The sequence below is a fragment of the Sorangium sp. So ce1504 genome (assembly GCF_051521635.1).
GTDB classification, from domain to species: Bacteria; Myxococcota_A; Polyangia; order Polyangiales; family Polyangiaceae; genus Sorangium; species Sorangium cellulosum_B.
This window is the reverse complement of record NZ_CP150365.1, coordinates 288,358-519,043: the sequence shown is the minus strand read 5'-3', so window position 1 is coordinate 519,043 and position 230,686 is coordinate 288,358. Positions and strand designations below refer to the sequence as shown.

Below are 230,686 nucleotides of genomic sequence, written 5' to 3'. Positions count from 1 at the left end.
GCTCGACCTCGACCGCGTGGGGCTCGATGATCGGTTCTTCGAGATCGGCGGCCACTCGCTCCTGCTCGTGCAGGTCCAGGCCGCGCTCCAGGCGCGCCTCGGCCGGAACGTGCCGATCGTGGAGCTGTTCCAGCACCCGACGATACGCAGCCTGGCCGCTCACCTCGGGGCGGCCCCGCGGGCCGCGGAGGCAGACGAGACCGCAGCGCCGGCGCCGCCGACGCGCCCCTCGAGCCGCCGGGCCCCCGCGCCGGAGCGCAAGGCTGCGCCCGCGAACGCCGTCGCGATCGTCGGGATGTCCGGGCGCTACCCCAAGGCGCGCGACGTCGACACGCTCTGGTTCAACCTGCGCAACGGCGTCGAGGGCATCCGCTTCTTCACGCCCGAGGAGCTGGAGGCCTCGGGCGTCGATCTGGAGCTGATCCGCGCGCCGAACCTCGTGCCGGCGTGCGGCGTGCTGGACGACGCGATGTGCTTCGACGCGCGGTTCTTCGGCTACAGCCCGAACGAGGCGATGCTCATGGACCCGCAGCACCGGATCTTCCTCGAGTGCGCCTGGGAGGCGATGGAGAGGGCGGGCTACGACCCGCTCTCGTGCGAGCAGTCGGTCGGCGTCTTCGCCGGGAGCGACGCCCCGCTGTACTGGCTGGAGCGCGTCGGCATGCCCAAGGCGCCGCTGAGCGCCGAGTACTACCGGATCTTCACCGGGAACGTCACCGACGGCCTGACGACGCGGGTGGCGTACAAGCTGGGCCTCCGCGGGCCCGCCGTGACGGTGCTGACCGCGTGCTCGACGTCGCTCGTCGCGGTGCACCTGGCCTGCCAGAGCCTCGCCACGAAGGAGTGCGACATGGTCCTCGCAGGCGGCGTCGTGGTCCTCCCGCCGACGCGCCTCGGTCACGTCCACGAGGAGGGCTCGCTCGCGTCGCCGGACGGGCACTGCCGGCCGTTCGACGTCGACGCGCAGGGGACCGTGGCCGGCAGCGGCGTGTCGGTGGTCGTGCTCAAGCGGCTGGAGGACGCGCTCCGCGACGGCGACCACATCCACGCCGTCATCCTCGGATCCGCGATCACCAACGACGGCTCGCGCAAGGTCGGCTACGCCGCGCCGGGCACGGACGGACAGGCGCAGGCGATCCTCAAGGCGCACGCCGCCGCAGGGGTGGAGCCGGAGAGCATCACCTTCGTCGAGGGCCACGGGACGGGCACGAGGCTCGGCGATCCGATCGAGGTCGCCGGCCTGTCGCGCGCCTTCAGAAATGGCACTGACAAAGTCGGGTTCTGCGCGCTGGGCTCGGTGAAGAGCAACCTGGGGCACCTGGGGGCGGCCGCCGGGGCCACCGGGCTCATCAAGGCCGCGCTCTCGCTCGAGCACGAGCTGATCCCGCCCACGCTCCACTTCCGGCGCCCGAACCCCGAGCTCCACCTGGAGAGCAGCCCGTTCTTCGTCAACGCCGCGCCGCTCGCCTGGAAGCGCGGAACGCGCCCGCGCCGCGCCGGGGTGAGCGCCTTCGGGATGGGGGGCACGAACGCCCACGTGGTCCTGGAGGAGGCGCCCGCGATGGAGCCGTCCGGCCCGTCGCGGGCTTGCCAGCTGCTGGTCCTGTCCGCGCAGACGAGCGAAGCGCTCGAGGGCATCACGGATCGGCTGGCCGGGCACCTGCGGCACGCGGCGCGCGTCTCCCTCCCCGACGTCGCCTTCACGCTCCAGCAGGGGCGGGCGCGGTTCGCGCATCGCCGCGCCGTCGTCTGCCGCGACCCGGTCTCGGCGGCCGCCCGCCTGCGAGCGCGCGATCCCGCCCACGCCTTCAGCGACGTCGCCGAGGGCCGCGCGCCGAAGGTGGTGTTCCTCTTCCCCGGCGGAGGCTCCCAGCGGGTGGACATGGGGCGAGAGCTGTACGGGAGCGAGCGCGTCTTCCGGGAGAGCCTCGATCAGTGCGCCACGCTGTTCCAGCGCGCGCTCTCCATGGATATCCGGGCGCTGCTCTTCCCGGGCCCCGAGGAGCGGGAGCGCGCGGCCGAGCAGCTGCGCGCCCCCTGCGCGAACATGGCGGCCATCTTCTCGACCGAGGTCGCGACGGCGCGGCTCCTCCTGTCGTGGGGCATCCGCCCCGCGGCGGTCAGCGGACACAGCCTGGGCGAGTACACCGCCGCCTGCGTCGCGGGTGTGCTGTCGCTCGAGGCCGCGGTGACGCTCATCGCGGCGCGCGGGCGCCTGTACGAGCAGCTGCCCAGGGACGTGGCGACGCTCGTCGTGCATCTCTCCGAGGACGCGCTGCTCGATCGGCTCGGCGACGGCCTCTCCCTGGCCGCCGTCAACGGCCCGGAGGTGTGCGTCGTCTCCGGGACGCTGCCTGCGATCGAGCGCCTCGAGCAGGCGTGCGCGCGCGAGGGCCACGAGACCCGGCGCTTGCCGATCGCCACGGCGGCGCACTCCTCGCTCGTCGGCCCGCTCGCGGACCGCTTGACCCAGCTGGCGGCCTCCCTGGAGCGACGGGCGCCGCGCATCCCGATGCTCTCGAACCTCACCGGCGCGTGGATGACGGACGCCGATGCCCAGGATCCGTCCTACTGGGCTCGGCACCTCCGGGGGACCGTCCGCTTCGGGCGAGGGCTCGAAGCGCTGCTCCTCGACCCGGATCACGTCTTCGTCGAGGTGGGGCCCGGGCGGACGCTGGCCACGCTGGCGAGCCAGCACCCCGACGCCGGCGCGGGGCGGCTCATTCTCACCACGATGGCGAGCTCGGGCTCCGATCGGACGGACCTGGAGGCGCTGCTCGCCGCCGTCGGCCAGCTCTGGTGCGCCGGCGCCGACGTCGACTGGGCGGCGTTCTCCCGGGACGAGCGGCGCCGGCGCGTCCCGCTGCCGACGTACCCGTTCAAGCGCACGCCGTACGTGCTCGGCGCCCCGCGCCCGGCGCCTGCGGCGATGGCGGCGCCCTCGTCGGCGCTCGACAGCAGCGACGCGGCGTCGCTCCCGGCGCCTGCGACGGACCGGGGCGACGCGAGCTCCGAGCAGAGGGCAGGGGCGCCTGCGGATCATGTGGCGCGCGCGCTCGCGGACATCTTCAGGGAGGTGCTCGGCGTGGCCAAGGTGCGGCCGCACGACAACTTCTTCGACCTCGGCGGGCACTCCTTGAGCGCGATCGAGGTGCGGGCCCTGATCAAGGAGCGGCTGAAGGTCGAGCTATCGGTGCACGCGCTGCTGGAGCTCCGCACCGTGGCGGCGCTCGCCGAGCACATCCACGAGAGCCAGCCTTCCAGCGCCTCCGCGCCGCCCACCTACAGGAGCGCCAGCGTCGCGTCGGGGCGCGGGCGCGGCCGGCTCATCGTCCCGCTCCACGTCGGGTCGCACCGCAGGGCGCCGCTGTTCCTTGTGCAGCCCATCGGCGGCACGATCTTCATCTACCGCGAGCTGGCGCGGCAGATGGGCGCCGAGCTGTCCATCTACGGGATCCGGGCGTCGGGGATGGAGCCCGACGAGCCCGTCTTCTCCGAGATCCCCGCCATGGCGGCGCGGTACGTTCAAGAGCTGCGCGCCGTCCAGCCGGAGGGCCCGTACCTCCTGGGCGGCCACTCGGCCGGCGGCGTGATCGCCTACGAGATGGCGCAGCAGCTCCTGGCGGAAGGGAAGAAGGTGCAGCTCCTCCTGCTGGACACCGGATCCCTGGCGTCCGCGCGGGGCGCGTCGATCGAGAGCGCCGACGACGTGCTCCGGCAGATGATCGGGCTCAAGGACGCGGCCCCCAAGGCGTACCAGGGCTTCGTCGCCGCGCTCCAGGAGGACGCGCCGTTCCGCGCCATCGTGCTGAGCACCTGGCGCGCCATGACGCTCTACGAGCCGCGCCCGACGGAAGCCAGCGTCCTGTTCGTGCGCGCGCGCGATCAGCTCGGCGCGAGCGAGCCCGACGACGTCGACTACTGGAGGGACCTCACCCGCGGGCGGTTCGTCATGCACCAGGTCCCGGGCAACCATTTCACCATGATGGAGCCGCCTCAGGTCGCGTCCGTGGCCCGCGTCGTCCGGGCGCACATCACGGCGCGGAGCCGCGTGCGGGCCAGGATCCCCGAGAGCACCGCGCGTTCGGGGTTGAGCCGATGGAGCTCCCGGAGAAACGGCCCGGACAGCAGCCCCGACAGCGGACAGGCGAGGACCTGAGCCGGTCGAGCCAGCGCCGCGCTCAACGCGCGGCGCTCTTCACGAGGCCGTCGGTCCTCCCCGTCCTCTGCAGCGCGTACGCGATGCCGCTCTGGAGCGTCCCCCGCGTCACGATCTCTCTGAACTCGATCTCCAGGCCCGTGAGGGTCGTCGCGACCTCGGGGCGGATGCCGGTGAGCACCGCCTGCGCCCCGAGCATCCGGAGAGCCTTCGCCGTGGCCATCAGCGTGCTCGCGACGTCGGTGTCGACGAGCTTCACGCCGGTGATGTCGATGATCACGACCTCGGCGCCGTTCGATTCGACCCCGTGCAGGGCGGTGCTGAGCGCCTGCTGGGCCCGCGCGCTGTCCATCATCCCGATCAGCGGCATGACCATGATCCGGTCGGTGATCGGGATGATGGGGGTGGACAGCTCCGCGAGCCGGTCGTTCTGCACCCGGATGATCTCTTCCTGCAAGGACAGGCGCTCCCGCTCGCTCCGCTCTCGCCCGGCGAACTCGACCCCGAGCCGCTGCTCGGCCTCCTGGAGCGCCGCCGTGCGGTGCTCCAGGTGCTCGTAGAGCAGCGCGTTCTCCACGGCCGTCCCGGCCTGCGTCAGAAGGAGCCTGACGAGCTCCTGCCGCGCCGGCTTGAAGGTGCTCGGGGCGAGCCGGTTCTCCAGGTAGATGATCCCCTTGATCCGGCCCTGGTGGACCATGGCCAGGCACAGGATCGACCTCGGGGCGCACGCGGCGATGTACGGGTCGGCCGCGAACCGGGACTCCTGGGTCGCGTCCGCCAGGATCACGGGCTCCTTCGTCCTCGCGACGTACTGCACGATGGAGACCGGCACGTCGGCGCTCCCCTCGAGCGGGGCGGCCAGGCCCGCCCGGAGCGAGCTCGGCTCCGCCGTGACGACCGCCTCGACGAGCAGGTGCTGTTCTCGCTCGAGGATGAGGGCGCCCTTCTGCGCGCCGGAGTTCTTGATGACGATCTCCATCAGCCGGCTCACGACGCTCTCCAGGACGACCTCGCCCGCGAGCGCCTGCGCAGCCTGGATGACCGCTTCCACGTCGAGGATGCTGGTGCTGAGCCGCGTCGTCGACGTGGTCTGCGCCCTGCCGGAGCGCGATGAGGCGACCACGCTGCGCGGCCCGAGGAGCCCTCCGTCGGCAGGCACGAGGTGGGGAGCGACCCGCGCCAGGCTCTCCACCTTGGCTGTCGCCCCCCACAAGAGGTACGCGTGGTAGGCGTCCGTCATGAAGGCCCGAGCGGCCCGGAGCAGCCCCTCGGCCTCGTACAGCTTCGCCGCGATCTCGTTCGCGATCGCCTCGTCGCGCACGAACCGGCTCGCCCTCGCCGCTTCGATCGCCTTCTCGTAGAGCATCATCGCGTCCCGCGTCCTCCCCGAGAGGCGCGCCACCTCGCCCGCCACGAGGGTGCTCTTGTGGGCGTAGTTGGACGGGCTCAGCTCCGCCCAGTGGTTCAGCTTCGCCTCGAGCCTCGCGATCGCCTCCATGTGCTGCGCCCGCTCGCCGTCCGGCGCCCCGTCGCACGACGCCGCGAGCGTCAAGCAGCCGAAGAACACGATCTCCGTCGCCCAGGCGTGGGTCGTCCACCCCACGCTCTGCCGCTCGGCCGTGGCCAGGAACGAGCGCGCGGACGCGTAGTCCCCGTGGAGGTAGCTCAGCTGGAGCTTGAAGGCGCTGTACCAGCTGGCCACGTAGCCGAGCTCCGGCCCCTCGATCGACCTCGTGAACTCGGCCTCGTCGAACGCCCCGCCGCTCAGGGAGTGCCCCCCTTCGGTTCGACCGGTGAGGTTCGCGACCACCTGCTTCGCGCAGACCAGGGCGTGGATCGTGGTCAGGTCGCCGATCCGCCGCACGAGCGCGAGGTTCTGCTCGATCTCGTCCGCGAGCGCGTCCAGATCGTCGCCGAGGTTCAGCTTCGCCGCCGCGATGTGCATGCAGCAATACGACGCATAGACCAGGTCGCCGCTCGCCAGCCCGGCCTGGCGGGAACGCCCGAAGCAGTCGATCGTCGCCGAGAGATGCTCGAACAGATGGAGTATCGCCGCGAAGTAGATCAGCAGCTTGCAGGTGAGGCGAACGTTGTTGAACTTCTCGTTGAGCGCGATCCCGAGCTTCGCGAACTCGTATCCTTCCTCGTATCGCTGAGGGTTGTCCCGGAACAGGGGCAGATCGTTCCCTAGCATGCTGCCGAACGAGACGTACCCCAGGGCGGACATGGCCGAGTTGCCGTGTTTTATCGACAGGTTGATCTGCTTGACCACCGCGAGCAGGCCGAGGGTGGGATCCACGGCGTTCGCCGGCGTCGCCAGCTCGCCGAGGAGGCCCAGGATCATCTGTATCTCCGCGCCGGAGGCCTGCGGCAGGTCGATGAGACTGGCTATTTCGCGCGTCTCCAGGCTCGCCCGCATGGCGGCGAGCTCCGCGCGCAGCATCACCTCGCGCTCCTCGGCGGCCTGCGGGAGCTCGACCCCGAGGAGCCCGAGCGCCTCCAGCGCCTGGTCTATCACCCGGTTGATCTGGCCGAGCATCAGGTAGAAGGTCATGCGCAGCACGCAGACCTTCGCGCGATCCAGCGTGCTCTTCGCCTGTGTCGCGAGGACGTCGAACAGCGGCTCGGCCGCCTCGAAGCCGCCGCTCAGGCACCTGCACTCCGCGAGCTCGGCGTGGAGCGCGAACGCGAGCTCGTACTCGCTCTTCCAGCTCTCGGCGTCGAGCAGCGATGTCCCGATCTCGAGGTAATGGACCGCGGCGTCATAGGCCGCCCCCATCTTCGCCCGCTTGCCGGCGTCGAGGTTCAGCCGCGAGAGCGCCAGCTTCTCGCGCTCGTCCGTGATCAGGGCGACGCCCCTGTTCATGTGGCCCACGATGTCGAACAGCTCGGCCTCGGACTGATCTCGCCTGCTGTCCTCCAGCATCAGCCGCCCGATCTGGAGGTGCGCCGCCTGCTTGTCCGCGTCGTCCATGAGCGCGTAGGCGGCCTGCTGCACGCGATCGTGCAAGAACCTGTAAGAGACGTTGAGCTCCTCGCCGGAGCCGTCCTCCGCGACGGCGAGCTCACCGTCCATGGCGATATCGAAGAACCTGGACTCCGCGTCCACGGGGAGGATGAAGCCCTCGCGGAGCACGCCCCAGAGCTCGCGGGCCGCCTCCAGGCGCGACCGCCTCGTCACGATCGCCAGCGTCGTCAGATCGAACTGGTGGCCGACGCACGCCGCGAGGGAGAGGATACGCTGGGCGCGCTCGGGCAGCCGGCGCATCTTGCCCACCATGAGCTCGATCACGTTCTCCGAGGCCTTCGCCTCGCGGATGCGATCGAGGTCCCATGTCCACGAGAAGCCGCCGGGGTCGAACGAGAGGAGCCTCTCGGCGTGCAGGCTCTTCATGAGCTGGCTCATGAAGAACGGGTTGCCCCGGGTCTTGTCGAAGATGAGCCTCGCGAAGGGCTCCGCGCGGTGAGGATCGCAGCTCAACGTGTCGGCGACGAGCTGGTTCACGTCGGCGAAGGCGAGCGGCTTGAGCGTCAGCTCGCTCACCGCCGCCGCCTTCTTGCGGAGCTCCCCGAGGACCACGGAGAACAGGTGGCTCGCGTCGACCTCGTTGTCGCGGTACGCGCCGATCATGAGCATGTAGGGGATCCGCGCCTCGGCCGCGATGCTCTGGAGGAACTTGAGCGACGCCGCGTCCGCCCACTGCAGGTCATCGAAGAAGAGGACCAGGGGGCGCTCCTTGGAGGGGAAGGCGCGGCAGAAGTTCTGGAGCGTTAGCTGGAACCGCGCCTGCGACTCGGTGGGGCCGAGCGCCGGGACGGCCGGCTGAGGACCGATGAGGAGCTCGAGCTCCGGTATCAGATCGATGAGGAGCTGCCCGTTCGAGCCGACCGCCGCCGCCAGCCTGCGCTTCCACTGCCCTAGCGCCTCGGCAGACTCCGCCATGATGTTGCGGATGAGCTCCTGGTAGACGTGCGCGACGGCCGCGTACGGCGTGGTCCGGTTGAGCTGGTCGAACTTGCCGGTCGCGAAATACCCTCTCTCACGAACGACGCTCTTCTGGAGCTCGTTCACGAGGACCGACTTGCCGATCCCGGAGTAACCGGAGACCAGGACGGATTCGCTCCCGCCCTGCCTCGTGCGGACCCACGCGTCGGAGAGGAGCGCGACCTCGGTCTCCCGGCCGTAGAGCTTCTGAGGCGCCCGCAGCTCATCGACGTAGTCGTATCGGCCGGCGGGGAACGGCTCGATCTTCCCCTTGGACGAGAGCTGCGACGAGCACTCTTCCAGGTCGACCTTGAGCCCGTGGGCGCTCTGGTACCTGTCGTCGGGGCTCTTGGCGAGGAGCTTCATCACGATGTCGGAGACGGCGCTCGGCACCGCGGGCGACACGGTCTGCGGCGCCGGGGGGGTCCGCGCGATGTGGCTGTGCACGAGGTCCATGAGGTCCGTCGTCCGGAAGGGGAGGACGCCCGTCACCATCTCGTACAGGGTGACGCCCAGGGAGTAGAGGTCCGTGCGGCGATCGATGACGACGTTCAGCCGCCCGCTCTGCTCCGGCGACATGTAGGCCAGGGTCCCCTCGAAGGACGCGAAGCGGTTCGCTTTGTGGGCTTCCTGCGACAGGCGCGTCGCGCTGCCGAAATCCGTCAGCTTCGCCTGCAGCGTCTCCGCGTTGACGAGGATGTTGTGCGGCTTGACATCCATGTGAGTGACGCCTCGTCGATGGATGGACTCCAGGGCGTCCGCGATCGAGATCGCGATACGGAGCGCGTCCTCCAGCTTCAGCTTGCTCGCGCCGATGATCTCGTTGAGCGGGCGCTCGCCCGCGTCCTCCATGATGAGCGCCAGGCCGCTGCCCACCTTCTCGATCCCATAGACCCTCACGACGCCCGGCAGCGCGAGGTCTCGGGCGATGGCGTATTCGTACTTGAGCTTCGCGATCTCGACCGGCAGCGGGCGCTCGCTCTTGAGCCGCTTGATCGCCACCGGGGAGCGGTCGCTCTCTCGAACTCCCCGGTAGACCGTCGTCGCCGAGGATTCGTGGATGACGCCCGTCAATGTGTAAGCAGCCCCACTTGCCATAAATACATTCTCGCGGGTTCGCGTCATCGCAGCAAGGGGATCCCTTACAGCCGCGGCCCGAGGCAGCCGCCCAGGTGATCCACTGGGGTCGCACGTAGCAGCCCGCGGCAGGCGAGCGTCGGAGTCGCGCGCGCCGCCCGTCAGCCCCTCAGGCGCGCCGGCCCAGCAGGAACGCCGCCAGCGCCTCCGCCTTGGGGACCAGCGTGCCCACCTCGACGAGCTCGTCCTTCGTGTGGAAGCCGCTCCCCCGCGGCCCCAGCCCGTCGATGGACGGGATCCCGATCTCGGCCGTCGAGCTGGCGTCGGATCCGCCGCCGAGGAGGGGCGCCTCGGCGTCGCCGAGCCCCGCCGCCCGCGCGCAGGCCGCGTACTCACGGCAGAGCGCCGCGCTCGCGTCGGTCCGCGCGAGCGGCGACCGCGCGATCTCGCCGTCGACCTGCACGGCGGTGCCGGGCACCTCGGCGGCCGCCTCGCGCGCCGCCTCGGCGAGCGCCGCCAGCATCGCCTCGCCGTCCGCGCGGCTCACGAAGCGGAGGTCGACCTGCGCCTCCGCCGCGTCGGGCACCGTGTTCCTGCCGTGCCCTCCGCTCACCTTGCCGACGTTGACGGTCACCCCCCGCCCGTAGTCGGTGAGATGCTGCGCCCGGTCGACGAAGCGCGCGAGCGCCCAGATGGCGTTCGCGCCCTGCCGGTGCGCGTTGCCGGCGTGCGCCGCCTTGCCCGTGGCCCTCACCGTCGCGCCCCCCGTGCCCTTGCGCGCGGTGATGATCCGGTCCCCCTCGCGCCCCGCCTCGAACACGAGCGCGCACGCGGCGCCCGCGAGCTCGCGCTGCAGCAGCGGGCGCCCCTCGGGCGACCCGACCTCCTCGTCCGCCACGATGGCGAACCGCACCGGGATCGCCGGCAGCGCGCCGATCCGCTCGAGCGCCCTGAGCGCCTCGATCACCACCACGAGCCCGCCCTTCATGTCGAGCACGCCGGGCCCGCGCGCGAGCTCCCCGTCCAGGCGGAAGCCCTCGAAGACCCCCGGGGGGAACACCGTGTCGAGGTGCCCGACGAGGGCGACGTGCCCCGCCGACGACGCCTTGGCCGCCTCGCTCTCCGCCACCCAGTGCGCCGCGTAGCGCGCGCTCGCGAACCGCCGCACGCACAGGCCGGGGATCGTCGAGAGCTCGTTGGCCAGGACCTCGCCCACGGCGTCGCCGCCGCGCGGGTTGTCCGTGAACGAGTTGAGGTTCACCAGCCGCTCGAGGAGCGCGAGCATCGGCTCCGCGCGGCTGGACAGCGCCTGTCGGAGGGCCTGGATCACGGCGCCAGCATGCCACGGAAGCCACCGAAGGCCGAGCGCCGGCGCGCGCGAGGTCGCCGGCGCCCGCTCGCGCTGCCACCCCGCCACCACGCCGCCACCACGCCGCCACCACCACCCCGCGCGCCGGCGACCTCTGCCCTGGCCGCAGCAGAAGTGGTACGTGTGCCCCTCATGAAATGTCCCAGAGCAGCGCGGAGGCACCCGTGACCACGGCGAGGGGCCCGCTCGTCATCAAGCTCGGCGGCGAGGTCGTGGGCGGCCCTGCCCTCGCCATCCTCTCCAGCGACCTCGCGGCGCTCACCCGCGCGGGCGCGCGCGCGATCGTCGTCCACGGCGGCGGCGCGCAGGCCACCCGGCTGCAGGAGCGCCTCGGCATCCCCGTCCGGCAGGTCGCCGGTCAGCGCGTCACCGACGCGGACACGCTCGACGTCATGAAGATGGTCGTCGCCGGCAAGCTCAACGTCGACCTCTGCGCCGCGCTCGTCGCCGCGGGCGCGAGGCCGGTGGGGCTCCACGGCGCGAGCGGGCCCGCCCTCTCGGCGGTCAAGCGGCCGCCGCAGGTCTACGCCGGCGCCGGGCCCGAGCCGGTGGACCTCGGCCTCGTCGGCGACATCACGGGCGTCGATCGCGGGCTGCTCGAGCTGCTCGGGAGCGGCGGCTACTTGCCCGTCCTCGCCTGCCTCGGGGCCGGCGCGGACGGGCAGGCGTACAACATCAACGCCGACACGGTCGCCAACCGGGTCGCCGTCGAGCTCGGCGCGGCGGGGCTCTTCCTCGTCAGCGACGTGCCGGGCGTGCTGCGCGACGTCTCCGATCCCGCCTCGCGCATCCCGAGCCTCACGGTCGCCGAAGGGCGCGCCCTCATCGCGAGCGGCGCCGTCACGCGCGGCATGATCCCGAAGCTCGAGGAGTCGTTCGCCGCGCTCGTCGAAGGGGTCCGCCGCATCCACATCCTGGGGCGGCTCAAGCCCGGCGATCTCGCGCGCGAGGCGAGCGAGCCCGGCGCGATCGGCACCGTGCTCATCCCCTGAGCCGCCCGGCGCGCCTCGCCCGAGCCGGCCGCGCGCCGTATGCTCTGGCCTCGTCGCCGTATGCCCTCCGCCTCATCGATGACGGACGCCGCCCTCGGGTTCGCCGAGGCGCACCGCGAGCAGCTCGCCATCGCCGTGGGCGTGTGCCTCGCCAGCTTCATCGCGGGCATGGCGCTCGTCACTGTCGTGCTCGTTCGGCTGCCCGAGGACTACCTGGAGAGGCAGGAGGAGGCGCCCTTCCTGGAAGGGCGTCCGGCCTGGGTGCGCGTGGCGGCGCGCGTCGGGAAGAACCTGCTCGGCGTGATGGCCGTCACGCTCGGGATCCTGCTGTCGCTGCCCGGTGTCCCCGGTCCGGGCGCGCTGGTGATCCTGATCGGCGTGATGCTCCTCGACATCCCCGGCAAGCGGCGCCTGGAACGGCGGCTCCTCGGGGCGCCGCGGGTGCGCGCCGTCGCCGACCGCGTGCGCGCCCGCTTCGGCCGCCCTCCGCTGCGCGTTCAGGCTGGCGCCCGCGGCTCTTCACCCGGCGCGCCCTGAGCGCCGCGGGCGCCCTGCGCGGGCGCCGCCGGCCCTCCCTTCGGGGCCGCGGCGCGCCGCCGGAGGTGCCACCCGAAGAGCGCCGCAGCGAGCGCGAGCGAGAGCCCCGCCGAGATCCACTCGCGCGGCGCGAGCAGGATGCAGCCGGCCACGAAGGCGCAGCTCGCGAGCGCGAGGCGATCTTCAGCGTTGGGCGCGTCGGGCGCGTTGGGCGCGTCGGGCGCGTCGGGCGCGTTGGACATGGGGCGCACGTCGCCCTCCTCGTTACCGTCCCGCGCCGCGCGCATCAAGCGCGCCGTGCGGTCGCGATCCTGCCCACAGGGCGTGACCCGGCGCGCTCGCGCGTCGCGCTCCTGGTCGCCTCGTGCGGCGCCCGCGCGGTTGCGGTAGGTAGGGGATGGGAACGGCGAGCGCTCCGCTCGCGCAGCATCGATCTCGACGCCTTATGAACGCAAAAGACGATCGCGACGAGGGTGGGCCCGAGGGCGCGCTCCGGAACGAGAACGAGGATCCCGGCGAGGGCCGCGAAGCAGGCCCGGAGGCCGCCGCCGCGATGGGCTCCAGCGCGAGCGAGGGCGCGCGCGCGGGCGACAGCGCAGCGCGCGCGGCGCAGCGCGACGACGCCGCGGAGGACGATGGCGCCGCGGAGGGCAAGCACGACGAGGAAGACGGCGCGGCGCCGGAGCCGCCTCCGCGGCCGCGCGGGCCCTCGATGTGGGACATCCTCCGGGACAGCTTCTTCACGTTCGACCGGCGGACGCTCGGCTTCACGCGCATCCTGCTCGGCTTCTTCCTGATCGGCGACCTGTTCCGCCGCAGCTGGGCGTGGTCCGACATGTTCGCGGACATCGGCGTCCTGCCGAACCACGTGAACCTCTGGCGCCCGCAGGGCGGCGGGAACTTCTCGCTCGTCAACGCCTTCTCCACGCCGGGCGAGCTCTGGGTCCTCTGGGCCGTGATCTTCGCCACCTACGTCTGCCTGCTCATCGGCTGGAAGACGAAGCTCATGCAGGTGCTCTCGCTCGTGTTCGTCACGAGCATGAACGGGCGCGTCCTGCTCATCGAGAACGGCGGCTACGTCGTCCACAACCTGCTGCTGCTCTGGACGTGCTTCCTGCCGATGGGCGATCGCTTCTCCGTCGACGCGCTCCTCGCGTCGCTGAAGCGGAGCCGCGAGCGGACCGCGGACGATCTGAATGACCGCTCCGCGCTCGACGACCCCCGGAAGCCGGACGCCTACGTGACGGTCCTCGGGCCCGTCCTGCTGATCCAGCTCTCGGCGATCTACTTCTTCAACGTGGTGCACAAGACCGGCCCCGCCTGGAAGAACGGGACCGCGGTCCACTTCGTGCTGTACGTCGACCGGATGGTGACGCCGATCGTGGCGGACATCCGCGACTACGCGCCGAACTTCCTCATCCTCTTCATGACGAAGATGGTGATCTCGTTCGAGGCGGCCATCCCGGTGTGCCTGCTGTCGCCGCTCGGCCGGGTGTGGGCGCGGCGGCTCACGCTCGTGATGATGAACCTGCTCCACGTCGGGTTCGGCATGACGTTCGTGCTGGGCCCGTTCGCGTGGGCGCTCTGCGTGTTCTCCACGCTCCTCATCGGCCGCGAGGACTGGGAGATCGCCGCGCGCACGATGCGGCGCATGCACCGGGCCCGCGTGGTGCTGTTCGACCCGCGCTCGCCGGGCGCCGTGCTCGCCTGCCGCGTGCTGAAGCGGATGGACCGGTTCGGTCTGCTCACCTTCGAGGCGTCGAGCTCCGCGGCCCACGGGCTCTCGGTGCGACGTCCGGGCGGCGAGGCGGCCGAGGGGGCCGCGGCGCTCGCCGACATCGTCGCGGCGATCCCGCTCGGCCCCGCCGTGGCGTGGGTGCTCCGCCTGCCGCTCGTGCGCGACGCGGCGACCGCGGCGATGGCGGCGGCGCACCGCCGCAGCCTGGGCCGGGCGCTCGGCGCGCGGATCCCGGAGCGCTCGGAGATCGCGCCCCCGCCGGCGCCGCTCCGGCTGGCCGGCCGGAAGGTGCTCGCGACGTTTCGCGAGGTCGCCGTGCTCGTGATGTTCGTCGGCGCGGTCAACCAGGCGGCGGTCGAGCTCTGGGTCATCAAGAACCGCTGGAAGGTGCCTCACCCCGAGCCGACGCGCGTCCTCTCGCAGAAGCTCCGGTTCCTCCAGGGCTGGTTCATGTTCTCGCCGAACCCCGTGATGGACGACGGGACGATCGTCGTCGACGCCATCACGGTCGACGGCCGCCACATCAACCCCTTCACCGGCGAGCCGCCGAACTTCGACCTCCTGCACGCGAAGAGCTTCGCGTACACCCAGATCTGGTGCGACTACTTCGCCCGCATCAAGCTGCCGGCGAACACCTCGTACCGGGACGCGATGAAGGAGTACATCTACCGCTACCCGGAGCGCACGGGCCGGCCCGAGGACGCGATCGTCTCCGGGGAGGTGTACTGGGTGAAGGACTGGAACCCGAAGTGGGGCAGCACGGAGAGCTACGGGGAGGAGCGCGAGAAGCTCTTCATCTTCCAGAACCCGAAGGCCCAGGCGCGCGCGCAGGCGGAGCCTCCGCCGGCGCCCGGCGCGCCCGCGGAGCCGCCGAGCCCTGCCAACTAGGGCGCGGGGAACCAGGGGAAGCACGGCAAGCAGGGGGACCTGGTGGGGCGCCCAGGGTCCCCCCCCAACGACAGACCGGCGGCGGAGAGAAAACCGCGATCCATGCTTGACAGCGGCGCCCCGGCGAGTAGAGTCCGCGCTCTCGAAAGCGAGGGCCTGTAGCTCAGTTGGGAGAGCGCTAGAATCGCACTCTAGAGGTCGCAGGTTCGATCCCTGTCAGGTCCACCCTCGAAGCAGCTCAATTCTCTTTCTTAGCCGTTCTTCTTCATCCTCCACGCCATTGTCACGCTCTCGAAAGCGTGTGATCGCATGAGAAGCGGTCCGCGGAGAGCGCCTGAGATCGAGCAAACGCGTGGCCAGCGCCTGGATCGGGCGTGAGGTGACCGCGATGAGGTGCTCCCGTCCGCACGGGAGGCAGCGCGCTGCGCTGAGCGCCCGCCGCGGCGTTCCTCGACGTCGCCCTGTGCCTCGCTGCGCCGAGCGCCCGCGCGGTCGCGGCTGGCGTTCACCCGGCCGCGTGCGTCAGGCCCATCGACGGTGGATGACGTGGAGCGTCCACCGGGGCGGCGCGCGGCGCGATCCGAGGAGCACATCGGTGCGCGGAGACCGCGCGGCCGATGTGCTCACGCTGCCGGCGCCTCCGCGCTGTCCGCGGCGCGAGGCTCGCCGAGGCGGCGCGGAGGGGCGGCCCGCTCACTCGTCGATCGGCTCGAAATCGGCCTTGGTCGCGCCGCACTCCGGGCACATCCAGGAGTCAGGCAGGTCCTCGAACGAGGTCCCCGGCGCAACGCCTGTGTCGGGGTCACCGACCCCCGGGTCATAGACGAATCCGCAGACCAGACACCGATATTTCTTCATCCGTGGTTCTCCTCAAGAGCTCGACGAGAGGAGCCTGACGCTACCACGAGGGCGGACACGGCCGCAGATGAACCTTCTGGTCCGCAGCTCTCGCCGCGGCGCGCAGGTCCTGCGCCACGAGCGCGCGCGCGCCGCCTCGGCGACCGTGGCCGCCGAGACGCGGGCTCAGGGCGGCGCCGGAGCGTCGCGCACCGCGAGCTGCTTCTTCCGCAGCACGCGCGCGATCGGCCAGTAGGCGAGCCGGAGCAGCCACCGCGGGCAGATGACGCCGAGATGGATGACGAGCCACGCCACCACCCCGGGCACCACGAGCGCGAGGCCGCGGTCCACCGCGCGGACCAGCGCGCGCGCGCAGCGCTCCGGGGAGATCGACAGGAGCGCGGGAGGCTCGAGGCCCGTGAAGTTGCCGGCCACCTCGTTGAACTCGGTCTGCACGGGCCCCGGACAGACCTGCGTCACCCGCACGCCGGTGCCGGCGAGATCGAGGCGGAGCGCTTCGGTAAAGCTCGTGACGAAGTGCTTCGTGCCGACGTACGAGGCCATCCCGGGCCCGAACGTCAGCCCGAAGCCGGAGCTCACGTTCGCGATCGCGCCGCGCCCGCGCGACACCATCGGGCCGACGAGCCGGTGCGTGAGGTACGCGAGGCTCGTCACGTTCAGCGCGATCATCTGCTCGGTGCGCGACCACGCGGAGAGATCGAACACGCCGATGTCACCGAAGCCGGCGTTGTTGACGAGGACGTCGACCCCCCCGACCTCGGCCTCGACGGCGAGCAGCATCGCGTCGACCGCCGCCCGATCGGTGACATCGCAGCCGAAGGCGAGCACGGCGAGCGCCGGCCGCGCCGCGGCGAGATCGGCCCGCAGCGCCTCCAGGCGATCCTTGCGGCGCGCGACCAGCACGAGCGCCCGGGCGCGATGGGCGATCTCGTGCGCCAGCGCGCGGCCGATGCCCGACGACGCGCCGGTGATGAGCACGACCCCGCTGTCGATCGGCGATTGCACGGCCGAAAGGGTTGCCCGGCGCCCCCCGGGCGCGCAAGGGGCCCCTCGCCGACCGGCCTCGCATCGTCCCGTCCACGCTCCCGCGCTTCCGCCCTCCGGCGTTTCCGCGCTTCCACGCTTCCGCCCTCCGGCGTTTCCGCGCTTCCACGCTTCCGCCCTCCGGCGTTTCCGCGCCTCCACGCTTCCGCCGTACCGCAGCTCGCCCGCTACACCCCGCAGGCCGCGCGAGCGCGCCGCGCAACATCTCGGAGAAATCGGGCGAAACGGAGAAGCGCACCTCGGAGGAGATAGGCGCGCAGGAGGCACCTCGACATTCATTGCGCTACCTTCGAAACAACGAGTCGCAACCGGCCGGTAACACGCATCACCCCGGGGGCGCCCCCCGCGACCGCCGCCAGCACCGCGCCTTGGCCGGCGAGCGCGGCGACGGGGCGGCCGCGGCGCGCGTTGACGTCCACGGCGGCTCTCTCATACCGTGGACGGCGTCCTCACGAGCCAGGAGACCTCATGCGTTGGCCCTCATCTCTCATCAGTGTGCTCTTCATCGCCGCCGGGCTGGGCGCCTGCGAGCGATCCGCGGAGTACGAGCACAAGGCCGCCCCGGCCTCGAACACGGCGAAGCCCGCCGCGACCGCCGCGGCGACAAGCGACGTGAAGCCGCTCGTCTTCGATCCGAAGGACGTCAAGTCCTTCAAGGTCCTGCCCGCAAAATTCGAGACTGACAAGAACACGATCACCGATGACAAGGTGACCCTGGGAAGGATGCTGTGGTACGAGACGCGCCTCTCGAAGAACCACGATATCTCCTGCAACTCGTGTCATGGCCTCTCGAGCTACGGCGTCGACAACAAGCAGTTCTCCTCCGGGCACAAGGGCCAGCTCGGCGGCCGCAACTCGCCCTCCGCGTACAACGCGGGCCCCCACGTCGCCCAGTTCTGGGACGGCCGGGCGGCCACGCTCGAGGACCAGGCCAAAGGGCCTATCCTGAACCCCGTCGAGATGGCCATGCCGGACGAGAAGCGGGTCATCACGACGCTGAAGTCGATCCCCGAGTACGTGAAGCTCTTCAAGACGGCCTTCCCCGACGACAAGGAGCCGATCACCTACGACAACATGGCCAAGGCGATCGGCGCGTTCGAGCGCGGCCTGGTCACGCCGTCGCGCTTCGACAAGTTCCTGGGCGGCGACGACAAGGCCCTTACCGCCGAGGAGAAGGCCGGGTTCCACAAGTTCATCTCGCTCGGGTGCCCGACCTGCCACACGGGCGTCGCCGTCGGCGGCTCGACGTTCCAGAAGCTCGGCCTCGTGAAGGAGTTCCCCGGCCTCAAGGACAACGGGCGCTTCGACCACACGAAGGACGAGAAGGACAAGTTCTTCTTCCGCGTCCCGAGCCTCAGGAACGTCGAGAAGACCTTCCCGTACTTCCACGACGGCTCCATCGCGACGCTCGACGAGACGGTGACCAAGATGGCGTGGCACCAGCTCGGCGTGGAGGCCAAGCCCGAAGAGGTGAAGGCGATCGTCGCGTTCCTCAAGTCGCTCACCGGCGATCTCCCGACCGACTACATCAAGCAGCCCGAGCTGCCCCCGAGCGGGCCGACCACGCCCAAGGCCGACCCGACGTGAGCTGATCACGCGGATCACGCGGATCGCCCGGTTGCGCCGGGAGGGCGGATCGGCTCTGCTCCGCCCTCTCGGATGAGCACGAGCTCCAGCGACGACGGGCGATCCGCGCCCGCTCCAGAGGACGGAGCGGGCGCGTCCGCGGAAGGGGCTCGCGACGCGAGCGAGGGGCGCACCGCCAGGGCGCTCGTCTTCGTGCGCGAGCGCTTCGACGGCGCGTGCCTCGCCTTCCCCGTCGCGGCGCCGGACGTCGCGAGCTTCGGCCGCGACGAGGACGTCCTCGTCGAGCAGCAGCTCTTCCTGCGCGAGCACGCCGCGCGCGCCCGGCCCGAGGCGGTCTCCAGGCTCTCGTTCCCGCAAGGGACAGGGCTCCTCTCCGTGAGCGTCCCCGTCCCGCGCGACGACTTGCCGCGCAAGCTGCGGAACGAGGTGCCGGTGAGCTTCCCCTGCGTCGTCGTGCCGGCCGGCGAGCAGGACGCGCGCGGGCAGACGGAGACGCCGGCGGCGGAGCGCGGCGACAGCGACGCGTGGGTGCTCGTGCCGAGCCTCGGGCACGCGTTCTACGTGGAGGCGGGCGAGCCGATCGAGGCGGCGATCCGGCACGAGGTGCGCCGGCTGCTCGCGTCGCAGGTCCTGTCGACGTGGGAGCACCTGGGGCTCCTGCCCGGGAGCGCGCACCGCCTGGAGGTGCTCCACGCGCCGCTGCCCGAGCCCGAGCGCGCGGGCGGGCACGGGCCGCGCGGCGCCTCGATCGTGGAGCGCGCGCGGCGGAAGAAGGCCGTCGAGACGCTCGTCGCGGTGGCGACGCCGCTCCACGTGGCGGCGCAGCGGAGCCCGCTCGCGACGCCGCCGCTCGCCTGCCGGGACGCGGAGCTCGCGCGCCTCGCGGCGCTGCTCGACGGCGAGGAGCGCCTCGGCGTGCTGCTCGTGGGCCCGGAGCACGCCGGGAAGACCGCGCTCGCGCTGGCGTACGTCGCCCGCCAGACGCGGCTCGTCTACGCGACGTCGGGCGCGCAGCTCATCGCGGGCATGAGCGGGCTCGGGCAGTGGCAGGAGCGCATCCACGGCGTGATGGAGGCCGCCGCCGCGCTCGACGCGGTGCTCTACTTCGAGAACCTCGACGATCTCCTGGCCGAGCGCGTCGACGGGGGGCACGTGGACCTGGCCGGCGCGATGCGGCCCTACCTCGACGAGGGGCGGGTGCGCGTCCTGTGCGAGCTCCGGGACGACCGGCTCGACGCGCTCGAGGGGCGGCACTGGGCGTTCTTCGCGGGCCTGAGCCGCATCCGGATCGATCCGCTCTCGGCCGAGAGCACCCGGAAGGCGCTCGCCGCGCGCGCCGAGCGCGACGGCCGCGTCGAGCCGCACCGCCCCGCGGTCGCGGGCGACGCGCTGACGGCGCTCGTCGATCTCGCGGAGCGCTACCTGCCCTACAGCGCCTTCCCCGGCAAGGCGGTCCGCCTCTACGAGGACCTGCGCGCCGTGCACGAGCGGGAGCGGACCGCGCAGGGGGAGCCGGTCACGCTCGGCCGGAGCGATCTCCACGAGCTGTTCTCGATGCGCACCGGGATGCCGGCGTTCCTGCTGCGCGACGATCTCCCGCTCCGCGTCGACCGCGTGGCGCGCGACCTCGGCGCGAGCGTGGTCGGGCAGGAGCGCGCGGTGCGCGCGCTCGCCGAGACGATCGCCGTGGTGAAGGCGGGGCTCTCGCCGCCGGACAAGCCGCTCGCGGCGTTCCTCTTCGTGGGGCCGACGGGCGTCGGCAAGACAGAGCTCGCCCGCGCGCTCGCCGGGCTGCTCTTCGGCTCACCCGATCGGCTCTCGCGGTTCGACATGAGCGAGTTCTCGAGCGAGGGCGCGGCCGATCGCCTGATCCGCGGGACCGACGGCGCGGGCGGGCTGCTCACGCAGCGCGTGCGCGAGCAGCCGTTCTGCGTGCTCCTGCTCGACGAGATCGAGAAGGCCCACCGGGCCGTGTTCGATCTCCTGCTGCAGGTGCTCGGCGAGGGGCGCCTGTCCGACGCGCGCGGCAGGACGGCGTACTTCCACAACGCGATCGTGATCATGACGTCGAACCTCGGCGCGGCGGAGCGGCGCGCGCGGGCGGGGTTCGCCGGCGAGCGAGGCGCGGAGCGGCCGGAGGAGCAGGCCGCGCTGGACGAGGCGCACTACCAGCGCGTCGTCGCGGGCGCGTTCCGGCAGGAGTTCGTGAACCGCATCGATCGCGTGGTGCCCTTCCGGGCGCTGACCCGGGCGGAGCTCGCCGAGGTCGCGCGCCTCACGGCGCAGCGCCTCGCCCAGCGCCGCGGGCTGTCCGAGGCGGGCGTCGCGCTCGAGGTGTCGGAGCGGGCGCTCGCGCGGCTCGCCGAGGACGGCCACGCGCCGGCGTACGGGGCGCGGGCGCTGCGGCGCCACGTCGAGGAGCACCTCGCGGCGCCGCTCGCGCGGCTGCTCGCGAGGCTCGGGGGCGACGCGCGGGATCTCACGGTGTGGGTGACCGAGGCGGGCGAGCCTGAAGCGGCGGCGCCCGCCGACGGCGCCGTGGTCGCCCGCGCCGAGACGCCCGCGCTCCGCCTCGCGGCGCGGCGGCGGCGCGCGGCGAAGGCCGCGCAGCAGGCGTTCGGCGTCGAGCAGGTCGGCGAGTTCCGGCGCGAGGTGGACCGGTGGATGGGCCTCGGGCCGCTCGAGCAGCTCAAGGAGCAGATCGACTTCCTGCTGACGCAGCTGAGCCTCGCGAGCGGGCCGTCGCGCGATCGGCGAAAGGAGATCGACGCCGCGGCGCTGCAGGCCGAGCACCACCGGCTCAGCGAGCTGTGGGGGCAGCTCGAGCGCGCGCAGGAGGAGATGCACGGCGTCGAGGAGCTCGCCCTGATGGCGCTGCTCGAGGGCGAGGAGGTGCGCGGGCTCGCGGGCGAGGCGCGCGCGGCGTGGGAGGGCGTGCGCAAGGTGCTGCCCCGCGCGCTCGTCGCGACCGAGTCGCGGCGCGACGCGATCACGCTGATCCTGGAGGAGCTCGACGCGGGGGCGTTCGAGCGGTGGCTCGCGCCGCTCCTCAAGGAGCTCCCGCGGCGCGGGTGGGGCGCGACGCTGCACATCGACGGCGACCGGGCCGGGCCCGGCGACGGCGCGTGGCCCGCGAGCCGGCGGTGGGGCCCGCCGCGCGCTCCGGGCGACGTGCTGGACGCGCTCGACAAGCCGAAGCGCGGGTTCCGGAGCGTGCTCCTCCGCTGCACCGGCGCGTACGCCGGGGCGTTCCTCTCGCTGGAGCGGGGGCTCCACCGGGTGGTCGCGCGCAAGCGGGACGCGGGCGAGGCGCCGGACGACGGCCGGCTGCACGTGTTCGTGCACTTCGTCGCGCACGCGGCCGACATCGCCGAGGACCAGTGGGAGCACAGGTCGCTCGCGCCGCCGCCCGCCGGCTCGGCCGCGGCGCGGCGGCGCGGGGCGGCCGCGCGCGAGCTCGACGAGGTCGAGGGCGCGGCGCTGATCGCGGGGCGCAGGGCGCGGATCGCGATGGATCCGGCCTGGTACTTTGAGCGGCTCGACGAGGTCGCGCTGACGCACCTGCTCCTGTTCGAGGACGAGGGGAGCGGGCTGGATCGGAGCGAGTACTTCAGCGCAGGCGGGGACGGCCCGGCGCTGGATGATTTGCCCGGCGCCTGACCTGGCAGAGCCACTACCCTGAGGCCGTGCACTTCACGATCCCGCTCTTCGAACGGCGGACCACGAACGTCGAGTGCGTGACGCTCGGCCTCGGCCCGGGCACGCGCTCGCGGGAGGGGCGGCACGCGGAGCGCGTCCGGCGCCTGCTCACCGAGGAGCTCAGGGCCGTCTTCGAGAAGGCGCGCGCGGCCGAGCTCGCGCGCTTCGAGTTCCCCCGCGGCATCCGGCTCGAGAAGGTGCGCCTCGAGCTCACGCTCTCAGGCGCCGCCGAGCGGCGCAAGGTGAGCGGGCTCTGCCCCGTCGTGCTCGAGCCGCGCTGGGCCTCGGAGCACGAGCGCGTCGTCTTCGCCTACCACCCCGCCCGCCAGGGCGAGGCCGCGCCGATCCGCGAGGATCTCCCGCTGGACGAGCAGCTCCGCGCGCTGTTCCAGGTCGCGTGGGCCGCGCTCGACGACGACGAGGTCGCGCGGCTCTGGAGCCGGGGCAAGGAGCGCATCGCGGCGCTGTCGTTCTCGTGCGCCCCGCGCTCGGCGCTCGCGGACCTGCCGGAGCGACCAGGCGACGACGACACCGGCGCCGATCCGGCGTTCCGCTGGAAGAAGCGCCGGGGCCTCAAGGTCCTGCCGAACCTCGGCGTGAGCCTCACGCAGCGCGCGGCCCAGGGCAATCTCGACGCGGGCGTGCCGCGATCGCCGCAGCGCGAGCAGCTCGCCTTGCTGCTCGGCGCGGGCAGGGCGCAGCCCGTCGTCGTCGTCGGCCCGCCGGGGTGCGGCAAGACGACCTTGATCCACCGGGCGGTGCTCGATCTCCTCGCGGCCGACGGGTACGGCGCGCACAAGAACCTCGACCGCGTCCGCGACGTCGTCGCCGTGAGCGGCCGCAGGCTCATCGCCGGGATGAGCCACCTCGGCGACTGGGAGAAGCGGTGCGTCGAGCTCGTCGAGGACGCGCGCAGCCGCGGCGCGATCCTCGTGATCGACGACCTCCACCACTTCGGCCGGATCGGCAGGTCGCGCGAGAGCGAACGCTCGCTCGCCGACTTCTTCCGCGGCCCGCTCTCCCGCCGCGAGATCGTGATGGTCGGCGAGTGCTCCCCCGAGGCGTTCCGCCTCCTCGAGCAGGAGTCCCCGTCGTTCGCGGCCCTGTTCACGCCGCTCTTCCTCCCCGAGGCGACGCCCTCCGAGACGTTCCGCCTCATGGTGCGGGAGGTCCGCGCGCTCGAGCAGCGCCACGCCGCCCGCGTGAGCCCGTACGTGCTGCGGACGATCCTCGACCTCGGCGGATCGCTCCTCTCGGCGCAGGCGCTGCCGGGCAAGGCCATCGACCTCTTGCGCGAGGTCGTCCGCGCGGGCGTGACGCCCTCCCTCTCCGGGGATCCGGGGCCGGCGCGCGGCCACGCGCCGCGGCCGATCGGCTCGCAGGACGTGCTGCGGCTCCTGTCGCAGAAGACCGGCGTACCGCGGCTCCTCCTGGGCGGCGACGAGCCGCTCGACGCCGGCGCGCTGGAGGAGGAGCTCGGCCGGCGGGTGATCGGCCAGCCAGAGGCCGTGCGCGCGGCGGCGGACCTCGTGGCGCGCATCAAGGCGGGCCTCGTGGATCCGCGGCGCCCGTACGGCGTGTACCTCTTCACCGGGCCGACGGGGACCGGCAAGACCGAGCTCGCCAGGTGCATGGCGGAGCTCATCTACGGCAGCGCGTCGCGCCTGCTCCGCTTCGACATGAGCGAGCAGAGCGGCCCGGACGCGCCGGCGCGGCTCGTCGGCGATCGCTACGCGCCCGACGGGCTCCTGACGCAGCGGGTGCGGGAGCAGCCGTTCTCGCTGGTGCTGCTCGACGAGATCGAGAAGGCGCACCCGTCGGTGCACGGCCTCTTGCTCCAGCTCTTCGAGGACGGGCGGCTCACGGACGCGGCGGCGAGGCCCGCGCACTTCCACCACGCGGTGGTGGTGATGACGTCCAACCTGGGCGCGCGGTCGCGGGCGCTGGTCGGCTTCGGCGGCGCGGGGCTCTCGGAGGCGCGGGCGATCGCGATCGCGGAGGAGTCGGCCCAGGAGGTCGCGCGGGCGGTGCGCGACTTCTTCCCGCCGGAGCTGTTCAACCGGATCGATCGCGTCGTGCCGTTCCGCCCGCTGACGCCCGAGGTGGCGGTGCGGGTGGCCGAGAAGGAGCTCGACCGGCTGCTCGGCCGGCGCGGGCTCGCCGAGCGGAGCGTCTTCGTGCGCCGGGGCGCCGGCGTGGCCGAGCGGATCGCGCGCGAGGCGTTCGTGGCCGAGGACGGCGCCCGCTCGGTGAAGCGGTTCATCGAGGACGAGATCGGATCGCTGCTGAGCGACGCGCTCACCCGCGGCGCGCCCGCCGCGATGCAGGTGATCCGCATCTTCACGACCGCGCGCGGCGACGGCGCCGCCGCGGCGGGCGAAGGCGCCGCGTCCCGCGGGTCACCCGCGTCACCCGAGTCCCCCGCGTCACCCACGTTTGCGCTGCACCGCGAGGCGCTCGCGGAGGCCGAGCCCGCGGCCGCGGCGTGGGCCCTCGCGCCGCTCATGGGGAGGCCGCTCGGCGCGCTCACGGCGGAGCTCTCACCGCTGCTCGAGTTCGTCGACGCGCTCGATCGGAGCGACGGCCTCGCGCGCCTCTCCGAGCGGATCCGCTACCACCTCGCGGAGCACGGCCGGACCGCCGCCGAGGGGCCCGAGGCGCACGAGCACGCGGAGGCGGTCTTCAACCTCGACGCCATGCGCGGCGCGATCCGGGCGTTCCGCGAGCGGATCGACCTCGTCCGGCGGCGGAGCGGCGACGACGACGAGCAACAACACCTCGACCTGGAGGTGCGGCGGTTCGGCTACGTGACGGTCGAGGACGAGTGGAGCCGCTCCCGGGTGCGCCTGTTCCACCGGCGCCAGCTGCCGGGCCCGCTGCGCCGGCCGGCGAAGCAGGAGGTCCTGGAGTGCATCGCGGAGGGCCACGCGCTCCGGCGCGCGCTCCGCAAGGTGGACGAGCCGGGCCAGCACGCGGTCCTGATCGAGCTGCTCCGCGCGGCGCGCTTCGACGAGGGGCCGGCCGGCGCGCGCGACGAGCCCGAGGAGGGGCTCTTCGAGGCGCTCGCGCGCGCCTACGGCGAGGCAGGGGGGGAGGTGGAGGGGTGGGCGTGCGCGCCGCTCGGCAGCGCGTCCGACGGCGACGGGCGCGCGCGCGTGGTCGAGCAGGGCCGCGGGGCGGCGGGGATCGAGGCGATGCTCGCCGCCCCCGGGCGCGGGGCGGAGCTCCTCGTCCTGAGCGTCGTGGGCCTGTGCGTGATGGACTTCTTCGAGCTCGAGACGGGCGCGCACGTCTGGACGTCGCTCTCGCGCGGCCCCGAGGTGGTGCGGGTGCGCGTCCTGCCGGCCCGGCCGGGCCTCTCGCCGGCGCGCGCGGTCCGGGAGCACCTCGACCTGCAGGCGGCGTTCGACGAGGCGGCGCGGCGCGGGCGCGCGCTCCCGCCGAACCCGGCCGAGCTCCTCCCGGTGGTGCGGCGGGTCCGGTTCGACCCGCCGCGCCGCCCGGGCGCGACCGCGCCGATCGAGATCGAGGACTACGTGATGGGGTATGCCGAGTCGTCGCTGGTGCGGAGCCTGTCGCAGGCGCTGGCCCCGCTGTGGCTGCTCCGGATGAGCCGGGAGGACGTGGCGTGAGCCGGCGCCCCGGGCTGCTGCTCCGGGGATGCGCAGGCGACGGCGGGCGGCCTCTCAGGGCAGCCGGAAGAGCGGGCGACCGTACGCCATGAAGGGCCAGGGGATGGCGGCGACGATGATGAGCAGCGTGAAGACGACGCCGAGCGCCAGGCGCCGGTGCTGCGCGGTGGGGTCCGGGGCTCGCTTCGCCCGGGCCCAGGCGACGTGGGCGACCGCCACCGCCACGATCATGGCGAAGATGTGCTCGACGGCGAAGAAGCGCAGCGCCGCGATGGGCATGGCGGCCTTCAGCGCGGCCAGCGACGTGGGCCTGAGCGGGCTGAGCGCGGTGTAGAGCAAGACGCCGAGGAGGAGCTGGGCGTCGAGCGAACCGACGAACGCCGCGCCCACCTTGCGATCCGCCGTCGTCCACGGCCCCCGCTGGGCCCAGCCGCGGACCGACCGCGCGAGCGCCAGGAGCCCGAGCAGCAGGACGACCCAGCGCAGCCACGAGTGCGCGACGAGGACGAACGAATAGATCATGGACCCTGCTTTCCGGCCGCGGTGCCGGCCTCGATGATGTACTGCGCGATGTCGGCGAGATCCGACTCCCGGACGCCGCGGAAGCTGGGCATCGGGGGGACGTCGGTGCGCTTTCGCCCCGGGGTCACGGCCCAGCGGACGATGCCCGCGGGATCGGTCCTGTAGAGCGCTGCGATCTCGCTGAGCGGAGGGCCGACCAGCTTGGCGCTGGGGGCGTGGCACGCCGCGCAGAGGGTGGAGAACATGGCCTTGCCCTTCGCGGCCTGCGGCGAGAGCGCGACCGCCTCCTCGGCGGGGTCGGGCCTCTTGCACGCGGCTGCGAGCAGGAGCAGGGCGGCGAGGATCGGCGACCACTTCATGCGGGCGGGCCGAACATAGCGCGCGGCGGCGCCGCGTGGGGCCGGCGTCGCGCCGCGAGGATCACCAGGGCGCCGCGCGCCCGGCCAGCCCGAGCAGGAGGCCGCGGCGCGGGGCGCCGAAGGAGCCGGGTCGCCTCGCGACGATCACTGCGTCTTGCCGTGCCCGAAATAGATGTGGTTCAGGTAGAGCTCGAGGATCTGGTCCTTCGTGAGCTCCTGCTCGATGGGGCGGGCGAGGAGGAGCTCGCGCATCGTCCGGTCCAGCGTGCGCTCGTGCGTGAGCAGCACGTTCTTCACGACCTGCCGGGTGCTCGTGCTGATAGGCCGCGCTGCCGATAGGCGTTCGAGCACCGCCGCGCTCGCTGGACGCCCCTCTCTCGCCGCTGTACTCGAGCGCGAGGTCCGGACCGCAGGTGGCACCGCGTATCCTGCTGGGGCGTGGCGGTGACCCGAGATGGCGGGGCGTGATAGCGTCGGCGGCGCCTGCCATGACCGACCAGGAAATCGACGCCCTCATCGCCGAGAACCAGTTCCATCCGAACGTCGTGTGGCGCCGCATCCCTGGGAAGGGCCGGGGCGTCTTCGCTCGCCGGTTCCTGCCAAAGGGCGCCGTCGTCGAGTGGGCCGCTGTCAGCTGCTTCCAGGCGTCGGATCTGAAGACCGAGGACCACCGCGACTGCCAGGCGCTCCATCACGTGTTCACGTGGGGGGAGGAGCCGGGGCGGGAGAAGGCGTATGCGTGGGGGCTGCTCGCGCTCTACAACCACTCGGCGACACCCAACGTCGAGATGAATGACGGCCCGGTGCCGGACTCGATGGCTGCCATCGCGCTCCGCGACATCCACGCGGGCGAGGAGCTCTGCTTCGACTACGGCTACACCTGGTTCGATCCTCGCTGAGGCGAGGACGCGAGCGCCGTGGTGGCGACCGTACCGCTCCGGCTCACGTCGACGATACCGGCGCGCTGGCGAGCGCCCGTCAGCTTCGCCGGCGCACCGCGCTCGCCTCGTAAGGCCGGGGCACCTCGGTCAACGCTCGGGCCGGACTGTCGTCGTTGCGGAGGTGAGGACGGGATTCGAACCCGCGTATAACGGTTTTGCAAACCGTTGCCTAACCACTTGGCTACCTCACCGACTGTTCGAAGCGGCGGGAGGTCATGCCTCATCTCTGCGCGGCTGTCAACGCCTTTGATACCGCCGTCTACATTCACGCGGCCGAGCCGTCCCTTCAGCCGGCGCTCCGCCACGCTCGTTCTGTCGTCGTTCCGGCTTCCAGTTCCCTCCCGTCCCGATCCTGGAGCCGGCGGAGGGGGGCTCCGGCACGTTCCCGCCGCAGCCCTCCAGAACACCCGCGCAGCTTACTGTTCGCGCCCGCCGCGCCGTGCCCTTCCCGCGCGCGGCACCCTCTCCCGCGCCCCCAGGGCTCGCCCGATGTAGCTGGCCGTGTAGACCGCCCGCCGCGTCGCCTGGAGCAGCCCGCGCGGCACGATCCCCTTCCCCGTCTGGAACGGGTTGAAGCGGAGGGCGCGCTGGTCGATGTCCACCGGCTCGTACAGCTCCATATCGGCCACTGCCATCCACCGCGCGCGCGAGCCCCCTCGCCTCACCTCGAGGCGCAGCAGCGCGAGCCCCGCCGCAGCGGCGCGCTCCAGCTTCTCCAGGCGGTTGCCTTTCACCACCGCCGCGCGCAGCGGCACCAGGCGGAACTCCGCGCGACCGAAGCCGGCCACGTCGAACCGCGCCAGCGCGTAGTAGTCGTTGTCCAGGAAGTCGTGCCTCTTCGTCGTGAAGAGGGCGAACGGGAGCAGCAAAAGTCGGCGCGCGCTCACGAAGATGAGGTCCTGATCGCCGGCGCTCGCGGCCGGCGTCACCTCTTCGCTGGTCCGGAAGCGCACCGCGACTCCCAGCACGTCCGGGCGGCGCTCGCCCTTGCCGCCCCGCCACCGCCACATCCCGCCCGAGAGCCGCACGAGCGCCGGCCCCGCCAGCCGCTGCGCCAGCGCGCCGACCTCGCCCTCCACCGCGAGCGCCTTCACCCCCGCGCAGTAGACCACGCCGTCGGGATGGAACAGCCTCGCTCTCCGGATGAAGCTGCCCCCCCCGGCGATAGGAGACAGCGCTCCCCCGATCACACGCCCAACCGCTTCGAAGAACCGCATGGTGACCCCTCCCTCGAACCTGGAGCGCCGGGGGCCAATCGCAAGTTGGGCGCGCCCCGACAGCGCACCTCCCGCGGCGCTCACCCGCGTCGAAGCGTCGAGATCTGCTGTTCTCCGCGCGCCATCCGTTCTCCTGGGCAACGGCGATTCCAGGGAAGCGCCGTGTCCCCGGCGCTCCCTCTCGTGCCGCTCGTGCCGAGTCCTCCAGCGGCCCTCGCTCCGTCGCGCGCTCCGTCCCGCGCGCGCGTCACCCCGCGCCGGCCTTCGCCGCCGGGTCGATCTCAGGAGCGGCGTCTCGCTGCGCCCGGCCTTCGATAAGGCGCTTCGCCACGAGCGTCAGGAGCGCGAGCAGGACGAGCAACGAGGCGACCGCGAACGCCGCCGAGAAGTGGAACTCGTTGTAGAGCACCTCGACGTGCAGCGGCATGGTGTTGGTCTGCCCCCGGATATGCCCCGAGACGACCGACACCGCGCCGAACTCGCCCATCGCCCGCGCGTTGCAGAGCACCACGCCGTAGAGCAGGCCCCACTTCGCGTTGGGGAGGGTGATGCGGAAGAACATGCTCCACCCGCTCGCGCCGAGCGACAGCGCCGCGTGCTCCTCGTCGGCCCCCTGGCTCTCCAGGAACGGGATGAGCTCGCGCGCGACGAACGGGAACGTCACGAACGTCGTCGCGAGGATGATCCCCGGACGATCGAAGATGACCCGGAGGTCGTGCTCGATGAGCCAGGGGCCGAGCACCCCTTGCGCCCCGAAGAGCAGGACGAAGATCATGCCGGAGATCACCGGCGAGACCGCGAACGGCAGATCGATGAGCGTGACGAGCAGGCTCTTTCCCGTGAACTCGAAGCGCGCGATCGCCCAGGCCGCGGCCACGCCGAAGACGAGGTTGAGCGGCACGGCGATGAGCGCGGTCGTGAGCGTCAGCTCGATGGCGGCGATGGCGTCCGGCGCGGTGATCGCCCGCCAGTACCCCGCGAGGCCGTCCTTCAACGCCTCGATGAACACCGCCACGACCGGCAGGAAGAGGAAGAACCCGAGGAACGCGAGCGCCGCCGCCGTCAGCGCCCAGCGCACCAGCGGGGGCTCGGACGTCGCGCCGCGCACCGCCCCGCGCGACCTGAACCGCAGCTTGCCGGCCGCGCCAGCCACTACGACGCGACCCCGGGCGCTCTGGCCCCCGCGGGCCGCTCGGACGCAGGCTGGGGCGCTTCGACAGCGCTCCGCGACCCGCGCGCGCCGCTCCAGGACTGGAGTCGGTTGATCAGGAAGAGGAGCACGAAGGAGCAGAGAAGCATCACGAGCGCGAGCGCCGTCGCGCCCGCGTAGTCGTACTGCTCGAGCTTGGTCATGATGACGAGCGGCGCGATCTCCGTCTTGAGGGGCATGTTCCCGGAGATGAACACGACCGACCCGTACTCACCGAACGCCCTCGCGAACGACATCGCGAACCCGGTGAGGATCGATGGCCAGAGCGCGGGCAGGAGGATGCGACGGAAGATCTGGAAGCGGCCCGCGCCGAGCGACGCCGCCGCCTCTTCCTGGTCGACCTCGAGCTCCTCCATCACCGGCTGGACGGTCCGCACGACGAACGGGAGCCCCACGAAGGTGAGCGCAATGACGACGCCCAGGCGGCTGAACGCGCTCTGGATCCCGAGCGGATACAGGAACCGACCGACCCACCCCTGCTGCGCATAGATGGCCGTCAGCGCGATGCCGCCGACCGCCGTCGGGAGCGCGAAGGGCAGGTCGACGAGCGCGTCGACGATCGACTTGCCCGGAAAGCTGTAGCGCACGAGCACCCACGCCACGAGGACGCCGAAGACCGCGTTGATGCCCGCCGCGATGAGCGACGCCGCAAAGCTCATCTTCAACGAGGCGACGGCGCGCGGCGAGGTCGCCACGGCCCAGATCTCGGCGGGCTGGAGCGTCGCGGTCTTGAGGAAGATCATCGACAGCGGGACAAGCACCAGCAGCGACAGGTACGTTACCGTAATCCCCATCGCCAGCCCGAAGCCGGGCAGAACGCTCTGTCGCCGCCAGAGGAGAGCCACGAAGTCTACTTACCGGCCTGGTAGATCTGGTCGAAGACGCCGCCGTCGGAGAAGTGGGCCTTCTGGGCTTTTTGCCACCCCCCGAACACCTCGTCAATCGAGAAGAGCGCGACCTTCTGGAAGACACCCTCCGACTCGGCCGCCGCGAGGATCGCCGGGTTGCGCGGGCGGTAGAAGTGCTTCACCGCGATGCGCTGGCCGTCCTCTGTGGAGAGGAAGGCGAGGTACGCCTCCGCCGCCGCCCTCGTCCCGCGCCTGTCGACGACCTTGTCGACCACCGCGACAGGCGGCTCGGCGAGGATGCTGATCGACGGCACGATCACCTCGAATTTGTCCTTACCGCTCTGCTTCACCGCGAGCAGCGCCTCGTTCTCCCAGGCGATCAGCACGTCGCCGAGCCCACGCTCGACGAACGTCGTGGTCGAGCCGCGCGCCCCCGTGTCGAGGACGGGCACGTTCTTGAAGAGGCGGCCGACGAAATCCTTCGCCTTCGCCTCGTCGCCGCCCGCTCGCTTCAGCTCGTACCCCCACGCAGCGAGGTAGTTCCAGCGCGCCCCGCCGGAGGTCTTCGGGTTCGGGGTGATGACCGCCACGCCCTCCTTCACGAGATCGTCCCAGTCCTTGATGCCCTTGGGGTTGCCCTTGCGCACCAGGAAGACAATGGTCGACGTGTAAGGAGCGCTGTTGTCCTTGAGGCGCGCCTGCCATCCCTCCTTGATCAGCCCGGCGGACGCGACCGCATCGACGTCGTAGGCGAGCGCGAGCGTGACCACGTCCCCCTCGAGCCCGTCGATCACCGACCGGGCCTGCTTGCCCGAGCCGCCGTGCGATTGCTTGATGGTGACGTCCTGTCCGCTCTGCTCCTTCCAGCGCTTCGCGAAGGCGGCGTTCACCTCTTCATAGAGCTCACGCGTGGGGTCGTAGGAGACGTTCAGTATCTGCACCGACCCCGACTTCGAGGCGCCGGCCGCGTCGCCCTTCGAGCACGCCGAGAGCGCCAGCGCCAGCACACAACAAAGCATCGTCATCAAGCATCGCATCGATCGTCCTTGCTCCCTCATCCAGTCGCGAGATACCGCGATTCCCGCTGCGCGAGCGCGTCGAGCAGCTGCTGGAAGCGCGAGGCGCCGATGCGCCGGGCCATGAACGCCGCGCGGCCGAGCTTCTGGCAGAGCTTCTTGGCGAGGAGCACGCCGCCGTGGCTGTTCACGTCGGTCAGCACGATCACGAGATCGGCCCGCTCGATGGCCGCCCGCAGCTCGGCCGCCCCGCGGCCGCCCGTGTTGCCCGTGTGAAACTCCAGGTGGTGCCCCGCCTGCAGCGCCATCCGCTCCAGCTGAGCCTGATTGCGATCCAACCCACCAATCCAGGTGATCCGCATCGCTCCGCCTCCTTGCTCCTCGCAGCGGGTGACCGCCGCTATAACGGACATATCTCACGCTAAAGCAGAGGACGCAAGGGAGATCTGCCAGGATAACGGAGGACATGTCTTGGATACCGGAGGGACACGAGGCCGGCGGGGTCCGGAAATGCGGCGGAGCTAGCCGCGCGAACCGTAGGTCATGACGAGGTACATGACGGCCTCGGCGCTGCCCGGGTTGCGGTAGCTGTGCGGGCTGTCGGCCTCGAACAGGATGGCGTCGCCGGTCTCGAGCAGGCGCCGCTCGCCGGCCACGGTGATCTCCACCGAGCCCTCGGTGACGATCAGGTTCTCCGCGGTGCCCGGCGCGTGCGCGTCGGCGTGCTCGACCGAGCGCGGCGCGAGGCGGAGCTCGTAGAACTCCACGTTGCGCGGCCGGTCCATCGGGAAGAGCGCCCTGGAAGAGAAGTCGCCGTTGCGAGACCGCAGGATGCGCGCGTGCGAGGCCTGCATGACGGTCGTGACGGGCGAGGTCGCCTGGCTCATCAGCGCCGAGAAGGGGACCCCGAGGGCGCGCGCGATCTTCCAGAGGACGTTGATGGTCGGCGTGCTCTGGCCCAGCTCGATCTGCCCCAGCATCGCCCGGCTCACCCCGGACGCCTTCGCCAGGCGCTCGAGCGACAGGCCCCGCTCGGCCCGGAACCGCTTCAGGTTGGAGGCGACGACCGGCGTGAGATCCGACGCGTCGTCGAATGCCGGGTCGTCCCCGCCAGGCTCGCTCGCCGGGGGCGCGGGTGGGGACGGCGGCTCGGCGGCCGCCGATCGCGCGGGGGTCTGGGCTCTACGTGCCTTCACTGGACGCGTATCCGCCATGGTGGAGGGCGCGCGTCAAGCGAGCGGGGGGAAGGGCGCGCTCAGGGGCCGCCGGAGACCACCTCCGCGACCGGGCTCGCGGGCGATGGGCGACGCACCGAAGGCGCGGGCGCCGCCAGGAGCACCGGCGAGGTATGGCCGGTGATGAGGCGGGCGCCGCGCTTGAAGGTGATGTACTGCCACATCCACGCGAACATGACGGTGAAGCGGTTCCTGAAGCCGATAAGGAACAGCACGTGGACGGCCAGCCAGGCGAGCCACGCGAGCGTGCCCGACATCTGCAGGCGCCCGACCTTCGCGATGGCGCGCGAGCGGCCGATGGTCGCCATCGTCCCCTTGTCGCGGTATGCGAACTGCCCGCGCGGGCGGCCCTCGAGATCATCGAGGATGCAGCGCGCGACGAAGCGACCCTCCTGGATCGCGGCCGGGCTGAGGCCGGGCACGTCGACGCCGTTCCGGTCGCGGAGCGTGGCCATGTCGCCGATCGCGAAGACGCCCGGGTGCCCGGGGAGGGAGCAGTCCGGCCCGACCTTCACGCGGCCGACGCGATCGAGCTCGACGCCGAGCGCGCGCGCGAGCGGGGTGCCGCGGACCCCCGCGGCCCAGATGACGGTCGCGGCGGGGAGGCGCTCGCCGTCCTCGAACAGCACGCCCTGCTCGTCGATGCTGCGGAAGCGGCGCCCCTTGATGACCTCGACCCCGAGGGACGCGAGCTGCTCCTCGGCGCTCGCCGAGAGGCTCTCCGGGAAGGCCTGGAGGATGCGGGCGCCGATCTCGACGAGCAGCACCCGCGAGAGCGAAGGGTCGAGGGAGCGGAAGTCGCGCGCGAGGATGTAGCGCGCGAGCTCGGCGAAGGCGCCGGCCATCTCGACGCCCGTGGCGCCGCCGCCGATGACGACGAACGTGAGCAGCCGCCGCCGCGCCGCGGGGTCCTCCTCGCGCTCGGCGGCCTCGAAGGCGAGCAGCATGCGCTCGCGGATGGTGAGCGCCTCGTCGAGGTTCTTGAGCGCCGGCGCGAACCGGGCCCACTCCTCGTGGCCAAAGTAGTTGTTCGTCGCGCCGACCGCGAGGATCAGGAAGTCGTAGTCCAGCGGGTCGCCGTCGACGGTGACGCGCCGGCCGGCGAGGTCCACGCCCGTCACCTCGCCGAGCAGGACCCGGACGTTGCGCTGGCGCGACAGGACCGATCGGATCGGGACCGCGATGTCGGCCGGCGAGAGGCTGGCCGTCGCCACCTGATAGAGCAGCGGCTGGAACAGGTGGTGATTGGTCCTGTCGATGAGGGTGACCCGGACGGGCGCGTCGCGGAGCGCCTTTGCCGCGTTCAGGCCGCCGAACCCTCCGCCGACGATCACGACGTGAGGCTCTCTCGCGGTCGTTGCCATGGTGCCTCCTGGCGAGGAACGCTTCCTCGGTGGCACGACGATGGTAGGGGGCCCAGATCACCGCGGCAAGAAGGCGCAGCGGGCGGGCGCGGCGCGCAGGCGGCCGAAAGAGCCCTCGTCGCGACGGCGAATCGGGCCGCAGAGGCGCAGCGCAGGGCGACGTGATCCCGGTCGCGGGCGACGGAGATCGCCGCCGCGATCGCTCATGCTGCCGCGGCCTTCACGTCGCTCCTCGCCTCGGCCTTGCCGTCCGGCGCCTCGGCCTTGCCGTCCGGCGCTTCGCCACGCAGCACCTCGGCGAGCAGCTTCCGGCCGCGGTGCAGGCGGCTCATGACGGTGCCGACCGGGACGCCCAGCCGCGTCGCTGCGTCCTTGTAAGACATCTCCTCGAGGTCCACGAGCACCAGGGTGTCACGGAAGGCCGGCGGGAGCGTCGCGAGCGCGCGCCGCACGCCGGGCGAGAGCGCGTGCATGTCAGCGCAGCGCTCCGGCGCCGTCCACGCGCACGGGTCGGTCGCGAGCACGTCGAGGGCGTTGCGCTCGCGACGGCTGCGCCGGCAGCGGGTGATGAAGACGCTGAAGAGGATCTGGTGCACCCACGCCCGCAGGTTGGTCCCGGGCTCGTAGCTCCCCGCGAACCGGAGCGCGCGCTCCACCGTGTCCTGCACGAGGTCCTCGGCCGTCGCGGGCGTCCGGGAGAGCCGCAGCGCGCGGCCGAAGAGCTCCGGTGTCATTTCGACAAGGCCCCGGAGCAGCTCGTCGACCGCTCCCCGCGAGCCCTCTCCCGGCGCCGTCCGCGCCGCCCCGAAGGACGGCCCGCGCCCGAGCGCGCGCGTCGCGCCGGGCGGCGGCGGCGCTGGGTTCGAGGACCGGGCGGGGGCATGAGCGGCGTGGACGAGCATGGCGGGACCTCCTGCGTAACCGGCACTGGCAAGGCAGGTGCCACCGCGCGGACCTCGCGAAGGCCGCGGATCACGCTGAACGGCGCGGGCGGAGACACGCGGGCGCGTGTCAAATCGACAGCAGGGAGAACGGGCGCGCCAGGGTGGCGAGCCGCCCCGCGGCGCGCCCGGCCCGGCGGCCCCACCCGCGCGAGCGCCGGGCGAGGCGTCCAGCAGAGCGGGCGCCGGGCGAGGCGTCCGGCGGAGCAGGCGCTCGCGTCACGTCGAGAGCGGGTCGCTCCCGGCGGCCAGCGCGGCGATCAGGCCCGGGACCAGCTCGGCGATCTCGCCCGCGAGCAGCCCCCGATCGCTGCCCGTCTGCGCGCGCCACACATCGCCGGCGAGCGCGTGGATCAGCACCCCGGCGCTCGCCGCGGCGGTGGGATCCATCGAGCACAGCAGGGCCGCGATCATCCCGGTCAGGACGTCGCCCGAGCCGGCGGTGGCGAGCGCGGGGTTGCCCGCCATGCAGATGAACATGCGGCCGTCCGGGAGCGCGATGATCGTGCGCGCCCCCTTGAGCACGACGATCGCCCGGGTGAGCGCCACGGCCTCGCGCACGGCGCCGAAGCGGTCCTCCTCGACGGCCCGAGCGCTCCGGCCCAGGAGCCGGCCGAGCTCGCCGGAGTGCGGCGTCATGATGAGGCTCCCGCGCGCGGTCGCGAGCGCCTCCGGGCGGCCCACGAAGTGCGTCAGGGCGTCCGCGTCGACGACCTTCAGGCCGTCCCAGCCGAGCACGACGTGATCCACCGCGGCCCGCGCCCGCTCGTCGAGGCCGAGGCCCGGGCCGATGGCGACCGCCCGCCGCCCGGCGAGCGCGCCGTCGAGCGACGCCGCGATGCGGGCCGGATCGATCGAGGTCGTCATCAGCTCCACGACGCGCGACTCCATCGCGCGCGCGGTGTCGGCCCAGGTGCAGATCGTCACGAGGCCCGCGCCCGTCCGCATCGCCGCGCGCGCGGTCAGCAGCGCGGCGCCGAGCTTGCCCGACGAGCCGGCGATGACGAGCACGTTGCCCGCCTGGTGCTTGTAGACGCTCGCCTCGCGCGGGCGCAGCGACGAGCCGATCGTCTCCTTGCGGAGGACCTCCGCGACGTGGCCCACCTGGGCGAGGATCGGCCGGTCCGGGACCCCGAGATCGACGACGTGCACGTTGCCCGCGAGCCGCGCGCCCTCGGGCGTGAGCAGGCCGATCTTGAGGTGGCCGAAGGTGACGGTCTCGTCGGCCTGCACCGCGGCGCCGAGCGGCGCGCCGCTGTCGGCGTCGAGGCCCGAGGGCACGTCGAGCGCGATGCAGAGGCAGGTCGCCGCGTTGAGGACGCCGATGACGTCGGCGAGGTGGCCCTCGATGGGGCGGTCGAGGCCCGTGCCGAAGATCGCGTCGACGAGGAGGTCGGCCCCCGCGAGCGCGACCTCGAGCGGGGCGAGGGACGCGCCCGGGGGGAGCTCGGTCAGCGCGCCGCCGAGATCCACGTACGCATCGTGGTTGATGCGGCTATCGCCGGTGACCTTCTCGGACCGGGCGGCCAGGAAGACCTGGACCTCCGCGCCGCGGGCGAGGAGGTGGCGCGCCACGACGAAGCCGTCGCCGCCGTTGTTGCCGGCCCCGCAGACGACGACGACGCGGGCGTGGAGGGGGTACGTCGCGGGCTGCCCCGGGCTCGGGACGTGCCGCACCGGGAACGATCGGATGCGCGCGGCGCGGGCCTCCTCGGCGTCGCGGCGGCCGTTCGGCGGCGGCGGGACGCTCCCGGGGCGGCCCCGGAGACCCGCCCCGGAGGGCAACGTCGCCGGCCAGAACGCCCGCGCGGGCGAAAGGCCGGACGCGAGCGGGTGCGGCGCGCGGTGCGCGGCGTCGCCGGGCTGCCCGGCGTTGCGCCCCTCGATGATCGCCGAGATCACGTCGGCGGCGCCGCGGCCGGCGTTCTCCATGAGGACCACGCCGGGGACGTGGCACTGGTGGATCGCGTGTTTGTCGAAGGCGCGCATCTGCGCGCGCGATAGGACCGGAATCACGAGCGCTCTTTCCCTTCGTCCAGGCTGGATCGGCTCTCGCCGTCCTCGTCCGCATCGGTCGGGGATCGGCTCTCCCCTTCCAGGATAGCCACCGCCGCCGCCACGCCTGCATCATGCGTGATCGACAGGTGGACCCGCTGGACGCCCATGCGCTCGGCGAGCGCGCGCGCCGGGCCGTGGAGCGCCATCGTCGGCGGCATGCGCGGCGCGCCGCGCACCTCCAGGTGGTGCCAGCTGACGCCCGGCGCGCCCGCCATCGCCTTCACCACGGCCTCCTTCGCGGCGAAGCGGCCCGCGAGCGCCGTCGCCCGGTCCACGCGGTGCGCGAGCGAGCGGCGCTCCGGCTCGGACAGCACCCGCTCCCAGAACCGCTCCCCCCACCGCGCGAGCGCCTCCTCCATGCGTCCGATGCCGCAGACGTCGATGCCGATGCCGAGGATCACGCGCCCCCCTCGCTCGACCGAGCGTCCGGGCCGGCGGCCGGCGGTTGCACGGCGCCTCCGCAGGTGACGCTCGCCGCGATGCGATTGGCGGGACGGACAGACACGGGGAAGGCCATGCGGCGACTCTACCCTATTCGATGGCGACGCCTCCTGAAACGCGATCCGCGCCTCGCCCCGAGCGCGGAAGCAGACGCAGACGCAGACGCAGAAAGCGCCTCGACGGCGGCACGCGAGCGGGGAAGAGGCCCGGCGCGATGCGGCCGGCCGCGGCCTCGGGCGCCGCGACCGCGCGGCGAGCGCGGCCGTGGAGCGCCGCCCGCGCGCGCCGATCGCGGCTACCATGCTCGCGGCGCCAATGCAGACAGCCCTCGATCTGACGGTCATGCTCCCGCAGAGCGCCTACGATTACGGCGAGCGCTCGTCGGGCGAGGCCCACGGCGTGGTGCTGACGAAACCCCACGTCGTGAATCTCATCCTCGATCTCGCGGGCTACACCGCGGACCGGGATCTCGCGTCGCTGTCGCTGCTCGAGCCAGCCTGCGGCCATGGCGCGTTCCTGGTCCCCGCCGCCGAGCGGCTGATCCAGTCGGCGCGCCGCCACGATCGCGACCTCCTCGAGATCGAGCCGGCGATCCGGTCGTACGACGTCGAGCGAGCTCACGTCGACCACGCGCGCCTCGCGGTCGCCGGCGCCCTCGCGCGGCTCGGGCTGCCGCAGGGCGACGCGACGCGCCTCTCCGAGGCCTGGATCGCCCACGGCGACTTCCTGCTCACCAGCCAGGGACGCCGGTTCGACGCGGTGGTCGGCAACCCGCCCTATGTCAGGATCGAACAGCTCTCGCCCGAGCTCCAGGAGGAGTATCGACACCGGTACAGGTCGCTCTACGACCGCGCCGATCTCTACGTGGCGTTCATCGAGCGCGGCCTCGAGCTCCTCGCGCCCGGCGGGATCCTCTCCTTCATCTGCGCCGACCGGTGGACCCTCAACCGGTACGGCGCGCCGCTCCGCCGGCTGCTGTCGAGGTGGTTCCGGGTGCGGTGCTACGTCGATCTGCGCGGCGCGTCTCCCTTCGAGTCCGAGGTCGTCGCCTACCCGTCGATATTCGCCGTGTCGCCCGGCAAGACGGGGAGCGTCCCTGTCGCGACGCTGCGCACCGCCTCGCCGGAGGAGTGCGAGGCCGCGTCCGCCGCTCTTCGATACGCGGAGGGACACGCGGAGGGACACGCGGAGGGGCGCGCGGAGGCGGGCGCGGCGGAGCGCGGCTCCGGCGTCGCCGTGTCGGAGTACGCTTCCTGGTTCGAGGGCGACGACCCGTGGGTGCTCGGCTCGCCAGAGCACCTCGAGGCCCTGCGCGCGCTCGAGGCGCGGTTCGCGCCGATCGAGGAGGTCGGCGGGACGCGCGTCGGCATCGGCGTCGCCACCGGGAACGACAGGATCTACATCGTCGGCGAAGAGGTGGATATCGAGCGCGATCGCCTCGTGCCGCTCGTCATGCGACACGATATCGAGGACGGCCGCATCCGCGACGCCAGGCGGTTCGTCATCAATCCCTTCGGATCCGACGGCAAGGTGGTCCATCTCGAGGAGTACCCCAGGCTCTCCGGGTACCTGCACGCGCACGAGGCCGAGATCAGGAGGCGCTACATCGCGCGGCGGGGCGGCGCAGGCTGGTTCCGCACCATCGATCGCGTGGTTCCGGCGCTGACCACCGCCCCGAAGCTGCTCGTCCCCGACATCGCGGGCTCCAACGAGGTGGTCTATGACGAGGGCAGGTTCTATCCGCACCACAATCTCTATTTCATCACCTCGGAGGGCTGGGACATGGAGGCCCTCGGCGGGCTGCTCGCCTCCAAAGTCGCCCTCTTCTTCGTGTGGTCCTATGCGGTCAAGATGCGCGGAGGCTACCTGCGCTTCCAGGCCCAGTACCTGCGGCGGATCCGCCTGCCCCCGCCGGAGAGCGTCGCGGAGGAGCTGATGAGCGATCTCCGCAGCTCCTTCCGGCGGCGCGACTTCGACAGGCTCGACGAGCTCGCGCTGCGCGCCTACGGCATCGACGCGCTGCCCGGGTTCGGCTTCCTCGACACGAGGCGATAGCCCGCTATCCGGGCCCGCGCGCGGCGTGATACCGTCGCGCTCTCGCGGGGCGTTCGCGGGCGAGGGGACGAGCGATGACGGCCGAGAAGATCGAGTGCGCTAGCCGTATCGAGGGGGTCGTCGTGTATGCGCGCGGGGCGATCGTCACCCGCCGCGTCGAGCTCGCGGCGCCGCTCCCCCGGGGGGCGGTCGAGATCTCGGTGCCGGGGATCACGCCGCTCGCCGAGCCGGGGAGCTTCCGCGCGCTCATCGACGCCGCGGGCGGCGCCGCCGCAGGCGCCCCGGCGGGCGCGGCGGCGGCCTCCGGGCCCGCGCGCGACGTGCGCGACGTGATCGGCGTGCGCGCGCGGCTCGTCGTGCCCCCGGCGCCCGTCTCGAGGACGGCGCTCTCCGCCGAGCTCCGCGAGCTCGAGCTCGCGATCGCGCGCCTGTCGGCGGAGCGCGACCACCTCCGCCTCTGGCGCGACCAGCTCGGCGCCGTCTCGCTCGATCCGGAGCTCGCGCGGCGCTTCCGGCCGGGCGACCCGGCGGCCCGCATCCGCGACGCGCTCGCGGTGAGCGGCCTGCTCTCGGACGAGCTCGCCGCGCTCGACGCCCGCGCCGCCGCGCTCGACGCGGAGCTCGAGCGCGCCCGGAAGGAGCTCCTGGCCGCCCAGATCGACGCCGCCCAGGCCGCGAGCGGCGAGGTCGAGGAGCGCGACCCGGCGCGCCTCGACGTCGTCGTGCGGCTCGCGCCGGAGCGCGGCGGCGCGGCCGGGGAGCCGGCGCTCCGGCTCGAGTACGCCGTGTTCGCCGCGCGCTGGTGGCCCGCCTACGCGGCGCGGTTCTCGCGCGGCGCGACCGAGGTCGCCTTGCAGCTCGACGCCCTCGTCGCGCAGGCCTCCGGCGAGGACTGGAAGGACGTGCGCCTCGCGCTCGCCACCGCCGATCTCGTGCAGGACACGCGGCTGCCGGAGCTCGCCTCGCTGCGGCTCAGCCGCGCGCAGCGCCCCCCGCGCCGCGGCTACCGCCCCGCGCCGGAGGGGCTCGACGCCATGTTCGACGGGTTCGACCGCTTCGTCGCCGCCCTCCCCGAGCCGGCCGCGCGGACCACCGCCGCGCCTGGAAAGCTCCCGCCCGCGCGTGACGGCGGCGAGGCCACGCGGAACCGGGCCAGCCCGGAGCCCTTCGCGGCGATGAAGAGGCCAGCGCCGCCTGCGCCATCCGGCCCGGCCGCCCCGCCGCCCCCGATGCAGGCCGCCGCGCCGATGGCGTTCGCCCCGCCGATGCCGCTCGCCGCGCCGGCGCGGAAGTCGCGCGGGCTGTCGCTCCCGTCGTTCGGCGGCGGCCACGGGGCGCCGCCCCCGCCGCCGGCTCCCCAGGCGAGCGCGCCCCCGGTCCCCCGGAGCGCCCTGGGCTCCGCGGCGAGCGTCGAGGCCGCGGCCAGCCTCGAGGAGGAATGGCTCGCTCCCGAGCAGGCGCTGGAGGGCGCCGGGGCCGCCCCGGCGCTCGAGCCCGCGCAGGTCGAGGAGTGGCTCGACTTCGACGCGCTGCACCTCCCCGGCGCGGGCAAACAGCGCGGCCGGCTCGCGCGCGACGAGCCCGGGCCCTCGCGGCGCAACGCGCGTCGGGCGGAGCAGGACATCGCGGACCTCGGCGCCCCGCCCCGGGCCGTGGATCCGCGCGACTCGCGCGGGCAATTCGACCACCTCTACGTCGGCGAGAGCGCCGCCGACGTGCCGTCGAACGGCGGGCTCCACCGCGTCGCGCTGGGCGCCGCGCGCGCCCCCGCCGCGCCCCGGTTCGTGACCGCGCCCCGCGAGGCCGCCGAGGTCTACCGCGAGGCGCGCGTCGAGAACCCGTTCGACGCCCCGCTGCTCGCGGGGCCTGTCGACATCTTCGTCGACGGCGCCCTCGCGGCGCAGTCCGCGCTCGGCCGCGTGGACCGGGGCGGCCTCCTCCGCGCCGGCCTCGGCGTCGAGGAGCGGATCCGGGTCGCCAGGAACGCGCGCGTTGACGAGTCGAGCGCCGGCCTGCTCGGCGGCTCGCTCGCCGTCGAACACGCGGTGGTCATCGACCTCTCCTCGTCGCTCGGGATGGGCGTCGAGGTCGAGGTCCTCGACCGCATCCCGGTGACGGACGACAAGGACGTCGAGATCAAGCTCCTCTCGTCGCAGCCGAAGGCCGAGCCGTACACCCAGGAGGAGCTCGGCGAGCCGGTGCGCGGCGGGCTGCGCTGGCGCGTCCCGATCGCGCCAGGCGGCAAGGCCTCCGTCGCGTTCACCTACCGCGTGGTGTTCTCGTCCAAGAACGAGATCGTCGGCGGTAACCGTCGGGAATAACAAAGGAAACGAGCGCACCATGGCAACGGATGCGAGCGGTTCGGACCGGGCTGGGCGGAGCGCCAGCGGAGGCGGAGCGAGCGACGAGAGCGGCGGCCACGAAGGCGCCCGCGCGCCGCACCCGAGCGCGGCGCGCGCGGTGACGCTGTTCGAGGATCGCGCCGAGGTCGTGCGCGCGGCGCGCGTCGAGGTCCAGGCCGGGGCGCAGTGGATCGCGATCGGCGGCGTCTCGGTGTTCGTCGACGAGCGCACCGTGCAGGCGCGCGTCGCGGGCGCGGATGCGGTCCGGGTGACGGCGGCGCGCGTACGATGGAGGGCGCACAGGGAGGCGGCGCTCGGTCGCGAGGCGATCGACGCGCTGGAGCGCGAGGAGCGCGAGGCGTCGCTGCGGGCCGGCGCCGCGGAGCGCGCGCGGGACCGGGCGTCGCGGCGCGAGGCCCACCTCGACCAGCTGCTCGCGAAGTGGGCGCGGGCGATGAGCGAGGTCCCGAAGGACGCCGGCGAGCCCGCGCGCCTCGCCTCGTGGCGCGGCGGCGCCGAGGCGCTGCACGCGGCGCTCGCCGAGGCGCTCGGCGCGTCGGCGGACGCGCGCGCGGCGCGGGCGCGCGCCGAGGAGGACGCCCGGCGCGCCGGGGCGCGGCTGCGGGAGGGGTCCGTCGAGCAACCGCGCTATGAAGCGGTGATCGAGGTCGAGGTGCACGCCCCCGCGCCGCAGCCCGTCGACATCGAGCTGACGTACCGCGTCGCGTGCGCGATCTGGCGCCCCGAGCACCTGGCGCGGCTCGCCGCCGGCGCCGCGGTCACGAGCGCGGGCGGCGCGGCAGCGCAGGCGCCTGGCGGCTCGATCGAGCTCACCACCTGGGCGGCGGCGTGGCAGGCGACGGGCGAGGTCTGGGAGAACGTCACCGCGCGCTTCTCGACCGCGCGGCCGTCGAGGAGCGCCGAGGCGCCGCTGCTCGAAGACGACGTGCTCCGCGCGCGGCGCAAGACGGAGATCGAGCGCCGCCGCGTGATCGTCGAGGCGCGCGACCAGGCGATCGCCGCGGCCGGGCTCGACCGCGGGGCGCGGGCGGTCGACGAGATGCCGGGGGTGGACGATGGCGGCGAGCCGCTGATCTTCGAGGCGGCGGAGCCGGTGACCCTCCCCTCCGACGGCCGCCCGACGCGCATCGAGATCGCGCGGCGCTCGCTCCCCACCGAGCTCGCGCTGGTGCTGTACCCCGAGGTCCACCCCGCGGCCCACCTGCGCGCCACGGTGACGCTGGACGGCGGCGGCGCCGGCGGACGGCCGCGCCCGCTGCTGGCAGGCCCGGTGCGCGTCGCGCGGGGCGGCAGCCTCGTCGGCCGCGCCCGGCTCGATTTCGTGGGTGCCGGCGAGCCGTTCGAGCTCGGCTTCGGCGTGGACGACGCCGTGCGCGTGCGGCGCACCGTCGACGAGGAGCAGGACACCGCCGCGATCACGGGGAGCCGCAAGATCCGCCGGCGTGTGAAGCTCTCCGTGTCCAACCTCTCCAGCAGCGTGAAGCGGGTGCTGGTCACCGAGCGGATCCCTGTCAGCGAGGTGGCCGAGGTCGAGGTCGCGCTCGGCGAGGCCCCCGGCTGGACGCTGGACGAGAAGGACGGATTTCTCCGTGGCCACGTCGAGCTCTCTCCGAAGGGGTTGAAGACGATGTCGTTCAGCTACGAGCTGCGCGCCGCAGCGAGCGTGGTGTTGCCTTTTTGAAGCCAGGAAACGCAGAGAGCGGGAACGGGGAAGGAGAGAAGGAGAGAAGCAGGGAAGCCGAGACGCCGACGGCCGCCGTCGCACGGTTCGCGCGGAGCGCCGTTGACAGGACGCAGTGCGCTTCTGTAACGGATCGATCTCCCAGCGGCTTCACTCGTGAAGGAGGAGGATCGCCATGAGGCAGCAGATCGACGGGGCCGTGGTGCTGACCGCAGCCGACGAAGACGTGATGGAGTATTTGCCCAACCGAGGCGTCTTCATGGCGCAGCTGCTGGGAAGAGACCGCGGGAACGCCTTCGGCTTCTACAGGGGCACGATGGGCCCCGGCTGTGAGATCTCGCGCGAGCTCCACACGGAGACCACCGAGACCATCTATATCCTGGCCGGTCAGGCGCTCGGCATCGTCGGCGACCGCGAGGTGCCCCTCGGCCCCGGCCAGATGATGCACGTCGAGACGAACGTACACCACGGGCTGCGCAACACGGGCGCCGGGCCGCTCGAGTTCCTCGTCATCGGCCACCCCGATTTCTGATCGCGCGGTCCGCTCCTTGAGGTGCGCCGCGCCCCTCCGGTTCGCCTCCAGCGCGCTCGCCGTGACGGCGCTGCTCGGCGCTGCAGCGGCGCGAGCCGAGCCGCCTGCTGCGGCGCGAGCCGAGCCGCCTGCTGCGGCGCGAGCCGAGCCGCTCGCGGCGCCGTCCGGCGCGGCGACACGGGGAGCCGGCGGGACCACCGCCCTCCGTTCCGGAGCGGTGCTGCCGAGCGCACCGCGCCGGGCCGCGCCGGAGGCTCTCTCTCGCGCGCGGCCCGAGGTCGCGTGGGATCCGGCCTGGCCGCGCTTCCGCGTGAGCGAGTATGTGGCCACGGGGCTCCTGGCCGCGACCGCGTTTGGCACGCTCGCCATCCCGCCGTCGGAGGGCCGGTGGACGACCGTGAACGGCTTCGACGGCTCGGCGCGCGACGCCATGCGCATCCGCAGCGATCGCCAGCGCGAGATGGCGCGGGACGCGAGCGATCTCCTGCTCACGCTGATGACCAACCACCTCGCGGTGGACGCCCTGCTCGTGACCTGGTGGGGGCACGGCCGCGGCAGCGTCGCCTGGGAGATCGCGATGATCGACGTCGAGGCGCTCGCGCTGAACGCGGCCCTGAACGGCGTCGTCGCGGGGCTCACGAGCCGCGAGCGCCCCTACCGCGCCGGGTGCGCCGGGCCGGAGGAGCAGCAGGACCGCGACTGCCGGGGGAGCAAGCGGTACAGGAGCTTCTTCAGCGGCCACAGCTCGACCGCCTTCACGGCGGCGGGGCTCGTGTGCTCGCACCACGCGCGCCTGCCCCTGTACGGCGGCGGCGCCCCCGACGCGCTCGCGTGCGCCGCGTCGCTCGGGACGGCGGCGGCCGTGGCGACGCTCCGGGTCGTCTCCGATCAGCACTTCGCGACCGACGCGCTCACGGGCGCGGCGGTCGGCGCCCTGACCGGCCTCGGGCTCCCGTGGCTCCTGCACTACCGCGGCGGCGCCCCCGCCTCGGACGCGCCGCGCGCGGACGGCGTCACGCTCAGCTTCGCGCCCGCGCCGCTCGGCGGGTACCTTGTGGGCAGGTTCTAGCGATGACGCTCCGCCGCGCGCTGGCCGCCGCCGCGACGCTCGCCGCGCTCACCCTGCTGCCCGCCGGGGCCGGCGCCCAGGATCCGGCCGACCTGCCGTCGCCCGCCGGCGAGCCGCCGCCGGTGCCCTCGGGCATCGACCTCCTGCAGAAGCGCTCTTACTGGGCGCGGAGCGCCGCCGCGCGCCCGTTCCTCTCCGCGCTGATGGATCTCGGCGTGATCTATTTCAGGCCGAGCCTCGCGCTCGGCGTGGGCAAGCCCCACTGGTCCTGGCTCGGGATCGAGGGCTATGCGAGCGGTTCGCCGAACGGCGGCGCGGAGTACCTGGGCCTCCGCGCCGCGCTGCCCAGCGTGGAGATCCGCGGCGGCGCGCGGTACGCCTTCTCGACGACCCAGTACTTCCTCGAGCCTCGGGCGTCGTACACGCGCAGGGACACCGAGCTCATGCAGGGCCCCCCGTCGCGGTACGTCGCGGCGGAGCTCGAGGTGTCGGGCTCGATACCCTTGCTCGGAGGCAGCCTGTTCGGCGTCGCGACCGGTTATGCGGTGCTGGGGACGCCGGAGGGATTCTACCTTTACGAGGAGGCGCTCCACGCGGTGATGAAGCCGCCGTACCTCTACCGGGCCCGGCTCGGCTACATGGCGGAGATGGACCGGTTCGGCGAGCTCCGCCTGGGCGCCGCCGCCGAGGTGCTCGGCAACCCTGGCCGCGACAGCGTCGTCGTGCGGCTCGGCCCCGTGCTGGCCGTGTCGTTGACGCACCACCTGGACGCGGTGGGGACGGTGATGGTGGTGGCCGCGACGCCCGATCGCCTCGGCCTGCTGGGCGCGGATCTCGGCCAGCTCGGCCTTCGATACCGGTGGGCGACCGGCGATCGCTGGCCGGAGTTCCCGTGACGCATGCGCCTGCCGCGACGCGTGGTAAGCGTCCCCGTATGAACAAGCTCATCTCCCTGACGTTCCTCGCCGCGGCCCTCGCGGCGTGCACCCAGCCCGGCGAGGCGAGCGCGCCCGCGGCCACCGGCGCCGCCGCGCCGCAGCCCGCCAAGGCCGACGCCCCGAAGGCGAAGGCCGCGGACGCGCCGGCGGCCCAGGCGAAGGCGGCCCAGGCCAAGATCGGCCAGCCCGCGCCCGATTTCACGCTGCCGGACCTCGACGGCAAGCCCGTCAAGCTGGCCGATCACAAGGGCAAGACGGTCGTCCTCGAGTGGTTCAACCCCGGTTGCCCGTTCGTGCAGCTCGCGCACCGCCAGGGCGGCCTGAAGGACGTGCCGGCGCAGCAGGCCCAGAAGGGGGTCGTGTGGCTCGCCATCAACTCGGGCGCTCCAGGCAAGCAGGGCACCGGCAAGGAAGAGAACGTGAAGGCAAAGGGCGAGTTCGGGATGAGCTACCCGGTCCTCATCGACGAGAAGGGCGACGTGGGGCGCGCGTACGGCGCCCAGCGCACACCGCACATGGTCGTCATCGATCCGCAGGGCACGGTCGTCTACGCCGGCGCCATCGACAGCACGAAGGGCGGTGAGCCCGAGCCGGGCGAGCAGGTCACGAACTACGTCGATGCCGCGCTGACCGAGCTCGCCGCCGGCAAGGCGATCTCCACGAAAGAGACCGAGGCGTTCGGCTGCACCGTCAAGTACTGACCAGCCCGCCGGCGGGCCCATGAGCAGCGGAGCAGCTGAACCCACCTCGGCATCATGTCGCGCGCCCCACAAATAGCGTCGCGAACGGCGTCCGCTCCTCGCTGCTCTCTCGCTGGATCGTTCATTGGCGCTGTCGTCGGCGCGGCGCTGAACGTCGCTGAACGTCGCTGACCGGCGCGCCCGCCGTCTGTTCCCGCCCCACGCCCATCGCCCCGTCGAGCGCATCGCACCCTGGCCTCTTCGCGGCGACAGGCCCAGTCCGGGGTGTTGACATGGACGTAAACTCAGGTTTACCGTTGGGCGACAGTTTTGTCATATCGCTCGTAGCTCACGCCTGAAGCGAGGCGCTCACTGGCACGCGGCCGGGCGCTCCGGGATGATGGCGATTCGAGGCCATGCGCTGGGGGGCTCCACCTTCGCTGTTGAAAAGGGTCCGAGTCATGAGCCGAATGGGAGGAGCGGGCCCGGAGAGTGCGAACGCCGCGTGGTCGGCGAGCGAGGAGCCCACGTCCCGCCCCGTCTCGATCGCGCCCCAGAGCAGGCCGCCCCGCTCCGCCCCGCCGGGGAGCTCGGGCGCCGCACAGGAAACGGTTTTCCAGTGCGTCGAGCCGCCCTCGTCGCGCGTGCCGAGCAGGTTTCCCATCCGCAACTGGGATCGGTATGAGTGCGAGTCGCTCATCGGGAAAGGGGGAATGGGCACGGTCTACAAGGCCAGGGACCCGCGACTCCACAGGTACGTGGCGCTCAAGCTGATACGGGGCAACGATCCGGAGCTCGCCCAGCGCTTCATCTGGGAAGCGCGGGCCCAGGCCCGGGTCGAGCATCCGAACATCTGCAAGGTGTACGAGGTGGGCGAGGCGCAGGGCCAGCCGTTCATCGCCATGCAGTACATCGACGGCCAGCCGCTCCACCGGGTGGCGCAGCAGCTGTCCCTCGAGCAGCGGGTGAAGATCGTGGCCGACGTCGCGGACGGCCTGCACGCCGCCCACCGGCTCGGGCTGATCCACCGCGACATCAAGCCGGCGAACATCCTGGTGGAGCGGACCGCCGAGGGCGCCTTCCGCCCCTACCTCCTCGATTTCGGGCTCGCGAGGGACACCGCGGCGGACGCCCGTGCGACGGCGAGCGGCGAGGGGACGCCGGCGTACATGGCGCCCGAGCAGGTGTCCGGGGGCCAGCGCCAGCTCGACCGCCGCACGGACGTCTACTGCCTCGGCTCCACGCTCTACGAGGTCCTCGCCGGGCGCCCGCCGTTCGTCGACCCCTCGGTGACGAGCCTCATCGCCCGCGTGGCGCGCGAGCTGCCGGCGCCGGTGCGAAAGATCGACAAGCGGATCCCGGTCGATCTCGAGACCATCGTGATGAAGTGCCTCGAGAAGGAGCCCCAGCGGCGGTACGACTCCGCGAAGATGCTCGCGCTCGATCTCGAGCGCTACCTCGAGGGGGAGCCGATCCACGCGCGGCCGATGGGCATCGGCTACCGCGCCCTGAAGCGCGCCAGGAAGCACAGGCTCGCGGTCGCGGCGGCCGCCGTGGCGCTCGTCGTGCTCGCGCTCTCGGGCGCCGTCGCCCTCCGCGCGAAGCTCGCCGCCGCGCGGCAGGCCGAGCTCGCCGCGCGCGTGGCGTCCCTGGCCGAGGGCTTCGGTCAGGACGTCAAGGAGATGGAGCTGTTCATGCGCTACGCCTACGCGCTCCCCCTCCACGAGGTGTCGCGGGAGAAGGAGGTCATCCGGGCGCGCCTGGGCGAGATCGACCGGAAGATGCAGGGCATGCGCGAGACGACGGGCGATCTCGTCGAGGGCCCTGGCCGCTACGCGCTCGGGCGCGGGCACCTCGCGCTGCACGAGCCCGAGGAGGCGCTCGCGCACCTCGAGGCGGCGCTCGCGAGCGGGTACGCCACGCGCGAGGCGAAATTCGCGGCGGGCCTCGTGCACGGCATGCTCTACCTGAAGGGGCTCGATCGGGCGCGGCGCCTCGCCGACAAAGGGGAGCGGTCCGCGCACCAGCTCGAGCTCGAGGAGCGGCACAAGCAGCCGGCGATCAGGTACCTGAGGGACAGCGTGAGATCGGCCGCGGAGCCGCCGTCGTACGCCGTGGCGCTCATCGCGCTCTACGAGGGGCGGTTCGACGAGGCGCTCGCCGACGCGCGGCTAGCGTTCGCGCGATCGCCCTGGGAATACGAGGCGAAGAAGCTCGAGGGCGACATCCTGCTCGCGAAGGGCACGGCGGCGCGCGACCTCGGGGAGCACGCGGCGGCGCTCGTCGAGTTCTGGGGCGCCGTCGCCTCGTACGAGGCCGCGGCGGAGATGGCCGAGAGCGATCCCGACGTCCACGAGGCGGCCGCGCGCGCCCTGAGCGAGATCATGCTGATCGAGGCGCAGCGCGGCGGAGACGCGGAGGAGGTCGTCGCGCAGATCATCGCCCGGTGCGACAAGGCGCTCCGGGCGAGCCCGCGGGCGAGCGGCACGCTCGCCAAGAAGGCCTGGGCGCTCGTGCACCGCGGGAGGCGCGACCTGTCGCGCGGCTCGGACCCGAGGTCGGACCTCGTCGAGGCGGTCGCGGCCAGCGAGCAAGCGGTCCAGGGCGACCCGTCGGACGCGACCGCGTACGGCGCGATGGGGGCGAGCTTCTTCCTCCTCGCGTCGCACGAGAGCGCCGTGGGGCTCGACGCGTGGCCCTCGCTCGGCCGCGCGGTCGACAGCGCGCAGCGGTCGCTCGCCCTCGACCCGAACTCCTTCTGGGCGTGGAACGACGCCGCCATCGCCTACGGCATGATGGCCGAGTACGCCGCGTCCCGCGGCGCCGATCCCCTCCCCCTCTTCGAGATCGGCGCGTCGTACGCCGAGCGGGCGATCGAGATCGCGCCGAACGACATGCCGCCGCTCCTCAACCAGGGCTGGCTCTACGCGCGGCGCGCGCAGTACGAGCTCGACCACGGGGCGTCGCCCGAGGAGTCGCTCGACGTGGCCAAGGACAGCCTCGAGGCAGCCCTGCGGCGGCGCCCGGACAGCTACCGCGCCTACAACAACCTGGCCCTGACGTACCTGATCCAGGGCCGGCACGAGCGGCTCACCGGCGGGAGCCCGGAGGTCTCGCTCGCGCGGTCGATCGATGCGTACGGCGCGGCGGCGCACCTCAACCCGGACGATCTCGAGGCGAAGCAGGGGGCGGGCCTCGCGCGCATCGAGGCGGCGCACGGGGCGCTCCTCCGGGGAGGGGATCCGACGGCCGCGCTCCGCGCCGCGAGGGGCGCGATCGAGCCCATCGTGGCCGCGAGGCCGCAGCACGCGGGGGCACTCCTCGCGCTCGGGCAAATCGAGCTGCTCTCGGCGCGGTGGGCCGCGTCGCGCGGCGGGAGCCCTGCGGCGGCGCTCGACGCCGCGGAGCGCTCGCTGCTCCGCGCCCTCGAGGCGAACGAGGGCAATCCGAGGATCTTCGGCGCCCTGGCCGAGGTCCACCGGCAGCGCGCCGCCCTGACCGGGCCGGGGCTGCTCGACGTGCGCTCGGAGGTCGAGGCGGGGCTCGCGCTGATCGATCGCACGCTGGCCATCGACCCGGGCTTCCCGCTGGGGAGCGCCAGGAAGGGCGCGCTGCTCCTCCTGAGGGCGAAGGTGGAGCGCGAGCGCGCGGCGCGCCTGGATCTGGCCCAGCGCGCCGGGGCCTTGCTCGACGAGGCGCTCCGCGGCAACCCGCTGCTCGCGCGCGAGTACGCGCCGCTCCTCGACGAGGCGGGGAAGGTCGCCGCGGCGAGCCACCCTTAGGCCCAGATCCCCGTAGCACCACTACCGGCGCTTGGGCCGCGCCAGCCTGGCCATCGCCTCGTCGTGGGCCCACTTGACGCGCATGAACTCGCGGGCGTCGCCGCCGCGATCGGGGTGCGTGACGAGCGCGAGCCGGCGGAACGCCTGGCGGATCTCGTCCGCGCTCGCGGCCTCCGCCAGGCCGAGCACCGCGAACGGCGACACGCCGCGCGCGGACGCCGGCCGCGACGGCGCGCGGCTCGACGGCCCGGGTGGCGGCGGCGGCGAGGGCGCCTCCCGCCGCGCGCGCGGCTTGGGCCACGGGGGCTCGCCGCGCAGGACGCGCGTCCAGGCCGTCGCCCACGCCGGCTCGATCTCGACGAGCGGGCGCCCGGCCGCGCGCTCGGCCTGCGCCCGCGCCTCCTCGACGGTCCGCGCGCCGCCCTGGCTCGCGTCCGGCGGGCGGAACGGGTCGCGCGCCGGCTCGGCCGTCCACCAGGCGGCCCACAGGAAGCGGCGGCGGCGGGTCGGGGTCACCGCGTAGACGCCGCGGAGCGGGAGCGTCATCGGGGCCTGGCCTTCAGAAGATCTCGGGGCACCACGGGGCGCGCGCGGCGCGGAACAGGCTGTCCGCGCGCTCGATGGCGCCTCCGGAGAGCGCCTCGACCTGGCCCGCGTCGGCCATGCAACGGAACGAGACGCCGCCGAGGTACGCCGAGCCGAGCGCCGTGACGTCGAGGCGGAGGTCCGGCGCCGCCGTGGTCCGCGTCGCGCGCCGCTCGCCCCCGTCGAGCTGGAACCGGCCCGCGTTCCAGGGGCAATCGCGGTCGGTGATCTCGAGCGTGAGCGCCTCGCCGCTGCCGTAGGCGCGCGCCGCGAGCGCGGCCTCGACGTCCACGATGCGCACCCACAGCCCGTCGCTCGCCGTGAGGCGCAGCCGCCGCGGCTCGACGAGGAGCATGCCGAGGGGATGATCGGGCGGCAGGAGGCTCGCCTCGATCCGATGCGCCAGGTCGATGTCGAAGAGGTACCGCCAGACGAGCCTCGTCCCGAGCGGCGAGGCGCCGATCGCCTCGATGACGCGGACGGAGCCGATCGGGATCGTGGACGCGTCCCACCGGTGGTGCACGCAGTACAGCGCGTAGGCCTCGGCGCGCCCGTCGACCTCGATCACGACGCGCTGGAGCGGGCCGCCCCCCTGGCGGATGAAGTCGTTGTCGCAGAGCCGCCGGCCCTGCCACCACGGCTCCGAGCGCGCCAGCATCCCGGGGACGAGCGGGCGGGCGCGCTCCCAGACCGGCGGGAACGCCTCGAGCGCCTCGGCTTCCCCGAGCAGCCGCGCCCGGCCCTCCGCGCTCGCCTCCCCACGGAACGCGCTGCGATCGCGCTCGATCGAGATGGAGCACGCCTGCGACGCGAGGCCGTAGCCGAAGCGGCCGTAGATGGATCCCTCCGTGGCCCAGAGAGAGGAGATCGGCTGCCCCGCGGCCCGCGCCTCGTCGATGTGCCGCCGGACGAGGCGCGTGAGGATGCCGCGGCGGCGGTGCGTCGGCATGACCCCGACCATCGTGAGCCCGGCGACCGGGACGTCGCCGCCCGGCGTGGTCATCGTGAGCGAGAACGTGCCGGCCGCCCCGACGAGCGACTCGCCGTCGTACGCGCCGAGGCCATACGTGAGCTCCCGGAGCCGCTTCGTCGCCTCCAGGCGCTCGGGGTTCACGAGCGCGCCGAAGGCGGTGAGGATGGGATGGACGAACTCGCCGTGCTGCTCGGGGGCCAGCTGCCGCAGCTCGATGGTCATCCGCCTACGATAGCAGTCGCGCCGGCGCCCTCGCGTGGCGTCCTACGCGCTCAGCTGCTCGCGCTCCCTCGCCGCCGCCCGCCGGATGCGCGTCTTCAGCCAGGCCTCGATGAGCGGCCACACCGTGAGCGGCGCGTCCCGGCCGACGACGATGTCGAGGTGGCCGCGCGGGAACTCGCGGTACGTCCTGTCCGAGGAGCGGCTGAAATCGTACGCAGGCTTCACCGACGCCGGCGGCGCGAGGTCGTCGTGCGTGCCCGCGATGACCAGGAGCGGCAGGTCGAGCTGCTCGAAGCGCTCGGCGTAGCCGAAGAGGCTCCCCATGTGGTGGCCGCTCTTCCGCGACGCCGCCGCGTCCAGGAACATGTTCCGGAGCACCGTGATGCTGCCGCTGTCCATCGCCAGCGACATGTGCTGCGTGAGCACCCGCGTCTCCATCGAGCCGGGCACGAACCCCCGGATCGGCAGCGGAAAGATCGGGCTCTCGACGAACGCCCGCACGAACCGGAACGGCTCGCCCCACGCCGACAGCGGGAGCGCCCCCTGCCCGAGGGGGACGCGCCGGTCGACCGTCAGCATCAGCCGGCCGAGCAGCGCGAGCGACCGCGACCCGTGCGTGAACAGGTACGGGCTCCCGAGCGTGACGATCCCGCCGACCGCGTCCCCCATCGTCGGCGCCGTCGCGTAGCCGACGAGCCCCCCGAGCGAGTGGCCGATCAGGTACACAGGCCGCGGACCCGAGATGCGCCGGATCTCCTCGATCGCCGCCGGCACGTCCTCGCGGACGAAATCGGTCACGTGGGCCGGCCGCCGCGCCCCGAGGTGCCGCGACCGACCGTGCCCCCGCAGGTCCAGGTTGAAGACGTCGAAGCCCGCGCGCGCCAGGTAGTTCGAGAAGCTCCGCGACGGCAGGTGCCAGATGTACCGGTTCTGGCCGTACCCGTGGACCAGCAGCACGCTCGCCACCGTGCTCCGGAGCCGCGCGCTCCGCTTGCGGATCATCGCCAGCGGCACGTCCCGCTCCACCGGCTCCGCGTCCTCCACCCCCGGCGCGCGCGCCCCCTCGATCCCACGGCTCGCCGGCGGGGACTCGTGCGCGGTGCTGCGGACCCGCACCACCACGAGCTCCTTGATGAACCTGTCCCGCTCGTCGCGGTCGATCGTCTGCTCGACCTGGGCCTGATGCAGGATCATCCTTTCCGTCTATTGCGGATTATTTTGCTGTGTGCAACCTCGTTTGGTCCGCCAGCAATGCCGTCGCCGCGGGGCCCTGCCGCGCCAACATCGCACGGCCACCGACGGCGATCACGAGCAGGCGCGCTCCGGCGCGCGGTCGTGGAAAAAGCTCCGCCGTGGGCGGTCCGCAGGCGTCACACGGCGCTGCGTCTCGTGTACCCTCCCCTCCGCTGGTGCCCGGTCCACCGGGGCGCGCGGAGAACCCGATGCTGGCCTCGGCGCGCCCGTTCCGTGGGCGCGGAGCCCGGCCCTGAACTTACGCATCGCTAGGTGACCTACAATGTACCACGTGAAGATGGGTCGGCAGCTCGCGGTCGGGGTGCACGCAAGGGCCGCCGCGCTCGCCGCATTGCTCGGCGCCGTGTGCTTCTCATCGAGCGCCGGCGCGCAGCCCAAGGACGACGCCGAAGGCAACCTGGACGACTCCCCTGCTGCCGAGAAGCAGGCCACGGACGAGAAGGCGCAGGACGACAAGGCGCCTGGCGAGAAGGACAAGCCGCAGGAAGCGCCGCCCGAGGCGGCGGATGAGAACGCCCCGTTCGAGAGGGAGGGCAAGACCTATCGGTTCGCCGGGCTCCGGTTCCGGAACCTCATTGTGCCGAAGGCGATGATCAACCTCTTCGCGGACGGCGGGTCGAGCGTGAACGTGTTCACCTTCGGCCCGGAGCTCTCGACGCGCAGGGACGGGCTCGAGATCGATCTGGCGATCTCCTACGCGGACTACTCGATGGATCCCTTCCTCTTCAAGGGGAAGAACGACGGCAACGACGCCTGGGAGATGGTGTCGAGCACCATGAAGCTCGTCTACTTCACGACCGATCTCCTCTACGAGATCCCGCTCGACAAGGAGAAGGGCCGCTTCTCCCTGCTGATCGGCGGCGGCGTCGGGCTCGGCGTCGTCTTCGGCAACCTCTACCGCGCGCAGGCGTACCCGAACAACCCGTCGCGCCTCGACCCCGACGACGTGGGCTCGTGGAGCAAGTGCGCCGGCCCGACCGGCGGCTTCTGCGACGGCTCCAACGAGCATTTCGGCGACTACGACGAGCCGAGCTGGATCAACGGAGGCTCCAAGCCGTCGGTGTTCCCGTGGATCTCGTTCCCGCAGCTCAGCTTCCGGTACAAGCCGATCAAGCAGCTTCAGACGCGGCTCGACGCCGGCTTCTCCATCACAGGGTTGTTCTTCGGGCTGTCCGCGGGGTATGGCCTCTGATCGAGGGATGAGGTGACGTCGCGTCCGCTGTTTCCGCCGCGTTATGAGCCGATCGGGGCCCTCGGAAAGGGCGGTGGTGGCGAGGTGTGGGCGGTGCGCGACCGCCTCACCGGCAAGACGGCCGCGCTGAAGACGCTCGGCGAGGAGGCGGACGAGCCGGAGGTGCTCGCGCTCGTCCGCGAGGCGGCGGCGCTGTCGGGCGTCGAGGGCCTCGGCGTGCCGCGCGTGCTGCGCTTCGGCCGGCTGCCCGCGTCAGGGCGGCCCTTCATGGTGCGCGAGCTCGTCGAGGGGACGAGCCTCGCCGATCTGCTCGCGCGCAAGGGCGACCTGGCCAGGAACCTCGCGGCCATCGCCGACGCGGCCGATCAGCTGACGCGCCTGCACCGCGCGCTCCTGCTGCACGGCGACGTGAAGCCCGCGAACATCATCGTCGGCGAAGGCGGCCGCGCCACGCTCGTCGACCTCGGCCTCGCCGCGCCGTTCCGGGACGACGGCTCGCGGCCCGTGGGCCTCACGCCCCGCTACGCCGCGCCGGAGCTCTTCAAGGGCGACCCGCTCACCGTCCGCGCCGAGGTGTTCGCGCTCGGCGCGACGCTCGCCGAGGCCCTCCGCGACAGCGGGGGCGAGCGCGATCCGAAGGTCGTCGAGGCGCTCCAGGGGGTCGTCGACCGGGCGACCGCCAAGGACCCGAACGCGCGCTACCCGAGCGCCGACGAGCTCGCGAACGCGCTCCGGCGCGCGGCGCGGCTCCCCTCCGGGCCGGGAGAGGAGGCCGCGAGGTCGGGCGAGGCGGGCGCGCGGCCCGACGCGGACGCGGGCGCCGTGGTCTGGCCCATCGTCGGGCTGGACGCGCCCTCCACGCGGCTGCTCGCGCAGATCATGGCGCTGCCCGCGGGCGGCGGGCTCTCGATCGAAGGCCCGCGCGCTTCCGGGCGGAGCGCGCTGCTCCGGCGCATCGCGTGGTCGCTCGAGGTCGGCGGGTACGCCGTCGCGTGGGTCGAGGCGGCCCGCGTGGCAGACCAGCGCGAGGCGCTCTCGATCGAGCTGTCGGAGCACGATCTCGGCCGGGTGACGGCGCTCGTCGACGACGCCGATCGGCTCGGCGACGCGGCGATCGAGCGGCTCGACGAGGTGCGGAAGGCCGGCGGCAAGCTCGTGCTCGTGCTCGGGGATCCATCGGAGAGCGGCGCGAACCGGGGGCCAGGCGCGCCGCGCGGCGCGCCCGCTGACGACGCGCCTTCACCCGCGCGCCTGGGCCGCGGGTTCGAGCGCTTCGAGATGGCGCCGCTCGACGAGCAGGTCGCCCGCGAGCTCGTGCAGCGCACCATCCCGTCGCTGAGCGACGCGGTGGCGGCGCACGTCGTCTCCCGCGCGGGGCGGTGGCCCGGGCGCATCCGCGAGATCGTCGCGTGCATCGCGCGCGCGCCCGTCGCGTCGACCGAGGACGTCGATCGGCTGCTCGACGCGCCCCCGACGAGCGCGGTGGCGTCCGGGCCGGGCGGCGCGGGCGCCGAGGGGGCGGCGCTGCCGCCGGCGGAGATCCACCGGCTGCTCGACCGGGGCCACTTCGACGCGGCCGCGGAGGCGCTCGGGCGGCACGAGGGCGACGGCTCGGCCGCCGCGGTGCCCACCTTGACGATCGCGCGCGCGCGCCTCGCCATGAACCGCGGCGACACGGCGAGGGCGCTCGCCGAGCTCGGGCGCGTGAAGGACCAGGTCGAGGCCTCGCGCGATCACGCCCTGGCGGCGTTCTGGTCGCTGCAGATGGCCCGCGCGCTCGTGCGCGCCGGCGACTACGGCGAGGCGGAGCGCCGCGCGGGCGAGGCCGTGGAGCGGGTGGGCCCGCTCAAGATCGAGGCGCAGCTGACCGGCGCGTCGCGCCCCGAGCTCGCGACGGCCGCCGCGTTCGGCGCCTCGCCCGAGGCGATCGTCTCCGAGGCGGTGGCGACGCGCGGGCTCGCGCAGAGCTTCGCCTCGCGGCACGAGGACGCGAAGCGCACGCTGGAGCACGCGGTCCGGCTCGCGCGGCTCACGGGAGAGCCGCGGATCCTGTCGGTCGCGCTCGTGTCGCTCGCCTTCGCGCTCCAGCGGGACGACCACCTCAGCGAGGCGAAGGCGGTCTACGAGGAGGCGCTCACGGCCGCGGAGCAGGCCGGCGACGCGGGCACGCTCGCGACGACCCGCCTGAACCTCGCCGCGCTCACGAAGCTCCAGGGCGACCTCGGCGCGGCCATCCGCCACCTCGAGGCCGCCGTCGACCTGGGCCGGCGCTCCGGCCGCGTGGCGACGATCCGCCAGGCGCTCCTCAACCTCGCGAACCTCGACCTCTACCTCGGGCGGCTCGCGCGGGCCCGGGTGTCGCTCGACGCGCTCGCCGCCCAGCGCGCGGATCTCGCGCCGCAGCAGCAGGCGCAGCTGCTCGCGCTCGAGGCGGAGCACGCCGCGCGCTCGGGCGATCTCGAGCAGGCCGAGCGGCTCTGCCTCGAGTGCGCCGAGGCGTACGAGGCGATGGGCCGGCGCATCGACGGGGTCGAGGCGCGGCTCGAGCGCGTGCTCTTCGCGGTGGCGCGCGCCGGCGCGGATCCGCGCGCCCTCGGCGAGGAGATCGACGTGGCGTCGGAGCGCCTGGGGACGACCGGCGCCCACCGCGCCCTGCTCGCGCTCGCGCGCGGCCGCGTCGCGGCGCTCGCGCGCGACGAGTGGCGGGCCCGGGCGGCGTACGACGAGGCGCTCGACGCGGCGCGCGCCGCGGGCCAGCGCGACTGGATCTGGCGCGCGCTGGAGGCGCGGGCGCAGCTCGAGACGGAGCGGGGGCACCTCATCCGGGCGCGCCACGACCGCGAGGAGGCGCTGATCACGCTGGAGGAGATCGCCTCGAAGCTGCCGCGCGACCTCCGGGAGGTGTTCTGGAACGACGCGCGGCGCAAGGAGATCCGGGCGGCCGCGATGCTCGAGCTGATGAGCAGCCGCACGGTGCCGTTCACCCAGCAGAGCGCGGCGGCTCAGGCAGGCGCTGCGGCCCCCCAGGGCGAGGACCGGCTGGCGCGGGTCCTCGAGATCAACCGCGAGATCGCCGGCGAGCACGATCTCACGCGCCTGCTGGCGAAGGTGACCGATCATGCGATCGCGCTCCTCCAGGCGGAGCGCGGGTTCATCATCCTGCAGCGACCGCCGCGCGACGAGCTGCAGCAGGTCGGGGGCGAAGGCGCGGTCGATCTCTCGATCCACGCCTCGCGCGACCAGGCGGGAGACGACCCGCACGCGCGCTTCTCCAGCTCGATCGCCGAGCGGGTGATCTCCACGGGCGAGCCGGTCGTGACCGCGAGCGCGCGGGACGACGCGCGCATGAGCGATTACGTCTCCGTGCACCAGCTCATGCTGCAGTCGGTCGCGTGCGTCCCGATCCGGCAGCGGAGCGGGCAGGTGATCGGCGCGCTGTACCTGGAGACCCGGCTGAGCGCGGCGGCGAAGTTCGAGGTGGAGCTCCCGACGCTGACGGCGCTGGCCGATCAGGTCGCGATCGCGATCGAGACGGCGCGCCTCGTGAGCGAGAACGAGCGCCGCGCCCGCGAGCTGGAGCGCGCGAACGAGGAGCTGCGCGCGGCGCGCGCCAAGCTGGAGGAGCTCCTCGGCCACCGCACCGCGCAGCTGGCCGCGACGCGGCGGGATCTGCGCTCGGCGCGCGCGGTGATCCGCGGCCATTTCGGCTACGAGGGCCTGGTCGGCACGAGCGAGGCGATGCGCCGCGTCTACGCGCTCATCGACCGGGTGAAGGACACGGACATCCCGATCCTGATCACGGGCGAGAGCGGGACGGGCAAGGAGGTCGTCGCGCGGACGATCCACAACGCGAGCCCGCGGGCGAAGAAGCCGTTCGTCGGCATCAACTGCGGCGCGATCCCGGAGCACCTGCTGGAGAGCGAGCTCTTCGGGCACGTCCGCGGCGCGTTCACGGGCGCCGATCGCGACCGGAAGGGGCTCTTCCGGGAGGTGACCGGCGGCACCATCCTGCTCGACGAGATCGGGGAGATGCCGCAGAAGATGCAGGCGGGGCTCTTGCGTGTGCTGCAGGAGAAGGTCGTCCGTCCGGTCGGCGGCGCGCGCGAGGAGCCGGTCGACGCGCGGGTCATCGCGGCGACGCACCGGGATCTCGCCGACATGGTCTCGAGGGGCACGTTCCGCGAGGATCTCTACTATCGGCTGCACGTCGTCGAGGTGCGGGTTCCGTCGCTGCGCCAGCGGATCGAGGACATCCCGCTGCTCATCGACTACTTCCTCGGGATCTTCGCCGCGCGCTACGGCCGCGATCGCCGCAGCGTGTCCCGCGCCGCGCTGAAGCGGCTGTCGGCGTACACCTGGCCCGGGAACGTGCGGCAGCTCGAGAACGTGCTGCTCAACGCGTGGGTCCTGTCGGATCGCCCCGAGCTGGAGAGCGAGGACTTCGAGCTCCCCGACGCGGCGCCTCGGTCGCTGCGGGGCTCGCTCGACAGCGGCGCCACGCCCCCGCCGCGAGCGCCCGCTGGCGGCGGGGCGCCCGCGAGCGCGGGCCGGGCTCCGCCGTCGAGCGACCCACACCACGTCGAGACGTCGCTGGACGCGCACAAGGCGAGCGAGCGGGAGCGAATCCTTGTCGCGCTCTCGAGCTGTAACTGGAACCGGGTGAAGGCGGCGCAGGTCGTGGGCCTGCCGCGCCGGACGTTCTACCGGCGCCTCAAGGAGTACGGGATCCAGTGACGCGGAGGCCGCGCTCGGGGCAGGGCGCGGCGGAGAAGCTGGGGGAACACCGGCGCCCCGGCCGGAGCAGCCGTGTCAGCGCGGTGGCGTGTCACCTCGCCCAGAGGACCGAGAGCTCGAGCTCGATGGCCTCGAAGGGCTCAACGCGGACGCGAGCGGAGTCGTGGTGGACGACGGCGGGCCCCCAGCCCCGACCCGAGATGAGCGAGAAGACCTCCAGCGTCCGCTGGATGGGGTCGACCAGCCACGCGTGCCGCACCCCCTCGCGCGCGTAGATGGGCATCTTCTCGTCGCGGTCGAGCTCCTCGGTCGAAGGGCTCAGCACCTCGCAGATCCAGTCCGGGGCGAGCGCGAAATAGGCCGTCTCGGGCAGCTCGGGCATGCGCTCGCGGCGCCAGCCGGCAAGGTCGGGCACGAGCGCGTCGATCTCCCCCGGCGCGTCCGGCTCGGGGAAGTGCAGCTCCGGCTCGTCCAGGATGATCCAGCCACCCGGCCCGCCGCGTCCACGCTGGAAGGGGCCGATGAGCTCGGCTCCCAGGCCCGAGGACGTCCACGCGTGCTTCGGCGCCGGCCGGGGGAACACATGCAGGGTGCCGCGGACGAGCTCCGCCACCTTGTTCGGCGGGACAGCTTCGAGGTCGGCGTACGTCGCGCGGCGCTGCTTCTCGGCGGGCTGGCCCATGGGCGAAGCCTGCCCGGGGGCGGATGGCGCGGCAAGGCGGCGAGACGTGCGGGGTCGACCCGCCAATAACCCCTGGAAACGCCGCACTTCACGGCGCATCATTCCGGCCACGGGATCCACGTGAGCGATCGTTCGAACCTCGCCGCCTCCATCGACGGCGCGCCCCTCGCCGACGAGGAGGCGCGCGATCTCTGGACGCGGTTCAGCCGGTACATGGATGAGCACCGCGGCGACACGGCGGGCTTCGCGCGGGAGAACGGCTACGTGAGCGTGACGCCGACCTTCGAGCGTGGGCAGGCGCTGCTCGTCGTCCGGACGACGGAGGCGCCGCCGGAGAAGCCGGCCCAGCGTCCCGGTGGAGAGAAGCCGGCCCAGCGCCCCGGTGGAGAGAGGCCAGCGCCGCGCGGCGGAGGCAGCAGCAAGCCAGCGCGCGGCAGGCGGCGGCGCTGAGCGCCCACGGTACGGGCGCGAATCGCGAGCTGCCTCGATCCCGGCGGAGGGGCGCCCCGATCGGCCGGCGCCTCACCGCGACTTGCCGGCCCCTCCGGGGAAGTCCTTGCGCTTGATCTTGGCGCGCCGGCCGTCGGGGTGGTGGAACACGATCCCCTCGGCGAGGTGGCCGGGGGCGAAGCGGCTCTCCAGGTGCTGGAACAGGCCGTGGAGGCCGTCATAGGTCCTCGGGACGTCATCGTAGACGGGAATCTCGAGGTTGAACGGCACGACCATGTGCCTGGCGAGCCCGAGCGGGTTGCCCTGAATGCTCGGTCCGAGCGCCTCGGCCGAGTGCTCGCCGTCCGGCCAGCCCAGAAACTCCGTCCCGCGAACCGCCTCGAAGATCCACTTGTCTTCCGGACCGTGCTCGTCGGCGTCGACGTACCAGCCGTCGATGATTCCCTGCTGCTTCTGGAGCTTGCTCGGGTTCCTGCGCTTCTCGACCCGGACCACGTGGCCCGAGCGAATGGTCAACCGCACGTTCGTGCCGTCGAGCTTCTCGGTGGGACGGCCCTCGCCCGCAAAGACCCACTCGCACCCCTCCCGCGGCTTCGGGAGCACCTTGAAGTCGTCGCCGCGATCAAAAATCGTCGGAATCTTCTCCATGACCTGAATGCCCTTTCGTACCTGGCCGAGCAGCTCGTCAGGGGTGATGACACCCCCAGCGAGCCCGCTCGCCAGGGCGCGCACCAGCTCCGCGACGGAGGTGCTCGCCTCGAGCGCGACGCGCTTCAGCGCCATCCGCTCCTCCGGCGAGATCCACGCGACAAGGCGTGACCAGCCTTCGGGCGGAACCCATGTCGCGAGCTGCTGCGGATCCTTCCTCGGTCTGCCGCGCGGGCGGCCTGGCGCTGTCACGAGACTCAGGGTAGCCCGATTTTCTATTGTGTCAATTAGCAAAACAAGAATTGAGAGCGAGGTGGGAGAGGTAGGAACAGGTAAGACGTCGCGTGCTGCCCTCGTGTCGAGCGCTGCCCTCGTGGAGATCGGGAGCCAGGGCGAGCGCCGCGAAGGCGCGCGTGGACGCGCGCCTCGGGACATCGGGGCTCCGTGCGCGGTGACGCCCTGGCGCTGCAACAGGGCTGCTGGTCTGCCGCCGCGGGTTCAGTCGAGGAGGGTCCAGGTGGCCTTGGCGGTGCAGCCGTAAGCGTCGAGCGCGCCGGGGTGCGTGAGGGGGACGAGCTTGGTCTGGCCCTTGGCGAGCGGCCCGGTGACCGAGCGGGTGTAGGGCCCCGGATCGCCGTAGTAGTGCGTGACGGTGAAGGTGATCTTCGCCGAGTCCGGAACGCCAAAGAGCGACGTGTTCTTGATCGCGGCGTTCGGGTTGAAGATGCTGGGATAGGTGATCGAGCAGGAGAGGTTCACGGTCTTCGTGACCGGGCCGCCGCCGTCATCGCCGCCACCAGGTGTCCTCTCAGGTGCTCTCTGGCCCGGAAGAGCGCGGCAGGCCCAGACTCGATCCGCGCCGCCGCGGGGGCCGGCGCTCCCCCTGAAGCCCCGCGATCGAGCGCTCAGCGCCGGCGCCGTCGCGACGCCAGCGCGCCGAGCACGCCGAGGAGCATGACGCCACCGAGATCGGCCGATCGGCTGGTCGTCGAGCAGGAGCACCCGGCATCGCCGCCAGACTCCTCATCGCCGCTCTTCGGCGTGTCGTCCGGCTCGGCGCCGCCCGCGCCGCCCACCCCGCCGCTCGAGGCGACCGAAGAGCTCACGGTCGCGCCCACGGTCGATCCGCCGCCGGCCGAGGAGGAGGAGGTCGACACGCTGCTGCCGTCCGCTCCGCCATTGCCCCCGCTGCCGCCGGCGCCGCCGGCGCCGCTGCCGCCGCCATCGAAGCCAGCGCACTCGGTCGAGCACTCGGTCGAGCATTCCCCGCAGATGCACTCGAGGATGCGGATATACATGCCGGCCCCCTCGGCATCGTCATTCATGCATCGCTCGACGCACGCGTCGTCCTGGCACTCGTTGACACAACCGATGAATCCCCTGCACGCGATCGACGCACCGCACGCGTCATAGGGCGCCTTGCAGGTGCCCGCGAGCGAATCGTTCGAGCAGCTATCGCAGCTGCCGCCGCCGCCGCTGGCAGCGCTCGTGGCGCTCGCGACCGTGGTCCCGCCGATGGGATACAGCGCGCACACGCCATCGATGTCGTCTTGCTCGATGGTGCGCATCGACGAGCCCACGACATAGTAAGGGGTCATCGTCGCGCTCCGCTCGCCGGAGTGGCCGAGGCCCAGGAAATGCCCCTCTTCGTGCGTGGCGATCGACTGCGTGTCGACACAGCCGTTGTTGCCGGTGTCGTTCCAGCAAAACCCGACGTCGTTGAAGACCATGTCGGCGTCCACGATCGCGCCGTCGAAGCTCCAGACCGGCATCGTGACGCCGATGACCGAGTTGACGTCGCCGAGCATGTTCGGCCAGGAGGAGCTGATCCACTGAAACACGTTCTTGCCGTCGTTGTAGGTGTAACGATCGGTGGTGTCGCCGAGGAAGTCGACCTGCCACGCCGTACACCCCGCGTTCGACCACGTCTCGAACCCGGACTCGACACGGTCGACGGCGAAGGCGGAGATCTCGCCCGGGATCGTCGAGCGGTTGATGTAGTAGGCGACGGGCAGCTTGTCCCAGCGGGGGACCACGTCATCGAGCGGCGTCCACGCGGCGGCCTCACGGGCCACGGCGAGGGACGAGGCGGCGCCGAGCAGGGCGGCGAGGGCGACGCGGCGCCTCACCTCACTTCCCTCCCGCGATGCGCACGACGTCCGTCATGAGGCTCTCGATGGGCTCGACCTCCTCGACGGGCACCTCGACGGGCACGAGCGCGGCGCCGGTCCGCCGGACGAGGTGCAGCCCATCGAGGATGCGCCGCGCCATGCCCTTCTTGTCCACGTGATAGGCCGACAGCGCCAGCGCCGTGAGGTGCCACCGCCCCTTGTCGCCCGAGCGCAGGAAGACCACGGCGTCCTCGCCAGGCGAGAGCTTGGCGTCGCCGAGCAGCCGCTGTGTCTTGCCGTTGTAGGTCCCGCCCATCTGCTCCAGCACAATCATCTTCGAGCCCCCCTTGTCTGCCGCGCCGCCCTTGAGCGGCTGGGTGATCGTGAGCTCGGTGCGGGTCACGATCGATTTTCCGTCGTCGGATTCCGTCGTGTACGATCGACCGACGCTCACGCGCGCGATCGTCGCCGACTGGCGCACGAGCTCCTCCCGCGAGAGCAGGACGGCCGTCGTCGCGTCCGCGGGCGCACCGATGCCTAGCAGAGCGAGCGCAGCGGACAGGGCGAGCACTGCTTTCAAGCCTCTCTTCATGTAGATGACTCCTTAAGACATTCTTTTCTATCCCGAAGCGCGCGCGGCGGCCAACCAGGAAACAGCGCTGCAACGTGCTCGCGATGCCGTGGTGTCGCCCATCTGTCGTGACGGCGGATCATCACACCGCGGCGCGATGCCATGCCGACATGTACGGAAGCGGGCATTACCACCCGCGCCGTGGTGCGCCTGGATTTGTGCCGTACACGTAGACGACGCACTCCGGAGCTCTCGGGAGGAGATACCCTTTATCGGGTCATCCCGGCTCTCGGCAGCATCGGTCGGAGTCAGGATGGTTGTCCGTCGATCGGGTCGACTCGCCATCAGCGCCATCAACGTCTGTCTCCGCTCGCCGGGAGCGGCGCGCGGGTCCTCGGTGCGCGCCGCGCCGCCCGCGGCGGCCCAGGCGCGCGCCGCGGCGGAGCAGGCGCTCGCCCGGGCGCCCTCCGCGCCCCGGCGCGGCTCAGGGCCTCTCTCAGTCGAACCGCTTCAGGCCGTTCGGCGCCCTGGAGTCGCGCTTCGCGAAAGCCTCGTCCCGGGCCGCGACGCGGCCGGCGAGGACCGCCTCCGCGAGCTCGCGGCACTCGGCGCTGGTCGCGCGATCGGCCCGCGCGAGCGCCTGCTCCGCCGCGGCGCGCGCCTCGGCCGCGCGGCCCGCGAGCGCGTGCGTCCGGGCGATCTCGGCGAGGGTCGCCGAGAGCTCCGCGGCGTTGCCCGACACGTCCAGGAGCCGCTTCGCGCCGAGGTAGAGCGACAGCGCGCCGGCGAGATCCCCCTGGATGCGCGCCAGATCGCCCCGCGCCCGCAGCACGCCGGCCTGACCCGCGCCGTCCTCGAGCACCTCGAACAGGGCGAGCGCCTGCTCGTAGTCCGAGAGCGCCTCCTCCAGGTCCGACGCGTCGGCCGCCGCGACGCCCACGAGCTCGGCCACCAGCTCGAACTGCTTGCGGCGGAGATCGCCCCGCACCTTGAGCGTCGCGGCCTGCCCGCGGCGCTCGAAGCCCGTGCGGAACAGCGCGAGCGCCCGGTCGTAGTCGCGGACAGCGTCCACGAGGTCCTCCTGCACGGAGCGCAGATCGCCCCGCGCCTTCAGGACCGCGGCCTGGCCCAGGGCGTCGCGCGTCGCCGTGAACAGCTCGAGCCCCTGGTCGTAGTCCTTCTCGGCGCCCGCCAGATCCCCCTGCCGCACCCGGAGATCGCCGCGCGCCTTGAACACGCCGGCCTGCCCGAGGTGGTCCTCGGTCGCCTGGTAGAGCGTGAGCGCCCAGTCGTAGTCGCGCGCGGCGCCCGTCACGTTGTCCTGGCCGAACCGCATGTCGCCCCGCGCCTTCAGCACGCTGGCCTGCCCGCTCCGATCCCCCGTGTCCTGGAACAGCGCGAGCGCTGTGCTGTAGTCGCGCGCCGCTCCCGGCAGGTTGCGGAGCCGGACCCGCAGATCGCCGCGCGCCTTGAGCGCCCGCCCGTGCGCGGCGCCGTGAGGGCGGGCGCGCGGCGGCTCCGAGGGGCCCGGGGCGTCGGCGTCGGCGGCCGCCCCGCGCGACCCGGCCCGGGGCTTGAGCGGCTCGCGATCGCCGAGCTGCAGGAAGAGCTGGATCGCGAGATCGTAGTCGCACACCGCGCCGCCGAGATCGCCCTCCTCGGCGCGCGCGAAGCCCCGCGCCCTCAGCGCGTCGCCCTCCGCCGCGCGATCGCCCGCGGCCTGGAACAGCGCGAGCGCCTCGTCGTAGTCGCGCACCGCCTGCACGGAGACGCCCTCCCGCAGGCGCAGCGCGCCCCGATCCATGAGCACCTGGGCCTGCCCGAGCACGTCGCCCGTCGCCCGGAACAGCGCGAGCGCCTCGTCGTAGTCGCGCGCGGCGCCCGCGTGGTCGTTCCGCCGGAGGAGCAGATTGCCGCGCTCCCGCAGCGCGTGGCCGCGCGCCTCCGGCGGGGTGCTGTTGAGGCTCGGCGGCGCCGCGCTCGAACGGGGCCCCCGCACCACCCCCTCGCCGAGCACCTCGGCCAGCGATCCGCTCCTCGGCGTGCAGCGATCCGTCACGCTGTCGAACGAGCGCTGCGTGGGAGGATCGCCATCCACGCCCCTCAGCTCGGACTGGACTTCGGGAAGGCGACGCATGCCAGGCCGAACATCATACCGCGCCGGCGCCCCCCTCGTGGAGACATTGCGCGGTCAGCGCGGCGGCAGCGCTCTGTCCCTCTCCGCCCCCTCCCCTCCGCCCCCTCCCCTCCGCCCCCTCCGCCCCTCCGAGCGGCGGCGCGCCGACGGCTGGGGCCGCTGCCTTCGCGCACGTTGGCTCGCTCACGCAATCGGACGCGGGCCCGTGGGCTTCGCCCCGCACACCCCGGCCGTGAAACGCCGCAGGCGGTCGATCATCAGAGGCCCTTGCGCGAGATCAGCACCGCGTCCCGCTCGACCTCGTACATCGCGTGGGTCACGAGCGCCGCAGCCGTGCGCTCGCGCACATGCACGACCCGCAGCTCGGCGTAGGTCTCGTCCGGCAGCAGCTCCTCGTCGACGCCGAACTTCGGCTCGTCGACCTGCGCCGGACGCTCGTCCTGCACCCGCGGCCGGACCGTGGCCAGCCTGCCCGCGCCCCCGATCTGCTGCAGCCAGCGGTCGCCCCGCCGGACCGCGAAGAAGCGCTGCCCCGGCTTCACGCCGTCCTTCTCGCCCTTGTCGATGAACACCACCTGGTGCTGCCCGACGAGCTGGTAGGGGTAGACGGCCGCGATGATCTTCGCCTCGAGATCCGCCTCGGCGCCCACCGGCGGCACCACGTCGAGGCGCCGCAACACCGCGCCGACCCTGTCCGTGCGCTCGACCACGTCGAGCGACTCGATGAGCCGCGCGCGCACCATGTGCGTCTTCGGGTTGTAACGATCCACGCGCGCCGTGCCACGCACCGTCACGAGCTCGCCCTTCACGTCCCCGCTCTTCACCTTCTTGATCTCGCGGAAGATCGTCAGCTCCTGGCCGATCGCGACCTCGTGATCGTCCGAGAGGCGGAGGTAGACGTCGTCGCCCTCGCTGAGGAGCATCTGGTCGTCGGGGCTCGCGACGAGCTCCCCCCACGTGTCCTTCTTCACGTCGTCGACCCAGCCGAGCTCGCGCAGGAAGATCGTCTTCGACGGCACGCGCCCCCCTCGCCCCAGCTGGTTCGCGCCGAACCCGATGCTGCCGCGGGTCGGGCCCTCGCTCGGGTCGCGGAGCCGGATCCGGTCGCCCGGGTAGATCCAGTGCGGGTTCTGGAGCTGCGGGTTCAGCGCCCAGACCTGCGGCCACGCGTAGGGGTTCGTGTAGTACCTGCCCGAGATGTCCCAGAGCGTGTCGCCGCGCCGCACCGAGTGCGACTCGGGCACGAACTGCCCCTCGACGACGTAGCTGCCGTTCGCGCCGCCCTTCACCGAGGCGGGGCCCTCGCTCCGGCGGCCCAGATCGAAGCCGTCCGACGGGCGGGACGTGTCCGTCGTGCCCCGCGAGCTCGAGGGCAGGTGGGCGTTCGGATCGAACCCCGGCTGCGGATAACCCGGCACCACGACCTGCGTCTCGACGGTCGGCTCGGCCCTCGGGAGCTGGACCACGGTGACGCCCGGCGCCTGGCCGGCGCCCTCTTCGCCGCCCTGCTGGTCCTGAGCGCGCGCCAGCGGCGGCGCGGCGACGATCGGCAGAAAGACCAGGACCAGCGTTGCCTTCGCGGGGAACTTCATCGCTTGCGCCTCGACAGGGTGGAGGGGGGCGGGCTCGGCGGCGACGACCCGCCCGGGGGCTCTTCGATCACGGCGCCGTTCGCGGTCGAGCGGAGCACCGGCGGCCGCGCGCCGTCGTCCTCCGGCGCGAGCCGCACCACCTCGAGGTCAGGCCTGTCCGGCTCCTCCGGGGGCGCGGCGCGCGCCCCGGCCTCGTCAGGGCGCGCCGCGCTGCGGGCGCCGCCCTGCGAGCGCTCGAGCGAGCCCACACGATCCGCGAGCACCGCGTTCTCCGCGCGCACCCTGACGAGCTCCGCGCGCAGCTCGGAGAGCTGTCGTTCGACAGCGTCCCGCCCTCCGCCGCAACCGACGTTGAGCGCGGCGAGCGCGAGCGCCATCGCGCCGATGCCCAGGCCAATCCTCATGGGACGCCCAGCCTACCCGCCGCCGCGCCGGCCGGCCAAACGCGCGGCGATCTCCGCGCCCCGCGACGGGACGCCGCGCCCCCCGACGGGGCAACGCGCCGCGCGCACCGCGCCGGAACAACCGCACGCGACCCGAGGTGGGCGGCGCGACGTCACGCGTTACGGAGCGCGCGCAGTTCTGCTAGGGTCCCAGCCCGAGATCTGGGTGCGAGGGGTGAACGTGCGGAAACTCTTTCTGATTTTCCTTGTCGCGACGGCGTGCGCCGGCGCCGGCTGCGGAGACGACGGCCCTGGGCCCGCGGCGACGGAGTGCTTCGACTACAGCAAGTTCGACGGCACCGCGCCCGAGGTGAGCTTCGCGGGCGAGGTCCTCCCCATCTTCCAGCGGTCCTGCTCGTTCAGCTCGACGTGCCACGGCGCCGAGGCCGGCTCGGCCGGGTTCGCGTACCTCGGCCCGACGCTGAGCGAGCAGGCCACGCAGGCGCAGATCGACGCGATCGCGGCCCAGAACGTCGGCGCCGCGTCGAGGGCGCCCTCCGGGATGCCGCGCATCACGGCCGGCGACCCCGCGAACAGCTTCCTCATGCACAAGCTCGACGACACCCTGAGCTGCGGGGACCTCGAGTGCGCCCCCGACGGCTGCGGGGCCCCGATGCCCTTTGGCGGCGACCTCCTGCCCTCGGCGGAGCGCGACGCCATCCGCAGGTGGATCCAGCAAGGGGCCAAGGTCAATTGATCGGCCGGCTCTCCGGCCACGTCGTGGAAGAAGGCGACGAGGGCACGGTCGTCCTCGACGTCAGCGGGGTCGGCTACGAGGTGACCGTCCCGCTCGGGGCCGTGGGGCGCGCGCGTGGCATCGCCGCGAACGCGAAGGCCGGCTCGGACGCGATCACCCTGTTCGTGCACACCCACGTGCGCGAGGACGCGCTCCTTCTGTACGGCTTCGCGACGCGCGAGGACCGGGCGGCCTTCCGCGTGCTCATCGGCATCTCCAGCATCGGCCCGAAGATCGCGATGGCCATCCTCAGCGCGCTCGGCGCGGGGGAGCTCGCCGCGGTGATCACCCGCCGAGAGACCGCGCGCCTCACCGCCATCCCCGGCGTCGGCAAGAAGACCGCCGAGCGCCTCGTCCTCGAGCTGAAGGACAAGCTCGTCCACCTCCCCGCGGCCCCGCTCTCCCCCGCGGCCCCCCCGCCCGCGGACACAGGCGCCAAGCAGGACCTCCTGCACAGCGCGCTCACCCGCATGGGCTACCGCCCGGCCGAGGCGGAGCGCGCCGTCACCGCCCTCGGCGCGCGCGTCGACAGCGCCCCGCTCGGCGACCTCGTGCGTGATGCGCTCGCGCTCCTCTCCAAGTGAGCCACGCCGCAGCCCGTCCAGGTGAGCCACGCCGCCGGCGCCCGACGAGCCCGGCAAGCCGGGCCGCTCGCGCCAGGAAAACCGCGGCCGCTCGCGCTCGACAAAACGCGGCCGCCCGCGCCCGGAAAAACGCGGCCGCCCGCGCCCGGCGAGCCGCGATTTGCCGGGCGGAATCGCCCCAGCGAACGGGCGGGCGGCGGCGCGCGACCCCCCGCTCGAGGGGCGGAGGAGCGACAGACAGTCGACAGAGGGCCGCCGCGGCGAATATGCTCCCGCCGCCGTTCGCCCTGGGACCCAGTCCGGTCGCTCGTTGTGAGGAGGCGTGGTGATCACCTGCCCGAAGTGCTCCAAGGAAAATCAGGACCATTACAAGTTCTGCCTCGGCTGCGGCGCCGAGCTACCTCGCGACGTTTCGCCCAAGAAGTTCGCGGCAGGCACCCCGCCCCACGGTGTGCCGGCAGCGACGCGGGCGAAGGATTACGGCGATGAGCCGACCGCCATCGGCACGGGCGCCCAGAAGGGCCCGGCGGTCGCGCCCCCGCCGCCCGCGCTCGTCGATCCCGCGGCGTTCATCGCCCCGGCCCGCGGGGAGGACACCGGCGCCAGCAAGAAGGCCGCAGCGGCCGCGCCCGCGACGCCGGCGGCGGCCGGCGCAGGGACGGTCGTCTGTCCCCAGTGCCAGGAGCCCAACCCGCCGTCGAACAAGTTCTGCGCGCTGTGCGGCTTCAAGCTCGTCAAGCCGGCGGGCCAGGCCGCGCAGCCCTCCACGCCGGTCATCTCCACGTCGGGCGCCGCGAACGTCGTGCTGACGGCGCTCCGGGCGGACGGCACCGAGGCCGGCTCGTACACGCTGCCCACGAACCCCACGCTGGTCGGGCGCGACTCGGGCACGATCTTCGGCGGCGACAGCTACCTCTCGCCGCGCCACGCGACGTTCTCGATCAAGGGCGGGCGGCTCTTCGTCAAGGACGAGGGCTCGCTGAACGGCGTCTACCGCAGGCTGCGCAGGGACACGCCGGTGCAGCTCGACAACGGCGACGTCTTCCGCATCGGCCAGGAGATCGTCCGCGTCGAGCCGCTCTCCCCGGCGCCCACGACCCCCGACGGCGTCGAGCGCCTCGGCAGCCCCTCGAAGGGCTACGTCGCGCGGCTCGCCCTCATCATCGGCAGGGACGCGACCGGCAACGCGTTCCCGGTCCCCGACACCGGCCTGCACCTCGGGCGCGAGCGCGGCGACATCCTCTTCCCCGAGGACGGCTACGTCTCCGGGCTCCACTGCCAGATCTCGCTCCAGGGCGGCCGGCTGTTCCTCACGGACCTCGGCAGCTCGAACGGCACCTTCCTCCGCGTCCTCGGCGAGACCGAGATCACGGGCGGCGACATCCTGCTCATGGGTCAGCAACTGTTCCGCATCAACGTCTGAGCGCGCGCCAGCGGCGCCCCGAGGACGCGACCGTCCCGCTCGCACAACCCGACGCCCCATCGTACGCTCAGCAGCCCTGAGGCACTCGCCATGGAAATGGTCCGCACCATCCGCGTGGTCGCCGCCGTGATTGAACAGGACGGCCGGTACCTGATCACCCAGCGCCGGCCGACCGCCGTGCTCCCGATGCTCTGGGAGTTCCCCGGGGGACGCGTGGAGGAGACCGAGACGGACGCGGCCGCGCTGAAGCGCGAGGTCCGCCACCGGCTCGACGTCGAGATCGAGGTGGGCCAGCTGATCTCGTTCGTGAGCCACCCCTACGAGCGCTACGTCGTCGACCTGTACCTCTACGAGTGCCACATCAAGAGCGGTGAGCTCGCGTCGCTGGCCGTGAACGCGTTCCGGTGGGTCACGAGCGCCGAGTTCGATCGCTACCCGTTCACGCCGGCGGACGAGGCCAGCATGAACAAGCTCCTCGGCATGACCTGACGCGCCCGCGCCCTCACAGGCGCGGCGAGCGCCGCAGCAGCACGAGGAACATCGGCCCGCCGAGCACCGCGGTCACCGCGCCCACGGGCGGCTCCGTGCCGAGCCACCGGAACAGGAGCCGCGCGACGAGGTCGCACGTGGTGAGCAAGACCGCGCCGGCCACGAGCGACAGCGGCAGGAGCCGCCGGTGATCCGCGCCGCAGAGCCGGCGGACCGCGTGCGGGACGATCAGCCCGACGAAGCCGATGAGGCCGGTGCGGCTGACGATGGCGCCGACGATGCACGAGGACGCGAGGAAGACCCGGCGCTCGACGGCGCGGACGTCGACGCCCAGGGTCCCTGCCGACTCGTCGCCGAGCGAGAGGAGGTTCAGCCGCGCGGCGTCGGCGAGGAGCACGGCGCAGCCGGCGGCGACGTAGGCGGCGACGCCGAGGAGGGCCGAGGTCGTGGGCAGCTCGACGAAGCCGATGAGCCACCGGAGCAGCTGCTGGGCGCGCGACGGGGAGACGAGCGTCTTGAGGAAGGAGATGAGGCCCGCCGCGATGGAGTTCACGATGACGCCGGCGAGGAGCATCGAGGCGCCGGAGGTGCCCTCGGCCGCGCCGCGCGCGATGGCGTAGACGAGCACCGTCGCGACGAGGCCGCCGGCGAGCGCCGCCGCGGGCAGGAGCGTGGCGCCGAGGACGGTCGTCGCGCCGATGCCGAGCGCGATCGCGACCGCGGCGCCGAGCGCGGAGCCGCCGGAGACGCCCAGCACGTACGGCTCGGCCAGCGGGTTCCTGAGCAGCGCCTGGAACGCGGCGCCCACGGCCGCGAGGCCGGCGCCGGAGATGGCCGCGAGGAGCACGCGCGGCAGGCGCACGTCGATGAGGAGGGTCCGGTCGAGGCCGGGCTCGGCGACGGCGCGCGCGATCGAGACGGGCTCGGCGCCGAGGAGGACGGCGAGGACGAGCGAGAGCACGAGCGCGGCGGGCGCCGCGGCGAGGACGAGCGCGCGGTGAAGGCCCCGGCTGGACGCCGGCGGCGCCGGGAGGGAGGGCGCGCTCGCTCGGCGCGGGGCGCGGACGGATACGGGCGACGTCAATCCTGGCCGCCTCCGCGCGCCGCGGGCGGCAGGGTGGCGGGCCCGCTGTTGCGCTCGGCGTTCCGCTCGTAGATGAGGCGCAGCCCGGTGAGCGTCAGGTCGTCGTCGACCCCCTCGATGGTCTCGGTCTGCGGCGCGATGAGCCGCGCCAGGCCGCCCGTGGCGATGACCCGGCACGGGTAGCCGAGCTCCCGCCGGAGGCGGCCCACGAGCCCGTCGACGAGCCCCGCGTAGCCGTACACGATGCCCGACTGCATCGAGTGGACGGGGTTGCGGCCGACGACCCGGGGCGGGAGCGCGATCTCGACGCGGGACAGCCGCGCGGCGCGGGAGAAGAGCGCCTCGGCGCTGATCTGGATGCCCGGCGCGATGACGCCGCCCAGGTACTCTCCCTTCGGGGTCACGCAGTCGAACGTCGTCGCCGTGCCGAAATCGACGACGATGACGCCGGCGGCGGCGTGATCCCCCCGGTCGGGCTCGGCCGCGTGCGCTCGCGCCGGCGCGGCGCGGGGCGCGGGTTCGGGCTGCCGCCGCACCCACTCGTGCGCCGCGACCGCGTTGACGATCCGGTCGGCGCCGACCTCGCGCGGGTTCTCGTAGAGGATGGCCATGCCGGTCTTGATGCCAGGCCCCACGACGAGCGGCTCGATCCCGAACGCCCGCTCGACGAGCCCCACCATCGTGTCGGTCAGCGTCGGCACGACGCTCGCGACGATCGCGCTGTCGATGCGGGCGAGGTCGACGCGGCGGAGGTCGAGCATCTGCCGGACGAGCACGGCGTACTCGTCCGAGGTGCGGGAGCGCGCGCTCTCGCAGCGGAGGTGGTGCTGGAGCACCTCGCCCTCCAGCACCCCGAAGCTGATGTTGGTGTTCCCGACGTCGATGGCGAGCAGCATGCTGGCCCGACTCTAGCGCCGCGCGCCCGGGATCCGGCCAGGATTTCGGACGCGCCACCGGCGCTCGCGGCGCGCTGCCGCACGCCCGCCGCGCCCGACCTTCAGCGCTTGCGCGCGAGCGTCACCCCGTCGCGCACGGTGAGCATGACCTTCTCGACCCGGGGATCGCGGAAGACGAGATCGTTGAAGGCGGCGATGGCGCGGCCGTCCGCGCTCTCGGGGGCGAGGACCTCGCCGCTCCAGAGGGTGTTGTCGGCGACGATCAGCCCGCCGCGGCGGCAGCGCGGGAGGACCTCCTCGTAGTAGGCCGGATACCGCTCCTTGTCGGCGTCGATGAACACGAGATCGAAGGCAGGGCTCGCCGGCATGGCGCGGAGGGTGGCGAGCGCGTCGCCGAGCGCGATCCGGATCTTCCCGCCGTGCTCGCTGCGGTCGAAGAACGATCGGGCGATGCGGGCCACCTCGGGGTCGCGATCGCACGTGATGAGCTCGCCGTCCGGCGGGAGCGCCTCGGCCATGCTGAGCGCCGAGTAGCCGGTGAACGTCCCGATCTCGAGCACCCGGCGCGCCTGCATGAGCGCGACCAGCATCCTGAGCAGGGAGCCTTCGACCCGCCCGACCTGCATGACCGCCCTCGGCTCGTGGGCCAGGGTGAACTCGCGCAGCTCATCGAGGAGCGCGGGCGGCGGCTCGGAGTGGTCGTGAACGTAGCGATCCAGCTCTGGATTGACGATAGCGATCATGGCGAGGTTCCTCGGCGAGGCACCGTAGCATCGGTGCGCGCTCCCTCCTCACCTCACCTTGAGCCGCCGGCGGCCTTCGCGGTAGCGTCGGCCATGGCCTTCTCTTCCTGGAAAACGTGCGCCGCAGCGGCGCTCCTGGCCGCGGCCTGCAGCTCGACGGACGGCAGCCCCGGGGCGGGCGGCGCTGGCAGCGCCGGCACGGGCGGCTCCGGCGGGGGCACGGGCGGCTCCGGCATGGGCGGCGCCGGCATGGGCGGCGCCGGCGGGGGCGCGGGCGGCGCCGGCGGCTCCGGTGGCGCCGGCGCCGGCGTGGCGAGCTCCACGGCGGCCGGCGGCGGCGCGGGGGGAGAGGCGGTCTACGACTGCGCGTCGCTCGGCGATCCGTGCACGACCTGCCTCGCCCTGCGCTGCCAGGAGAGCTATTGCGCGTGCCAGCGGAGCGCGGAGTGCGCCGCGCTGGGCAACTGCCTCCTCGGCTGCGCCGCGGAGGACGTGGCTTGCGAGCAGGCGTGCCTGACGGCGCACCGGGCGGGCATCTCGGGCATCTTCCTCGAGGGCGGCTGCGCGTCCGAGCGGTGCAGCGCGCAATGCCCATCGCGAGACGCGCTGTCCCCTTGCGCGTCCTGCCGGTTGACAGGGTGCGCAGCCGAGATGAACGCGTGTGTCGCCGAGCCGTCGTGCAGGGCAATGCTCGCGTGCGTGGATGCGTGCCGTGCGGACGGAGATGGCTGCCTGGAGGTGTGCTCGGCGATGCACGCGGACGGCGTGCAGGCTGCCGGGGCGGTCTTCGCATGCGAAGAGGCGCGGTGCGGGGCGGATTGCGAGTGACCGGTGAGCCGCCGCGGGCCGCCATGCCGCGCGGCGTCGCCGGGGTCGACGCCCTGGGCGAACAGGCATACCCTTCCGTCGTGGCCTTCCTCGGATTGCGCGAGATCGAGCGGGACCCGTACACGGTCGTCCATCACGACCCCGCTCAGCAGCTCGTGTTCATCAAGCGATATTCGCTGAACTATCCGAGCATCGCGGCGATCGAGCTGAGCTTCGAGCGCATTGATCGGTCGCTCGAGGCGATCGCCAGGCGGCGCACGCTCCTGCTCGTCGACGCCCGCGACGCACCGCTGCGCAACGACGACGGATTCGAGAATGCGTTCGCGCACTGTCACACGAAGCTGACGCAAGGTTTCAAGAAGACCGCGGTCCTCCTGAAGAGCGCGACCGGTGTGCTCCAGCTCGTCCGGCTTTCGAAGGGCTATGAAAAACCGATGGGCATTTTCACCCGCCCCGAGGACGCGCTCCACCACCTCGGCGTCAGCGTCGACCTGAAGCAGCTCACCGATCCCTGACGCGCCCCGCCGCCCCGGAGCGGGGCTCACCCGCTCAAGAGAGCGGTTTGCCGCCGGTTACGCCGAGGACCTCGCCGTTGACGTAGCTCGCCTCGTTCGAGGCAAGGAACACGAACGCCGGGGCGAGCTCGGCCGGCTGCGCCGGGCGCTCCATTGGATGATTCTTGCCGAAGGTGGCCACCTTCTCCTTGTCGAACGATTGCTGGATGAGCGGCGTCCACACGGGCCCGGGCGCCACGACGTTGACGCGGATGCCACGCTCGATGAGGTCCTGCGCCAGGCCCTTGCTGAAGGTGACGATCGCCCCCTTCGTGGACGCGTAATCGAGGATCTGCGGGCTCGGCTGGTACGCCTGGATCGAGGCGACATTGATGATCGAGCCGCCTTCCTTCATGTGCGGCAGCGCGTACCGGATCATGTGGAACATGGCCAGGATGTTGACGCGGAAGGTGCGCTCGAGGCGCGCTGCGTCGATGTCCTCGAACCGCTCGACGGCCTTGCCCTGCTCCGCCGCGTTGTTCACCAGGACATCGATGCGCCCGAATTTACGCGCCACCTCCTCGACCACCTTCCGGCAATGGGCCTCGTCGGCCAGGTCGCCGGGTAGCGTGAGCGCCTCGCGCCCGGCCTCCTTGATGACCCGCGCCGTCTCCTTCGCGTCCTCGTGCTCGCTCAGGTAGGAGATCGCCACGTGGGCCCCCTCGCGGGCGAACGCGAGCGCGACGGCGCGGCCGATCCCGCTGTCCCCTCCGGTGATCAGCGCAATGCGGTCCTTCAGCCTGCCGAGCCCCTTGTACGACGACTCGCCGTAATCGGGCCTCGGCTCCATCTTGGCTTCGATTCCGGGACGCTCCTGTGTCTTGCCCTCGAAAGGCGGCTTCGGGCCCGCGCCTTTCGGATCCGCTGTCGGTCCAGTGTTCTGCATAACCTCCTCCTGACGCTGCGCTGAGAGGCCGAACGCGCTCCCACCGAACCCTGGCCATAAGGGCGGCGGCGCAGCCCAGCCATCGGTGGCCGCCTGCTCTCCGGATCGGAGCTCCCCCTACCTACACCGGCGCGGCGACCAGCGAGCGGCGCGCGCCGTCGGATCCCCGCCGGGCGCTCCCGAGCGGACACGGCGGCAGACATCTCTGGGCGATCGACGTGGATGGACGTGATGGACGTGATCGACGTGATCGAGCAGACGGCGCGCGCCCCTGTCGCGCGGTACCGCCGCGGCCTGTCACCTCAAGGCTTGACAGGCGACAGCTGGTCCGGTGTCTTCACCCTGCGTTGTCTCGCGGCACGCCGCCGGCGAAGACGCGGAGGAGAACCGTCGTGATGAAACACGTCGACGAGAGCCGTCTGGAGTCAGATCTCGAGTATCGGTTCGGGTACCTCATCGAGTTTGTCGGCTTCGGCGAGGCGGACATCGCGGCGATCCACGGCGCCGCGCCGCACCTCGCCCCGCGGGTCGAGGCGCTCGTCGACGCGGTGTACGAGAAGCTGTTCCTCTACGACGCAACGAAGCGCCACTTCGTGCCGAAGCAGCATGGCTACGAGGGGGCGCCCCCGGCCGACCTCGCGTCGCTCACGCTGGACCACGAGCAGATCAAGTTCCGCAAGCAGCACCTCTCAACCTACCTCGTCCGGCTCGTGACCCACCCGTATGATCCGAAGATGGTCGCCTACCTCGACATGGTGGGGAAGATCCACACCGCGAAGGCCGGCAATCCCGAGGTCGTCGTCCCGCTCGTGCAGATGAACGCGCTCATGGGCTTCGTGTCGGACGCCCTGCTCCAGACCATCCTGTCGCTGGGCCTCGACCGGGAAGCCGAGGTGCGCACCCTCCGCGCGTTCAACAAGCTGCTCTGGCTCCAGAACGACCTCCTCGCGCGCCACCACCTCTCGGCGGCCTGATTCCCTCCCCCTCCGGCCATGCGTCGCCCGCCGGGACGGACCGCAGCGGCGGGCTGCGCGCCGGCATCCCGGGGGCGGCGGCGCGTCGAGCGGACGGCCCATTGCGCAATCGCGCGACCGTTTGCGCAAGCGCACAACGGCGCGCGCTGCGCCGCCCCGCCGCGCGCGCCACGCGCGGGCGGGGGCGCCTTCGGATCGCCTGGATCGGCCGGGAACGCCGCGACGAGGAGCCCGGCACATGCGGTGCTATGCGCCCGCCCACCATGAACCGATTCTTCGATGGCATCGCTCTTCTCGTGGGGCTGTCCGTCATCCCGACGATCGCCGGCTGCAGCGACGAGCCATCCGAGGAGGAGCGCCGCTTCGCCCGGCTCGCGAAGCGCGCCGAGCAGGTGCGCGAGCTGTCGTTCCGCCACGTCGTGCCGGTCGTCACGATCACGCGGGACGAGTTCGAGGCGGACCAGGAGGCGGCCGCGGCCGCCGCCGAGGAGGACGATCTCGCGGAGATGGCCGCGACCTACGGCCGGCTCGGCTACTTCGCCGTCGACGCGGACCTTCGGGAGACGCTGGCTCGCTCGGGGGACTGGGCCGCTGCGTGGTACTCTCCCGAGAGCAACGGCATCGTGCTCATCGGCGAGGTGGACGACTCTGTTCTCATCCACGAGTATGTGCACGGGCTCCAGGATCAGCATTTCGACCTGGCGCCGGACCAGGACGACGCGCTGACGAGCGACGCGTTCCTCGCGCAGCGGGCGGTCACCGAGGGCGACGCGACGCTCGCGGAGGGGCGCTTCATCATGCAGGAGCACCTCGACGCCGATCTGCACCTCGTGGACTGGGGCCCGCTCCTGTCCTCGGTGCATGCGCGCCGGGAGGAGCTCCTCGCCGGCAGCGAGCTCCCCCTCTTGTTCATGGCGTATCCATCGTTCGCTTACAGCTTCGGGCTCGAGTACTGCGCCCACAACCTGACCGGCGCGAGCGCGGTGACGCCCGTCATCGACAGGCTCCCGCCGTTCGACTGGTCGAGCGAGGACGCGCTCTTCACGACGCGGGCGCCCGCGAGCACCCAGCAAATCCTCACCCTTGACGCCCAGGACCCCGAGGTCGGCATCGGCCTGGACGAGATCCCGTCCACGCTCGACGACCGGCTCGAGCGGCTCGACTGGGACACCCTCGGTGAGTGGCTCACCTACCTGCTCCTGCGCCCGCTCGAGGGCGCGCCCGATCTCGGCGACATGCGCGCCCTGGCCGCGGCCTGGGACGGCGATCGCGCCCTGTTCGTGCGCGATCGGAAGACGGACGCGATCGGCACGGCGTGGGCGTCGGCGTGGGACGACGCCGGCGCCGCGGCGGGCGTCGAGGCCGCGCTGTGGCAGCTCTACGACGGCTCGCCGATCGCCGGCGACGAGCCGCGGCTCGGGCGCGCCGGCGACGGCGAGCTCATCTGGATCGAGCGCAGGGAAGAGCGCGTGGTCGCCCTCAAGAACGTCGACGAGGCGCTCATGCCCTCGCTCGCCGAGGCCGCCTTTCCCTCCGGGATCCGGCCGATGCGCCACATGATCCGGACGCACCCGCCGCTCGCGGCCAGGCTCTCGCGGCGCCTGGCCGGGCGACATCACTGAACCAGCGACGGCGCGGCGCGCTCAGATGCAGAGCGAGTCGCAATCGTGATCTTCTTCGCACGCCGCGACGCAATCGCCGTCGTCGTCGCACGCCGCGATGCAATCGTCTCGATCCGTCGAACACGCCGTGATGCAGTCGTCCTCGCCTTCGTCCTTGTCGTCGTCCGAGTCGACGAAACAGCCGGCGGCCAGGGGAATCGTGGAGACCAAGAGCACTGCGAGCACCTTGCGCAACATGGGTTGTCCTCCTTCGTGGTGTACTGTCCGCATGCGATGCAGGGGACATCGAACACTCAAGCAGGGGGCGTACCAATCGCTGTTCTGACGCGACTCACCCGTCGGGCCGCAGATTCCAGAGCCGTTATGCCGCGCAAAGCGAGCTCGGCGCCGGAGCTCCGGGTCACCCGAGCGCCCCGGCCGGCGGACGTGGGGTATCCCGCGAGAAGGCAAATCGCCACAGCGGAGGAGGCCATGGCGGCGCTCGGCGCGATGGGCGCCGGGATTTCCCGCGCGGCGCGCGGGGCGTGCGCGCTGGGTCAAAGTGTCACACCCGGCTCGACCGTGAGCCCCGGACCTCCGTCCAGGTGAGCCTCCGGCCGCGCAGGGTCTCACCGGAGCGCGGCCCCGCAGCTCACCCCTCGTCCTCGGCCTTCTGCGGCTTGGGCGGCGGCCGGTCCACGGCGTAGCGCCGCAGATCCAGCGTGTAGGGCGCGTCCCCGTGCGCGATCGCCTGCTTCGCGGTCACCGGCCAGGGAGTCGGCCCCTCGATCGTGAACCGCTGCGCGCGCCGCGCCGACGCCTCGAACCGCGTGAGCGGCGCGCCGTCGAAGGCGCGGCCCTCGGGGTGCCACACGTGATAGGCGCACGCGCCGATCGAGCGCTTGCCCCACGTGTCCAGGATGTCGATGTGGACCGGGTGGTGGATGCCGATGTGCGCGTGCAGGCTGTGCGGCGGCGCCCAGGCGCGGAACCGCACGCCGCCCACGTGCTCGCCCGCCGTCCCCGTCGGCCGGAGCGGCAGCACGTGGCCGTTCACGAGCACCGTGTGGCGCTCCGGCGTGAGCCCCTGCACGCGCACCTCGATGCGCTCCATCGACGAGTCCACGTAGCGCGACGTGCCCGTCGTCGTCAGCTCCTCGCCGAGCACGTTCCATGGCTCGATCGCGTTGCGCACCTCCAGCACCACGTCGCCGGCGTGCAGCGTGCCCACCACCGGGCAGCGCAGCTCGATGAACGGCCGGTACGCGTCCGCGGGCAGGGCGAGCCCGCGCTGCTTCAGGTGATCGAGCACGTCCTCGAAGTCGCGCCACAGGTAGTACGGCAGGAGGAAGCGGTCGTGCAGCGCCTGACCCCAGCGCACGAGCCGGCCCGTGTACGGCTCCTCGGCGAACGAGGCGAGGAGCGTGCGGACGAGGAGCGCCTGGGCGACCGCCATCCGGAAGTGCGGCGGCATCTCGAAGGCGCGCAGCTCGATGAGCCCCTGCCGGCCGTGCGCCGTCTGCGGATCGAACAGCTTGTCGATGCTCACCTCGGCGCGGTGCGTGTTGCCCGTCATGTCCACGAGCAGGTGGCGGAACAGGAGGTCCGAGAGCCACGCCGGCTCGTTCTGCCGGCGCTCGAACGCGCGCGAGAGCGCGATCTCCAGCTCGTAGAGGTTCTCGTGGCGCGCCTCGTCCACGCGCGGCGCCTGCGACGTCGGGCCGACGAAGAGGCCGGCGAACATGTACGAGAGCGACGGGTGGTGCTGGTTGAACGTGAGCAGGCTGGCCAGGAGATCCGGCCGGCGCAGGAAGGGGCTCGAGAGCGGCGTCGGGCCGCCGAACGTGAGGTGATGGCCGCCCCCGCTCCCCGCCATGCGCCCGTCGACCAGGTATTTTTCGCAGTGCAGGCCGGTGTGGAGCGACGCGTCGAACACCGTCTCGAGGAGCGACGCGTACGCGCGCACCCCGTCGGAGGGCGGCAGGTTCACCTCGAGCACGCCCGGGTCCGGCGTCACCGAGAAACGAAGCACGTTGGCGCCGGCCGGGGGCGGGTACCCCTCGAGCAGCACGTCGATGCCCGTCTCCTGCCGGGTCGCGTCGATCGCGGCGATGAGCTCGAAGAAGTCGGCCGGCGAGAGGAGCGGCGGCAGGAAGACATGGACGATGCCGTCGCGCGTCTCGACGCAGAGCGCCGTGCGCACGCCGTAGCCCGATCGCCCCGCGGCGGGCGCGGCGCGCTGGGCGCGCTTGTCCTCGGGGGCGTGCCGCTGGGCCGCGCGCGCGCGCGCCGTCTCGGCGTGCTCCGGGTCGCCGTCGCCGTCCAGGAGCTGGACGCGGCGCTGTCTCTCTTCCCCCTCGTCGGCCTCGATCTCGCCGCGCCGCGGGTCCTGCGGCGACACGAGCTCCTCGATCGGCGGCGGCGGGGCCACCGCGACGAGCGAGCGGAGCGGGAGGCGCAGGCCGATGGAGCTGTCGCCCGGGAGCAGGAAGAGGTGCCCGCGCCGGAAGCCCCAGCGCTCGCTGATCCACGACCCCCACTGGCGCGCGAGGGGCAGGACGAAGCCGACCTCGCGCCCGAGCCCGCGATCGAGGACCCGCGCGAGGCGCCGCCGCTCCTCCGGGTCGTCGAGGTTCGCCTTGAGCGGGTCGACGTCGGTGGGCAGGCTCGCCTCGTCCTGGAGGTGGCGCCAGGGGTCCTCGAGGGCCGGCATCAGGAAGTCGGCCAGCCCGAGCCGGGTCGCGAGCGCGTCGGCGAACTTCCGCGAGAGCTCGACGCCGCGCCCGCGCGACGCGCTGGTCGCCGGATCGGCGTGGCGCGCCTGGGACATCTCGGTCCAGATCGGGACGCCGTCGCGCCGGCCGATGATCTCGAGCGCCCAGCGGGGCAGGCTCTCGCCGGGGTAGTGCTTGCCGGCGCGGAGCAGCAGGACGCCGCCCGGCGTGATCCGGCGCCGGAGCTCGTGCGCGAGCCGGAGCCCTTGCGACCACTTCGTCGGGCCGAGCGCGCCCTCGCACCACTCGGGCGCGTCCGGGTACTCGCGCGAGTTGAACGTCGGCTCGCCGCCCATCGTCAGGGAGAAGCCCGCGGCGGCGAGCCGCTCGTCCGCGCGATCCGCCACGGACAGGAGCTCCTGCCACACGGGCTCCTCGTAGGGCGTGGTGGGCCTCGGCTCGTGGCCGAGCCGCCCGACCTTCATCTCGAAGGTCACGTCGGTCGCGCGCGTGTCGCTCGTGCCCTCGACCGGCGCCGCGAGCGCGGGCGAGGCGGTGCAGGCGAGCGGGATGTGGCCTTCGCCGCAGAGCAGGCCGCTCGTCGCGTCGAGGCCGATCCAGCCTGCGCCCGGGAGGTAGACCTCGGCCCACGCGTGCAGGTCGACGACGTCGCGGCTCACGCCGCGCGGCTGGTCGGGGATCATCCCCTCGTCCGTGAGCTGCACGAGGTAGCCGCTCACGAAGCGCGCGGCGAGCCCGCGCGACCGGAGCGCCGCGATGAGCAGCACCGCCGAGTCGCGGCAGCTGCCGCGCCCTTGCGCGAGCGTCTCCTCCGGCGTCCAGATGCCGGCCTCCTCGCGGATGACGTACTTGATGCGCCGGTTCACGGCGGTGTTCAGCGCGACGAGGAGCGACACGGTGTCGCCCTTCGAGGGTAGCCCGGCGAGGAACTCGTCGAGCAGCGGACCGCGGGCGAACGAGGGGTCGGCGCTGTCGAGGAAGGGGGCCAGGTCCTGCTTGAGCTCGGCCGGATACGCGAACGGGACCTCCTTCGCGCGCTCGTCGAGGAAGAAGTCGAACGGGTTCACGGGGCGCACGCTGACCGCGAGCTCGACCAGGACGTCGAAGTGAGGGACGCGCTCGCCCGCGGGCAAGAGCACCCGCGCGACGTGGTTGCCATACGGGTCCTGCTGCCAGCGCGCCGCGATCGGCGGGTCGATCTTCAGGCTGTACGACTCGATCTTCGCCTTCGCGTGCGTCGCGGGCCGCAGCCGGATGAGCTGCGGGCCGAGCGAGGCGGGGCGGGGATAATTGTAACGGGTCCGGTGCTGGATGAGCAGGCGCACGGTGGTTTGTCTCCGGGGGTGGCCCTATCCAACCAGAAGTGCCCCCTTCCGTCTCGCCTTCCGTGACGCGCGTGAAGGGCGCTGCGAGATCGTTTCGAGGACGATTCGGCCAGGGATCGACGGCGTGGCGGCGCGTGGGCGCGAGCGTGCGGCGGGCGGGCGCGCGGGCATGCGGCGGGCGAGCGCGTCGCGGCGCGAGCGCGTGACGGTGCGTGAACGCGAGCGCGCCGCGGCGCGCGGACGCGATACCACGAGCGTCCGACGGCGATCGTGGCGCAACGCGACCGCACGGCGGCGCGAGCGTATGACGGAGCTACCGCACAGCGACGCGGCCTGGCGACGGCGCGAGCCGCGTGACGAGGCAACCGTGCGGCGGCACAAAAACAGCGTGCTGCGGCGCCGTTGGCGCCGTTCTGTCCGCCTCGCCACGCCGCGCCCCGACACCGGCGCCGCCCACGCTTGCCGTCCGAGGGCGAAGCGGTGATCATCGCCGGCAGTGTCGGGTTCGGAGACGAAACAGCCCTCGCTGCCCCCGGTCGAGCCGGGGACGGTGCTCGCCGGCAAGTACCGCGTGGAGCGGGTCATCGGCCAGGGCGGCATGGGTGTGGTCGTCGAGGCCCGCCACATCGTGCTCGACGAGCGGGTCGCCCTGAAGTTCCTGCTCCCCGCGTTCACCGAGCACCCGGAGGGGTCGGCCCGCTTCCTCCGCGAGGCGAAGGCCGGCATGAAGATCAAGAGCGAGCACGTCGCCCGTGTTTCGGACGTCGGCACGCTCGAGAACGGCGCTCCCTACATGGTCATGGAGTTCCTGATCGGGAGCGACCTGGCGCGCCTGCTCCGCGATCAAGGCGTGCTCGGCATCGAGGACGCGATCGATTACATCGCGCAGGGCAGCGAGGCGATCGTCGAGGCCCACGGGCTCGGCATCGTCCACCGCGATCTCAAGCCGGCGAACCTGTTCCTGACGGCGCGCGTCGACGGCTCGCCGCTCGTCAAGGTGCTCGACTTCGGCATCTCCAAGATGGCGACCGGCGCGGTCGACGTCCTGACGGGCACGGACGCGGCGCTGGGCTCGGCCCTGTACATGTCGCCGGAGCAGATGCGGCAGACGCGCTCGGTGGATCACCGGACGGACATCTATGCGCTCGGCGTCTCGCTCTACGAGCTGCTCGCCGGCAGGCAGCCGTACTTCGCGGAGACCCTGCCGCAGCTCTGCGCGGAGGTGCTGACAGGCACGCCGACGCCGCTGCGGGAGATCCGCCCCGACGTGCCCGCCGCGCTCGCGGCCGTGCTGGAGAAGGCGTACGCCCGCGAGCGCGAGCACCGGCATGCGTCGGTCGCCGAGCTCATCGTGTCGCTCGCGCCGTTCGCGCCCGCGCGCACGTACACGACCCTGGCCCGGATCGCGCGCATGGGCGGCCTGTCGCTGCACGCCGCGATCCCCGGCGGCCAGCGCGCGTCACAGCCGTCGTTCGCTGGGGTGGACTCGAGGATCCCTGGCCCGGCCGCTCGCGAGCCGTCGTGGCCGGGGCCCACCTCGCATCCCGCCTGGCAGCACGACACCGCGCAGCCGCGCCCGCCGACGCCGCTCCCCCACGGGACGCCGTTCTCGCAGGCGCCGTCGCCCGTCGCCCACGCCTCGACGCCTTACCCCCATCCATCGTCGCCGTTTTCGCACTCCCCGTCGCCGGGCAACGGCGCCTTCGGGCCTCGCCCTGCCGAGGACGGCAGGCCGAGCCCGATCCCGCCGAACGGCTTCCCGGCGCCCACGCCGCAGCAGCACATCGTCCCCGGTCCGTACAGCGCGCCGATGAGCTCCCGCGCCGCCGCGACCTTCGCGTCGTCGACCCACCTCGGGATCTCGTCGGACGGGCGCCGGATCCCTGGGCTATCGGTCTCCCCTTCCGCGATCCTCGCGATCGCGCTGATCTCCGCGACCCTCCTCCTGGGGCTCATCGTCGGCAGCGTCTACGTGCTCCGCCGGGGCGGCGCCGACGGGACGGAGGGCACGGCGGCGGCGCCGACGGTCGCCGTGAGCGCGACGGAGACCGCCGCGCCGGCGCCGGCGCCGACCCCCGAGCAGCCCGCGCCTGGCGCCGGGACGACGACGGCGGACGGGCCGACGATCCGACCGACAGGAGCGGCAGCCGACGCAGCGATCACGGCTGACGCAGCGGCGGCGAGCGCCTCCGCAGCCGCGAGCGCCCCCGCGCCGAACGCCGCGGCGGCCGCGAGCTCCCCCGCGGCGTCGCCGAGGACGGCGCCCACCGCCGCCCGGGGCGGCGCGCCTGCGGGGCGCACCACGCCGGCCGCCCGCCCGTCGCAAGCCACGACGACGCAGCGCCCTCCGAAGGGCATCGACCTGAACGATCCGCACTGAGCTCACAGCCATGATCCCCTCGACAGTCCATGCCCCCCGTGCGCTCCGTCGCGCCCGCCTCGCCCTCGCCGCGGTCGTGCTCGCCTCGGCCGCCCTGCTCGCGCCCTCGGGCGCCGCCGCGCAGGGCGCGGGCGGCGATCCGACGCTCGCCCAGACGTTGTTCGAGGAGGGGCGCCGCCTGATGGAGGCGAAGTCGTACGCGCAGGCGTGCCCCAAGCTGGCCGAGAGCCAGCGCCTGCGGCCCGGCACGGGGACGCTGCTCAACCTGGCCCTGTGCAACGAGGGGCTCGGCAAGACGGCGACGGCGTGGGGGCAGTTCAAGGAGGCGCTCTTCGCCTCGAAGAAGGAGGGCAACGCCGCGCGGGAGGCGTTCGCGCAGGAGCACATCGACGCCCTGGAGCCGAGGCTCTCGAAGATCCAGCTCAACGCGGAGAACACGCCCGGCCTTCTGGTCCGCGTCGACGGCGGCGACATCCCCGCGGCCGCGCTCGGCACGCCGATCCCGATCGATCCTGGGGCGCACGAGGTCGAGGCGACGGCGAGCGGCTACACGGTCTGGTCGACGACCGTCCAGGTCGGCGAGAGCGCCGATCTGAAGGCGATCGCCATCCCGAAGCTCCTGCCGGTGGCGCCCACGAGCAAGCCCGCCGGGCCGCAGGCGCCGCCGGCCGGCGGCACCGTCGGCGGCCGCAGCGGCGGGCGCGGCCTGCAGACCGCGGGCTTCGTGATCGGGGGCGCCGGCGTGGCGGTGCTCGGCGTCGGCGCGGTGTTCGGCATCCTCGCCGCGGGGCAAGCGAGCGACGCGGAAAAGGACGAAGCGCTCTGTCCGGAGAAGCGGTGTACGCCGGAAGGTCGCAAGGAGATCAACGCGGCGGAGACCAAGGCGCTCGTGTCCACGATCGGCGTCGGCGTGGGCGTCGCCGCGCTCGCCGCGGGGGCGGTCCTCGTGCTGACCTCGGGCCCATCGAGGGCGGAGGGCGCGAGCGCCGCGGGGGCACGGCAGGGCTCGCCGGCGCGGGCGCACGCGCGCATCGTGCCGCTCCTCGGCCCGGAGGGCGGCGGGGTCGGGGTGCTGGGCGCGTTCTAGTTCCGCCCGCCAGAAATCCGGCCAGGAATGGCCGGATTTCTGCGCCGCCTCGCGCGGGCGGCCCTAGCTTTGTTTCCTCGGGGCTCCGCCCCGAACCCCAGCGTCCGCTTCGCGGCCGCTCTAGTTCCGCGCGTCAGCAATCCCTGGCGGGACTGTCCCGCCGCGGCGAACCGTCGCGAACCGTCGCTTCCCCGGGGATTTGGGGAGGGCGTGACGACGGATCGCAGCCCCTCGGAAGGCGTGGGCCCAAGCCGGGCCCAAGCGTCAAGCCTCGGGCCTGGGGAGCTCGCCGTGACCGATCCGTCGCCTCGGGCGGCCGTGGTCGCCTCGCTCGCCAGCACCCTGAGCCGCGCCGTCGCCCTCGGGGACGAGGTGGGGGCCCGGGTCGTTCACGAGGCGCTCGGTCGGCTGCTCGGGCTGCGGGTGGCACCCGAACGGTGAGCAGGCCTGGGCCGAACACCGAGCCCGCCGCTCGCGTGGACTCCGCTGCCGGAGTCTTGCTGCTCGCCAGCGCCCGCGGGCTCTGCTGAGATCGCCCGCGCGCGGGCGCTCTGCGTTCTCGCGCGCCGACATATCGAGCGCGAGCCGGGTGCTCGGCGAGCGCCTCCGCCGCCGCGGCAGAGAGCGTCGCGGCCCGCCGCCCCCCGGCCCGCCGCTCCGCCATGGGCGATAGCCCGGCGGGTTGTCGAAAGTCGCGTCGAAAACGCGCCCTCACCGTGTGGCGTGCGGCGTGCGGTGTCGGCGCCGTGTGGCCAGCGCGGCTCGCACCACGGGCGTCGTCTACGAGCGCCGTCGCCCCGAGCCGTCTCGGGACGGAGAGATGGCTGCACCTCCTCGGAGAGATGGCCGAACCTCCTCGGGGAGATGGCTGCACGTCCTCGGGGAGATAGCCGCACCTCCTCGGAGGGATGGTTGCACCTCCTCGGGGAGATGGCGGATTGGTCCGAGTCTGCTCAAGTTGAGCAGACTCGGCGCAAGCAACACCTTGCTTGCCGGGCATCTTCCCCGGGATCTCACGCCTGTCCAGGAGGCCTCGAGCGCTGGCTCCCGTCTTGCTCTGTCCGCGCCCACCTGAACGGAGAGCGGAAATTCATGCGAACGTTGAAGATCCCGGCGGTGATGCTCGGCACCTGGCTGGCCGCGGCCAGCGCGGGTTGCGAGAACAGCGCCGAGGAGCCGAAGCCGGGGCCCACGGGCTCCAGCACCACGACGAGCAGCGGCGGTCACGGCGGCGAGGGCCAGGGCGGCGAGGGCGGCCAGGGCGGCGACGGCTCCGGGGGCGCGGGGCAGGGCGGCGACGGCGGGCAGGGCGGCGACGGCGGCCAGGGCGGCGAGGGCGGCCAGGGCGGCGACGGCGCCGGGGGCGCGGGGCAGGGCGGCGACGGCGGGCAGGGTGGCGCCGGCGGGCAGGGCGGCGCCGGCGGGCAGGGCGGCGATGGGGCCGGCGGGCATGGCGGGGGAGAGCCCAGCACGTTCTGCCAGCCCGGCGCCCTGGCGTCTTGCTACACCGGCCCGGCCGGCACCCAGGGCGTGGGCGCCTGCACGGCGGGCTTCATGATCTGCGACGCGCTGGGCTCGGGCTATGGCCCGTGCGCCGGCGAGGTCCTGCCCTCGGCCGAGGCGTGCGGCACGATCACCGACGACGATTGCGACGGGCAGGTCAACGAGGAGGACGCGGGGTGCGCCTGCGTCCCGGGATCGGCGCAGCCTTGTTATGGCGGCCCAGCGGGCACCGAGGGCGTGGGCGCCTGCCACGCGGGCACGCAGACCTGCAACGCGCTGGGAACGGGCTACGAGGCCTGCACGGGCGAGGTGCTGCCCTCGGTCGAGACGTGCACGAGCGCCGCGGACGACGATTGCGACGGGCAGGCCAACGAGGAGGGCGCGGGGTGCGTCTGCGTCCCGGGGTCGACCGTGCCGTGCTACCAGGGCCCCGCGGGGACCGAGGGCGTGGGCGTCTGCCACGCGGGCGTGCGCACCTGCAACGCGCAGGGCACGGGCTATGGCTGGTGCACCGGCCAGAGGGTGCCCGACGAGGTGGAGTGGTGCACGAGCCCCCAGGACGAGAACTGCGATGGGCTGGTGAACCCCGCCTGCGCGCCGGTGACGCTGGCGGCGGGGAGCGCGCACTCGCTCGCGGTGCGCTCCGACGGCACGATCTGGGGCTGGGGCGACAACGGCGATTACCAGGTCAGCGTCTACCGGAACGCCGGGGTCTATGGAGATCCGTTCTTCGTCCAGGAGCTGAGCGGCGTGACCGATGTCGCCGCGGGTTACGGGCACTCGCTGGCCCTGCTCGCGGACGGCACCGTCCGGGCCTGGGGCACCAACTACGGCGGCCAGCTCGGGACCACCACGACCATCCCCGATCTCGTCGTGGTGCCCGGCCTCGACCAGGTGATCGACGTGGCGGCAGGGCGATATCACTCGATGGCGCTGCGGTCGGACGGCACGGTCTGGACCTGGGGCGATAGCTCCAACGGCCAGCTCGGGGACGGCACCGTCGGCTGGCGCGCGACCCCGGCGCCCGTGCCCGGCCTGAGCAACGTCGTCGCCATCGCGGCGGGCGACCTCCACGCGCTGGCCGTGCTCGCCGACGGCACGGTGTGGGCCTGGGGCGAGGGATCGCAGGGGCAGCTCGGCGACGGCGCGTCGGCCGACAGCGCGGTCCCGGTGCAGGTCTCGGGGCTCGACGGGGCGATCGCGGTGGCCGCGGGGACCTGGCACTCGCTGGCGCTGCGCTCGGACGGCACCGTGCGGGCCTGGGGCGAGGGGTCCGAGGGCCAGCTCGGGCAGGGCGTGGCGGCCAACAGCGCGGTGCCGGTGCCCGTCGCGGGGCTCGACGCGGTGACCGCGATCGCCGCGGGGATGGGGCACTCGCTGGCGCTGCGGTCGGACGGCACCGCCCGGGCCTGGGGGAGCAACGGCAGCGGGCAGCTGGGCTACCCGGGCTATTCGTGGTCGCAGCCGCATCCCACCCCGGTGCCCGTGCTCCTCGACCAGATCACCGCCATCGCCGCGGGCGACATGCACACGCTGGCGCTGCGCGCCGACGGGACCCGCTGGGCCTGGGGCGACAACGACAGCGGGCAGCTCGGCTACCACTATGTAGGATCGTCCGTCGGGGTCCCGGTGGAGGTGTGGCCGCACTGGTGAGCGCGGTGCTGCCGAGCCAGCTCATTGATGGCCATGAAGACCGCTTGGATGATGGCCATCATTGCGCGGCTGCACGCCCACCACGGACGCGATGGTGCGGGCGTACTCGGGCGCGTCAAGGGTGCGCTACCTGCCGGTCGCCGCTACGCGCCCTGCGTGCGCCCGCTGGGTGGCGCCCCGGGTGATGGGCACACGGATGCCACCGGAGGGGGTTCCAGGCTCCGGATGGCAGCAAGAAGTCGGCTCACAAGGTGCCGCAAAAGGCCCATCTATGGGTTGCTGTACGGTGGGACCGGTGATGCCGCGAGCCCTTCACCGCGGGCGACGCGGCGGCGCAGAGCGCCCCGTTGGGCCACACCGGAGCCGCCCTCGGCGGCGAAACAGGCGGAAGCCATGAGAATCGCTACTGTTTCCGGCGACCGCTCGTCATCGACCGGTTTTCGGGATTTCTGACGCGCGGAACTGGCGCCGGGGCGCGGCAGACGCCGATCGGCCGGGGCCTTATGCGCCGGCGGGCCGAGGGCGGAGACGTCGCGCCCGGTGACGGTCACTTACGCGCCAATCAGGGGGTGTCCTCACGTGACATCCGCGCCGGCGAGCGCTCGCTTTGTGGCGATGGATGACGCCGGCCCCCTAGCAAAGACCTCCGCTGCCTCCCGGCTCCGCAGCTGCAAGCGCGACGTGCTCGATCGCTGGACGCGCCGGGTGCTCGACGATCCCAGGGCGCCGGCGCCGCGGCGGGGCGAGCGCCCGGTGCTCGTCGACGCGGCGCCGGCGCTGCTCGAGCACCTCATCGAGGCGCTCGCGGCGAGCCGGCTCGCCGGCGAGGACGCGGCGCTCCGCGGCGCGTACGAGCGGGTCGAGGACCACGCGCGCCGCTGCGTCACGCGGGGCCGCTGCATCGAGGCGGCGCTGCGGGAGCTATCGCACCTCCGGGCTGCGCTGCTCGAGGAGTGCGTCGCCCAGGGCATCGCGCTCGGGGCGGGGGAAGCGCAGGTCCTCCACGCGGTGGTGGACGCGAGCATGTGGACGAGCGCCCTCGAGATCGAGCGGGCGACGCGCGCCGCGCTCGAGGACAGCGGCGCGCGCCTGCGGCTCGCGACGCAGGCCGGCGGCGTCGGCGTCTGGGATTACGACACGGTGATCGGCAAGCTGCGCTGGGACGACCGCTGCCGGGAGGTGTGCGGGCTGGAGCCGGCGTCGGACGTCGATTACGAGCTCTTCCTTTCGGCGATCCACCCGGACGATCGCGCGCGCGTGCAGGAGGCCGTGCTGCGCTCACAGGCCCCGGAGAGCGGCGGCGAGTACAGCATCGAGTACCGCCTCGTGGGGATCCGCGACGGGATCGAGCGCTGGGTCTGCGTGCAGGGGCGCACCTTCTTCGACGCGACCGGGCGCAGCGTCCGGATGATCGGCACGGCGATCGACATCTCCGATCGCAAGCGGGCGGAGGCTGCGCGGCTGGACGATCTCGCGTTTCGCGATCGATTCCTGGCCGCGCTCAGCCATTACCTGCGCACGCCGCTCACGGCGGTCACGCTGGCGTCGAGCACGCTGGTGCGCCACGGCAACCTGACGCCGCGCCAGGCGACGAGCGTCGAGGGGATCGCGGCGAGCGCGCGCCGCATGGCGCGGACGATCGACGACCTGCTCGACCTGACCCGGAGCTGCTTCGGCGACAGCATCCCGATCGCGCGGAGGCCGGGGAACCTCCATGTCCTCTGCAAGGGGGCGATCGACGAGCTCCGGGCGACGCGCGCGGGGGTGCCGATCCGGCTCGATCTGCGGGGGAGCGGCGCGGGGCTGTGGGATCCCGAGCGGATCGCCCAGATGGTGACGAACCTCGTGCAAAACGCGGTCGACCACGCCGAGCCCGGGAGCGCCGTGCGGGTGGCGATCCGGCCGCGCGGGGGCGACGTGCTGATCGAGGTGCACAACGAGGGGCCGGAGATCGCGCCGGAGCGGCTGGCGACGCTGTTCGAGCCGTGGCAGCAGGCGTCGCCCGCGGAGGGGCGAGCGAGCGCGGGGCGGGGGCTGGGGCTCGGGCTGTTCATCGCGCACCAGATCGCGCGGGCGCACGGCGGGGTGATCGAGGTGGCGAGCCAGGCGGAGCGGGGGACGACGTTCACGGCGCGGCTGCCGCGGAGGGGGGCGGGGGCGAGGGGCTGAGGGGCGGCGCGGACGCGATGTGCCCTTGCGAGAGGACTTCCGGGAAGGAGCCAGTCAGGCCGTGCAGCAGAAGGTGGATGGCGCGCTCGCCTGCAGTTCGCCCACGGGCTCGCCACCGTGCGGCGCGCACGCGCCCGGCTCGACATCCGCGATCACGGCCGACTTGCTTCCCAGGCCGACGCCGGGAGGCGTCACGACGCAGAACGGGACGCTGGAGCTGACGAGGCTCGACGCGAGCAGGTCCGTGCAGGCGGCGTCGCGGAACACGGACGCCATGAGGGTGCACGAGGCGCCGGTCGGATCGCCGCAGCCGCACGGGGTGCACTCGCGGCCGTCGATCACGTCCTCGAAGAAGACATGCTTGACGGCGTACCCCTCCGGACAGCCGGCGTCGCCGCCCTCGTGGTAGACGCACGTCAGGAAGCCCGACGGCGCGGCTGGCACGCATGTCGTCGCGTCCTCGCACGCGGTGTATGCGCCGGCGAGGCACGCCCTGGCCCGCGTCGCCCACGGATCCAGCCTGGGGACAGGCGGCGGGGCGTCGAGGCGCGGCGTGCACGCGCCGGTCGTGATCGAGGGCGCCGCGATCGTGAGCGACTGCACGCAGGGCTCGCCGTCGCAGAGCTGATCTTCGGGGATCGGGTTCGCCGCGGTGCACGCGCCGTCCCAGCCGTCGGGCGCGGCGAACGAGGTCATCACGGTGCCCGGCTCATCGCCGGGGCACGAGGCGGACGAGGATGCCGCCCAGCCAGTGGGGAGCGCGCACGAGGCCTCGGGCGGATCGCACGCGCAGATCGCGCAGTCCATCGGCGGCTGCTGGAGATCGGCGAAGCCTTCGTAGCCGAGCGTGGGCGCGTCGGCGGGGCAGTCGGGGACGGCCTCGGCCGGGCCGAACCAGAGCAGCGCCGGGCCAAACCAGCCGAGCGGCGCAGGCGGCGTGCACTGGCCGGAGCACAGCGAGCTGTGCGTGTCGCCGCCGGCGCCGCCCTGGCCTCCGGCGCTGGCCTCACCGCCGGCCGCGCCTTGACCACCGGCGCCGCCCTGGCCGCCGTCCGCTCCGGCGTCGCGCAATACGCCGCAACCGGACAGATTGTGCTCGATCTCTTCGGGCAGACAGGGACCTGTGATCACAATCGGCTCTTGTTCACAACCAATGCACAACAGAAGACCTGAGAGAGCCAAGTAAAACTTGCGCATCGCTGTGAACCTACCTGACCGCGGGCCTACGGCGCAAGAGGCCCATTCACGATGCTGCACCATCAGCCCCAGCGCATTCACGGATCCGAGCATTTTTCTCATCACCACTTGGCTATTCACGTATTTACGGCGCCGTTTCCGTTTCCGTTCGTTTTGTTACCGGAGCGCTCAAAAGCTCGCGTGTACACCTAGCCCGAACGCCACAGAGGCGTTCGGTGCGCTCCACAGGGCGCGCTCAGATCCAGGAGCACCTGGATGACGATCGATCGCCGTGTCGATCAGGCTCTGTACGACGTCGGTGTATCCGCTCGCCGAGAAGCTCTCGGAGAAGGGCCAGTCGATGCCGATTCGTGCACCAAGTCCAGCGCGAAGATTCAGCCGCGACGCTCCACCCAAGGGGACGTCGGGGGAAGCACGAAGCCTCCCGAACTCCGAGAGGCCGCAGGCGAAAAGAATCTGCCGATGATGGCATAGCGCAGCGTTCGTCGTCAGAAGAGACACCGCCATGGGAACCTTATCGATTGTCTTCGGCAGCGAAGCGAGCACACGGACCTCCAGCGCGACCGACCACGCTGGCCAGCGTCCTCCGATTGACAGTGCCGGGCCGACGGCAACGCCGGGCGTCATCCCGAGGCCCGTTACGGCGCCCAGGCCTGCCACCCAGCGGAAGCGCTCCCCCGCAACCGGCGACGCGCTGCTCCGGGGCGGCGCGCGCACGGGTGACGCCGTGCGCGGGGGTGACGGCGGCGCAGGGGCCGGCTTCGGCGGGCAGGGTCGTTCCGGCGAGCAGGGCTCCTCGGGCGGCGCGGGCGGCGAAGCGGGTTTCGCCGGGGCAACCGGTGGTGCGGGGAGCTCGTAGGCGTCGTCGAGCAGCAAGGCGATCGACACGGCCATGGCGGTGACGAGCACCTTGCAGTCGTCGCGCGCGCTGAACCCGTCGGCCCAGCGTCCGTGACCGTCGCCATCGCGGAGGAACAGCGATGCCGCGAGCTTGCCGTGCCGGCGCTCGATGGACGCCGTCATCGTGAACGGAGCCTCCGCATCATAGGGGTCGACCCCTCCCATCGCCCGGGCCGTCTCTGCGCGCAGGAACGGCTCGTCCGGGCAATCCTCGGCGCCTGGCCCGCGGATGAACTCGATCCGCACCCGGAGCGGCGTGGCCGTGGGCTCGGCCCGGACCGGTGCGACCCCGACGGCCGAGATCGCGGCCGCGGCCATCGAGGCGAGCGCTGCGTGGGCCGCCCGCTTCATGCTCGTGCTCTCGTCGTGCGATTTCCGGCGCACGTGCCTCGTCCGTGCGGTCACGGAAGCTTCTGCCCCGCCGCGCCGCCGGCCGGCGTCGCCTGCGCCGCCGCCGCCTTCGTTCGCAGGCGCTCGCGCATCAGCTTGAGCTGCCCCTCGGGAAACCGTCGCTCGTGGGCGGCGATGCGCTCCAGCGCGATCGCCCTGGCGCCTTGCAACAGCGCCTGCCTGGCGGCGTCGAGCAGCTGCAGCTCGTCGGCGAGCGGCTCTCGATCCTGGGCGGAGGGAGCGTGCTGCTCCGGCGCGGTGCGCTTGCGCTGGCGGAAGGCACTTGCCGGCGCGGCCGTGGGCGCACGAGGGGGTGGAGCTTCCTTGTCCGAGATCGCATCGGCTCGCGGCGCATCGGAGCGCGACTGCCCCCCGGGACCGGTCTCCGGTCGCGCATCGGGGTGGACGGCACGCGAGAGGAGGAGCGGTGTTGCGATCGGGCCCAGGCGGTGGGCCCAGAGGGCCGGCGCTGGCGCGAGCGCGGCGAACAGCACGGCGACGCCGACGCCTGCCGTCGCCCACACCAGCGCCGGGCGGATGAATCTGGCGAGCGGGCGCGCGAAGCGAGCTGCGCGCCCGGGTCGATCAGCGAGGTACTGGGGTCCGAGATCGCTCGGGAGCTCGGGACGGGTCGCGGGCGCGTTCGTCTCGACGGCGGCGGATGCGCCGGAGTGGACGGCCGGCGACGCGACGGCAGAGCGCGAGGAGGCGAGGGAGAAGAGCGGGACCATGAGCAGGCCCGACCGGAGCGCGCGCTGCTCCTCGGAGCGCAGGCGCTTCACGGCGGCGCGGAAGTCTTCACGCGCCAGGCGCAGCCGACTTGAAGCGGTGTTCTCGTTGAGCTCGAGGGAGCGCGCGATCTCGCGCACCGGGATCTCGACCATGTCGGCCATGATCAGGATGGCGCGCCGTTCGGGCGCGATCGTCGCCAGCAGGCGGGTCGCGATCGCGATCCGCTGGTTCGTGGCGATGCGCTGCTCGCTGCTCGGCGCGACGTCGGCGCCCTCGAAGAACGCCTCGTCCGCCAGGCCCACCGGCACCTCGAGGCGCCGGTAGGTGCGCTCCAGATGGCGCCGGACCTTGCGCCAGGCGATCCCGAAGAGCCAGCTGGACTCGGCTCGCCAGCGAGGGCCGAGGCCGTGCGGGCGCGATGGCCGAGGGGGATTGCGCGGCGCCGGCAGAGGGAGCGACGCCGGGTCGTCCTGCTCCTGCTGCTCCTGGGCGGTGTCCGCGGCGGCGCCTTGCACGGCGGACACGAAGTCGTGGAGAAGCGGCGAGGCGACCGGCGGCAGTGAGGCAGAGCCGGGCGCCGAGGCAGGATAGGCGGGGTTGTACCGGGGGAGGCTGGTGTAGGCGCCGAGGAGGACCTCCTGGGACAGGTCGTCGATGTCGTCCTCGTCGACGCCGAGGTACCGGAGCATCCCCGGGAGGACGTGAACGGCGGTCGCGTGCATGGACGTCCAGGTGCTGTGCTGGACGAGGTCGGCGGGAGGGGGCGGGAGGGGAGAGAGAGGGCTCATGCTTAGAATTGCGGGGGATTCTTGGGATCGTCACGAAATCGACGGGGGCTGGTGCCAAGGGGCGGCATCCAGCGCTCCGGGGCCGTGTCTTGTCCCTGGGGGACAGCACGGCTAGGGACGGGGAATGCGCAAGACCGTCTCGACTCGCAGCATCGTCTCGATCGCCATCACCACCTGCGTCCTCGCGACGACGGCCTGCAGCTCTGACGAAGAGTCGCCTGCTCCGGACGAGGAGGTCGTGGTCGCCATCGCCGAAGCCCGCGGCCTGGCCGAAGGCTCCACGGCGACGGTCGACGGTGTCGTGACCGTCGCGCCCGGCACATTCAATTCGGCGACCGGCGAGCTGGGCTTCGCCCTGCAGGACGACACCGGAGGCATCTACGTGAGCCTGCCCGACGCGCTCGATCTCGGCCTCGACACCCGGGTGCGTGTCACGGGGACGCTCGGGCAGACGGCCCAGCAGACGGTGCTCAACGCCAAGGCAGCCTCGGTCACGTCGCTCGGCGAGGCCGGAGCCATTGGACCGAAGGACGTGACGACCGGAGAGGTCGGAGAGCCCGTCGAGGGCCTGCTGGTGAGCGTGGGCGGCCGCGTGACCAAGGCCGTGGAGGACGACCAGCCCTACGGCTTCAAGGTATACATCGACGACGGCTCGGGCGAGATCCAGGTCTTCGTGCATATCGTGGACGGCCGACCTGTCATCGACACCGCGTCGCTCAAGGTCGATCAGGACATCACGGTGACCGGCCTCGCCGCGCAATACGAGACGACCTACGAGGTCGCGCCGCGCTCGGCAGGAGACCTCGTCGCGCAATGAGCGAGCCGGCCGGCGCGCCGACCCGACCCCGCGCCTTGCCGCCTTGCCCCGCTGTGCGCCCCCGGGCAGACATGGCCCTTATGGGCCGAGCCGCCGAGAAACAGCGCCGCGCCACGTACGCCGACCTCGAAGCCGTTCCGTCGCACCAGGTGGCAGAGCTCGTCAGCGGCACCCTGCACGTGTTCCCCCGGACGGCACCGCGACTTGCACGGGCGTCGTCCACGCTAGGCATCAAGCTGGGCGGACCGTTCGACGTGGGCGACGGAGGGCCCGGCGGCTGGCACATCATCGACGAGCCCGAGCTGCGCTTCCCCGACCCGGGCGCGCCGGGCGAGCTCGACGCGCTCGTGCCCGATCTCGCCGGCTGGCGCCGCGAACGCATGCCCGAGATGCCCGACGCGGCGTACTTCGCGCTCGCCCCGGACTGGATCTGCGAGGTGCTTTCCCCTTCGACGGAGGGCGTCGACCGCGGATGGTTGTACTCCTGGCCGAGGCGACACAGGGTGTTGCGAATCCCCTGTCCGATCTCCTTCATTGGCCCGGTGGCGGTGCCTGGCTCCGCGTCGAGGGCAGATCAGCCGCCAAGCGCACCGAGGGCGCCAAGAAGAGAACCCATCTCGGGATCAGCGCTTCTTGCTGGGCTCGCGCGCCGGATCGAGCTCCTGGAAGGGCAGCGCGGGCCGGGGGACGAACCGGCTCATCTCGGCGGTCCCGTGGAGGTTCCGCAGCGCGCCGGGCGCCGGCTCCGCGGGCGGAGCGGGCCACGGCGCGCTCGCGGCCTCCCGGGGCGCGCTCGCGGCCTCGTCGCGCAGGTACGACGGCCGCTCCGCCGCGCGCTCGCCCTCGAACGCGCGCGCGCCGTCGATGTCCCCCTGCTGGGCCACGGGCTCGCCGAGTGACTCGATGCGCGGCGGGAACTCGCGAAGTCGCCGCTCCTGGGTCGCGAGGGCCTTCGCAAAGCGCGTCAGGATCTCCGGCTCGTCGCGGGCGAGCGCGCTGCTCATCGCCGTGCCCCAGCCTCGCGTCGCCGCATCCCAGCGCGCCGGCTGGATGCCGAGCCGGAGCAGCACCTCGGTCGCGCGCGCCGCGGGGAAGTGGCGGCGATAGGCCATCACCTCCGCGTAGCGCTCGATCGTGAGCCCCTCGATCTGCGGTTCGCGCTGGTGCGCGCGCCCTGCCTGCCGCCCTCGCTCTGCCGCGCTCATCTCGGCTCCTTGGTCGCGGCGCCGCGCGCCTTGCGCTTCGCCAGCCGCTGCTCGCGCTCCTTCACCCATTTCGGGGTGTGGAGCGCGGGGTTCTTCAGCCACCCGCACGCCTCGCGATCGCCTCGATCGCACCCGAGCTGCGCGGTCTCGCGCGCCTTCTTCGGGTCCCTGGGCACGCCCCAGCCCTTGTCGTGGAGCGGCGCCGGCGCCCCTGCGGCGTCGCCCGCTCGGCGCCGGCGTCGATCCGCTCGTCGTGATCGCGGTGATCGTACGTCATGCGCGCCCGGATCGCCTCCCCTCGGGTCCCGCCGAGATCGAGCGCCGGCCGCGCGAAGTCGAAGCCCTTCACCCGCGCGCCGCGCGGCGCCTTCGCCTGCCTCCGCACGAACCGCGTCACGTGCCGCTCCTCGGGAGCGAGCGCGGCGGCGCCGGTCGCCTGGCGGTAGGCGAGCGTGGGATCGCCGGCGATCTGCGCATAAGCCCCGGGGGAATCGGCGAAGACGATCACCTCGGGCGCCGCCGGATCGCCGCCCTCGGGCGGCTCGAACCAGAAGAAGACGCCGTCCTCCGCGCAGAGCCTGGTGATGATGAAGGCGAGATCGCTCTCCTGGCGCTGGACGCAGTAGACGCGCGGGGGCCGGGGCGCGGCGAGGGAGAAGCGGTGGGGCAGCCCTGCCTCGGTGAGCACCGCGCCGAGGACGCCCGAGAGGGGTTGTTCCTGGAAGATCCGGCTCTGCCGCCCCTCGCCGAGGCGGGCGAGCCGCGGCTCGATGCGCACGCGGACGACGGCGCGCCCGTCGCCGTCGATGCCCTCGACGCTCACCCGGGTGACGATGCCGGTCACCGCGCGCGCCTCGGTCGCCGAGGTGGGCACGCGCAGGGACGCGGGCCGCTCCATCAGCGTCGCGGCGAGGGTCGCCTCATCAATCGCCCCGGCGTCGAGCCGCGCGGTGACATCGAAGGAGAAGCAGCGTGAGAGCCTCTCGATCCCTCGAAAGCGCACGACCTCCAGATCGGGTGTCCCGGGCGCGTCGAGGAGGAGCTGGCAGAGGGCCGAGGGCGAGGGCGCCTGCACGGGACCGGATGTTCCGGCCGGCCGAACGGCGTCAACGCCGGTGGAGCGTCCGCGCGCGCCCTCGATCGCCGCGGCGTGGTGATCTGGGCCGCCGGCTGCAGGACCCGCTACGACTGCAAGACGCTGTTCTCGACGGTGGTCCTCTTCATCGCCGTGCAGCGCGACGACCTGGGCGAGCCCCCGCCGCCGTGCCGACATTCACCGAGCGTTCCTCCTGCTCGCCGTATGCCTGCTCTGCCTCCACCATATCCCGACGGGCTTTTGTTAGGCGCTCTAAGATTACCTACCCCCTGGTCGAGCCTGCACATGCCGCGCCGGGCGTCAGGCTCCGCGCGCCTCCCTTGAGCGACCGCGCCGTCAGAGCAGAGGCTGCAACGCTGCGTACCACTGCCCGCCCAGCAGCACGTAGCCCTGGAGGTTGGGGTGCCACTGATCTTCGAGTAACGTGGTCTTGTTCGGATTGAAGGGCGTGTACATGTCGACGGAGATGATGTGTCGGCCTGCGTCCGCCCGGGCCTTCACCACCGCCGGAATGGCGTCGTCGTAGGTCTTGATGCGCGCGCTGAGCGCTGTGTCGTCGCCCTTGCTCGCGTCGCCGCGCGACGGGACGGGCGCGGCCACCACGATGAGAACATTGGGGAGCTGCGCGTAGATGCTGTCAATCAACGCGCCCAGACGTTTGGGGGCGTTGGGCATGTCGTAATTGTCGATTGCGTCGTTGGTTCCAATCATCAAGAGCACGATGTCGGGCTTGTATTGCGGCATGACGGTCGACACCAGCGTCGAGATGCCGCTCCTTCCGCCGGCGGGGGCGATCGTCCAGCCGCTGTGGCCCTCGTGGTTGTGCGGGAACGCCACGCCACCAACGGTGTTCGGTCCGTTCGATCCCGAACCGACGAACGTGATGTTCTTGCCCGCCGCGTGCGCGAGCCGGAACAACTCGACGCGATAGCCGCCCGGCGTGTCCCCGTTGTATCCGTCGGTGATTGAGTCGCCGAACGGCATGATCTTGCACGCCGTACCGTCGGTCGGGCAGGGCCGATAGGTCGAGCCCGCGCTGCCGCCGGCGCCACCCTGCGCGCCCGAGTCGCCGCCGCTACCGCCGGCCGCCGCGCCGCCGCCATCCCCGCCACCGCCCGTTCCCGCGAGCGATCCACCGGTGCCGGCCGCAGAGGTCGTTCCGCCGGTGCCCGCGGCAGCGCCGTCCGTGCCGCCGCCGTCGCTCGTTCCGCCTGCGCCGGCGCCGGCGCCGGCGCCCGCTTCGCCCGCGCCGCCGGCGCCCGCGCCGCCGGCGCCCGCGCCGCCGCCGCTGCAGCCGAGAGCGATGACGACGAGCCCGGCCAGGACCGGCCAAGATGTGATCCGCTTCATGCCGGAGGATGGTAACGCCGAAAGCTACGGTGTTGTCAACTGAAACGACGGCAGTCGGAATCGACGATCGGGCAGCCTATAGCAATCTCACGGCGCGACGACGGTCGCCCATCCGGTGCCCGGCATCGAGAACTGCAGCTTCGCTCTCCCAGCGGACGCATTGGAGATCACCTACCTGATGCGGGCCGTGCGTCTTGCGGGGCGCGTTGGTCAGGAAGAAGCAGTGTAACCGTTCACGGGCTGGATCGCATTCCTAACCAACCTCGGGCGCTTGCGAGTACCAGCAACGGTTGTCTTCATATGCTCGCTCAGTCTTGCAGGCACGCGAATTGTTGCATTGATTGAGTCGGTCCGTGAACGATTACGAAGCAGTAGCCCTTGGGCGTGGGAACGCCAACGAGGCGAGGAGGCTAGGACGAGCCGGCCGGATCACGAAAAGCAGAACCGCGCGGGCCACCAACGCGGGCTGGCGCTCGGGGACGCGCGGGGCACGAGAAGGCCCAAGAACGAGGGCGCTGCTCGCATGGTGTCGGTGATCGTCGCGTCACGGGCCGCGGCGGGCGGAAAGGGAGGCTTCAATGGGGCCGCCGCCTTTCAGCGGCGGAGAGGCACTGCTACGCCGAGGTGCAGACCTACCCGCGCGTGAGGCTTCAATGGGGCCGCCGCCTTTCAGCGGCGGAGAGCATGGCGAGCAAGAAGGCGGCGGGCGGGGCGAAGGGTGGGCTTCAATGGGGCCGCCGCCTTTCAGCGGCGGAGAGTGAGGAGCGCGAAATCGAGCTCTGGATCCCGCCGACGCTTCAATGGGGCCGCCGTCTTTCAGCGGCGAAGAGTCGACGAGGAGAATCGAGTCATCAATGGGGAGAATCCTGCTTCAATGGGGCCGCCGCCTTTCAGCGGCGGAGAGTACGCCGCCGACGTGGCCGACGTGCACGAGAAGGGCGTGCTTCAATGGGGCCGCCGCCTTTCAGCGGCGGAGAGCGGAGGAGCAGGTGCCGGCGGAAGGGTGAGTGCCGTGCTTCAATGGGGCCGCCGCCTTTCGGCGGCGGAGAGTGTGGCTCGGGAGACGGGTGGTGAGGCGGTGGCGGCGCTTCAATGGGGCCGCCGCCTTTCAGCGGCGGAGAGTTCCAGCCGGCCGGAAAGAAGGATCCGACCGAAGCCATGCTTCAATGGGGCCGCCGCCTTTCAGCGGCGGAGAGCCATCGACCTCGTGGACAAGTACGGCTGCAAGGCCGAGCTTCAATGGGGCCGCCGCCTTTCAGCGGCGGAGAGCTGCGGTCATCGTGAACAACCGCAACATCCTGTCGGCCGGGTAGCTTCAATGGGGGCCGCCGCCTTTCAGCGGCGGAGAGGGCGGTGGTGGGGTGCGGCGTCGATACGGCCCAGTTGCTTCAATGGGGCCGCCACCTTTCAGCGGCGGAGAGGCTCTTCGGGCAGAACGAGGAGACAGAGGAGCAGCTGCTTCAATGGGGCCGCCGCCTTTCAGCGGCGGAGAGATCGCTCGTAGGCCAGGCCGACAACGAGACCGCCGAGGCTTCAATGGGGCCGCCGCCTTTCAGCGGCGGAGAGGCCGACTGGCCCCTTGCCGAGGGCAGCGCCCTTGATGCTTCAATGGGGCCGCCGCCTTTCAGCGGCGGAGAGAGGCGGGCATCGATGCGCCGTGGCTCCGGTGGTGGATGCTTCAATGGGGCCGCCGCCTTTCAGCGGCGGAGAGCTGGTCGGACATCTTCAGGAACACCTCGGTGTATCTCGAGCTGCTTCAATGGGGCCACCGCCTTTCAGCGGTGGAGAGTCGGTGTGGCTCGCCATCTACGCTCTGTTCGATGCGACCGCTTCAATGGGGCCGCCGCATTTCAGCGGCGGAGAGTCGGCCGCATCACCTGTTCACGCGAGCAGGACCAGTGGAGCTTCAATGGGGCCGCCGCCTTCCAGCGGCGGAGAGGGCTCGATTTTGCTGACATCAAGCGGCGCTTCGACGAGCTTCAATGGGGCCGCCGCATTTCAGCGGCGGAGAGCGCACGGAGACCCGCGCGGCCAACGCTCTTCGCCTGGTGGCTTCAATGGGGCCGCCGCCTTTCAGCGGCGGAGAGCGGCGGTGCCAGAACTGCTCGCGAGCGGCCAGTGGGCTTCAATGGGGCCGCCGCCTTTCAGCGGCGGAGAGCAGAAGCGCCAAGTATGCCGCCCGTCTGACACCTGCTTCAATGGGGCCGCCGCCTTTCAGCGGCGGAGAGGGATTGGAAGCGGAGCGTGAGGCGCTTGGCCTCCGGGCTTCAATGGGGCCGCCGCCTTTCAGCGGCGGAGAGGATCGAGCGGCGCCTCCCGCCGTCGACCATCTACACGCTTCAATGGGGCCGCCGCCTTTCAGCGGCGGAGAGCCGCATTGGGTGCCGCATCGCCCGGACGAGAAGATGCTTCAATGGGGCCGCCGCCTTTCAGCGGCGGAGAGCTGCTTGACCTCGCGCGCACCTTCAGCGATCGCGACCCGCCGCTTCAATGGGGCCGCCGCCTTTCAGCGGCGGAGAGTCCGGGGAGCGGGACACCGGAAAGCCCAATCCGATGGCTCCAATGGGGCCGCCGCCTTTCAGCGGCGGAGAGTGGTCGCGCTGTTGCTCGTTCGGGCGATCTGGAAGGGGCTTCAATGGGGCCGCCGCCTTTCAGCGGCGGAGAGAGGCCATACTCTATCTATGAACGACGCGCTGGACATGACGCTTCAATGGGGCCGCCGCCTTTCAGCGGCGGAGAGAGAGCGCGGTGCACTGACCAGGAGAGAGCCCCCCATGAAGCTTCAATGGGGCCGCCGCCTTTCAGCGGCGGAAAGATCGGGTGAGCATGCCGCGGCGAGGCTCGATCCCGCCGCTTCAATGGGGCCGCCGCGGAGAGGCCGATGGCGTGACGCCAGGTGTGGCCGCAGCCCTGGCACGCTTTAATGGGACCGCCGCCTTTCAGCGGCGGAGAGATTTGACCCCGCGATATGCTCCTGATCGCCATCCGCGGCTTCAATGGGGCCGCCGCCTTTCAGCGGCGGAGAGCCGTGGCGGCCTCTAACCAGGGTAAGCACCCCGTCGCTTCAATGGGGCCGCCGCCTTTCAGCGGCGGAGAGCCGTGGCGGCCTCTAACCAGGGTAAGCACCCCGTCGCTTCAATGGGGCCGCCGCCTTTCAGCGGCGGAGAGCAGTCCGGTCTTCTGCGAACACGCGAACGAAGTTCGCTTCAATGGGGCCGCCGCCTTTCAGCGGCGGAGAGTCCGGCCGTGGACCGGCCTCGTGCTCAAGTCGGAGAGGCTTCAATGGGGCCGCCGCCTTTCAGCGGCGGAGAGTCGGGCGCAAGCTCGGCAAGACGAGCGATCAAGTCCGGCTTCAATGGGGCCGCCGCCTTTCAGCGGCGGAGAGAGCGAGGCGTTCCGCGCGACATCGGCCACGTTTCTGGCTTCAATGGGGCCGCCGCCTTTCAGCGGCGGAGAGTGTACCTAATACCTCTTATAAAGAACTTGACAAATTAAGCTTCAATGGGGCCGCCGCCTTTCAGCGGCGGAGAGCGTGTCTTGACCGAGCAGCAACGCAGGGAACTTATCGCTTCAATGGGGCCGCCGCCTTTCAGCGGCGGAGAGCGTCGATCGGGGCCCCGATCAGCATCTCCGGCGGCCAGCTTCAATGGGGCCGCCGCCTTTCAGCGGCGGAGAGCTCGGCCCGTCCGGAGAACGGCGCGACGAGCTCGTGCTTCAATGGGGCCGCCGCCTTTCAGCGGCGGAGAGCTCCGCGCGGCTCCTGGCCGACGCGCTCACGGGCTCGCTTCAATGGGGCCGCCGCCTTTCAGCGGCGGAGAGCTCGTGCGGCGCGGCGGCTACTGCCGCCATTGTCGCGCTTCAATGGGGCCGCCGCCTTTCAGCGGCGGAGAGGTCGCAAAACCTTCCTTCCCGCCTTCGGCGGACGTTGGCTTCAATGGGGCCGCCGCCTTTCAGCGGCGGAGAGGCATGCAGATCGAGGATGAGACCTATCGGAAGGAGATGCTTCAATGAGGCCGCCGCCTTTCAGCGGCGGAGAGCGGGACCGTGGTCACGAATGACGCTCTGGAGGTCTACACGCTTCAATGGGGCCGCCTTTCAGCGGCGGAGAGACCCACCGCCCGTGCCAGTTCGCAGGGTCATGGGGCCACCTGACGGCGTTTTTCGCAGGGTCATGGGGCCACCCCAATCGCAGGAGGATGGGGCCACCCGCGCGGGGGCGTGACCCAGTTTTTCGCAGGGTCATGGGGCCAGCTTCCGAGGTTTTTCGCAGGGTCATGGGGCCAGCTCGGGACGCCGCGGTCGGGATCTGAGACGGGCTCCTTCCGACGACGGCGCGGGTCGCCGTCGGAAGGAGCCCGATGCCCTACCGAGAGCTGATCATGGTTGACATCAAGGAAATGCTCCGCCGTCGTGCGGCGGGGCAAAGCGCGCGTCAGGTGGCGCGCGAGACGGGGTTCGATCGCAAGACGGTCGGCAGGTACTTCGAGGCCGCAGCGACGCTGCCACTGCCGCGCGACCGCGAGCCGACGGACGAGGAGATTCACGCGATCGCCCAGCGCGTGCAGGCGCGCCCGGTGCCCGACGCGAGCGACGAGAGGAAGCAGATCGACGCGCATCGCGTGCGTATCGAGGCCTGGCTCGCTCAATCTCGCCCGCTGAAGCTGCGGAAAATCCACACGCTGCTCCAGCGCGACCACGGCGTCACGGCGAGCTACGACACGCTCTGGCGCTTCGCCAGGGAGGAGCTCGCGTGGCGCAAGAAGACGCCGACGGTTCGTGTCGCTGATACCGAGCCCGGCGAGGTCGCGCAGGTCGATTTCGGCCTCATGGGCAGGCTGTTCGATCCTGCGACGCAGCGAGCTCGCAATCTGTGGGTGCTCGTGGTGACGCTCGTGTACAGCCGCTACCAGTTCGTGTGGCCGTCGTTCGAGCAGACCACCGTGGCGGTGTGCGTGGGCCTGGATGCAGCGTGGCGGTTCTTCGACGCGATGGCGCGCGTGATCATCCCGGACAACTGTTACCGAGCAGGCTGTTTGATGGCCGGAAGATCCGGCTCTGTGATGGCCATCATCGAGCTGGATCTCCGCTCGCCGCGATTGCGGCGAGACGATGCGCCGGGTGACTGCGGCGGTCGCAGAGCGCCAGCGCTCTCAGTCGATGCGGAGGGGGAGGCGGTCATCGCCGTCGAGGACGGCGTGGTAGAGAGCGAGAGCGTCGTCGAGCCGATCGAGGTAGTGGAGCACGACGTCGACGGCGTAGAGGCGAGAGCAAAGCGGATCCGGGTCGCCCGGGTAGCGCGCGGTGAGCGCGTCGCGGGCGAGCGCGAGGGCCGCGACGAGGGCGGCGGCCGCGCTGGCCGCGGCGTCGCCGCGCAGCGCGTCCCCCTCGGCCAGGGGGACGGGGTTCAGCCGGCCTCCTCTGCGTCCAGCTGCAGGATGCGGCTCAGGACGTCGCGCTCGACGAGCTTGCGCTTCTTGCGCGCAGCGGCGCGGAGCGCGGCGGTGGCGAGTCGATCGGTGTCGCGCAGGCTGCTAGCGGCCGCCTCGTGCAGCATGGCGATGGCGTCCGAGGTGAAGAGCTCTTTCGTGCAGCCGACTCGGCCGAGACGTACACGCAGATAGTCGGCCGTATCGTCCGGCGTGAGCGGGTCGATGGTCAATCGGTAATGGAGGCGCGAATACAGGGAGCGATTGCGGCGCACGCGGAGCCGCTCGCCGAGCTCGGGCAAGCCAAGCAACACGAGCGAAAGCAATGCGCGGCTATCCCAGGCGTAATTAAGGAGTATGTGAAGATGATCGAGTGTGTCCTGATGAAGTAGATGGGCCTCATCGAGGACGAAGACCGGAAATACGCGCTCCTTCGCGAGCTCTTCGACGTGCGTGCTGACCGCGTAGAAGACGTCTCCAGCGGTGCTGCAGCGCGCGAGACCGAGGGCCAGACAGAGCTGGCGATAGAAGTCCCGGCGTCCAAGCGTCACGTTGGCGCAGTAGGTCAAGCGAAACGTCTGCGGCGAAAGGGCATGACGGAGCGCGCGGAGCAGACACGTCTTGCCGACGCCGGGGTCACCGGCGAGCAGCACGCTCTTTCTGGCGTGCACCGCCTCGATGAGCATCTCGAGGAGCATCTGCTTGGACGGGGGGAGCCAGAGCTCGCCGTCTTCGACCTCCTTGGAAAATGGCTCTGCGGTGAAGCTGAAGTAGCTGCAGAAGTCCATGTTCATCCCTCCTCGTCATCGCGGGGCGTTCGTCCGAGAGCCTTGTCCAGGAGGGTCTTCGGCGGGTCAAAGGGGACGCGCGCCTCATGAGCGACATCGAGGTTGCAGGCCGGTCGCGGCCGATGGGCGTTCTTCACCGGATCGACCCGGTGCAGGGCGAAGCGTTTGCCCTCGTGTTCGATCCAGGGCGGCTCGTTCGGCGTGACGAGGCACCTCGACACCGTGACGAGGCGGCCGGCGAGGAAGCCGAGATCGGTCTCCCAGTCCTGCCCATCCATCGAGAGCGTGCTGTCACGCCGCACGCGCCGGCGGGCCTGGGTCGTGAGCGCGTCGCGCAGCTTCCGCTCGTCGAGGTCGTCGGTGACATGGGGATACTCCTCGTAGACCTGCGCGGGGGACTTGCCGAAGAGCGCCGCGTGCGGTGTGCGGTGGTAGTGCTCGTCGACCCATGCGTAGAGCCGGACGTTGAGGTCGTGGAGCGACCCGAGCGCTCCGGTGAAGTCCAGGCACCTCTCGCGCAACGTCCTCCAGAAGCGCTCCATCTTGCCGCGCGCGGGGGCGTCGTACGGGCGGGCGTGGATCAGGGTGGTGCCGAGTCGCTCGCACGCAAGGTGCAAGGTGTGCCCGCGGTAGGTCGAGCCGTTGTCCAGGTAGAGGGCGTCGGGAGCGCCGTGCTTGCGCAGCGCCCGGATGAAGAGCGCCAGCATGTCGACCTCCCGCTCGGCGTTCATCGCCTCGATCGCGAGGACGTACCGCGAGGCGTCGTCGAGCAGCGCGTGAATGCGCACCGGCGCCGGGCTGCCGTTAACGAGGATCGGCGACGCGTGACACACATCGCCGTGCCACAGGGCGCCGGGATGCTCGGCCTGCCAGCGCAGCCGCACCTTGCCGCCCGTGCGATCGCGCAGCGCGACGCGATCGAGGTGGTGTTCGGCATACAGCCGTCGCACCGTGGTGGCGGAGATGGCGCCCTTGTCGATGCGGCCCGCCGCGATCAGGGTGTCGAGGACGAGCGAGACCGAGGCGCTCGGGTGCTCCTCTCGGATTTCGAGCAGCATCTGCCGTTGCTCGGGGGTGAGCTCGCGCGCCCTCCCCTTGTCCTTGCGGGGCTTGGGGCGTAAGCCCTCGAGACCTTCGGTCTTGTACGCGTAATACCAGCGCTCGAGCGTGGGGACGGAGTAGGTGCGCGGGGAATGGGCGCGCGGTGGGCGAAACCGCTGCTTGCTCAGGTCACCGAGCGCTTCGGCGAGCTCTCCGCGGTCGAGCTCGCGGTGCATGAGCGAGCCAATGATCTCGCTGCGATAGAGCGCCACCGCTTCGGCGTGGTCCTTCGGCTGGAGGGGGTCTTGCACGTCGTGTCCTTTCCGCGCCGGTGACACCGCACCGGCCGCACAGCCATCCAAGCGCAAGGCGCTTCGCCGACCGAGGATCCAACCGGGTGGGGTCCGGCATGAGCTCGGCGAGCGGGCCGCTTGCCATCACGCAGCCCGCACGGCGCCCGCCATGACGGCGGCCTCGGGGACCTCGGCCGCAAAAGGCGCCATCGCGACGAGCGTCATCGCGGCCCGCTCGGCCCGTTGACGCAGCGTTGCAGCGAGGGGACTGGGGCGGACCGCCGCAAAGAGGCGCTCCTGGTCGATAGCGCGTAGCCAGCGCCGCACGGTCACCCAGCTGTCAGCATCGAAGCTGGCGGACCAAGGGCTGACGCGCCGCCGCACCTCGATGAGCGCTGCACCGGCGACGCCGACGAGCAGCAGGGCCAGACCGATCGCCGTCGCGGCGAAGTGCCGTCGCGGCGCGACGCCCCGCGGAACGACCGTGATCGCGGCGCTGCAGTGGCGGCATCGATAGCGGCGCGCCTCGATCGTGACGAGCCCGCCGCGCTCGCCGGCAGCCAGCGGCCCGCGCACCTGCCGCGACCGCGTTCCGTGACCCCACAGCCCCAACCCGCCCCCCAGCGGGCACCCCGCCGCGCCGCAACGGGGGCAGCGGGCTGGCCGCGCGCGCTCTACGGTGGGCGGGGAACCGAGCCAGCCTTTGACATCAAGGTCTAAATGGACGATTTGTTGAGGGCTCCGCTCTTTCAAGCGATTCGGAGCACGACGGGAGGGGGCACGCGGCCAAACGAGCTCCTCCCGTCGCCTATTTTGTGGCCGGCGCCGCGCCGATGCTCCGCTCCTGCCGCTGACCTACTCCGTTCGTTACGCCGACGGGCGACGAGTCGTGCTGGTAATTTTCGAGAGGCGAACGGAATGCACGGTCCCTCTTTTCCTGTGCTCCTGGATTCGACCGGCGTGATCGTGCTCAGGACGAGCTACGCTGAGAATTCTATCGGACTCGGCGCAATGCATGGCCGGGGAGCGCCCTGGCAGCTTGCTGCCCTCGGACACCCCCGTCATCGCACCTGATCCGCCTCGGTGATGGTGTTCTCCGGTGGGTCGAGCACCCTGCCATCAAAGAGCTGGATCGACAGGCGCACCATCGGCATCAACGACGGTGCTCAGTAACAACAACATGAAAGCCATCGTGCTGCGCGCCGACGAGCTCGCCCCCGTGCTCGTGCCGGCCTTCCTCGACTACGCGCAGACGCGCGGGCTGTTCGTCGATGCCGCGCGTGTCCGGTCGCCGAGAGACAAGGCGCGTGTCGAGAATCAGGTCGCCTACGTGCGGGAGAGCTGGTTCGACGGCGAATCGTTCACGAGCCTCGACGACGCGCGCGTGTCGGCTGAGCGGTGGTGCCGCGACGTTGCCGGCGCGCGCGTCCACGGCACGACGCGCGAGGTACCGCGCGAGGTGTTCGAGGCGCGCGAGAGGAGCGCCATGAAGCCGGCGCCGGCAGCACCGTTCGACGTGCCGTACTGGACCGACGCGAAGGTGCACCCCGATCATCACGTGCAGGTGCTCCGGTCGCTCTACAGCGTGCCCACCCGCTACGTCGGCAGCACGGTGCGCGTCCGCGCCGACAGCGCGTCGGTGAGAATCTACGCCGGTACGGAGCTCGTGAAAGTGCACGCGCGCGTCGCGCCGGGCAAGCGTTCCACCGATCCGAGCGACTACCCCATGGGCAAGGACGTCGCAGCGGTGCGCGACGTCGCCTCGCTCATCGCGAGCGCGAAGAAGTGCGGAGTGCACGTCGGCGTCTACGCTGAGCGACTGCTCGCGGTGCCATTGCCCTGGACGCGCATGCGGCTGGTCTACGCGCTGCTGCGTCTGTGCAAGAAGTTCGGTAACGGGCGTGTCGAGGCGATCTGCCAGAGCGCGCTCGCGTTTGATGTCGTCGACGTGCAGCGCGTGGCGCGCATGCTCGAGACGGCGAAGACGCCGGCGTCACCGTCCACGGGGCAGCGCACGGTCGTTGCGCTGCCCGCGCCGCGGTTCGCGCGCAGCACGGAGCACTTCGCGACGCGCATGCCGGCGGCTGCCGCGACCAAGGAGGACTCGTGATGAGCTCGAGCGATGTCGACCCTGCGCTCATCACAGCGCTCAAGCGCCTTCGTCTCGGCCGCATCGCGGCGACGCTGCGCGAGCGTCTCCTGGTCGCCGAGAAGCAGTCGATGGGACACGAGGAGCTGTTGCTCATGCTGCTCACCGACGAGATCGCGCGCCGCGAGGCCAGCGCGACGGAGAGCCGCGTACGCGACGCCGGGCTCGACCCGGCCATGCGCCTGGAACTCTGGGACAAGACCGCGAAGGTCAGCTTCGACAAGCGTCTGCTCGGCGGGTTCACGAGCCTACGCTTCCTCGAAGAGCACAAGCACATCGTCATCCTCGGCTCTGTCGGCGTGGGCAAGACCTACCTCGCGAACGCGCTCGGACACCTCGCGTGCCAGCACGGCTACAGCGTGCGCTTCTTGCGCGCGGACGCGATGCTGCGCAGGCTGCGCCAGAGCAGACTCGACAACTCACGCGACGCCGAGATGGTCGCGCTCACGACCGTCGACCTGCTCATCCTCGACGACTTCGCGCTCGAGGCGATGAACAAGGAAGAGAGCCGCGACGTGTACCAGCTCTTCCTCGAACGCACAGGCAACGCTTCGATGATCGTCACGAGCAATCGCGACACGGCTGAGTGGCTCGCGATGTTCGACGACGTGCTGCTCGCGCAGAGCGCCGTCGATCGGTTCAAGAACGCGGCGTTCGACTTCATCATCGACGGGGAGTCGTACAGACCGCGGCTCAAGCCGAAGCTCGACGAGAGCACCACGGCCGCGCTGGTGCCCGCGCGCAGCAAGCCGCCCACCCACCCACGCGGCAGGCGGCGATGACCGCTGCGGCCCCGGCGAGGACGTCGAGCCTGGGGCCGCGCCTCTGACCCCTCGCTCCGATCGGCGTGCCTCGCCCACCCTCGTCGATGGGACCGCTGGTGTTGCTGGGGGCGGGGCGAACCTGCCTGCTCCTGAGCGTCGCGGACCCTGCCGGGATCTACCGGGGGCCTGGGTGGCCCCATGACCCTGCGAAAAGAGAGACGTCGCCGGTCGCTGCGCGCCCGGCTCCGGGGACCTCGACACGCTTCGCGGTCTCGGGCATGGTCGAGACCGATCACGGCGTCTCCCCCTGGCCCCATGACCCTGCGACGGGGTGGCCCCATGACCCTGCGACGTGGCACCGCCCGGCCCCACGTCGAGTCCCCCGCGCGCGCTTCAATGGGGCCGCCGCCTTTCAGCGGCGGAGAGGATGGTAGAAGGTCGCTGGTGTGGTGCAACTTCAACAAGCTTCAATGGGGCCGCCGCCTTTCAGCGGCGGAGAGGGCCTGGCGGAAGTGCGAGGCATGGCCGATGCCGTGGTGCTTCAATGGGGCCGCCGCCTTTCAGCGGCGGAGAGACTCGTGGGGATGTCCTCGCTCAAGTAGCGCACTCGGCTTCAATGGGGCCGCCGCCTTTCAGCGGCGGAGAGACAACCGGATGAAGGCCATGGGGGCCAACATCAACTCGCTTCAATGGGGCCGCCGCCTTTCAGCGGCGGAGAGAGAGGCAAGGGTGTCCACTCAAGATCAAGCGCGTGAGCTTCAATGGGGCCGCCGCCTGAGCAGCGCCAAGAAGATGGGGGCCCCCGGGCGTCCTCCTGAGCGCGTTCTTTGAGGGGCGACAAACGAAGCCCCCTCAGAAAACTTGTCGAAGTCCTCCGAGGGGGCTCGCCTCCGAGTTGCCAGAAACGGAGGAGCCCATGTTCGATCAATTCACGCTCAAGGGCGAGTTCTTCGCGACGTTGGAGGCCCTGGACCGGGCGATCGCGCGGCGGGTTGCGGCGAGCCGGTGCCCGGCGTGCGGGGGGCCGCTGCACGCGGGCAACTACACCCGCAAGCCGCGGGGCGCGCTCATCGCGCCGGAGGGCGAAGCGTTCGTCGTCCGCTTCAGCTTCTGCTGCGGCCGCGAGGGGTGCCGGCGGCGCGCGACGCCCCCGTCGCTTCGATTCCTCGGCCCACGCGTGTACCTCGGCGTCGTCGTGATCGTGGCGAGCCTCGCCGCGCAGGCGCTCGGCACCGCCGGCGCGCAGCCGACCGGCGTTCCGCGGAGGACGACGCGCCGATGGCTCGCCTGGTGGCGCGGCCCCTTCCTCGCGAAGGAGGTCCTGCTCGCGATCCGCACCCGGCTCGTCGGCGTCGATATCGGCGGGATTCCAAGGTCGATCATCGAACGGCTTCCCGGCACGGCCGACGAGCAGATGGGCACGATGCTCCACCTGCTCGCGCCGCTCACGACGGGCTCGGTCCTCGATGGATCACGTTTTTTGAGGGACATCGCATGACCACGGCGCCACGCAGAAGATGTCATTCGGCGTGGATTCCGCGGTGAGATAGGGTTTCCCCGCCCGGTAGGTCCGTTCGCCGACCGCGCAGGAGACCTCATGAGCCACGAGCACCGGACGCGCGCGCGCCCGCCAAGGGCCCGTCTGCGCCTTTCGATCCGGAGGAGGAATCGATGAGCCACGACGACCAGGCGCCCATGCGCCTGCGCTGGGCGCGGATGCGCTTCTCCATCATCAGCCACCTGCTCGCCTCTCCGCCGGAGCCCGGCGAGCTCGCGAGTCGGATCGCCGAGCTCGCCGCGAAGTCCTGGCGACACCCGACCAAGGGCTCGGTGATCCGGCTCTCGCCCAAGACCATCGAGCGCATGTACTACGCGGCGCGCAGCGCGGATGACCCGATCAGCGTGCTCGCGCGCAAGGTCCCGAAGCACGCCGGCTCGCAGCCGAGAATCACGACAGCGGTCGCGTCCGCGATCGAGAGTCAGTATCGCGATCACCCGCGCTGGACCTGGCAGCTCCACCACGACAACCTCGTCGCGCTCGCAAAGACAACCCCCGCGCTCGACCCGGTGCCCAGCTACACCACAGTGCGCCGTTTCATGAAGGCCCACGGCATGTATCGCATCCAGAGGAGGCGCCAAGGCAGGGCGGTCGAATCGGAGATCGTGCCGCGCGAGACGCGCTCGTACGAGCTGGCCTATGTCAACGCGCTCTGGCACTACGACTTCCACGAGGGCAAGCGAAAGGTCATCACGGCCAGCGGGGAGCTGAAGACACCCTATCTCTTCGGCCTGCTCGACGACTGCTCGCGGGTGTGCTGCCACGCGCAGTGGTACCTCGACTGCGAGAACACCGAGAACCTCGTGCACGGCTTCAGCCAGGGGATCCAGAAGCGGGGGCTGCCGCGCGGCGCCTACAGCGATCGTGGAGGTGCCATGAAGGCCGCCGAGATGCGAGAGGGGCTCGAGCGGCTCGGCATCGCGCAATATCTCACGCTGCCGAACAGCCCTCATCAGAACGGCAAGCAAGAGCACTTCTGGACGCTCGTCGAAGGGCGGCTCATGCCGATGCTCGAGGGCGAACCGAACCTCACGCTCGACTTGCTCAACACCGCGACCCAGGCGTGGGTCGAGCAGGAGTATCACCGCACCGTCCACGGCGAGCTCAAGAAGACTCCGCTCGAACGCTACCTCGAAGGCCCCGACGTGAGCCGCCCGAGCCCCGACTCCGAGGCGCTGCGCCGGGCCTTCCGCATGGAGATCTCGCGCCACCAGCGCCGGAGCGACGGGACGGTCACGATCGAGGGCGTGCGCTTCGAGGTTCCCTCGGCCTACCGAGTGCTCGAACGTCCACGGATTCGTGTCGCGCGCTGGGATCTCTCCAGCGCAGAGCTCGTCGACCCGCGCTCGGGCGCGCACCTCGCCACGCTCTTTCCGCTCGACAAGGAGAGGAACGCGGACCGCGCGCGTCGCGCGCTCACCGAGATCACCGCGCCGCTGGCTCCGTCGAGGAAGCCCCCCGGTATCGCGCCGCTCCTGCGCCAGCTGATGGCCGAGTACGCGGCCACGGGCCTGCCGCCCGCCTACCTGCCCAAGAACACGGAGGAGGATTGACCATGATGAGTCGACTCCTGTCTCTCTACAGTTTGAAGTACATTCCCTTCCGCGCCGATGTACCCGCGGAGGCCCTCTACGTCTCGCCGCCCGTCGACACCTTCCTTCGTCGCGTCGAGCTCGGTTTGGCCCACGGCGGCTTCGCCATGCTCACCGGCGATCCCGGCACGGGCAAGAGCATCGCTTTGCGCCTGCTCGCTGCGCGGCTCGGCGCCCTGACCGACGTGGTGGTCGGCACCATCGAGCATCCCCAGAGCAGGGCCGGCGACTTCTACCGCGAGCTCGGTGATCTCTTCGGAGTCCCGCTCTCGTCCAGCAACCGCTGGGCAGGCTTCAAGGCGCTTCGCGCGCGCTGGGCCGAGCACTTCGCCACGACGCTTCGCCGGCCCGTGCTGATCCTCGATGAGGCGCAGGAGGCGAGCACGCCCGTGCTCAACGAGCTGCGCATCCTCTCCAGCAAGGACTTCGATTCGAGGCAACTGCTCTGCGTGGTCTTCGCCGGCGACTCCCGTCTCCCCGAGCGTCTCCGCACCGCCGAGCTCTTGCCGCTCGGCTCGCGCATCCGTCGCCGGCTCGTCCTCGACTACGCCTCTCGCGACGAGCTGCTCGCTTGCCTCGACCACGTGCTCGCCGCTGCGGGCAACCCCTCCTTGATGACCGCGGAGCTCAAGGCCACGCTCGCCGACCACTCCGCCGGAAACTACCGCGTGCTCATGAACCTCGCCGACGAACTGCTCGCTGCCGCCGCCGAGCGCGAGCTGCCGCGGCTCGACGAGAAGCTCTTTCTCGAGGTCTTCGGCGCGGCCCCGAAGCCCAAGTCCGCGAACCGCAAACGGTGAACCCGGAGGCCCCCATGCCACGCACCACCAACGTCACGCTGCCGATCCCCGAGCCCCTCGCGCTGCTCGACGCGACGCTGCTTTTCCTCATCCAGGTCCTGCTCGCGCAGCACCCCGATCTGCTCGCGCCCCCCGAGGCGCCCGCGCCCCGCAATCCGGGCCTGCGCGCCGCCAGCCGCATCTTCGAGGCCGTCCGCGAGCTCCACGCCGCGCTCGACAGCTACCGCGCCTTCCTCCCTGCCGATCACTCGCGGGCGCTCGGCGACGAGCAGCCCGGCGACGACATCCCGTTTTGAGGCGACCCCGCCCGCGCACGGCTCATCACGCCGTGCGTCCCTCGATCTTCGCGCTCAAAGGCCCTCAAACTTCGTGCTCGTGTCCGTCCTGGCGTCGCGGCCCGGCCATGCCCAACGCCGCGACCGCCATGACGCCGCGCGTCCCTCAATCTTCGTGCTCGGCACCCCCTCAAACTTCGCGAGCACGCTCAGCCTTTCAGCGGCGGAGAGTGTCCAAAGGGTCCGACACGAGTTCGGCCCTAGGAGGCTTCAATGGGGCCGCCGCCTTTCAGCGGCGGAGAGGACGAGCAAGAGCGCGACCGCGCGGCGCAGCACCTGCTTCAATGGGGCCGCCGCCTTTCAGCGGCGGAGAGACCTCGGCCGGCGTCTGGCGTACATGCGCCCCGACCTGCTTCAATGGGGCCGCCGCCTTTCAGCGGCGGAGAGCTGACGACGTGCTGTCGAGCCTCGCGATGTGGTACGAGCTTCAATGGGGCCGCCGCCTTTCAGCGGCGGAGAGGAGGGTGTCTCTGCTCGATGCCGTGCGATCGAGATCGTGGCTTCAATGGGGCCGCCGCCTTTCAGCGGCGGAGAGCATGGGATCTGAACGCTGAAACCTTCAATTCCCCGCAGCTTCAATGGGGCCGCCGCCTTTCAGCGGCGGAGAGCATGTCACCATATCCCATGTCTGAGAATCCGACCTGCTTCAATGGGGCCGCCGCCTTTCAGCGGCGGAGAGTTCGCGCGTTGTCTCGTCGACCCGCGCGTTCTCAAAGCTTCAATGGGGCCGCCGCCTTTCAGCGGCGGAGAGACGAGGTGGCGCGGTGGGGCCTGCGCAAGGGCGGATTGCTTCAATGGGGCCGCCGCCTTTCAGCGGCGGAGAGGCTGGCAGGTCACTCCCGCCTCGGAGAGGCGCACCGAGCTTCAATGGGGCCGCCGCCTTTCAGCGGCGGAGAGGGCGACCCGCGCGGACGCCGCGCAGAAGCGGTTCTGGCTTCAATGGGGCCGCCGCCTTTCAGCGGCGGAGAGGCCTCGATAGCCCAACGGAAGGGCGCCGGAAAAACGGCTTCAATGGGGCCGCCGCCTTTCAGCGGCGGAGAGCGCGCTCGACGGGCGGCACGCTGTCGCGGATGTCGTGCTTCAATGGGGCCGCCGCCTTTCAGCGGCGGAGAGAGCGCAGATCGAAGCGCTGTTCGGGGCGAAACCTGAAAGCTTCAATGGGGCCGCCGCCTTTCAGCGGCGGAGAGCCGGAACGTGCGTTCGCGCTGAAGGCCTGGATTAAGGAGCTTCAATGGGGCCGCCGCCTTTCAGCGGCGGAGAGAATTACCCTGCGCCGCATGCACGGGACGGATCTGCCTGGCTTCAATGGGGCCGCCGCCTTTCAGCGGCGGAGAGTCACGGACCCGCCGCGTACCCGCGGTGGACACAAGCGCTTGCTTCAATGGGGCCGCCGCCTTTCAGCGGCGGAGAGCGCGGTCGCCCCGCTCGAGGCGGAGCGCCTGATCCGGCTTCAATGGGGCCGCCGCCTTTCAGCGGCGGAGAGATCGAGCTCTGCGCAGAGCGGCTGCGCTCGCGGGGGCTTCAATGGGGCCGCCGCCTTTCAGCGGCGGAGAGCCCCGTGGTTACCCGTCGTCTGATCGTGCTCCACCGCGCTTCAATGGGGCCGCCGCCTTTCAGCGGCGGAGAGCTGTGAGGAAGATTGGCGTCGCCAAGGCCAAGTCGCCGCTTCAATGGGGCCGCCGCCTTTCAGCGGCGGAGAGATGCTGCCTCTTTTGGATCTACAGCGGGAGCAATCTGGCTTCAATGGGGCCGCCGCCTTTCAGCGGCGGAGAGCCGTCGCGCGGACGCCTACGCGTGCATGCGACGAGTGGCTTCAATGGGGCCGCCGCCTTTCAGCGGCGGAGAGAGCTCCTCTCGCATCGCCTTGACGTCGGGCCGCTCGAGGCTTCAATGGGGCCGCCGCCTTTCAGCGGCGGAGAGCTTCAAGCAACCCGCCAAGGTGGCAGAGCTTGAGGAGCTTCAATGGGGCCGCCGCCTTTCAGCGGCGGAGAGAGGCCTCGCAGGGCTACCTGACATTTCGCGTACTTGCGACCCGGTTTGCGAGAGGTTCCCGTCCCGCCCCCCGCTCGGGCTGCCGGAGACCGCTCCGCGAGCCCCCGGCCATCTCGAAATCCATCGTCTTTTCAAACAGCTGGCGGCCTTGCGAGCGCCCCCCGGGATTTTCGCGCCACTCCACCGCTCGCAGCCGGTGCTCCCGCCCTCTTCTACCACACCTCCTCCTCCCCTCGCCCAACCCTTCCGTCCTTCCCGGCCGCCCTGCCGGGCCGTCCCCCACCTCCGCGGCTCGCCGCCCCGCCCCCGGCACCGCCGCCCCCAGCTCGCTGGACCGGTCCCCCGCCTCGCGCCACGTGATCCCCGCGTCCGCCGACTCGTTCCCCACCTCGCCCGACTCATCCCCCAGCGCGCCGGCCTCGCCCCCCGCGGGGCGCTCGCCTTCCGACCTGGGGATGCTGCTCGCCGACCCGGGGCGCTGGCCCGCCGCCCCGGGGCTCGCGCCCCCCGCCCCGGGGCGCGCGCCCCCCGCCCCGGGGCGCGCGCCCCCCCCGCCCGGGGCTCGCCCGCGCCAAGCCGGGGCCCCCGTCCGCCACCCCAAGCGCCCGCCCGTCCGTGCCGGTGCCTCCGCCCGGCGAGCGCGCAGAGCACGTTATGGTCGCACTCCGGTCATCGACAGCCATCCATCTCCTGATTAGCGCCGTACGCTGGGAGGTGAATCTTGGCCAAGCTCACGATAGGTCAGAAGGCCGAACGAGTGCTCTTGTTGCTCATGGGGCTCCGCAAGAACAAGGTCGCCGCGGCGCTCGTCGCCCACGGCTTCTCCGATGACGATCTCGCCGAGGGATGGCGCCTGCTCCAGCGCGTCACCCGCACCCGCCTCGGCTTCGTCGCCACCGCCGCCGCGGCCGACACTGGCTTGCTCGACGAACTCGATGCCTGGGAAAACAAGTGATTCCCCATCGCATCAGCCACCCTCAAGCGCCACACCCCACAGGCGTACGCCTTCGTGTTCCGCAACCTCGCCCAGACCGAGGACGCCGCCGTCCTCGTCTCCGTCGGCACCTTCGTCGAACGCTGGGAGAAACTCGCCAGGTCCAAGGAAAAGGGCGGCCCCGACGCCCAGGGCGACGAAGCCCGCAAGATGCTCACCAAGCGCGGCCTGACCAAGACCGTCGTCGACGAGGCAAAAGAGCTCCTCGCCCGCGCAGGAAGGCTGGAGCCCACCGCCGAGGACCCGCCCGCCACCGCCACCGACGAGGACTTCGACACGGCCGAACAGGAGCTCTGGGACTGGTACCTGGAGTGGAGCACCATCGTCCAGACCGCCATCAAGGACCGAAGGCTCCTCCGCGAGCTCGGCTTCCGCCGCGCCAGCGCCTCCAGGGCCGCCCCCGCCAGCGAGGACGCCAACGAGGAGTCCAACGACGACAGCGACACCGACGCCGACACGACACAGGCCGAGCCCGGCGCGTTCCTCACCGGCGCCCCCGTCCCGAAGGCCAAGACCGGCGCCCCCACCGCGAACGCCAAGACCGGCGCCCCCACCGCGAAGGCCAAGCGCAAGGAGCGCTGAGCAGCACAGCGTGGCGCGGGCACGCCGCGCATACGCCCTCTCCCGTCCCTCGTATCCCCACCCACCCGCCAGCCATCGACGCGCGCCCCCCTGGCATCACGACCTCGAGCGCCGCACCGGCGGCACCGCGCGCCCCCCTCGGCACGTGCGGCCGAAGACGCGGAAGAGGAGGAGTTCATGACCGAAATTCAGCAATGGTTCGAGCAGCTCAAGCAATCGATCCGCGACGAGGCGCGAAGTCGACCAACGGCTGCTGTGCGGGGGCCGGCGCTGTGCTTCACCCCGCCTCCCCGATGAGAAGCTTTCCCTCCGGGAAGGCGATTGCCGGAAACCAATGCGCGGCTGGATCATAGTATACGTCCCAGAGGACGATCAGCGTGCGACGCAGCCATAGGCGGCGGCAGCCACGGACCAGGATCCCGAGGGGGCCGTAGTAGAACAAGTGAAGCGTGGCATTCGGGAGCGCTTCCGCGATCTGCTGGAATAGCCGTTCCAGCTCCACGGCAGCCTTGTCGACGTCGGCAGGTACGCGCACGGTGCCCTGCTCCGTGATGTCTCGCGCACGGAGGAGCAACGGCTGCACGGCCTGACCACCGGCCCACGCCTTCGCGGCCGTGACACAGGGATCGATGTCGCTCTTGCCAGTGATATCGACGACGATGGCGAGGTGACCATCGTGCTCTGGCCGGTACTGTTCGAGCCCGGGAGGCAGGTCGAAGAAGGGCGCATCTCGCGTGCCGGGGTCGGCCGGCCATGCCGGGCCCCAGGGGCGCCAGACCTTGCTCCCCTGATGGTTGTCAGGCTGATAGACGACGAGCTGGTCATGTGGATCGATAAGCCGTCCGAGGAGCGCGCCGAGCGAGAACGGGGCCTTGGCCACGAGGTGGAGGCGGCGCTGCTTCGCGGCGCGGACCTCCTGCACTCCGGCGACGATCTGCTGGTACACCCCCTTCCAGACACCCGGATCTGGCGCGCCCTCGCGATGCCACGCGCCCGCAGGAGCGCGGATCGTCACGCACTGCAAGCCCATGCGCGCATTGCGAACGATGGTGCGCCACTCGCGCTCGCAGTCGGGGTGCATGCAGAGGACGATGTCGTCGAAGGGGTTCACCTCATACCGCCGCGGGAAAGCATCGAACTCCTCCCAGGTCGGCGTCGTCGCTGCCGAGACCGCGGCGGAGGTCACGCGGGCGACGGGCCCGCCGGTGAGAGCAGGAGCGGCCGAGTGAGCCGCCGGAATGCTTCGAGGGGGCGTAGGCGCCGTGGATACGCTCGTCGGAGCGCGGCCCGACGCCTCTGCCGTAGCGGGAGCGTGCACGACAGGCGAAGTCACCCGCGCCTCCGGCACGGGTCCCTCGCGAAGCAGGCCGATGGCGTACGCCGCAGCGACATCGCAGGCGTACGCGCGCCACGCTCTCTTCACCTCCGCGTTGTTTTTCCCGTTGGCCAGGTCCGATACGCCGCGGATCATCAGGAAGCGAGGTCGCTCGATATCGGTGTGGAGCCCAGCGGCCACACCCCCGCCCTCCATCTCGACACCGATGAGCTTGGGCCAGTCGGCCAGGTAGGCAGCGATCTGCTCCTTCGACGCGATGACGTCTCCACCAGAGGCGATCACGCCGACATGGCGCGTGGGTGTGCCCGGACCGTGGCGCGGTTCTGCGATGAGATCACTCCAGCCGGAGCGGAAGTTCCGGATGGCGTCGAGCAAGTTGGCGTCTGCGGGATAACATACCCAACGCTCCTCGCGTCGTCCAGACTCGTGGATCTTGCCGATCGTGTAGTCGGCGACCTGGGAAGCTACCATCACGTCGCCCAGCGCGACCTCACCATCCACGCCGCCAGCGATGCCGACCATCATCACGTGCTCCGGGCGCCATCGCTTGATCACCGCGCTCGCCTTGAGGGCGCCCATGATGGGCCCCATTTCGGCCAGCGAGCTGACGATGACGCGATAGACCGCACCATCCTCGCGTGTGGTCCTGACCTCGGCGTCATAATAGGTATGTGTGTCGACGCCGTCGCGATCGAGCTTGCGGTGACCCGATAGCTTCGAGAGCACAGCGACACGCTCTTCTTCGAGCGCGGTGATGATCAGGAAGTCGATACGCTTGGACGAACGCGTGCGCATAGGTGATGCACCTCTCGCCATCCCAGAGTACACCTTACGAATTACCATATTTTCTTTCGCGCGAAGCGCCTGCTCGTACTGTTCTTGCTTTGTACGCTCGTTCACCTGTTGGGCTTCGTGCTCTTCGAACCTGCGCTGCCGTGCAACTTCCACAGCCGCATCTTCGTTCTTATCTGCAGCGTCTGCAGCCCACGCGACCTGCTCATAGGCGTCTAGCCACCAAGCACGTGCACCGTGCCCGTAGTCTATCAGCCTGGTCGCCGCTTCCAGCGCGGGCTGAAACTTCTCCAGCGCTCTCATGAGGAGCTCTATAGACGTGTGACATCGGTTGTCATAGAGATACTCGTAAGCGGCTCGCCGGGCTCTCTTGCGTCCAGGATCATGTACCTGTAGGCGTGACGCAAAAGGCGTCTCATACTCTTTCCACAGACTGGAAAAACTGGCAATAAATTCAGCAAGATGCAGGGCGAGGTACCAGGTGGGCTCATCGACCGCCGCAGGCAATGGCGCGGGGATATCATCCAGTCCCCAGTCAGGATTATCAACCTGAATTCCGATAATCTCGCGAGCCAACCTAACTACCTGCTCCTTGTATTGCAAAGGCTGGTACGAGGTTAGACGCACAGACTTGTTCCCGGGAGGAACGCTCTCGTCAGGGCATTCATATATTGATATACACACCCGAACGACCTTCGACGCGCCTGACACTCGCACGTGACCCGACTCTCCGCGCGAAGTCGATCCGTGGACTTTCTCTCCATCGACTCGCATCTCCCGAGACCGGAACGCTCCTGGCGAAATGACTTGGAGGAAAGTAGCGCTCTCCTCGATGGCCTTCGCGGCCTCTTCATCAGAGTCCTGGCCATAGAGCACATGCCCTCTATGCCAGACTCTTACCCCGAGAGCCTCCAAATTTTTGACGAATATGCCGCTCCACGTGCCGGCTTCATCTTCGACATAGCTGACGAAGGCGTCATAGGTGCGCGGCTCGCTACTTCTAGACATCAGATATGCACTGCCGGCACAAGGAAGTCCTTCACCGTCGTCCAGTGCGAGCTTAACGGACCGTGCGTTCTCTGGCGTTGAACTCCTCGAGGGCCGCCCTCGGGTTCTCCTTGAACCAGCTGTATGACGGATAGGCCCACTTGGCCTCCGGCCCCGGGCACCTGAAAATCCGCCGGACCGCCTCCATGACCTCCCCCGTGTCGCCTCGCAGGTCCTTGGTCTTCTCGTCCACATGCGCCACCGCCGCTGCGCCCTCGTGCCTCACCGTCGCCCGATCCCCCCCGCGCCGGTACCTCGCCAGGAGATCGATCTCCACGATCGCCAGCGGCTCGATTTTCACCGATCCGAAACCCATCGGTTTGCCCCACCCCAGCTTATGGCTCAAGCCTTCCTCGAGGAAAAGGGCATAGAGCAACAGCGCATACGCTCGCGGATCCAGCCCCTCGTGGCGCACGCTGAAATCGTAGGCTTGCCCGGGCTCGAGCGCGCGCACCTGGATCGTCTGACGGGCTCCGTAGGTCGCTTGCTGGGCGGAGACCGACACCATGATCTTGTCGGGGTGGTGGTAATACGCCTTGCGACCCCGGACCTTCCGGTTCTTCACGTAGAAGGCGTGATGACTCGGTTTGGGCTGCCCCACGATCACGTCGAAGCTCTTCTTCCTGGGCGCGCCGCTGCCCAACCACTGCCCCTCCCCCGGCTCGACCAGACCCTTCCACGCCGCGCGACGGATCAGCGCTCCGAACATTCGACATGTGATGCACAGCCGCCCCATGTCGTCGCACGGAGCGAAGCCGTGCGGCTCTTCGGCGGGAGAATAGTCGTATATTCCGCGCGAATACAGGCTCCCCGACAGGCTGATACAGCCGCCGCCCACCATCTCAGCCATGCTCCGCAGCATCCCCTTGAGCGAGCTGCCCGGAATGACCTTCCCTTGGCCCACCGGCACGATGGTGTTCTGCATCCCGGTCTGCTGGGCAACAAGGAAGGGGCCCAGCGTCGTCAGCCGAGCGTGGATCGTCCCTCCCCGCGCGGTGAGGAGATGATGGCCCGGCGGCGCCTGGCGAGGCGAGGGGCGCCCCAGAGGGATGAAATCATACGGATTCATGATGCGCCCTCCTCCGGGCCGGCGTGCTCGAAGCCCAAGAGCCGATGCTGGGTGCGGCCATCGGCGAGCTCGTACCCCACGACCCGCAGATAGACTCGCCCACGGAGCTCGGGGCGAACCTCGACCTTCTTGTCGACGCCGGACGGCGGCGCCGAGTCGAGGTACTCGAAGCAGCGGCCATACCGGCTCTCCCACCAGCGGTGTGCGCCTTCAGGCGCATGCTCATCGTACTGACCCACGCAGAGGTACCGCTGGTCCTCGTCCGGCGCCTCGGCGAGAGGCTGGGGCTCGGGCTTCATGGTCGCTGGCAGCGTCCAGCCCTCGGGCAATCGGTTCAGGATGAGCACGCTCCGGCACTCATCGTCCTCACCCGGCCACCATCGGATCTCGAGGGTCTCGTTGAAGCATCGGCCGGAGGGCCACGCCGCCGCGCCGCCGACGAGGCTGCGAAGGGCGAAGTCTCCCGGCCGCTGCCCGATGAGGACGGCGTCAGGCACGCGGGCGATCAGCCCATCGAGCTCGCCGGTCCTCAGCGTGCCTTCCCATGCATCGAGGTGGTCGATCATGACTTCATCCAGCCATCCATCCGTTCCGACCAGCGGGCGATGGCATCATCGAAGAAGGTGCGTCGCACCTCCGCGTCGGCGAACGACTGAACCCGACGCACGCCCTGAGGCTTGACCGCAGGCGCCCGGTTCAGGCTGAAGTGGTCGTCGCTCACAAAGCCGTAGAGCCGACGCTCGTCGTCCTCGAGCAGCGCCCCGACCCCATGAACGCGCTTGTCGTCGAGCTGGTGCTTCTTCGGCGCGACGATGTACATCACGTCGAGCCGATCGACGGCGCCCTTCAAGCGCCCGAGCCCGCGCGTGGTGGCGTGGCCAACGGAAATCATCTCGTCCTCGAGATCCCGGCAGAGCAGGGCGAGGAGACCGAGCTGCCAGTCCTCGAAGTTCTCGAGCCGCATCCGCGCCCGGAACGCGCCGTGGGTCAAAACCTCCATCTCGAACTTGACCCCACGACTGGCGCCCCCGCTGAAGCGATCGATGCCTACCCCGTCACGTCGTTCGATCCGATGCGCCTCCCCGTCTTTCAAGTATGCGTCCCCGAGCGCAAGGCGGCCGCGGTAGACGGTGGAACCGAAGGTGCGGCAGATGGGGCAGCTCTGGCGGTAGAGATCGTGGGATTCCCATTTTCCTTCCTCCCCCTTCCGCGGTCGGAGCCGGTCGCCGCAGAAGGGGACACGAAGGGCACTCGCGTCCTGCGCGGCATCCTTGGCGTGGAGGTGCGGATCGCAGACACGAGCCTTCGGGGCCATTGTCCGTGAAATGCGCTCGGCATGGCTGCGCAGGACCCCCTTGAGCGAGCTGCCCGGCAGGTAAGGCTCCCCCGCGTCGGCGCTACGGCGATACGTGAGCACGAAGGGAAGATCGGTGCCCGTAGCATTGGGAACGCCGGAGGCGATGAGGAGCGGCTCGACGGGCCGCAGCGTCATCTCGACGTCGGCTTGATTGACGAGCTTACGCAGCATCGCGCGTCTCCGTGACCCGGGTGAGGATCTCCTCCAGCTTCTCGTCAGCGTGTTCGCGCTCGTAGGTCTTGCGCGTGCCTCGCGTCAGGTACGGGACGAGCTGCTCGGGCCTGGCGAGGTCGACCTCGTGGATGGCAAACTCGGTGAGCGCGACGTCGCCGAGCCCCCGGGTGACCCGACCCCCGAGCGGGATGTTTCCCTGCCGCAGCTCCCCCACGGCGAGCGCCACGACCGCGAGATCGGCATCCGGCTCGACGACCAGCTCGAACGAGAAGCGCGCACCGGCCGGCAGCACCTCCAGATCGAACTTGATGCCGGGCGCGGCGGTGCCGGTGTCGCGGTCGATGCCCACGCCGTCGCGGATCTCGGTGACGCCAGACCAGGCCACATCGCCCGCCCTGGTCGAGAGGCGAAGGTCGGGCACCCGAACCCGACCGGCGAGGAACTGCGAGCCCCAGGTGAGGCACGCTCGGCAGAGCTCCTCCTTCGCCTCGAGGAGGTAGAGCTGTCGTTCCTCCTTCCTGCCGAAGTCTTTCCAGGGCTCCGGGCCCCAATCGGCCGGTGGAGAGAACCTGTTCCGGGCCTTTTCCAAGTCCGCATCTCCGCTCCTGAGCTTGAAGAACAGGTCGCGTCCCTCCTTATCGGTCGTCAGGCACCGGAGCGTCGGGTCAGCGGAGCGATCGTCGCCGAAGACCACGCAGCTGCGCTGACCGAGGGCGCGTAGGAGGCGCTCGGACGCGGAGCGGAGCGCGCCCTTGACGCTGCTGCCTGGGATGAGCGGGCGGCCGTCGGCCCCCCGGATGACAGGCGCATCGGTGGCGGTGCTGAGCACAGTCCCCGTCCCGATATGGAGGGCTGTCCGGGTCTCGACGACGCCTGAAAACCAAGTGCGTAGCTTCATCGGCGGCTCCCTCGCCACCGGTGCTCGGCGGCGACATGTGTCATGAGGGTCACGGCCAGATGCCCTGACCATCGGTCCTTCCACTGCTTTGCGGGGATCTTCCCGGCGCCCTGCAGAGCCTCGGGAGGATGGGCGCGCGCGTAGGCGTCGGCGAGCTTCTCGACCTCCTGCAAGGCCCTGAAGAGCCGGTCGTAGAACCCAGCCCTCGCGGCGCCGCGATCGCCATCCTTGCGCGCTTTCTCGAGCTGGCGCTGCGCCATCTCGCGCAACTGCCCGCAGGAGCCCGAGGCACGGACGGTCGAGAGCAGCCCGGTGATCTGGGCGTTATCCACCCCGCTCCCGCCTTCCGGCACGACCTCTCCCGCGAGCTGGTAGAGCGCCCCGTCTTCGAGCAGGCCGAGCTTCACGGCTACGCCTCGTACAGCGCGGCGCAGACGGCGGTCTGCACCACGCCTCGCTGCAGCTCGATCTCCACGGTGCGGGCGAGCTCGTCACGGGCCTCCTGGTCGAGGTCGCCGAGCGGCAGCGCGCTCACGATGCTCGTGGCGCGCCCTCCGAGGGCATCGAGAAGCGCGAGCAGCTTTTCGCCGAGCGACTTTGCTCCACACTGGAGCGCCCAGGTTTGGTTCGTCGGCCGCAGCCGGTCCTTGCCAGTTTGGTTCTTGACGTGGTTCTTGAGCGCGGAGGTGCGCGTGGCGGCGGCGGCCACGGTCTCGAGGTTACGGAGCTGGGACCGGTTGAAAGATGTGAACAGCTTCCCCATCTCCTCCCCGAGTGAGTTGGCCTCCTTGTAGAGCTCGTCCAGATCCCGATCGATGCGCCGCTTGAGCTCGATACGAACCATCATGTCATTCGTCACGATCTGCCTCCGCGGGAGATGAAGTGCAGTGGATGGTTGACGGTGACGCGACCGAGCCCCTCGGCCCGGTGCTCGCCGATACCCCGCCCGATGAGGCGCAGGAGCCGGTCCCGGAGCGTCGAGCCGTCGAGTCCACGGACGGCGCACAGGAACGTGGAGCCCGCCACGATGACGTGCCGGACCTCCGTCGGGAGGCCCGCCGCGCCGTCCCAGCCCGAGCGATTCTCGGACCGAGCGTCGCCCCGCACGATGAGCGCGTTCGACGCGTCAACGCCGAGCGCCTGCGCGAGCCGGAGAGGAGTGAGCGAGCGCGCGTGGGCGCCATCGGTCTCGCGCACACACCAGGGCGAGGCGGCGGTGAGGGTGAAGTACCAGACGTCGACCGGCGACTGCGCGACGCGCTCGGATTGCTGCCTGAGCCCCTCGAGCGTGGGCGACATCGCCCGGGTGACCTGGACATCAATCTGCCCGAAACCCCTGCTGCGAGCGCCTCCGACGGCCAGTCGGAGGCGCGGCAGTTCATCGAGGATCGCCTGCGCGGTGCGCTCATCAGCGCAGTGGATTTGACCACGAAAGACCTGGCCCTCTTCGAGCACCTCGCGTGAGTACAGATCGCCTGATCGAGCGGTGCCGGTAGCGAACGCGATCGCGACGTGCGCGCGGTGCCGGCGGTGAAGCGCCGGGGACAGCCAGCGGCCGTCTTGGTCGCTGGCGAGCACGCCATCGAGGCGATCGAGTCCGACGCCGCAGGCCGGGCAGGCGTCGGGTGGAGGGGTCGTGATGAGAACGTCCACGAGCCCGTGGCCGAGGCGCAAGAGCTTGCAGATCTTGAGGGTGCGGGGGACGACCAGCGGCTCACCGTCGACCGCCGCCCCGGTCTCCTCTTTCACGGGCACAGGATGCAGGTCGCCCCAGGACACAGCCCCGGAGACGAAGCGGTGCGCGAACTCGGGTGACCCCGGGTCGCCACCCGCATCGATCCAGGCCCAGGCGACCGCCCCGAGGAGCGACCGGCCCGGTAGGTAATCCAGGCCGGTGAGAAAGTTGCCGGCGGTGCTCTTGGCCCCGAGGTGCACGGGGGAGCGGAGGGTAGCGGTCAGGCTGAGGGGGATCATCCTTCGGCTTCCTCGAGCAATGGCAGCAGCCCGAGCGCGGCAGACACGTCGTCGTCGCTCGGGGCGAACACGCTCCCATCAACCTTCATCTCGATCGCCTTCGACGATGCCCATGCGAGCCTGCCATTGCCTGTCGACTTGTTCCCCCCGACGCCGTCCTCGACCATCAGGTGGAGGGCCAGCCAGAGCAACAGCAGTTCCACGAGCGTGCTGCCATCCCGGGGCGGGCGGCAGTCGAGGTAGCCCCACACCTCGCCGCTGAGCACGATGCCTGGAGGCGCGACCTCGGTCTGGTACAAGTGGCCCTGGCGGATCGTGCCGAGGAGGCGCGACCGGGCTGCGCCAGTGCGCACCTCGCGAAGACCGTACGCACGGGCGCGCAGCATGCGCCGCTCGGCATCGCTCCGCGGCGGCTCGCCGGGGCGCGCGGCGATCCACGCTGGATCGGTGCGCGCATCGCCGAACCGCAGCGTGCAGCGCTGCCATGCGCATCCGAAGATGCGGCTGGGAAGATCGCGCTGGCCGCTCGGGCCGTTCGGCGTGCGGCCGCGTCGCTCATCGCCCACCGCGTCCTTGAGCACCGACAGACCCATCCAGTCGCAGATCCGGATGGCGGCGTACCGTGCCCGGCCCTTGATCGTGGAGCCGGGGATGTAGGGCAGGCCGTTGTGGTCGCGGAGCATCGCCCGGTGCAGCCCGGCTGCGCCGTGCCCCGTGCCGACATGAAGCGGGCCTTTTGTGTCGATCGCGTACGAGATCTCGACGCGAGCCTTCTTGACGTGCTGAGGGCTCACGCGTTGTCTCCATCGGAAGGGAGGTGATCCAGAAGCTCGATCGCGTCAGGGATGACGCTCCACCGGCGTGAGCCGGGGTAGAGCACGAACGGCAGATCCCACGCCGGGTCGGGACCGGTCGTGTAGGGGATGGAGCGCGCCGGCGCACCATCGTCGTGGAGGGGACGGAGCAGGCCGGAAAGCGCTGCGTGCTCGGCGTCGGTCCTCGCGCGGCCGACGATGAGCCGGGTCATGGTGCGGGCCTCGCGCTCCGAGCCACGCACGGCCTCGGCAAGCGCATAGAGCCTGCCCCTGGGCACCCGCGCCTTTCGCAGCTGGCTCGTGCGCTCGACGAGCCGCCCGAAGTCGTCGAGCCGGTACGGACGGCAGGAGACGGCGTGGTCGCGCTCAACCTCCGCTTGTGCGGAGGTCAGCTCCTGGAAATCAACGTAGCCCACGGCCCGACGTTCGAGTTGCCGCTGCTCGTCGAGATAGGCATACCGCTTGGCCGAACGGAGCAACGAGCGCGCGACCTGCTGGAGGATCGCGATCGGCGTGGTGTACGGGGCCAGGACAAGACCGGCGGAGAGACGGAGGTCGTTGCCCGCCTCCTGGTGGAAGACCTCGAGGACGGTCCGGGTGAAGCCCACGCCGCGATCGGCGGGGAGCGCGACGATGAGGTCGTCACCGCCGAGGAGCAGCACTTCGGCGCCGAACTTTCCATTGCCTCGCTCAGGCGGGCAGTGCGCCAGAAGCGCGGCGGCGACAGCCTTGTGGAGCGCGCTGTCCACCCGCTCCGAGATGGCTCCGTACTCGTCGTCCGAGGTCGTGGCCTTCAGGATTCGCCCCATCGCATTCCCGTCACAATAGAGGTACGCGAGATACCCCTTCCGGGAGCCGAGCTCAGCGATTTGCTCGAGCTCACGCTCCGGCAGCAAGGCCGAGAAAGCGAGATCGTCGCCCAGGTGTGCATGCTGCTCGAGGTGCGGGCGCAGGCGCGACCAGATCGTTTTTTCCCTGAGATCGCGGATGTTTTGTACCTCCTGCCAGCGCGCCCAGCAGGCTGCACAGAGCGGTCTGGATTGAGCATCGTACGTGTCGCGAAGCGCTCGCGCCGGAGAGCTCCCGCAGGAAGAGCACAGCGCAACGAACGGCGGCAGCGGAGGCGGCGCAGCGGGCGCACCGAGGTCCCGCGCCGCGCGCTCCCGACGGAGCTCCGCCCACGTCGTCCTCCATTCGGCGCTCCTCGCAACGACGCTCCAGGACAGGCCCACTTGGCCGTCCGTCTTCTTGCGGAGCTTGCGGTCCAGATCCATCGCGATGCCCTCAGCGTCGTCCCGGGCCAGCTTGCGGACCAGGCAGTGTCCGCCACCTGCGAGCACGACCTCGCCCTTCTTGCCGACGGCCTCCCGCATCGCGACCCGGTTGAAGCTGTCGAGCAACGCGCTGCCGCCGCGGATGATCTTCAGCTTCGTGGAGGCGAAGACGAAGCGTTGGATCCCTTCTACCTCGATGTACAGATAGTGGTCCACGAACCTCCCCACCGGTCAAGCGTCGAGCGGCATGGCGTGCCCTACCTCGGCTGCGACGTGTTCTAGCAATCCAGATACACCTAAAAGGAGAACGTATTTCATAAGCGAAGTCAAGCACGGGCGCGCTCGCCGCTCGGCTCGTGCGCTGCTGACGGATGGCCCGCGTCCCGCCTGGCTCGACATGATGGCCTTCGCATCGCCAGCGTTCACGCAAACCATGGAGCAAGTTTGTCCCTGTGCTCGTCAACCAGAAAGACCATGGCTTGCTGGATCGGTTCGTGCGCATAGGTCTTCACGGCATCGACGAGAGCGCCGGGGTCGAACCGTGGACGCCGAGCTTGCCGGACCAGGTGTCCGCCGATGGCGCAGAACAGCTCGGTGTCGGGCAGCGCTCGAGTGACCACCTTGTCGTAGCGCTCGGTATCGAGCTGCCCCGCCAGGGGCGCCAGCTCGATGGTCATCGGCGGTCGCAGCATCTCGTCGACGTGCGCCGGCTCCCGGATCGTCGCCGCGCGCGCGAGCTGAAGGTGCCACATGAGATATCGACGGAGACGGCGCTCGTCGAGCCGGTCCATCCGTATCGTGCCCTGCGCCATGATGTCGAACGCGGAGATGCCGTGGAGGACCATCTCCAGCCAGCGCTGAAGACGAGCGCATATCTCGTCGCGAGCCGCATCGCCGCCCCTATCGAGCTCCATCTTCATCAGCGCCCGCACCGCGAACGCGTCCGCCGCATAGTCGACCTGCTCGAGCACGAAGCCGGCGCCGCCGACGGCGGAGTAGTTGGTGCTCCGGAGAGCCTGCCAGTCGTGGAGGAGCTCGTGCATGATGAGCAGCTTCGCGAAGCCTTGCTGCTGAGGCACCGTGCTCCTGCGGAGCGCTTCGGCGATCCCCTCACCCAGCGCGTAGTGCCCCTCGATCACGCGAAGCCTGAATGCGCTGTCCTTCTTCGTATCGGTGGACCGCTCCAGGCGGACGAGGCGGTCGATGAACTTCTTTCGATCGTTCGTCGACAGCACGTCGCCGGGCAGGTGCTCGGCCTTCATGTGCCTCTTCAGCTCGTCGATCGCCGTGGCCATGGCGTCGAGCACGTCCCGACGCGCGTTCACGTCCTCCGCGCCGCGCGGGATCTCGGGCTCGGTCCTAGGGTTGAACGGGAGCGAGTAGACCCTCTGGTAGCGCGGGGCGCGGTACTCGGTGAGCCAGACGTCCTTGCCGACCACCGTCGGGTTGATGGCACGGCCGACCGCGAAGGCGACCTGCGCCGGGCCACCGAGGAAGAGCGAGAGGCCCGAGCGGTCGGGGTATCGCGCGGGAGCCTGCGAGAAGAACTGGGTGAGCTGCAGGACGAGCGCCGGCAGTTCCTCCGGCGTGAGGCGGAGCGGGGCCGAGGAGCGGAGCTTGACGACGCCGGCCACGTGGTCGCCCTCCTCCTTCATGAAGTCGCGGAAGACGTCCCTGGAGGTGTCCCTGCCGGCGGTGTCGACGTAGATGCCGACACGCCCTGAGCTCGGCACCTCCTCCGCGGGCAAGCCGGCCAGCACGTCGAGCAGGGGCGGCCTCTCGCCGGCTGCGGACTCCATGGGGAAGTGCTCCCACGGTCCCCCGCCGGGCGGCTGGTTGAGCACCACCTGCCTGCCACCGAACTTGGAGAGCAGGTAGCCCAGGTGGACGAAGACGGCGAGCGGGCCGCGACCGCCGATGAAGAGGACGGCGGGCTTGTCCGCTCGGATGGCTTGTACCTCCGCCACGAGCTTCTCCACGGCGCGGCCCACGGCCGGCCAGTCGATCGGGGAGGCATCGGGTGGAGGCGCGAGCCGCGGGGCTCCGAACTCCGTCAGGAGCAGCGTGCGGCGGTCCTCGCGCTCGTGCGGGAGCGTGTCCCGGAGCTCCGCGGCGGAGACGGCGGGGTAGAGGTCGACCGCGATCAGGATCTGGAGTTCGTTGTTCGCCATGATGGTTCGCTCCTCATGAGCTGTTTTATCGGCCCTCGGGCAGAGGGAAGTCCTCGCCGAGCTGCTCCCGGAGGGCTTTACAGGCAGCGCGCGCGTCCACCGCACCTTCGGCCCTTTTCAGCGCGGCGAGGAGATCTTCGAGACCGGCCTTGAAGCCAAGCATGCTCTCGCTCGACATGTTCGAGCAGAAATCGTACTTCGTCGAGACAGGGTTCTCGATCCGCAGGCGCGATACGGATCGCCGCTCCTCCGCGTTCCAGACGGTTTCAAACTTGCTTAGCATCTGGGCGACAAGCCTGCTCAGCGCACCAAGGTCGTCGTAGTTCGTGATTTTCCCGGACGCGTCCTTCTTCCCCCACACCTGAAGCCAGCGATGAGCGGCGACCGTCAACGCGATCCCCTTCGGGGCGGCCCTGCCATGGTGCTTCGAGAGGCGGAGCTCCTTCCAGCGCTTCAGGACGCGGATGACGCGGCGAAACTGCTGCGCGTCTTCCCCGGAACGCCCGCTCATGATGACGTTCTGGAGCTCCTGCGGATCGGACGGCTCCCAGCGGCGCTCGTCCGCCGTCTGGCCGGGCTTTCCCTTCGCTATGTAGTCCTTGCCGTCGGCGTTCTTCTCGCCGCTCGAGTAGATCGCGAGATCGACATGGTAGATGTCCTCCCCTCCCTCCTGGTAGAACACGGTGACGCAGGTGCGGCGCACATCGACCTTCCTGGTGTGACCATTCAGCGCCTTGTGGACCCAGCTCTTGACGACCACGGGATCCGGGTAGTCGGCCTTGGACAGATCGAAGCGCAGGCCGACGTCGATGTCGAAGTCGCCGTCGACGGGCTTCACCCCGATGTTCATCGCATAGCTGCCCTGGTTGAAAGGCTCGTAGGACGGGATCTTCACGCCCTCCACGCGCTGCCGCTTGATACCCTCGCTCAGCTTGCGGAGGATGCGCTCGCGCTTCTCCGCGAGGATCTGCTTCTCATGGTCCCTATCGAACCGGATGGCCTCGTCGAACTGCACGAAGTATTTCTGCACGTCTGCCACGGGATGGACCTCCAGGAACGGCTCCGCAGGAGCGCGGGGTGAACGGCACGCCGGGGCGGCCGCTGACTGCTCGGTCGCTCCCATCTGGGGAAGACGCCGCTGCGGAGGAAATCGATCGCAGGCCCTGTCGATTTCTCGACGAGCCCTCCCCTCGGCTACCGCAGGCCGTCGAGCTGGCCGAGCACCTCCTGCATGGCCGGCCTCGTCGACGGGACCTTGTTCAGCATCCGGCCGACGAGCTCGCGCAGCGCCGGCGGGGTCCGCTCGTCGAGCCCGCCCAGCGGCGGGCGCTCGAACAGGTGGAGCGCCATCAGGTCCTTCGGCTCGTCCGCGACGAACGGCAGGCGGCCGCACAGCATCTGGAACAGGAGCACGCCGAGGGAGTACACGTCCGCCGCCGCGCCGGCGGCCTTGGGCTTGATCCACTGCTCGGGCGCCATGTAGTCCCAGGTCCCGAGCAGCGCGCTCCCGCCGGTCGAAACGTGGCCGGCGGCGATCGGCTCGCCCCGCGCGTCCGACCGCACCTTGGCGAGGCCCAGATCGGCGAGCCGGACCTGGGCGGCGTGGAGATCGTGTGCGTCCAGCAGCACGTTGGCGGGCTTCAGATCGCGGTGGACGATCCCCAGGCCGTGCAAGGCGAGGAGCGCGGTCGCAATCTGGGACGCGAGGCGCGCCGCGGTCCTCGGCGACAGGACGCCGTCCGCGTCAGCGAGCGCGCGCGCGAGGTGGGTGGGCAGCCGCTCCAGGATCATATAAGGCGCCCCTGACGGCAGGGTCCCCGACGCGAACAGGCGGACCACGTGCGGGTGCTGGATGCTCCGGAGGACGCTCGCCTCGTTCCGGAACCGGGTCGCGATCTCCTCATCGGTGCACCACACCTCGTGCAGGACCTTCACCGCGACCGGCCACGCACCGTGGCCGGCGCGCGCCTCGTAGACATGACAGATCGCCCCGATGGCCAGGATGCTCACCACCTCGTAGCCCTCGATCCTCACGCCGGGCGCCAGCATCAACGCTCCTCGCTTCCCTCTTCCCCGAGTTCACCGAGGCGCGCCAGCCGCTGCGCCTCGATCCGTTCGACCCACTCGAGCATGGGTCGAAGCTCCGAGGCGCACGAGGCGTGCTCGGCGATGAACGCGCCGGCGTCGATGCGCTCTCCGGCGTCACGCCGTCGCAGGTACGAGAGCAACGCTGCCCTGGCGTCCTCCTTCAGCTGGGCCGCCCGACGGGCGCCGTCCGCCGCAGAGGCAGGCTCCGCAGCGCCCGTCACGCGCTCCTGGAGCGCCTCGATACCTCGGTGCAAGAGGCCGCGGATCGCCGCATCGGACCTCTCCATGCATCGAGCCGCGTCGGATACGCGAAGACCTTTGAGGTAACACAGCCAGATCGCCGTCTTCTGCTCCTCCGGGAGCTCGAAGATGCGACCGAACACCTGCCGCCACTGCTCCTCGTCCGCGGCGGCCTGGCTCGGGCTCAGCTGAGGCACGAGGTGCTTCTCCTCGTCGAGCGGCACCTCGCCGGCCCTGTCCCGCTTCTTGCGTGCGGCCGCGCGGAAGGACTGGATAGCGCAGGTCTCCACGATGCTCTCCAGCCAGGAAAGCCACTCGGCCGCCGTCGTCCCCCTGAAGGAGGAGATGCCGCGAGAGGCCCTGTCCGACGCTTCCTGCACGAGGTCGGACGGGCGTGTGATATCCGGCTGCTTCCTCCTCAACCTACGGGACGCCCAGTCCTCGAGGAGCGGTGCGGACCACGTGAACAGCTGCCGCATCGCCGCCTGATCTCCAGCCCGTGCGCGCGCGATGAGCTCCTCCAGAGGAACGGCTTCCTGGCCCATAGAAGAATGCAATCCATCGTACGCCGCCGGGCGGACGTTGCAAGGCCGGGCTCTGGAGGGCGCAAGTTGGGCGGTGATCATGGAACGGGCGCGGAGCGCGCCTCGATCCGGATGGATGCCGTTCCGCGGAAGATCGATCGCGGAGCGGTCATTTAATTTTTCTGCCGGCTCACGGGCAGGCCAGGCGCCTGAACCGCACGTCCTCCGGGTCCCGCTCGACGAACCCACGCGCCACCTCACACCGGCGTGCACGCGCCTCCGCGGCGCGCGTCCGCCCTCCTCGGGCCCCCGACAGTTCCTCCACCCCCCGGAGGCTCTGGCACAGGAGCAACCCGTACTCCTTGTGGGTCGGGTCTCCGAGGTGCAACGCCTCGCCGGTACCGGCGGCCTGCTCGTAGAGCCGCAGCGCCTCGGCGGCCTGGCCTCCCTCCGCACGCGCCGCGGCCAGGGCCGCCTCGGTCTTGCTCAGGATTAAGCGGAAGTACACGTTCCCCGGCTCGCCCTGGAAGAGCTCTCTCGCGAGCTCACGGGCGTGCTCGATGTGGCCCACCGCGACGCGCAGCTCTCCGCTCCTGCGCGTGGCAGCCCCCAGGGCGGCCAGCGCCTGCGCGATCAAGGAGCGGTTGTATCGCCTGCCCTCTTCGTCGGGCTCGTCGATCTGCTCGAGCAGACCGAGGGCATCCTTGTATCGAGCCACGGCGGCGGGTGCATGGCCGAGCTCGATCTGGACCTCTCCTTGCTCGGAGTAGCTCGTCGCGAGCGTGCGCCTGTAGTTGTTGGGCTCGACGGAGCGCACGCCGCTCAGCACCTCCACCGATCGATCGAAATCGTCGCGGGCGAGCTCGTATCGCCCATACGCGAGGTTGAGCTTCCCGCGCTTCGAGTGTGTCCATCCGAGCCGCACGCGCAGGATCTCGCTCGACGGGTCCTTCGCAAGGCCGAGCCGGATGCGGTCCTCTGACTGCGAGACGAACGCGTACGACTCGGACAGGCGCCCATTCGCTCGAGCGAAATCGCTGCGCCGGAGCTTGATATCCACCACGGCTCGGATGACGTCCGGTTCGTCCTTCTCCTCCTCGCGAAGGGACGAGAGGTTCTCGTCCAGGTGCTCGAGGAGCATCGCCCGGATGCTCGACGTATACAGGACCCTGCCGAGCTTCCAGTCGAGATCGCCGACCAGCTCTCTCGTGGCCATGAGGATGTGTTGCCGGTTCTTCTCGGCGCGCTGCCGTTCTTCCTCGGCGCGCTGCCGCTCCTGCTCCGCGCGCTGCCGTTCTTCCTCGGCGCGCTGCCGCTCCGTCCAGGCCCAGAGCGCCGTCGCGGAGATCGCCACCACCGCGGCGCCCAGGATCAGGATGAGCGCTCGCCGTATCCAGAGACGTCGCCGCTCGATCTTCTCTGCCTTTCCCAGGAACGTGCGCGCCCGCTCGCTGGCCATCCGCAGGAGCCGCCCCGGGTCGCCCGCCGCGCCGATCTTCCCGCGGTAGTGATCCAGCAGGGAGCCCCAGGGCAGCCCATCCTCGCGCCTCCCTGATTGCGCCCACGCGTGCGCCGCGACCTCGAGGTCGGCGTGCCGCTCGAGGAGCGCGCGCTCGGCCTCGATCCACCCGACGATCGCCGGGACCTTCTGCAGCAGCGTCTCGTGCACCAGGTCGACGCGCTGCTGGGACGGCTCCGCCGGAGGGTCCGCGGCCATCACGACGAGCCGCAGGCTCTCGGACGCTGCCGGCGATTCCCCGGCCGGCATGCCCGAGATCCGCAGGAGCACGTCCTCCGCCAGCTGGTCGCCTCCCGCGGCAGCGAGGACGTCTCCCCGCGTCCTCGGACGCCGGGTGTCGGGGACGCCGCGACCGACCTGGACGAGATCGAGGATGAGCCATTTCGCCCGCTCTCGCCCCTGCTCGCCCAGCGCATCGAGGAGCAGCGCGGCGTGGCGCGCCAGCGCGCCGCTGACCCCGCCGATCTGCTCGTAGTGGTCGTGGGTCAATGCGCCCGCGGCGCGGGACGACCAGAGGCTGCGGAGCGTATGCCCCAGGAGCGGGAGCCGCGCGTCGGTGCCGGCCGCGTCGCGCACCATGCGCGCGGGCAGCCCCTCGGAGAGCCGGAGCCCGGCCCGGGTGGCCATGCCGAGGATCACCTGTTCGAGCGCCTCTCCATCCATCGGCCGGAGGTGATAGCGGCACGCCTTGCTGTTCAGCGCCCGCGCCAGGCCGGGCGCCTGCTCCAGCCGGTGCAGGTAGTCGCTCCTCAGCGTCGTCAGCAGGCGCAGCGGAGAGCGTTCACCTGCGAGGCACGCCGACAGCAGGGCGTCGACCTGGCGCACGTGAGCGCCGCCCAGCGCGAACAGCTCCTCGAGCTGCTCCACCACGAGCAGCAGCCTGGCTCCCGGGGGAACACAGCGGGAGAGTATCGCGGCGAGCGCATTTCCTTCCGAGCGCAGCGCGGTCTCTATCTCTGCCTGAGCCCCTGCGGGCTCCTGCGCTCCGCGCACCGAGGCGACCGCGGCAGCGAGGCTCTCGATCGGGTCCTCGGACGGGCGGAGCGTCACGACGAGCCACGGCGCCGCCCCTGGAGCTCGCTCGATCAGCCTCGGCAGGAGCCCGGCCTGCACGAGCGACGATTTCCCGGTGCCGCTCGGCCCCTCGATCTGGAGCCAGCGCCTGGTGCCTTCCTCGCGCATCTCCTCGAGGACGGGCACGAGCTCTTTGATCTCGACATGGCGCCCGAAGAACAGCTCGGCCTGAGCCTCCGTGAACGGCTGTAATCCCGGGAAGGGGCACTCGTTTCTTTCGCTCGCCCACGACCGCGCGAGCATGTCCCGGCAACGGATCATCGTGGGTCGTTGCTCCGGCGCCTTGGCCAGCATCGAGGAGACGAAGGCGCTGAGCGCTGGGGGCACCGTGGGCACGAGCTCGTCCAGGTGCGGGGGCTCCTGGTGCACGTGCTGATAGAGAAGCTCCACATCGTCGGTCGAGACGAACGGCGGCCTCCCCGCGATGAGCTCGAACAGGACCACGCCGAGCGCGTAGACGTCGGCCCGGTCGGTCACCTCCGCGGCGTTCCTGCACTGCTCCGGTGCCATGTACGCCGAGGTTCCCAGGAAATTGTGTGCGGCGGTCTGAACGTGCGTGTCGCTCCGCTCGTCGTTGGCCGGCGGCACCTTGGCGATACCGAAGTCGAGGATCTTGGGCTGGAGGCCGAGGGGAGCCACCTCGTCCGGGACGAGGAGGATGTTCTCGGGCTTCAGATCGCGATGAACGATCCCTTTTGCATGGACCTCGCTCATCGCGTCGGCGAGCTGCCGGCCGATCGCCAGCGCTGCGTCGAGCGGCGCCGGCCCGTTCTGCCGTTGCACCCACGCGCGGAGCGTGGTGCCTTCGAGGTACTCCATCACGAGGTAGGCGGCGCCGTCCTCGCGTCTGTCGCAGTTGTGGACCCGCACGATGCCCGGGTGGCGGAGCTGGGCGAGGGCGCGCGACTCCTGGACGAACCGCGCTACGAGCTGGGGGTCTCCGGCCGACTCCCGCGAGAGGACCTTGAGCGCCACCTCCTGGCCCATGTGCTGGTGGACCGCGAGGAAGACGCGCCCGATGCCGCCGCTGCCGATGGGCTGGACGAGTCGATAGGGACCGAACCTGTCGCGCGGAAGGTCCATGATCGGGTGGGCGGAATCTAGCCGATGATGCTCCGGCAGGACCAGCGCGCCGGCGCGAGGCGCTCTCGCTTGCCGGCGCGCGGGCGCTGCAGCACGCTGGCCGCCGGATCGCCCGAGGGCCGGAGGGGAAGCCGAGATGAGCCTCAGCGCTGCGGGAGCCGCGCTCCAAGGACACGACTACCAGCACCTCTTCGCCTGGTATCACGCGCTGCGAGCGCTGATGCCGGCGGAGGACGTCGACGGGATCGCGATCGAGGTGAAGAACGCGGGCAACGTGGACGACGTCGTGGTGCGCCGCCGGACGGCGGCGGACGAGCACTTTCAGGTGAAGTACTCGGTGGACGGGCGCCACCCGATCGACCGGGCCTGGTGGGTCACGCCGGCGACCGACAAGGGGAAGAGCCCTTTGCAGATGTTCTGGAAGAGCTGGCAGACGCTGTCGCGGAACGGACAGCGGCCGAAGATGGGCCTGTACACGAACCGATCGCTCGACGTGTCCGATCCGGTGCTGGCCTTGCAGGACGGACGCACCGGCACGCTCGGCCCGAGGCTGCGCCTGGCGACGCCGAGATCGAAGCCTGGGCTCGGGCGAAAGCGCTGGGCGGGCCATGTCGGCGTCGCGGAGGCCGACCTGCTCGAGATGCTCGATCACCTCGTCCTGCTCACCGGCCAGCCGGGGTGGACGGGGCTCGCGACGAGCGTCTCGGATCGGATGGCCGCTGTGGGGCTGAGGAGCGATGAGCTCGCGGTGGAGCAGGGGGTCCAGATGATCCGTGGGTGGGTGACGGGGGCCCGGCAGGAGGTGGATCGACAGGTGCTGGCCGCGGAGATCGCGCGCCGCGGCCTGCACGGCGAGGCGCGCCGGGCGACCGTGGTGGTGCAGGCGATCGATCGCGATCCCTGGGCGGCCGGGGCGACGGAGCACCTCGACTGGGTCGATCGGTTCGAGGGCGACCACCCCCGGGCGCGCCGGCAGCTCCGCGATCCGCGCGACTGGAACGGGCGCCTGCTGCCGGAGCTGGAGGCCGCCGAGCGCCGCATCCGCGCGCTCGGGTTCGACCGGGTCCTCGTGCGCGGCGACATGCGTTTGCCCGCGTGGTTCGCGGCCGGCGTCACCTTCGGCGATACGCGCAAGTTCCGGGTGGCGTGCGTGCAGCGCGGCGAGCGGTGGAGCAGCGACGAGGCGTCTGGCGAGTTCCCGCTGCGCGTCGGCGCGCCGGTGGAGCTCGGGGCGGGGGGCGAGCTGGCGGTGGGGCTCAGCGTAGCCAACGACATCTCCGAGGACGTGCTCGCGTATCTGCGGAGCAGCGGGCTTCCCGTCGGGCGCTTCGTCGAGATCGCGGCCGCCCCTGCGCCGAGCGACACGGCGATCCCGGACGCGGCGCGCGCGAAGGGGTGGGCGCGCGCGGTGAGGCAAGTGGTGCGCGATCAGGTGCGCGCCACGGGAGCGCGCAGGGTGCACCTGTTCCTGTCAGGGCCCGCGGGAGCAGCGCTGCTCCTCGGGCACCTCTGGAATCGGATACCCGGCACCCAGCTGTACGAGGATCTGAGCCCGGGTTATGGACAAGCGTTCTTCATCCCCGGCTGATCACTCCTGCCCGTCGGGTGCGGATTCGGCTTCGCTCCGGTTCGAGAGTCGCAAAACAGCCACGGCCACCGCGCGCAGTTCGTGAGGTGGCTGGCGCGTGGTCGCCCAGTCCGACACAAGGGCGGCCAACCTTCGGGCGACGTCACAGTCACCTTGGTGTACGATGAGCGCCGTCGTCACCTCTTTTGCCAGGATCGCTTCGAGCGCGTCCCCCATCGCGCGAAGGGTCCCTACCCATTCATCCATCGGAAGGTCGGCCCCCGGCGGGCCGACATCGAGTGCCTCTATGATCGCAGCGGCGCAGTTCAGCCCGCCAGAGAGCGCCTCCGCCACACGCCGTGCATGTGCCATCTGTCTACCTCCCTATTTCTCGAACGAATACCGGCAAAGCCACGTCCCGAGCGGGCGAATGACCGTGCAATTGTCGCCATTCGAGTATTGATAAGAGCACGTCCACGTAGGCTTGCCGCCTTTACACCAGTACAGATCGCCGAGTCCGCTGCTCTTGCTGTATGGATGCGAAGCTCGATGGACGCAGTAGGCGCCGATCGCCTCGCACTGGTCCACGCACGCAGTGCTCCCTGGAGACGCACAAGCGACCTGGGCCGCCGCCTCGACGGCTTCGCTGCACTCGGAAGGCTCGTCCCCGTCTCGCGGATCCGGCGGCGCGTCGCCGAAGCCTCCGGCTCCGCCCGTGGTGATTGCGCCGCTGCCGACGCTCTCATCCTGGCCATCCCGGAGATAGCACTCACCCATGTCGTAGTTGCACGCTGCAGCGGAGACACAGATCAGGATCGAAACGATTTTCATTTCTCCTCCAATCCTCAATGGGGCCGCCGCCTTTCTGCGGCGACGAGTCCACAGACGGGACGCTCCCGCTCAGCGCACCGTTGCTTCAATGGGCCGCCGCATTTCTGCGGCGAAGAGACGAGGAAAGCGACAATCTGCGCGCGCTCGATGAGCTGCTTCAATGGGGCCGCCGCATTTCTGCGGCGGAGAGCGCGCGGACGCCGCACCGCGGGCAGACATACACACGCCTTCAATGGAGCCGCCGCATTTCTGCGGCGGAGAGCGGAGATCGGCGGGTCGTACCTGCGCGCGTTCGAGCGGCTTCAATGGGGCTGCCGCCTCTCTGCGGCGGAGAGTCCGGAATGCCAATGCCGGAGAGGACATCCTCTCCAAGCTTCAATGGGGCCGCCGCATTTCGGCGGCGGAGAGGGGACGCAGCTGATGGTGGGCTGGCTCGAGGAGATACTTCAATGGGGCCGCCGCATTTCGGCGGCGGAGAGACCCCCAGTGATGGCGGACGGCGGCCCCTGCATCCAGACAGGCTTCAATGGGGCCGCCGCATTTCGGCGGCGGAGAGTGGACGAGTACGATGACCCCATCCTGAGCTTTGATCCGCTTCAATGAGGCCGCCGCATTTCGGCGGCAGAGAGATGGGATGCGAGCGGACGAGCAGTACAGCGCGGCATGCTTCAATGGGGCCGCCGCATTTCGGCGGCGGAGAGGAACTTGCAGGCCGCGATCTGCGCGGTCGACACATGGCTTCAATGGGGCCGCCGCATTTCGGCGGCGGAGAGCACGAGAGGCGGAACGCATGGTTCTCCGCGCTCCCATCGCTACAATGGGGCTGCCGCCTTTCTCCGGCGGAGAGTCGGCCACGGAGACAGCGACCTGCGCCAGCCCTGGGCTTCAATGGGGCTGCCGCATTTCTGCGGCGGAGAGCGACGACTGGTCCGATGACGCGACCGTAACCGTTCGACTGCTTCAATGGGGCCGCCGCATTTCTGCGGCGGAGAGCGACGGCGCGCGATGCCGTGGCGGGGATGCTGCTGCGGCTTCAATGGGGCCGCCGCATTTCTGCGGCGGAGAGCTCTGGGACTGGGCCGGTATGGCCAAGATCATCTCGCTTCAATGGGCCGCCGGCTTTCTGCGGCGGAGAGGCGCGGGTCGCGAGGCGCTCAGGTTGATCGATTCCGGCTTCAATGGGTCCGCCGCCTTTCTGCGGAGGAGACGGAGCTACACGGCCGCGAAGGCGCGTCCTCGGAAGGTCGCCTCAATGGGGCCACCGCCTTTCGGCGGCGGAGAGGGACCTTGGCAAGTACCACCTGGACCGGGGCACGTTGCTTCAATGGGGCCGCCGCATTTCTGCGACGGAGATTCGAAGATGAGGGACGCCGGTTCGAGACGCTCTCCCCGATTCAATAGGACCGCCGCATTTCTGCGGCGGAGAGCGACGTCAAGGGCCTCCACGTGGCGACGCTCATTAGGACAATTCAATGGGGCCGCCGCATTTCGGCTGCGGCGAGCGCGACTGGTACCTCCGGGCGATGTTCATCGACCGAGAGCTTCAATGGGGCCGCCTTTCCGCGGCGGAGAGGACACGTGCCGCGCGTACGGCGGCGTCGAGGGTCCCGCTTCAATGGGGCCGCCGCCGATCTGCGGCGGAGAGGAGCCCGTTCGCCACAACTTCAAGGGCTACTTCATCATGCTTCAATGGGGCCGCCGCCGATCTGCGGCGGAGAGCGTCGGTTTGCGCCGGTTGCTGCGTCGATTGCCCGGTTTCAATGGGGCCGCCGCATTTCGGCGGCGGAGAGCTCCCCACAAACATCCAGGCTCTCGTGCAGAAGGCCGTGCTTCAATGGGGCAGCCGCATTTCGGCGGCGGAGAACGGATCTTGGACTGGTTCCCGATGGCCGAGATGGAGATGCTTCAATGGGGCAGCCGCATTTCGGCGGCGGAGAGCGTGAACATCGCAGACAAGCCGCACGCGGAGTTGATGCTTCAATGGGGCAGCCGCATTTCGGCGGCGGAGAGGGGGGAGCAAGCGAGGCGGGTCGCTCAACAGGTCGGTGGGCTTCAATGGGGCCGCCGCATTTCGGCGGCGGCGAGCTCCTGAGGAGGTCATGGCCGGGTTTTGGGACTGGACGCTTCAATGGGGCCGCCGCATTTCGGCGGCGGAGAGCTCGTTCCAGGGGGCAATCGACGGGACCTGGTTGCCGAGGCCTCAATGGGGCCGCCGCATTTCGGCGGCGGAGAGGGGCACTTCTACGACGCCTTCCACGAGAAGCGCGAGCTGTGGCCTCAATGGGGGCGGCGGAGAGCGCAGCGCAGCGAGCACGGCCCGGTCTTGCCCTGCCTCGCTTCAATGGGACCGCCGCCTTTCTGCGGCCGAGAGCCCGGGGGACAGCGGGCCCCTCGTCTCGTCGCCGCTGGCTCCAATGGGGCCGCCGCATTTCTGCGGCGGAGAGTCATCATCCAGATCGGCCGGAACGATTTCGCCAACCAGCTTCAATGGGGCAACCGCATTTCGGCGGCGGAGAGAGCACGATCATGCGCGCCAATTGGGAGCTCGCAAGGTTGCTTCAATGGGGCCGCCGCATTTCGGCGGCGGAGAGGGAGTACCCGACCGACCCCGAGACCTGCTTCGTCATGCTTCAATGGGGCCGCCGCATTTCGGCGGCGGAGAGCGCACTACCTGTGCAGCGGGTCGTTCACTTGCTCGGGGCTTCAATGGGGCCGCCATATTTCAGCGGCGGAGAGCTCCGACGCTCTGCTTCCCGAGCTCCGGCTGCCCCACGCTTCAATGGGGCCGCCGCATTTCGGCGGCGGAGAGCGTAACCCTGATGCAGCTGGGAGCGTTGAGATGGACGGCTTCAATTGGGCCGCCACCTTTCTGCGGCTGAGAGTCCGGTCCTCCAGGAGATGATCTACGGAATCGACGCGTGGCTTCAATGGGGCCGCCGCCTTTCGGCGACGGAGAGTGTCCAGCCGGGCCCCACCATCGTAATGCCGCGTTATGGGCTTCAATGGTGCCGCCACCTTTCAGCGACGGAGACTCCTGAACAACACGAAGTTCTACATCGACAAGGTCGCGCTTCAATGGGGCCGCCGCCTTTCGGCGACGGAGAGAGCCCTCACGGGCTACGAAACATTTCGCGCACCTGCAACCCGGTTTGCGAGAGGTTCCCCTCCCACCCCTCGCTCCGGCCGCCGGGGGCTGCTCGGCGCATCCCCGGCCATCGCCAAATCCTTCGTTTTTCAAAGACCTGCCAGCCTTGCGAGCCCCCCCGGCTTTTCCGCGTCACTCCACCGCTCGCAGCCGGTCCTCGGTCCTCCTTCTACCACACCTTCTACCTCCCCTCGCCCAGCCTTCCGTTCCGCTCGTCCGGCTCGCCGCTCTTTCTCCCCGCTCCTACCCCTGCCGCTGTCTCCCCGCCTCCTGCACCGTCGCCGCGGCGCCACGTCGTTCCCAGCTCGCCCGACTCCTCCACCTTGCCGATTTCCGCCCCTCCCGGAATGCTCCTCTGACGAGCAAGAGAGCGCGCCTGCGTCGCCACTGACGTGGGCCACTGCCCCTGGAGACCCACCTTCCACGCCAGGGCCCCGTCCTCACAACCGACCAGGGCCTTTCCCCCAACCCCGCCCCCTGGCGAGGCGCTCCTGAGCGCAGTCCTCCGCCTACGGCACGCTCACCGAGCTCCCCTGTCGACGCATGCGGCACATCTCAGGAAAGGTCCAAAGGTCCAGCCGATGACGAGACCACCTATGAGGCGCTCCTCGACTGGACGGTCACGCTGGTCACGCCGCGGCACGCGATCCGTGTTCTCTCCCTCGAGGGCTTGATCGAGGTCAAAAAGAGAGCCGCTCGTCCTCAAGACCTCCGGACGCTGCCCATCCTGCACGCAGCGCTCGAACGCTCAAGACAGCGTGGATGAACCCTCGTCCGCATCGATCTCACACTTCCCCTGCCCTCGCTCTTCTGCGAAGCTGCCCTGGCCTACAGGAAGCGCCTACCGCGCGCCCGGCACCTGGAACGTCCCCACGTGATGCCTCCGCCGCCCTACGCTGCCCGGTTCGCGTTCTTCAGCCTCGATCTGCACCAGATCCGCGGATGCGGCCTCGGCGCCGCGGCCAAACGGATGCTCGTGCTGCTCGCTGTCTTTAAGATCGCGGCGCTGCTGGAGGGCGACCTGCGCCCGCGCACCACGTGCGACCTCGTGCCGGCGTCGCCGCTGCGCGTCAAGCGCCCGGCAGGGTTCACGATGCCGTCCGTGGCCGCGCTGCGAGCGGAGCTGCCTTCTGCGATCGCGACGTGCAAGGACCTGTTCGCAGGCTCCAGCACTCCGACCACCGCCACCTTCTCTTCCTGATGCTGCGGCTAGCGATTCGATTCCTGTCCGGTTCGTACCATGCCACCCCCTGGGGCCGGCATCTCAACGAGGGGGACATCGAGTGGCCGCCGAGCCCATGGCGGCTCTGCCGTGCGTTCCTCGCGACCGGCTTCGCCCGGCTCGGCTGGACCGCGGTCCCGCCGGAGGGGCAAACGCTGCTCGAACGGCTCGCAGCGTCGCCGCCCGTTTACCACCTGCCACCGGCGTCGACGGGACATCCGCGCCATGACATGCCCCTCGACAAGAACGTGGCCGCGAAGGAGCTCGACGCCTTCTCGTTCGTAGAGCGCGGCGGAGACGCGGTCCTCGGGATCTCCTGGGACGTGGAACCAACGGCGGCGGAGCGAGCGCTCTTCGACGCCCTCGCGGACCGGTCGAGCTACCTGGGCCACGCCGAGTCCTGGGTGGCCGCGGAGGTCACGGAGGTCTTTCCGGAACACCTGTCTCCGTGCCGCGCCTCGGAGTGTGCTCCTGGCCCGGGATACGAACGCATTGCGCTGCTCGCGCCGCTGAGCGCTGCGGAGTACGCGGCGTTCCGGAGGGAGCGCGTGGGCGGGAGAGGCGGAGCGGAGCAGGAGGAGCCAACGCGCCGGGGAGCGAGGGCGCCGAAGAAGAGCGCAGCGTCCAAGGAGGACGCGAAGCTCGAGGCGCTCTATCCAGCGGACCTCCTCGCCGCGCTCCTCAAGGCTTCCGACGACCTTCAGCGCGACGGGTGGAGTCAGCCACCGGGCAGCCGCTGGCTGTCGTACTGGCGCCAAGGTGACGCGCTCGCGAAGACGTCGACCAGACCGGTGAAGGGTGCTCACCAGCGTGCCCAACGGCAGGACACCGCGCTCCTCGCGCTTTCCTCCGACACCGCGCGAAGGGAAGTCCTGCCGCGCCCCGCGGACGCCCTGCTCTGCATGGAGGTGCTCCATGCGGCGCTAGTTCGGAAATCGGACCGCGGCGACGGTTCTGGACCTTCGCCATGCCTGACCGGCAAAGACGCTCACAGGGTACCCTTGAAGGGTCACAGGCACGCTTGGCTCTTGCCAGCCTCCCTGGGCAGCGAGGATCACTTCGACCACGTGCTCGTACACGCGGCGATGGAGCTCGATGAGAGAACGCGGGAAGCGCTCTCGGGCGTGCGAAAACTCTTCAGGAAGGACATCTGCACGCTCGTCACCCTCGTGGAGACTGGTCTGAGGGAGGATTTCGAACAGGCAGTGCCGTACGTGAGGGCGGCGAAGGTATGGAAGAGCGTGCTGCCTTTCGTGCCTCCAAGACACCTCAAGCGGCAGGGAGCGAACTCGCTGGAAGGCCAGGTCCAGGCCGAGCTTGCATCGCGCGGGCTGCCGCAGGCCGAGCGGATCGAGGTCGAGCTCGACGGGGGCGACTACAGCGCAGCGAGCGACTTCTGGGATGTGTGGCATCGCCGCCACATTGGGGAGATCCGCCTTGCCGGGCCTGAAGAAGGAGCGCCGCTGCCGGAAGCGCCCCTCGCGACGCGCTGGCGCCACTTCCGCACCGCGCGCGCGCTCAACCCCGAGCAGCGGCCTCCCATCGCCGCGAGCCTCGGCCTGCGCCTCACCTTCGCCGAGCCGGTCCGCGGCCCCATCGCCCTCGGTTACGCCTCCCACTTCGGCCTCGGCGCGATGGCCCCATCGCCGTGATCCGCTTCCGCGGATCTCCTTTATCCCCTCCCCCCGCCGCCGTATCCTCCTCGCAGGAGGCTCCATGCCGACCGCGACGCGCCCCCAGAACGCCACGCTCACGGGCACGCTGCCGCTCGATCGCCCCACGGCGGAGCGGCCGCACCGGCTCTACGTGGCCACCTCGAACCACTGCAACCGCTCCTGCCCGTGGTGCTGCACCTGCTCGTCGCCCCGGGGGCAGACCTTCCTCGCCCTCGACCGCTACGTCGCGAGCTTCCCGGCCGAGGGCCCCTTCGAGGTGCAGCTCGAGGGCGGCGAGCCCACGATCCACCCGCACTTCGACGAGATGGTCCGCCTCGCCCGCGCCGAGCCCCGCTGCGCGCGTGTCGTCGTGGTGACCAACGGCGTCGAGATCCCGCGCGATCCGGCCGGGCTCGACGCCTGGCTCCAGAAGCTCGGCGAGCCCGCCACGATCAAGCTCTCGGTGAACCACCACCTCCTCGAGAACGACGGCGGCCTGCTCGCCCTCGCGCGCGCCCTGCGCGAGCAGCTCTCGGCGCTCGGCGGCGATCGCCAGCTCGTCCTGAACGTCCGGCTGCGCAAGACCGAGCCCGACGGCGACGCGTGGGTCGTCGAGGCGGTGCGCGACGCGGGGCTCCTCGAGCTCGCCAACGTGTTCCACCTGCAACGCTATGGCTTCGCGCAGAAGCGCGAGGACTGGGACGAGCCTTTCCTCGTCGGGACCCACTTCACGATGCTCAACCCGGACGGCAGCGCCTTTGGCCCCGACCTCGTGGCGCGCTCCGACGCGATGAGGAGGCTGCCGTGAGCGCCCGTCCCTTCCGCGAGGAATGGCGCCGCCTGAAGAGCCGCGCCTTCGATCTCAAGGGCAACAGCACCGCCGGCGACACGGTGCGCTTCGACCTCTGGGGCCAGCCGATCGAGGTCTATCGCAACGCGAACTTCTCCATTTACAGCCGTCAGCCCTGCAACGCGAAATGCCACTTCTGCGTCGAGGAGCTCAGGCCCGCGTCGCGCGGGCGCAGCCTGTCGGTGCAGAAGACCGTCGAGGAAGACGACGGGCGCTATTTCGACGCCATGGCGGCGTCCCTGGAAGCGCTCCGGCCGCTCGATCCGACGGTCTCGGTGACCGGCGGGGAACCGAGCCACGATCCGCGATTGCCCCGCATCCTCGCGCTCGGGCAGGCCCACCGGGGCCGCAAGCGGACGCTCACCACGAACGGCTCGGGGCTGCTCCAGCAGCGCGAAGGAAAGCGGGTGATCGACTGGATCGTCGACACCGGCATCCAGCACCTCAACATCAGCCGCGCCCACCCCGATCACGACAGGAACGCACGGCTGATGGTGATGAAGGACGGCCTCCGCGCCGACGAGCTGCGCGGCGTCGTGGCGGCGGCGACCGCGGGCGGCACCCGGGTGCGCCTCTCCTGCGTGCTCCTCGACGGGCAGATCAACGCGGTCGAGCCCATCGTCGATTATCTGCGCTTCGCCCGGTCGCTCGGCGTGGACAACGTGATCTTCCGGCAGCTGATGAAGACCGACCCGGCCGCTGTGGTCGAGAACCACGTCGTCAAATACAGCGATCGCGCGCGCGTCCGCCTCGAGCCGCTCCTCGACGCCCTGAGCGCCGACGCGCGGTTCTCGTTCGAGCGGCAGATCGTGGGTTATTACTACTATGTCGAGGTGTTCCGCTTCGAGGACATGGATGTCGTCTTCGAGGAGGCCGACCTCGCCCAGCTCGAGGAGACGAAGCGCTCGGGCCCGGGCATCGTCCACGAGCTCATCTTCCACCCCAATGCGAGGCTCGCCTCGACCTGGCAACCCTGGGGCGGCGTCCTCGGCCCTCCTCCTTCGATGCGCGCCTCGCTGACCACGTCATGACACCGCTCATCCTCCCCCTTCCATACATCGGCCGGAACCTGCTCTTCCTCGAGGAGGTCCTGGACGAGCTCGAAGGGCGCGGCACGCCTCCCCCTCTCCTGTTCCGCGCGAGCGAGGCGGACAAGCTGGCTCGCCTCCTCGAGCACGGCACCGACCGCGCAGGATACCCCGGAGAGAGGGCCTGGACCGACGGCCCGGATCAAGGGCGGCCGATCCGGCACGAAGACGTGATCTTCGCGACGACCGAAGGCGAGATCCGGAGAGGGGAGCGGGAGCCCGAGCGGTCCACGTCGCTCAAGAAATTCGCCGTGATCGAGCGGCCTCTGTTCATCGCGCACGACGCCCGCTGCTTCGTCGAGCTGTGCGACCGGCAGTACGAGTACCGCGATCCGGCGCAGAAGCGAGCAGCGCTGCTCGCGCTGTTCCCGGTGACGAGGGTCGCGCCCATCCAGGGCTGGTTCTCCGAGGAGGACGGCCTCGCCTACCGCGCGCTGGTGCGCCCCCTCCGGGGCGGCGCGATGGTCGAGGTGGGCTCGTGGAAAGGGCTCTCCACGGCATACGTCGGGCGGCTCGCCGCGAGGAACGGGGTCGCGCTCCATTGCGTCGACACCTGGGCAGGCTCGAGCGACCAGTACGCCGACAGGTATCGCGCCATGCTCGCCGCCGAGGACGTGCCCGGCGCGTTCAGGGCGAACATGGCGGCGCTCGTGATCCAGCCAGACGTGCTCCGGATGGCGTCCACGGACGCGGCGGCGCGCTTCGCCGACGCCAGCCTGGATCTCGTGTTCCTCGACGGCTCGCACGACCGCGCGGCCGTGCTCGCCGATCTCGAGGCCTGGTGGCCCAGGCTCAAGCCGGGCGCCGTCCTGGCCGGCCATGACCACAACGAGGATCACGCGGGCGTCATGGAGGCCGTCGCTCACTTCATGTCCCGCGCCGGGCGGGCGATCGAGCGCGGCGCAGGCTCGTTGTGGTGGGCGCGGCGCTAGGTGGGATGGTGATGGGCAAACCTCTCTTCGTGGCGACAGGGGCCTATTCGTGCGGCAAGACCACGACGCTCCGTCACCTCGCGTCCACGCGGGGCTACCGCGTGCACGGCGAGGCGCACCGGCGCGTGCTCGACGAGCTCGGCGCGCGCACCCACGGCCACGCGCCGGACGCGCCGTTTCACCCGATCGACGCGCCGGAGCACCTCTGTCCGATGTGCCGAAAGCGGGAGTTCGCCGCGCTCGTGCTGGAGGCCCAGAAGAAGATCGAGGCGGACGCGCAGGGTGGAGACTGGCTGGAGCGCGGGTACCTCGATCCGGTCGAGTACTACCTGCGCACGAGCGGAGAGGCGGAGTACCCCTGGCCGGAAGGCGAGCCCGCGTTCGAGCGCTATGCGCTGGTGTTCCTGTTCGCCGTGATGCCGGAGCTCCAGGAGCCGCGCTGGGGCAAGAGCAGAGAGGCGCGTGCCGCCGAGGCGGCGCGGATCAACCAGCGGCTCGGCGCGCTCTACCGCGCGGCGGGCTTCGAGGTGATCGACGTCGGCCCCGGCACGGTCGAGGATCGGGCGGAGTTCCTGGCGAGCCGCGCGCGGCTCATCGAGCGTGCTATCCTGGGCGCGAGCCCATGGTAGCCGCCGCGCACATGCCGCTTCCGTCCTCGACCGCTCCTGCGGGGGAGCAGCGGTTCGTGATCCACGGCGTCCCCTGGCAGACCTACGTGAGGCTTCGGGACGAGCTCGACACCCCTGGCCTGCGGATGACCTTCTGCGAGGGAACGCTGGAGCTGATGAGCCCGTCGACCGATCACGAAGTGGCGAAGACGACCATCGCCCGCCTCATCGAGCTCTTCGCGCTGGAGCGGGACGTGCCTCTCTACGGCTACGGCTCGACCACGTTCCGGCGCGAGGCCAGGTCACGCGGCCTCGAGCCCGACGAGTGCTATTGCGTTGGCGGCACGCTGAAGGAATTCCCAGATATCGCGATCGAGGTGGTGTTGACGAGCGGCGGGCTCGACAAGCTGCCTGTGTACAGCGGGCTTGGCGTCCGCGAAGTCTGGTTCTGGGAGCGCGACGCGTTCCACCTCCATGCGTTGCGAGGCGAGCAGTACGAGCCCATCGCGGCCAGCGAGCTCATTCCGGATCTGGATCTCGTCGCGCTCGCGCGCTTCGTGCGCTGGCCGGATCAACACGAGGCGGTCAAGGCGTTCCGCAGCTGGCTGCGAAACGGAGGCTGAGGCCGCCCCGCCGTCAGCCCACGGCCATGCCCGGCGCGCCAGGGCGCATGGCGCGGCGGCGCGGGGCCCTCACCCCTCCGCGACGTCCTGAGCGAGCCGCACGTCCTTGAGCTCCGCGCCGAGCAGCTCGATCGCGGCCGTGACGAGCGGGTGGTCGGCCACGGCGCGCTTGGCGGCCTCGATGCGGGCCTTGCGCTCTGCGGTCTCGACCTGGGCGAGCGACGGGCCGGCGCTGCCGCGGGTGATCGTCTCGAAGACCAGCTCGGCGGGGGCGCCGAAGTGGGAGCCGAGGACGCGGGCGAGCAGGTCGCGGGACGCCGGCTCGGTGGCCTGGCCGGACAGGAACGAGTTCGCCTCGTAGCCGAGCGCGACGCGGGTCGGCGTGAGCTCCAGCACCGCCGCGTGCTCGAGGACGGAGGCGAGCGCTGGCCGTTGCACCCTGACCGCGGCGATCACCGCGCGCCATGTGGCGAGGTCCTCGGCGCTCATCGATGGCGGCGGCGGCGCGCTCGACGCTGGCGCCGGGCTCGGCGCCGAGGGCGGCGCGCTCGACGCTGGCGCCGGGCCCTGCGCCGAGGGCGGCGCGCTCGACCTCGGCGCCGCGAACGGCGGCGCGCTCTGCGGAACGGAGTAGAGCGCGCCGCGCGGCGACGGTGGCGGAGCGCTGTCGGCGCGGTACGCGGGCGCGACCGCGCCGCTCGCGTACGGCGGCGCCTTCGCGAAGGCCGGCGCGGCGCCGCCGCTCGCGAAGCTGGTCGCGGCGCCGTGCACGCCCGGCGCGCCGTTCACGAAGGGGACGACGTTGGCAGCCGACGTGCCGCTCGCCGCGACACCGCCGTTCGCCGCCATGCCGCCGTGCGCTCTCGCCACCCCACTCCCGCCCGGCGCGCCATAGACGGCCGCCGCACCGTTCGCTCGCGCCACGCCGTTCGCCGCCGCGCCAGTCACCGCCACGCCGTTCGACGCCGCGCCAGTCACCGCCACGCCGTTCGCCGCCGCGCCAGTCACCGCCACGCCGTTCGCCGCCGCGCCAGTCGGTCTCCCAGCCCCGCCCGCGCCCGCCGCGCCGCTCGCGAAGGCGACGCCGCTCGCCGGTGCGCCGGTGGCGGCCGCGCCGTTCGCTCTCGCCACGCCGTTCGCCGCCGGCGCGCCATTGAACGCCGCCGCGTCGTTCGCTCTCGCCGCGCCGGCTGCCGCCGCGTCGTTCGCTCTCGCCGCGCCGGAGGCGCGCGCGTCCTCGGGCGCAGCCTCGGCCGATGCCGCCCCGCGCCGGGGCGCCGCCGCTCCGCCGGACGGCGCGCCGGGCCGCTGCGGCCCGCGCTCCGGCGCGCCGCCACCGCCACCCCCGCCGCCGCCTCCGCCGTTCAGGCGCCGCTCGAGATCGCCAAGACGGCGCAAGAGCTCGTCGATCGGCAGGAGCGGCGGCCTCCGGGCGAGCCGGACGAGCGCCATCTCGAACGAGGCGCGCGGCTGGCCGCTCCGGGCGATGTCGTCGAACGCGCGCGAGAAGCCCTGGTGCAGCCGCGTGAGATCGTCCGCGTCCGCCCGCGCCGCGAGCGCGCGCGTGTCGGCGACCTCCTCGTCCGCGAGATCCAGGAGCGGCGCCGGATCCTCGCAGACCTTGGCCACCACGAGATCGCGCAGGTGCGCGAGGAAATCGCGGGCCACGTGGGGCAGATCGTACCCCTCCTGCGCGAGCTCGCCGACGATGCGCACGCACGCCGCAGGGTCGCCGTCCACGAGCGCACCCGCGAGCCGGTGCAGCACGACGCGGTCGGCGACGCCGAGCACCTTCGCCACCCCCTCGGCCGTGATGCGATCGCCGCTCGTCCCCACCCACGCGATCACCTGGTCGAGCAGGCTCATCGCGTCGCGCATGCTCCCCGCCGCCTCCCGCGCGAGCGCGCTGAGCGCCGGGTCGTCGGCGGGGATCTTCTCCTGATCGAGCACCCAGCGGAGCCGCGCCGCGATCGCCTGCGCCCCGATGAGCTTGAAGTCGTAGCGCTGGCACCGGCTCAGGATGGTGACCGGGACCTTGTGCACCTCCGTCGTCGCGAAGATGAACTTCACGTGCGGCGGCGGCTCCTCGAGCGTCTTCAAGAACGCGTTCCACGCCGCGTTCGAGAGCATGTGGACCTCGTCCACGATGAAGATCTTGAACCGGTCGCGCGCCGGCCGGTACGGCAGGCTCTCCTGGAGCTTGCGCACCTCGTCGACGCCGTTGTAGCTCGCGCCGTCGATCTCCTGGACGTCGACGTCCGCGCCGACCGTGATCTCGGCGCACGGCGCGCACGTCTGGCAGGGCGTCGCCGTCGGCCCGTGGACGCAGTTCAGCGCCTTCGCGAGGATGCGGGCGCTCGTCGTCTTGCCGACCCCGCGGACGCCCGTGAAGAGGAACGCGTGGGCGACGCGATCCCGCGCGATGGCGTTGGCGAGCGTCGTGGAGACGTGCTCCTGTCCGACGAGATCCTCGAAGGACTGCGGGCGCCATTTCCGCGCGAGGACGACGTAGCTCATACGCTGCTCGACTAGCACCTTCTCGCGGGCGCGTCGCCGCGGCTGTGGCCGGTACGGAAGTCGCCCTGCATTCCGGAGAGTTTGCCAGAATTGCCGCACAAAATGCACCCCGCCCGCGCCGGGGCCGGAACCGGCCGGAATCGGCCGGAACCGCGCCACCGCACGCGCCAAGAAGCCCTGGAGAGCGCGCCAACGAGCCCCCTGAAGAGACGGAGGAGCCCGCCCGCGGCGGGCGGCCCCGGAGGGCGACGCCCGTGGTGCCGCGCGCTGCGTCGAACGGCCGCGCGCTGCGTCGGCGGGCCGCGCGTCCAGCGCCCCTCCTCGTCCCCCTCCCCCTCCCCTTCACGGTTGCGGCGCGGCGCGGTTCACGGCATAGACGCCGATCTGAATATGCAATTTCGCGGCGGAATGAACGAGCTGGTTCGCCAGGCGGCGCGCGTGCAGCGCAAGATCGACCAGGTGAAGGGCGAGCTGAAGGACCGCGAGGTGAGCGCGACCGCCGCCGGCGACAAGGTCACCGTCGTGGTCTCCTGCGAGGGCAAGGTGCGCCGGATCGAGGTCGACCCCGCCTTCCTCGCGAGCGAGGGCCTGGAGATGGCGCTCGACGCCATCGTGGCCGCATCGAACTCGGCGCTCGACGCGGCCGACAAGCTCGTCGAGACCGAGATCACCAAGGTGACCGGCGGCGTCAAGCTCCCCGGCATGCACACTTGACGGCGTTGCGTTCCCCGGCGTCGCTCCCCGGCTCCTCGAAGGTCCCGAACGGCGACCGGGGCGCGCCCGCGGCCGGCTTCCGGAGCGCGCCCGGCGGCCTGCCCGGCCGGCTGTCGCGGGTCGCCCAGCTGCTCGCGCGCCTGCCGGGCGTTGGCGAGAAGACGGCGCAGCGCTTCGCCCTCTTCCTCGTGACCGCCGGCGAGGAAACCGCGCGCGACCTGGGGGGCGAGCTCGTCGAGCTCTGTGATCACATCAGGCCGTGCATCCGGTGCGGCCACATCGCCGAGCTCGACGACGGCGGCCGGGCGCTCTGCGCCATTTGCCTGGATACGCGGCGCGACGGCGCGCTCCTGTGTGTCGTCGCGCGCGTCCAGGACCTCCTGGCGATCGAGCGGAGCGGGGCGATGCGCGGGCGGTACTTCGTGCTCGGCCGGCTCCTCTCGCCGCTCGAGGGGGTCGGCGCCGAGGAGCTGCCGCTCGAGGCGCTCCGGGCGCGCGTGCGCGATCCCGAGCAGCCGGTGAGGGAGGTGCTGGTCGCCACCCCGCCTTCCGTCGACGGAGAGGCGACCGCGCTCCTGCTCGCGCGGGAGCTCGGCGCGATGGGGATCCAGGTCACGCGGATCGCCAGCGGCGTGCCGCACGGGGGAGATCTGGAGTTCGCCGACCAGGTGACGCTGGGGCGAGCCATCGAAGGCCGGAAGAGCTTCGGCTAGCAGGAAACGCGAGAATCGGCTCCAGCCCACGAAAGCGAGGGGCGGAGCGGGCGGGCGTTCTTCACGCCGAAGCGCTCACGAACTTCAGAGGTCGACATGTCCAGAATCGCCATCACATCCGATCAGGCCCCGCGCGCCATCGGCCCCTACTCGCAGGCCGTCAAGGCCGGAGACCTCGTGTTCTGCAGCGGCCAGATCCCGATCGATCCCGCGACGGGCGAGCTCGTCGCCGGGGGGATCGAGGAGCAGACGGCCCGGGTGATCAAGAACCTGACCGAGGTGCTGTCCGCGACCGGCGCGAGCTGGAGCGACGTGGTGAAGACCACGATCTACCTGACGGACCTCGCGGATTTCACCATCGTCAACCAGGTGTACGGAGCAGCCGTCGGCGGCGTGCTGCCCGCACGGGCGACGGTGCAGGTGGCGGCGCTGCCCAAGGGCGCCGCCGTCGAGATCGAAGCTGTTGCCCATCTTTCGCGATAATCGGGGAGCCGCGGCCGCGGTCCCCATCTCCACTATGTCCCCGGGAGCCTCGACATGAGCACAAAGAACGAGAGCGAGAGCACGGAGCGGACCGCCAGCGCAGTTCCCGAATCTGCGCGCGAAGGCGCCCCCGATGCAGAGAGCGGAGACAAGCCGCGCGCGCGGAGGGTCGTCCGCTCGGCGAGCACGTCCGTCGGCGCGAGCGGCGCGAGCGGCGTGAAGCGGACCGACGAGCCCTCCGAGGGCGCGTCGGCGCAGCCCGCAGGCGAGGCGCCGCGTCCCTCGTCGAAGGCCGCCGCAAAGGAACCGCAGGGCTCGCTGCTGGACCTCATCGCGCCCCGCAAGCGGCCGGCGCTCGCAGACGCGCCGCCGCCGCCGACGACCGAGGACGCCGCGCCGCCGCCGGCCGCCGCGCCGCGGGTGGTGCGCGACTACCGCGCGCCCAGGCCCGAGCGGCCCGCCGTGGCCTCCGGCGGGCCGAGGCCCGACCGCGGGCCCAGGCCCGATCGCGGCCCGCGCCCTGACCGTGGACCGAGGCCCGACCGCGGGCCGCGCCCCGACCGCGGGCCGCGCCCCGACCGTGGACCCAGGCCCGAGCAGGGCCCTGGAGCGGCGCAGGTGGCAGGCGCAGAGCAGGGCGCGAGGCCCGACCGCGGGCCGCGCCCCGACCGCCCCTGGTCCGACCGCGGGCCCAGGCCCGATCGTGGGCCCAGGCCCGACCGTGGACCGAGGCCCGACCGCGGGCCGCGCCCCGAGCGCGGGCCCAGGCCCGACCGTGGCTTCTCGGCGCGGCCGGGAGCAGAAGGCGGGCGGCCGCAGGGCCCCGGGGGCGCCGAAGGACGAGCGCCCGCCGCGGCGAAGCAGCAGCAGAGCGACCGGATGGTGACCGTGGTCGGCCAGGGCGCGACCGCGACGGTCGTGACGGGCAAGAGCGCCCGGCAGCCGCAGGGCCCGGCCAAGCCGGCGCACCTCCTCTTCGCGCTCCCGGCCGCCAAGGCGAAGCCGGTCGCGACCGCGGACAAGCCGGCGCTCACGGCGCGCGAGGCGCTCGGCGCGCGCACCGCGAAGGCCCAGCAGGCCGCGGCCACCGCGAAGAGCAAGGCCGAGAGCGGCGCCCGCCCGGAAGGCAGCCCGAGCGCCGGGGCGGCGAAGGTCGACTTCGACGCCGAGGTGCTCGCGGCGGGCTGGGATCGGGCGCTCGAGGCGCTGAAGTCGGCGGGCGACGCCGCGCCGGCGCTCGTCGACGCCTGGCTCGGCGCCTCCAACGCGGAGGCGATCGCGGCGGCCGCCGAGTCGGAGGACGCCTCCGGCGCGGCGCGGAAGGCGGCGCGGCGCGCGCTCAACGTGATCAAGTCGCGCGGGGTGACGATCCCGACGCGCCCGCGCGTGGTGCGGCTCGCGGAGGAGCGCGCCGAGGTGGTCGAGGCGACGCTCATCCCGCCCGACTCGAGCGGGACCGAGGCCATCGCGATCACGAGCCGCGACACCAGCGGCCGCTACCGGATCGCCGAGGTGATCGTGCGCGACTCGGTCGGCGTGCTGCACGCCGGCGCGGGGTGGCTCAGCGGCTCGCAGATCAAGGAGGGCCGCGCGCGCGCGTACGAGAACCTGGGCACGGCGCCCGTGCCGGTCTCCCTGGAGTGGGCGCGCCACCGGATCGCGGCCGCGAAGCGGCAGAACGCGGTGTCGGGGCAGGTCGTGCCGCTCGGGCTCGAGGGGTGTCGCGATCTCATCGAGCCCGCGCCGGACGCCGAGCCGAGGCACCCGCTGGCGGACCTCGAAGAGAGCCTGACGGACGAGCTGGCGACGGCGCAGATCGCTGGCTCCGCCGCGCTGCACGAGGAGCCCGAGTTCCGGCACTGGCTGCCCTCGCGGCCGGCGCTCGACGAGCTCCTGCAGAAGGTCGGCCAGCGGCTCGGTGCCGCCGGGATGCGCGATCCCGGGCTGGTGAACACGGCCCTGCGGGAGGAGATCGACCTCGCGACCGACCGCTTCTTCTCGCCCGAGGTGCGCGGGCAGCTGGCGACGCGGATGCGAAGCAGCGCCGTGTCGCTGCGGGCGCGCAAGGGCGACGCGGCGGCCACCACCGCCCTCGCCGTCGCGCGCGCCATCAAGGAGGCCGGGCTGATCACCTCGCCGCCGCGGGAGATCCCCTTCCTGGCGGCCTTCTTCCAGAAGGCGCTCGGCGTGCTGGCGCAGCAGGGCGGCGGGCAGCTGCGGATCCCGGTCCCGGCCGGCGCCGTCCCCCCCGCGAGGGACGCCGCGGCGGGCGGCGAGGAGCCCGCCGAGGGCTCCGGCCCCGAGGCCCAGCCGTCGACCGGCGGCTGATCGGGAGCGCCGGCCTCGCCGGCGCGCCGGCGACGCGAAGCCGGTGACCCAAGGACCAGGAGGCGAGCCCGGGGCGACCCGGCGCTCGCCTCTCGGCTTTTGTCCTGGTGGAGCTACTTCACCGCGATGGTGATGTCGCCGTTCTCGGTGAACAGCTCGAGCAGGCCGCCGTCGCCGTCCCCCATCGTGTACGACGTCGCGCTGCCCTCGCCGGCGGTGGCCCACGTCGAGGGGATGCCTTGCTCCACGACGTCGCCGTTGAGCGTGTGCGCGGTCATCGTCCCGTCCACCCCGGCCGGCACCGCGAGCTCGATCGCGCCGTTGCCGGAGCTGATCGCGCCATCGGAGGCGCTCCACGCGTCAAGGTCGACGAAGACATGGCCGTTGTCCGTGGCCACGTCGATCGCGCCGCGCGCCCCGACCACGTCGATGCTGCCGTTGTCGCTCACCACGGTGGTGCCGCGGGACGGGGCGCCATCCAGGTCGATCTCGACGCCGCCGTTGTCCTGCTCGACGCGGAGCCCGCCGTCGAACGCGGCGGGCAGGACGACCTGGATGTCGGCGCCCAGCCCTCCCCACCCGCCCGAGACGCGCCGCGTCGAGATCACGACATCGCCGTCGATGATCGCGGCGAGCTTGAGGTCGTTCTCGATCTCCTCCACCGCGACCTCCCGCTCGTCCTTCTTGCGCATCGTGAACGGGGAGAAGCTGACCTCGACCTCGCTCACGTCCCCGGTGACGACCTCGACGTCCCCGTTCTCGCTCACGATGCGGACGCTCTGGGTTGGTAGGTATTCGACCCGAGCACGCTCCTTGGTGCCCTCGTAACGCACGAGGGTCTCGGCGGTGATGGAGTTGTCGTCGATGCTCAGGGCACACCCAGCCGTCGCTGCAGCGGACACGGAGCACACCAGGAAGCAGGCGATTCGAAGCGAGCGATTCATCATGGATTCCTCTCGGGCAGATTGTACGGCGGGCAAAGTGCGAGCCCCATCCGACCCGCGCAGGGAACGTGCCGACCAGTTCCTTGGACGCGCGCTCCGAGCGGCACGTCATGGATCGCAAGATTTCGACGCTGTCGAGCCGGGCCGCAGCGGGCTCAGGGCGTCTCCCACGGGAGGGGCATCGCACCAGCGCCCACCCTCCTGCGGAAAGCCGCATGCAGCGCCCGGGTCTTCGGGCCGGGGACACCCGCGCCGATCGTGTTGGCGTCCACGCGAACGACCGGGACGATCTCCCGGAGGCTCGAGGTGATGAACACCTCCTCGGCGGCGAGGAGCCGGGCCATCGTGACCGGCTCGCAGCACACCGGCATGCCGAGCTCGCCCGCGACGTGCATCACGTGGGCCCGGGTGATGCCGACGAGGATCCCTGCCTCCTTGGGCGGCGTGATGAGCAGGTGCCCCGGGTCCTCCGCGCCCTCGTGCGCCGCGGGTCGCCGCTCGACAAGGAAGACGTTGGACGTCGTGCCCTCGACGACATGACCTGACGGGTCGAGGATCAGCGCCTCGTGCGCCCCCGCGGCCCGCGCCTCGCGCAGGGCGAGCAGGCTCTCGAGGTAGTTCGAGACCTTGGCGCCGGGCGCCGCGTCGCCGGCCCGCTGGGTGCGGATCGTGATGACCGACATCCCCTCTCGGTAGAGCCCGCCAGGCAGCGACTTCAGCGGCTCGACGAGGATGACGCGGAGGGGCGCGCCCGCGAGCGAGGGATCGAGCCCGAGCGGGCCGCTGCCGCGCGTCAGCATCACGCGGATGGTGCTCTCGAGCGGCGCGGCCGAGCCCGCGGCGGACGCCGAGCCCTGAGCGCCCGCCGAGGCCCCGGCGCTCCCGGCCGCCGTCGCTGCCCGGAGCAGCGCGACGACCTCGCGGCCGAGCTCGTCGCGCGGGATCGGCAGGGCGATCGCGATCCGCTCGGCCGAGCGCTCGAGGCGGGCGAGGTGCTCTTCCAGAGCGAACGGCTCGCCGCCGTAGGTGCGGATGGTCTCGAAGACGCTATCGCCGTAGAGGAAGCCGCGGTCGTAGACCGAGACCCTGGCCTCCTCCGGCCGGTGGATGACACCATCGATGCTGACTAGCCGCGTCACGCGGCGAGATTACGTCACTTCTTGAGCTGCGCCAGGAGCTCCTTCGCCGGGGCGAAGTCCCGCTCGTTGTCGAGCGCGCGCTCCAGCATCTGGATCGCCTTCTTGTCGTCGTTCTGACGGTGGCTGATCACGCCGAGGTAATAGAAGACCTCGCCCTTGCTGATCGGCGCGCCCTCGTCGAGCTTCTGGAGGAGCAGGGCGCGGAAGGTCTTCTGCGCGCGATCGATGTGCGCCGCCTTCGCCGCGTCGTCGCCCGACTCCGACAGATCGAGCGCCAGCACGCCGAGGTCGCGGAGGATGGCGATCGAGCCCGGGTCGATCTTGAAGGCGATGTCGAGCTCGGCGAGCGCCCGCTCCCGCTGCCCCTCGGCCAGGTAGGCCTTGGCGAGGCGGTGGTGGATCGCGGCGAGATCCTTCGAGCGGCGGCCGCCGTAGGACTCGACGATCTGCTGGAGCGCCTCGGCGGCCTTCTGGCCGCGGCCCGAGGCGCTGTACGCGTCGCACAGCGCGAGCAGGAGCTCGCGGTCGCCCGGCACGAGCTCGGTGGCCTTGACCAGGAGGTCCGCCGCGCGGCCGGGATCGTTCCGCTTCGCCAGGTGGATGCCGGCCGCCTTGCGGTAGAGCGCCACCTTCTCGGCCGGCTGCGCGGCCGCCTCGGCGTCGCCGGTGATGAGATCGGCGAGCTCGGTGAAGGCCTGCTGCTTCTCGTAGAGGGCGAGGAGCTGTTTCCTGATCTCCTGCGCCGACCCGTCCGCCGCGAGCCCCCGCTCGAGCACGCGCCGGACCGCGCCCTCGTCGCCGAGGGACCGGTGCAGATCCGCGAGCCGGAGCGCCGTGCCCACCGCCTCCGCGGCGCGGGCGTCCTCGAGGATCACCTCGAGCCGCTGCGCCGCCTCGGCCTTCTCCCCGCGCTGCTCGTGCAGGCGCGCCAGCGCGAGGAGCGCGCCGTGGTGGCGCGGCTCGCGCTCGAGGACCGCGCGGTAGGTCTCGATCGCCCGCGCCGTGTCGTTCAGCCGCGCCTCGTAGACCTCGCCGAGGCGAACGCTGTACGAGAGCTCCGCCGCGACGTCGCCGCGGTCCTTCGCGCGCTCGATCTGCGTGACGAACAGGTCCGACAGCTCCTGATCGCGGCCGGTCTTCTCGAGCAGCTGGGCGAGCAGGACCGTCGCCTTCTCGTTGTCGGGCTGCTCGTCGAGGACCGCGCGCAGGTGCTCGGTCGCCTCGCTCACCGCGTCGAGCCGCGAGAGGCAGATCTCCGCGCTCTCGAGGCGCAGCGCCGAGCGGGCCTCGGGCGACTCGGCCAGGTCGGTGAGCCGCTCGAGCAGCGCGAGCAGCTCCTTGTGCTTGCCGGCCTTCGCGTAGAGCTCGCGCAGCGCCGTCGCGGCGCGCGCGTCGCCCGGATCCGCCTCGAAGAGCGTCTCATAGAGCTCGATCGCCGCGGCGTCGTCGCCGAGCCGCTCGCGCGCGACCGCCGCGGCGGCGTGCCGCGCGTCGCGGATGCGCTCGGCCTCCGCGTAGAGCTCGGACTGGCGCACGAGCAGCCGGAAGACCTCCTTGTGGTCGCCCGCCTCCTCCCGCACCTTCGTGAGCTCGGCGAGCGCCCAGGTGTCGCCCTCGTCCGCGGCGATCATCTCGCGCAGGATCGCCTCGACGAGCTCCCGGTCGCCCAGCGCGCGCTCCGCGAGCTCCTTCGCCTCGCGGCGAAGCTCGCCCGCGCTCCCTTCCATGCCGTCGAGGGCGGCGATCCGGCGCAGCGTGCCGATGAGGTCTCGCTCGCGCCCCGGCGCCCGCTGCAGCTCCTCGATCGACCGCAGGATGTGCTCGCTCGTGGGATCGTGCGTGAGCGCCGCCTCGTACGCCGCCTCGGCGGCCTTGGCGTCGCCCACCTTGTTCTTCTGCCACTCGGCGATGCGCATCCAGAGGTCGCGCGCCGTGTCGCCGTCGAGCTCGGTCCCGGCCCGCACCGCCCGCTCCAGGGCGGAGGCGGCGCTCGCCCAGCCGCCCGTCAGCGGGGCCAGGCGCTCGATCTCGCCGAGCACGTCCGGGTCCGACGGGTCGTCGGCGAGCGCCTTCTCGAGGGTCTCCAGCGCCGCCCTCGGATCGTTCGAGCGCACCTCGAGCACCTTCGCCAGGTCGAGGCGCATGCGGATCCGCTCCGCGCCGCCCGGCGCGAAGCGGATGCGCTTCTCGTAGAGGCGCGCCAGCGCGGCGTTGTCGCCCCGCGTCCGGTAGACGCCCTCGAGCGCCTCGGCCGCCTCGTCGAAGAGCGCCGGGTCCTCGGTGAGCGCCTCGATCGCGCCGCTCGCCCGCTCGTGATCGACCGCGCGATCGAGCGCCTGCCGCAGGGTGTTCAGGCCCTGGGGCTTGTCGCCGAACGACCCGATCTGGATCACCGCGAGCCGGTAGAAGAGATCCGCCTGGTCGCGATCGCCGGGCGTGACCGCGACGCGGCGCTCGAGCACGTCCGCGAGCGACCGCTCGTCGGCGAGGCGGCCGTAGAGCCGGTCCAGCGCCTCGAGGAGCTCCGGCGTGTCGCCGGCGTGCTCGACGGCCTTCGCGTAGGCCTGGGCGCTGCGCCGGTCGTCGCCGAGCTTCTCCTCGGCGATGCGGCCGATCCGCAGGAACAGGTCCTTCGCGATCGTCGCGTCGAACGTCGCCGCGGCCCGCTGCGCGAGCGCGTCGCAGTAGCGGCCGAAGCCGTCCGTGCGCTCCGCGAGCCGCTCGATCTCGCCGTGCAGCGACGCGTCGTCCGGCGCGTCCTCCAGCGCCCGGAGCAGCGCCTGCTCCGCCTCGAGCGGGCGCCCGAGCTGCACGTCCTGCACGAGGGCGATCGCCAGGAGGGTCGCGGCCCGGTCGGTCGGCTCGGTCTGCGCGCGCAGGCGCAGCTCGAGCGCGGCCGCGAGCTCCTCGTGGCGGCCGGCCGCGCGGAGGACGGGCTCGAGCACCTCGGCGGCGTCGAGCCGCAGCTCCTCCCGGCCCTCGCCGATGGCGCGGACCGCCTGGATCGCGTGGTCGTTCACCGCGTCCTCGTCGAGGACGAGCCGGTACTGCTCGATCGCGTCGCTCGGGCTCTCCAGCTCCCCCGCGTAGAGGTCGCCGATCGCCGTCCGCAGCTTGATGCGCGCGTCCCTGTCCGCGGCCGCGCTCGCCTGGAGCATCAGGTTCGACAGGAGCTCGTCCCACATCCGCTCGGCCCGGTAGAGCCGCTCCAGCGAGGACAGCACCGCCGGATCGCCCTGCTTCGCCTCGAGCGCCGCGTTGAGCGCCGCGATCGCGTCGCGCGGGCTCGAGAGATCCCGCTCGTAGCGCTCGGCGGCGCGCACGTTGAGGTCGTAGCGCAGCTCCTCCTCGTCGGGGCCCGCGAGCTCGACGCGCCGGCCGTAGAGCTCGACGAGGCGGCTCGCGGCGCCGCGCGGCTCGTGCAGCTCGATGAGGGCGTCGATCGTCATCGCGCTCTCGGGATCGAGCTCGAGCGCCCGCTCGTACGCCTGGATGGCGCCCTCCGTGTCCTCGAGCATCTCGAGCTTGGTCTCGGCGATGCGCCGGCAGATCGAGGCGTTCTCCTCGTCCGACGCCATCTCGCTCTTCTTCTCGAGGACGGAGATGAGCGTGTCCCAGTCGCTGAGCAGCACGGCCAGGGTGTCCATCTGCTCGAGCGGCTCGGGATCGCTCGGGTCGAGCGCGGACAGCCGCGCGTAGGCGCGGAGCGCCCGGCGCGGGTCGTCGATGCGCGTGTCGTAGACCTTGGCCAGCGACGAGAGCAGCTCGCGCTTCGTGAGCTCGTCCGACGTGGTGGTCACCCCCGCCTCGAGGCTGTCCGCGAGCTCCTCCCAGGCGCCGAGCTGCTCGGCGAGCCGCTCGAGCTCGCCGCGCGTCTCGCCGTCGTCCGGATCGAGGCCGAACGCCGTCCGGGTCGCGTCGAAGGCGCGCAGCTCGTCGTTGCCGCGCGTCTCCCAGAGCTTCGCCGTCTCCCGGAGCACCGCGACCTTCTCGCGCGCGTCCGAGGCGAGGCCGAACCGCTCGTCGTTCAGCCGGACGAGCTGCCGCCAGTCGTCCGCCCCCTCGTAGAGCGGGCCGAGGATCTCGACGACCCGCGCCTTGTGCTGCGGGTCCTGGATGAGCGCCTCGAGCGCCCGGATCGCCTCGGCGTGCGAGGGCACCTCGCCGACGATCGCCTCGAGCTGATCGATCGCGCCCGAGGTGTCCTCGAGCCGCGTGCGCAAGAGCGCCGCGAGCGCGAGCCGGTAGGGCGCCGCCCGCTCGCCGTTCGGGGCCGCCTCGGCCCGGCGCAGGTAGAGGTCGGCGAGGTCGCGCGGCCGGTCGAGCTCGCGGTAGAGCTCCGTCAGCGCGTCGAGCGCCCGGGCGTCGTTCTCGTCGACGTCGAGCGCCGCGCGGTACGTCTCGATCGCGAGCGCGGGCTCGCGGAGCTCCGTCCGCTCCAGGCGCGCGATCGTGTGGAGGGCGTCGAGCCGGTCCTCGTCCTTCCGGTAGTCGAGCGCCGCGCGGTAGAGCTGGATGCGCTCCGCGTGGCGCCCTTCCTTGACGAGCAGCCCGTCGATCGCGTCGAACAGCTCGCGCGAGTCCGGCTCGAACTCGTGCGCGCGCCGGTACCACCGCAGCGCGTCGGCCACGTCGCCGAGCTGGGCGTAGAGCTCGCCGGTGCGCCGGCTGAGCTTCGCGCTCGACGCGTCGTCCGAGGTGAGCTCCCCGAGCTCCGCCGCGTAGATCTCCGCGAGCCGCCGCTCCGCGCTCGCCACCTTCGCGAGCCGCTCGAGCTCCGCCCAGACCCCCTCGTCGGTGAGGTCCTCGTGGAGGAGCTTCGCCACCGTCTCGAGCGCCGCGCGGTAATCCTCGAGCTGCTCCTCGTGCAGCGTCGCGAGCCGCTGCAGCAGATCGCGGCGCTCGACCGGGTCCTGGCTCGCGGCGAGGCGCGCGTCGAGCGCGATCTTCACCCGGTTCCAGTCCGCCCGGCGCAGGTACACCGGCTCGAGCATCTCCCCGGCGCGCGCCCGGTGCTCCGCCTCGGCCGAGCCCTCGAGGATCGCCTCGAGCAGCGAGACCGCGCCCTCGTGCGCCGGCTCGATGAGCAGCGCCTCGGAGAGCTCGTCGAACGCGCGCTGCAGGTCCTCGGTGTGCCGGTGCGCGACGAGCGCGATCTTGACGTGCAGCTCGGCGAGGTCGCCGGCGCGCACGTCGAGCTGCCGCTCGTAGAGCCGGATGAGGTCCTGGAAGCGCCCCGCCTCGCGGTAGAGGCCGTCCAGCGCCGCGATGGCGTCCGGGTGGAGCGCGATGTCGAGGATCGTCTCGTAGGTCGCGATCGCGCCGGCCTGGTCCCCGAGCGGGCCCCGCTCGAGCTCGGCGATCCGGAAGAGCAGCCCCGTCTTCTCCTCGTCGGTCTCGGCGTGCTCGACCCGGAGCTTCAGGATCTCGAGCAGCCGCCCGGCGTCGCGCGCCTCCCCGTAGAGCTCCTCCAGCGCGATCATCGCCCGCCGGTCGTCCCCGCGGGCCTCGAGCGCCTTCTTGTACTGCTCGACCGCGAGCTCGCGGTCGTCGAGCTTGTGCCGCGCGAGCTCGCCGACCCGCAGCCGCACGTTCTGCTGCACGTCGCCGTCGAGGATGTCCGGCGCGATGCGCTGGAACAGCTCGCACACCTCGGACCAGCGCCCCGTGGCCTCGCCGAGCCGCTCGACCGTGGCGATCCAGGTCGTCACCTCGGGCTCGCCCGCCGCCTCCCGCACGCCGCGGAGCGCGTAGCCGAACGCCCGCGACGTGTCGCCGAGCGGCCCCTCCGCGGTGCGGAGCGACTTCTGCAGGGTGGCGAGCCGCTCGCTCGGGAGATCCGAGGTCTCGACCTTGATCTCCAGGACCCGGAGCAGGCGCTCGGCGTCGCCGTCCGCCTCGTAGAGCGGCTCGAGCGTCTCGGCCGCGTCGCGCCGCGCGTCCTCCCGCTCGAGCATCGCCTCGAGCGCCGCGCGGCAGCGCGCGTTCGACGGGTCGAGCGAGAGCGCCTGGCGGTACGCCTCGAGCGCCCCCGTCGCGTCGGCCTGGTGCAGCCGCCGCACGTCGCCGAGCCGCGCCAGCAGATCGAGCCGGGCGGGCGTCTCCACCGCGAGGGACAGGTCCACCTCCAGCGTCTCGGCGAGGTCGACCCAGCGCTCGTCGAGCTCGTAGAGCTCCTCGAGGGCCGCGAGCGTCGGGCGCTCCGGGCCGAACTCGTCGAGCACCGCGCGCCACGCGTTGATCGCCTCGGGCACGTCGGCGAGCTTCTGCGCGAGCGTCTCGGCCGCCTTGGTCATCGCGCGCCGCCGCTCCTCCGGCTCCGTCGTCGACTGCTCCCGCGCCCGGAGCACGGAGACGAGCTCCCGCCACTGCGACGTCCGCTCGTAGAGCCGCTCGAGCGCCGCGAGCGCCGCCACGTCGGCGCCGTCGTCGCCGAGCCGCGCCTGCCAGGCCTCGATCGCCTTGGCCGGATCGTCCAGCACCGTCTCGTGCAGCGTCCCGATGCGCTCGTAGAGCGACCGCCGCGTCTCGACGTTCTCCTCGAGGCGCACCTCGATCGCGAGCACGCCCGCGAGCGCCTGGTGCTGCTCCTTCGCGGCGTAGATGCGTCCGAGCGCCTGCGCCGCCGGGATCACCAGCGTCGGATCGGTCGGATCGATGGCGAGCACGCGCCGGTAGACCTTCTCGGCCCGGTCGGCGTCGCCGAGGAGATCCTCGCAGATCCTCGCGACTTCCATCAGGATTTCGCCGCGGATGGTCGCCGTCCCGCACGCGTCCGCCGCCGCCGTGAGCACCTCGGCGACCTGCTCGTGCTCGCCGAGGCGCCGGCCGATCTCGATGAGCCGCTCGCGCGCCGCGAGGTCCTCCGGCTCGAGCGGCAGGAGCTCCGACAGGCTGGCGAACGCGCCCGCGTCGTCCCTGAGCCGCTCGTCCTGGAGCACGCTGACCCGGCGGAGCAGCTCGCGCCGCTCCGACTCGGTCTCGGCGCCCTGGCGCCGGATCTCGAGGACCCGCACGAGCTGCCGGATCTCGTCCCGCGCCTCGTACACCGCCTCGAGCACGCGCGCCGCGCGGAGCCGGAGCGCCCCGATGTCGAGCAGCCGCTCGACGAGCTCGCGCGCCTTCGGGTCGTTCTGGCGGATCCGCAGCACGTCCTCGAGGTGCCCGAGCGACCCATCGGGCTCGTGCAGCCGGTCGAGGTAGATGCTGCCGAGCGACAGCTTGATCTCGACGCTCTCGGCCTCGGTCGCCGTCTTCAGGCGCTGCTCGAGGAGCGCCGCGAGGTCGCGGAAGCGGCCCTCGCGCTCGTAGAGCTTCTCCAGCGAGTCGAGCGCCGCCGTGTAGAACGGATCGAGCTCGAGGATGCGCTCGTAGTAGCCGATCGCCTTGGCGGCATCGCCGATGATCTCCTCGGCGATGAGCGCCACCTCGTTGAGCAGCTCGATGCGCTCGCTCTGGTCCGTCGTGCCCTTCGCGGCGCGGTCGTAGAGCTCCTCGAGCTCGCCCCACCGCTCGGCCGCCGTCAGGATCTGCTTCAGCCGCTCGAACGCGCGGTGGTTGTTCGGATCGAGGCTCAGCACCCGCTCCAGGTAGGGCTTCGCGCCCTCCGGGTCGCCGAGCTGCTCGTCGTGGAGGCTCGCCGCGCGCTCGCAGAGCTCGACCTCCACGGAGCTGCCGAGCACCTTGTCGCCCTCGGTGCGGCCCGCGACGAGGTGCACGCGGTACGCCTCCGCGAGGTCGGTCGGGCGGCCGGCGCGCCGCGACAGCTCGGCGGCGCGATCCCAGAGCTCGATGTCGTCCGAGAACTCGTGCAGCGCCCGGAGGAGCGCGTCGAACGCCGTCCCGGCCGCGTGCAGCTTCGTCTCCTCGACGCTTGCGAGCGTGACGTAGAGCTCCCGCCGCCGCGCCGGATCCCGCTCCGACTCGAGGATGACCCGGAGCGCCATGGCCTCGCGCCGGTGGTTGCCCGTCTCGGCGTACTCGACGGCGAGCACCTTGGCCGCGCGCACGCGCGTCTCCGGGCGCTCGACGAGCCGCGAGAGGACGGCGATCGCGTCCGGGTCGTGCGCCGACAGATCGAGCGCGCGCACCGCCGCCTCGAACGCGTCCGCGGGCCGATCCAGCCGGTCCAGGTAGAGCGTCGCGAGCTCGATCTCGCGGCGCGCCCGCTCGTCGCCCTCGCTGACGTCGCGGTGCGTGGCCACGATCACGGACGCCGCCTCGTACTCGCCCGCGGCGTTCAGGAGGCGCGAGAGCACCCGCAGCGCGTTGATGCGCCCGGGCGTCAGCGCGATGACCTTGCGCAGGAGCTCGATCGCCTTCGCCGGGTCACCGAAGACCTCCTCCTCGAGCGTCGCCCACTCCTCGAGGATCTCGGCGCGGTCCTCGCCCCCGACCTGGCTCGCCCTGAGCTCGAACAGCCACCGCAGATCGGCCTGCCGCTCGTTCGCGCGGAGGAGCGCGTCGAGCGCCCGCACCGTGTCGTCGTCGGACGGATCGTCCTCGACGAGGCCGCGGTAGACGATCACCGCCTCGTCGAGCTTGCCCATCTCGCGCGCGTACACCTCGGCGAGCTTCAGCCGCAGCGTGCGCTGCACGTCGGTCTCGAGGTCCTCCGCCGTCCGCAGCCGGCCCTCGACCGCCTCGACGAACGGCCCCCACGAGCCCGCCGCCCGCGACCAGGCCTCGAGCAGATCGAGCCCGTCGTCGTCCGGCTTCAGCTCGTAGGCGCGGCGCGCGTAGCCGAGCGCGCCCGGCTTGTCCGAGAGCGGCCCGCCCGTCACCGCCGCGAGCTTGCGCAGCATGCCGACCTGCGCCTCGGCGTCGTCCGTCGCGTCGAGGAGGATCTCGTAGAGCGCCGGCAGCCGGGCCCACTTCTCCTCCTCCTCGTAGATCGGCACGAGCGCCGCCGCGGCGCGCGCGTCCTTCGGCGAGACGCTGAGCACGCGCTCGTACGAGCGCGCCGCGCGCTCGGGCGCCTTGAGCTGCTCCTCGAAGATCCGGGCCGCGCGGAAGGAGATGTCGAGCTTCGTGGCCGGATCGGTCGCCTTGTCCGCCGCGCCCGAGAGGAAGTCGACGAGCCCCTCCCAGTCGTTCTGCGAGGCGTAGAGCTCCTCGAGCCCGTCCCAGTCGCCCGCGGCGAAGTACGCGTCGCGCAGGACGCGGAGCGCGCGCGCGTGCCCCGGCGAGAGCGTGAGCACGCGCCGCCACGTCCGCGCCGCCTGGGCCGGATCCTTGAGGCGCTCGGCGTACACGGCCCCGAGCTTCTGCAGCGACACGAGCCGCGCCGCGTCGTCGGGCGCGAGGTCGACGCGGCGCTCGAGCACCTCGGCGACCGTGGCGAAGTCCTTCTCGCGCTCGGCCTGCTTCTCCAGCGCGTCGAGCACCCCGGGGGCGCTCGGGTCGAGCTCGAGGATCCGCTTCTGCAGCGCGATCGCGTCCGCGCCGCGGTCGAGCCGCTCGGCCGCGAGCTTGGCCATCTCGCCGAGGAGCTCGATCTTCGCGGCGCCCTCGGCGCCCTCGAGCTTGCGCTCGTAGAGCGAGTAGAGCTGCGGCCAGGCGCGCCGCTTCAGGTACAGCTCGCGGAGCTTCTGCTGCGCCTCCTCGTCGATCGGCTCGACCGTCAGCAGCGCCTCGTACGCCGCGATGGCGTTCTGGACGTTGGAGAACTGGTCGAACCAGCGCCGCGCCACCGCGCGGTAGAGCCCCGCCTTCTCGGCGGGGCTCTCGGTCAGCTCGGCGAGGCGCTGCTGGTACGAGAGCAGGTCGCGCCAGCGCCCGAGCGACTCGTAGATGCGGGTCAGCTCCCGCACGGCGTCGACGTCCTTGTCGTCGAGCTGGACGATCTGGGTGAGGACCGTGACGAGGGCCGCGTCGTTCTTGGCGCGATCGCGGTAGATGCCGGCGATCTCGCGGAGCACAGCGACCCTGCCGGCGACGTCGTCGGCGGGCGTGCGCTCCAGGTCCTGCCGGTGGAGCTCGACGAGGGCGTTGTACCCCTCGGTCTGCAGGTAGAGGCGCTTCAGGGCGTCGCGCGCCTGGCGGTTCTCCGGGTCGGTCCGGAGCACGGACTTGTACTGCTCGATCGCCTTGGCGGCGTTCTCCTGCGACTCGGCGAGCCGCGCGAGCTCCGTGGCGATGGCGCGCTTCTCGGGGCCGTCGGGCACGGCGCGCTGCGCGTCCGTGAGGATCGTCGTGAGCCGCGGCTTGTCGCCGCGCTGATCGAGCACCTCGCGGTAGAAGTTGAGCATCCCGGCGTGCGCGGGGTCGGCGCGGCGCACGCGGTCGAAATAGGGCTCGGCCGCCTGGGGCTGGCCGCGCATGCGCCAGTGGACCATGGCGATCTGCACGAGCATGCCGAGCTCCTCGCCGGGCTTCACGCCGCCGCTGCGGAGCTGGTCCTCGTAGAGGGCGACGAGGCGATCCCAGTCGCCCGCGGCGGAGTAGGCCTCGGTCAGGAACGAGAGCGCCTCGGGCTGGCCGGGCGAGAGGTCGAGCAGCTCCTCGTACGCCGCGACGGTGCGGGTCGGATCGCTCAGGCGGGCCTTGACGGTGCGCGCCGCGCGGACGGCCGCCGCGATGCGGTCCTCCTTGAGCTGGGCCTCGCCCTTGACGAGCGACTGGACGCGGACGACGGCGTCCCAGTCCCCCGCGGAGGAGAAGGCGATCTCGGCGAGGTTGGCCGCGCGGAGGTTCTTCGGGTCGAGCATGAGGGCGAGCTCGATGAGCTCGGCCACCCTGGCGCCGAGCTCGGCGCGGCCGTAGCGGTAGCCGATGTCGGCCGCGCTCGTGTAGAGCGCGCTCTTGAAGGCGCCGTCGGTCGCGCCCTCGGCCTCGGCCACGTACCGGTCCACGAGGTCGCGCCACCGCTCGCGCTTCGAGGCGTCGGTCTCGAGCGCCTCGGCCGCGGCGTCGTCGTCGGGGCGCAGCTCGATCAGCCGCTTGTACGCGGCCGCCGCGCGGTCGACGTCGATGAGCTCCTCGTGGTAGACGCGGGCGAGCTCGGCCTGCATCGCGGGCTCGACGGCGCTGCCTGCGGCGAGGGCGATCTCCAGCTCGAGGAGGCGGGCCACGGCCTGCCATTCCTTCCGCTGCTCGTGCCGCCCGCGCGCCGCGCCGAGCAGGCGCTCGACGTCCCCGGGGCCCGCGCCGTTGTTCGGAGCGGTCACGGCCTCCGCGAGCTCGTTCCAGGCTGCCTCGTTTTCGGGCTCATCCTGCAGACGCCCAAGGGCCATCCGAATCGTCTCAACGCTCATCGTATCTCCGCGGACCTCGCGAATTCGGTCCGGTCCGTTCACGGGCCGGGCGAAGATAGCCGGGCGGACGACACGGTTTCAAGGTTCCTCGCCCCCGCGGGCCTGGAAGGTCGGGCGGAGCTTTCGCGCGCTTCTGCTTCTGTGGCGCGTGGACGTCCGAGCGGGCGGGCCGTCGGGCCGCGGGCGAGGGCGGTTCACCGCGCTCTCGGCTTCGGCTATCAACCGCGGCCATGGAAGCTACGACGATCAAGCGCTTCGGGGTGATCGGCGCGGGCCAGATGGGGCGAGGCATCGCCCAGGTCGCCGCGGCCGCGGGCCTCGAGGTGGTCCTGTGCGACGTCTCGAGGGCGCTGGCGGAGTCGGGCAAGGCCCAGATCGCCGCCATTCTCGCGAAGCAGGTGGAGAAGGGCAAGCTGGCCGCGGAGGCCCGGGAGGCGCTCCTCGGCCGCGTCGCGGTGGCCGACGGGATGGCGGGCCTGGCCGGGGTCGACCTGGCCGTGGAGGCGGTGACCGAGAGCTTCGAGGTGAAGAGCGGGATCTTCAAGCTCGCCGACGCGGCGCTGCCGAAGGGCGCGATCCTGGCGTCGAACACGTCGTCGATCTCGATCACGCGGCTCGGGGCGGTGACCGGCCGGCCTGAGCTGGTCATCGGGATGCACTTCATGAACCCGGTGCCGCTGATGAAGCTTGTCGAGCTCGTCCGTGGGGTCCAGACGTCGGACGCGACGTACGAGGCCGTCCGGGCGCTCTCGGTGGGGCTCGGCAAGACGGTGATCACCTCGAAGGACCAGCCCGGGTTCATCGTGAACCGGATGCTGATCCCCTTCCTCAACGAGGCGTGCTTCGCGCTCCAGGAGGGGCTGTCCACGCCGGAGGACATCGACGCAGGGGCGCGGCTCGGGCTGAACCACCCGATGGGGCCGCTCGAGCTCGCGGACCTGATCGGGCTCGACACGGTGCTGTCGATCGCGGAGGTGCTGCACCGGGAGTTCGGGGACTCGAAGTACCGGGCGGCCACGTTGCTCCGGAACCTGGTGGCTGCGGGGTGGTACGGGAAGAAGAGCGGGCGGGGGTTCTACGTGTACGACGAGAAGGGGCAGAAGAGCGGGCGGGCGGTGTAGAGGAGGCTGCCACGGAGCCAGGGAGGGAGGGGGCGCCGCGCGGGGGGCCGGCGGGGGCCCCTCCCACGAACTCGCGCCTTTTGGGGGGCTATGGCCGGCTGAACGGCGGAGCCGGTCCGGGAGGGCGTCGCACGGAGCGGGCCGGCGCTCGGATTCGTGGGGCCCTACCCCGCCGGCCCCCCGCGCGGCGCCCCCTCCCTCCCTGGCTCTCTCCAGGGGGGGGATGATGACGGGGGAGCGACGACGGTAGACGCGCGAGGCGAACACGGGTGTGCGGCTCGGAGGACGGGCGGTCCGCCCGGCTGCCCACGATTGCACGCGGCTCGCAGCAGGGCCGTCATGTCGCGCGCACCCGCACTCAAGCGGTGAGTTCGGATCATCGAGCGAAGGGCCGTGTCCCGGAACAGGCGCGTGACTCCTCCGGAAAATCGCTCGCTTGGAAATCGCTCGCTTGGAAATCGCTCGCTTGGAAATCGCTCGCTCGTCGGCTCGGCAACGGCCTCGACACAGCGGGATCGGGAGGACACGGAATGACGCCCTCCCTGGCCCACGGCAGGCGCTTCCCCCCGGCGCGGGGCGCTGCTAACCACGCTCCATGACCGCTCAAGAACAGCAGCCGGGGGCCCCTGCTCGCGGTACGCTCCAGTTCGTCGCCGTCGAGCGCGCGGATCACGTCGCCACCGTGACCATCCAGCGGCCCGACAAACTCAACGCCCTGAACCCCGCCGTCCTCGGCGAGCTCACCGCGGCCTTCCGCGACCTCCTCGCGCCCGCCGAGGGCAACGAGGTCCGCGCGGCGGTGCTGACCGGCGCCGGCAAGGCGTTCGTCGCCGGCGCCGACATCGCGGAGATGGCGACCATGAACAGCATCGCCGCGAAGCGGTTCGCCGACGCAGGCCACCGGCTCGCCGAGCTCATCGAGACTGCCCCCTTCCCCGTGATCGCCGCCGTCAACGGCTTCGCGCTGGGCGGCGGCTGCGAGCTCGCCCTCGCCTGCGACTTCATCTACGCCGCCGAAGGCGCCAAACTCGGCCAGCCCGAGGTGAACCTGGGCGTCATCCCGGGGTTCGGCGGGACCCAGCGGCTGCTTCGACGGGTCGGGCCCGGACGCGCGCGCGAGCTCGTCTATTCAGGTGACATGATCACCGCCCAGCAGGCGCTGTCGATCGGGCTCGTCAACGCCGTCTTCCCAGCGACCGAGCTCCTCGCGCGCGCCCACGAGACCGCCCTCAAGATCGCCTCGCGCGGCCCGCTCGCCGTCGCCGCCGCCAAGCGCGTCCTCCTGCGCGGCGAGAGCCTCGACCTCGCCGCCGCCAACGAGCTGGAAGCCCAGGCATTCGCGGCGCTCTTCGGCAGCGAAGATCAACAGGTCGGAATGAAAGCGTTCCTGGCGAAATCGCAGGCCACGTTCACCGGAAAGTGACACCTCGGAAGACGCGAACCGCGCGCTCGAGGGCAAAAAAAAATACCGCGCATCACGCTGGAGGGGGGCCCAGAATGACCGCGGCAGGGAAACCGCGCCGGAGTCTTGAACGTCCGCCACGGTGCAGAAGAAAGACCGCATGCGCTCCGGGCTGGGGGGTCCGCGCCGGTGCGCATGCGGTAGTCAGATTGTGGCATCCGCAGGCGCATTGTCGATAACAAAGTGCAACGCGTGCACGCCGAGCGAGCAGAGCGCTCCGGGCGCGAAGGCAGCCAGGCGGGCGCGCGACCCACACACACCCGATCTGCGGGGATTCACGTTCGAGCCGGGCATACCCCTCCACCAGAGACAGCGCCCAGCGCAGCGTTCGTCTCGCATTCCGAGACGAGCGAACACGAAATCCCTCATCTCTTCAATAAGAGAGGCCACGAGGCAGCAGGCCGTACACCGGACACCTGCTCCCGAGTAAAGAGCCAGGACGAACAAAGCACACTGCGGAAGGAACGCGCCGGCTCCTGTATTCAAGCGCACGAGAGGCCCTCGTGCGGGCCCAAACCGAGACGGGGGCTGCGCCCGCGCGGCGACAAAGTAAACAGGTTTTATCTAAGGGGGACATAATTCAAGACGTGTGCTCGACGACTCTTCGCGTGATGCGTCTGGGTCAATTTCTCGGCCTCGCCCATCGCACATGACAGGGCCTCGATCGCTCGTCGGCGCCCATGCCTGCTCGATGGGGGGCGCCGACAGGCGCGCGACGCGCCTCGGCAGCGGTGGCCTCGTGCGCCTCGGCAGCGCCCCCAGAGGGCGGGGTGTCCACCAGCGCAGGCATCACCGCCGCACCGATGCCGCGGACGAGGGCGCTCGCGGCGGGCCGGACCGCGCACGGCGGAAGCTCGCGCCCCCGGGTCGACGCACCCGGGTTCGCCTGGGCCGCGCCCCCGGGTACGCGCCCGGCTCGCGCGATCGCGCCGCCAGGATACGCGGCCGACGCGCGGGGCAGCGCGCGAGGCGGAGCTGGCCCGCGCTCGACGGGGAGCTCGTCTGACATGCCATGCCGCACGCAGCGCCCGCTGAGCACCCTCCTCCACGATCGGGGCGCGACGTCCTTGACGCCGGGCACGAAACGGGATTACCGAGCACCGGCCTGACAATCCATTCCTCGGGTGCCCTCCGGGGCATAACAGGGAAGCCGGTGCAAAACCGGCGCGGTCCCGCCACCGTGAGTGGGGAGCTGCCTCCGAAGACCACTGGGCCCCATTGGAAGAGGCCTGGGAAGGTGGACGCAGCGCTGGGAGCTCGATCAGCTCCCTGAACCCATGAGCCGGGAGACCTACCCGAGCCTCCCACGAGGTGCAGCTTGCGCACGTCTTCGTGGCGTTCGGGTGCGGACTTCACCCGGAGCGCCGAAATCGGTCTTCACGGCCGCGCACTGTCGATCGCAGCCGTGTCCCTGGGGACGCTCCTCGCGCCCCGGCCCGCGGCCGCGATGCACCTCGCGGAAGGCGTCCTGCCGCTCGGCTGGTGCGCCTTCTGGAACGCGCTCGCCCTGCCCTTCGTCGCGATCGCCCTCCACCTGCTCCGGCGCCGCACCGAGCAGGACGCCTTCTACAAGCCGTTCGTCGGCCTCATCGCGGCCGCCGTCTTCGCGATCTCGTGCATGCCCGTGCCGGTGCCGACCGCCGGGACCTGCTCCCACCCGTGCGGCACAGGGCTCGCGGCGGTGCTCATCGGCCCCTGGATGACCGTGCTCGTCACCGTGGTGGCGCTCCTTATCCAGGCCCTCTTCCTCGCGCACGGCGGCCTCACCACGCTCGGCGCCGACGTCGCGTCGATGGGCATCGCGGGCGCCTTCACCGGATATTTCGCCTTCCATGTCGCGCGGCGCTGCGGCGCGAACCTCTGGGTCGCGGGCTTCCTCGCGGGCGTGACGTCGGACTGGGCAACCTACGCCACCACGGCGCTCGCGCTCGCGCTCGGGCTCTCGGGCGAGGGATCGGTGACGTCCATGTTCACGGGCGTCGCCCTCGCCTTCGTCCCCACCCAGCTCCCGCTCGGCCTGCTCGAGGGCGTCATGACCGCGGGGGCGCTCGCCTTCCTGCGCGCCCGGCGGCCCGACATCCTGGACCGGCTCCAGGTCGTCCGGCTCGCCCCGGGGGTGTCGTGACGCGGCGGCTCGGACAGCGCCCGCTGTCAGCGCCGCTCGCGCGGCGAGCGTGCGCGGCAGCGCTCCAGCTCGCCGGTTCATTCTGGCTCGCCGCCTGCGGCAACGCGTCCTGGGACGGCGTCGACGAGGCCGTGGTGCGCCGCGTCGCCGAGGACGCAGGGCGCCACGACACGGGGCCGCTGTTCGCGGGCCTCGAGGGCGACCTCCTGCTGTTCGCGTTCCTCTGGGCCGGGCTCCTCGCCGGCTTCGCCCTCGGCTATTTCTCGCGCGTGCTCTTCGTCGAGCGCGCGGGCGCGCCGGCGGGCAAGGCCGTCGGCGAAGGCCTCCGTGCGGACTGACCCGCCCGCGCGGCTCCGCGACGTGGACGCCCGGCTCCGCCTCGGGGCCGCCGTGGCGGCGTGCTGCGTCGCCGCGGGCGCGCGCTCGCCCGTCACGCCCGCCGCGCTGCTCCTCCTCGCGTGCGCGGCCCTCCGCCTCCAGGGCACGCCGGCGCGCGCCGTCCTCGGCGCCGCCGCGCCCGCCGCGTGGATCGGAGCGGTCGCGGCGGCGCTCGCGCTCGCGCTCACGCCGGGGACGCCGCTCCTCCCCGGCGCGCCGTTCCCGGCCGACGCGATCACGGCCGAGGGGGCCCGCCGCGCCGTGGCCATCGGCGCGCGCGTCCTCGCGGCGGCCGCGGTGCTCCGGTGGCTCGCCGGCGCCGCCGCGCCCGCCGAGCTCGAGGCGGCGCTCGCCGGGCTCGGCGTCCCCGCGGCCCTTGTCGAGCTGCTCGCGCTGACGCGGCGCTTCGCCGGCGTGCTCCAGCGCGCGGCCGACAGCGCGTGGAGCGCCGCCGCGCTCCGCGGTGGGTTCACACGCCCCGGCGCTGCGGCGCGCTCGGCCGGCGCCGTCGCGGGCGTCGTGGCGCTCCGGACGCTGGAGCGCTCCGAGAGCGCCGCGCTCGCGATGCAGCTCCGCGGCTACCAGGGGAAGCTCCCCGTCGCCGACCGAAGGACGAGCGCGCCCGCCGCGAACGTCGCGTTCGCCGCCGCCGCCCTCGCGGCCCTCGGGCTCAGCGTCGCCGCGGGAGAGGCCGGATGATCGCGCTGCGCGCCCCCCGGCTCGGCTACCGGCGCGGCGAGCCCGTGCTGCGCGACGTGCGCCTCGACGTCGCCGAGGGCGAGTCCGTCGCGGTGCTCGGCGGCAACGGCGCCGGCAAGACCGCGCTGCTCCGGACGCTCGTCGGGCTCCTCCCGGCGCCCGGCGGCGGCGTCGAGATCGCGGGCCGCCGCGTGGCCTCGCCCTCGGACGCCGTCGCCGCGGGCGCCGCGCTCGTGCTCCAGGACCCGGACGACCAGCTGCTCGGCGCGACGCTCCTCGACGACGTCCTGTTCGGCCCGCGAAACCTCGGCCTGCCCGCGCCCGAGGCGCGCCGCCGCGCCGAGGCGGCGCTCGCCGCCGTGCAGATCGCCCACCTCGCCGATCGGGCCATCGAGGCGCTGAGCTTCGGCGAGCGCAAGCGCGCGTGCATCGCCGGGATGCTGGCGATGCGGCCGCGGGTGCTGCTGCTCGACGAGCCGACCGCGGGGCTCGACCCGGAGGGCGAGCTCGCCCTGTGCCAGACGCTGCGCGCGCTCTCCGAGCAGCAGGGGACCACGCTGGTCACCGCGACACACGCGGTGGATCTCGTGCCGCTCTTCGCCTCGCGCGCGGTCTTGCTGGGCGACGGTCAGGTCCTCGCGGACGGGCCGCCGCGGGAGGTGTTCGCGCGGGGGGAGCTCCTCGCGCGGGCGCGGGTGCGGCGGCCGTGGGTCGCCGAGCTCTGGACCCGGATGAGCCCTGTGCCGCCGCGGGGCGGCGCGGGGCTCCCGCTCACCCTGGAGGAGGCGCTCGCGTGCATGACGACGGTCTCCTGCTGATCGGCCACGGCAGCCGCGACGCCGCGTCGAACGCCGAGTTCGAGGCGATCGTGGCCGATTACGCCGCGGCGCGGCCCGAGATCGCCGTGCAGCACGGCTACATCGAGCTCGCGACGCCGCACCTCGCCGACGCGCTCGCGGCGCTCGCGGCGCGGGCGTCGCGGGTGGCGGTCGTGCCGCTCTTCCTGTTCGCGGCGGGGCACGTGAAGAACGACATCCCCCTCGCTCTCGAGCGGGCGCGGGCCGCGCACCCGGGCGTGCGCTTCTCGGCGGCGCGGCCGCTCGGCGTGCACCCGGCGCTCGCGGAGATCGCGTTCGAGCGCGCCGCGACCGCGCTGCCGGCCGACCCGGCCGCGCGGGCCCGGTCGGCGCTCGTCATCGTGGGGCGCGGGTCGAGCGACCCCGACGCGAACGGCGATTTCTGCAAGACGGCGCGCCTCATCGGCGAGGGCCGCGGGCTCCAGCTCGTCGAGCCGACCTTCATCGGCGTCACCCGGCCCTCGGTCGAGGAGACGCTGGAGCGGGTCGCGCGGCACCGACCGGAGCGCGTCGTGGTGGTCCCCTACTTCCTCTTCGCCGGGCGGCTCATGACGAAGCTCGCCGAGCAGGTCGACCGCTTCTCGTCGACATACCCGTGGATCCGGGCGTCGCTCGCGCCGCACCTCGGCCGGTCGAGCGCGCTCGAGGGCCTGATCGACGAGCGCGCGCGCCAGGCGTTCGCCGGTGAAGCGCCGCTCCCCTGCGACACGTGCATGTACCGCACCGCGCTGCCGGGGCTCGCCCGGGAGGTCGGCGGGCTCAAGGCGATGCTCTACAGCGTGCGCCACACGCTCACGCACACGCAGGCGTCGAACCACCCGCACGCCCACCGCTCGCTGCGCAAGCACGTGCTCGTCTGCGGGAACGCCGACTGCGTGGACCGCGGCAGCCTGGCGCTGCTCGAGTCGGTGCGCCGCCTCGTGAAGCAGGCGGGCCAGCAGCAGCAGATCCGCGTGACGAGGACGTCGTGCATGGGGCGCTGCGGCGAGGGGCCGACGGTCGCCGTCTACCCCGACGGGGTCTGGTACCGCGGCGTCCGCGAGGAGGACGCGAAGGACCTCGTCGAGGAGCACCTGCTCGGCGACCGGCTGGTGGCCCGGCTCGTCGACGACATCATGCAGTGAGGCGCGGCGCCGGGCGCCGCCCTCGAGCGTGAATCGCCGACGCGCGGAGCCTCCCCCGCAGCCCGCGCGCCATCTCGGCCGTCGTGGCCCTGCCCACGTCCCGCGCCAGGGCCGCCCCGGTTGACTCATATGTCCGATTCAGTCATATGAGTTCTGTGCCCGTCCGCCGCCCCGACAGACCCCGCGACCCTGCGCGGCGCACCAGGATCCTCGACGCCGCCAAGCGCCACTTCGTCGAGCGCGGCTTCAAGGGCACCAACCTCGACGCCGTCGCCGCCGAGGCCGGCTGCGCAAAGGGCGCCCTCTACCTCGAGTTCGCCGACAAGGAGTCCCTCCTGCGCGAGGTGGTGGAGCAAGCGTTCGCCACGATCCGCGCGCGCTTCGCCGCCGAGGTGCTCGGCCTGGAATCCCCGCTCGATCGCCTCGTCGCGACCCTCCGCTTCGCTTACCGACAGCAGGCGGCCGAGCCGCTCTTCGGCAAGCTCCTCCGCGAGGATCCCGACCTCCGCGCGCTCCGCCCGCTCGACGACGCCGCGAGCGCCGCCGCCGCGAAGGCGCAGATCGCCCAGATCAACGGCTGGGTCGACGAGGGCATCGCGCGCGGCGAGATCCGGCCCGACGTCGATCGCGACGCGATCCCCTTCGTCCTCGGCGTGCTGCGCTTCGCGCCCCAGCACCTCGGGCTGATCACGTCGTTCTGCGCCTTCGCCGGCGAGCGCACGCTCGACGCGATCGCCGACATCTTTCGCGCCGGCCTGGCCGCGCGTCCTGCAGCGACCCGCACGGAGACGACCTCCACGACGGCGATTCCCATGGAGCAGCGCGCGACCGCGTCGCGCGCAAGGAGCAAGCGATGAACCAGGCGATCGAGGTGAACGCGCTCGGCAAGCGCTTCGCGAAGGTCACGGCCGTCGACGGCGTGAGCTTCAGCGTCGCGGCCGGCGAGATCTTCGGCTTCATGGGGCACAACGGCGCCGGCAAGACCACGACGCTGCGTATGCTCCTCGGCCTGACCCGGCCCACCGCGGGCACCGCGCGCGTGCTCGGGCGCGACGTCGTCCACGAGACGCTCGAGGTCCGGCGGAACGCGGGTTACCTGCCCGCGTCGTATTCGCTGCCCCCCGACATGACGGCGCGCGGCTTCCTCCACTACATCGCCGCGATGTTCGCGCTGCCCGGCGACGTCGCGGCCGCGCGCGCCGGCGCCCTCCTGCGCCGCTTCGGGCTCGAGCGCGAGGCGGACCGCCCCCTGCGCGGCTTCTCCACCGGCATGGCCCAGAAGGTCGGCATCGCCCAGGCGCTGATCAACGAGCCCGCGGTGCTCCTGCTCGACGAGCCGACCTCGGGCCTCGATCCCCTCGGCCGCCACGAGCTCCTCGAGGTGCTCCGCGCGCTCGCGCGCGAGCGCGGCGTCACCATCGTGTTCTCGTCGCACATCCTCTCCGACGTCGAGGCCCTCTGCCGGCGCGTCGCGGTGATGCACCGCTCGCGCCTCGTCGCCTGCGACGAGGTCGAGCGCCTCAAGGACGCGCACGGGGCGCGCACCATGGACGATCTCTACCTCGCGCTCGTGCGCAGGGAGGCCGCGTGATCCGCCTCCTCTGGCTCGACTACCTCACGACGCTCCGCGAGCGGAAGACCTGGCTCTGCGTCGCGATGCTCGTCTACGCGCTGGTCGCGATCCCGGTCGTGCTCGCGCGGCCGCCCGATCACGTGCGCGCCGCGATCGCCGCGTGGTTCGGCGACGCCGCGCCGTTCCAGGTCTTCATGTACGTGTGGATCGACCTGACGATGAACAAGGTGATCGCGTTCATCCCCGTGGTGCTCGCCAGCGGCGTCGTGCTCCGCGAGCGCGACACCGGCGTGCTGCCGCTCCTCGCCAGCAAGCCGCTCTCGATCCCTCGCTACTTCGTGCTCCGCGCGCTCAGCGCGTGCGCGGTGATGGTGACCCTGCACGTCGCGACCCAGCTCGCCGGCGCCGCCTACTTCACGGCGCGCGTCCCCGGCTTCCGCCCCGGCCCCTTCCTCGGCGCGATGTCGCTCCACGCCTTCGCGGCGCTCTTCGCGACCGCGCTCTGCGCCGCGATCGCCGCGTGGGTGAGGCACCGCGGCGCCTCGGCGCTGATCGGGTTCGCCACGCTCGGGGGCCTCGTGGGCCTCTCGCTCATCGGCTTCTATCAGCCCGCCTGGCGGAGCCTCTCCCTCGCGAACCCGATCGCCCTCGGCGCGCTCGGCCTCGGGAGCCTCGACCACCTCGGCCCCGCCGTGCTCGGCCCCCCGATGCTCGCGCTCGCCGCGCTCACCGCCCTCACCATCGCGGTCGGCGCCGCGGGCGTCCGGAGGATGGAAGCATGACCTCGACGACCGCCCCCGCCGCGGGCTCGCTCCGCGGCTACTTCGCGCTCGAGGCGCGCCGCGCCCCGCGCCGCACCTCGCTCGTCGCGGCGGCCGCCGGCGTGCTCGTGGTGCTCGGCAGCCACGCGCTGATCGTGCGCCTGCCGGCGCAGGTCATCCGCTTCCTCGAGCAGGCGTTCGCGATCGAGGGGATGGCCGCCGTGCTCCTCATCAACGATCTCCTCGCCGCCTATTTCGTCGCGTACTTCGTCGCCCTGGCGGGCGTCGTCGACGCGACGGTCACGGCGCGAGAGGAGCATCGCCTCGAGCTCCTGCTCGCCAAGCCGATCCGCGCCCGGGTCTTCCTCGCCGCGCGCACGGCGCCCTCGCTGCTCGCCGGCGCCGGGGCGGGCGTGGTGGTCGCGGCCTCTACAGCGCTCGCCGTGGCGCCGCACATCGGCGCGAGCGACATGATCAGCGCGGCGGGCGCGCTCGGCGCCGGCCTCTTCCTCGTCGCGCTCTCGATCGCGCTGCTCTCGGCGCTCCTGCCGCTCCTGGTGCGGATGCGGGACGGCTTCCTCGCGCTCCTGGTCGCGTCGGGCGCCTGGATCGCGCCGCTGATGCCCACGGCGGCGTTCATCTACCGGCCCGACGCGTTCGAGGCGCACGCGGGGCTCAGGGAGGCGACGGTGCTCGCGTCGCTGCTCTGGAGCGACGCCACCTCGGCCTGGCTCGGCCCGGTCGCGCTGGCGATCGCCATCCCGCTCGCCCTGCTCTCCATCGCCGCCTCGGGCGTGCTCCTCGAGCGCACCGACGCGCTCTGAGCCCGGCGTGCGCCGCGGGGGTCGGGCGCGCCTCGCTCGCTCTCACGCGGCGGCGCGCGCGTCTCTTCTCCCCGCCTTCGTCTTTCCGCCCTCTCTCCTAGCTGGTACGAGGGCCCGATAGAAGGGAACCGATATGGCCTGTCACGAGATCGCCGCGCTCCGCCTTGGGCTCATGAACATCCTGGGCATCGATGATCCCGCCGAGCGCACGCACGAGCTCGCCGAGCTCGGCGCCGCGGCCGCCGAGCCCGGGCCCGTCTCGGCGATGCTGCGCGCCGGGGACCTGAAGAGCCTCTCGCGCCTCTTCGAGGGGTCGCTCGTGGAGCTCCAGGAGAAGGTCGCGAAGACCCCCGCCGGCGACCCGAAGCTGCCTTATCTGCGCTCGCTCCTCATCCTCACGAAGCAGGTCGAGCTCGACCTGCGCGCCCAGGTCGACGGGCTCGGCCGGCTCTACCGGGAGCTCGAGGAGATGCACGACTTCGTGCACGAGATCTACCCGGCCGAGTGAAGCGCGCGCCGCTCACCGGAGCGACCATGGGGCGCGTGATTGCGACCGCGCGGAGACAGGAGCGACGTCATGGCAACACAAGGCAACCCGAAGATCAGGATCGCCCACGCAACGCCGCTCGGCGACGCCGCCCGGCTGCTCCGGCTCGAGCGCGTCGACGGCGCCGAGGTCGGCTTCGCCGGCGGGCAGTACGTGATCATCAACACCGGCGTCACCCTGCCCGGCGGCAGGCTCGCGAAGCGCGCCTACTCGATGCTCTCCAGCGACGCCGAGCAGCGCGCGGTCGAGATCGCGGTGAAGCGCGTCGGGGCCGGGCCGGGCTCGAACGTGCTCAACGACATCGCCGTCGGCGCCGAGCTCGAGTGGAGCGGCCCCTGGGGCAAGCTGCGGCTCGCGCCGGGCTTCTCCGGCCGCGCGCTCGTGATCGCCACCGACACCGGCATCACCGCCGCCCTCGGGATCGCCCGGAGCGCGGCCGCCGCCGGCGCGGCGCAGCTCGACCTGCTCTGGCTCGTCGAGCCGGGCGAGACCTTCGCCTCCGAGCCGTTCGTCCGCGAGCGCCTCCCCGCCGCCGTCCGCCTCGCGGTCGCCCGCGATCTCCCCCCGATCGGCCACCCCGAGCGGCCGGCGCGCGCGTGCGCCCTCGTGGAGCGAGAGCTCGCGGCAGGGCCCCACGACGCCGTGCTCTGCGCCGGCGACGGCGCGATCCTCTACCCGCTCCGCGACCGGCTCGCCTCGCTCGGCGCGCCCGAGGGCAGCGTGCTCCTCGAGAGCTTCTTCAACAATCCGATGAAGAAATCCTCGTAATTGTTCAGGATCCCTGGATGGTAGAGGTCCGGCCGAGAGACCCGAAGGGGCAGCGCGAGGGGTTCACGACGGGCGCGTGCGCGGCCGCCGCGGCCAAGGCGGCGGCGCGCGTGCTCGCGCGCGGCGCGGCGGTCGACGCCATCGAGACCACCCTGCCGAACGGGCAGAAGGTCACCTTCCCGCTGAGGCGCTGCGATCGCGACGGGCCGCGCGCCACGTGCAGCGTCATCAAGGACGCCGGCGACGATCCCGACTGCACCCACGGCGCCGAGCTCGTCGCCGAGGTCGAGCTCCGCCGCGAGCCCGGCGTCGAGATCCGCGGCGGCGCGGGGGTCGCCGTCGTCACCAAGCCGGGGCTCGGGCTGCCCGTCGGCGCGCCGGCCGTGAACCCCGTGCCGCGCCGGAACATCACCGAGATGGTCCTCGAGGAGCTCGAGGGCTCGGGCTTCGCCGGGGCCACGGTGACCCTCAGCGTCCCCCAGGGCGAGGAGATGGCGAAGCAGACCATCAACGCGCGGCTCGGGCTCATCGGCGGCATCTCCATCCTCGGGACGAGCGGGATCGTGAAGCCGTACTCGACCGCCGCCTTCCGCGCGAGCGTCGTGCAGGCGATCGACGTCGCCGCCGAGCGCGGCATCGCGGCGCTGGCGCTGACGACCGGCGGCAAATCCGAGGCGTACGCGATGAAGCTCTACCCGGAGCTCCCGGAGGAGGCGTTCATCCAGGTGGGCGACTTCATCGGCACCGGGGTCCGCCACGCCGCGCGGCGGCGGATCGCCCGCGCGATCATCGTCGGCATGATCGGCAAGCTCTCGAAGATGGCCGACGGCAAGATGATGACGCACGCCGCCGGCTCGGAGGTGAGCATGGAGCTGCTCGCGCAGATCGCCGAGGAGCTCGGCGCGCGGCCGGAGATCGCCGCCGAGATCCGGCAGGCGAACACCGCGCGGCACGTGCTCGAGCTGTGCCAGCGCGAGGGGCTCACCGGCGTGCCCGGGGGGATCTGCCGGCGCGTCGTCGAGCACACCTCGCGTCACGCGGGCGGCGCCCTCGAGGTGCACGCCTGCCTTGTCGATTTCAACGGGGCGCTGCTCGGCCGGTATCCGGCCGGCGACGCCGGTGCCATCGGTGCGGACAGAGCGGAGAAGGCGGAGGAGCCATGAGTGGTGATGAGGTGCGCGCGGTGAACGACATGCGGCAGATGACCGCGCTCGGGCGGCGCATCGAGGACAAGAGCTTCGCGATCATCGACGAGGAGGTCGGCGCGCACGGCTTCCCGGAGGCCGAGTGGCAGGTCGTCCGCCGCGTGATCCACGCGACAGCCGACTTCGAGTTCTCGTCGCTCATGCGGCTCCACCCCGAGGCGATCGCGCGGGGCATCGCGGCGCTCCGGGGCGGCGCGCCGGTCCTCGTCGACGTGAAGATGATCGGCGTCGGCCTGAACGAGCAGCGGCTCGCGTCGTACGGCTGCGCGATCCACTGCTTCATCTCGGACGACGACGTCATCCAGGCCGCCTCCGCGGCCGGCTCGACCCGCGCGATCGAGTCGATGCGCAAGGCGCACCGGCTCGGGCTGCTCGACGGGGCGATCGTGGCGATCGGCAACGCGCCGACGGCGCTGCTCGAGGTCGTGCGCCTCGCCCGGGAGGAGGGGGCGCGGCCGGCGCTCGTGATCGGCGTGCCGGTCGGCTTCGTTTCGGCGGCGGAGTCCAAGGAGGCCCTGCTCGAGTCCGGGCTCCCCTCCATCGTGGCGCGCGGCCGCAAGGGCGGCAGCCCCATCGCCGTCGCGATCGTCCACGCGCTGCTGCTCCTGTCGTCGGAATCGGCGGCATCGCCGGGATCGACAGGATCCGCGGGCTCCGCCGGCCCGGCCGGGCCGTCCAAGGTGGCGCGATGAGCGCGCGCCGCGCCGTCACCGTCGTCGGCATCGGCGACGACGGGTGCGCCAGCCTGTCGAGCCGCGCCGCGTCCGCGGTCGCCCGCGCCGAGGTGCTCGTGGGGGGCGAGCGGCACCTCGAGTTCTTCCCGCAGTTCCGCGGCGAGAAGATCGCCCTGAAGGGTGGCCTGTCCGCGGCGCTCGACCGCGTGGACGCCCTGTCCGCCGAGCAGAACGTGTGCATCCTCGCCTCGGGCGACCCGCTGTTCTTCGGCGTCGGCGCGCTCGTCGTCCGGAAGCTCGGCGGCGAGCACGTCGAGATCATCCCGAGCCTGAGCTCGGTCCAGTGGGCGTTCGCGCGCACCGGCATCGCCTGGGACGACGCCGCGTTCGTCTCGGTCCACGGGCGCTCCCCCGAGGGGTTCGCGACGCGCCTCCGCCGCCTCTCGAAGGTCGCGGTGCTGACCGACGGAGAGAACAGCCCGGCCCGCCTCGCGGCGCGGCTCCTCGAGCACGGCGACGCCGGCTGGAAGGCGTGGGTCTGCGAGAGCCTCGCGGGCGCCGGCGAGCGCGTGCGCGCGTTCGACCTCGCCGCGCTCGCCGCCTGCGAGGACATCGGCCCGCTGAACGTGCTCCTGCTCCTGCGGAGCGATCCCGCATGGCGCCCGCCGCCGGCCATCCCCTACCTGCACGAGGACGCGTTCGCGAAGCGCATGCCGAAGAACGGCCTGATCACGAAGCGCGAGGTGCGCATGCTCTCGATCGCGTCGATGGCGATCCGCCCCGACGCGGTCGTCTGGGACGTCGGCGCCGGCTCGGGGTCGGTCTCGATCGAGGCGGCGATGCTCTGCCCCCTCGGGCGGGTCCATGCGATCGAGGTCGACCCGGAGGGCGTGGAGATCTGCCGCGACAACGTCCGCACGCACGGCGTCGACAACGTGCGCGTCGTCGCGGGCCGCGCGCCCGAGGCGCTCGCGGCGCTCGAGGACCCGGACGCGGTGTTCGTCGGAGGGAGCAAGGGGAGCATGGAGGAGATCGTCACGGTGGCGCTCGATCGGCTGCGCCCCGGCGGCCGGCTCGTGGTCAACGCCATCACGATGGAGAACGTCGCCGAGACGTACCGCGCGCTGCGGGCGCGGGGGCTCGACCCCGAGGTCACGCTGCTCTCGGTCTCGCGCGGCGTCCCGCTCGCGCGCTACGTGCGGTACGAGGCGCTGAACCCGATCCACATCTTCGCCGCGACCAAGCCGGCGAACGCCGAGGAAGCCGTGGAGGGCGCAGCGCCGACCCAGCCCGCGGCCGGCGGCGCGCCGCGGTCCACCTCGGAGGCGTCATGAGCGGCCTCGGCAAGCTCTACGGCGTCGGCGTCGGCCCCGGCGCGCCGGACCTGCTCACGCTGCGCGCCGTGCGCGTGCTGCAGGAGGCGGACGTGCTCGCGCTCCCCCGCAGCTCGGACTTCGGCGCCTCGATGGCCTACCGGATCCTCGAGCCCGTCGTCGGCAAGCAGCGGGACAAGGAGCGGCTGCTCCTCACCTTCCCCATGAGCAAGGATCCGGATCGCGTCCGCCCCTACGTGGACGCGGCCGTCGAGAAGATCGGCGACCGGCTCTCGCGCGGCCTCACCGTGGCGTTCGCCACCGAGGGGGATCCGTCGCTCTTCAGCACCTTTGTCTATGTGCGCCGCGAGGCGCTCCGCCGCTTCCCCGGGCTCGAGGTCGAGGTCGTCCCCGGCGTCACCTCGGTCACGGCGGTCCCTGCCGTGAGCGGGCTCGCGCTCGCCGACGGGCAGGAGCGGATCGCCATCCTGCCCGCCACGTACGGCGTCGACGACCTGACCGACGTCCTCCAGCGCTTCGACACGGTGGTCCTCATGAAGATCGGCTCGGAGATGCCGAAGGTGACCGAGGCGCTCACGCGCGCTGGCCTCCTCGATCGGGCCGTGTTCGTGTCCAAGGCGACGATGCCCGAGCAGCGGATCGTCCGCGACCTCCGGGCCGCGCAGGGCGAGCGGGGCGACTGCTTCGCCATGGTCGTTGTCACGCGCGGGGAGCGGAGCGGGCTGCTCGTCGGGGAGGCCCCGGCCTCGCCGCCGGGCGGCTTCGACAAGGCTGTTACCGAACCGGAGGCCCCATGATCGCCGAGCGCAAGCCCTACGCCATCTACGCCATCACGCGGCACGGGATCTCCATCGCGCGCAAGCTCATCGAGGGGCTGCCGGGCGCGGATCTCTACGTGTCGCAGAAGCTGTTCGACGGGGCGCCGGCCGGTGCGAAGCCGCTCCCGCTGCCGATGGGGCCGCTCTTGAACGAGGCGTTCACGGCCTACGACTGCCACGTCTTCGTGATCAGCGTCGGGGCGGTCGTGCGCATGATCGCGCCGCTGCTCAAGAACAAGAAGGTCGATCCTGCGGTCGTGTGCGTCGACGACACGGCGCGCTTCTCGATCTGCGTGCTCTCCGGGCACGTCGGGCGGGGCAACGCGTTCACCGAGAAGGTGGCCGGGCTGCTGGGCGCGCAGCCGGTGGTGACCACGGCGTCCGACGCGCTCGGGACGCTGACGGTCGACATCCTCGGTCGGGCCCTCGGGTGGACCCTTGACGATCCCGACCGCAACGTGACGCGCGGCTGCGCCGCCGTCGTGAACGCCGCGCCGGTGCTGTTCGTCCAGGAGACCGGCGAGCCCTCGTTCTGGCCCGAGGCGACGCCGCTGCCGCCGGGCGTGCGTTACGCGACGTCGCTCGACGGCGTGGACCCCGGCGCGTGGGAGATCCTGCTCGTCGCGAGCGACCGCGACCTCTCCCGCTCGCACCCCGAGATCGTCGAGCGCGCCGTCGTCTACCGGCCGAAGAGCCTGGTCCTCGGCGTCGGCTGCGATCGCGGCGCGCCGCTCGACATGGTGGAGCGCGGCGTCGACCGGCTGCTCGAGGAGCACGGGCTGTCGGCGAGATCGGTGAAGGCGCTGGCGACGATCGACAAGAAGGCCGACGAGGAAGCGCTGCTCGCGCTGTCGGCGCGGCGGGGGTGGCCGCTTGTCACGTTCACGCCCGAGGAGCTCGACGCGACCGAGGGCATCGAGAACCCGTCGGAGACGGTGAAGAAGCACGTCGGCGCCCGGGGCGTCGCCGAGCCGGCCGCGCTGCGGGCGGCGGGGGCCGCGAGGCTGCTCGTGCCGAAGCGGGCGTACACCGAGGAGGGCGTGGGGCGGTCCATGACGCTCGCGGTGGCGCGCGTCCCCTTCTCGAAGCGCAACGTGGAGGAGAGCCATGGGTGACAGCAAAGGAGTCCTGTCGATCGTCGGGATCGGCCCTGGCGCCGAGGAGCACGCGTCCCGCGCCGCCCTCGAGGCGATCGCGGCCTCGGACCTCATCGTCGGGTACACGACGTACATCCGGCTGGTGAAGCACCTGATCGAGGGCAAGGAGGTGATCAAGACCGGCATGACCGAGGAGATCGGCCGGGCGCGCGCCGCGGTGGAGCGGGCGCGGGACGGGGCGCGCGTGGCGATCATCTCGTCGGGCGACGCGGGCGTTTACGGCATGGCCGGGCTCGTCTTCCAGGTGCTCGAGGAGATCGGCTGGAAGCGGGGCGAGTCGCCGGAGCTCCGCCTCGTGCCCGGGATGACGGCGCTCAACGCGTGCGCGTCGCTCGTCGGCGCGCCGCTCGGCCACGACTTCTGCGCCATCTCGCTCTCCGACCTCCTGACCCCGTGGCCGGTCATCGAGCGGCGGCTCGAGGCCGCGGCCGCGGCCGACTTCGTCATCGGCCTTTACAACCCGGCGAGCGGGCGGCGCACACGCCAGATCGTGCGGGCACAGGAGATCATCCGCCTGCACCGCGCGGGCACGACGCCGGTCGCGCTGGTGAAGAGCGCCTACCGCAAGCTGGAGAGCGCCGTGCTCACCGATCTCGACCATTTCCTCGAGTACGAGATCGGGATGCTGACGACGGTGCTCGTCGGGTCGACCAACACCTTCATGTTCGAGGGCTACATGGTCACCCCGCGCGGGTATACCAACAAGTACACATGGGATGGAGCCGCGCTCCCCGGCCAGACGCCGGGGCGCTCGCTCGTGCTCTCGGACGAGAGCGGCACCGCGGAGGAGGTCTAGATGGCACGCGTAGGGAGGCTGGGCGGCGCGATCCTCGCCGAGACCCAGGGGGCGTATTACCTCGTCGGCAACACCAAGGCGCCGTGCGACTTCCGCGCGGCGGGGTTCGAGCCGCCGGACGAGGTCGACCTCGTGAAGGGGGCCTATGTCCGGCTCAAGCCGCTTCGCGACGCGGGCGAGATCGAGGTGGCTCCGCCGGTGCTGCTGCTCGACGTCGAGGGCGAGGAGCTCGCGAAGAAGCTGGTCCACCGCTTCGTGATCGACCGGAATGGCTCGGTGAGCGAGCGGCTGTGGCGGCTCGTCTACAGCCACGACGACCCGCTCGACGACGCCGAGGCGCCGGTCGAGCGGGACGCGCGCTGGCTGGGCGGGATCCCCGAGCCGATCTGGCAGCTCGTGCGCGACAACGTCCTGCGCTGCCTGTAGTCCGATCGGGCACGGGGAGGACGCTCAGGCAGCTCGCCCGGACGTCGGGGTGTTTGAGGCCGCCCGCACACTGGCCTCGCGGAGACACCCCCGGCAGGGCGCGTCCCTCTGGTTCGTCTGACGGTGAAGCAGGTTCCGGACCTCGTTCAAGCGCGATTCGGTAGCTCAATGTCGAGCACCGCACTCGCATAGAGGATCGGGAGCTTCTCCCGTAACCATAGTGTCTTCCACGTGCGCCGGTAGGTGCGGACCCCGATGTTCGCGAGCAGCCGGACCTTCTCCGTCTCGCGCGCGACCTTGAGCACCAGGAAGCTCCTGAAATCGTTCTTGCCCTCGAGCGCGCGTCGGACGCGATACACCCACCCGATGTCGCGATCGCCTTCGCCCGAGACGTCCAGCTCTGTCTGGCCGATGTCGATCGTGAAGGGGCCGGCCAGCACCTTCGCCTCCGCCGCCGCGTCGACGCCTGCGCGGGGCACGGCTTCTGTCTCGACGGAGAACTTCATGGACGCTTCCAGCGCGACGGAGAGCTGGGCCGAGGCCTGGAAATACGCGGCGTGCACGCGCTGCGGGAAGACCTCGACGGCCCGCGACGCGCGCGGCCCGTCGACACCGTCACGGATCTTCACCACGAACTCGGCATGGTCCGGCGATTCGTCGTCGTCGAGGCGCAGGCTGAACGTGAGCGCCACGAGGAGGAACTCATAACGTTGCTCCTCGCTCGCCACGCGGAGGGGCGGAGGGAGCTCTCGACCGAGCGCCGCATAGAGCGGCAGGAGCGGCGTCGTCTCTGCAAATGGCGCGACGCGCACCCCCCTCCGGACGAGCCCGATCGCGTCTTCCGGATCCGAAGCCACCGCCGCGGCGGGGCGGAACGGGTCGAAGAACGCCTCGAGCTCCGGCCCGGCGGGCGCCTCGCCGTCACCACGGGCCGCCTCCCGGAGCGCTTCTTCCCAGCTCGCCACGGCTTCGGCCGGCAGCACCGCGATGACCTCGCGCATCGATACCTCCAACCGTCAATAGAGCCGACTCGACCCGCCCGGACAAGGCCCGCGCGCCACGCCGCTTGCCGGCGAGCGACGGCTGCGGGTACCCTCGCGGCGTGACCGCGTGCGTCGGCCGCCTGGTTCGCCTGCTCGGACGCATCGGGCTCGTGCTGGGCTTCGCCTCTCTCGGGCGCGAGGCCTACGGTCAGGCTGCCGCAGGGCCATGCCCGTGGGGCCGCGATCCCGCGACGTTGAAGTGCCTCCCCGAGCCGATCAAGCCGCCGCCTCCTCCTCCTCCGACGCTGGAGCTCACGAGCTCGCCGAGCGAGGCGGAGGTGTTCCGCGTCCCGGCGGCACTGGAAGGGTGCCAGTCGGCCGAGGGACCATCCCTCGGCCAGACGCCTTTGACGCTGACGCCAAAGAGCGGGTTGCGATCGGGCACGCAGAAATTCTGCCTGAAAGCGGCGGGGTTCGGGCCGATGCCCGTCTCGGTGAAGGTCGCCCCGTCGGGGCTCACCAGACCGCCTCCCGTCACGCTGGCCCCGTTCGTGCGGGTCAAGCTCAGGTGGGATCCGGCGTGCGCTTACCCCAGTCCACCCGAGTGGATCCTCATCGTCCCGGAGGCTTCCGACGCGAAGGTCGAGCCGTGGAGGGCCCCCTTTCCGCCTGATCCCATGCCGCTCCCGCAGGGCGATCACGGGTTTGTTGTGTCGGCGGACGAGTTCAAAAAGAAGGAGATCACCGTGACGGTGGGGGCGCCGGGCGGTCCCGACCTGGATGCCCCCATCTGCCTCGAACCGGCGACGTGGGTCACGATTCGCAACGGGGAGAAGAAGCACCCGCTCGATGGCCTGTTCATCCAGCTGGTGAATCGTGAAAAGCGGGTGCTGTGGCGCGGTGAGGCCCCCGTCGGATCGAAGTCCGTCGAGGTGCCTGTGCGGCCGAGGGATGTCGAGGACATCCGGGTCTTCGCAGACCGCGATTATACCCGGCGCGTGCCGGAGCAGCACGTTGGGCCCCAACACGGGAGGACCGGCAAGGCGGAGAAGTCCATGCAGAGCGCCGAGGAGCTGGCCCGGTGGGAGGTGTGGCTCGATCTACGCTCCGAAAAAAAGGAAGGCGACGCGAATCACAAATTGATTCGCAAATCGATGACGGAAAAGTGCCTCGATCGCGACGACAGCAATGGCGGCCAGTATTGTGCGAGCGAAGCCTACCTGCGCGTCCACAAGGACCACGTGAACCCGTCGAGCGCGAAGGTCCTGGAGCTCCTCAGGGCCGGCTGCCGGAAGGGCGACATCGCCTCTTGCGCGGCAATGCCCTCGCCGGACGCAGGTGCGCTCGTCAAGCTCGACGCGCAGTGCCAACAGGGCACCGCCGACCTCTCGTGGCTCGCGTGTGTGCGCCGCCGGCAGGTCTCGCGCCCGGGAAGCGCGTTCCTCTACCTCGATCACGTCGCGGCTCCCTACGAGTTCGAGACGACGCTAGACATCAGCTTCGGCGGAGCGACGGCCCTGACGGTCCAGGGGCGGCCGGGGCTCGTGCAGTGGGCCGAACTGGGGTTTGTGGTATTTCCGACGGAATTGTTCGGCGTAAAGTTCGCGTTGCGTCCGATCGACATCGCCGTCCTGCCGGCGCAGAGCGAGTCGGGCCGGCCTCGCGGCTACTTCGGCCTCGCGGGCGCCGGCCTGGAGCTCGGGGCCTCGGTCAACGCTGCGCCGAGCGTGCGCCTGGATCTCGCCGGCTTCGTGACCGGGTACTACACAGCCTCAGCCTCCAGCGCCGGCGGCTACCTCGAGGTGAACGTCTCCATTCCGACGACGGACGACGAGTTCCTTCTTCAGCTCCGCGCCCGCGGCGGGCTCGCGCGCTTCCCGCAGTTCACGTCCATCCGCGACGACGAGCGCGTGCCGCAGGGCGGCGCCGTGCGTCCATTCGTCGGGTTGGGGGCCAACTGGGGGACTCGGGAGCGATGAGGGCTCATCGCTCCGGAAACACGTCCTCGAAGCGCCGGACGCGCTGGGGCCCCACCTCGTCGAACCGCTCGATGCGCGCGCTCTTCCCGTAACGGATCGTCAGGCCGAAGCGGCGCTGGGCCGCCTCCCACGATCGATCGGTCGAGCGCTCCCACGCGTGCAGCCTCATCCTCCCGACGAGCGGGACCGCGGCCACGACCTGCGTCTGCCAGGCTCCGACCGCCACATCGACCGGGCTCTCGTCCAGGGGCGTCACGTCGGGCTGGCCCTCCCGCACGAGCACCAGCCAGGTCCGAGATGGGCTCGGGCCATCGCCCGCGTCGACCAGCAGTCCCGCGACATGATCCTCGTCGACGCCCGCCACCGCCCGAACGAAGCACGACGGCGCGTTGCAGAGGGTCAGGGGCCATTGCTGCTGGATGGCCAGGTGATCGGCCGAACGCGCCAGCACACCGAGAATGGGTACGGTCACGGTTTCTCGTTCGACAAAGCTCTCCGTGCCGAACGCGGCGAGGCGCGGATTCCCCGCGAAGCTCGCGAGCGCATGAACGAGCGGGAGGCGGAGCTCCGGGCCGCCGTTCACCTTCACGCGGCCCTCGCGGCCGGCCGTGGCGATGAGCAGCTGGTCGCCGAGCCACGCCGCCGCGCGGGCGCCATAACCTCCGTCTACCGGAGGCGACTTGTTTCCTTTGGTCAGCCCCTCGAACCAGGCGTCAAGACGGGCGATCGACTGCCGCCCGTAGGTCCCGTCGGAGCAGACGTAAGCGATCATCGCGCCATCGCTGGACGGCTTGATCTCCAAGCTGATGACGTATGTCGACCGGCGCGCGTCCCGCGCTCCCTGCGCAGGGCATACCGGCAGCGTCACCGCGCCTTCCCCTCGATTGATCACCAGCGCATCGTCCGCGGCGCCGATCGACCAGCTCCCCTCAGGCCGGATCTGCACGCGCCGGGTCCCGGATCCGGCGATTGATATCGGCGCGCGGTCCGGGCGAAAAACGACGAGCTTCCCCGAGCACGAGGCGGTCAGCGTGTCATCTGAGAGCTCCAGCCGATCGCAGGTCTCCTTCCGCCGCTCCTTGCAGCGCTTCTCCTCCGTGTCCTCGTTGAGCCGCGCGGGGAGCCAGAGCGTGGCTGCGATGTCCAGCTCCGGCGCGGCGGGCACACGGTCAGCCCCACGACGCGCGGCGGCGAACGCGCGGACAACAGCCGCCTCCTCGGAGCACGCCGCGGCGCGGAGCTGGTCGGCGAGCTCGTCGAGCTCTCTCCCGCGTCGCTCCCAGTAGGCGCGCGCCGCCTCGCGCGCGGGCGAGCCGTCGCCGGCGAGCCCGTAGGCCTGGAGGCTGCTCCAGATCGCCGAAGCATTGTCGTCGTCCGTGGCCTTCTGGATCACCTCGGCGCCCCGTCGCGCCTTCTCCTCGCTCGCCTCCTGCGCCGTTCGCTCCCTGTTGCGCTTCCACATGACCCCGCCCGTCCCGGCGCCCGCGACGACGACCGCGGCGAGCAGGGCCCAGACCCACCGCGGCACGGGCGGCGCGGGCAGGATCTCCCGGACCCAGCGCTCGTCGAACCGCAGCCCGTAGATGCGATTGCGCAGGCGGAGGCTGCCATCGGCGTTCCGGTGGACCAGGCCGGCGAGGAGCAGGGCCTCCTCGTCGCGCTCGGGCACACCGGGCACGCTCTTGCGCTTGAGCATGGTGAGGTAGCGCGAGCGCGCGTGCGAGGATCCGGCGATGCGCTCCCGGACGATCTGCTCGATCCGGTTGAAGTGGACCTTGAACGTGGTCGGGTCGTTGATCTCCGCGAGCGCGAAGGCCTCGACGTCGGAGCTGCGCGCCCGCGCGGCCTTCTCGCACAGCGCGCTCGTGAGGAACGGCTGTCCCGACGTCCAAGCGAGGATCTCGTCGACGACCGCCGCGCCCGGGAGCCCGTGGCCGGCGAGGTAGACATCGAGCGGCGTCATGTCGCAGCGCTCGCGCGAGAAATCGGTGAGGCGGATGGTGCTGCCCACGTTGTACGGCGTGCTGGTCGAGCGCTTGATGAGCTCGTCCGCGGTGAGGACCCCGACCAGGCAGAAGGTCAGCCGGGCGAGCTCCGGCTGCGAGGCGCGCTCGTTGTGGAGGGAGCGAATTGTGAGGAAGAGGTCGTCCGTGAAACCGAGGCCTTGCGTGACGTCGACCTCGTCGAAGACAACGACGATCGATGTCGGATCCGCCAGCAAGAACGCTTCGACGAACGCCTGGAAGCGAGCGCCCATGGCCTCCTCCGCCGGCCGCTCGGACCACCACGCCTTGAAGGGCCGGCTCGCGCCCATGCTCAGCGCCATCTTGAGGAGCAGAGCTCGGTACCACGCTGTCCCGTCCTTCAGCTGGTTTCCGCCGAGCGCGCTCAGGTCGACCGACACCACCCGGATGCCCGCCGCATGGAGGCGCTGCATGGCCCGATGGACGAGGCTCGATTTCCCCATCTGGCGCGACGTGAGGATGTTGCAATACGTGCCGGCCGCGAGGAGGTCATAGACCTCCTCGTCCTCGGGTCGCGTGATGTAGATCGCGAGGTCGGGCACCGTCCCCCCGACCTTGATGGGCTGCAGCTGACGGATGTCGTCCGGCGGGCTCACGTGAGGGCGCCGAAGAACTGCGCGTAGGCGAGGTTCAACGCGACGAAGCGCGGCGCTGGACGGCCCTCGGCGCGCACGAGCCCGAGCGTCACCAGCGCGGCGGCGGCTCTCGCTTCCACCGGGGAGAGCGTCCTGTTGTGGACGATCTTGCGCATCACGGAGACGAGCTTCGGTTGGTCCGGGAGCTGCGGCGGGATGCTCTCGATTCGACTCAGCAGGGCCTTGAGGCTCATGGAGAAGGGCCCGGTCAAGGAGCCGCACTGCTCGTGAAGAAAGGCGACGCGGTCGCGGATTTCGGCCGACGTCGGCGGCGCCGAGGGCTTGCCTTTCCCGGGGGCGAGCACGTAGGCCAGGGCCTGCCGGGTGAGGGCGGGGTGCCCGCCCGTGGCTTGATGGAGCAGATCGACCTGGGCCGCCCCCAATCTGAAGCTCGCCCGCTCCGCGACGATCGCGATGTCACCAGGCGCGAACGTACCGAGCTCGATCGGCCCCTTGTCGATGTTGAACGGCGACCGCGTGATGTCCGTCATGAGGTCGGACGGCTCGGTCGCGATGCACAGCACGAAGCTGCAGCTCAGGTGGACGGCGTCGATCCAGGAGCGGATCGACGAGAAGAACTCCTCGGCGTAGGGGCGCTCGATCACGCGGTCCACCCCGTCCAGGATGAGGACCAGCCGAGGCATTTCCTCGAGGGCCATCATCAGAACCTCCTCGAAATCCGTCGGGCTCTCGAGCGGCTGCGTCGGGAGCGGGAGCTTCAGCCCTTTGCAGAAGACGCGCGCGAGGTCGTTCAGGAACGTCACGTACCCGCGGTTCTCTCCGTCGTCCTTCGGCAGCCGTCCGAACGAGCGAAAATTGATCAGCAGCACCGGGCGCCCCTCATCCTCGCAGCGCTGACGCAGGCGCAGGGCGAGGCTCGTTTTACCGAAGCCGGACGGGCTCAACATCGTGAGCACGAATGTCTCCGAGCCCATGCGATCGTACGCGTCGGCGTCCACGGGCCGCTCCAGATAGAAGAGATCGCCAGGCGGGAGGGCCCCCGCGCTCATCCGGATGCGCTGGAAGTCGGCTTTCGGGAGCGACGGAGGCGCGGCCGGTGCCTGGGGGGCGCCGGGCTCGACGGCCTGGTGGCCGATCGCCGCCATGACGGCGCGGACAGCGCTGGGCGTGTCCTGCTCGCCGCGCCATGGCGCGTACTGGAGCCGCCCGAGGTAGGTGTCGAACTCGAAGGGCAGCGCTTCCAGCGCCGGGTCACGCACAGGGAGCAGGATCGGCCGTCCGGTCTGCCGCCATCGGGCGTACGCGATCCGCACCTCTTGCAGGAGCATCTGGCTCTCCAGCGAGTCGGGCGTGAGGACGGGGACGAACACGTCGGCCCGCTCCAGCGTGGTCTGGATGCGCCGGGCCCAGTCCTCTCCGACCTTGATGTCGAGATCGACGAATGCCTCGTGCCCCGCGCCCTGGAGCGCGCGCTGGAGCTCCGCGACGAACGTGGCTTCCGGCTCTTTGCGACGGTAGGCGAGGAACACGCGCGACGAGCCCGCGATCGAGCGGAGGAACGAGGGGATCGACTGGAGGAGCCGGGTCGGGACCGCGAACGCCTTCGCGAACGCCGGGCTCACCGAGGGCTTGCCGCCGCCGTCCGGCGCGACGCGCTTGTAGAGCTGGTGACTGACCAGGCCGACGACCCCTCGCTCGGTGAGGACGGGCGCGCCGGACATCCCCTCGATTGGAGCCGGGTCCCCGTTGACGTGGAGCGAGAGCAGCCAGCCGTCGGTGCCCGCGGCGCGCCGGGCGATCGACCCGTCGACCGTGCCACCCAGCCAGAGCGGCGCCCGCTCGATGGAGAGCGGGTGGCCGAAACTCCGCCAGTCAGGGTGCTCGGCGAGATCCTCCCCCGAGAGCGGGAGGCAAGCGGTCCCTTCGACCTGGCGCGCAAGCTCGAGAACCGCGATGTCGAGGCCGACGTCCGGATCGAAGCGCTCGAAGACGACCTTGAACGGGACCTCCGACGCGTCTCGCGCCTGGGTGAAGGAGATGCTCCCCTGCGCAGCCTTCTCCTCCGCTGGCCCGCGCAGGCAATGGGCACATGTGAGGACGCGCGTCGGCGTCACAAGGAAACCCGTGCCGTAGACCGAGCCCCCTCGATTGAGCGTCGCGCGGATCCGCCCGACGGACCTCGGGAGCGCGTCGTGCTGTAGGGTCATACCGTGGCCTCTCGCCCAGGATCGGGAGGAACCGACGCGGCGTCAAGGCGGGCGCGCCCTAACTCTACCGCGGGAAGTCGGCAGCGTCGCGTCCTCCAGCTGGGCTTGCGCCACCAGCATTCGATCGAACGGATCGCGGTGGTGCAGCGGATAGGAAGTCGCCATCCAGACGTGCGCCGCTTCCCTGGCTGGGCGGGACCCCGAGCCGATCGGGCAGCTCGTGCGCGACAGCGTCCTGCGCTGCCTCTGATCTCGGCTCCTCGCCCGGGCCGGCGAACCTCGCGGGCCGCCGACGCCGGGCGCGGATCCCCTTGAAGTACGAGAGCGCCAGGGGCGAGCTATTTGACCTGGCCGCCGAGGTCCGACGGATTGGGTGCGGTGGCCCCGTCGATCGGAACGAGCGTGAGCGAGAGAGAAGGCGTGATCGTCCAGTTCCCTTGAATGTTGTTCGTGTACTTGCCTGCGGCGATGATGCCATAGTAGACGACGTACAGCGTCGTCGAGTTACCCGGGCTCAGCGGGCTGCTGACGACGCTGAGCGGGAGCTTGTTCGAGCTCAGGCTCGGGACGTAGTCCGAGCTCGAGAGGCCGAGCGCCCACCCAGCATCGTTGAGATCCTTGTCGACGCTCGGCGCGAAGGTGATGGTGGCGGAGGTGATGTTGAACTCGCTCGTGGTGTTCTTCGCTGTCAGCGTGAACGCATACGTGTTCGTGGACGCGCCCATCGGGAGCTGATTCGTGTACGAGCCACTGATGGTAAGGAGATCTCCGAAATTGACCTGGTAAACGTTGGGGCCGAACGTCGCTGCCCGGGACGTAATCTCACGCATGATGTACCTCTTCGTTTCGTTGCCGTTCGTTGCGGCTGGTTGTGTGTCGCCCCTCGAGGGAAGGGCACCTTGTGCGGGGATCATCCGCGCAAAGCCTTTTGAAATTTTTATTGCGGCACCCGGCCGACGGCCGAGCTGCGCCCCGCGTCGCGCGCGGCGTGCCCCATGCAGCGCAGCCACGCCCGCGACGCTCGTCGTTGCGATGTGGCTCCCGCTCGCCGTGCTGTATTTGCTGTATTTGCCAATTTGCCAATTTGCAAAGCTCGTGCCGCTGGGCGATCTGGGCGGCGGAGGCCGACGCGTTCGAGCAGGTGCCGCACCTTGCGTCGCGGCAGGACACCGCGCGTCCCGCCCTGACGCACGTCCTGCTGACGAGGGCCGATCCCCCGGCGGCGCGACGGCGCAATCGTGGTGGCGCCACGAGTCCTCGAGGCGGCCCGGCGGATGGTGCGCTTCAGGGCCTGGTTGAGGCCGTACTCGCCCCAGGGCTGGCCGCCGCTGCGCTCGTCGAGGTTGACGTCCGCCCAGCGGAGCGCGCGGACCTTACCGGCCTGGAGACCCACCCACGCCGCGAGGGCGAACGAGGCGCCGGGAGCCCTGCCCCTTCAGTGCCAGACGCCCACGCTCACCGCCCTGCCCTGGGATCGATGCCCAGGAGCCCGCACGGACCATCCCAGTGGTGCTCGCACGCGGCCCAGAATTGCGCAGAGGCAGGAGCGCTCAGCGTGCGGCCCTGCGCCGGGTTGGGCCGGAGGACCACCGAGCGCGCGCCGTCATGGACCGCCTGCTCGAGGTCGCCCACCAGGGCCTCCGGATCGTGGCGTGAGATGAGCGCCGAGCCCAGGAGCCTGGCAGGCGCGCTCGAGCAGAAACCGCCCAGCCATCGATTGTAGGCGCTGGCGTAAGCGCGCGAGCGCTCCGCATCGATGGAGTCGTCGCACATGGCGACGGGCTCGAGGACGTGACGTCCACATCGATGATCCGAAATCCATCTCGCATCCTCGGCTCCTCGGCGGCTAGACGAACAGAGGGACCGGGTTGAGCTCGCTCTCGGCAAGCGGGCGTTCGAGCCACCCCAGCGCGCACGGTACCTGATAGAGCCTCCCCGGGCCGAACCGGGGCCAGAAATGGCGCAGCCCTGGGACGATCACCTGGGCCACGGGCAAGCCGATGTCGGGGCGGGTCTTGTCCACGGCGATGAGCTCGAGGCCCGCCTCGTCGAGGCGCCTCATGCATTCCTGGATGTCGGCGCGCAGATCGGGGCCGCAGATCCGGGGCAAGCTCCCGGCCTCGATCCGCGGGAGATCCGGGTGGGGGAAGAGATGCGCGCGGTCAGGCAACCGCTCGAGGTCCCACGGCGCCCGGCGCGCGCCCCCGGGCTCGAAGAGCTGGTTCAGCTCGGTGAGCGATCGCTGCACGGCGAGGCGCGGGTCGAGGTGGCAGCCGAACCCGATGGTGAATCGATCCTCCCGGGCCTCGTGGGCGAGCGCGACGCAGGTGGGGATACCGAGATCGTGCGTCAGATCGAGCACCCAGACGGCCCAGCCGAACCGGGCATAGTCCGCCTGGAGGGCTTCGAAGTACGGGTCCCCGAAGCTGTCGAGGTCAATGGCCGGGCGACAGAGGCGGTTGTACCACCAGATGGCGGCGGCGTCGCGCTCCACGAGCTCGAGCAGGGCTTGCAATACGGCCTCTTCGAGGCAGGTGCCGGCCGCCACCCCGTTGCCGCAGGGGCCGCAGAACGCGGTGCCGCTCTCGGCCGGGGCCTCGGCGTAGCAGTAGGCCAGCGGGACGTAGCGCCGCTCGCGCTTGCTCAGCGACCAGGCCGGGGTCCAGTCGATCCGGGTGCCGGCGTCGAGCGGCTCCGGTACCCACTGGCGACGATCCGCTGCCTGCGCGTTGAGGTGAGCGCGCTCGCGGTACTGCGCCTCGCTGAAGTTCAGCAGATCGTCGGGCGAGAGCGCCGCCGCGCCGCGCTCGTCCTTGCTGCCGCGGACGCGCGCCTCGTCCCCCTGGTAGACGCCGCTGTATCGCTCGAGCGCCTCGCAGAGCGCGCTCACCCTGGCCTGGTCCGCGCTGCGCCCCTTGCCGGCGCAGCTCTTGTCGAAGACGTTGGTGCGCGGGACGCCCTCCCGGGGGCAGGCCAGGTAGCCGGACGCGTACACGGCGCGGAGCTCGGTGTCCCGCCCCGGCATCGGCACGAGGTACGTCACGGCTCCGGTGATCGGGCTGACGAGGTGCTGATAGCGCTCGTAGGTCCGGCGCGGGGTCTGCCGGCGATATCCACCGTCCTCGTAATGCGCCTTCTCCACCGGCTGCAAGTCGATCGGGCGCTCGCCGACGGCCGCCATCCGCGCCGGATCGCCGCACGCCGGGCACTGCGGCCTCCGGACGACCGCGTGCGCGGTGATCTGGAACGTGGCCAGGTCGAGGGCGAGCACCCGGGCACCGAGCGCCCGGGGAGAGCTGGTATCCTCCCCGGCGAGCGCGCGGGCGATGGCCGAGGCGCCGAGCCCGCAAGCGGTCCGTACGCTCGCCTCGGTGGCCGCCCTGGGGGGAGGGACGTGGCCCTCGTGCCCCCGGCGCCGGCGAACGAGCTCCTCGACCGGGCGGTTCTGGCGCATCCGGAACGCCAGGCATTCCCAGCAGGGGCCGGCGCCGGGCTCGAAGACGGGCCCGATGAGCGGCTGGACGCCGGCAGGCCTGATCAGGAACCAGCGCGTCCCTTCACGCAGCGCACGGCGGTTGATCGAGGCCAGCTCGGGCTGCACATGGTCGTCGGCCACGACCACCTGCACCGCCGCCTCGCCGTCGATCCGCACGCCTGCCTGTTCGAGCGCCTCGGTCATCCACCCGGCGGGAGCGGCTTCGCCAACGGCCAGGACCGACACCGGGGTCCGGCTCAGGGCCTCGGCGGCCGCCTTGCCGTCGAGACCCACCCCGCGCCAGTACGCCGCGTGCTCGGAGGGGAGCTCCGGTGTTGCGGGGACCAGGTAGCCACGCGCCGCGAGCCGGCTCAGGGCATACAGGGTCTCGGGCTCGGAGAACCGATCGCGCGCGGCGCGCAGGATCTCGTGCACCGTGCGCCGGCCGTCGACGAGCGCGGCCACCTCGGCGGCGCAGGCGCCGGAGAGGACGAAGCGCTCGCGCTCGCCGATCAGGAAGACCACGCCCGCATCCATGCGCTCGACGCGCAGGGTGGGCTTGAACGCCAGCACCTGGCTCAATTCCAGAGGATCCATCGTCGTTCCTGTTTTCACCCGCCAAGGAGCAGGTGCAAGTGGCGTGCTCGAGGAGAGCGACCGCCGGATGGCCGGGGATCGCCGGGCCTCCCTGGACCCATCAGGATCCGGGCGGAGTGGAGCCGCACGCGGCCGTGCCCCTACATCCCCATGAGGCCGCAGGGGCTCTCCCAGAGGATCGTCCGCAGCGCCTCGTCCCCGAGCGCGCCCCGCAGCGCCATCACCTCGTCGACCATCCCGGGCCCGTGGTCGAGGTGGGGGAAATCGGTCCCGAACACCATCCGCGTCGCGCCGATCTCCTTCACCACCCGGTCGAGCATCACCTCGCTGGGCTCGAGCGCGATCCAGCACTGCCGCTGGAAGTACTCGGAGGGCGGCCGGCGCACCCGGTCGCGCACCTCGCCGCGCATCTGCGCGTACTCGACGTGGTCGAGCCGCCAGAGCCAGTAAGGCAGGAAGCCGCACCCCGCCTCGAGCAGGCCCACCCGCAGCGTCGGGTGGGCCTCGAGCACGCCGCCCTCGATCAGCGAGAGCAGCGCCATCATCGCCTCCATCGGGTGAGAGCAGGCATGCCGGCCAAAGTGGGTCTGGAAGCGATCAGCGCCTGCCGTGGGGAGGCGCGCGTGCGTGCCCTCGTGGAGGAGGACGGCGACCGCGTGGTGCTCGCACGCGGCCCAGAATCGCGCATAGGCAGGAGCGCTCAGCGTGCGGCCCTGTACCGGGTTGGGCCGGAGGACCACCGAGCGCGCGCCGCCATGGACCACTTGCTCGAGATCGCCCACCATGGCCTCCGGATCGTGGCGTGAGATGAGCGCCGGGCCCAGGAGTCTCTCGGGCGCGCTCGAGCAGAAATCGCCCAGCCATCGATTGTATCCGCGGGCGTAGGCGCGCGAGCGCTCCGCGTCGATGGAGTCGTCGTTGACCAGGTAGGTCGCGAACGTGGGGAGCATGACGGCGACGTCGACGCCGGTCGTGTCCATCTCGGCGAGGTGCCCCCGAGGCGTCGTTGCGGCGGCAAGAAGCTCGCGACGCCCCTCGGCGATGAGCCCGACCTCGATGTACGCCGCCTCGGGGACACGCATGACGGGCTCGCCAGCCACACAGAGGATCTGGGGCGTGGGCAGGAGCGCGTGCTCACCCAGGCGATTCAGCCGCTCGGCCAGGGGCTCGGGGGGGCCGAAGGGCTCGAACCGAGGCGCAACTTCTCGCATCCGCGCCGGCAGGTACTCCGGCCACATGGCGACGGGCTCGAGGACGTGACGGTCCACATCGATGATCCGAAATCCATCTCGCATCCTCAGCTCCTCGGCGGCTAGACGAACAGAGGGACGGGATTGAGCTCGCCCTCGGCGAGCGGCCGGTCGAGCCACCCCAGCGCGCACGGTATCTCGTAAAGCCTCCCCGGGCCAAATCGCGGCCAGATATGGCGCAAACCCGGGACGATCACCTGGACCACATGCAAGCCGATATCCGGGCGGGTCTTGTCCACCACGATGAGCTCCAGGCCCGCCTTCATGCATTCCTGGATGTCAGCGCGCATATCGGGGAGCACGGCCACCTCGGCCATGCGCGCGCCGGAGAGGACGAAGCGCTCCCGCTCACCGGTCAGGAAGACCACGCCGGGATCCATGCGCTCGACCCGCAAGGTGGGCTTGAACGCCAGCACCTGGCTCAGATCGAGAGGGGCCATGACCAGTCCTGGCTCCATCCATCACGTGCAGCAGGTGAACGGATATTCTGCTCCCGTGGCGTTATATATGGCGAGGGCGAGAGGCTCGCTTGCCGAGTCGCTCGGTTTCGTGGGCAGATAGAGCTTGAGCACATGAGGCTGGAGTGAATCCCAATATGACTGATGATCCTTGTCGAGCGGAGATCCCGGCGGATGCCACCGGGCTGCGCCATCGTCCTCGACGCACAGGCTCAATTTCCAAGGTAGCCTGTAGCCTCGGATGGTTTGCAGCGCCGATACAGGGTCGATCTTGAGCGCCCGTTTAAAATCCTCGTCGATCCAGGCTTTGGCCATCGCCGCAAGCAGCACGACGTTGAACTCGGCGAACGAGTTGTCGTCGGGAACGAAGCCTCCTGCCGGAGGGCCGCTCTGGATGCTGACGCGCTCTTGACCCGCCTGTTCGCCCTCATGATGGCGCGCCTCGGGCTCTCGCAGTCGCTCGCGGCGACCGGGGTGCTGCAGCTCCCCGTGGTCCGCCCGAAGCGCCCGAAGGTCGGCCCCGCCCCCTTTCTCCTGAGTGCGTGCATGAACCCCGTGCTGATCGTACTCGTGGTTCCAGTGATCGCTGAACAGCGACGGGCGCTGCTTGTAATAATCGCCGAGCGCCCTCGTGTAGTCGTCCGGATGGAGATCTTCTCGCAGACCACCGTCTCCTGGACGAGTTGCGGAGCACTTGGGCACGAGCGGCAGGCGCAGCGTAAGGCAGTCGAGCAAGTCGCTGGGCCAGACCCACTCATCGCGGATCCACATGAGATCCTCGTCGGCTCGTGCGATCTGGAGCTCGCACGTCCTTGGCCACGGCCAGATATAGCCAAATCGATACTTGAGCGCGGAGGTGGGATTGTTCCCGGTCAACTCCTTACCAAAGCCGTTCGGATCGGCCCATGCCTCTGCGATCGCGCGCAGGTACGTCGTGCGAAACTCCATCAATTTGTTCAATGCCATGATTCTCTCCTTCGTGACCGTCTATCGCAATCTCTTGCAGCCGAGGATGTAGCGCTGGTTCACGCACCGCGCGGGCGCGCTGCTTCCAAGAGCCCCATGAGCCGCGCAGCGTTATACCACAAGGCAGCCCGGAGCACGTCGTCGGCGAGCGGCGCGCCGCCGTCGAACAACCTGGCGACGATCGTGGGATCGTGGTCGACGTGGGGAAGTCCGTGCCGATGGCGCACGAGGGGCCGAGCGTCCTCCGCGTCATAGAGCTTCCTTGCGAAGACCTGATCGAACCACGTCAGCGCGAGGATGCGGGCCGTGATCACTCCGAACTCGGCGAAGTCATCGGGCGCCTCGCGCACCCCGTCCGTCGCCTTACCGAGCATGGATGGGAACCATTCGCAATTGAGAGCGATGGCGTCCGCGGGTCCGGACGGGGCGCCGGGCTCGTTCTCCGTTGACTCCTTGACCAACAGCTGCAAGAAGTCCGAATCCCGCCAGGCATGAGCGATGGCCCGCGAATAGGCGGCGCGCAGGTGGGGAAAGAGGGCGGCGCTGCTCCCGCCGTCGCCGTTCCATGAATTGGTGTCGGTGCCCATGGATCACTCCTTGGTGTGCGTTAACTTCGGATCAGGAAACGAGTCATGGAGCTGCGTCAAACGGCACACAAGCGCCATCATCAGGAACGGCGCGGCCCCCGTACTCGGCGAGACGGTGGAGTTGTGGGCTGCGCGCCGCCCCCAGGCCCATCAGAATCCGGACGGATGCCCCCTGCCTGGAGCCGCAGGCGGACGTGGCCCCTACACCCCCATCAAGGCACACGGGCTATCCCAGAGGATCGCTCGCAGCGCCTCATCCCCGAGGGCCCCCCGCAGCGCCATCATCTCGTCGACCATCCCGGGGCCATGGTCGAGGTGGGGGAAATCGGTCCCGAACACCATCCGCGTCGCGCCGACCTCCGTCACCACCCGATCGAGCATTGCCTCGCCGGGCTCGAGCGCGATCCAGCATTGCCGCTGGAAGTACTCGGAGGGCGGCCGGCGCACCCGGCCGCGCACCTCGCCGCGCACCTCGCCGCGCATCTGCGCGTATTCGATGTGGTCGAGCCGCCAGAGCCAGTAAGGGAGAAAGCCGCAACCCGCCTCGAGCAGGCCCACCCGCAGCGTCGGGTAGGCCTCGAACACGCCGCCCTCGATCAGCGAGAGCAACGCCATCATCGCCTCCATCGGATGAGAGCAGGCATGCTGGCCAAATTGGGTCTGGAAGCGATCGGCCCCTGCCGTGGGGAGACGCGCGTGCGTGCCTTCGTGGAGGAGGACGGTGAGCGCGTGGTGCTCGCACGCGGCCCAGAACCGCGCATAGGCAGGAGCGCTCAGCGTGCGGCCCTGCACCGGGTTGGGCCGGAGGATCACCGAGCGCACGCCGTCATGGACCGCTCGCTCGAGATCGCCCACCATGGCCTCCGGATCGTGGCGTGAGATGAGCGCTGGGCCCAGGAGCCTGGCAGGCGCGCTCGAGCAGAAATCGCCCAGCCATCGATTGTAGGCGCGGGCGTAGGCGCGCGAGCGCTCCGCGTCGATCGAGTCGTCGTTGACCAGGTAGGATGCGTACGTGGGGAGCATGACAGCGACGTCGACGCCGGTCGCGTCCATCTCGGCGAGGTGCCCCCGAGGCGTCGTCGCGGCGGCGAGGAGCTCGCGACGACGCTCGGCGACGAGGCTGACCTCGATGTACGCCGCCTCGGGGACGCGCATGATGGGCACGCCAGCCACACAGAGGATGAGCGGCGTGGGCAGGAGCGTGTGCTCGCCCAGGCGATTCAGGCGCTCGGCCAGGGTCTCGGGGGGGCCGAAGGGCTCGAGCCGAGGAGCGTATTCCCTCATCCGCGCCGGCAGGTACTCCGGCCACATGGCGACGGGCTCGAGGACGTGACGGTCCACATCGATGATCCGAAATCCATCTCGCATCCTTGGCTCTCCGCGACTGGACGAACAGAGGGGCCGGGTTCATCTCGCGCTCGGCTAGAGCGACAAACGGGCCAAAACTGCCTGAAACGCAGAATTTCGAACCACCAGACGCCATAAGACGCCATAAGACGCCAACATATTTTTATTTTATGGCATCCTGGCATCTCATGGCGTCTTGGCGGTTCATTTCTCGCTTGAACAACGCGATCGGTGTTCTAGGAAGTGCAGGTGAACGGATAGGCTGCGCCCGTGGCGTTGTATGCGGCGAGCGCGATCGGTTCGTCGCTGAAATGGGTCGGTCTCTTGGGCAGACAGAGCGTGAGCACATGGCGGCGGCTAGCAGTCCAGGACCATGAACTGGGAGGAAGGACGATAGATTCACCACCAGCAAGAGGATGAGGAGGATGAATACGAGCGCCCCATGAGCCCGCATGATCTTCCTTGATCTTGATCTTCATCTTCCACGGCATCTTGTAATCTCGGATGGTGTGAAGAGCTTCCGCGGGGCTCTCGAGGAGCAAGCGCCTGAAGGGCGGGTTGCTCCAGCCCTTGGCCATCGCCCCGAGCAGCGCGACCTTGAACGCGGCGAACTCCTGTTCGCCGGACATGAGGCCACCGGCGGGGCGATCGGCGTCAAGGCGAATCATCCCTTCATCACCCGATCTCGATGCGGGATGGTAGGGAGGGATCTCCAGAGATTCACCATCGTTGGGATTTGCGCAGTGGTCCCCCCAGTCGTCGCTGAAGAAATTCACGTGCTGTCTGTAATAGTCCGCGAGCAGAACGGCCGGTGGTGCTGTGCTGCTCCCGGAAGGCGGATCCTTCGGGGGCTGGAGCGGCAGGTGCATCGTCAGGCTCTCTATCAGGGCCAGCGGCCAGATCCACTCGCTGCCAGTCCACTCGAGCGACGGCTCGCGGTAGTCCACGATCTGGAGCCGGCACACGTTGTTCCACGACGTGCTGGCCCAATCAAAGCCGAAAAACGCCAGGGTCTCGGTGGGGCGGGCGGTCAGCGAGGTACGGGACGCCTCGTCGCTCCACGCTGCCGCGATCGCGCTCAGATAAGCCACGCGAAACCGCATCAAGGTGCTCATGCTCATCGAGTTTCTCCTTCGTGAATGCCGATCTCGATCTCTCGCAGGCCAGGGTGGAGCGCGACAAGCTCGTCGAGGCGGGCTCGGAGCTGCTCGGCGACGGCGAAGCGCCGGAGCAGCTCCAACGTCGCCAGGGCTTCAATCCTCGGCATGGCATGACGCCGCGCGAGCCGGGCCGCGTGCTCCAGCGACGCCCGCACGCCTTCGGCCGCGGGATCCTTTCGCGCCTCGACCATGGCCCGGCGAAGGTAAAGCTGGGGCTCATGGTAGTGCTCGTCGTTCTCGCGGCAAAGAGAGAGACAATGGTCGATGCGGGCGACGGCCGCGTCGAGCTCGCCGCGCTCCGCCAGGTTATCGGCGACCAGGGAGCCATAGTACGAGAGGCCGAGCTTGCACCCGAGCTGGGCGAGGCCTTCCACGGTCGCTCGGGCGCGCTGCTCGTCGCCGATCGCCCAGTCGTGGAGGGTCACCGCGTATCCTTCGTAGGCAGACAGCCCGTGTTTCGCGCTCAGGGCGAGGACCTCTCCGGCCAGGGCGGCGACCGCGCTCCGGTCGCCGGCGAGCTGGTGGATCATGCACCCGTACAGCAAGACGAGGGCGATGGAGGGCACGTGGCTGACCTCGCGCGCCCACTCGAGGGCGCTCTCGACGAGCGCGAAGGCAGAAGCGGTGTCGCCGGAGTACCAGCAGAGCTGCGCCACGTACGCCCTCGCCAGGGAAAGCGAGTCCAGCCCGAACCGCGCCCCGTGGTCCCGGTGGAGATCGGGATCGTAGAGCTCGACCGCGCGCTCGGCCGCGCGCCTTGCGTCCGCGTGGTCGCCGTCCACGAAGAGGGCGACCGCGTGGAGCGCTTCGGCGGCAGCGCCGAGCCCCCGGTCCAGGGAGCGATCGGCGATGGCGACCAGCTCCTCTGCCACCGCGCGCGCCGTCCGGCGGTTGCTGGCCACGTGGTGATAGGCGAAGAGCGACCACAGCGTCGGCACCCTGAGCTTGCTGTCCTGTTCGAGCTGTTGCAGCAGGCTGGCCGAGCGATCGGTGATCGCCTTGACCTCTGGATCGCCCCAGCCCCGGGTCGCCATCAGGGCCTGGGCCAGGACGCCGTTCGCGGTCAGCTCCGCGAGGGCGCCGTCCGCGCCTGGCAGCGCTTCGGCCCACGCGAGCGCGCTTGCGGCGTGCGCGATCGCCTCGGCGTAGGTCGAGCGTTGCAGCGCCTGCTCTGCGGCCCGCTGCGCATAACCCACTGCCTCCCGCTTCTGCTCCGCCGCCGCGTGATGGTGCGCGAGCAGATCCGGCCGCGTCCGGACCACTTCCGGAAACCCCTCCTCCAGCGTCTCCGCGATGCGCGCGTGGATCCGCTGCCGCGCGCCGGTGGACAGCGACTCGTACGCCGCGTCCCGCACCAGCGCGTGCTTGAACATCCCCACCGCCTCCTTACCCCGCCGCCTGCGCAGCACGAGCCCCGCGCTCATCAGGCGCTCCAGATCCTCCGCCACCGCCGCCGGGCCGAGCGGGCTCGCGACCGAAAGCGCCTTCAGGCTGAACTCCCGGCCCAGCGCCGCCGCGAGCTGGGCTGTCTGCTTGGCGCGCGCAAGCCGATCCAGGCGCGCCGTGAGCAGCGCCCGCAGCGTCCCCGGGATCGCCGCGCTCGAGAGCGGCCGGGTGAGCTCGTAGCGATCGTCCCGCTCCACCAAGAGCAGCGCGTCGAGCATCATCCGGAGCAGCTCCTCCGCGAAGAGCGGCACCCCGTCCGCGCGGTCCGTCACCTGCTCGATCACGGCGGGAGGCAGCGCCTTGTGGCCCACCAGCCCGGCGAGCATCTCCTCCATCTGCCGACGCTCCAGGCGGCTCAGCGGGAGCAGCAGCACGTCGGCCGTCGAGAACGACGGTGAGAACTCAGGGCGAGCCGTCATGAGGACGCACATGGGGACCGCGGGCACCTCGCGAACCAGCTCCGCGAGGAACTCCATCGTGGTGGGGTCGGCCCAATGCAAATCTTCGGCCAGCAGAAGGACGGGCCGCCTGTCGGCCATCGCGAGGAGCAGCGACGCGACCGCCTTGAGCGTCAGCGCCTTCTGCCGCTGCGCCGAGACGTCGAGCGGGGCATACGGGGCGCCGAGGGGCAGGGAGAAGAGCGGCACGAAGAGCGGCATGGACTCGGCCAGCGCGAGGCCGTGGCCAGCGAGCTCCCCCTCGAGCCGCGCGATCGTGCTGCCCGCGTCGGGCTCCTGGTCGAGCCCGAGCGCGCGCTCGAGGAGCTCGATCACCGGGCGCAGGGGGCTGTTTTGCGTGGCGGGCGAGCACCGCGCCTCGAGGAAGGTGTGGTCCTCGTGCGCTACCCGATCGCGCAGCGCGCGCGCCAGGCGGCTCTTGCCGATGCCGGGCTCGCCGGTGATGAGGCTCGACTGGCCCGCCCCCTCGCACGCGCGGCGCCACCGCTCCAGGAGGAGCCTGATCTCCGCATCTCGACCGGAGAGCGGCGCCTTCGAGCCGTCGGGGGTCGGCCACCTCGCCGCAGCGCCGTGCTCCTGCCCGAGGCGGTAGGTCTCCACCGGCGCCGCGATTCCCTCGATGGAGCAGGCCCCTTCGCTCTCGAGGTCGAAGGAGGCGCGCAGCAGCGCTTGCGACGCGGCGCTGACCGCCACGGCTCCCGGCGGCGCCAGCGCGGCGAGCCGCGCGGCGAGCCGCGGGGTGGCGCCGGTGACGAGGCACGCGCCGTCGAGATCCCCCAGATTCCCGTCGACGACCAGGCCGGTGTGGAGGCCGACGCTCACGTCGATCCGCACGCCCGGCGCCGCGCTGCGTGGGTCCTCGGCGTCCTCGGGTTGCGCAGCGCCGGCCATCGCCAGCGCCGCGCGGGCAGCGCGCTTGGCGTCGTCCTCCGCCGCGCTGGGGTAGCCGAAGTAGACAAGCAGATCGTCGCCGAGCGCCGCGGCCACGTACCCCCCGTACCGGCGCCCGACGTCCGCGCAGAGGGTGAGCGCCGAGCGCAGGGGATCGTCCAGCGCCTCGGCGTCGGCGGCCTGCCCGGCGGCCGCGCGCGCCCTCAGGTGACAGCAGAGCGCCGTCAGCTGCCGGCGCTCGCCGTCGAGCGCGGGCGCCCTCCGTCGGTCGAGCGACGTGGCGACCGTCGCGGCCGAGGCGAGCGACCGCGTGTCGGCGCTGGCCGGGGGGCCGCCGGCGCCGAGCAACGCCTCGCGCGAGAGCCCGCGCAGGTTGCAGGCCTCGAGCGCCTCGAAGAGCCCACGGGCGGTCACATCGCGCGCGCCCTCGTCCTTGCGGAGAGCGCGGGCGAGCAGGTCGCCCAGGGGGTGGCGCTCGAGCGCGGCGGGGATCGGGACGGGATCGGGGCCGAGCAGCCGGTAGAAGATCTCGGCCTCCGTGCCGCCGTAGGCTGGCTTGCCCGTCAGGCACTCGAGGAACACGAGGCCCCACGAGAACAGATCCGCGCGCGGCGAAGCCTCGGCGCCGCGCCACTGCTCCGGCGCCCCGTAGCCGGGCGTGCCCAGCGCGTCGTGGCTGCCGGTCAGGCGCGTGGATCGCCCGTCGTCGAGCGTGGCGCCGATCCCGAAGTCGAGCACCAGCGCGTTGCGGCGGGCGCCCGTGGGGATCACCATGATGTTGCTGGGCTTGAGGTCGCGGTGGACAACGCCCGCCGCGTGGGCGCACGCGAGGGCGTCGAGCACCTGGAGCATCAGGTGCCGCGCCTCGGACGGCGCGAGCGCGCCCTCTCGCTCGAGCAGGGCGGCGAGGTTGTCGCCAGGCGCGAAGGCGAACGCGGCGTAGAGGGTCCCATCTTCCACCTGCCCCGCGTCGACGAGCTGGACGAGGTTGGGGTGGTGAAGCTGGGCGCAGAGCCGCGTCTCGCGCAGGAAGCGCGTGACCCGCCTGTCGGCCTGCGCGACGCCTCCCTGCTCGGCGAGGCGCAGGATCTTCAGGGCGATCGGCTGCCCGGTGGTGAGCTGGCGGGCCTTGTGCACCACGCCGAAGCCGCCCTCGCCGAGCTTGGCCAGGATCTCGTAACGCCCGTCGAACGTGGCGCCTGGCGCGAGCGCGGCACCGTTTGCGACATAACACTGCATGATCGATCTCGTGGTCGCAGGAGGCGCTCGGAGAGCGCTGGCACCGCTCCCTCAGGGCTCCTTGTCGGCGTCGAGCACTGCCAGGAGATCCGGATCGACCTCACCTCCAAGCAGGTCCAGGACCTCGCGCACCCGCGAGAGCTCGCGCCGCAGCGTCCGATGATGGTTGCGGTTCTTGAGCAGCATCTCCTGGCCGAGCAGCGTGAAGGCGTCGTCCCGGTTGCCCGTCCGCTGCACCGCCGCGCCGAGGACCATGCCTCGGAAGGCGTCGGTCAGCTCGAGCGGGAGCGGGGCGCTGCCGCCCCGGCGTCGCTCGGCCTCGTTCACGAAGCTGAGCGCCGCCCGCCAGAGCAGCTTGGACAGCGCGCTCGGCTCGGCGTCGCTGTCGAAGGTGAGCGCGCGCTCGACGTGGCGCCGCTGGATCACCAGATCGCCGCCGAGGCCGCTCTGCCCCGCGAGATGGAGCGCGTAAGCGCGCCGGACGATGTTGTCGAGCTGCCGCAGGTTGCCCGGCCAGGGCGCGGACACGAGGAGCTTCATGGCGTCGGGCTCGAAGCGCGCCGTACCCGTGCCGTCGGCCTCCTGATGGCGCCGGTTCAGCATGTAGTCGGCCCAGCGCGGGAGCTCGTCGAGCCGCTCGGCGAGCGGGAGCAGCCGCACCGGCAGGACGTTGATGCGGTAGTACAGGTCCTCGCGGAAGCGGCCGGCGCGCACGGCGGCGCGCAGATCGGCGTTGGTGCCGACGAGGAGGCGCGCGTCGGCGCGGCGCTCCCCCGCCCCGTCATCGCCCAGCATCCGGTAAGCGCGCTCCTCGATGAAGCGCAGGAGGCCCGCCTGGGCCTTGAGCGAGAGCTTGTCGATCTCGTCGAGGAAGAGCGTGCCCTTCGCGGCGCGGGCGACCGCGCCTGGGTTGTCCTTGACCGCTCCGGTGAAGGCGCCCCGCTTCCAGCCGAACAGCTCGGCCATCTGCAGGTCCTCGGGCACGCCGAGGAGGTCCAGCGATTCGAAGGGCTGGCCCCGGCGCTGCGAGTGCTCGTGGCACCAGCGCGCGAGCCTGGATTTCCCGGCGCCGGTCGGGCCGGTGATCAGGATGGTGTCGTCCCGCGGGGCGAAGGCGCGGAGCAGCTCGACGAGGTGCGCGGTGCTCTGACCGACGACCGGCAGGAACTCGTCCGGGCTCGCCGGCTCGTCCGAGCGAAGCGGCAGCGCGCGGGCGGCGATGAAGGCCCCGGCGATGCTGGCGAGGATCGCCAGCTCCTCGTGGCACTCCGCCCAGGGGAGCTCTAGCCCGACGGCCCCCCTGCAGCTCGCCTCGATCGTGATCATGCCGTCGACGCTGCCGCCCGGCGCGCGCAGCGGGACGACATGGACGTGGGTCGCGTCGCGACCGAGCATCCGCTCGCGTGTCGCGTCGCCGGGCATGCCGGCCGCCGCTGGCGGGTGGCGGAGCGCCATGGCCCCGTCCGGCATCCAGGAGCGGAGCGAGGCGCGCTGGACGTCGATCGAGACCGAACAGCGGTGCTTCTCGATCCAGCTCCAGACGCTGCCGGAGGTGAGATAGCCGGTGCCTTCGATGCGCGCGCCGCTCAGGCGGTCGATGCCGAAGAGGCGCTGGTAGCTGTCCTCGGGGCGGAGGTGGACCACGCCACGCAGGATCCGAGCGCGCCCGGCGAACGGGCTGTCGGCGAGCGCCTCTTCGACGCAGGTGAACATGGCCTGGAGGACCGCCGTGGCAGCTTCGTCAAAGTACGTGGCCGACACGAGGCGGGGGACGAGGGAGATGAAGCTCTCGTCACGGGATGCGGTCACGGTAGGCAGCAGGAAAGCAGGAGAACCGGGGCGGGTCCAGGTGGAACGAACAGGCTCGCGTCTCCTGCGGACGCGCTGCGTCCCGGCGGGACGCGAGCCCCCTCTCGCCTCGGAGGCCGTGGCAGCGCCGGCGTCCTGCCCGAGGGACCACGGGAGGCGCCGCGGGTCCGAAAGCCGGACGCGCCATGAGGTGGCCGAATGCCATGCGTGGATGCCGTCCAATGCGGCCGGGGCAATGAAAAAGCGAATCGAGGTGCGCGAGATCAAGGTGGCGCCGCCGGTGCTGCTGCTCGGCGTCGGTGCTGGAGCCAGAAGACGCCAGCTCCTGCAGGCGTCACCTCGTCTTCTCGAGCGGGCGTGAGAAGACGAGCACCGGGAGCCCACTCACCGGCACCACGCTCTCGTCCACCAGCGTGAAGCCGTGCTTGCGGTAGAACGCGGCGTTGCGCGGCTGCTGGCCGTGCGCGCCCTTGCGCTGCGGCGCCTGCCCGACACGCCGCCCCTCGGCGAGGTGGCCTCGGCGCTGGGGCTCAGCGTGCGCTCGCTGCAGCGCAAACTCTCGCTGAGCCGCACCTCGTTCGTGGAGGTGCTGGACGAGGTACGCCGCGATCGCGCGGAGCAGCTGCTGGACGAAGGGGTGCTGACGCTCGGCGAGATCGCCGCCCGTGTGGGGTCGCCGAGCAGGCCTCCTTCACGCGCGCGTGGCGGCGCTGGCGCGGAGAGGCCCCGTCACCGAGCCGCCGCCACGGATCGGCGCTCACGCCACGGCGAGGCCGGTGAAGCGCCCGGGGTTCCTCGTGGGAGAACGCGTATCTCACCAGCTCGGCGAACGCGACGGCGGCGCCCTGCGAGACCGCCGTCGCCAGCCGGCACGTCCACCGCGGTGCGCCGGAGATGATCTGGTAACGTTTCGAGCATGCGGATCACGGCGTGGATCGGTTGCGCCTGGTGGACGCTCGGGTGCGTGGCGTGCGGCGGCTCGTCGAGCGACGGCGGCCCCCCGGGCGCTGGCAGCGGAGCAGCCACGGGCACCGCGACTACCGGGACCGGCGGCGCCGCCGCGACCTCCGGGGTCGGTGGCTCTGCGGGCGGCGCGGGCGGCGCGGGCGGCGCGGGCGGCGCGGGCGGCGCGGGCGGCGCGGGCGGCGCGGGCGGCGCGGGCGGCGCGGGCGGCGCGCCGCGCGAGCTGCACGTGGACACGAGCTCACCCGAGCTCAGCGAGATCCGGTTCAAGCCCAGCGAGCTCGATCCAGAGGTCTCCGACCGCGACCTGGAGCAGGTGGCCCTCCTCGACACTCGGGTCGCGCGGTTCGCGGGCAAGCTCGTCGTCACGCTGTCGGGGAGCAGCCAGCCTCCTGGCCCGCTCGACCTCACCCGCTTCGTCGCCGCGCGCGGCTTTCACGCGTTCGCGGTCGCCTACAAGAACGACTACAACATCGTTCAAAATGATCCGGACACGTTCGGCGACGCGCGGCTCGAGGCGTTCGACGGTCAGGACCACACCGCGCTCATCGAGGTGACAAGGGCCGACAGCATCGAAGCGCGGCTGGCGAAGGCGCTCGCGCACCTGAAAGAGGTCCACCCGCGAGGCGACTGGGGCTACTTCCTCGAAGACGACGGGAGCCCGCGCTGGTCGGTCATCATCTTCAGCGGCCACTCGCACGGCGCGAGCTCGGCCGCCCGCATCGGCAAGGTCGTCCGGCTCGACCGGGTGGTGTCGCTGGCCGGGCCGCGCGACACGAACCCGGTGAGCGCCACCTGGCTGTCGGAGCCGTCGGCGACGCCCGTGGATCGCATGTTCGGACTGACCGGCGAGCGCGATGAGCAGCACCCGGATCACCTCAAAGCATTCGACCTCATCGGCCTCCCCGGCGAGCTCGTCGAGGTCGACGTCCCGGGCGCGGCGCCGCCGTACGGTGGATCGCACCGGCTCGCGCTCAAGGACGGCGACCACGGAGCCTCCGGTAATTGCGGCGCGCACGTCGCCGTCTGCGAGGCGATGTTCGGCTTGCCGCTGCCGTGATGTCGCGCTCCCCGTCGAGGCTAGCGATCCGCGCACCGCGATGCGGGGCTCCCGGCCCTCTCCCACGCCACCGACTCGTAATGGCGAAGCCCCTCGTCGGTCAGCGAGAGCACGCTCGTGACCCCGAGCCGGCGCACGTCGCGGCCGAGTTCGATCAGCGCCTCGGCCGCCGAGGCAAAGAGCATATCAACGACGGCCTCGCGATCGTGCATCGCCAGGGCGCGCAGCGCCGATGGCAGCGTGAAGACCACGTAGAGCGAATGGGTGGGCAGTATCGCTCCATCCGGCGCTCGACCCAGCGCGCCTGCTCCAGGCTCTGGCACTTCGGGCAACTCCCATTCCCTGAGCCCATCTGGCAGCTCGTGCGCGACAACGTCCTGCGCTGCCTGTAGTCTCGACCGGATCGCTTTTCCCGCGGCGACCGCGGGCGTGACGATCGGAGGTCGAACGTGAAACGGTCTTTCCTCGCCCTCGCGGCGGCGTTGCTCGCGGTGGGTTGCTCGGCGAAGTCGAGGACGTTCTCCGGCGAAGAGCCCCAGGGCGGGGGCGGAAACGGCGGCGGCAGCAACGACGGCGGCGGCGATGCGGGCACCGGCGGCAGGAGCGACGGCGGCGGCGGGAACGACGGCGGCGGGCCGCTGTGCGCCGGCGTGGACTGCAGCCACCTCGACGGCGGCTGCATGCGCGGCGTGTGCATCGAGGGCGAGTGCTTCGCCGAGCCGCGGCGAGCGGGGACCGAGTGCGCGGCCGCGGCCGGCGAGTGTGACGCGGCCGACACGTGCGACGGCGCGGGCGAGTGCATCGCGAACCGCGCGCCGGAAGGCACGGCGTGCACGGGGTGCCCGAGCGGCGCGTGCGGCGGCTGCACGATGGGGGTGTGCGCCGATGGGCCCGCGGTCACCTGCGGCCTCCGCTTCGCCGACGTGACCGCCGCCTCGGGGCTGCCGGCGACGACAGGCAGCTCGGTCGTCGCGTGGCTCGACGTCGAGAACGACGGCGACCCCGACGTGTTCCTGCGCGGCAGCGGCCTGTACATCAACAACGGCGCGGGCGTGTTCACGGAGGGCGCCGCCGCGCGCGGCATCAGAGATCTCGGCACCACCTCCGAGCATTACCCGGTGATCGCCGCCGACTTCGACAACGACGGCGACATAGACATCTTCGTCGCCAACGACACCCGCTACGGCACGATCCCGAACCGGCTCTATCGCAACGACGGCAGCGGCACGTTCATGAACGTCGCGCTCTCGGCCAACCTCGAGCTCACGACGACGACGCCCGGGCCGGCGGTGTGGATCGATCACGATCGCGACAACGACCTCGATCTGTTCTTCGGCTCGGAGTTCGGCACGTCCGCCATGTTCCGGAACGACGGTGCGCTGCCGTTCGCCGATGACAGCGCGCGCTTCAGCACCTTCCTCCAGGGCGACAGCGCGACGTGGGCCGATCCCGACGCCGACGGCGATCTCGACCTCTACATGGCCACCGGCTCGACCGGAAACGGGAACCGCTTCTTCCGCTTTACATCGCCGAGCTGGACGGACGTCGCGACATCGGCGGGGCTCGAGGACGCGCCGGCGGCCAGCTCCCGCTGGGGCGGCGCGACCTGGATCGATATCGATGCCGACGGCGACCTCGATCTCCTCTCGGTGCGCGACGGGGACGCGGACGATCTGCTCTATTACAATGCCGGCGCCGGCGCGCCGTTCTCCGGCGCCATGGCGGAGAGCGTCGGGCTCGGAGACGGATCGTTCATGAGCGCGAGCGTGTGGGCCGACTGGGATCAGGACGGCGACCTCGACGCGTACGCGGGCGGCACGCTCTACCGCAACGACGCGGGCACGTTCGCGGCCGCCGGCGCCTCGCTCGGGATCACCGCGCAGCAGGTCGGCTCGTTCGCGGACGTCGACGGCGACGGCGACCTCGACCTCCTCACCACGAGCTTCGGGGCGACGGCGCTCTACCGCCGCGACGTGACCGGAATGCCGTGCCGCGCGCCGGGTTACGCGGTCGTCCGCGTGCTCACCGATCGCGACGGCAATGCGACCGACGCGAACGTGAGGGAAGATCGCGACGCGATCGGCGCGCGCGTCGACGTGGACCTCGACGGAGACGGCGACTTCCGCGCGGGCGGCTATACAGGGGCCGATCGCGTGGCGACCTACCTGGTGGGCGCCGGCCAGTGGGGCAACCGGCAGCAGAGCCAGCTCCCGCTGATCATCGGGATGGGGGCCGCGGCGTCGCTCGATATCCGCGTGACGTTCCCCGACGGCTCCGTGGTGACACGCAACGACGTCGCCCAGGGCGCGCGCATCACGATCAACGATGTCTGACGAGGGTGGTAAACGAGATCGGCGCGATCTGGCGTGGCGGGTGGACCCGTGCAGGCCGGTCTGCGCGGTGCTTACGTGATAGCGGTCTCCGATGGGGCGGTCCGGCGGCCATGTACACGATCGATCTGGAGAAGCCGATCTGGCATCGCAACGACAAGAACCGCGTCTGGGCAGACGCGCTCCTGAGCGCGTTCGGCGAGTTCGTTGAGGAGGCCATCGTTCATGAGGCGGCAGCGCAGGATCTCGCCGGCGACGCGGGTATGAGCGTCGCCGACTACCTGGCATGCGGGATCGGAATCACGGTGGAACGCCCAGGCTGCGCCCTCTGGATCGCCGTCTCCTTCTGGAAGAACGTCGTTACGATCGCAGTCCCGAACCATCCACCGGGCGATGTCGACGCTGCAATCGACGAGCTCGAGCCGTACATCGACTTCTTTGTCCAACGCGGGTTCAAGGCGCTCGACCCCGATACGGGTCATCCGCTCGGTCAGGGAGCGATGCGAGAGAAGCTCGCTGCCGGGTACCGGCGGAGGCAGGGAATGCTCGACACCGTTGCGGCGCTCGTCGGCGGCGAGGTCCCCGGCAAGCTGGCGCCCTGACGAGCGCGAGCTCTGGGCGGGCGGAACTAACGCCGCGCCCGCAGCGCGCCGAGCCGCGCCCGCGCCTGCTCCGCGGAGATGGATCGCGGGCGCGCCTTGCCCCAGCGCTCGAGGACAGCCTCGTACGCCGCAGCGGCGCCGCGCAGATCGCCTGTCGCCTCCAGGGCCATGCCGAGGTAAAGCCGCGCCTCCGTGGTCGAGAACGGGTCGGCCAGGGCCGCGCACGAGCGCGCCACGCGCGTCAGCGGCCCGATCGCCTCCTGCCCCTTCCCCGCGAGCGCGTACACCTTGCCGATGTGCAGATCGAGCAGGAGCCACCGGCCGCTCTCCGACGGGAGCGGCTGGTCGAGCGGCATCGTCTTGAACGCCGCCGCCGCGTCGGCCGCGGTCTCCACGCCGGCGGCGTACGCCTCGGTCCAGAGCAGCCAGCGGTGCTCCGGCTTGATCTCCTGCGCCGCGGCGCGCCACTTCGACTGGACCCGCTCCAGCCACGCCGAGCGCGCCGCGTCGTACGCCTCGTGCGTCATCGACGCTGCCCGGAAGCTGTACGGCAAGAACGCGATGGTCCAGTCGGCCGTGGTCGCCGGCTCGGACCAGGCGCTCATCCGGCGGAGGAAATCGTCCGCCACACGCCCGGCCTCCCGCGGCAAACCCATCTCACGGTAGAGCTCCGCCAGCTTGAGGGCCGGGCTCGCGTGCGCGTCCTGATCGTTCCTGCCGGCGACCTCGCGCTGCCACGCGCGGGCGTGCTCCACCGCCAGCTCGAAATCGCCGTCCAGGACCGCGAGCGAGCTCCGATCGAGCAGCTCCTTCGCCCGCCGCTCGCCCTCGGGGACCGCCGCCCACCCCTGCTCCAGCGCCACGAGCACGCCCTCGCGCGGCGCGCCCCGCGCGTGGAGCGCCAGCGCCAGGTGCCGGTGCGCCGGCGCCGCCCTCGGATCGATCGAGAGCCAGCGGCGCGCGTGCTCCTCCACTTGCCGGCAATCGCCCTGGCGATGGAGGAGGCGCACCCGGTTCGCGAGGCAGAGCGTCGCGCCGGGAGCCGTCTCGGCGCAGGCCTGGTAGGCGGCGAGCTCCGCCGCGACGTCCCCCTTCATCCCGAGCGACTCTCCCTTGAACCCCCACGCGAGCACGTGGCCCCGGTCCAGGGCGAGCGCGCGATCGTAGGCCTCGACGGCGGCGTCGAACCGGAGCTGCGCGAACCTCGCCGAACCGAGGTACACGAGGAGCTCCGGATCGGCCGGAAACCTCGCGACCGCGGCCTCGAGCCGCCGCTCCCATGACACGGCGTCGGAGGGCTGGCGCACGTACGGCTCGGCCGCGTCGAGCAGCGCCATGTCGCGCTCGCCGAGGGCGGCCCGGTGCCGGGTCGCGAGCTGGAAGTGCTCGCGCGCCTCGGCGGGCCTCTGTCGAAACGTCCAGATCGCCACGCGCAGATGGCCGGCGCCGAGGCCACGATCCAGCGCCACGGCGCGCTCCATCGTGCGCGCGGCCACGTCCGGCGCGCCGTCACGGTAGGCCTGCAGCGCCTCCTCGTAGAGCGCCGCGGCCTCCGGGTTGCTCGAGGCGGGGCGCGGCGGCTCCGGGGCAGCGACTGCCGCGCCGCTCGGCCGGGGCGGCGGCTCCGGGGGACGCCGGAGCACCGCGACCGTGGCGCCCGCGACCGCCGAGGCCGCCAGCGCGAGCGCGACGAGCCCGCGCCGGCCCGGCCGCGCGCGCTCGTCGCGTGCGGTCCGCACCACGACGGCCTCGCCCGACGCGGCCCCGTGATCCGGCCGCGGCGCAGGCTCCGCACCGGCCGGCGCGGGCGGCGCGCCATCGGGGCGCGGCGACGCCGGGTCGGTCCGGTACGGCACGGTCGGCTCGAAGCCGATCCCCGCGGGCGTGCCCGCGTGCTCGGCGCCTGGCGCAGGGCCGCGGCGCGCGTTGGCGCCGTCGACCTGGGTCTCGGCCTCTCGCGCGGCGGGCGGCGAGCGCGCCGGGAGGCTCGGCAGCTCGGCCTCAAGCCCCTCGGCGGCGATCAACGCGCGCCAGAACGCGCCGGCGTCGGGGTACCGGTCGCGCGGAGAGACGCTGAGCGCCCGCGAGAGCACGCGCTCGACCGCGTCCGGCGCCGAGACGCCGCGCGCTCGCAGCGTGGGGCGCAGCGCAGGATCGACGACCACCGAATAGAGCTCGACGATCCCCTCCCCCTCCAGCGCCCGAGCCCCCGTCACGAGCTCCACGAAGACGAGCGCGAGCGCGAAGACATCGGTCCATGGCCCCGTCGCGCCCCGCTGCTTGTCGAACTGCTCCGGAGCGCCGTAGCGGGGCGTGAACACCGACGGCCCCTCCGCGGTGCTCGCGAGCGCCGCGGTGCGCGAGCGCTGATCGCCGATGATCTTGGCGATGCCGAAATCGAGGATCTTGAGCGTCCTCGCGCCCCCCGCCTCGGCGAGGAAGAGGTTCTCCGGCTTGACGTCGCGGTGGGCGATGTTCTGCTCGTGCGCCACCGCGAGGGCGCGCACCGCGGGGTCGAGCAGGCGTATCGCCTCGCGGCGGGACAGGGTGCCGCCGCCTCCGGCGCGCAGGCGCTCGAGGTGGCTGGCGAGCGTCTCGCCGTCCAGCCACTCGAGCACGAGATAGGGCACGCGAGCGCCGTCCTGGGTCGTGAAGGCGCCGATGTCGAGCGCCTGCACGATGCCGGGCGAGAGGCGTGAGAGCTGGAGCAGGAGCCGCCCCTCGTCGCGCAGCCGTCGAATGAAATCCTGCTGCGCCTCGGGCGAGAGCTCGTCGGGCAGCTTGAGGCACTTGATCGCGACGGGCGCGTCGAACCCCTCGTGCACGCCGCGATAGACGACGCCGAACCCGCCGGCGCCGACGGCGGAGAGGACACGGTATTTGCCGTCGATCGTGGTCCCGCAGAGCCGAAATACGTCGCGCTGGGCGCCGGACATCGGCGGGAGTATACGCCATCTCCGGAGGACAGACTCAGGGCGACTCGGGGTTCGCCATGGCGGCCCGGAGCCGGCTGCAGGCCTCGACGAACCCGGTCGAGAGGACCTGGTCCAGGTGCCAGAAGTTCCTCTGCCGCTCGTGCTCGTAGAACCGGGCGATCGTCACCAGGAGCAGGTCCACGCACAGCGCCGGGTCGCGCCAGGCGGGCTCCGTCCGCGGCCCGCTCCGCGATCCGCTCCGTGGCCCGTCAGCGCACGACGCGGCGAGCGTCCGCTCGAGCACCGCGGCGACCTGCGCGAGCTGGAGCACCATCCGGCGGCACGCGCTCGCGCGGATCCCTCCGCCCTTGGCAGCCACCGGCCGCAGCGTGTCGTCGAAGGCCGTCGCGAGCTCGCGCCACAGCAGCGCGCCCGCCTGATCCACCGCCTCCTTGAGCCCCGCGGCCGGAACGCGCGGCGAGAGCGCGTCGACGAGGCGGGCGCGCGCCCCCTCGTCCTCGGCCAGCGCGCGGTACGGCTTCGACCAGCGGGCGACCTGGCGGCGAACGTCCCCCACCGTCAGATCGAGCTTGAGCCCCGTGATGGGGAGGAGCGACGCGTCCGGCAGCTTCAGGGAGGGCCTGTGCCAGGCGTACTTGCTCTCCATGAAATCGGCGAGCATCTCGGCGATGCCGTTGCTCGCGGCCACCTGGAGTCGCGCCCTGATGTCGGCTTCGGCGAAGCGGAGCAGCGCCGCCTCGTCGAGCTCGGTGCGCCCCCCGCGCTCGACGAAGGCCGAGGCGATGCCGGGGCCGACCGCGCCGGGAAAGATGGTGTCGAGCGCGAGGGGCTCCTCGATCCGCGGCAGCACCGCGTACTCCCACTCGAACTCGGCCAGCGCCTCCTGCCACGCATGGCCCCAGGCGTCATGAACCACGTAGTCCTCGACCTCCGGTGTCCGGAGGACCATCACCATGGTGGCGAGGGTCTGTGTGACGACCTCGGTCGGGACCGCGGCCGCGTCCGCGAGGGAGCGCGCGAGCGCCGGATCGATGGCCGCGCGGTCGAAGTAGCCGAACGCGGGAAACCGCGCCGTCGCCGCGGTGTTCGTGTCGTCGCATCGGGCGATGAAGGCGGAGATGGCGCGCCGCTCCTCCTCCGGGCGCTCGTCCCAGCCGGGCACCTCGAGCCGCGGCGCCTCCCCGGAGCCCGCCGCGCCGGGCGAGCCGGTCGCCGGCGCCGACGCGCGGATGCACAGGAAGATCGCGGTCGACGTCATGAGCAGATCCACGTCGCCCGGGCGCCACGGCAACGGGCCGTAGATCGCGCTCATGAGCTCGGCGCACGCGGCGGGCGACGCGCCCCCCTTCGCGGCGAGCTCCGAGGCGATCGCCTTCGTGATCGCGTGCTTCACCGCGAGGTTGGAGGTCATATGATCCATCGCGGCCTCGACCTGCGCGAGCTCCGCCTCGTCCCACCCGAGCGCCTCTCGCAGCGCCCGCCGGACGCGCGGGATCCCCTCGCTGCCCTCCGGCAGATCGAGCGGGAAATCGAGGAGCGGGCGCGACGCGACCGTATCGATGAGCGGCGCGGAGCTGCTGCCGGCGAACCGGAGCCAGAGCAGCACCGCCTCGGTGAACCAGGCCCGGAAGGACGCGCTCGCCGCATGGAACTCGTCCGGGGTCGGCTCGCTCAGGGCGTCGATGCCGCGCATCAGCCGCTCGCGAAGATCGCGCCCCCTCGCCTCCCGCTCCTCGCGGCTGCCCTTCGTCGCGTCTTGCAGCTCCTCGATGTCGGCGAGCAGATCGAGCGTGGGTCCCCACGCGGCCGGGAGCGTCGGCTCGAAGAGGGCTGCCGCGCACAGGATGGGCGCCGAGGGCTGAGACCTTCCGTTCTGCTGGTCCATGGCGTTTCCTTGAAGAGGGGTGCGACCTCCCATCGCATCACAGGCGCATGCCCTGAGCAAGGCTGCGGACCAGCGCGTCCCCGCGAGAAGATGGGAGCCTTCCGGCACACACCGCAGGTTCGTGTCCTCGGGCCTGCGATGTGTCTCTCGGGCCTCCGCGCCGAGCGCACGGGCTCCACCATGAACGCTGGCGTCCGCTTCGGGACCGCTCTGGTTTCGCGCGCCCGCGGTCCCTTCCGGGATCGCCGGCGCACGAAGCGCACCCACGTATTGCTCTCTCGTGAGCGACGAGAGCATTCGCCCCTGCGCGAAAGTTTCCGTGCGGTGCTCGCCCCGCCCGGGGTGTGAAGCCGGGGCAGCTCAGCGGAAATCAGCAGGGCTCAGCAGGAGGTCGAGAACGCCGCCGCGTCCAGCCCGTCTGAGCAGCGGTGGCGGGAGGCGCGCCTGCAACGCGCCCCCCGCTGCTCGCGCCGTCGTGCGCTCGATCTTGACCTCTCAATCTCAAGGAGACAGCTCGCATGTCCACTCGTACCCTTACACATCGGCTCGACTCGGGCCTTCCCCTCGGCGCTCGCTCCCGGCGGCTGCGCGGAGGCATCGCCGCGGCGCTCGCGCTCGCCGCGGCGCTCTCGTCCGCCGCGTGCACCCCCGTCGAGACGGACGAGCCGATCGGCGAGGCCCGGCAAGCGGTGAGCGACGGCAGCGGCATCTTCGCGTTCGCCGACGGCGGCATCTGGCGCCGCGGCGCCCTCGGCCCGGGCACCGGCAACGACTGGTATCGGTCCGGGACCTTCATCGGGATCACGGCCGCCGCCTTCTACAACGGTGAGCTGTACGCGGCCGCGAAGGACAACAAGCTGTGGAGGCGCGGCGCCCTCGGCCCGGGCACCGGCAACGAGTGGGTCGAGGTCGGCGAGGCCTACAACGTTGTCGCCATGGTCGAATACAACGGCAGCCTGTACGCGGCCGCGAAGGACAACAAGCTGTGGAAGCGCGGCGCCCTCGGGCCGAACACCGGCAACGACTGGAGCTATGCCGGCGACGCCATCAAGGTCGTCGGCCTCGCCGTCCTCGACGGCAGCCTGTACGCGGCCGCGAAGGACAACAAGCTGTGGAAGCGCGGCGCCCTCGGGCCGAACACCGGCAACGACTGGACCTACGTGGGGGACGCCTACAGCCTCACCGGGCTGACCGCTCACAACGGCGCCCTCTACGCAGCCGCCTGGGACAACAAGCTGTGGAAGCGCGGCGCCCTCGGGCCGAACACCGGCAACGACTGGACCTACATGGGGGACGCCAACGGCGTGGTGTCCCTCGCCTCGTCGCCGTCGGCCTGCGCCATCGGGGAGATCCGGCTCGCCTCGGGCCAGTGCGTCGCGCCCCCGACGTTCGACGGCAGGGGAGGATACCACCTGTGCTCAAGGGAGACCGGCAAGGTGGTGGACTCCGACCTCCTCGCCGTCGCGTGGAGCGGCGCCGCGGCCCAGCGCTGGAACATCACGGCCGACGGAGACGCTCTGTTCGCCGTGCAGCCTCGCTCCGGCGCCTCGTTCCTGACGGCCGACGTCAGCTCGGGGTCGCCGGCGATCCCGGACGTCACCCTGGAGTCTGCGAGCGGCGACCGGAACCAGAAGTGGGCCATCTTCACCGCGGATCCGGCGTCGAGCCCGCAGCCGCACCTCGACAGGGGTTATTTCAAGCTCCAGACGCTGCGAGACGGCACCTACGTGCGGCCCAATCAGCCGTCCAGCGCCGTGCCTTACGACGTCAGCCGCGGGCCGGCGAACGGACAGGAGCTCTGGCACCTAATCGCCGCCCAGCCGTCCCGGGCGGAAAGTGGCCGGTTCGTGGTGCTGCGGGAGCCGGACGGCGTGCCGTGGGACCACGCCGAGGTACCGGAGTTCACGGCGTACGACACGACCTTCCCGGCGACGACCCCGCAGAAGCTCATCGGCGACTCGCCCGTCCCCTACTTCTACGTGGTGGACGGCGACCGGGCGCAGCAGGTCAAGACATCGCCTTACTACCGGATGAGCCGCTACGGCTACTGGACGTTGATGTTCAGCACGCACTGGGACGCCTCGCCGGCGCCCGCCCTGTATGAAGCCAGCTTCACGGCCGGCTACACGCAGGAGACGGCGGCGACCGTCGAGACCGCCATGGGGCTCACCGTGACCGGCGCGGACTCCCTGACGTTCGGTGGATCGAGCGCCCCGCTGGCCTCGACCTTCAGCCGCGATCTCGACACCTTCATCACGCAGAGCGCGACGACGGTGGCGCCGGAGGTCATCGACGTCGAGCTGGCGGCTCCTCCCGATGTGAACTACGGGTACGCAGGGTGGGGGTGGACCGACCGCTACGTGCTTGAGCGAGCCGACGGCTCCGTCGTGCTGTCGTGGAGCGTCGCCGACCCGGGCGTGACGTTCGAGCGCGTCTGGCAGCCCTGACCCTGGCGGCCCCGGCACAACGCCCGTAGGCGACAGGTCATGGCGGAGCCTGGCGCACGCACGAAGCTCGGGAGATTGCCGCTCAATCTGCGCCTCCCCAACGCGCCGCCGTTCTTCGCCGGCAGGGGCGCGGCGTTGGCGCGGCTCGCGGAGGCGATCGGGCGCGCGCCGGTGAGCTGCGTCTCCGGCATCGGCGGGCTGGGCAAGACGGCGCTCGTCTGCCACGTGCTGCGCGCCCGCTTCGCCGAACGGGTGCCGCGCGCGGTCATGGCGCGCCTCGGCCGCGGGGCGCTGCTCGATCATGTCCTGCTCACCGTGGCACGGGCGCTCGCCGAGGTGCACGACGTCCGGGGCATCGACTGGACGGCGATCGCCACGGATCGCGACGCCCTCATCGCCGCCGCGATCGATCTCGCCGAGCCGGAGCCCGCCTCCGGCGCGACTGCTCACGTCGTCGTCCTCGACGACCTGCACCACGCCGAGCCCGCGCGCGTCCGCGAGGTGCTCGGCCGCCTCGCGCAGTACGCGCGGAGCAGCCGATGGATCGCGGTGAGCCGGGAGGATCCTGGGCTCGAAGAGCTCATGGGCCAGACGGTGGCGCTCGACGGCATGCCGCAGGGCGAGCTGGCGGAGCTGGCGCGCGCGTGGGGAGGAGCGCTGGCGGGCGACGCGGGCGTCCTGCGCGCCGCGGCGGGATCGCCGTGGCGCCTCAAGCAGCTCCTCGCGGGCCGCCAGCCGATGCACGAGCCGGACGGGCGGAGCGTGCTCGACGGGCTGCCGGCGGACGCGGCCGAGCTGCTCCGCGCGATGTGCGTGATCGAGATCCCCCTGCCGGTCCCGGCGCTCGCGCGCGTCGCGGAGGTGCCTGGCGCGGAGGTCCTCGCATCGCTGGCGCGGCGCGGCTTGCTCGAACGATCACCGGACGGGCTGCGCATGCCCGACCTCGCGAGCGCGCTGCTCGCGGGCGAGCTCGGCGAGGACGAGCTCCGCGCGCGCAAGGGCCACGCCGCGGCGGCGCTGGCGGGGGCTCCCGGCCTGCGCGCGCGGCACGAGGCGCTCCGCCTGGCGGTGGACGCCGGCGATCCTGCCCGCGCGCTCGCGCTGTTCGACGCGCACGGCGAGGCGCTGCTCGAGGCCGGCTTCGCGCGGGCGCTGCACCGCATCCTGGCACCCGCCGCGATCCCGGAGCTGTCGTCGTGGCGGCTGCGCGCGGCGGTCGAGACCGGCGATCCCTTGCTGCTCCAGGACCTCTCGCTCCCGGCCTCGCCGACGCCGGCCGACCGCGCGCACCACTCGCTCGCGCTCTTCCACCAGGGCCGCTACGACGAGGCCGCCGCGGAGGCCCTCGCGGCGACGCGGAAGGCCGGCGCCGCCGGGCTCGCGCGCGTCGCCTTCCAGGCCGGCCGCACGCGCGCGCGCTGCTTCATGGACCGCGGCCTGTTCAAGCAGGCGCGCCAGGCGTTCGAGGCGCTGGACGCGGCCTCCCCGGCCCTCGCGGCGCAGCGCGACATCGACGTCGCCGCCTGCGCCGCCCTGATGGGGCAGCGCGCGCTGGCGCTGGGGCTCGTGACCGGCGTGGAGGAGCGCCTCGCCGCGCTCTCCGGCGGCTCCTTCGCGCTGCGCTTCGGCATCGCCTCGGCGCTCTACGCGCTCGGCGCCGTCCGCCGGGCCGAGGCGGCGGCCGCGCGCCTCGAGGTCGCGCCCGGCGCGCAGGCCTTCCTGCCCGCACGGACGCTGCTGCTCCTGGGCGCGATCGCCACGGATCGCGGCGCGCTCGCCGATGCCGCCGCCGTGGTCGACAGGCTCGTGCCGCTCGCCGCTCGCTCGCCGATCAACGCGATGTTCGCGCGCCTTCTGGCGGCGCGGCTGCGCTGCCTGCGCGGCGACCTCGACGGCGTCGACCAGGAGCTCACCGCCCTCGCGGAGGCGTCGCTCGCAGGGCTCCGGTGCTCGGCGGAGGCGCTGCGCGTGCGCGCGGCGATCGAGCTCGGCGCGCCGCCGGGCGCCGCGGAGGAGCCGCCTGCCCCCGCGAGCGAGCGGACCCGCTGGGGCGACGAGCTCGCTCTGGCGCGCGTCGCTCAACGGAGCCGCTGGGGGCTGCCGTTCGCCTGGCCGGAGCTGGCGGAGCCCGACATGCCCGAGGTGGCCGTGCTCGCGACGCTGGCGCGAGGCACCGTCGCGCTGGCCGCGGGCGACGCCGGAGCGGCGCGGCGCGCGGCGCTGGACGCCGCCGGTTGCGCCGCCGAGCAGGGCTACGGCACGCTCGAGATCGCGGCGCGCGCGCTCGCGCTCGAGGCGCTCTGGTGCTCGGGGGCGGAGTCGGCCGCGGCCGCGGACGAGGCCGCGCAGCTCAAGGAGACGGCCCGGACCACGGGGGCCATGCCATGCGCGATCGCCGCCGAGCTGCTCGGGGAGCTGGCGTCGCCCGCGGGGTTGTCGCCGGCGCGCCTCGCGGGCTTCGCCGATCTCGATCGCGTCGCGCCTGCGGCGGCCCGGCGGGCGCGCGCTCTGCTCGGCGACGCGGCCTCGCTCGATCGCATCGACCGCGCCGTCGTCGAGGCGGCGCGGCGCCGCACCGGGGTCGCCGTCGAGAGGATCGGCGCGCGGGATCCTGGCGCCGAGGGGCGCGGCATCGCCTTCGACGTGCGCTCCCAGCGCGTCTGGCTGCCGGACCGCCAGGTCGATCTCTCCGAACGCCCGCTGCTCTTCCGCATCCTCGAGGTCATCGCCGAGCACGGCGGCGAGGCCGACAAGGAGACGCTCGTTCGCCTCGCGTGGCAGGAGCCGAGCTATCACCGGCTCCGCCACGACGCGCGCGTCCACACGGCGGTGCGGGCGCTGCGCCGGCTCATCGAGGACGACCCCGCGTCGCCCCGCTGCATCGTCACGACGCCGTCAGGTTATGCCTTCGGCGCGGGTCTACCGGTGCGCCGCATCGTCCCGCGCTGATCCAGGCGTGATGTGTACGCAGCCGCTGGCAGGGGAACAGGCCACGCGATGAAGCTCCGGGCGCGCGTCGGAGACGTTCGTGCTCGTGCCGGAATCCTTCGAGCTCGCGCCAAAGGTCGTTTCCTCGGGGCTCCGCCCCGCCCCGCCCCCTGGCGTTCGCCTCGCGATCGCTCTAGCTTCGCGCGCCCGCAGTCCCCGGCGGGATCGCCGGCGCACGAAACGAGGAAAGAACCCCATGCGCGTCTACATCATCGGCGCGGGCCCGGGCGATCCCGGGCTCATCACGGTCCGCGGCGCCGAGCTCGTCGCTCGCTGCCCGGTCGTCATGTACACGGGCTCGCTCGTCCCCCGGGAGATCGTCGCGTCCGCGCGGCCGGACGCCCGCGTCATCGACTCCTCCGGCATGACCCTCGACCAGATCGTGGAGGTCCTCGTCGAGGCCAGGGACGCAGGGGACGACGTGGCGCGCGTGCACACGGGCGATCCCGTCCTCTTCGGGTCGACGGCCGAGCAGATGCGCCGGATGGATGCGCTCGGGATCCCGTACGAGATCATCCCCGGCGTCTCGTCGTTCACCGCGGCGGCCGCGGCGCTCGGGCGCGAGCTCACGCTGCCCGAGCTCTCGCAGACCGTCATCCTGACGCGCGCCGAGGGGCGCACGCCGGTGCCGCCCGCCGAGCGGCTCGAGGAGCTCGCCCGCCACCAGGCGACGCTGTGCCTGTTCCTGAGCATCACCCTGCTCAAGGACGTGACCGCGGCGCTCATCCCGGCCTACGGCGCGGATTGCCCGGTCGCTGTCGTCCACAAGGCGAGCTGCCCCGATCAGAAGATCGTGAGAGGCACGCTCGCCGACATCCGGGAGAAGGTGCGGGCCGAGGGCATCAAGACCCAGTCGATGATCCTGGTCGGCCGGGTGCTCACCTCCACCGATTTCGCCGACTCGCGGCTCTATGATCCGGAGTTCAGCCACCGCTTCCGCAAGGCCGAGAAGAAGCTCCTCGTCCCTGGCACGACCGAGGAGGACTCGTGAGCGCGGAGGAGAGCGCCGGAGCGGCGGCAGGTCGACGAGGGCTCGTCATCGTCTATACGGGCCACGGCAAGGGCAAGACGACGGCCGCGCTCGGGATGGTGTTCCGCGCGCTCGGCCGGGGCATGCGCGTCGCGGTCGTGCAGTTCATCAAGGGGAAGTGGAAGACGGGAGAGCGGCTGTTCGCCGAGACGCTCCCCAACCTGACGTTCCTCGTCATGGGGCGCGGCTTCACCTGGGAGAGCGACGATCTCTCGCGCGACAAGGCGGCGGCGCGCGCGGCTTTCCAGGAGGCCGCGGCGCTCATCGCGGGCGGCGAGCAGGACATCGTGGTGCTCGACGAGATCACGTATGCGCTCCATTACGGCTTCATCGCCGAGGACGAGCTGCTCGCGGCGCTGCGCGCGAGGCCCGCGCACGTGCACGTCGTGATCACCGGCAGGAACGCGCCCGACGCGCTCCTCGCGCTCGCCGATCTGGTGACGGAGATGAGATCGGTGAAGCACCCGTTCGAGCAGGGGCAAAAGGCCCAGATCGGAGTCGATTTCTGATGTCCCGGGCCATCCCCCGGCTCGTCGTCGCCGGCACGGCGAGCGGCGTCGGCAAGACGACCGCCACGGTGGCGATCGCGCGCGCGCTCCGCGCCCGCGGCCTCGAGGTCGCGCTGTTCAAGTGCGGCCCCGACTACCTGGATCCGACGTACCACGCCCGCGCCGTGGCCGGGATATCGCACAACCTCGACGGCTGGATGATGGGCCGGGAAGCGGTCCTGTCGACGTTCGCGGCGGAGGCCGCCGGCGCCGACGTCGCGCTGATCGAGGGGGTGATGGGGCTGTTCGACGGGGCGAGCCCGACCGGAGAGGAGGGCTCGACCGCCGAGATCGCGAAGTGGCTCGAGGCGCCGGTCGCGCTCGTGGTCGACGCGTCCGGGATGGCCCGCAGCGTCGCGGCGCTCGTCCAGGGCTTCGCGGGCTTCGATCCGGCGCTGCGCGTCGCCGCTGTCGTGTGCAACCAGGTCGGCAGCCGCGGCCACCTCGACATCCTCCGACAGGCGCAGGCGCAGGTGAACCGGTCGCTGCCGGTCCTCGGCGGCCTGCCGCGGGACGAGGCGCAGCGCTTCCCCGAGCGCCACCTCGGCCTGCGCACGGCCGACGAGGCCGCGCTCCCCGAGGAGCGCCTCGACCACTGGGGCGCGCAGGCCGAGGCGTGGATCGGGCTCGACGCGCTGCTCGAGATCGCGCGCGCGGCGCCGCCGGTGCCGGAGGTGGCAGCGACGACGTCGGCGGTCAGCATGACGGCGCCGCCGCGCCAGGCGCGCATCGGCGTGGCGTTCGACGAGGCCTTCCACTTCTACTACGCGGACAACCTGCGCCGCCTCGAGGCCGCCGGGGCCGAGCTCGTGCGGTTCTCGCCGATCCGCGACGCGCGCTTGCCCGACGTCGACGCGCTCTACCTCGGGGGCGGCTA

At 71.7% G+C, this 230,686-nt stretch carries 165 protein-coding genes, 2 tRNA genes, 2 pseudogenes, 5 CRISPR repeat arrays and 1 riboswitch (2 of these 175 running past the window's edge); of the genes and pseudogenes, 85 read left to right on the top strand and 84 right to left on the bottom strand.

The genetic code is table 11. The features are described from left to right. On the top strand, nucleotides 1–4,159 hold the final stretch of the coding sequence (locus WMF39_RS01975) for an amino acid adenylation domain-containing protein (RefSeq protein WP_437743864.1). The gene continues 7,415 nt to the left of window position 1, outside the view; 4,159 of the gene's 11,574 nt are visible here — the last part of the coding sequence; the start codon falls outside the window, past its left edge; the stop codon is at nucleotides 4,157–4,159. Between the two features lie 22 nt (nucleotides 4,160–4,181). Here the strand turns inward: WMF39_RS01975 and WMF39_RS01970 are convergent, their stop codons facing one another. Both WMF39_RS01970 and WMF39_RS01965 read right to left on the bottom strand, forming a co-directional pair. Next, the gene (locus WMF39_RS01970) at nucleotides 4,182–9,242 is read right to left on the bottom strand and encodes a protein kinase domain-containing protein (protein WP_437743863.1); all 5,061 of its coding nucleotides are present in this window, start codon (nucleotides 9,240–9,242) and stop codon (nucleotides 4,182–4,184) included. A 148-nt stretch (nucleotides 9,243–9,390) separates the two neighbouring features. Then, nucleotides 9,391–10,551, bottom strand: coding sequence for a M20/M25/M40 family metallo-hydrolase (locus WMF39_RS01965; RefSeq protein WP_437743862.1), 1,161 nt, complete (start codon nucleotides 10,549–10,551; stop codon nucleotides 9,391–9,393). A 176-nt stretch (nucleotides 10,552–10,727) separates the two neighbouring features. Between WMF39_RS01965 and argB the strand changes: the two genes are divergently transcribed. Both argB and WMF39_RS01955 read left to right on the top strand, forming a co-directional pair. Beyond that, complete coding sequence (gene argB / locus WMF39_RS01960) at nucleotides 10,728–11,582, top strand: acetylglutamate kinase (RefSeq protein WP_437743861.1); 855 nt, start codon at nucleotides 10,728–10,730, stop codon at nucleotides 11,580–11,582. Between the two features lie 60 nt (nucleotides 11,583–11,642). Then, on the top strand, nucleotides 11,643–12,119 hold the full coding sequence (locus WMF39_RS01955) for a hypothetical protein (RefSeq protein WP_437743860.1): 477 nt from the start codon (nucleotides 11,643–11,645) through the stop codon (nucleotides 12,117–12,119). Here the strand turns inward: WMF39_RS01955 and WMF39_RS01950 are convergent. Continuing rightward, nucleotides 12,080–12,370, bottom strand: a complete 291-nt coding sequence (locus WMF39_RS01950; RefSeq protein WP_437743859.1) for a hypothetical protein — start codon at nucleotides 12,368–12,370, stop codon at nucleotides 12,080–12,082. The two genes, WMF39_RS01955 and WMF39_RS01950, sit on opposite strands and share 40 nt — an antisense overlap. A gap of 194 nt (nucleotides 12,371–12,564) precedes the next feature. On the opposite strand from WMF39_RS01950, the gene WMF39_RS01945 reads away from it, so the two are divergent. Together WMF39_RS01945 and WMF39_RS01940 are read left to right on the top strand one after the other, a co-directional pair. After that, the gene (locus WMF39_RS01945; protein WP_437743858.1) at nucleotides 12,565–14,745 is read left to right on the top strand and encodes a hypothetical protein; all 2,181 of its coding nucleotides are present in this window, start codon (nucleotides 12,565–12,567) and stop codon (nucleotides 14,743–14,745) included. Nucleotides 14,746–14,897: 152 nt separating this feature from the next. Next, nucleotides 14,898–14,970 (top strand) — tRNA-Ala (locus WMF39_RS01940). A 468-nt stretch (nucleotides 14,971–15,438) separates the two neighbouring features. Here the strand turns inward: WMF39_RS01940 and rd are convergent. Further along, nucleotides 15,439–15,603: a rubredoxin gene (rd, locus tag WMF39_RS01935; protein WP_437743857.1), complete on the bottom strand. Its 165-nt coding sequence runs from the start codon at nucleotides 15,601–15,603 to the stop codon at nucleotides 15,439–15,441. Nucleotides 15,604–15,768: 165 nt separating this feature from the next. Further along, on the bottom strand, nucleotides 15,769–16,608 hold the full coding sequence (locus tag WMF39_RS01930; protein WP_437743856.1) for an SDR family NAD(P)-dependent oxidoreductase: 840 nt from the start codon (nucleotides 16,606–16,608) through the stop codon (nucleotides 15,769–15,771). Nucleotides 16,609–17,115: 507 nt separating this feature from the next. Here WMF39_RS01930 and WMF39_RS01925 point away from each other — a divergent pair. The 3 genes from WMF39_RS01925 (at nucleotide 17,116) to WMF39_RS01915 (ending at nucleotide 25,565) form a co-directional block, all read left to right on the top strand. Then, nucleotides 17,116–18,234 (top strand): cytochrome-c peroxidase, encoded by a 1,119-nt coding sequence (locus WMF39_RS01925; protein ID WP_437743855.1) that lies wholly within the window; start codon nucleotides 17,116–17,118, stop codon nucleotides 18,232–18,234. A 72-nt stretch (nucleotides 18,235–18,306) separates the two neighbouring features. Beyond that, on the top strand, nucleotides 18,307–21,894 hold the full coding sequence (locus WMF39_RS01920) for an AAA family ATPase (protein ID WP_437743854.1): 3,588 nt from the start codon (nucleotides 18,307–18,309) through the stop codon (nucleotides 21,892–21,894). Nucleotides 21,895–21,920: 26 nt separating this feature from the next. Continuing rightward, on the top strand, nucleotides 21,921–25,565 hold the full coding sequence (locus tag WMF39_RS01915) for an AAA family ATPase (protein ID WP_437743853.1): 3,645 nt from the start codon (nucleotides 21,921–21,923) through the stop codon (nucleotides 25,563–25,565). A gap of 54 nt (nucleotides 25,566–25,619) precedes the next feature. Here WMF39_RS01915 and WMF39_RS01910 read toward each other — a convergent pair whose 3' ends face one another. The 3 genes from WMF39_RS01910 to WMF39_RS01900 all read right to left on the bottom strand — a co-directional run bounded on the left by WMF39_RS01910 (nucleotide 25,620) and on the right by WMF39_RS01900 (nucleotide 26,797). Continuing rightward, nucleotides 25,620–26,087, bottom strand: a complete 468-nt coding sequence (locus WMF39_RS01910) for a hypothetical protein (RefSeq protein WP_437743852.1) — start codon at nucleotides 26,085–26,087, stop codon at nucleotides 25,620–25,622. Next, on the bottom strand, nucleotides 26,084–26,446 hold the full coding sequence (locus WMF39_RS01905) for a c-type cytochrome (protein ID WP_437743851.1): 363 nt from the start codon (nucleotides 26,444–26,446) through the stop codon (nucleotides 26,084–26,086). The genes WMF39_RS01910 and WMF39_RS01905 overlap by 4 nt, the downstream gene beginning before the upstream one ends. 144 nt (nucleotides 26,447–26,590) lie before the next feature. Further along, nucleotides 26,591–26,797 (bottom strand): transglycosylase domain-containing protein, encoded by a 207-nt coding sequence (locus tag WMF39_RS01900; RefSeq protein WP_437743850.1) that lies wholly within the window; start codon nucleotides 26,795–26,797, stop codon nucleotides 26,591–26,593. A gap of 137 nt (nucleotides 26,798–26,934) precedes the next feature. Between WMF39_RS01900 and WMF39_RS01895 the strand changes: the two genes are divergently transcribed. Beyond that, the gene (locus WMF39_RS01895; RefSeq protein WP_437743849.1) at nucleotides 26,935–27,345 is read left to right on the top strand and encodes an SET domain-containing protein; all 411 of its coding nucleotides are present in this window, start codon (nucleotides 26,935–26,937) and stop codon (nucleotides 27,343–27,345) included. Nucleotides 27,346–27,506: 161 nt separating this feature from the next. On the opposite strand, the gene WMF39_RS01890 is transcribed toward WMF39_RS01895, so the two are convergent. From WMF39_RS01890 to acpS, 11 genes are all read right to left on the bottom strand, one after another. Beyond that, a tRNA-Cys gene (locus WMF39_RS01890) sits at nucleotides 27,507–27,578 on the bottom strand. Nucleotides 27,579–27,803: 225 nt separating this feature from the next. Continuing rightward, on the bottom strand, nucleotides 27,804–28,604 hold the full coding sequence (locus WMF39_RS01885; RefSeq protein ID WP_437743848.1) for a hypothetical protein: 801 nt from the start codon (nucleotides 28,602–28,604) through the stop codon (nucleotides 27,804–27,806). A gap of 247 nt (nucleotides 28,605–28,851) precedes the next feature. Beyond that, entirely contained in the window at nucleotides 28,852–29,757 is a 906-nt protein-coding gene (gene cysW / locus WMF39_RS01880) for a sulfate ABC transporter permease subunit CysW (protein WP_437743847.1), read from the bottom strand. After that, the gene (gene cysT / locus WMF39_RS01875; RefSeq protein ID WP_437743846.1) at nucleotides 29,757–30,659 is read right to left on the bottom strand and encodes a sulfate ABC transporter permease subunit CysT; all 903 of its coding nucleotides are present in this window, start codon (nucleotides 30,657–30,659) and stop codon (nucleotides 29,757–29,759) included. The genes cysW and cysT overlap by 1 nt, the downstream gene beginning before the upstream one ends. Nucleotides 30,660–30,664: 5 nt before the next feature. Further along, on the bottom strand, nucleotides 30,665–31,720 hold the full coding sequence (locus tag WMF39_RS01870) for a sulfate ABC transporter substrate-binding protein (protein ID WP_437743845.1): 1,056 nt from the start codon (nucleotides 31,718–31,720) through the stop codon (nucleotides 30,665–30,667). Continuing rightward, complete coding sequence (locus tag WMF39_RS01865; protein ID WP_437743844.1) at nucleotides 31,717–32,040, bottom strand: DUF2325 domain-containing protein; 324 nt, start codon at nucleotides 32,038–32,040, stop codon at nucleotides 31,717–31,719. The genes WMF39_RS01870 and WMF39_RS01865 overlap by 4 nt, the downstream gene beginning before the upstream one ends. A gap of 159 nt (nucleotides 32,041–32,199) precedes the next feature. Beyond that, complete coding sequence (locus WMF39_RS01860) at nucleotides 32,200–32,892, bottom strand: helix-turn-helix domain-containing protein (RefSeq protein WP_437743843.1); 693 nt, start codon at nucleotides 32,890–32,892, stop codon at nucleotides 32,200–32,202. Nucleotides 32,893–32,933: 41 nt separating this feature from the next. After that, entirely contained in the window at nucleotides 32,934–34,277 is a 1,344-nt protein-coding gene (locus tag WMF39_RS01855) for an NAD(P)/FAD-dependent oxidoreductase (protein ID WP_437743842.1), read from the bottom strand. A gap of 203 nt (nucleotides 34,278–34,480) precedes the next feature. After that, nucleotides 34,481–35,179, bottom strand: coding sequence for an RNA polymerase sigma factor (locus WMF39_RS01850; RefSeq protein ID WP_437743841.1), 699 nt, complete (start codon nucleotides 35,177–35,179; stop codon nucleotides 34,481–34,483). 258 nt (nucleotides 35,180–35,437) lie between these two features. Continuing rightward, the gene (locus WMF39_RS01845) at nucleotides 35,438–37,234 is read right to left on the bottom strand and encodes an NAD(P)H-hydrate dehydratase (RefSeq protein WP_437743840.1); all 1,797 of its coding nucleotides are present in this window, start codon (nucleotides 37,232–37,234) and stop codon (nucleotides 35,438–35,440) included. After that, complete coding sequence (acpS, locus tag WMF39_RS01840; RefSeq protein ID WP_437743839.1) at nucleotides 37,231–37,677, bottom strand: holo-ACP synthase; 447 nt, start codon at nucleotides 37,675–37,677, stop codon at nucleotides 37,231–37,233. The genes WMF39_RS01845 and acpS overlap by 4 nt, the downstream gene beginning before the upstream one ends. Before the next feature lie 355 nt (nucleotides 37,678–38,032). Between acpS and WMF39_RS01835 the strand changes: the two genes are divergently transcribed. From WMF39_RS01835 to WMF39_RS01800, 8 genes are all read left to right on the top strand, one after another. Then, nucleotides 38,033–39,772, top strand: a complete 1,740-nt coding sequence (locus tag WMF39_RS01835) for an Eco57I restriction-modification methylase domain-containing protein (protein WP_437743838.1) — start codon at nucleotides 38,033–38,035, stop codon at nucleotides 39,770–39,772. Between the two features lie 74 nt (nucleotides 39,773–39,846). Continuing rightward, nucleotides 39,847–42,093, top strand: coding sequence for a DUF4139 domain-containing protein (locus WMF39_RS01830; protein ID WP_437743837.1), 2,247 nt, complete (start codon nucleotides 39,847–39,849; stop codon nucleotides 42,091–42,093). Nucleotides 42,094–42,112: 19 nt separating this feature from the next. Then, nucleotides 42,113–43,816 (top strand): DUF4139 domain-containing protein, encoded by a 1,704-nt coding sequence (locus tag WMF39_RS01825; protein WP_437743836.1) that lies wholly within the window; start codon nucleotides 42,113–42,115, stop codon nucleotides 43,814–43,816. A gap of 175 nt (nucleotides 43,817–43,991) precedes the next feature. Next, the gene (locus WMF39_RS01820; protein ID WP_012232951.1) at nucleotides 43,992–44,348 is read left to right on the top strand and encodes a cupin domain-containing protein; all 357 of its coding nucleotides are present in this window, start codon (nucleotides 43,992–43,994) and stop codon (nucleotides 44,346–44,348) included. A 16-nt stretch (nucleotides 44,349–44,364) separates the two neighbouring features. Beyond that, nucleotides 44,365–45,417 carry a phosphatase PAP2 family protein gene (locus WMF39_RS01815; RefSeq protein WP_437743835.1) on the top strand — a complete coding sequence of 351 codons (1,053 nt, stop codon included), beginning with the start codon at nucleotides 44,365–44,367 and terminating at the stop codon, nucleotides 45,415–45,417. Nucleotides 45,418–45,419: 2 nt separating this feature from the next. Then, nucleotides 45,420–46,313 carry a hypothetical protein gene (locus WMF39_RS01810; RefSeq protein ID WP_437743834.1) on the top strand — a complete coding sequence of 298 codons (894 nt, stop codon included), beginning with the start codon at nucleotides 45,420–45,422 and terminating at the stop codon, nucleotides 46,311–46,313. Nucleotides 46,314–46,351: 38 nt separating this feature from the next. Next, nucleotides 46,352–47,056, top strand: a complete 705-nt coding sequence (locus tag WMF39_RS01805) for a thioredoxin family protein (RefSeq protein ID WP_437743833.1) — start codon at nucleotides 46,352–46,354, stop codon at nucleotides 47,054–47,056. A 440-nt stretch (nucleotides 47,057–47,496) separates the two neighbouring features. Beyond that, nucleotides 47,497–50,817 carry a protein kinase domain-containing protein gene (locus WMF39_RS01800; RefSeq protein ID WP_437743832.1) on the top strand — a complete coding sequence of 1,107 codons (3,321 nt, stop codon included), beginning with the start codon at nucleotides 47,497–47,499 and terminating at the stop codon, nucleotides 50,815–50,817. Between the two features lie 21 nt (nucleotides 50,818–50,838). Here the strand turns inward: WMF39_RS01800 and WMF39_RS01795 are convergent, their stop codons facing one another. Genes WMF39_RS01795 through WMF39_RS01785 form a run of 3 tightly spaced genes read right to left on the bottom strand, consistent with a single transcriptional unit; the run spans nucleotide 50,839 to nucleotide 53,791 of the window. After that, complete coding sequence (locus tag WMF39_RS01795; protein ID WP_437743831.1) at nucleotides 50,839–51,363, bottom strand: J domain-containing protein; 525 nt, start codon at nucleotides 51,361–51,363, stop codon at nucleotides 50,839–50,841. Between the two features lie 13 nt (nucleotides 51,364–51,376). Then, nucleotides 51,377–52,597, bottom strand: coding sequence for a GNAT family N-acetyltransferase (locus tag WMF39_RS01790; protein ID WP_437743830.1), 1,221 nt, complete (start codon nucleotides 52,595–52,597; stop codon nucleotides 51,377–51,379). Between the two features lie 42 nt (nucleotides 52,598–52,639). Beyond that, complete coding sequence (locus WMF39_RS01785) at nucleotides 52,640–53,791, bottom strand: alpha/beta fold hydrolase (protein WP_437743829.1); 1,152 nt, start codon at nucleotides 53,789–53,791, stop codon at nucleotides 52,640–52,642. Nucleotides 53,792–54,113: 322 nt separating this feature from the next. Between WMF39_RS01785 and WMF39_RS01780 the strand changes: the two genes are divergently transcribed. Together WMF39_RS01780 and WMF39_RS01775 are read left to right on the top strand one after the other, a co-directional pair. After that, nucleotides 54,114–55,043, top strand: a complete 930-nt coding sequence (locus WMF39_RS01780) for a hypothetical protein (protein ID WP_437743828.1) — start codon at nucleotides 54,114–54,116, stop codon at nucleotides 55,041–55,043. Nucleotides 55,044–55,055: 12 nt separating this feature from the next. After that, a complete protein-coding gene (locus WMF39_RS01775) occupies nucleotides 55,056–59,777 on the top strand; it encodes a sigma 54-interacting transcriptional regulator (RefSeq protein ID WP_437743827.1) in 4,722 nt (1,573 codons plus the stop codon). Nucleotides 59,778–59,868: 91 nt separating this feature from the next. Here WMF39_RS01775 and WMF39_RS01770 read toward each other — a convergent pair whose 3' ends face one another. Then, nucleotides 59,869–60,459, bottom strand: coding sequence for a Uma2 family endonuclease (locus WMF39_RS01770; RefSeq protein WP_437743826.1), 591 nt, complete (start codon nucleotides 60,457–60,459; stop codon nucleotides 59,869–59,871). Between the two features lie 120 nt (nucleotides 60,460–60,579). Between WMF39_RS01770 and WMF39_RS01765 the strand changes: the two genes are divergently transcribed. Next, the gene (locus WMF39_RS01765; protein ID WP_437743825.1) at nucleotides 60,580–60,909 is read left to right on the top strand and encodes a hypothetical protein; all 330 of its coding nucleotides are present in this window, start codon (nucleotides 60,580–60,582) and stop codon (nucleotides 60,907–60,909) included. Between the two features lie 72 nt (nucleotides 60,910–60,981). Here the strand turns inward: WMF39_RS01765 and WMF39_RS01760 are convergent, their stop codons facing one another. The 7 genes from WMF39_RS01760 to WMF39_RS01730 form a co-directional block, all read right to left on the bottom strand. Then, nucleotides 60,982–61,692, bottom strand: a complete 711-nt coding sequence (locus WMF39_RS01760) for a hypothetical protein (RefSeq protein WP_437743824.1) — start codon at nucleotides 61,690–61,692, stop codon at nucleotides 60,982–60,984. A 363-nt stretch (nucleotides 61,693–62,055) separates the two neighbouring features. Further along, nucleotides 62,056–62,316 (bottom strand): hypothetical protein, encoded by a 261-nt coding sequence (locus WMF39_RS01755; protein ID WP_437743823.1) that lies wholly within the window; start codon nucleotides 62,314–62,316, stop codon nucleotides 62,056–62,058. Nucleotides 62,317–62,462: 146 nt separating this feature from the next. Beyond that, on the bottom strand, nucleotides 62,463–63,686 hold the full coding sequence (locus tag WMF39_RS01750) for a matrixin family metalloprotease (protein WP_437743822.1): 1,224 nt from the start codon (nucleotides 63,684–63,686) through the stop codon (nucleotides 62,463–62,465). Nucleotide 63,687: 1 nt separating this feature from the next. Then, nucleotides 63,688–64,260 carry a hypothetical protein gene (locus WMF39_RS01745; protein ID WP_437743821.1) on the bottom strand — a complete coding sequence of 191 codons (573 nt, stop codon included), beginning with the start codon at nucleotides 64,258–64,260 and terminating at the stop codon, nucleotides 63,688–63,690. Nucleotides 64,261–64,735: 475 nt separating this feature from the next. Beyond that, the gene (locus tag WMF39_RS01740) at nucleotides 64,736–66,376 is read right to left on the bottom strand and encodes a tetratricopeptide repeat protein (RefSeq protein WP_437743820.1); all 1,641 of its coding nucleotides are present in this window, start codon (nucleotides 66,374–66,376) and stop codon (nucleotides 64,736–64,738) included. Nucleotides 66,377–66,633: 257 nt separating this feature from the next. Further along, nucleotides 66,634–67,968, bottom strand: coding sequence for a LysM peptidoglycan-binding domain-containing protein (locus WMF39_RS01735; protein ID WP_437743819.1), 1,335 nt, complete (start codon nucleotides 67,966–67,968; stop codon nucleotides 66,634–66,636). Continuing rightward, nucleotides 67,965–68,372: a hypothetical protein gene (locus WMF39_RS01730; RefSeq protein WP_437743818.1), complete on the bottom strand. Its 408-nt coding sequence runs from the start codon at nucleotides 68,370–68,372 to the stop codon at nucleotides 67,965–67,967. Before WMF39_RS01730 ends, WMF39_RS01735 begins: the two co-directional genes overlap by 4 nt. A 220-nt stretch (nucleotides 68,373–68,592) precedes the next feature. Between WMF39_RS01730 and WMF39_RS01725 the strand changes: the two genes are divergently transcribed. The 4 genes from WMF39_RS01725 (at nucleotide 68,593) to WMF39_RS01710 (ending at nucleotide 71,643) form a co-directional block, all read left to right on the top strand. After that, nucleotides 68,593–69,108: a hypothetical protein gene (locus WMF39_RS01725; RefSeq protein WP_437743817.1), complete on the top strand. Its 516-nt coding sequence runs from the start codon at nucleotides 68,593–68,595 to the stop codon at nucleotides 69,106–69,108. Then, complete coding sequence (gene ruvA / locus WMF39_RS01720; protein WP_437743816.1) at nucleotides 69,078–69,731, top strand: Holliday junction branch migration protein RuvA; 654 nt, start codon at nucleotides 69,078–69,080, stop codon at nucleotides 69,729–69,731. Before WMF39_RS01725 ends, ruvA begins: the two co-directional genes overlap by 31 nt. Nucleotides 69,732–70,056: 325 nt before the next feature. Beyond that, nucleotides 70,057–71,154 (top strand): FHA domain-containing protein, encoded by a 1,098-nt coding sequence (locus WMF39_RS01715; protein WP_437743815.1) that lies wholly within the window; start codon nucleotides 70,057–70,059, stop codon nucleotides 71,152–71,154. 90 nt (nucleotides 71,155–71,244) lie between these two features. Beyond that, a complete protein-coding gene (locus tag WMF39_RS01710; protein ID WP_012232930.1) occupies nucleotides 71,245–71,643 on the top strand; it encodes a (deoxy)nucleoside triphosphate pyrophosphohydrolase in 399 nt (132 codons plus the stop codon). 13 nt (nucleotides 71,644–71,656) lie between these two features. Here WMF39_RS01710 and WMF39_RS01705 read toward each other — a convergent pair whose 3' ends face one another. The 3 genes from WMF39_RS01705 to WMF39_RS01695 all read right to left on the bottom strand — a co-directional run bounded on the left by WMF39_RS01705 (nucleotide 71,657) and on the right by WMF39_RS01695 (nucleotide 74,366). Beyond that, entirely contained in the window at nucleotides 71,657–72,727 is a 1,071-nt protein-coding gene (locus WMF39_RS01705; protein WP_437743814.1) for a FecCD family ABC transporter permease, read from the bottom strand. After that, nucleotides 72,724–73,623: a type III pantothenate kinase gene (locus WMF39_RS01700; RefSeq protein ID WP_437743813.1), complete on the bottom strand. Its 900-nt coding sequence runs from the start codon at nucleotides 73,621–73,623 to the stop codon at nucleotides 72,724–72,726. Before WMF39_RS01700 ends, WMF39_RS01705 begins: the two co-directional genes overlap by 4 nt. A 101-nt stretch (nucleotides 73,624–73,724) precedes the next feature. Next, nucleotides 73,725–74,366 (bottom strand): O-methyltransferase, encoded by a 642-nt coding sequence (locus WMF39_RS01695; protein ID WP_437743812.1) that lies wholly within the window; start codon nucleotides 74,364–74,366, stop codon nucleotides 73,725–73,727. A gap of 93 nt (nucleotides 74,367–74,459) precedes the next feature. On the opposite strand from WMF39_RS01695, the gene WMF39_RS01690 reads away from it, so the two are divergent. Together WMF39_RS01690 and WMF39_RS01685 are read left to right on the top strand one after the other, a co-directional pair. Continuing rightward, the gene (locus WMF39_RS01690; protein WP_437743811.1) at nucleotides 74,460–75,194 is read left to right on the top strand and encodes a hypothetical protein; all 735 of its coding nucleotides are present in this window, start codon (nucleotides 74,460–74,462) and stop codon (nucleotides 75,192–75,194) included. After that, on the top strand, nucleotides 75,107–75,709 hold the full coding sequence (locus WMF39_RS01685) for a hypothetical protein (RefSeq protein ID WP_437743810.1): 603 nt from the start codon (nucleotides 75,107–75,109) through the stop codon (nucleotides 75,707–75,709). Before WMF39_RS01690 ends, WMF39_RS01685 begins: the two co-directional genes overlap by 88 nt. 34 nt (nucleotides 75,710–75,743) lie before the next feature. On the opposite strand, the gene WMF39_RS01680 is transcribed toward WMF39_RS01685, so the two are convergent. Further along, nucleotides 75,744–76,634 carry an SDR family oxidoreductase gene (locus tag WMF39_RS01680; protein ID WP_437743809.1) on the bottom strand — a complete coding sequence of 297 codons (891 nt, stop codon included), beginning with the start codon at nucleotides 76,632–76,634 and terminating at the stop codon, nucleotides 75,744–75,746. 395 nt (nucleotides 76,635–77,029) lie between these two features. Here WMF39_RS01680 and WMF39_RS01675 point away from each other — a divergent pair, with 395 nt between their 5' ends. Then, on the top strand, nucleotides 77,030–77,608 hold the full coding sequence (locus WMF39_RS01675) for a protoglobin family protein (RefSeq protein WP_437743808.1): 579 nt from the start codon (nucleotides 77,030–77,032) through the stop codon (nucleotides 77,606–77,608). Between the two features lie 263 nt (nucleotides 77,609–77,871). Next, entirely contained in the window at nucleotides 77,872–79,230 is a 1,359-nt protein-coding gene (locus tag WMF39_RS01670; protein ID WP_437743807.1) for a hypothetical protein, read from the top strand. A 21-nt stretch (nucleotides 79,231–79,251) separates the two neighbouring features. On the opposite strand, the gene WMF39_RS01665 is transcribed toward WMF39_RS01670, so the two are convergent. Both WMF39_RS01665 and WMF39_RS01660 read right to left on the bottom strand, forming a co-directional pair. Then, a complete protein-coding gene (locus WMF39_RS01665) occupies nucleotides 79,252–79,467 on the bottom strand; it encodes a hypothetical protein (protein ID WP_437743806.1) in 216 nt (71 codons plus the stop codon). A 394-nt stretch (nucleotides 79,468–79,861) separates the two neighbouring features. Then, entirely contained in the window at nucleotides 79,862–83,269 is a 3,408-nt protein-coding gene (locus WMF39_RS01660) for a DUF2126 domain-containing protein (protein WP_437743805.1), read from the bottom strand. 496 nt (nucleotides 83,270–83,765) lie between these two features. Between WMF39_RS01660 and WMF39_RS01655 the strand changes: the two genes are divergently transcribed. From WMF39_RS01655 to WMF39_RS01635, 5 genes are all read left to right on the top strand, one after another. Continuing rightward, a complete protein-coding gene (locus WMF39_RS01655) occupies nucleotides 83,766–85,649 on the top strand; it encodes a serine/threonine protein kinase (protein WP_437743804.1) in 1,884 nt (627 codons plus the stop codon). Nucleotides 85,650–85,659: 10 nt separating this feature from the next. After that, the gene (locus WMF39_RS01650) at nucleotides 85,660–86,736 is read left to right on the top strand and encodes a hypothetical protein (protein ID WP_437743803.1); all 1,077 of its coding nucleotides are present in this window, start codon (nucleotides 85,660–85,662) and stop codon (nucleotides 86,734–86,736) included. Nucleotides 86,737–87,027: 291 nt separating this feature from the next. Beyond that, nucleotides 87,028–87,177, top strand: a complete 150-nt coding sequence (locus WMF39_RS01645) for a hypothetical protein (protein WP_437743802.1) — start codon at nucleotides 87,028–87,030, stop codon at nucleotides 87,175–87,177. A gap of 651 nt (nucleotides 87,178–87,828) precedes the next feature. After that, a complete protein-coding gene (locus WMF39_RS01640; RefSeq protein ID WP_437743801.1) occupies nucleotides 87,829–89,892 on the top strand; it encodes an RCC1 domain-containing protein in 2,064 nt (687 codons plus the stop codon). 615 nt (nucleotides 89,893–90,507) lie between these two features. Then, entirely contained in the window at nucleotides 90,508–92,061 is a 1,554-nt protein-coding gene (locus tag WMF39_RS01635; protein WP_437743800.1) for an ATP-binding protein, read from the top strand. Nucleotides 92,062–92,115: 54 nt separating this feature from the next. Here WMF39_RS01635 and WMF39_RS01630 read toward each other — a convergent pair whose 3' ends face one another. From WMF39_RS01630 to WMF39_RS01620, 3 genes are all read right to left on the bottom strand, one after another. Then, complete coding sequence (locus WMF39_RS01630) at nucleotides 92,116–93,192, bottom strand: hypothetical protein (protein ID WP_437743799.1); 1,077 nt, start codon at nucleotides 93,190–93,192, stop codon at nucleotides 92,116–92,118. Between the two features lie 234 nt (nucleotides 93,193–93,426). Continuing rightward, nucleotides 93,427–94,476, bottom strand: coding sequence for a hypothetical protein (locus tag WMF39_RS01625; RefSeq protein WP_437743798.1), 1,050 nt, complete (start codon nucleotides 94,474–94,476; stop codon nucleotides 93,427–93,429). A gap of 83 nt (nucleotides 94,477–94,559) precedes the next feature. Beyond that, nucleotides 94,560–96,068, bottom strand: coding sequence for an RNA polymerase sigma factor (locus WMF39_RS01620; RefSeq protein WP_437743797.1), 1,509 nt, complete (start codon nucleotides 96,066–96,068; stop codon nucleotides 94,560–94,562). A gap of 124 nt (nucleotides 96,069–96,192) precedes the next feature. Between WMF39_RS01620 and WMF39_RS01615 the strand changes: the two genes are divergently transcribed. Both WMF39_RS01615 and WMF39_RS01610 read left to right on the top strand, forming a co-directional pair. Then, nucleotides 96,193–96,885, top strand: a complete 693-nt coding sequence (locus WMF39_RS01615; RefSeq protein ID WP_437743796.1) for a DNA-binding protein — start codon at nucleotides 96,193–96,195, stop codon at nucleotides 96,883–96,885. An 80-nt stretch (nucleotides 96,886–96,965) separates the two neighbouring features. After that, a pseudogene (locus tag WMF39_RS01610) lies at nucleotides 96,966–97,355 on the top strand (Uma2 family endonuclease); the annotation flags it as partial. A 153-nt stretch (nucleotides 97,356–97,508) separates the two neighbouring features. On the opposite strand, the gene WMF39_RS01605 reads toward WMF39_RS01610, so the two are convergent. The 6 genes from WMF39_RS01605 to WMF39_RS01580 form a co-directional block, all read right to left on the bottom strand. Further along, nucleotides 97,509–98,090 (bottom strand): hypothetical protein, encoded by a 582-nt coding sequence (locus WMF39_RS01605; protein WP_437748160.1) that lies wholly within the window; start codon nucleotides 98,088–98,090, stop codon nucleotides 97,509–97,511. 94 nt (nucleotides 98,091–98,184) lie between these two features. After that, the gene (locus WMF39_RS01600) at nucleotides 98,185–99,165 is read right to left on the bottom strand and encodes a type VI secretion system Vgr family protein (RefSeq protein WP_437743795.1); all 981 of its coding nucleotides are present in this window, start codon (nucleotides 99,163–99,165) and stop codon (nucleotides 98,185–98,187) included. Between the two features lie 357 nt (nucleotides 99,166–99,522). Continuing rightward, nucleotides 99,523–100,536, bottom strand: coding sequence for an SGNH/GDSL hydrolase family protein (locus WMF39_RS01595; protein ID WP_437743794.1), 1,014 nt, complete (start codon nucleotides 100,534–100,536; stop codon nucleotides 99,523–99,525). A 572-nt stretch (nucleotides 100,537–101,108) separates the two neighbouring features. Beyond that, nucleotides 101,109–103,351: direct repeats of the CRISPR family, unit length 36 nt; unit sequence GCTTCAATGGGGCCGCCGCCTTTCAGCGGCGGAGAG. Nucleotides 103,352–103,452: 101 nt separating this feature from the next. After that, nucleotides 103,453–104,573: a CRISPR direct-repeat array (repeat unit 36 nt; unit sequence GCTTCAATGGGGCCGCCGCCTTTCAGCGGCGGAGAG). A 1,367-nt stretch (nucleotides 104,574–105,940) separates the two neighbouring features. After that, a complete protein-coding gene (locus tag WMF39_RS01590; RefSeq protein ID WP_437743793.1) occupies nucleotides 105,941–106,648 on the bottom strand; it encodes an ExeA family protein in 708 nt (235 codons plus the stop codon). A gap of 104 nt (nucleotides 106,649–106,752) precedes the next feature. Beyond that, complete coding sequence (locus WMF39_RS01585; protein WP_437743792.1) at nucleotides 106,753–108,102, bottom strand: helix-turn-helix domain-containing protein; 1,350 nt, start codon at nucleotides 108,100–108,102, stop codon at nucleotides 106,753–106,755. A gap of 126 nt (nucleotides 108,103–108,228) precedes the next feature. Further along, on the bottom strand, nucleotides 108,229–108,660 hold the full coding sequence (locus WMF39_RS01580; protein WP_437743791.1) for a hypothetical protein: 432 nt from the start codon (nucleotides 108,658–108,660) through the stop codon (nucleotides 108,229–108,231). 604 nt (nucleotides 108,661–109,264) lie between these two features. Between WMF39_RS01580 and WMF39_RS01575 the strand changes: the two genes are divergently transcribed. From WMF39_RS01575 to WMF39_RS01540, 8 genes are all read left to right on the top strand, one after another. Next, nucleotides 109,265–110,194 (top strand): Mu transposase domain-containing protein, encoded by a 930-nt coding sequence (locus WMF39_RS01575; RefSeq protein ID WP_437743790.1) that lies wholly within the window; start codon nucleotides 109,265–109,267, stop codon nucleotides 110,192–110,194. Further along, on the top strand, nucleotides 110,194–111,015 hold the full coding sequence (locus tag WMF39_RS01570; RefSeq protein WP_437743789.1) for an ATP-binding protein: 822 nt from the start codon (nucleotides 110,194–110,196) through the stop codon (nucleotides 111,013–111,015). Before WMF39_RS01575 ends, WMF39_RS01570 begins: the two co-directional genes overlap by 1 nt. A 372-nt stretch (nucleotides 111,016–111,387) precedes the next feature. Further along, nucleotides 111,388–111,716: direct repeats of the CRISPR family, unit length 36 nt; unit sequence GCTTCAATGGGGCCGCCGCCTTTCAGCGGCGGAGAG. Nucleotides 111,717–111,913: 197 nt separating this feature from the next. Beyond that, the gene (locus tag WMF39_RS01565) at nucleotides 111,914–112,495 is read left to right on the top strand and encodes a hypothetical protein (RefSeq protein ID WP_437743788.1); all 582 of its coding nucleotides are present in this window, start codon (nucleotides 111,914–111,916) and stop codon (nucleotides 112,493–112,495) included. Nucleotides 112,496–112,668: 173 nt separating this feature from the next. Continuing rightward, on the top strand, nucleotides 112,669–114,108 hold the full coding sequence (locus tag WMF39_RS01560; RefSeq protein ID WP_437743787.1) for an IS481 family transposase: 1,440 nt from the start codon (nucleotides 112,669–112,671) through the stop codon (nucleotides 114,106–114,108). A 2-nt stretch (nucleotides 114,109–114,110) separates the two neighbouring features. Next, nucleotides 114,111–114,947, top strand: a complete 837-nt coding sequence (locus WMF39_RS01555; RefSeq protein ID WP_437743786.1) for an ExeA family protein — start codon at nucleotides 114,111–114,113, stop codon at nucleotides 114,945–114,947. Between the two features lie 14 nt (nucleotides 114,948–114,961). Next, complete coding sequence (locus WMF39_RS01550) at nucleotides 114,962–115,243, top strand: hypothetical protein (RefSeq protein WP_437743785.1); 282 nt, start codon at nucleotides 114,962–114,964, stop codon at nucleotides 115,241–115,243. A 246-nt stretch (nucleotides 115,244–115,489) separates the two neighbouring features. Further along, nucleotides 115,490–117,274: direct repeats of the CRISPR family, unit length 36 nt; unit sequence GCTTCAATGGGGCCGCCGCCTTTCAGCGGCGGAGAG. Nucleotides 117,275–117,995: 721 nt separating this feature from the next. Beyond that, nucleotides 117,996–118,229: a hypothetical protein gene (locus WMF39_RS01545; protein ID WP_437743784.1), complete on the top strand. Its 234-nt coding sequence runs from the start codon at nucleotides 117,996–117,998 to the stop codon at nucleotides 118,227–118,229. Between the two features lie 54 nt (nucleotides 118,230–118,283). Then, nucleotides 118,284–118,850: a hypothetical protein gene (locus WMF39_RS01540; RefSeq protein WP_437743783.1), complete on the top strand. Its 567-nt coding sequence runs from the start codon at nucleotides 118,284–118,286 to the stop codon at nucleotides 118,848–118,850. Between the two features lie 277 nt (nucleotides 118,851–119,127). Here the strand turns inward: WMF39_RS01540 and WMF39_RS01535 are convergent, their stop codons facing one another. The 15 genes from WMF39_RS01535 to WMF39_RS01465 form a co-directional block, all read right to left on the bottom strand. Further along, complete coding sequence (locus tag WMF39_RS01535) at nucleotides 119,128–121,554, bottom strand: phosphorylase family protein (protein ID WP_437743782.1); 2,427 nt, start codon at nucleotides 121,552–121,554, stop codon at nucleotides 119,128–119,130. A gap of 484 nt (nucleotides 121,555–122,038) precedes the next feature. Then, nucleotides 122,039–123,094, bottom strand: a complete 1,056-nt coding sequence (locus tag WMF39_RS01530; RefSeq protein WP_437743781.1) for an RAMP superfamily CRISPR-associated protein — start codon at nucleotides 123,092–123,094, stop codon at nucleotides 122,039–122,041. Further along, complete coding sequence (locus WMF39_RS01525; RefSeq protein ID WP_437743780.1) at nucleotides 123,091–123,660, bottom strand: hypothetical protein; 570 nt, start codon at nucleotides 123,658–123,660, stop codon at nucleotides 123,091–123,093. The genes WMF39_RS01530 and WMF39_RS01525 overlap by 4 nt, the downstream gene beginning before the upstream one ends. Continuing rightward, the gene (locus WMF39_RS01520) at nucleotides 123,657–124,622 is read right to left on the bottom strand and encodes an RAMP superfamily CRISPR-associated protein (RefSeq protein ID WP_437743779.1); all 966 of its coding nucleotides are present in this window, start codon (nucleotides 124,620–124,622) and stop codon (nucleotides 123,657–123,659) included. Before WMF39_RS01520 ends, WMF39_RS01525 begins: the two co-directional genes overlap by 4 nt. Then, nucleotides 124,612–125,523 (bottom strand): RAMP superfamily CRISPR-associated protein, encoded by a 912-nt coding sequence (locus WMF39_RS01515; RefSeq protein ID WP_437743778.1) that lies wholly within the window; start codon nucleotides 125,521–125,523, stop codon nucleotides 124,612–124,614. The genes WMF39_RS01520 and WMF39_RS01515 overlap by 11 nt, the downstream gene beginning before the upstream one ends. Continuing rightward, nucleotides 125,520–125,930, bottom strand: a complete 411-nt coding sequence (locus WMF39_RS01510) for a hypothetical protein (protein ID WP_437743777.1) — start codon at nucleotides 125,928–125,930, stop codon at nucleotides 125,520–125,522. Before WMF39_RS01510 ends, WMF39_RS01515 begins: the two co-directional genes overlap by 4 nt. A gap of 2 nt (nucleotides 125,931–125,932) precedes the next feature. Next, nucleotides 125,933–126,382, bottom strand: a complete 450-nt coding sequence (locus WMF39_RS01505) for a hypothetical protein (RefSeq protein ID WP_437743776.1) — start codon at nucleotides 126,380–126,382, stop codon at nucleotides 125,933–125,935. Then, the gene (locus WMF39_RS01500) at nucleotides 126,379–127,497 is read right to left on the bottom strand and encodes an RAMP superfamily CRISPR-associated protein (protein ID WP_437743775.1); all 1,119 of its coding nucleotides are present in this window, start codon (nucleotides 127,495–127,497) and stop codon (nucleotides 126,379–126,381) included. The genes WMF39_RS01505 and WMF39_RS01500 overlap by 4 nt, the downstream gene beginning before the upstream one ends. Then, nucleotides 127,494–128,291 (bottom strand): RAMP superfamily CRISPR-associated protein, encoded by a 798-nt coding sequence (locus WMF39_RS01495; RefSeq protein ID WP_437743774.1) that lies wholly within the window; start codon nucleotides 128,289–128,291, stop codon nucleotides 127,494–127,496. Before WMF39_RS01495 ends, WMF39_RS01500 begins: the two co-directional genes overlap by 4 nt. Next, nucleotides 128,288–129,802, bottom strand: coding sequence for a Cas10/Cmr2 second palm domain-containing protein (locus WMF39_RS01490; protein ID WP_437743773.1), 1,515 nt, complete (start codon nucleotides 129,800–129,802; stop codon nucleotides 128,288–128,290). The genes WMF39_RS01495 and WMF39_RS01490 overlap by 4 nt, the downstream gene beginning before the upstream one ends. A 206-nt stretch (nucleotides 129,803–130,008) precedes the next feature. Next, nucleotides 130,009–131,757, bottom strand: a complete 1,749-nt coding sequence (locus tag WMF39_RS01485) for a hypothetical protein (RefSeq protein WP_437743772.1) — start codon at nucleotides 131,755–131,757, stop codon at nucleotides 130,009–130,011. 25 nt (nucleotides 131,758–131,782) lie between these two features. Beyond that, nucleotides 131,783–132,796 (bottom strand): cyclic GMP-AMP synthase DncV-like nucleotidyltransferase, encoded by a 1,014-nt coding sequence (locus WMF39_RS01480; RefSeq protein WP_437743771.1) that lies wholly within the window; start codon nucleotides 132,794–132,796, stop codon nucleotides 131,783–131,785. A gap of 155 nt (nucleotides 132,797–132,951) precedes the next feature. Then, nucleotides 132,952–133,806: a serine/threonine-protein kinase gene (locus tag WMF39_RS01475; RefSeq protein ID WP_437743770.1), complete on the bottom strand. Its 855-nt coding sequence runs from the start codon at nucleotides 133,804–133,806 to the stop codon at nucleotides 132,952–132,954. After that, nucleotides 133,806–134,564, bottom strand: a complete 759-nt coding sequence (locus WMF39_RS01470) for a sigma-70 family RNA polymerase sigma factor (RefSeq protein ID WP_437747937.1) — start codon at nucleotides 134,562–134,564, stop codon at nucleotides 133,806–133,808. Before WMF39_RS01470 ends, WMF39_RS01475 begins: the two co-directional genes overlap by 1 nt. A 235-nt stretch (nucleotides 134,565–134,799) precedes the next feature. Next, on the bottom strand, nucleotides 134,800–138,285 hold the full coding sequence (locus WMF39_RS01465; protein ID WP_437743769.1) for an nSTAND1 domain-containing NTPase: 3,486 nt from the start codon (nucleotides 138,283–138,285) through the stop codon (nucleotides 134,800–134,802). 136 nt (nucleotides 138,286–138,421) lie between these two features. Here WMF39_RS01465 and WMF39_RS01460 point away from each other — a divergent pair, with 136 nt between their 5' ends. Next, nucleotides 138,422–139,873, top strand: coding sequence for an SAVED domain-containing protein (locus WMF39_RS01460; protein ID WP_437743768.1), 1,452 nt, complete (start codon nucleotides 138,422–138,424; stop codon nucleotides 139,871–139,873). On the opposite strand, the gene WMF39_RS01455 is transcribed toward WMF39_RS01460, so the two are convergent. Then, entirely contained in the window at nucleotides 139,874–140,224 is a 351-nt protein-coding gene (locus WMF39_RS01455; RefSeq protein WP_437743767.1) for a hypothetical protein, read from the bottom strand. 12 nt (nucleotides 140,225–140,236) lie between these two features. Next, on the bottom strand, nucleotides 140,237–140,683 hold the full coding sequence (locus WMF39_RS01450) for a hypothetical protein (RefSeq protein ID WP_437743766.1): 447 nt from the start codon (nucleotides 140,681–140,683) through the stop codon (nucleotides 140,237–140,239). Nucleotides 140,684–140,838: 155 nt separating this feature from the next. Further along, nucleotides 140,839–141,749: direct repeats of the CRISPR family, unit length 35 nt; unit sequence CTTCAATGGGGCCGCCGCATTTCGGCGGCGGAGAG. An 819-nt stretch (nucleotides 141,750–142,568) separates the two neighbouring features. Between WMF39_RS01450 and WMF39_RS01445 the strand changes: the two genes are divergently transcribed. From WMF39_RS01445 to WMF39_RS01410, 8 genes are all read left to right on the top strand, one after another. Then, nucleotides 142,569–142,775 (top strand): hypothetical protein, encoded by a 207-nt coding sequence (locus WMF39_RS01445; protein ID WP_437743765.1) that lies wholly within the window; start codon nucleotides 142,569–142,571, stop codon nucleotides 142,773–142,775. A gap of 1,930 nt (nucleotides 142,776–144,705) precedes the next feature. Then, nucleotides 144,706–145,029: a hypothetical protein gene (locus tag WMF39_RS01440; RefSeq protein ID WP_437743764.1), complete on the top strand. Its 324-nt coding sequence runs from the start codon at nucleotides 144,706–144,708 to the stop codon at nucleotides 145,027–145,029. Next, nucleotides 145,029–146,702, top strand: a complete 1,674-nt coding sequence (gene csb2 / locus WMF39_RS01435; RefSeq protein WP_437743763.1) for a type I-G CRISPR-associated protein Csb2 — start codon at nucleotides 145,029–145,031, stop codon at nucleotides 146,700–146,702. The genes WMF39_RS01440 and csb2 overlap by 1 nt, the downstream gene beginning before the upstream one ends. A gap of 64 nt (nucleotides 146,703–146,766) precedes the next feature. Further along, on the top strand, nucleotides 146,767–147,513 hold the full coding sequence (locus tag WMF39_RS01430) for a radical SAM protein (RefSeq protein WP_437743762.1): 747 nt from the start codon (nucleotides 146,767–146,769) through the stop codon (nucleotides 147,511–147,513). Beyond that, complete coding sequence (locus WMF39_RS01425) at nucleotides 147,510–148,586, top strand: radical SAM protein (protein WP_437743761.1); 1,077 nt, start codon at nucleotides 147,510–147,512, stop codon at nucleotides 148,584–148,586. Before WMF39_RS01430 ends, WMF39_RS01425 begins: the two co-directional genes overlap by 4 nt. After that, a complete protein-coding gene (locus WMF39_RS01420; protein WP_437743760.1) occupies nucleotides 148,583–149,575 on the top strand; it encodes a class I SAM-dependent methyltransferase in 993 nt (330 codons plus the stop codon). Before WMF39_RS01425 ends, WMF39_RS01420 begins: the two co-directional genes overlap by 4 nt. Before the next feature lie 11 nt (nucleotides 149,576–149,586). Continuing rightward, nucleotides 149,587–150,204 (top strand): AAA family ATPase, encoded by a 618-nt coding sequence (locus tag WMF39_RS01415; protein WP_437743759.1) that lies wholly within the window; start codon nucleotides 149,587–149,589, stop codon nucleotides 150,202–150,204. Further along, entirely contained in the window at nucleotides 150,198–150,806 is a 609-nt protein-coding gene (locus tag WMF39_RS01410) for a Uma2 family endonuclease (RefSeq protein WP_437743758.1), read from the top strand. The genes WMF39_RS01415 and WMF39_RS01410 overlap by 7 nt, the downstream gene beginning before the upstream one ends. Nucleotides 150,807–150,875: 69 nt before the next feature. Here the strand turns inward: WMF39_RS01410 and dnaX are convergent, their stop codons facing one another. Further along, nucleotides 150,876–153,323, bottom strand: coding sequence for a DNA polymerase III subunit gamma/tau (dnaX, locus tag WMF39_RS01405; RefSeq protein WP_437743757.1), 2,448 nt, complete (start codon nucleotides 153,321–153,323; stop codon nucleotides 150,876–150,878). 390 nt (nucleotides 153,324–153,713) lie between these two features. On the opposite strand from dnaX, the gene WMF39_RS01400 reads away from it, so the two are divergent. The 4 genes from WMF39_RS01400 to WMF39_RS01385 all read left to right on the top strand — a co-directional run bounded on the left by WMF39_RS01400 (nucleotide 153,714) and on the right by WMF39_RS01385 (nucleotide 157,561). Next, nucleotides 153,714–154,037 carry a YbaB/EbfC family nucleoid-associated protein gene (locus WMF39_RS01400; protein WP_437531181.1) on the top strand — a complete coding sequence of 108 codons (324 nt, stop codon included), beginning with the start codon at nucleotides 153,714–153,716 and terminating at the stop codon, nucleotides 154,035–154,037. Between the two features lie 98 nt (nucleotides 154,038–154,135). Continuing rightward, complete coding sequence (gene recR / locus WMF39_RS01395; protein ID WP_437747936.1) at nucleotides 154,136–154,750, top strand: recombination mediator RecR; 615 nt, start codon at nucleotides 154,136–154,138, stop codon at nucleotides 154,748–154,750. A 96-nt stretch (nucleotides 154,751–154,846) separates the two neighbouring features. Continuing rightward, entirely contained in the window at nucleotides 154,847–155,233 is a 387-nt protein-coding gene (locus WMF39_RS01390) for a RidA family protein (protein WP_437743756.1), read from the top strand. A gap of 54 nt (nucleotides 155,234–155,287) precedes the next feature. After that, nucleotides 155,288–157,561, top strand: a complete 2,274-nt coding sequence (locus tag WMF39_RS01385; protein WP_437743755.1) for a hypothetical protein — start codon at nucleotides 155,288–155,290, stop codon at nucleotides 157,559–157,561. 113 nt (nucleotides 157,562–157,674) lie between these two features. Here WMF39_RS01385 and WMF39_RS01380 read toward each other — a convergent pair whose 3' ends face one another. From WMF39_RS01380 to WMF39_RS01370, 3 genes are all read right to left on the bottom strand, one after another. Further along, entirely contained in the window at nucleotides 157,675–158,508 is an 834-nt protein-coding gene (locus WMF39_RS01380) for a hypothetical protein (RefSeq protein ID WP_437743754.1), read from the bottom strand. 152 nt (nucleotides 158,509–158,660) lie between these two features. Continuing rightward, the gene (locus WMF39_RS01375) at nucleotides 158,661–159,644 is read right to left on the bottom strand and encodes an aminotransferase class IV (RefSeq protein WP_437743753.1); all 984 of its coding nucleotides are present in this window, start codon (nucleotides 159,642–159,644) and stop codon (nucleotides 158,661–158,663) included. A 14-nt stretch (nucleotides 159,645–159,658) separates the two neighbouring features. Next, nucleotides 159,659–170,878: a tetratricopeptide repeat protein gene (locus WMF39_RS01370; protein ID WP_437743752.1), complete on the bottom strand. Its 11,220-nt coding sequence runs from the start codon at nucleotides 170,876–170,878 to the stop codon at nucleotides 159,659–159,661. A 251-nt stretch (nucleotides 170,879–171,129) separates the two neighbouring features. Here WMF39_RS01370 and WMF39_RS01365 point away from each other — a divergent pair, with 251 nt between their 5' ends. The 19 genes and pseudogenes from WMF39_RS01365 (at nucleotide 171,130) to cobJ (ending at nucleotide 189,548) form a co-directional block, all read left to right on the top strand. Further along, entirely contained in the window at nucleotides 171,130–172,020 is an 891-nt protein-coding gene (locus WMF39_RS01365; RefSeq protein WP_437743751.1) for a 3-hydroxyacyl-CoA dehydrogenase family protein, read from the top strand. Nucleotides 172,021–172,615: 595 nt separating this feature from the next. Further along, entirely contained in the window at nucleotides 172,616–173,443 is an 828-nt protein-coding gene (locus WMF39_RS01360; protein WP_437743750.1) for an enoyl-CoA hydratase/isomerase family protein, read from the top strand. 1,144 nt (nucleotides 173,444–174,587) lie between these two features. Beyond that, nucleotides 174,588–174,795: riboswitch (cobalamin riboswitch) on the top strand. A 98-nt stretch (nucleotides 174,796–174,893) separates the two neighbouring features. Next, nucleotides 174,894–175,607, top strand: a complete 714-nt coding sequence (locus WMF39_RS01355; protein WP_437748147.1) for an energy-coupling factor ABC transporter permease — start codon at nucleotides 174,894–174,896, stop codon at nucleotides 175,605–175,607. Then, nucleotides 175,604–175,945, top strand: coding sequence for a hypothetical protein (locus WMF39_RS01350; protein ID WP_437743749.1), 342 nt, complete (start codon nucleotides 175,604–175,606; stop codon nucleotides 175,943–175,945). Before WMF39_RS01355 ends, WMF39_RS01350 begins: the two co-directional genes overlap by 4 nt. Then, complete coding sequence (locus tag WMF39_RS01345; RefSeq protein WP_437743748.1) at nucleotides 175,935–176,684, top strand: CbiQ family ECF transporter T component; 750 nt, start codon at nucleotides 175,935–175,937, stop codon at nucleotides 176,682–176,684. Before WMF39_RS01350 ends, WMF39_RS01345 begins: the two co-directional genes overlap by 11 nt. Continuing rightward, nucleotides 176,681–177,502: an energy-coupling factor ABC transporter ATP-binding protein gene (locus WMF39_RS01340; protein ID WP_437743747.1), complete on the top strand. Its 822-nt coding sequence runs from the start codon at nucleotides 176,681–176,683 to the stop codon at nucleotides 177,500–177,502. Before WMF39_RS01345 ends, WMF39_RS01340 begins: the two co-directional genes overlap by 4 nt. Next, a complete protein-coding gene (locus WMF39_RS01335) occupies nucleotides 177,478–178,665 on the top strand; it encodes a CbiX/SirB N-terminal domain-containing protein (RefSeq protein ID WP_437743746.1) in 1,188 nt (395 codons plus the stop codon). The genes WMF39_RS01340 and WMF39_RS01335 overlap by 25 nt, the downstream gene beginning before the upstream one ends. 146 nt (nucleotides 178,666–178,811) lie before the next feature. Beyond that, complete coding sequence (locus WMF39_RS01330; RefSeq protein ID WP_437743745.1) at nucleotides 178,812–179,522, top strand: TetR/AcrR family transcriptional regulator; 711 nt, start codon at nucleotides 178,812–178,814, stop codon at nucleotides 179,520–179,522. Beyond that, entirely contained in the window at nucleotides 179,519–180,256 is a 738-nt protein-coding gene (locus tag WMF39_RS01325; protein WP_437297316.1) for an ABC transporter ATP-binding protein, read from the top strand. Before WMF39_RS01330 ends, WMF39_RS01325 begins: the two co-directional genes overlap by 4 nt. Beyond that, the gene (locus WMF39_RS01320; protein ID WP_437743744.1) at nucleotides 180,253–181,020 is read left to right on the top strand and encodes a hypothetical protein; all 768 of its coding nucleotides are present in this window, start codon (nucleotides 180,253–180,255) and stop codon (nucleotides 181,018–181,020) included. The genes WMF39_RS01325 and WMF39_RS01320 overlap by 4 nt, the downstream gene beginning before the upstream one ends. After that, complete coding sequence (locus tag WMF39_RS01315) at nucleotides 181,017–181,823, top strand: hypothetical protein (RefSeq protein WP_437743743.1); 807 nt, start codon at nucleotides 181,017–181,019, stop codon at nucleotides 181,821–181,823. Before WMF39_RS01320 ends, WMF39_RS01315 begins: the two co-directional genes overlap by 4 nt. A gap of 133 nt (nucleotides 181,824–181,956) precedes the next feature. Continuing rightward, complete coding sequence (locus tag WMF39_RS01310; protein ID WP_437743742.1) at nucleotides 181,957–182,331, top strand: DUF3209 family protein; 375 nt, start codon at nucleotides 181,957–181,959, stop codon at nucleotides 182,329–182,331. A 69-nt stretch (nucleotides 182,332–182,400) separates the two neighbouring features. Then, on the top strand, nucleotides 182,401–183,138 hold the full coding sequence (locus tag WMF39_RS01305; RefSeq protein ID WP_437743741.1) for an FAD-dependent oxidoreductase: 738 nt from the start codon (nucleotides 182,401–182,403) through the stop codon (nucleotides 183,136–183,138). Nucleotides 183,139–183,155: 17 nt separating this feature from the next. Further along, entirely contained in the window at nucleotides 183,156–184,301 is a 1,146-nt protein-coding gene (locus WMF39_RS01300) for a cobalt-precorrin-5B (C(1))-methyltransferase (RefSeq protein ID WP_437743740.1), read from the top strand. Further along, nucleotides 184,298–185,035 (top strand): precorrin-8X methylmutase, encoded by a 738-nt coding sequence (locus tag WMF39_RS01295; protein WP_437743739.1) that lies wholly within the window; start codon nucleotides 184,298–184,300, stop codon nucleotides 185,033–185,035. Before WMF39_RS01300 ends, WMF39_RS01295 begins: the two co-directional genes overlap by 4 nt. After that, nucleotides 185,032–186,351, top strand: a complete 1,320-nt coding sequence (gene cbiE, locus WMF39_RS01290) for a precorrin-6y C5,15-methyltransferase (decarboxylating) subunit CbiE (protein ID WP_437743738.1) — start codon at nucleotides 185,032–185,034, stop codon at nucleotides 186,349–186,351. The genes WMF39_RS01295 and cbiE overlap by 4 nt, the downstream gene beginning before the upstream one ends. Continuing rightward, on the top strand, nucleotides 186,348–187,148 hold the full coding sequence (gene cobI, locus WMF39_RS01285) for a precorrin-2 C(20)-methyltransferase (protein WP_437743737.1): 801 nt from the start codon (nucleotides 186,348–186,350) through the stop codon (nucleotides 187,146–187,148). Before cbiE ends, cobI begins: the two co-directional genes overlap by 4 nt. Continuing rightward, entirely contained in the window at nucleotides 187,145–188,284 is a 1,140-nt protein-coding gene (locus WMF39_RS01280) for a cobalt-precorrin 5A hydrolase (protein ID WP_437743736.1), read from the top strand. The genes cobI and WMF39_RS01280 overlap by 4 nt, the downstream gene beginning before the upstream one ends. Then, nucleotides 188,277–189,548: pseudogene (gene cobJ, locus WMF39_RS01275) on the top strand (precorrin-3B C(17)-methyltransferase). The gene WMF39_RS01280 and the pseudogene cobJ overlap by 8 nt, the downstream one beginning before the upstream one ends. Nucleotides 189,549–189,694: 146 nt before the next feature. Here cobJ and WMF39_RS01270 read toward each other — a convergent pair. Then, complete coding sequence (locus WMF39_RS01270) at nucleotides 189,695–190,549, bottom strand: hypothetical protein (protein WP_437743735.1); 855 nt, start codon at nucleotides 190,547–190,549, stop codon at nucleotides 189,695–189,697. Nucleotides 190,550–190,739: 190 nt separating this feature from the next. Beyond that, a complete protein-coding gene (locus WMF39_RS01265) occupies nucleotides 190,740–191,093 on the bottom strand; it encodes a hypothetical protein (RefSeq protein WP_437743734.1) in 354 nt (117 codons plus the stop codon). 148 nt (nucleotides 191,094–191,241) lie between these two features. On the opposite strand from WMF39_RS01265, the gene WMF39_RS01260 reads away from it, so the two are divergent. After that, the gene (locus WMF39_RS01260; RefSeq protein ID WP_437743733.1) at nucleotides 191,242–192,510 is read left to right on the top strand and encodes a hypothetical protein; all 1,269 of its coding nucleotides are present in this window, start codon (nucleotides 191,242–191,244) and stop codon (nucleotides 192,508–192,510) included. 4 nt (nucleotides 192,511–192,514) lie between these two features. Here the strand turns inward: WMF39_RS01260 and WMF39_RS01255 are convergent, their stop codons facing one another. From WMF39_RS01255 to WMF39_RS01195, 13 genes are all read right to left on the bottom strand, one after another. Beyond that, on the bottom strand, nucleotides 192,515–195,130 hold the full coding sequence (locus tag WMF39_RS01255) for an AAA-like domain-containing protein (protein ID WP_437743732.1): 2,616 nt from the start codon (nucleotides 195,128–195,130) through the stop codon (nucleotides 192,515–192,517). Beyond that, nucleotides 195,127–197,337 carry an AAA-like domain-containing protein gene (locus WMF39_RS01250; RefSeq protein ID WP_437743731.1) on the bottom strand — a complete coding sequence of 737 codons (2,211 nt, stop codon included), beginning with the start codon at nucleotides 197,335–197,337 and terminating at the stop codon, nucleotides 195,127–195,129. The genes WMF39_RS01255 and WMF39_RS01250 overlap by 4 nt, the downstream gene beginning before the upstream one ends. Nucleotides 197,338–197,675: 338 nt before the next feature. Further along, nucleotides 197,676–198,167 carry a hypothetical protein gene (locus WMF39_RS01245; RefSeq protein WP_437743730.1) on the bottom strand — a complete coding sequence of 164 codons (492 nt, stop codon included), beginning with the start codon at nucleotides 198,165–198,167 and terminating at the stop codon, nucleotides 197,676–197,678. Nucleotides 198,168–198,792: 625 nt separating this feature from the next. Further along, complete coding sequence (locus WMF39_RS01240; RefSeq protein WP_437743729.1) at nucleotides 198,793–199,110, bottom strand: hypothetical protein; 318 nt, start codon at nucleotides 199,108–199,110, stop codon at nucleotides 198,793–198,795. A 73-nt stretch (nucleotides 199,111–199,183) separates the two neighbouring features. Beyond that, the gene (locus WMF39_RS01235) at nucleotides 199,184–201,409 is read right to left on the bottom strand and encodes a TOMM precursor leader peptide-binding protein (protein WP_437743728.1); all 2,226 of its coding nucleotides are present in this window, start codon (nucleotides 201,407–201,409) and stop codon (nucleotides 199,184–199,186) included. 140 nt (nucleotides 201,410–201,549) lie between these two features. Next, nucleotides 201,550–202,704, bottom strand: a complete 1,155-nt coding sequence (locus WMF39_RS01230) for an amidohydrolase family protein (protein WP_437743727.1) — start codon at nucleotides 202,702–202,704, stop codon at nucleotides 201,550–201,552. Nucleotides 202,705–202,721: 17 nt separating this feature from the next. Further along, nucleotides 202,722–203,099, bottom strand: coding sequence for a YcaO-like family protein (locus WMF39_RS01225; protein WP_437743726.1), 378 nt, complete (start codon nucleotides 203,097–203,099; stop codon nucleotides 202,722–202,724). Nucleotides 203,100–203,120: 21 nt separating this feature from the next. Next, nucleotides 203,121–204,083, bottom strand: a complete 963-nt coding sequence (locus tag WMF39_RS01220; RefSeq protein WP_437743725.1) for a BMA_0021/BMA_0022 family TOMM bacteriocin — start codon at nucleotides 204,081–204,083, stop codon at nucleotides 203,121–203,123. A 59-nt stretch (nucleotides 204,084–204,142) separates the two neighbouring features. Beyond that, nucleotides 204,143–204,670 carry a hypothetical protein gene (locus WMF39_RS01215; RefSeq protein WP_437743724.1) on the bottom strand — a complete coding sequence of 176 codons (528 nt, stop codon included), beginning with the start codon at nucleotides 204,668–204,670 and terminating at the stop codon, nucleotides 204,143–204,145. Nucleotides 204,671–204,871: 201 nt separating this feature from the next. Further along, a complete protein-coding gene (locus tag WMF39_RS01210) occupies nucleotides 204,872–206,038 on the bottom strand; it encodes an amidohydrolase family protein (RefSeq protein ID WP_437743723.1) in 1,167 nt (388 codons plus the stop codon). 215 nt (nucleotides 206,039–206,253) lie between these two features. Next, a complete protein-coding gene (locus WMF39_RS01205; RefSeq protein WP_437743722.1) occupies nucleotides 206,254–207,138 on the bottom strand; it encodes a BMA_0021/BMA_0022 family TOMM bacteriocin in 885 nt (294 codons plus the stop codon). After that, the gene (locus WMF39_RS01200) at nucleotides 207,135–211,211 is read right to left on the bottom strand and encodes a TOMM system kinase/cyclase fusion protein (RefSeq protein ID WP_437743721.1); all 4,077 of its coding nucleotides are present in this window, start codon (nucleotides 211,209–211,211) and stop codon (nucleotides 207,135–207,137) included. Before WMF39_RS01200 ends, WMF39_RS01205 begins: the two co-directional genes overlap by 4 nt. Before the next feature lie 51 nt (nucleotides 211,212–211,262). Next, nucleotides 211,263–213,020, bottom strand: a complete 1,758-nt coding sequence (locus WMF39_RS01195) for a sigma-54-dependent transcriptional regulator (RefSeq protein ID WP_437743720.1) — start codon at nucleotides 213,018–213,020, stop codon at nucleotides 211,263–211,265. Nucleotides 213,021–213,210: 190 nt separating this feature from the next. Here WMF39_RS01195 and WMF39_RS01190 point away from each other — a divergent pair, with 190 nt between their 5' ends. After that, nucleotides 213,211–213,381 (top strand): hypothetical protein, encoded by a 171-nt coding sequence (locus tag WMF39_RS01190; protein ID WP_437743719.1) that lies wholly within the window; start codon nucleotides 213,211–213,213, stop codon nucleotides 213,379–213,381. 555 nt (nucleotides 213,382–213,936) lie between these two features. Next, nucleotides 213,937–215,043: a BPSS1187 family protein gene (locus WMF39_RS01185; protein ID WP_437743718.1), complete on the top strand. Its 1,107-nt coding sequence runs from the start codon at nucleotides 213,937–213,939 to the stop codon at nucleotides 215,041–215,043. Nucleotides 215,044–215,063: 20 nt separating this feature from the next. On the opposite strand, the gene WMF39_RS01180 is transcribed toward WMF39_RS01185, so the two are convergent. Further along, a complete protein-coding gene (locus WMF39_RS01180) occupies nucleotides 215,064–215,366 on the bottom strand; it encodes a hypothetical protein (protein WP_437743717.1) in 303 nt (100 codons plus the stop codon). A 126-nt stretch (nucleotides 215,367–215,492) separates the two neighbouring features. On the opposite strand from WMF39_RS01180, the gene WMF39_RS01175 reads away from it, so the two are divergent. After that, a complete protein-coding gene (locus WMF39_RS01175) occupies nucleotides 215,493–217,376 on the top strand; it encodes an FG-GAP repeat domain-containing protein (RefSeq protein WP_437743716.1) in 1,884 nt (627 codons plus the stop codon). Nucleotides 217,377–217,486: 110 nt separating this feature from the next. After that, nucleotides 217,487–217,975 (top strand): hypothetical protein, encoded by a 489-nt coding sequence (locus tag WMF39_RS01170; RefSeq protein WP_437743715.1) that lies wholly within the window; start codon nucleotides 217,487–217,489, stop codon nucleotides 217,973–217,975. Nucleotides 217,976–218,001: 26 nt separating this feature from the next. On the opposite strand, the gene WMF39_RS01165 is transcribed toward WMF39_RS01170, so the two are convergent. Together WMF39_RS01165 and WMF39_RS01160 are read right to left on the bottom strand one after the other, a co-directional pair. Then, nucleotides 218,002–220,911 (bottom strand): protein kinase domain-containing protein, encoded by a 2,910-nt coding sequence (locus WMF39_RS01165; protein WP_437743714.1) that lies wholly within the window; start codon nucleotides 220,909–220,911, stop codon nucleotides 218,002–218,004. A 34-nt stretch (nucleotides 220,912–220,945) separates the two neighbouring features. Next, nucleotides 220,946–222,796: a hypothetical protein gene (locus WMF39_RS01160; RefSeq protein WP_437743713.1), complete on the bottom strand. Its 1,851-nt coding sequence runs from the start codon at nucleotides 222,794–222,796 to the stop codon at nucleotides 220,946–220,948. A 518-nt stretch (nucleotides 222,797–223,314) separates the two neighbouring features. Here WMF39_RS01160 and WMF39_RS01155 point away from each other — a divergent pair. From WMF39_RS01155 to WMF39_RS01135, 5 genes are all read left to right on the top strand, one after another. Further along, nucleotides 223,315–225,243, top strand: a complete 1,929-nt coding sequence (locus tag WMF39_RS01155) for a hypothetical protein (protein WP_437743712.1) — start codon at nucleotides 223,315–223,317, stop codon at nucleotides 225,241–225,243. A gap of 39 nt (nucleotides 225,244–225,282) precedes the next feature. After that, complete coding sequence (locus WMF39_RS01150) at nucleotides 225,283–228,192, top strand: hypothetical protein (RefSeq protein WP_437743711.1); 2,910 nt, start codon at nucleotides 225,283–225,285, stop codon at nucleotides 228,190–228,192. A 235-nt stretch (nucleotides 228,193–228,427) separates the two neighbouring features. Further along, nucleotides 228,428–229,222 (top strand): precorrin-4 C(11)-methyltransferase, encoded by a 795-nt coding sequence (gene cobM / locus WMF39_RS01145; protein ID WP_437743710.1) that lies wholly within the window; start codon nucleotides 228,428–228,430, stop codon nucleotides 229,220–229,222. After that, complete coding sequence (gene cobO, locus WMF39_RS01140) at nucleotides 229,219–229,770, top strand: cob(I)yrinic acid a,c-diamide adenosyltransferase (RefSeq protein WP_437743709.1); 552 nt, start codon at nucleotides 229,219–229,221, stop codon at nucleotides 229,768–229,770. The genes cobM and cobO overlap by 4 nt, the downstream gene beginning before the upstream one ends. After that, a protein-coding gene (locus WMF39_RS01135) for a cobyrinate a,c-diamide synthase (protein ID WP_437743708.1) crosses the window boundary here: on the top strand, nucleotides 229,770–230,686 show its 5' portion. It continues 577 nt past the right edge of the window; only the first 917 of its 1,494 coding nucleotides appear in the window; it begins with the start codon at nucleotides 229,770–229,772; the stop codon falls past the right edge of the window. The genes cobO and WMF39_RS01135 overlap by 1 nt, the downstream gene beginning before the upstream one ends.

Coding starts and splice junctions, on each gene's coding strand:
- WMF39_RS01970 (WP_437743863.1), bottom strand. CDS start 9,242: ATGGCAAGTGGGGCTGCTTACACATTGACGGGCGTCATCCACGAATCC.
- argB (WP_437743861.1), top strand. CDS start 10,728: ATGTCCCAGAGCAGCGCGGAGGCACCCGTGACCACGGCGAGGGGCCCG.
- WMF39_RS01955 (WP_437743860.1), top strand. CDS start 11,643: ATGCCCTCCGCCTCATCGATGACGGACGCCGCCCTCGGGTTCGCCGAG.
- WMF39_RS01945 (WP_437743858.1), top strand. CDS start 12,565: ATGAACGCAAAAGACGATCGCGACGAGGGTGGGCCCGAGGGCGCGCTC.
- rd (WP_437743857.1), bottom strand. CDS start 15,603: ATGAAGAAATATCGGTGTCTGGTCTGCGGATTCGTCTATGACCCGGGG.
- WMF39_RS01925 (WP_437743855.1), top strand. CDS start 17,116: ATGCGTTGGCCCTCATCTCTCATCAGTGTGCTCTTCATCGCCGCCGGG.
- WMF39_RS01920 (WP_437743854.1), top strand. CDS start 18,307: ATGAGCACGAGCTCCAGCGACGACGGGCGATCCGCGCCCGCTCCAGAG.
- WMF39_RS01910 (WP_437743852.1), bottom strand. CDS start 26,087: ATGATCTATTCGTTCGTCCTCGTCGCGCACTCGTGGCTGCGCTGGGTC.
- WMF39_RS01905 (WP_437743851.1), bottom strand. CDS start 26,446: ATGAAGTGGTCGCCGATCCTCGCCGCCCTGCTCCTGCTCGCAGCCGCG.
- WMF39_RS01895 (WP_437743849.1), top strand. CDS start 26,935: ATGACCGACCAGGAAATCGACGCCCTCATCGCCGAGAACCAGTTCCAT.
- WMF39_RS01885 (WP_437743848.1), bottom strand. CDS start 28,604: ATGCGGTTCTTCGAAGCGGTTGGGCGTGTGATCGGGGGAGCGCTGTCT.
- WMF39_RS01870 (WP_437743845.1), bottom strand. CDS start 31,720: ATGAGGGAGCAAGGACGATCGATGCGATGCTTGATGACGATGCTTTGT.
- WMF39_RS01865 (WP_437743844.1), bottom strand. CDS start 32,040: ATGCGGATCACCTGGATTGGTGGGTTGGATCGCAATCAGGCTCAGCTG.
- WMF39_RS01860 (WP_437743843.1), bottom strand. CDS start 32,892: ATGGCGGATACGCGTCCAGTGAAGGCACGTAGAGCCCAGACCCCCGCG.
- WMF39_RS01855 (WP_437743842.1), bottom strand. CDS start 34,277: ATGGCAACGACCGCGAGAGAGCCTCACGTCGTGATCGTCGGCGGAGGG.
- WMF39_RS01850 (WP_437743841.1), bottom strand. CDS start 35,179: ATGCTCGTCCACGCCGCTCATGCCCCCGCCCGGTCCTCGAACCCAGCG.
- WMF39_RS01835 (WP_437743838.1), top strand. CDS start 38,033: ATGCAGACAGCCCTCGATCTGACGGTCATGCTCCCGCAGAGCGCCTAC.
- WMF39_RS01830 (WP_437743837.1), top strand. CDS start 39,847: ATGACGGCCGAGAAGATCGAGTGCGCTAGCCGTATCGAGGGGGTCGTC.
- WMF39_RS01825 (WP_437743836.1), top strand. CDS start 42,113: ATGGCAACGGATGCGAGCGGTTCGGACCGGGCTGGGCGGAGCGCCAGC.
- WMF39_RS01820 (WP_012232951.1), top strand. CDS start 43,992: ATGAGGCAGCAGATCGACGGGGCCGTGGTGCTGACCGCAGCCGACGAA.
- WMF39_RS01810 (WP_437743834.1), top strand. CDS start 45,420: ATGACGCTCCGCCGCGCGCTGGCCGCCGCCGCGACGCTCGCCGCGCTC.
- WMF39_RS01805 (WP_437743833.1), top strand. CDS start 46,352: ATGAACAAGCTCATCTCCCTGACGTTCCTCGCCGCGGCCCTCGCGGCG.
- WMF39_RS01800 (WP_437743832.1), top strand. CDS start 47,497: ATGAGCCGAATGGGAGGAGCGGGCCCGGAGAGTGCGAACGCCGCGTGG.
- WMF39_RS01795 (WP_437743831.1), bottom strand. CDS start 51,363: ATGACGCTCCCGCTCCGCGGCGTCTACGCGGTGACCCCGACCCGCCGC.
- WMF39_RS01790 (WP_437743830.1), bottom strand. CDS start 52,597: ATGACCATCGAGCTGCGGCAGCTGGCCCCCGAGCAGCACGGCGAGTTC.
- WMF39_RS01785 (WP_437743829.1), bottom strand. CDS start 53,791: ATGATCCTGCATCAGGCCCAGGTCGAGCAGACGATCGACCGCGACGAG.
- WMF39_RS01780 (WP_437743828.1), top strand. CDS start 54,114: ATGTACCACGTGAAGATGGGTCGGCAGCTCGCGGTCGGGGTGCACGCA.
- WMF39_RS01770 (WP_437743826.1), bottom strand. CDS start 60,459: ATGGGCCAGCCCGCCGAGAAGCAGCGCCGCGCGACGTACGCCGACCTC.
- WMF39_RS01760 (WP_437743824.1), bottom strand. CDS start 61,692: ATGGCGCTGAAGCGCGTCGCGCTCGAGGCGAGCACCTCCGTCGCGGAG.
- WMF39_RS01745 (WP_437743821.1), bottom strand. CDS start 64,260: ATGAAGAGAGGCTTGAAAGCAGTGCTCGCCCTGTCCGCTGCGCTCGCT.
- WMF39_RS01740 (WP_437743820.1), bottom strand. CDS start 66,376: ATGCGTCGCCTTCCCGAAGTCCAGTCCGAGCTGAGGGGCGTGGATGGC.
- WMF39_RS01735 (WP_437743819.1), bottom strand. CDS start 67,968: ATGAAGTTCCCCGCGAAGGCAACGCTGGTCCTGGTCTTTCTGCCGATC.
- WMF39_RS01730 (WP_437743818.1), bottom strand. CDS start 68,372: ATGAGGATTGGCCTGGGCATCGGCGCGATGGCGCTCGCGCTCGCCGCG.
- WMF39_RS01710 (WP_012232930.1), top strand. CDS start 71,245: ATGGAAATGGTCCGCACCATCCGCGTGGTCGCCGCCGTGATTGAACAG.
- WMF39_RS01700 (WP_437743813.1), bottom strand. CDS start 73,623: ATGCTGCTCGCCATCGACGTCGGGAACACCAACATCAGCTTCGGGGTG.
- WMF39_RS01695 (WP_437743812.1), bottom strand. CDS start 74,366: ATGATCGCTATCGTCAATCCAGAGCTGGATCGCTACGTTCACGACCAC.
- WMF39_RS01690 (WP_437743811.1), top strand. CDS start 74,460: ATGGCCTTCTCTTCCTGGAAAACGTGCGCCGCAGCGGCGCTCCTGGCC.
- WMF39_RS01680 (WP_437743809.1), bottom strand. CDS start 76,634: ATGCAGAACACTGGACCGACAGCGGATCCGAAAGGCGCGGGCCCGAAG.
- WMF39_RS01675 (WP_437743808.1), top strand. CDS start 77,030: ATGAAACACGTCGACGAGAGCCGTCTGGAGTCAGATCTCGAGTATCGG.
- WMF39_RS01670 (WP_437743807.1), top strand. CDS start 77,872: ATGAACCGATTCTTCGATGGCATCGCTCTTCTCGTGGGGCTGTCCGTC.
- WMF39_RS01665 (WP_437743806.1), bottom strand. CDS start 79,467: ATGTTGCGCAAGGTGCTCGCAGTGCTCTTGGTCTCCACGATTCCCCTG.
- WMF39_RS01650 (WP_437743803.1), top strand. CDS start 85,660: ATGATCCCCTCGACAGTCCATGCCCCCCGTGCGCTCCGTCGCGCCCGC.
- WMF39_RS01640 (WP_437743801.1), top strand. CDS start 87,829: ATGCGAACGTTGAAGATCCCGGCGGTGATGCTCGGCACCTGGCTGGCC.
- WMF39_RS01635 (WP_437743800.1), top strand. CDS start 90,508: ATGGATGACGCCGGCCCCCTAGCAAAGACCTCCGCTGCCTCCCGGCTC.
- WMF39_RS01625 (WP_437743798.1), bottom strand. CDS start 94,476: ATGGCCGCGGCCGCGATCTCGGCCGTCGGGGTCGCACCGGTCCGGGCC.
- WMF39_RS01620 (WP_437743797.1), bottom strand. CDS start 96,068: ATGAGCCCTCTCTCTCCCCTCCCGCCCCCTCCCGCCGACCTCGTCCAG.
- WMF39_RS01615 (WP_437743796.1), top strand. CDS start 96,193: ATGCGCAAGACCGTCTCGACTCGCAGCATCGTCTCGATCGCCATCACC.
- WMF39_RS01605 (WP_437748160.1), bottom strand. CDS start 98,090: ATGAGCGCGGCAGAGCGAGGGCGGCAGGCAGGGCGCGCGCACCAGCGC.
- WMF39_RS01595 (WP_437743794.1), bottom strand. CDS start 100,536: ATGAAGCGGATCACATCTTGGCCGGTCCTGGCCGGGCTCGTCGTCATC.
- WMF39_RS01590 (WP_437743793.1), bottom strand. CDS start 106,648: ATGCTCATCGAGGCGGTGCACGCCAGAAAGAGCGTGCTGCTCGCCGGT.
- WMF39_RS01575 (WP_437743790.1), top strand. CDS start 109,265: ATGAAAGCCATCGTGCTGCGCGCCGACGAGCTCGCCCCCGTGCTCGTG.
- WMF39_RS01570 (WP_437743789.1), top strand. CDS start 110,194: ATGAGCTCGAGCGATGTCGACCCTGCGCTCATCACAGCGCTCAAGCGC.
- WMF39_RS01565 (WP_437743788.1), top strand. CDS start 111,914: ATGTTCGATCAATTCACGCTCAAGGGCGAGTTCTTCGCGACGTTGGAG.
- WMF39_RS01560 (WP_437743787.1), top strand. CDS start 112,669: ATGAGCCACGACGACCAGGCGCCCATGCGCCTGCGCTGGGCGCGGATG.
- WMF39_RS01555 (WP_437743786.1), top strand. CDS start 114,111: ATGATGAGTCGACTCCTGTCTCTCTACAGTTTGAAGTACATTCCCTTC.
- WMF39_RS01550 (WP_437743785.1), top strand. CDS start 114,962: ATGCCACGCACCACCAACGTCACGCTGCCGATCCCCGAGCCCCTCGCG.
- WMF39_RS01530 (WP_437743781.1), bottom strand. CDS start 123,094: ATGAATCCGTATGATTTCATCCCTCTGGGGCGCCCCTCGCCTCGCCAG.
- WMF39_RS01525 (WP_437743780.1), bottom strand. CDS start 123,660: ATGATCGACCACCTCGATGCATGGGAAGGCACGCTGAGGACCGGCGAG.
- WMF39_RS01520 (WP_437743779.1), bottom strand. CDS start 124,622: ATGCTGCGTAAGCTCGTCAATCAAGCCGACGTCGAGATGACGCTGCGG.
- WMF39_RS01515 (WP_437743778.1), bottom strand. CDS start 125,523: ATGAAGCTACGCACTTGGTTTTCAGGCGTCGTCGAGACCCGGACAGCC.
- WMF39_RS01500 (WP_437743775.1), bottom strand. CDS start 127,497: ATGATCCCCCTCAGCCTGACCGCTACCCTCCGCTCCCCCGTGCACCTC.
- WMF39_RS01485 (WP_437743772.1), bottom strand. CDS start 131,757: ATGGCGAACAACGAACTCCAGATCCTGATCGCGGTCGACCTCTACCCC.
- WMF39_RS01475 (WP_437743770.1), bottom strand. CDS start 133,806: ATGCTGGCGCCCGGCGTGAGGATCGAGGGCTACGAGGTGGTGAGCATC.
- WMF39_RS01470 (WP_437747937.1), bottom strand. CDS start 134,564: ATGCGGCAGCTGTTCACGTGGTCCGCACCGCTCCTCGAGGACTGGGCG.
- WMF39_RS01465 (WP_437743769.1), bottom strand. CDS start 138,285: ATGGACCTTCCGCGCGACAGGTTCGGTCCCTATCGACTCGTCCAGCCC.
- WMF39_RS01460 (WP_437743768.1), top strand. CDS start 138,422: ATGAGCCTCAGCGCTGCGGGAGCCGCGCTCCAAGGACACGACTACCAG.
- WMF39_RS01455 (WP_437743767.1), bottom strand. CDS start 140,224: ATGGCACATGCACGGCGTGTGGCGGAGGCGCTCTCTGGCGGGCTGAAC.
- WMF39_RS01450 (WP_437743766.1), bottom strand. CDS start 140,683: ATGAAAATCGTTTCGATCCTGATCTGTGTCTCCGCTGCAGCGTGCAAC.
- WMF39_RS01445 (WP_437743765.1), top strand. CDS start 142,569: ATGGCCGAGATGGAGATGCTTCAATGGGGCAGCCGCATTTCGGCGGCG.
- WMF39_RS01440 (WP_437743764.1), top strand. CDS start 144,706: ATGCCTCCGCCGCCCTACGCTGCCCGGTTCGCGTTCTTCAGCCTCGAT.
- csb2 (WP_437743763.1), top strand. CDS start 145,029: ATGCTGCGGCTAGCGATTCGATTCCTGTCCGGTTCGTACCATGCCACC.
- WMF39_RS01430 (WP_437743762.1), top strand. CDS start 146,767: ATGCCGACCGCGACGCGCCCCCAGAACGCCACGCTCACGGGCACGCTG.
- WMF39_RS01420 (WP_437743760.1), top strand. CDS start 148,583: ATGACACCGCTCATCCTCCCCCTTCCATACATCGGCCGGAACCTGCTC.
- WMF39_RS01415 (WP_437743759.1), top strand. CDS start 149,587: ATGGGCAAACCTCTCTTCGTGGCGACAGGGGCCTATTCGTGCGGCAAG.
- WMF39_RS01410 (WP_437743758.1), top strand. CDS start 150,198: ATGGTAGCCGCCGCGCACATGCCGCTTCCGTCCTCGACCGCTCCTGCG.
- dnaX (WP_437743757.1), bottom strand. CDS start 153,323: ATGAGCTACGTCGTCCTCGCGCGGAAATGGCGCCCGCAGTCCTTCGAG.
- WMF39_RS01400 (WP_437531181.1), top strand. CDS start 153,714: ATGCAATTTCGCGGCGGAATGAACGAGCTGGTTCGCCAGGCGGCGCGC.
- WMF39_RS01390 (WP_437743756.1), top strand. CDS start 154,847: ATGTCCAGAATCGCCATCACATCCGATCAGGCCCCGCGCGCCATCGGC.
- WMF39_RS01385 (WP_437743755.1), top strand. CDS start 155,288: ATGAGCACAAAGAACGAGAGCGAGAGCACGGAGCGGACCGCCAGCGCA.
- WMF39_RS01380 (WP_437743754.1), bottom strand. CDS start 158,508: ATGATGAATCGCTCGCTTCGAATCGCCTGCTTCCTGGTGTGCTCCGTG.
- WMF39_RS01370 (WP_437743752.1), bottom strand. CDS start 170,878: ATGGCCCTTGGGCGTCTGCAGGATGAGCCCGAAAACGAGGCAGCCTGG.
- WMF39_RS01365 (WP_437743751.1), top strand. CDS start 171,130: ATGGAAGCTACGACGATCAAGCGCTTCGGGGTGATCGGCGCGGGCCAG.
- WMF39_RS01360 (WP_437743750.1), top strand. CDS start 172,616: ATGACCGCTCAAGAACAGCAGCCGGGGGCCCCTGCTCGCGGTACGCTC.
- WMF39_RS01340 (WP_437743747.1), top strand. CDS start 176,681: ATGATCGCGCTGCGCGCCCCCCGGCTCGGCTACCGGCGCGGCGAGCCC.
- WMF39_RS01330 (WP_437743745.1), top strand. CDS start 178,812: ATGAGTTCTGTGCCCGTCCGCCGCCCCGACAGACCCCGCGACCCTGCG.
- WMF39_RS01325 (WP_437297316.1), top strand. CDS start 179,519: ATGAACCAGGCGATCGAGGTGAACGCGCTCGGCAAGCGCTTCGCGAAG.
- WMF39_RS01315 (WP_437743743.1), top strand. CDS start 181,017: ATGACCTCGACGACCGCCCCCGCCGCGGGCTCGCTCCGCGGCTACTTC.
- WMF39_RS01310 (WP_437743742.1), top strand. CDS start 181,957: ATGGCCTGTCACGAGATCGCCGCGCTCCGCCTTGGGCTCATGAACATC.
- WMF39_RS01305 (WP_437743741.1), top strand. CDS start 182,401: ATGGCAACACAAGGCAACCCGAAGATCAGGATCGCCCACGCAACGCCG.
- WMF39_RS01300 (WP_437743740.1), top strand. CDS start 183,156: ATGGTAGAGGTCCGGCCGAGAGACCCGAAGGGGCAGCGCGAGGGGTTC.
- WMF39_RS01295 (WP_437743739.1), top strand. CDS start 184,298: ATGAGTGGTGATGAGGTGCGCGCGGTGAACGACATGCGGCAGATGACC.
- cbiE (WP_437743738.1), top strand. CDS start 185,032: ATGAGCGCGCGCCGCGCCGTCACCGTCGTCGGCATCGGCGACGACGGG.
- cobI (WP_437743737.1), top strand. CDS start 186,348: ATGAGCGGCCTCGGCAAGCTCTACGGCGTCGGCGTCGGCCCCGGCGCG.
- WMF39_RS01280 (WP_437743736.1), top strand. CDS start 187,145: ATGATCGCCGAGCGCAAGCCCTACGCCATCTACGCCATCACGCGGCAC.
- WMF39_RS01270 (WP_437743735.1), bottom strand. CDS start 190,549: ATGCGCGAGGTCATCGCGGTGCTGCCGGCCGAAGCCGTGGCGAGCTGG.
- WMF39_RS01250 (WP_437743731.1), bottom strand. CDS start 197,337: ATGACCCTACAGCACGACGCGCTCCCGAGGTCCGTCGGGCGGATCCGC.
- WMF39_RS01245 (WP_437743730.1), bottom strand. CDS start 198,167: ATGCGTGAGATTACGTCCCGGGCAGCGACGTTCGGCCCCAACGTTTAC.
- WMF39_RS01240 (WP_437743729.1), bottom strand. CDS start 199,110: ATGTGCGACGACTCCATCGATGCGGAGCGCTCGCGCGCTTACGCCAGC.
- WMF39_RS01235 (WP_437743728.1), bottom strand. CDS start 201,409: ATGGATCCTCTGGAATTGAGCCAGGTGCTGGCGTTCAAGCCCACCCTG.
- WMF39_RS01230 (WP_437743727.1), bottom strand. CDS start 202,704: ATGCGAGATGGATTTCGGATCATCGATGTGGACCGTCACGTCCTCGAG.
- WMF39_RS01225 (WP_437743726.1), bottom strand. CDS start 203,099: ATGGCCCCTCTCGATCTGAGCCAGGTGCTGGCGTTCAAGCCCACCTTG.
- WMF39_RS01220 (WP_437743725.1), bottom strand. CDS start 204,083: ATGGCATTGAACAAATTGATGGAGTTTCGCACGACGTACCTGCGCGCG.
- WMF39_RS01215 (WP_437743724.1), bottom strand. CDS start 204,670: ATGGGCACCGACACCAATTCATGGAACGGCGACGGCGGGAGCAGCGCC.
- WMF39_RS01210 (WP_437743723.1), bottom strand. CDS start 206,038: ATGCGAGATGGATTTCGGATCATCGATGTGGACCGTCACGTCCTCGAG.
- WMF39_RS01205 (WP_437743722.1), bottom strand. CDS start 207,138: ATGAGCATGAGCACCTTGATGCGGTTTCGCGTGGCTTATCTGAGCGCG.
- WMF39_RS01200 (WP_437743721.1), bottom strand. CDS start 211,211: ATGCAGTGTTATGTCGCAAACGGTGCCGCGCTCGCGCCAGGCGCCACG.
- WMF39_RS01185 (WP_437743718.1), top strand. CDS start 213,937: ATGCGGATCACGGCGTGGATCGGTTGCGCCTGGTGGACGCTCGGGTGC.
- WMF39_RS01170 (WP_437743715.1), top strand. CDS start 217,487: ATGTACACGATCGATCTGGAGAAGCCGATCTGGCATCGCAACGACAAG.
- WMF39_RS01165 (WP_437743714.1), bottom strand. CDS start 220,911: ATGTCCGGCGCCCAGCGCGACGTATTTCGGCTCTGCGGGACCACGATC.
- WMF39_RS01160 (WP_437743713.1), bottom strand. CDS start 222,796: ATGGACCAGCAGAACGGAAGGTCTCAGCCCTCGGCGCCCATCCTGTGC.
- WMF39_RS01155 (WP_437743712.1), top strand. CDS start 223,315: ATGTCCACTCGTACCCTTACACATCGGCTCGACTCGGGCCTTCCCCTC.
- WMF39_RS01150 (WP_437743711.1), top strand. CDS start 225,283: ATGGCGGAGCCTGGCGCACGCACGAAGCTCGGGAGATTGCCGCTCAAT.
- cobM (WP_437743710.1), top strand. CDS start 228,428: ATGCGCGTCTACATCATCGGCGCGGGCCCGGGCGATCCCGGGCTCATC.